The organism is Bacillus sp. TH25, assembly GCF_016650935.1.
GTDB lineage: Bacteria > Bacillota > Bacilli > Bacillales > Bacillaceae_G > Bacillus_A > Bacillus_A mycoides.
The window spans coordinates 114,349-345,034 of sequence record NZ_JAEKEU010000039.1 but is presented as its reverse complement, the minus strand read 5'-3'; the positions used below and the strand labels follow the sequence as shown (position 1 = coordinate 345,034).

The 230,686-nt window shown below is 37.0% G+C and carries 237 protein-coding genes, 5 pseudogenes and 7 other annotated features (2 of these 249 running past the window's edge); of the genes and pseudogenes, 66 read left to right on the top strand and 176 right to left on the bottom strand.

The window, feature by feature from the left end; all coding sequences use genetic code 11:
* Nucleotides 1-1,104: the 5' portion of a long-chain-fatty-acid--CoA ligase gene (locus JFT89_RS25640; RefSeq protein WP_201040898.1), read on the bottom strand. Its footprint begins 588 nt before the window's first position; 1,104 of the gene's 1,692 nt are visible here — the first part of the coding sequence; it begins with the start codon at nt 1,102-1,104; its stop codon lies beyond the left edge, outside the window.
* 193 nt (nt 1,105-1,297) lie between these two features.
* Nucleotides 1,298-2,809 (bottom strand): BclA C-terminal domain-containing protein, encoded by a 1,512-nt coding sequence (locus JFT89_RS25635; protein WP_201040896.1) that lies wholly within the window; start codon nt 2,807-2,809, stop codon nt 1,298-1,300.
* Nucleotides 2,810-3,316: 507 nt separating this feature from the next.
* On the opposite strand from JFT89_RS25635, the gene JFT89_RS25630 reads away from it, so the two are divergent.
* The gene (locus JFT89_RS25630) at nt 3,317-3,820 is read left to right on the top strand and encodes a DinB family protein (protein WP_201040894.1); all 504 of its coding nucleotides are present in this window, start codon (nt 3,317-3,319) and stop codon (nt 3,818-3,820) included.
* Between the two features lie 139 nt (nt 3,821-3,959).
* Complete coding sequence (locus JFT89_RS25625; RefSeq protein WP_002145483.1) at nt 3,960-4,292, top strand: YfjL-like protein; 333 nt, start codon at nt 3,960-3,962, stop codon at nt 4,290-4,292.
* Nucleotides 4,293-4,355: 63 nt separating this feature from the next.
* Here the strand turns inward: JFT89_RS25625 and JFT89_RS25620 are convergent, their stop codons facing one another.
* From JFT89_RS25620 to JFT89_RS25590, 7 genes are all read right to left on the bottom strand, one after another.
* Nucleotides 4,356-5,051, bottom strand: coding sequence for an ABC transporter permease (locus JFT89_RS25620; RefSeq protein ID WP_016096048.1), 696 nt, complete (start codon nt 5,049-5,051; stop codon nt 4,356-4,358).
* Nucleotides 5,052-5,075: 24 nt separating this feature from the next.
* Entirely contained in the window at nt 5,076-5,945 is an 870-nt protein-coding gene (locus JFT89_RS25615) for a DUF4097 family beta strand repeat-containing protein (protein ID WP_016096047.1), read from the bottom strand.
* A gap of 37 nt (nt 5,946-5,982) precedes the next feature.
* Entirely contained in the window at nt 5,983-6,687 is a 705-nt protein-coding gene (locus JFT89_RS25610) for an ABC transporter permease (protein WP_016096046.1), read from the bottom strand.
* 34 nt (nt 6,688-6,721) lie between these two features.
* The gene (locus JFT89_RS25605; protein ID WP_016096045.1) at nt 6,722-6,883 is read right to left on the bottom strand and encodes a hypothetical protein; all 162 of its coding nucleotides are present in this window, start codon (nt 6,881-6,883) and stop codon (nt 6,722-6,724) included.
* Entirely contained in the window at nt 6,876-7,799 is a 924-nt protein-coding gene (locus tag JFT89_RS25600) for an ABC transporter ATP-binding protein (protein WP_016096044.1), read from the bottom strand. Before JFT89_RS25600 ends, JFT89_RS25605 begins: the two co-directional genes overlap by 8 nt.
* 126 nt (nt 7,800-7,925) lie before the next feature.
* Nucleotides 7,926-8,861 (bottom strand): HAMP domain-containing histidine kinase, encoded by a 936-nt coding sequence (locus JFT89_RS25595; RefSeq protein WP_002067470.1) that lies wholly within the window; start codon nt 8,859-8,861, stop codon nt 7,926-7,928.
* Nucleotide 8,862: 1 nt separating this feature from the next.
* On the bottom strand, nt 8,863-9,555 hold the full coding sequence (locus JFT89_RS25590; protein ID WP_016096043.1) for a response regulator transcription factor: 693 nt from the start codon (nt 9,553-9,555) through the stop codon (nt 8,863-8,865).
* Nucleotides 9,556-9,725: 170 nt separating this feature from the next.
* Between JFT89_RS25590 and JFT89_RS25585 the strand changes: the two genes are divergently transcribed.
* Together JFT89_RS25585 and JFT89_RS25580 are read left to right on the top strand one after the other, a co-directional pair.
* Nucleotides 9,726-9,899: a hypothetical protein gene (locus JFT89_RS25585; RefSeq protein WP_002015431.1), complete on the top strand. Its 174-nt coding sequence runs from the start codon at nt 9,726-9,728 to the stop codon at nt 9,897-9,899.
* Entirely contained in the window at nt 9,900-10,094 is a 195-nt protein-coding gene (locus JFT89_RS25580; protein ID WP_001014315.1) for a YwbE family protein, read from the top strand. It abuts the gene before it with no gap.
* A gap of 43 nt (nt 10,095-10,137) precedes the next feature.
* Here JFT89_RS25580 and JFT89_RS25575 read toward each other — a convergent pair whose 3' ends face one another.
* Together JFT89_RS25575 and JFT89_RS25570 are read right to left on the bottom strand one after the other, a co-directional pair.
* Entirely contained in the window at nt 10,138-11,337 is a 1,200-nt protein-coding gene (locus JFT89_RS25575) for a class I SAM-dependent rRNA methyltransferase (protein ID WP_016096042.1), read from the bottom strand.
* Nucleotides 11,338-11,429: 92 nt separating this feature from the next.
* Nucleotides 11,430-13,220 carry a cation:proton antiporter gene (locus tag JFT89_RS25570; protein ID WP_016096041.1) on the bottom strand — a complete coding sequence of 597 codons (1,791 nt, stop codon included), beginning with the start codon at nt 13,218-13,220 and terminating at the stop codon, nt 11,430-11,432.
* A 254-nt stretch (nt 13,221-13,474) separates the two neighbouring features.
* On the opposite strand from JFT89_RS25570, the gene isdG reads away from it, so the two are divergent.
* Nucleotides 13,475-13,798, top strand: a complete 324-nt coding sequence (gene isdG, locus JFT89_RS25565; RefSeq protein WP_002015426.1) for a heme oxygenase — start codon at nt 13,475-13,477, stop codon at nt 13,796-13,798.
* 69 nt (nt 13,799-13,867) lie between these two features.
* On the opposite strand, the gene srtB is transcribed toward isdG, so the two are convergent.
* The 13 genes from srtB to zapA form a co-directional block, all read right to left on the bottom strand.
* Nucleotides 13,868-14,632, bottom strand: coding sequence for a class B sortase (srtB, locus tag JFT89_RS25560; RefSeq protein ID WP_016096040.1), 765 nt, complete (start codon nt 14,630-14,632; stop codon nt 13,868-13,870).
* A 31-nt stretch (nt 14,633-14,663) separates the two neighbouring features.
* Nucleotides 14,664-15,434: an ABC transporter ATP-binding protein gene (locus JFT89_RS25555; RefSeq protein ID WP_002088890.1), complete on the bottom strand. Its 771-nt coding sequence runs from the start codon at nt 15,432-15,434 to the stop codon at nt 14,664-14,666.
* On the bottom strand, nt 15,424-16,407 hold the full coding sequence (locus tag JFT89_RS25550; protein WP_016096039.1) for a FecCD family ABC transporter permease: 984 nt from the start codon (nt 16,405-16,407) through the stop codon (nt 15,424-15,426). The genes JFT89_RS25555 and JFT89_RS25550 overlap by 11 nt, the downstream gene beginning before the upstream one ends.
* A 27-nt stretch (nt 16,408-16,434) precedes the next feature.
* Nucleotides 16,435-17,310 (bottom strand): heme ABC transporter substrate-binding protein IsdE, encoded by an 876-nt coding sequence (gene isdE / locus JFT89_RS25545; protein ID WP_016096038.1) that lies wholly within the window; start codon nt 17,308-17,310, stop codon nt 16,435-16,437.
* A gap of 75 nt (nt 17,311-17,385) precedes the next feature.
* Nucleotides 17,386-20,679: an NEAT domain-containing protein gene (locus JFT89_RS25540; RefSeq protein ID WP_201040892.1), complete on the bottom strand. Its 3,294-nt coding sequence runs from the start codon at nt 20,677-20,679 to the stop codon at nt 17,386-17,388.
* 32 nt (nt 20,680-20,711) lie between these two features.
* Complete coding sequence (locus JFT89_RS25535) at nt 20,712-21,170, bottom strand: NEAT domain-containing protein (protein ID WP_002067448.1); 459 nt, start codon at nt 21,168-21,170, stop codon at nt 20,712-20,714.
* Between the two features lie 23 nt (nt 21,171-21,193).
* Nucleotides 21,194-21,904 (bottom strand): heme uptake protein IsdC, encoded by a 711-nt coding sequence (isdC, locus tag JFT89_RS25530; protein WP_016092398.1) that lies wholly within the window; start codon nt 21,902-21,904, stop codon nt 21,194-21,196.
* 460 nt (nt 21,905-22,364) lie between these two features.
* Nucleotides 22,365-23,690, bottom strand: a complete 1,326-nt coding sequence (gene brnQ6 / locus JFT89_RS25525; RefSeq protein ID WP_016096034.1) for a branched-chain amino acid transport system II carrier protein BrnQ6 — start codon at nt 23,688-23,690, stop codon at nt 22,365-22,367.
* Nucleotides 23,691-23,803: 113 nt separating this feature from the next.
* Nucleotides 23,804-24,055: a binding site (T-box leader), on the bottom strand.
* A gap of 107 nt (nt 24,056-24,162) precedes the next feature.
* On the bottom strand, nt 24,163-24,852 hold the full coding sequence (locus JFT89_RS25520) for a 23S rRNA pseudouridine(2604) synthase RluF (RefSeq protein WP_016096033.1): 690 nt from the start codon (nt 24,850-24,852) through the stop codon (nt 24,163-24,165).
* 196 nt (nt 24,853-25,048) lie between these two features.
* On the bottom strand, nt 25,049-27,409 hold the full coding sequence (locus tag JFT89_RS25515; RefSeq protein ID WP_002067444.1) for an endonuclease MutS2: 2,361 nt from the start codon (nt 27,407-27,409) through the stop codon (nt 25,049-25,051).
* 19 nt (nt 27,410-27,428) lie between these two features.
* Nucleotides 27,429-29,147 (bottom strand): DNA polymerase/3'-5' exonuclease PolX, encoded by a 1,719-nt coding sequence (gene polX, locus JFT89_RS25510; protein ID WP_016096031.1) that lies wholly within the window; start codon nt 29,145-29,147, stop codon nt 27,429-27,431.
* A 55-nt stretch (nt 29,148-29,202) separates the two neighbouring features.
* On the bottom strand, nt 29,203-29,742 hold the full coding sequence (locus JFT89_RS25505) for a CvpA family protein (protein WP_002015450.1): 540 nt from the start codon (nt 29,740-29,742) through the stop codon (nt 29,203-29,205).
* A gap of 2 nt (nt 29,743-29,744) precedes the next feature.
* A complete protein-coding gene (gene zapA / locus JFT89_RS25500; protein WP_002112165.1) occupies nt 29,745-30,014 on the bottom strand; it encodes a cell division protein ZapA in 270 nt (89 codons plus the stop codon).
* Between the two features lie 123 nt (nt 30,015-30,137).
* Here zapA and rnhC point away from each other — a divergent pair, with 123 nt between their 5' ends.
* From rnhC to JFT89_RS25485, 3 genes are all read left to right on the top strand, one after another.
* The gene (gene rnhC, locus JFT89_RS25495) at nt 30,138-31,073 is read left to right on the top strand and encodes a ribonuclease HIII (RefSeq protein WP_016096030.1); all 936 of its coding nucleotides are present in this window, start codon (nt 30,138-30,140) and stop codon (nt 31,071-31,073) included.
* Between the two features lie 122 nt (nt 31,074-31,195).
* Nucleotides 31,196-31,465 (top strand): hypothetical protein, encoded by a 270-nt coding sequence (locus JFT89_RS25490; protein WP_080116917.1) that lies wholly within the window; start codon nt 31,196-31,198, stop codon nt 31,463-31,465.
* A gap of 13 nt (nt 31,466-31,478) precedes the next feature.
* Complete coding sequence (locus JFT89_RS25485; protein ID WP_016096029.1) at nt 31,479-31,730, top strand: hypothetical protein; 252 nt, start codon at nt 31,479-31,481, stop codon at nt 31,728-31,730.
* Between the two features lie 42 nt (nt 31,731-31,772).
* On the opposite strand, the gene JFT89_RS25480 is transcribed toward JFT89_RS25485, so the two are convergent.
* From JFT89_RS25480 to JFT89_RS25455, 6 genes are all read right to left on the bottom strand, one after another.
* Complete coding sequence (locus tag JFT89_RS25480) at nt 31,773-31,907, bottom strand: YuzL family protein (RefSeq protein ID WP_002112167.1); 135 nt, start codon at nt 31,905-31,907, stop codon at nt 31,773-31,775.
* Between the two features lie 82 nt (nt 31,908-31,989).
* A complete protein-coding gene (locus tag JFT89_RS25475) occupies nt 31,990-32,892 on the bottom strand; it encodes an SDR family oxidoreductase (RefSeq protein ID WP_201040890.1) in 903 nt (300 codons plus the stop codon).
* Between the two features lie 130 nt (nt 32,893-33,022).
* Entirely contained in the window at nt 33,023-34,414 is a 1,392-nt protein-coding gene (gene asnS / locus JFT89_RS25470) for an asparagine--tRNA ligase (protein WP_002015453.1), read from the bottom strand.
* 52 nt (nt 34,415-34,466) lie between these two features.
* Nucleotides 34,467-34,718: a binding site (T-box leader), on the bottom strand.
* 180 nt (nt 34,719-34,898) lie between these two features.
* Nucleotides 34,899-37,319, bottom strand: coding sequence for a phenylalanine--tRNA ligase subunit beta (gene pheT, locus JFT89_RS25465; RefSeq protein WP_002067434.1), 2,421 nt, complete (start codon nt 37,317-37,319; stop codon nt 34,899-34,901).
* Between the two features lie 18 nt (nt 37,320-37,337).
* Nucleotides 37,338-38,372 (bottom strand): phenylalanine--tRNA ligase subunit alpha, encoded by a 1,035-nt coding sequence (gene pheS, locus JFT89_RS25460; RefSeq protein ID WP_002015457.1) that lies wholly within the window; start codon nt 38,370-38,372, stop codon nt 37,338-37,340.
* Nucleotides 38,373-38,415: 43 nt separating this feature from the next.
* Nucleotides 38,416-38,644, bottom strand: a binding site (T-box leader).
* A 92-nt stretch (nt 38,645-38,736) separates the two neighbouring features.
* Nucleotides 38,737-39,534, bottom strand: coding sequence for a TrmH family RNA methyltransferase (locus JFT89_RS25455; protein ID WP_002067433.1), 798 nt, complete (start codon nt 39,532-39,534; stop codon nt 38,737-38,739).
* 82 nt (nt 39,535-39,616) lie between these two features.
* On the opposite strand from JFT89_RS25455, the gene sspI reads away from it, so the two are divergent.
* From sspI to JFT89_RS25430, 5 genes are all read left to right on the top strand, one after another.
* Nucleotides 39,617-39,826 (top strand): small acid-soluble spore protein SspI, encoded by a 210-nt coding sequence (gene sspI, locus JFT89_RS25450; protein WP_000009511.1) that lies wholly within the window; start codon nt 39,617-39,619, stop codon nt 39,824-39,826.
* 178 nt (nt 39,827-40,004) lie between these two features.
* Nucleotides 40,005-40,562 (top strand): HD domain-containing protein, encoded by a 558-nt coding sequence (locus JFT89_RS25445; protein WP_002067431.1) that lies wholly within the window; start codon nt 40,005-40,007, stop codon nt 40,560-40,562.
* Between the two features lie 139 nt (nt 40,563-40,701).
* Nucleotides 40,702-41,415, top strand: coding sequence for a CPBP family intramembrane glutamic endopeptidase (locus JFT89_RS25440; RefSeq protein ID WP_016096026.1), 714 nt, complete (start codon nt 40,702-40,704; stop codon nt 41,413-41,415).
* Nucleotides 41,416-41,557: 142 nt separating this feature from the next.
* Nucleotides 41,558-41,929, top strand: coding sequence for a hypothetical protein (locus JFT89_RS25435; protein WP_002165001.1), 372 nt, complete (start codon nt 41,558-41,560; stop codon nt 41,927-41,929).
* Between the two features lie 24 nt (nt 41,930-41,953).
* Nucleotides 41,954-42,310, top strand: coding sequence for a hypothetical protein (locus JFT89_RS25430; RefSeq protein ID WP_016096025.1), 357 nt, complete (start codon nt 41,954-41,956; stop codon nt 42,308-42,310).
* A 21-nt stretch (nt 42,311-42,331) separates the two neighbouring features.
* Here the strand turns inward: JFT89_RS25430 and JFT89_RS25425 are convergent, their stop codons facing one another.
* Nucleotides 42,332-44,125 carry a DHA2 family efflux MFS transporter permease subunit gene (locus tag JFT89_RS25425; protein WP_201040888.1) on the bottom strand — a complete coding sequence of 598 codons (1,794 nt, stop codon included), beginning with the start codon at nt 44,123-44,125 and terminating at the stop codon, nt 42,332-42,334.
* Nucleotides 44,126-44,137: 12 nt separating this feature from the next.
* The gene (locus tag JFT89_RS25420) at nt 44,138-44,791 is read right to left on the bottom strand and encodes an HlyD family secretion protein (protein WP_016096023.1); all 654 of its coding nucleotides are present in this window, start codon (nt 44,789-44,791) and stop codon (nt 44,138-44,140) included.
* 296 nt (nt 44,792-45,087) lie between these two features.
* Between JFT89_RS25420 and JFT89_RS25415 the strand changes: the two genes are divergently transcribed.
* Complete coding sequence (locus JFT89_RS25415) at nt 45,088-45,705, top strand: TetR/AcrR family transcriptional regulator (RefSeq protein WP_002067422.1); 618 nt, start codon at nt 45,088-45,090, stop codon at nt 45,703-45,705.
* A 41-nt stretch (nt 45,706-45,746) separates the two neighbouring features.
* On the opposite strand, the gene JFT89_RS25410 is transcribed toward JFT89_RS25415, so the two are convergent.
* The 24 genes from JFT89_RS25410 to JFT89_RS25295 all read right to left on the bottom strand — a co-directional run bounded on the left by JFT89_RS25410 (nt 45,747) and on the right by JFT89_RS25295 (nt 71,206).
* Nucleotides 45,747-46,832, bottom strand: a complete 1,086-nt coding sequence (locus JFT89_RS25410; RefSeq protein ID WP_002088917.1) for a M42 family metallopeptidase — start codon at nt 46,830-46,832, stop codon at nt 45,747-45,749.
* A gap of 69 nt (nt 46,833-46,901) precedes the next feature.
* Nucleotides 46,902-47,393: a dUTP diphosphatase gene (locus JFT89_RS25405; protein WP_002015469.1), complete on the bottom strand. Its 492-nt coding sequence runs from the start codon at nt 47,391-47,393 to the stop codon at nt 46,902-46,904.
* A 515-nt stretch (nt 47,394-47,908) separates the two neighbouring features.
* Nucleotides 47,909-48,265 (bottom strand): 50S ribosomal protein L20, encoded by a 357-nt coding sequence (gene rplT, locus JFT89_RS25400; protein WP_001138364.1) that lies wholly within the window; start codon nt 48,263-48,265, stop codon nt 47,909-47,911.
* A gap of 38 nt (nt 48,266-48,303) precedes the next feature.
* Nucleotides 48,304-48,504, bottom strand: a complete 201-nt coding sequence (gene rpmI / locus JFT89_RS25395) for a 50S ribosomal protein L35 (protein ID WP_001125945.1) — start codon at nt 48,502-48,504, stop codon at nt 48,304-48,306.
* A gap of 21 nt (nt 48,505-48,525) precedes the next feature.
* Complete coding sequence (infC, locus tag JFT89_RS25390) at nt 48,526-49,029, bottom strand: translation initiation factor IF-3 (RefSeq protein WP_002015470.1); 504 nt, start codon at nt 49,027-49,029, stop codon at nt 48,526-48,528.
* 63 nt (nt 49,030-49,092) lie between these two features.
* Nucleotides 49,093-49,213 (bottom strand) — a sequence feature (ribosomal protein L20 leader region).
* 206 nt (nt 49,214-49,419) lie between these two features.
* Nucleotides 49,420-51,357, bottom strand: a complete 1,938-nt coding sequence (gene thrS, locus JFT89_RS25385; protein WP_002034275.1) for a threonine--tRNA ligase — start codon at nt 51,355-51,357, stop codon at nt 49,420-49,422.
* A 48-nt stretch (nt 51,358-51,405) separates the two neighbouring features.
* Nucleotides 51,406-51,633 (bottom strand) — a binding site (T-box leader).
* 31 nt (nt 51,634-51,664) lie between these two features.
* Complete coding sequence (gene ytxC, locus JFT89_RS25380; RefSeq protein WP_002190846.1) at nt 51,665-52,546, bottom strand: putative sporulation protein YtxC; 882 nt, start codon at nt 52,544-52,546, stop codon at nt 51,665-51,667.
* Nucleotides 52,547-52,921: 375 nt separating this feature from the next.
* Entirely contained in the window at nt 52,922-53,860 is a 939-nt protein-coding gene (gene dnaI, locus JFT89_RS25375) for a primosomal protein DnaI (RefSeq protein ID WP_002015473.1), read from the bottom strand.
* A 33-nt stretch (nt 53,861-53,893) separates the two neighbouring features.
* Nucleotides 53,894-55,300, bottom strand: coding sequence for a replication initiation and membrane attachment family protein (locus tag JFT89_RS25370; RefSeq protein WP_201040885.1), 1,407 nt, complete (start codon nt 55,298-55,300; stop codon nt 53,894-53,896).
* 145 nt (nt 55,301-55,445) lie between these two features.
* Complete coding sequence (nrdR, locus tag JFT89_RS25365) at nt 55,446-55,907, bottom strand: transcriptional regulator NrdR (protein WP_001203686.1); 462 nt, start codon at nt 55,905-55,907, stop codon at nt 55,446-55,448.
* A gap of 196 nt (nt 55,908-56,103) precedes the next feature.
* Nucleotides 56,104-56,487 (bottom strand): adenosylmethionine decarboxylase, encoded by a 384-nt coding sequence (gene speD, locus JFT89_RS25360; RefSeq protein WP_002003660.1) that lies wholly within the window; start codon nt 56,485-56,487, stop codon nt 56,104-56,106.
* Between the two features lie 388 nt (nt 56,488-56,875).
* Nucleotides 56,876-57,904 (bottom strand): glyceraldehyde-3-phosphate dehydrogenase, encoded by a 1,029-nt coding sequence (locus JFT89_RS25355; protein WP_016096022.1) that lies wholly within the window; start codon nt 57,902-57,904, stop codon nt 56,876-56,878.
* Between the two features lie 109 nt (nt 57,905-58,013).
* Nucleotides 58,014-58,616, bottom strand: a complete 603-nt coding sequence (gene coaE, locus JFT89_RS25350) for a dephospho-CoA kinase (RefSeq protein WP_002067539.1) — start codon at nt 58,614-58,616, stop codon at nt 58,014-58,016.
* A gap of 53 nt (nt 58,617-58,669) precedes the next feature.
* Nucleotides 58,670-59,302, bottom strand: coding sequence for a sporulation membrane protein YtaF (gene ytaF, locus JFT89_RS25345; RefSeq protein ID WP_002129352.1), 633 nt, complete (start codon nt 59,300-59,302; stop codon nt 58,670-58,672).
* A gap of 72 nt (nt 59,303-59,374) precedes the next feature.
* Nucleotides 59,375-60,205 carry a DNA-formamidopyrimidine glycosylase gene (gene mutM, locus JFT89_RS25340; protein WP_016096020.1) on the bottom strand — a complete coding sequence of 277 codons (831 nt, stop codon included), beginning with the start codon at nt 60,203-60,205 and terminating at the stop codon, nt 59,375-59,377.
* Between the two features lie 12 nt (nt 60,206-60,217).
* Entirely contained in the window at nt 60,218-62,851 is a 2,634-nt protein-coding gene (polA, locus tag JFT89_RS25335; protein ID WP_016096019.1) for a DNA polymerase I, read from the bottom strand.
* Between the two features lie 285 nt (nt 62,852-63,136).
* The gene (phoR, locus tag JFT89_RS25330; protein WP_002167588.1) at nt 63,137-64,900 is read right to left on the bottom strand and encodes a sensory box histidine kinase PhoR; all 1,764 of its coding nucleotides are present in this window, start codon (nt 64,898-64,900) and stop codon (nt 63,137-63,139) included.
* Nucleotides 64,893-65,612: a two-component system response regulator PhoP gene (gene phoP / locus JFT89_RS25325; protein ID WP_002015484.1), complete on the bottom strand. Its 720-nt coding sequence runs from the start codon at nt 65,610-65,612 to the stop codon at nt 64,893-64,895. The genes phoR and phoP overlap by 8 nt, the downstream gene beginning before the upstream one ends.
* Before the next feature lie 164 nt (nt 65,613-65,776).
* Nucleotides 65,777-66,013, bottom strand: coding sequence for a hypothetical protein (locus JFT89_RS25320; RefSeq protein WP_016096018.1), 237 nt, complete (start codon nt 66,011-66,013; stop codon nt 65,777-65,779).
* 95 nt (nt 66,014-66,108) lie between these two features.
* Entirely contained in the window at nt 66,109-66,582 is a 474-nt protein-coding gene (locus JFT89_RS25315) for a MaoC/PaaZ C-terminal domain-containing protein (RefSeq protein ID WP_002015489.1), read from the bottom strand.
* A 216-nt stretch (nt 66,583-66,798) separates the two neighbouring features.
* Nucleotides 66,799-67,737, bottom strand: coding sequence for a malate dehydrogenase (gene mdh, locus JFT89_RS25310; protein ID WP_002067529.1), 939 nt, complete (start codon nt 67,735-67,737; stop codon nt 66,799-66,801).
* A 19-nt stretch (nt 67,738-67,756) separates the two neighbouring features.
* Nucleotides 67,757-69,049 carry an NADP-dependent isocitrate dehydrogenase gene (gene icd, locus JFT89_RS25305; protein ID WP_002088934.1) on the bottom strand — a complete coding sequence of 431 codons (1,293 nt, stop codon included), beginning with the start codon at nt 69,047-69,049 and terminating at the stop codon, nt 67,757-67,759.
* Nucleotides 69,050-69,209: 160 nt separating this feature from the next.
* On the bottom strand, nt 69,210-70,358 hold the full coding sequence (citZ, locus tag JFT89_RS25300) for a citrate synthase (RefSeq protein WP_002067528.1): 1,149 nt from the start codon (nt 70,356-70,358) through the stop codon (nt 69,210-69,212).
* Nucleotides 70,359-70,744: 386 nt separating this feature from the next.
* Nucleotides 70,745-71,206 carry a DUF441 domain-containing protein gene (locus JFT89_RS25295; RefSeq protein WP_000625507.1) on the bottom strand — a complete coding sequence of 154 codons (462 nt, stop codon included), beginning with the start codon at nt 71,204-71,206 and terminating at the stop codon, nt 70,745-70,747.
* 431 nt (nt 71,207-71,637) lie between these two features.
* Between JFT89_RS25295 and ytvI the strand changes: the two genes are divergently transcribed.
* Nucleotides 71,638-72,756 (top strand): sporulation integral membrane protein YtvI, encoded by a 1,119-nt coding sequence (gene ytvI / locus JFT89_RS25290; protein ID WP_002138591.1) that lies wholly within the window; start codon nt 71,638-71,640, stop codon nt 72,754-72,756.
* Nucleotides 72,757-73,229: 473 nt separating this feature from the next.
* On the opposite strand, the gene JFT89_RS25285 is transcribed toward ytvI, so the two are convergent.
* The 8 genes from JFT89_RS25285 to dnaE all read right to left on the bottom strand — a co-directional run bounded on the left by JFT89_RS25285 (nt 73,230) and on the right by dnaE (nt 84,102).
* Nucleotides 73,230-73,619: an FxsA family protein gene (locus JFT89_RS25285; protein ID WP_201040883.1), complete on the bottom strand. Its 390-nt coding sequence runs from the start codon at nt 73,617-73,619 to the stop codon at nt 73,230-73,232.
* Nucleotides 73,620-73,852: 233 nt separating this feature from the next.
* Entirely contained in the window at nt 73,853-75,610 is a 1,758-nt protein-coding gene (gene pyk / locus JFT89_RS25280; protein ID WP_002067522.1) for a pyruvate kinase, read from the bottom strand.
* A 53-nt stretch (nt 75,611-75,663) separates the two neighbouring features.
* Nucleotides 75,664-76,623, bottom strand: a complete 960-nt coding sequence (gene pfkA / locus JFT89_RS25275) for a 6-phosphofructokinase (protein WP_002015498.1) — start codon at nt 76,621-76,623, stop codon at nt 75,664-75,666.
* A 128-nt stretch (nt 76,624-76,751) separates the two neighbouring features.
* Nucleotides 76,752-77,726: an acetyl-CoA carboxylase carboxyl transferase subunit alpha gene (gene accA, locus JFT89_RS25270; RefSeq protein WP_000818787.1), complete on the bottom strand. Its 975-nt coding sequence runs from the start codon at nt 77,724-77,726 to the stop codon at nt 76,752-76,754.
* Nucleotides 77,714-78,583 (bottom strand): acetyl-CoA carboxylase, carboxyltransferase subunit beta, encoded by an 870-nt coding sequence (accD, locus tag JFT89_RS25265; RefSeq protein ID WP_002015500.1) that lies wholly within the window; start codon nt 78,581-78,583, stop codon nt 77,714-77,716. The genes accA and accD overlap by 13 nt, the downstream gene beginning before the upstream one ends.
* A gap of 185 nt (nt 78,584-78,768) precedes the next feature.
* On the bottom strand, nt 78,769-79,413 hold the full coding sequence (locus tag JFT89_RS25260; RefSeq protein WP_002129364.1) for a FadR/GntR family transcriptional regulator: 645 nt from the start codon (nt 79,411-79,413) through the stop codon (nt 78,769-78,771).
* Nucleotides 79,414-79,427: 14 nt separating this feature from the next.
* A complete protein-coding gene (gene ystJ / locus JFT89_RS25255) occupies nt 79,428-80,636 on the bottom strand; it encodes an NADP-dependent malic enzyme (RefSeq protein ID WP_161793975.1) in 1,209 nt (402 codons plus the stop codon).
* 133 nt (nt 80,637-80,769) lie between these two features.
* Entirely contained in the window at nt 80,770-84,102 is a 3,333-nt protein-coding gene (gene dnaE / locus JFT89_RS25250; protein ID WP_201040881.1) for a DNA polymerase III subunit alpha, read from the bottom strand.
* A 42-nt stretch (nt 84,103-84,144) separates the two neighbouring features.
* Between dnaE and JFT89_RS25245 the strand changes: the two genes are divergently transcribed.
* Nucleotides 84,145-84,558 (top strand): YtrH family sporulation protein, encoded by a 414-nt coding sequence (locus JFT89_RS25245; RefSeq protein ID WP_002015507.1) that lies wholly within the window; start codon nt 84,145-84,147, stop codon nt 84,556-84,558.
* Nucleotides 84,555-85,058, top strand: coding sequence for a sporulation membrane protein YtrI (gene ytrI / locus JFT89_RS25240; RefSeq protein WP_002088948.1), 504 nt, complete (start codon nt 84,555-84,557; stop codon nt 85,056-85,058). The genes JFT89_RS25245 and ytrI overlap by 4 nt, the downstream gene beginning before the upstream one ends.
* Before the next feature lie 52 nt (nt 85,059-85,110).
* On the opposite strand, the gene JFT89_RS25235 is transcribed toward ytrI, so the two are convergent.
* The gene (locus tag JFT89_RS25235; RefSeq protein WP_002167586.1) at nt 85,111-86,043 is read right to left on the bottom strand and encodes a DHH family phosphoesterase; all 933 of its coding nucleotides are present in this window, start codon (nt 86,041-86,043) and stop codon (nt 85,111-85,113) included.
* Between the two features lie 315 nt (nt 86,044-86,358).
* Between JFT89_RS25235 and JFT89_RS25230 the strand changes: the two genes are divergently transcribed.
* A complete protein-coding gene (locus tag JFT89_RS25230; RefSeq protein ID WP_002088950.1) occupies nt 86,359-86,664 on the top strand; it encodes a YtpI family protein in 306 nt (101 codons plus the stop codon).
* Nucleotides 86,665-86,672: 8 nt separating this feature from the next.
* Here JFT89_RS25230 and JFT89_RS25225 read toward each other — a convergent pair whose 3' ends face one another.
* Nucleotides 86,673-86,936: a DUF3949 domain-containing protein gene (locus tag JFT89_RS25225; protein ID WP_002034294.1), complete on the bottom strand. Its 264-nt coding sequence runs from the start codon at nt 86,934-86,936 to the stop codon at nt 86,673-86,675.
* A 213-nt stretch (nt 86,937-87,149) separates the two neighbouring features.
* On the bottom strand, nt 87,150-88,463 hold the full coding sequence (locus JFT89_RS25220; protein ID WP_002067504.1) for a DRTGG domain-containing protein: 1,314 nt from the start codon (nt 88,461-88,463) through the stop codon (nt 87,150-87,152).
* Nucleotides 88,464-88,710: 247 nt separating this feature from the next.
* Between JFT89_RS25220 and JFT89_RS25215 the strand changes: the two genes are divergently transcribed.
* Complete coding sequence (locus tag JFT89_RS25215; RefSeq protein WP_201040878.1) at nt 88,711-88,869, top strand: hypothetical protein; 159 nt, start codon at nt 88,711-88,713, stop codon at nt 88,867-88,869.
* A 40-nt stretch (nt 88,870-88,909) separates the two neighbouring features.
* Here the strand turns inward: JFT89_RS25215 and JFT89_RS25210 are convergent, their stop codons facing one another.
* Complete coding sequence (locus JFT89_RS25210; RefSeq protein ID WP_033707666.1) at nt 88,910-89,593, bottom strand: metal-dependent hydrolase; 684 nt, start codon at nt 89,591-89,593, stop codon at nt 88,910-88,912.
* A 149-nt stretch (nt 89,594-89,742) separates the two neighbouring features.
* On the opposite strand from JFT89_RS25210, the gene pepQ reads away from it, so the two are divergent.
* On the top strand, nt 89,743-90,840 hold the full coding sequence (gene pepQ, locus JFT89_RS25205; RefSeq protein WP_002067500.1) for a Xaa-Pro dipeptidase: 1,098 nt from the start codon (nt 89,743-89,745) through the stop codon (nt 90,838-90,840).
* A gap of 32 nt (nt 90,841-90,872) precedes the next feature.
* Here the strand turns inward: pepQ and JFT89_RS25200 are convergent, their stop codons facing one another.
* Nucleotides 90,873-91,247: a hypothetical protein gene (locus JFT89_RS25200; protein WP_033707217.1), complete on the bottom strand. Its 375-nt coding sequence runs from the start codon at nt 91,245-91,247 to the stop codon at nt 90,873-90,875.
* A gap of 93 nt (nt 91,248-91,340) precedes the next feature.
* Between JFT89_RS25200 and JFT89_RS25195 the strand changes: the two genes are divergently transcribed.
* On the top strand, nt 91,341-92,171 hold the full coding sequence (locus JFT89_RS25195) for a DUF2785 domain-containing protein (RefSeq protein WP_002067496.1): 831 nt from the start codon (nt 91,341-91,343) through the stop codon (nt 92,169-92,171).
* A gap of 13 nt (nt 92,172-92,184) precedes the next feature.
* Here the strand turns inward: JFT89_RS25195 and JFT89_RS25190 are convergent, their stop codons facing one another.
* The 7 genes from JFT89_RS25190 to JFT89_RS25160 form a co-directional block, all read right to left on the bottom strand.
* Nucleotides 92,185-92,391, bottom strand: coding sequence for a hypothetical protein (locus tag JFT89_RS25190; protein ID WP_033707216.1), 207 nt, complete (start codon nt 92,389-92,391; stop codon nt 92,185-92,187).
* A 63-nt stretch (nt 92,392-92,454) separates the two neighbouring features.
* Nucleotides 92,455-93,468: an anti sigma factor C-terminal domain-containing protein gene (locus tag JFT89_RS25185; RefSeq protein WP_016096012.1), complete on the bottom strand. Its 1,014-nt coding sequence runs from the start codon at nt 93,466-93,468 to the stop codon at nt 92,455-92,457.
* Nucleotides 93,449-93,958: an RNA polymerase sigma factor gene (locus JFT89_RS25180; protein WP_002067489.1), complete on the bottom strand. Its 510-nt coding sequence runs from the start codon at nt 93,956-93,958 to the stop codon at nt 93,449-93,451. The genes JFT89_RS25185 and JFT89_RS25180 overlap by 20 nt, the downstream gene beginning before the upstream one ends.
* A 124-nt stretch (nt 93,959-94,082) precedes the next feature.
* Nucleotides 94,083-94,427, bottom strand: coding sequence for a DUF6176 family protein (locus tag JFT89_RS25175; RefSeq protein ID WP_002067488.1), 345 nt, complete (start codon nt 94,425-94,427; stop codon nt 94,083-94,085).
* A gap of 3 nt (nt 94,428-94,430) precedes the next feature.
* Entirely contained in the window at nt 94,431-95,225 is a 795-nt protein-coding gene (locus JFT89_RS25170) for a GNAT family N-acetyltransferase (protein WP_201040876.1), read from the bottom strand.
* Complete coding sequence (locus JFT89_RS25165) at nt 95,222-95,554, bottom strand: cupin domain-containing protein (RefSeq protein WP_201040874.1); 333 nt, start codon at nt 95,552-95,554, stop codon at nt 95,222-95,224. Before JFT89_RS25165 ends, JFT89_RS25170 begins: the two co-directional genes overlap by 4 nt.
* 44 nt (nt 95,555-95,598) lie before the next feature.
* The gene (locus JFT89_RS25160; RefSeq protein ID WP_002088964.1) at nt 95,599-96,021 is read right to left on the bottom strand and encodes a hypothetical protein; all 423 of its coding nucleotides are present in this window, start codon (nt 96,019-96,021) and stop codon (nt 95,599-95,601) included.
* A 131-nt stretch (nt 96,022-96,152) separates the two neighbouring features.
* Here JFT89_RS25160 and JFT89_RS25155 point away from each other — a divergent pair, with 131 nt between their 5' ends.
* The gene (locus JFT89_RS25155) at nt 96,153-96,416 is read left to right on the top strand and encodes a helix-turn-helix transcriptional regulator (RefSeq protein ID WP_002067482.1); all 264 of its coding nucleotides are present in this window, start codon (nt 96,153-96,155) and stop codon (nt 96,414-96,416) included.
* On the top strand, nt 96,413-96,838 hold the full coding sequence (locus JFT89_RS25150) for a hypothetical protein (protein ID WP_016096007.1): 426 nt from the start codon (nt 96,413-96,415) through the stop codon (nt 96,836-96,838). The genes JFT89_RS25155 and JFT89_RS25150 overlap by 4 nt, the downstream gene beginning before the upstream one ends.
* 51 nt (nt 96,839-96,889) lie before the next feature.
* On the opposite strand, the gene ald is transcribed toward JFT89_RS25150, so the two are convergent.
* Both ald and JFT89_RS25140 read right to left on the bottom strand, forming a co-directional pair.
* On the bottom strand, nt 96,890-98,023 hold the full coding sequence (gene ald / locus JFT89_RS25145; RefSeq protein ID WP_002015529.1) for an alanine dehydrogenase: 1,134 nt from the start codon (nt 98,021-98,023) through the stop codon (nt 96,890-96,892).
* 214 nt (nt 98,024-98,237) lie between these two features.
* Nucleotides 98,238-99,029 (bottom strand): SDR family oxidoreductase, encoded by a 792-nt coding sequence (locus JFT89_RS25140; protein ID WP_002067562.1) that lies wholly within the window; start codon nt 99,027-99,029, stop codon nt 98,238-98,240.
* 147 nt (nt 99,030-99,176) lie between these two features.
* On the opposite strand from JFT89_RS25140, the gene JFT89_RS25135 reads away from it, so the two are divergent.
* Nucleotides 99,177-99,635, top strand: coding sequence for a universal stress protein (locus JFT89_RS25135; protein WP_001066676.1), 459 nt, complete (start codon nt 99,177-99,179; stop codon nt 99,633-99,635).
* A 41-nt stretch (nt 99,636-99,676) separates the two neighbouring features.
* Here the strand turns inward: JFT89_RS25135 and JFT89_RS25130 are convergent.
* A pseudogene (locus JFT89_RS25130) lies at nt 99,677-100,009 on the bottom strand (hypothetical protein); the annotation flags it as partial.
* A gap of 159 nt (nt 100,010-100,168) precedes the next feature.
* Nucleotides 100,169-100,309: a hypothetical protein gene (locus tag JFT89_RS25125; protein WP_201041033.1), complete on the bottom strand. Its 141-nt coding sequence runs from the start codon at nt 100,307-100,309 to the stop codon at nt 100,169-100,171.
* Nucleotides 100,310-100,489: 180 nt separating this feature from the next.
* Here JFT89_RS25125 and JFT89_RS25120 point away from each other — a divergent pair, with 180 nt between their 5' ends.
* Nucleotides 100,490-100,669 carry a hypothetical protein gene (locus JFT89_RS25120; protein ID WP_002129390.1) on the top strand — a complete coding sequence of 60 codons (180 nt, stop codon included), beginning with the start codon at nt 100,490-100,492 and terminating at the stop codon, nt 100,667-100,669.
* 108 nt (nt 100,670-100,777) lie between these two features.
* Here the strand turns inward: JFT89_RS25120 and argH are convergent, their stop codons facing one another.
* Both argH and JFT89_RS25110 read right to left on the bottom strand, forming a co-directional pair.
* Nucleotides 100,778-102,166 carry an argininosuccinate lyase gene (gene argH / locus JFT89_RS25115; RefSeq protein WP_201040872.1) on the bottom strand — a complete coding sequence of 463 codons (1,389 nt, stop codon included), beginning with the start codon at nt 102,164-102,166 and terminating at the stop codon, nt 100,778-100,780.
* Nucleotides 102,163-103,368 carry an argininosuccinate synthase gene (locus JFT89_RS25110; RefSeq protein WP_002129394.1) on the bottom strand — a complete coding sequence of 402 codons (1,206 nt, stop codon included), beginning with the start codon at nt 103,366-103,368 and terminating at the stop codon, nt 102,163-102,165. The genes argH and JFT89_RS25110 overlap by 4 nt, the downstream gene beginning before the upstream one ends.
* 167 nt (nt 103,369-103,535) lie before the next feature.
* Here JFT89_RS25110 and JFT89_RS25105 point away from each other — a divergent pair, with 167 nt between their 5' ends.
* Nucleotides 103,536-103,853, top strand: coding sequence for a hypothetical protein (locus JFT89_RS25105; protein WP_002067550.1), 318 nt, complete (start codon nt 103,536-103,538; stop codon nt 103,851-103,853).
* Nucleotides 103,854-103,881: 28 nt separating this feature from the next.
* Here JFT89_RS25105 and JFT89_RS25100 read toward each other — a convergent pair whose 3' ends face one another.
* The gene (locus tag JFT89_RS25100) at nt 103,882-104,076 is read right to left on the bottom strand and encodes a hypothetical protein (RefSeq protein ID WP_002067549.1); all 195 of its coding nucleotides are present in this window, start codon (nt 104,074-104,076) and stop codon (nt 103,882-103,884) included.
* A gap of 855 nt (nt 104,077-104,931) precedes the next feature.
* Here JFT89_RS25100 and JFT89_RS25095 point away from each other — a divergent pair.
* Nucleotides 104,932-105,594 (top strand): YitT family protein, encoded by a 663-nt coding sequence (locus JFT89_RS25095; protein WP_002015542.1) that lies wholly within the window; start codon nt 104,932-104,934, stop codon nt 105,592-105,594.
* A gap of 31 nt (nt 105,595-105,625) precedes the next feature.
* Here JFT89_RS25095 and JFT89_RS25090 read toward each other — a convergent pair whose 3' ends face one another.
* Nucleotides 105,626-106,459: an EcsC family protein gene (locus tag JFT89_RS25090; RefSeq protein ID WP_002112252.1), complete on the bottom strand. Its 834-nt coding sequence runs from the start codon at nt 106,457-106,459 to the stop codon at nt 105,626-105,628.
* Between the two features lie 183 nt (nt 106,460-106,642).
* Here JFT89_RS25090 and JFT89_RS25085 point away from each other — a divergent pair, with 183 nt between their 5' ends.
* The gene (locus tag JFT89_RS25085; protein WP_201040870.1) at nt 106,643-107,077 is read left to right on the top strand and encodes an NUDIX hydrolase; all 435 of its coding nucleotides are present in this window, start codon (nt 106,643-106,645) and stop codon (nt 107,075-107,077) included.
* Between the two features lie 28 nt (nt 107,078-107,105).
* Here the strand turns inward: JFT89_RS25085 and ackA are convergent, their stop codons facing one another.
* From ackA to JFT89_RS25060, 5 genes are all read right to left on the bottom strand, one after another.
* Nucleotides 107,106-108,299, bottom strand: coding sequence for an acetate kinase (gene ackA, locus JFT89_RS25080; protein WP_002015546.1), 1,194 nt, complete (start codon nt 108,297-108,299; stop codon nt 107,106-107,108).
* A 297-nt stretch (nt 108,300-108,596) separates the two neighbouring features.
* Nucleotides 108,597-109,583, bottom strand: a complete 987-nt coding sequence (locus tag JFT89_RS25075; protein ID WP_002088985.1) for a class I SAM-dependent methyltransferase — start codon at nt 109,581-109,583, stop codon at nt 108,597-108,599.
* 211 nt (nt 109,584-109,794) lie between these two features.
* Nucleotides 109,795-110,295 carry a thiol peroxidase gene (tpx, locus tag JFT89_RS25070; RefSeq protein WP_002015549.1) on the bottom strand — a complete coding sequence of 167 codons (501 nt, stop codon included), beginning with the start codon at nt 110,293-110,295 and terminating at the stop codon, nt 109,795-109,797.
* A 135-nt stretch (nt 110,296-110,430) separates the two neighbouring features.
* The gene (gene ytfJ / locus JFT89_RS25065) at nt 110,431-110,826 is read right to left on the bottom strand and encodes a GerW family sporulation protein (RefSeq protein WP_000350005.1); all 396 of its coding nucleotides are present in this window, start codon (nt 110,824-110,826) and stop codon (nt 110,431-110,433) included.
* Nucleotides 110,827-110,838: 12 nt separating this feature from the next.
* A complete protein-coding gene (locus tag JFT89_RS25060) occupies nt 110,839-111,477 on the bottom strand; it encodes a DUF2953 domain-containing protein (RefSeq protein WP_002067581.1) in 639 nt (212 codons plus the stop codon).
* 205 nt (nt 111,478-111,682) lie between these two features.
* On the opposite strand from JFT89_RS25060, the gene JFT89_RS25055 reads away from it, so the two are divergent.
* Nucleotides 111,683-112,486 (top strand): NAD kinase, encoded by an 804-nt coding sequence (locus tag JFT89_RS25055; protein WP_002015552.1) that lies wholly within the window; start codon nt 111,683-111,685, stop codon nt 112,484-112,486.
* 234 nt (nt 112,487-112,720) lie between these two features.
* Here JFT89_RS25055 and JFT89_RS25050 read toward each other — a convergent pair whose 3' ends face one another.
* From JFT89_RS25050 to JFT89_RS25015, 8 genes and pseudogenes are all read right to left on the bottom strand, one after another.
* On the bottom strand, nt 112,721-114,289 hold the full coding sequence (locus tag JFT89_RS25050; RefSeq protein WP_201040868.1) for an amidohydrolase: 1,569 nt from the start codon (nt 114,287-114,289) through the stop codon (nt 112,721-112,723).
* Nucleotides 114,290-114,377: 88 nt separating this feature from the next.
* Complete coding sequence (locus tag JFT89_RS25045; RefSeq protein ID WP_002067577.1) at nt 114,378-114,809, bottom strand: VOC family protein; 432 nt, start codon at nt 114,807-114,809, stop codon at nt 114,378-114,380.
* Nucleotides 114,810-114,911: 102 nt separating this feature from the next.
* Entirely contained in the window at nt 114,912-116,498 is a 1,587-nt protein-coding gene (mbcS, locus tag JFT89_RS25040) for an acyl-CoA synthetase MbcS (RefSeq protein ID WP_002067576.1), read from the bottom strand.
* Nucleotides 116,499-116,719: 221 nt separating this feature from the next.
* On the bottom strand, nt 116,720-116,914 hold the full coding sequence (locus JFT89_RS25035; RefSeq protein ID WP_000168891.1) for an alpha/beta-type small acid-soluble spore protein: 195 nt from the start codon (nt 116,912-116,914) through the stop codon (nt 116,720-116,722).
* Nucleotides 116,915-116,993: 79 nt separating this feature from the next.
* Nucleotides 116,994-118,208: a tRNA uracil 4-sulfurtransferase ThiI gene (gene thiI, locus JFT89_RS25030; protein ID WP_002067574.1), complete on the bottom strand. Its 1,215-nt coding sequence runs from the start codon at nt 118,206-118,208 to the stop codon at nt 116,994-116,996.
* Between the two features lie 6 nt (nt 118,209-118,214).
* A complete protein-coding gene (locus JFT89_RS25025; protein WP_002067571.1) occupies nt 118,215-119,357 on the bottom strand; it encodes a cysteine desulfurase family protein in 1,143 nt (380 codons plus the stop codon).
* 274 nt (nt 119,358-119,631) lie between these two features.
* Nucleotides 119,632-121,341 carry a septation ring formation regulator EzrA gene (gene ezrA, locus JFT89_RS25020; protein WP_016095999.1) on the bottom strand — a complete coding sequence of 570 codons (1,710 nt, stop codon included), beginning with the start codon at nt 121,339-121,341 and terminating at the stop codon, nt 119,632-119,634.
* A 248-nt stretch (nt 121,342-121,589) separates the two neighbouring features.
* A pseudogene (locus JFT89_RS25015) lies at nt 121,590-122,157 on the bottom strand (LysR family transcriptional regulator substrate-binding protein); the annotation flags it as partial.
* Here JFT89_RS25015 and JFT89_RS25010 point away from each other — a divergent pair.
* A pseudogene (locus JFT89_RS25010) lies at nt 122,146-122,460 on the top strand (EamA family transporter); the annotation flags it as partial. The pseudogenes JFT89_RS25015 and JFT89_RS25010 sit on opposite strands and share 12 nt — an antisense overlap.
* An 11-nt stretch (nt 122,461-122,471) precedes the next feature.
* Here JFT89_RS25010 and refZ read toward each other — a convergent pair.
* Nucleotides 122,472-123,110, bottom strand: coding sequence for a forespore capture DNA-binding protein RefZ (gene refZ, locus JFT89_RS25005; RefSeq protein ID WP_002145375.1), 639 nt, complete (start codon nt 123,108-123,110; stop codon nt 122,472-122,474).
* A gap of 147 nt (nt 123,111-123,257) precedes the next feature.
* Between refZ and JFT89_RS25000 the strand changes: the two genes are divergently transcribed.
* The gene (locus tag JFT89_RS25000; RefSeq protein ID WP_002067564.1) at nt 123,258-123,737 is read left to right on the top strand and encodes a GAF domain-containing protein; all 480 of its coding nucleotides are present in this window, start codon (nt 123,258-123,260) and stop codon (nt 123,735-123,737) included.
* Nucleotides 123,738-123,936: 199 nt separating this feature from the next.
* On the opposite strand, the gene megL is transcribed toward JFT89_RS25000, so the two are convergent.
* The gene (gene megL / locus JFT89_RS24995; RefSeq protein WP_016095997.1) at nt 123,937-125,115 is read right to left on the bottom strand and encodes a methionine gamma-lyase; all 1,179 of its coding nucleotides are present in this window, start codon (nt 125,113-125,115) and stop codon (nt 123,937-123,939) included.
* Between the two features lie 398 nt (nt 125,116-125,513).
* Between megL and rpsD the strand changes: the two genes are divergently transcribed.
* Entirely contained in the window at nt 125,514-126,116 is a 603-nt protein-coding gene (gene rpsD / locus JFT89_RS24990) for a 30S ribosomal protein S4 (RefSeq protein ID WP_002015568.1), read from the top strand.
* A gap of 379 nt (nt 126,117-126,495) precedes the next feature.
* On the opposite strand, the gene JFT89_RS24985 is transcribed toward rpsD, so the two are convergent.
* Complete coding sequence (locus JFT89_RS24985) at nt 126,496-126,624, bottom strand: hypothetical protein (protein WP_002015573.1); 129 nt, start codon at nt 126,622-126,624, stop codon at nt 126,496-126,498.
* Between the two features lie 185 nt (nt 126,625-126,809).
* Between JFT89_RS24985 and JFT89_RS24980 the strand changes: the two genes are divergently transcribed.
* Entirely contained in the window at nt 126,810-127,112 is a 303-nt protein-coding gene (locus JFT89_RS24980) for a YjdJ family protein (RefSeq protein ID WP_002138637.1), read from the top strand.
* A gap of 78 nt (nt 127,113-127,190) precedes the next feature.
* On the opposite strand, the gene tyrS is transcribed toward JFT89_RS24980, so the two are convergent.
* The 7 genes from tyrS to acsA all read right to left on the bottom strand — a co-directional run bounded on the left by tyrS (nt 127,191) and on the right by acsA (nt 134,411).
* The gene (gene tyrS, locus JFT89_RS24975) at nt 127,191-128,447 is read right to left on the bottom strand and encodes a tyrosine--tRNA ligase (RefSeq protein ID WP_016095996.1); all 1,257 of its coding nucleotides are present in this window, start codon (nt 128,445-128,447) and stop codon (nt 127,191-127,193) included.
* A 69-nt stretch (nt 128,448-128,516) separates the two neighbouring features.
* Nucleotides 128,517-128,745: a binding site (T-box leader), on the bottom strand.
* Nucleotides 128,746-128,822: 77 nt separating this feature from the next.
* A complete protein-coding gene (locus JFT89_RS24970; protein WP_002129419.1) occupies nt 128,823-129,068 on the bottom strand; it encodes a hypothetical protein in 246 nt (81 codons plus the stop codon).
* Nucleotides 129,049-129,594, bottom strand: coding sequence for an RNA polymerase sigma factor (locus JFT89_RS24965; protein ID WP_016095995.1), 546 nt, complete (start codon nt 129,592-129,594; stop codon nt 129,049-129,051). Before JFT89_RS24965 ends, JFT89_RS24970 begins: the two co-directional genes overlap by 20 nt.
* Nucleotides 129,575-130,030: a hypothetical protein gene (locus JFT89_RS24960; protein WP_002145368.1), complete on the bottom strand. Its 456-nt coding sequence runs from the start codon at nt 130,028-130,030 to the stop codon at nt 129,575-129,577. The genes JFT89_RS24965 and JFT89_RS24960 overlap by 20 nt, the downstream gene beginning before the upstream one ends.
* A gap of 66 nt (nt 130,031-130,096) precedes the next feature.
* Nucleotides 130,097-130,618, bottom strand: coding sequence for a sugar O-acetyltransferase (locus tag JFT89_RS24955; protein ID WP_201040866.1), 522 nt, complete (start codon nt 130,616-130,618; stop codon nt 130,097-130,099).
* A 146-nt stretch (nt 130,619-130,764) separates the two neighbouring features.
* On the bottom strand, nt 130,765-131,895 hold the full coding sequence (locus JFT89_RS24950; protein ID WP_016095994.1) for an RNA-guided endonuclease InsQ/TnpB family protein: 1,131 nt from the start codon (nt 131,893-131,895) through the stop codon (nt 130,765-130,767).
* A gap of 797 nt (nt 131,896-132,692) precedes the next feature.
* The gene (gene acsA, locus JFT89_RS24945; protein ID WP_201040864.1) at nt 132,693-134,411 is read right to left on the bottom strand and encodes an acetate--CoA ligase; all 1,719 of its coding nucleotides are present in this window, start codon (nt 134,409-134,411) and stop codon (nt 132,693-132,695) included.
* 176 nt (nt 134,412-134,587) lie between these two features.
* Here acsA and acuA point away from each other — a divergent pair, with 176 nt between their 5' ends.
* From acuA to JFT89_RS24925, 4 genes are all read left to right on the top strand, one after another.
* Nucleotides 134,588-135,220 (top strand): acetoin utilization protein acetyltransferase AcuA, encoded by a 633-nt coding sequence (acuA, locus tag JFT89_RS24940; RefSeq protein WP_002112293.1) that lies wholly within the window; start codon nt 134,588-134,590, stop codon nt 135,218-135,220.
* Between the two features lie 17 nt (nt 135,221-135,237).
* Complete coding sequence (locus JFT89_RS24935) at nt 135,238-135,882, top strand: acetoin utilization AcuB family protein (RefSeq protein ID WP_016095993.1); 645 nt, start codon at nt 135,238-135,240, stop codon at nt 135,880-135,882.
* A complete protein-coding gene (gene acuC / locus JFT89_RS24930) occupies nt 135,879-137,045 on the top strand; it encodes an acetoin utilization protein AcuC (protein WP_080116915.1) in 1,167 nt (388 codons plus the stop codon). Before JFT89_RS24935 ends, acuC begins: the two co-directional genes overlap by 4 nt.
* A gap of 142 nt (nt 137,046-137,187) precedes the next feature.
* Nucleotides 137,188-138,048, top strand: coding sequence for an alpha/beta fold hydrolase (locus tag JFT89_RS24925; protein WP_201040862.1), 861 nt, complete (start codon nt 137,188-137,190; stop codon nt 138,046-138,048).
* 52 nt (nt 138,049-138,100) lie between these two features.
* On the opposite strand, the gene JFT89_RS24920 is transcribed toward JFT89_RS24925, so the two are convergent.
* Entirely contained in the window at nt 138,101-138,388 is a 288-nt protein-coding gene (locus JFT89_RS24920) for a hypothetical protein (protein WP_201040860.1), read from the bottom strand.
* 281 nt (nt 138,389-138,669) lie between these two features.
* On the opposite strand from JFT89_RS24920, the gene JFT89_RS24915 reads away from it, so the two are divergent.
* Both JFT89_RS24915 and mscL read left to right on the top strand, forming a co-directional pair.
* Entirely contained in the window at nt 138,670-139,596 is a 927-nt protein-coding gene (locus tag JFT89_RS24915) for a Gfo/Idh/MocA family protein (protein WP_016095989.1), read from the top strand.
* 128 nt (nt 139,597-139,724) lie between these two features.
* On the top strand, nt 139,725-140,126 hold the full coding sequence (gene mscL / locus JFT89_RS24910; RefSeq protein ID WP_002015591.1) for a large-conductance mechanosensitive channel protein MscL: 402 nt from the start codon (nt 139,725-139,727) through the stop codon (nt 140,124-140,126).
* Between the two features lie 50 nt (nt 140,127-140,176).
* Here the strand turns inward: mscL and JFT89_RS24905 are convergent, their stop codons facing one another.
* Nucleotides 140,177-140,449 (bottom strand): DUF3917 domain-containing protein, encoded by a 273-nt coding sequence (locus JFT89_RS24905; protein WP_000636592.1) that lies wholly within the window; start codon nt 140,447-140,449, stop codon nt 140,177-140,179.
* Nucleotides 140,450-140,560: 111 nt separating this feature from the next.
* Here JFT89_RS24905 and JFT89_RS24900 point away from each other — a divergent pair.
* Both JFT89_RS24900 and JFT89_RS24895 read left to right on the top strand, forming a co-directional pair.
* A pseudogene (locus JFT89_RS24900) lies at nt 140,561-140,668 on the top strand (DUF3949 domain-containing protein); the annotation flags it as partial.
* 15 nt (nt 140,669-140,683) lie between these two features.
* Nucleotides 140,684-141,046 (top strand): DUF4288 domain-containing protein, encoded by a 363-nt coding sequence (locus tag JFT89_RS24895; protein ID WP_002067607.1) that lies wholly within the window; start codon nt 140,684-140,686, stop codon nt 141,044-141,046.
* A 34-nt stretch (nt 141,047-141,080) separates the two neighbouring features.
* Here the strand turns inward: JFT89_RS24895 and ccpA are convergent, their stop codons facing one another.
* From ccpA to JFT89_RS24865, 5 genes and pseudogenes are all read right to left on the bottom strand, one after another.
* On the bottom strand, nt 141,081-142,079 hold the full coding sequence (ccpA, locus tag JFT89_RS24890; protein ID WP_002034370.1) for a catabolite control protein A: 999 nt from the start codon (nt 142,077-142,079) through the stop codon (nt 141,081-141,083).
* A gap of 276 nt (nt 142,080-142,355) precedes the next feature.
* Nucleotides 142,356-142,937, bottom strand: a pseudogene (locus JFT89_RS30410) (bifunctional 3-deoxy-7-phosphoheptulonate synthase/chorismate mutase); the annotation flags it as partial.
* Between the two features lie 68 nt (nt 142,938-143,005).
* Nucleotides 143,006-144,022: a CamS family sex pheromone protein gene (locus tag JFT89_RS24875; protein WP_002067604.1), complete on the bottom strand. Its 1,017-nt coding sequence runs from the start codon at nt 144,020-144,022 to the stop codon at nt 143,006-143,008.
* Nucleotides 144,023-144,135: 113 nt separating this feature from the next.
* The gene (ytxJ, locus tag JFT89_RS24870; RefSeq protein WP_002067603.1) at nt 144,136-144,462 is read right to left on the bottom strand and encodes a bacillithiol system redox-active protein YtxJ; all 327 of its coding nucleotides are present in this window, start codon (nt 144,460-144,462) and stop codon (nt 144,136-144,138) included.
* A 2-nt stretch (nt 144,463-144,464) separates the two neighbouring features.
* Nucleotides 144,465-144,974 carry a DUF948 domain-containing protein gene (locus JFT89_RS24865; protein WP_016095984.1) on the bottom strand — a complete coding sequence of 170 codons (510 nt, stop codon included), beginning with the start codon at nt 144,972-144,974 and terminating at the stop codon, nt 144,465-144,467.
* Nucleotides 144,975-145,161: 187 nt separating this feature from the next.
* Between JFT89_RS24865 and JFT89_RS24860 the strand changes: the two genes are divergently transcribed.
* Nucleotides 145,162-146,277 carry an aminopeptidase gene (locus tag JFT89_RS24860; protein WP_002067601.1) on the top strand — a complete coding sequence of 372 codons (1,116 nt, stop codon included), beginning with the start codon at nt 145,162-145,164 and terminating at the stop codon, nt 146,275-146,277.
* A 39-nt stretch (nt 146,278-146,316) separates the two neighbouring features.
* Here JFT89_RS24860 and JFT89_RS24855 read toward each other — a convergent pair whose 3' ends face one another.
* The 16 genes from JFT89_RS24855 to JFT89_RS24780 all read right to left on the bottom strand — a co-directional run bounded on the left by JFT89_RS24855 (nt 146,317) and on the right by JFT89_RS24780 (nt 162,528).
* The gene (locus tag JFT89_RS24855) at nt 146,317-146,763 is read right to left on the bottom strand and encodes a lipoprotein (protein WP_016095983.1); all 447 of its coding nucleotides are present in this window, start codon (nt 146,761-146,763) and stop codon (nt 146,317-146,319) included.
* 349 nt (nt 146,764-147,112) lie between these two features.
* Entirely contained in the window at nt 147,113-147,517 is a 405-nt protein-coding gene (locus JFT89_RS24850) for a PH domain-containing protein (protein ID WP_002067599.1), read from the bottom strand.
* Nucleotides 147,518-147,593: 76 nt separating this feature from the next.
* A complete protein-coding gene (locus JFT89_RS24845; protein WP_002138670.1) occupies nt 147,594-148,085 on the bottom strand; it encodes a GNAT family N-acetyltransferase in 492 nt (163 codons plus the stop codon).
* Nucleotides 148,082-148,630 carry a GNAT family N-acetyltransferase gene (locus JFT89_RS24840; RefSeq protein ID WP_002034364.1) on the bottom strand — a complete coding sequence of 183 codons (549 nt, stop codon included), beginning with the start codon at nt 148,628-148,630 and terminating at the stop codon, nt 148,082-148,084. The genes JFT89_RS24845 and JFT89_RS24840 overlap by 4 nt, the downstream gene beginning before the upstream one ends.
* Before the next feature lie 63 nt (nt 148,631-148,693).
* Nucleotides 148,694-149,590, bottom strand: a complete 897-nt coding sequence (locus tag JFT89_RS24835) for a DMT family transporter (RefSeq protein WP_201040858.1) — start codon at nt 149,588-149,590, stop codon at nt 148,694-148,696.
* On the bottom strand, nt 149,580-149,993 hold the full coding sequence (locus tag JFT89_RS24830; protein ID WP_002067594.1) for a MerR family transcriptional regulator: 414 nt from the start codon (nt 149,991-149,993) through the stop codon (nt 149,580-149,582). Before JFT89_RS24830 ends, JFT89_RS24835 begins: the two co-directional genes overlap by 11 nt.
* Before the next feature lie 121 nt (nt 149,994-150,114).
* Entirely contained in the window at nt 150,115-151,425 is a 1,311-nt protein-coding gene (murC, locus tag JFT89_RS24825; protein ID WP_002015598.1) for a UDP-N-acetylmuramate--L-alanine ligase, read from the bottom strand.
* A gap of 251 nt (nt 151,426-151,676) precedes the next feature.
* The gene (locus JFT89_RS24820) at nt 151,677-152,795 is read right to left on the bottom strand and encodes a nicotinate phosphoribosyltransferase (RefSeq protein ID WP_002015597.1); all 1,119 of its coding nucleotides are present in this window, start codon (nt 152,793-152,795) and stop codon (nt 151,677-151,679) included.
* A 61-nt stretch (nt 152,796-152,856) separates the two neighbouring features.
* Nucleotides 152,857-157,113: a DNA translocase FtsK gene (locus tag JFT89_RS24815; protein WP_201040856.1), complete on the bottom strand. Its 4,257-nt coding sequence runs from the start codon at nt 157,111-157,113 to the stop codon at nt 152,857-152,859.
* A gap of 156 nt (nt 157,114-157,269) precedes the next feature.
* On the bottom strand, nt 157,270-158,226 hold the full coding sequence (locus JFT89_RS24810; RefSeq protein WP_201040854.1) for an N-acetylmuramoyl-L-alanine amidase: 957 nt from the start codon (nt 158,224-158,226) through the stop codon (nt 157,270-157,272).
* A gap of 40 nt (nt 158,227-158,266) precedes the next feature.
* Nucleotides 158,267-158,611 (bottom strand): hypothetical protein, encoded by a 345-nt coding sequence (locus tag JFT89_RS24805; RefSeq protein ID WP_002067719.1) that lies wholly within the window; start codon nt 158,609-158,611, stop codon nt 158,267-158,269.
* A gap of 143 nt (nt 158,612-158,754) precedes the next feature.
* Nucleotides 158,755-159,369: a YtpR family tRNA-binding protein gene (ytpR, locus tag JFT89_RS24800; RefSeq protein ID WP_002089041.1), complete on the bottom strand. Its 615-nt coding sequence runs from the start codon at nt 159,367-159,369 to the stop codon at nt 158,755-158,757.
* Nucleotides 159,366-160,178, bottom strand: a complete 813-nt coding sequence (locus JFT89_RS24795) for a DUF1444 domain-containing protein (protein ID WP_201040852.1) — start codon at nt 160,176-160,178, stop codon at nt 159,366-159,368. The genes ytpR and JFT89_RS24795 overlap by 4 nt, the downstream gene beginning before the upstream one ends.
* A gap of 79 nt (nt 160,179-160,257) precedes the next feature.
* Nucleotides 160,258-160,572: a thioredoxin family protein gene (locus JFT89_RS24790; RefSeq protein ID WP_002015619.1), complete on the bottom strand. Its 315-nt coding sequence runs from the start codon at nt 160,570-160,572 to the stop codon at nt 160,258-160,260.
* Nucleotides 160,573-160,655: 83 nt separating this feature from the next.
* Nucleotides 160,656-161,165 carry a DUF84 family protein gene (locus JFT89_RS24785; protein WP_201040850.1) on the bottom strand — a complete coding sequence of 170 codons (510 nt, stop codon included), beginning with the start codon at nt 161,163-161,165 and terminating at the stop codon, nt 160,656-160,658.
* Nucleotides 161,166-161,454: 289 nt separating this feature from the next.
* A complete protein-coding gene (locus JFT89_RS24780; protein WP_002089046.1) occupies nt 161,455-162,528 on the bottom strand; it encodes a M42 family metallopeptidase in 1,074 nt (357 codons plus the stop codon).
* A gap of 148 nt (nt 162,529-162,676) precedes the next feature.
* Between JFT89_RS24780 and JFT89_RS24775 the strand changes: the two genes are divergently transcribed.
* The gene (locus JFT89_RS24775; protein ID WP_002015622.1) at nt 162,677-162,988 is read left to right on the top strand and encodes a PepSY domain-containing protein; all 312 of its coding nucleotides are present in this window, start codon (nt 162,677-162,679) and stop codon (nt 162,986-162,988) included.
* Nucleotides 162,989-163,116: 128 nt separating this feature from the next.
* Here JFT89_RS24775 and JFT89_RS24770 read toward each other — a convergent pair whose 3' ends face one another.
* Together JFT89_RS24770 and trmB are read right to left on the bottom strand one after the other, a co-directional pair.
* Nucleotides 163,117-163,971 carry a YtnP family quorum-quenching lactonase gene (locus JFT89_RS24770; protein WP_087944566.1) on the bottom strand — a complete coding sequence of 285 codons (855 nt, stop codon included), beginning with the start codon at nt 163,969-163,971 and terminating at the stop codon, nt 163,117-163,119.
* A 71-nt stretch (nt 163,972-164,042) separates the two neighbouring features.
* On the bottom strand, nt 164,043-164,696 hold the full coding sequence (gene trmB, locus JFT89_RS24765) for a tRNA (guanosine(46)-N7)-methyltransferase TrmB (RefSeq protein WP_002015624.1): 654 nt from the start codon (nt 164,694-164,696) through the stop codon (nt 164,043-164,045).
* Between the two features lie 232 nt (nt 164,697-164,928).
* On the opposite strand from trmB, the gene JFT89_RS24760 reads away from it, so the two are divergent.
* Nucleotides 164,929-165,207 (top strand): YtzH-like family protein, encoded by a 279-nt coding sequence (locus JFT89_RS24760; RefSeq protein ID WP_002015625.1) that lies wholly within the window; start codon nt 164,929-164,931, stop codon nt 165,205-165,207.
* 3 nt (nt 165,208-165,210) lie between these two features.
* Here the strand turns inward: JFT89_RS24760 and JFT89_RS24755 are convergent, their stop codons facing one another.
* The 4 genes from JFT89_RS24755 to pepV form a co-directional block, all read right to left on the bottom strand.
* Nucleotides 165,211-166,008 (bottom strand): phosphotransferase family protein, encoded by a 798-nt coding sequence (locus JFT89_RS24755; RefSeq protein ID WP_002034382.1) that lies wholly within the window; start codon nt 166,006-166,008, stop codon nt 165,211-165,213.
* Between the two features lie 245 nt (nt 166,009-166,253).
* Nucleotides 166,254-168,395: a type I pullulanase gene (pulA, locus tag JFT89_RS24750; protein ID WP_016095974.1), complete on the bottom strand. Its 2,142-nt coding sequence runs from the start codon at nt 168,393-168,395 to the stop codon at nt 166,254-166,256.
* 222 nt (nt 168,396-168,617) lie between these two features.
* A complete protein-coding gene (gene thpR, locus JFT89_RS24745) occupies nt 168,618-169,163 on the bottom strand; it encodes an RNA 2',3'-cyclic phosphodiesterase (protein ID WP_201040846.1) in 546 nt (181 codons plus the stop codon).
* 103 nt (nt 169,164-169,266) lie between these two features.
* Nucleotides 169,267-170,673, bottom strand: coding sequence for a dipeptidase PepV (gene pepV, locus JFT89_RS24740; RefSeq protein ID WP_201040844.1), 1,407 nt, complete (start codon nt 170,671-170,673; stop codon nt 169,267-169,269).
* 357 nt (nt 170,674-171,030) lie between these two features.
* On the opposite strand from pepV, the gene JFT89_RS24735 reads away from it, so the two are divergent.
* On the top strand, nt 171,031-171,252 hold the full coding sequence (locus JFT89_RS24735) for a DeoR family transcriptional regulator (RefSeq protein ID WP_000805512.1): 222 nt from the start codon (nt 171,031-171,033) through the stop codon (nt 171,250-171,252).
* 83 nt (nt 171,253-171,335) lie between these two features.
* Here JFT89_RS24735 and JFT89_RS24730 read toward each other — a convergent pair whose 3' ends face one another.
* Both JFT89_RS24730 and JFT89_RS24725 read right to left on the bottom strand, forming a co-directional pair.
* Nucleotides 171,336-172,064 (bottom strand): pseudouridine synthase, encoded by a 729-nt coding sequence (locus JFT89_RS24730; protein WP_201040837.1) that lies wholly within the window; start codon nt 172,062-172,064, stop codon nt 171,336-171,338.
* 41 nt (nt 172,065-172,105) lie between these two features.
* Nucleotides 172,106-173,758, bottom strand: a complete 1,653-nt coding sequence (locus tag JFT89_RS24725) for a putative polysaccharide biosynthesis protein (protein ID WP_002089053.1) — start codon at nt 173,756-173,758, stop codon at nt 172,106-172,108.
* A gap of 435 nt (nt 173,759-174,193) precedes the next feature.
* On the opposite strand from JFT89_RS24725, the gene JFT89_RS24720 reads away from it, so the two are divergent.
* Together JFT89_RS24720 and JFT89_RS24715 are read left to right on the top strand one after the other, a co-directional pair.
* Nucleotides 174,194-175,465, top strand: coding sequence for a BaiN/RdsA family NAD(P)/FAD-dependent oxidoreductase (locus JFT89_RS24720; protein ID WP_002067700.1), 1,272 nt, complete (start codon nt 174,194-174,196; stop codon nt 175,463-175,465).
* A gap of 213 nt (nt 175,466-175,678) precedes the next feature.
* On the top strand, nt 175,679-177,118 hold the full coding sequence (locus JFT89_RS24715; RefSeq protein ID WP_016095972.1) for an MDR family MFS transporter: 1,440 nt from the start codon (nt 175,679-175,681) through the stop codon (nt 177,116-177,118).
* Nucleotides 177,119-177,158: 40 nt separating this feature from the next.
* On the opposite strand, the gene JFT89_RS24710 is transcribed toward JFT89_RS24715, so the two are convergent.
* Together JFT89_RS24710 and JFT89_RS24705 are read right to left on the bottom strand one after the other, a co-directional pair.
* On the bottom strand, nt 177,159-177,482 hold the full coding sequence (locus JFT89_RS24710) for an ArsR/SmtB family transcription factor (protein WP_002015665.1): 324 nt from the start codon (nt 177,480-177,482) through the stop codon (nt 177,159-177,161).
* A complete protein-coding gene (locus JFT89_RS24705) occupies nt 177,483-177,914 on the bottom strand; it encodes an SRPBCC family protein (protein ID WP_002067696.1) in 432 nt (143 codons plus the stop codon). It lies immediately after the preceding gene.
* A gap of 424 nt (nt 177,915-178,338) precedes the next feature.
* Here JFT89_RS24705 and JFT89_RS24700 point away from each other — a divergent pair, with 424 nt between their 5' ends.
* Nucleotides 178,339-178,566, top strand: coding sequence for a DUF3973 domain-containing protein (locus tag JFT89_RS24700; protein WP_016095971.1), 228 nt, complete (start codon nt 178,339-178,341; stop codon nt 178,564-178,566).
* A 33-nt stretch (nt 178,567-178,599) separates the two neighbouring features.
* Here JFT89_RS24700 and JFT89_RS24695 read toward each other — a convergent pair whose 3' ends face one another.
* Together JFT89_RS24695 and JFT89_RS24690 are read right to left on the bottom strand one after the other, a co-directional pair.
* On the bottom strand, nt 178,600-178,782 hold the full coding sequence (locus JFT89_RS24695) for a sporulation protein Cse60 (RefSeq protein WP_000621746.1): 183 nt from the start codon (nt 178,780-178,782) through the stop codon (nt 178,600-178,602).
* Nucleotide 178,783: 1 nt separating this feature from the next.
* Nucleotides 178,784-179,020, bottom strand: a complete 237-nt coding sequence (locus JFT89_RS24690) for a DUF2553 family protein (protein ID WP_002089059.1) — start codon at nt 179,018-179,020, stop codon at nt 178,784-178,786.
* Nucleotides 179,021-179,300: 280 nt separating this feature from the next.
* Here JFT89_RS24690 and JFT89_RS24685 point away from each other — a divergent pair, with 280 nt between their 5' ends.
* On the top strand, nt 179,301-179,780 hold the full coding sequence (locus tag JFT89_RS24685; protein ID WP_002089061.1) for a CarD family transcriptional regulator: 480 nt from the start codon (nt 179,301-179,303) through the stop codon (nt 179,778-179,780).
* A 74-nt stretch (nt 179,781-179,854) separates the two neighbouring features.
* On the opposite strand, the gene JFT89_RS24680 is transcribed toward JFT89_RS24685, so the two are convergent.
* From JFT89_RS24680 to JFT89_RS24650, 7 genes are all read right to left on the bottom strand, one after another.
* Complete coding sequence (locus JFT89_RS24680) at nt 179,855-180,640, bottom strand: glucose 1-dehydrogenase (RefSeq protein WP_002067691.1); 786 nt, start codon at nt 180,638-180,640, stop codon at nt 179,855-179,857.
* Between the two features lie 12 nt (nt 180,641-180,652).
* Nucleotides 180,653-181,510 (bottom strand): glucose uptake protein GlcU, encoded by an 858-nt coding sequence (gene glcU, locus JFT89_RS24675; RefSeq protein WP_002015656.1) that lies wholly within the window; start codon nt 181,508-181,510, stop codon nt 180,653-180,655.
* A 33-nt stretch (nt 181,511-181,543) separates the two neighbouring features.
* A complete protein-coding gene (locus JFT89_RS24670) occupies nt 181,544-181,966 on the bottom strand; it encodes a DUF3888 domain-containing protein (protein WP_033707236.1) in 423 nt (140 codons plus the stop codon).
* Between the two features lie 99 nt (nt 181,967-182,065).
* The gene (moaD, locus tag JFT89_RS24665; protein WP_002067685.1) at nt 182,066-182,299 is read right to left on the bottom strand and encodes a molybdopterin converting factor subunit 1; all 234 of its coding nucleotides are present in this window, start codon (nt 182,297-182,299) and stop codon (nt 182,066-182,068) included.
* A 2-nt stretch (nt 182,300-182,301) separates the two neighbouring features.
* Nucleotides 182,302-182,766: a molybdopterin synthase catalytic subunit MoaE gene (gene moaE, locus JFT89_RS24660; protein WP_002129479.1), complete on the bottom strand. Its 465-nt coding sequence runs from the start codon at nt 182,764-182,766 to the stop codon at nt 182,302-182,304.
* The gene (mobB, locus tag JFT89_RS24655; RefSeq protein WP_002089067.1) at nt 182,763-183,284 is read right to left on the bottom strand and encodes a molybdopterin-guanine dinucleotide biosynthesis protein B; all 522 of its coding nucleotides are present in this window, start codon (nt 183,282-183,284) and stop codon (nt 182,763-182,765) included. The genes moaE and mobB overlap by 4 nt, the downstream gene beginning before the upstream one ends.
* Nucleotides 183,248-184,537: a molybdopterin molybdotransferase MoeA gene (locus tag JFT89_RS24650; protein ID WP_002067682.1), complete on the bottom strand. Its 1,290-nt coding sequence runs from the start codon at nt 184,535-184,537 to the stop codon at nt 183,248-183,250. The genes mobB and JFT89_RS24650 overlap by 37 nt, the downstream gene beginning before the upstream one ends.
* An 83-nt stretch (nt 184,538-184,620) precedes the next feature.
* On the opposite strand from JFT89_RS24650, the gene moaC reads away from it, so the two are divergent.
* Nucleotides 184,621-185,106, top strand: a complete 486-nt coding sequence (moaC, locus tag JFT89_RS24645) for a cyclic pyranopterin monophosphate synthase MoaC (protein ID WP_016095969.1) — start codon at nt 184,621-184,623, stop codon at nt 185,104-185,106.
* 42 nt (nt 185,107-185,148) lie between these two features.
* Here moaC and JFT89_RS24640 read toward each other — a convergent pair whose 3' ends face one another.
* From JFT89_RS24640 to JFT89_RS24615, 6 genes are all read right to left on the bottom strand, one after another.
* The gene (locus tag JFT89_RS24640) at nt 185,149-186,162 is read right to left on the bottom strand and encodes a molybdopterin-synthase adenylyltransferase MoeB (RefSeq protein WP_002067678.1); all 1,014 of its coding nucleotides are present in this window, start codon (nt 186,160-186,162) and stop codon (nt 185,149-185,151) included.
* A gap of 16 nt (nt 186,163-186,178) precedes the next feature.
* Nucleotides 186,179-187,192, bottom strand: coding sequence for a GTP 3',8-cyclase MoaA (gene moaA, locus JFT89_RS24635; RefSeq protein WP_016095968.1), 1,014 nt, complete (start codon nt 187,190-187,192; stop codon nt 186,179-186,181).
* A gap of 176 nt (nt 187,193-187,368) precedes the next feature.
* Nucleotides 187,369-190,191 carry a BclA-related collagen-like exosporium protein gene (locus tag JFT89_RS24630; protein ID WP_201040835.1) on the bottom strand — a complete coding sequence of 941 codons (2,823 nt, stop codon included), beginning with the start codon at nt 190,189-190,191 and terminating at the stop codon, nt 187,369-187,371.
* Nucleotides 190,192-190,312: 121 nt separating this feature from the next.
* Nucleotides 190,313-190,636 carry a hypothetical protein gene (locus tag JFT89_RS24625; RefSeq protein WP_201040833.1) on the bottom strand — a complete coding sequence of 108 codons (324 nt, stop codon included), beginning with the start codon at nt 190,634-190,636 and terminating at the stop codon, nt 190,313-190,315.
* A gap of 20 nt (nt 190,637-190,656) precedes the next feature.
* Nucleotides 190,657-190,881: a spore germination protein gene (locus JFT89_RS24620; protein ID WP_002067672.1), complete on the bottom strand. Its 225-nt coding sequence runs from the start codon at nt 190,879-190,881 to the stop codon at nt 190,657-190,659.
* A 76-nt stretch (nt 190,882-190,957) separates the two neighbouring features.
* Nucleotides 190,958-191,263 carry a rhodanese-like domain-containing protein gene (locus JFT89_RS24615; protein ID WP_016095966.1) on the bottom strand — a complete coding sequence of 102 codons (306 nt, stop codon included), beginning with the start codon at nt 191,261-191,263 and terminating at the stop codon, nt 190,958-190,960.
* Between the two features lie 199 nt (nt 191,264-191,462).
* Here JFT89_RS24615 and JFT89_RS24610 point away from each other — a divergent pair, with 199 nt between their 5' ends.
* Nucleotides 191,463-191,645 carry a hypothetical protein gene (locus JFT89_RS24610; protein ID WP_016095965.1) on the top strand — a complete coding sequence of 61 codons (183 nt, stop codon included), beginning with the start codon at nt 191,463-191,465 and terminating at the stop codon, nt 191,643-191,645.
* A gap of 48 nt (nt 191,646-191,693) precedes the next feature.
* On the opposite strand, the gene JFT89_RS24605 is transcribed toward JFT89_RS24610, so the two are convergent.
* Complete coding sequence (locus JFT89_RS24605; RefSeq protein WP_016095964.1) at nt 191,694-192,818, bottom strand: homoserine O-acetyltransferase family protein; 1,125 nt, start codon at nt 192,816-192,818, stop codon at nt 191,694-191,696.
* 152 nt (nt 192,819-192,970) lie between these two features.
* Between JFT89_RS24605 and JFT89_RS24600 the strand changes: the two genes are divergently transcribed.
* From JFT89_RS24600 to JFT89_RS24580, 5 genes are all read left to right on the top strand, one after another.
* Complete coding sequence (locus tag JFT89_RS24600) at nt 192,971-195,115, top strand: spore germination protein (protein WP_201040831.1); 2,145 nt, start codon at nt 192,971-192,973, stop codon at nt 195,113-195,115.
* Between the two features lie 16 nt (nt 195,116-195,131).
* Nucleotides 195,132-196,226, top strand: coding sequence for a spore germination protein (locus JFT89_RS24595; protein WP_016095961.1), 1,095 nt, complete (start codon nt 195,132-195,134; stop codon nt 196,224-196,226).
* Complete coding sequence (locus JFT89_RS24590; RefSeq protein ID WP_016095960.1) at nt 196,202-197,281, top strand: Ger(x)C family spore germination protein; 1,080 nt, start codon at nt 196,202-196,204, stop codon at nt 197,279-197,281. Before JFT89_RS24595 ends, JFT89_RS24590 begins: the two co-directional genes overlap by 25 nt.
* 90 nt (nt 197,282-197,371) lie before the next feature.
* Nucleotides 197,372-197,557, top strand: a complete 186-nt coding sequence (locus JFT89_RS24585; RefSeq protein WP_002129504.1) for a hypothetical protein — start codon at nt 197,372-197,374, stop codon at nt 197,555-197,557.
* 249 nt (nt 197,558-197,806) lie between these two features.
* Nucleotides 197,807-198,229, top strand: coding sequence for a pyrophosphohydrolase domain-containing protein (locus tag JFT89_RS24580; protein ID WP_002034433.1), 423 nt, complete (start codon nt 197,807-197,809; stop codon nt 198,227-198,229).
* Between the two features lie 44 nt (nt 198,230-198,273).
* Here JFT89_RS24580 and JFT89_RS24575 read toward each other — a convergent pair whose 3' ends face one another.
* On the bottom strand, nt 198,274-199,425 hold the full coding sequence (locus JFT89_RS24575; RefSeq protein ID WP_201040829.1) for a VrrB protein: 1,152 nt from the start codon (nt 199,423-199,425) through the stop codon (nt 198,274-198,276).
* 162 nt (nt 199,426-199,587) lie between these two features.
* Between JFT89_RS24575 and JFT89_RS24570 the strand changes: the two genes are divergently transcribed.
* Nucleotides 199,588-200,013: a GNAT family N-acetyltransferase gene (locus tag JFT89_RS24570; protein ID WP_016095958.1), complete on the top strand. Its 426-nt coding sequence runs from the start codon at nt 199,588-199,590 to the stop codon at nt 200,011-200,013.
* A gap of 27 nt (nt 200,014-200,040) precedes the next feature.
* Here the strand turns inward: JFT89_RS24570 and leuS are convergent, their stop codons facing one another.
* The 11 genes from leuS to JFT89_RS24515 all read right to left on the bottom strand — a co-directional run bounded on the left by leuS (nt 200,041) and on the right by JFT89_RS24515 (nt 211,548).
* Nucleotides 200,041-202,449, bottom strand: a complete 2,409-nt coding sequence (gene leuS, locus JFT89_RS24565) for a leucine--tRNA ligase (protein ID WP_002145290.1) — start codon at nt 202,447-202,449, stop codon at nt 200,041-200,043.
* Between the two features lie 65 nt (nt 202,450-202,514).
* Nucleotides 202,515-202,733: a binding site (T-box leader), on the bottom strand.
* A gap of 51 nt (nt 202,734-202,784) precedes the next feature.
* Entirely contained in the window at nt 202,785-203,978 is a 1,194-nt protein-coding gene (locus JFT89_RS24560; protein WP_016095956.1) for an MDR family MFS transporter, read from the bottom strand.
* Nucleotides 203,979-204,169: 191 nt separating this feature from the next.
* Entirely contained in the window at nt 204,170-205,393 is a 1,224-nt protein-coding gene (locus JFT89_RS24555; protein ID WP_201040827.1) for a cation:proton antiporter, read from the bottom strand.
* 3 nt (nt 205,394-205,396) lie between these two features.
* Nucleotides 205,397-205,894 (bottom strand): cation:proton antiporter regulatory subunit, encoded by a 498-nt coding sequence (locus JFT89_RS24550; RefSeq protein ID WP_002067641.1) that lies wholly within the window; start codon nt 205,892-205,894, stop codon nt 205,397-205,399.
* 40 nt (nt 205,895-205,934) lie between these two features.
* Nucleotides 205,935-206,501, bottom strand: coding sequence for a tyrosine-type recombinase/integrase (locus JFT89_RS24545; protein WP_002067639.1), 567 nt, complete (start codon nt 206,499-206,501; stop codon nt 205,935-205,937).
* A gap of 112 nt (nt 206,502-206,613) precedes the next feature.
* Nucleotides 206,614-206,802, bottom strand: a complete 189-nt coding sequence (locus JFT89_RS24540; RefSeq protein WP_002067637.1) for a hypothetical protein — start codon at nt 206,800-206,802, stop codon at nt 206,614-206,616.
* A gap of 157 nt (nt 206,803-206,959) precedes the next feature.
* The gene (locus tag JFT89_RS24535; RefSeq protein WP_033707231.1) at nt 206,960-208,819 is read right to left on the bottom strand and encodes an FtsX-like permease family protein; all 1,860 of its coding nucleotides are present in this window, start codon (nt 208,817-208,819) and stop codon (nt 206,960-206,962) included.
* A gap of 16 nt (nt 208,820-208,835) precedes the next feature.
* On the bottom strand, nt 208,836-209,597 hold the full coding sequence (locus tag JFT89_RS24530) for an ABC transporter ATP-binding protein (RefSeq protein ID WP_002067633.1): 762 nt from the start codon (nt 209,595-209,597) through the stop codon (nt 208,836-208,838).
* Between the two features lie 305 nt (nt 209,598-209,902).
* Complete coding sequence (locus tag JFT89_RS24525) at nt 209,903-210,925, bottom strand: DUF418 domain-containing protein (protein ID WP_002067632.1); 1,023 nt, start codon at nt 210,923-210,925, stop codon at nt 209,903-209,905.
* Nucleotides 210,926-211,119: 194 nt separating this feature from the next.
* Nucleotides 211,120-211,269, bottom strand: coding sequence for a hypothetical protein (locus JFT89_RS24520; RefSeq protein ID WP_001129344.1), 150 nt, complete (start codon nt 211,267-211,269; stop codon nt 211,120-211,122).
* A 15-nt stretch (nt 211,270-211,284) separates the two neighbouring features.
* Nucleotides 211,285-211,548, bottom strand: coding sequence for a YtzC family protein (locus tag JFT89_RS24515; RefSeq protein ID WP_002089099.1), 264 nt, complete (start codon nt 211,546-211,548; stop codon nt 211,285-211,287).
* A 111-nt stretch (nt 211,549-211,659) separates the two neighbouring features.
* On the opposite strand from JFT89_RS24515, the gene mnmL reads away from it, so the two are divergent.
* From mnmL to JFT89_RS24485, 6 genes are all read left to right on the top strand, one after another.
* Nucleotides 211,660-212,619 carry a tRNA modification radical SAM protein MnmL/YtqA gene (gene mnmL / locus JFT89_RS24510; RefSeq protein ID WP_201040825.1) on the top strand — a complete coding sequence of 320 codons (960 nt, stop codon included), beginning with the start codon at nt 211,660-211,662 and terminating at the stop codon, nt 212,617-212,619.
* The gene (gene mnmM / locus JFT89_RS24505; protein WP_016095954.1) at nt 212,616-213,188 is read left to right on the top strand and encodes a tRNA 5-(aminomethyl)-2-thiouridylate-methyltransferase MnmM; all 573 of its coding nucleotides are present in this window, start codon (nt 212,616-212,618) and stop codon (nt 213,186-213,188) included. The genes mnmL and mnmM overlap by 4 nt, the downstream gene beginning before the upstream one ends.
* A gap of 135 nt (nt 213,189-213,323) precedes the next feature.
* On the top strand, nt 213,324-214,157 hold the full coding sequence (locus JFT89_RS24500; RefSeq protein ID WP_002067630.1) for an ABC transporter ATP-binding protein: 834 nt from the start codon (nt 213,324-213,326) through the stop codon (nt 214,155-214,157).
* 18 nt (nt 214,158-214,175) lie between these two features.
* The gene (locus tag JFT89_RS24495; RefSeq protein WP_002067629.1) at nt 214,176-214,856 is read left to right on the top strand and encodes a hypothetical protein; all 681 of its coding nucleotides are present in this window, start codon (nt 214,176-214,178) and stop codon (nt 214,854-214,856) included.
* 24 nt (nt 214,857-214,880) lie between these two features.
* Nucleotides 214,881-215,555 (top strand): aspartate/glutamate racemase family protein, encoded by a 675-nt coding sequence (locus JFT89_RS24490; protein ID WP_016095953.1) that lies wholly within the window; start codon nt 214,881-214,883, stop codon nt 215,553-215,555.
* 155 nt (nt 215,556-215,710) lie between these two features.
* Nucleotides 215,711-217,012 carry a PepSY-associated TM helix domain-containing protein gene (locus JFT89_RS24485; protein ID WP_201040823.1) on the top strand — a complete coding sequence of 434 codons (1,302 nt, stop codon included), beginning with the start codon at nt 215,711-215,713 and terminating at the stop codon, nt 217,010-217,012.
* Between the two features lie 34 nt (nt 217,013-217,046).
* Here the strand turns inward: JFT89_RS24485 and JFT89_RS24480 are convergent, their stop codons facing one another.
* Together JFT89_RS24480 and JFT89_RS24475 are read right to left on the bottom strand one after the other, a co-directional pair.
* Entirely contained in the window at nt 217,047-218,111 is a 1,065-nt protein-coding gene (locus tag JFT89_RS24480) for a tetraprenyl-beta-curcumene synthase family protein (protein ID WP_002145277.1), read from the bottom strand.
* 40 nt (nt 218,112-218,151) lie between these two features.
* Nucleotides 218,152-218,955: an alpha/beta hydrolase gene (locus JFT89_RS24475; protein WP_201040821.1), complete on the bottom strand. Its 804-nt coding sequence runs from the start codon at nt 218,953-218,955 to the stop codon at nt 218,152-218,154.
* A gap of 74 nt (nt 218,956-219,029) precedes the next feature.
* On the opposite strand from JFT89_RS24475, the gene JFT89_RS24470 reads away from it, so the two are divergent.
* The 3 genes from JFT89_RS24470 to JFT89_RS24460 all read left to right on the top strand — a co-directional run bounded on the left by JFT89_RS24470 (nt 219,030) and on the right by JFT89_RS24460 (nt 221,530).
* Nucleotides 219,030-219,542, top strand: a complete 513-nt coding sequence (locus tag JFT89_RS24470) for a gamma carbonic anhydrase (protein ID WP_002015678.1) — start codon at nt 219,030-219,032, stop codon at nt 219,540-219,542.
* Between the two features lie 299 nt (nt 219,543-219,841).
* Entirely contained in the window at nt 219,842-220,375 is a 534-nt protein-coding gene (locus JFT89_RS24465) for a phosphatase PAP2 family protein (RefSeq protein ID WP_002067733.1), read from the top strand.
* Between the two features lie 12 nt (nt 220,376-220,387).
* Nucleotides 220,388-221,530: a glycosyltransferase family 4 protein gene (locus JFT89_RS24460; RefSeq protein WP_033707242.1), complete on the top strand. Its 1,143-nt coding sequence runs from the start codon at nt 220,388-220,390 to the stop codon at nt 221,528-221,530.
* 153 nt (nt 221,531-221,683) lie between these two features.
* Here JFT89_RS24460 and JFT89_RS24455 read toward each other — a convergent pair whose 3' ends face one another.
* The 6 genes from JFT89_RS24455 to JFT89_RS24430 all read right to left on the bottom strand — a co-directional run.
* A complete protein-coding gene (locus tag JFT89_RS24455) occupies nt 221,684-222,283 on the bottom strand; it encodes a TasA family protein (RefSeq protein ID WP_033707241.1) in 600 nt (199 codons plus the stop codon).
* Between the two features lie 309 nt (nt 222,284-222,592).
* Nucleotides 222,593-226,729, bottom strand: a complete 4,137-nt coding sequence (locus JFT89_RS24450; protein ID WP_201040819.1) for a S8 family serine peptidase — start codon at nt 226,727-226,729, stop codon at nt 222,593-222,595.
* A 242-nt stretch (nt 226,730-226,971) separates the two neighbouring features.
* Entirely contained in the window at nt 226,972-227,610 is a 639-nt protein-coding gene (locus JFT89_RS24445; RefSeq protein WP_033707240.1) for a response regulator, read from the bottom strand.
* On the bottom strand, nt 227,585-229,444 hold the full coding sequence (locus JFT89_RS24440) for a GAF domain-containing sensor histidine kinase (RefSeq protein ID WP_201040818.1): 1,860 nt from the start codon (nt 229,442-229,444) through the stop codon (nt 227,585-227,587). The genes JFT89_RS24445 and JFT89_RS24440 overlap by 26 nt, the downstream gene beginning before the upstream one ends.
* A gap of 466 nt (nt 229,445-229,910) precedes the next feature.
* On the bottom strand, nt 229,911-230,501 hold the full coding sequence (gene mobA / locus JFT89_RS24435) for a molybdenum cofactor guanylyltransferase (protein WP_033707239.1): 591 nt from the start codon (nt 230,499-230,501) through the stop codon (nt 229,911-229,913).
* Nucleotides 230,498-230,686, bottom strand: the final stretch of a protein-coding gene (locus JFT89_RS24430) for a MogA/MoaB family molybdenum cofactor biosynthesis protein (RefSeq protein ID WP_002067723.1). The gene runs 321 nt beyond the window's last position; only the last 189 of its 510 coding nucleotides appear in the window; its start codon lies beyond the right edge, outside the window — the gene reads right to left on this strand; the stop codon is at nt 230,498-230,500. Before JFT89_RS24430 ends, mobA begins: the two co-directional genes overlap by 4 nt.

Here is a 230,686-nt window from a genome sequence, read left to right as displayed (position 1 = left end):
CCACAAAAAATTCCCATGTGTAACTGGTGATGACTCCGTTAATCCATAACCCTCTACTAATTTACCACCTGTAACTCTCTCAAACTCCTCCTGCACTTCTACAGGAAGCGGTGCAGAACCACTAATACAAGCCTGAATTGAAGAAATATCATATTCTTTTAAAAGAGGACTATTTAATAGAGCAATATAAATGGTTGGTGCTCCTGGAAATAGTGTAACTTTATGTTTCTTAATTGCTTCAAAAACCATTTTCATATCAAACTTCGGAATAAGCACCATTTTATATCCTTGCATAATACTTAAATTCATTACAGCTGTCATCCCGTACACATGAAAAAACGGAAGAACACCAAGAATTACCTCTTCTCCTTCTTTACAATTATATAACCAATGCGCTCCCATTAAAGTGTTCGAAACGAGGTTTTTATGCGTTAACATAACCCCTTTTGGAAACCCTGTCGTTCCCCCTGTATACTGCAAAAGGGCTAGATCATTTTCAGGATCACATGGAACTTCAACATCAGCATTACTTTCTCTTTCTATCGATTTCCAAAGATGAATCGTTTCGCTTTCCGACACATTCACAACAAGATTTGCCTGCTTTTTTTGTACAAATGGATAAAGTAAATTTTTAGGGAATGGTAAAAAATCTGCAATACGGGTTACGATAATATGCTCAAGCTTTGTTGCAGTTTGAACATTAGTAACTCTCGGAAACACTAAATCCAGGCAAAGAATAACTTTTGCCCCTGAGTCATGAAGTTGGTACTCAAGCTCTCTTTCTGTATAAAGAGGATTCGTTTGTACTACGATACCTCCTGCAAGTAATGTACCATAATAACCAATTACAGATTGTGGACAGTTCGGCAACATAATAGCAACTCGATCACCTTTTTCAATACCAAGCCTTTGAAGGTAATTCGCAAATTTCTTTACCTTGTCATGGAAATCTGAAAATTTAACATCTTTACCTAAAAAATGAAGCGCTTTCTTTTCTGGATAACGAGCAGCCATTTTCTCTAAATATCCATGAAGTGGCTGAATATCATATGAAATCGTACCTGGGATTTCCTCTGGATAACTCTGCAACCAAGGTTTTTCCACTCTCATTCCCCCTTCCAATACTTGTGAAAATAAATGAATGTTCATTCATGATAGTTGTTTTCATTATATTATAGTCGTAACATCGTTACAATCATAATATTCTGACTTCTATATAACTATGCTTTACTTCCTTAACTTCTTATTATATGTAGAAACTCTCCTAATTTTAAAAGAATAAGAGAGTTCACGTTACTTAGCTTAATCTTATAATCGTTAAAACTGCACCAGGTGTAGTCGTTGATAACGTGGCAACAGCTAACAATCCAAACAACTGCAAACTAATTGCACTCCCCGCTGCCAAAGTCGTAATAATTGTTGCACTAAATGAAGTCGTTGCTAATGCAGGAGCGTTGATAGTTCCAGCAAGCGCTGCTCCATTAATTGTAATCCGCGAACTGACTAATAATGAGGCCGTTATATTAATTGTATATGAAATATAATAATTCCCGGCATTTGCAACCGTAAATACTGTATTCCCCCCAGACACAGTAATTCCCGGACCGATATTTTGATTATTTGGAAGTGTGACATTTGTCCCACCAAGTAATACTGATATTGCCGTACCCGATGTATTATTCGCAAATGCATACGTAGCAGTTATACTTGTACCTGTATCTCCTGTTGCTCCTGTTGGACCTGTTACTCCTGTTACTCCTGTTGATCCTGTCGCTCCCGTTGGACCTGTTACTCCTGTTACTCCTGTTACTCCCGTTGCTCCTGTTACTCCTGTTACTCCTGTTGATCCTGTTGCTCCCGTTACTCCTGTTGATCCCGTTGCTCCTGTTGATCCTGTTACTCCTGTTGATCCCGTTACTCCTGTTGCTCCTGTTGCTCCCGTTGCTCCTGTTGGACCTGTTACTCCTGTTACTCCTGTTGCTCCTGTTGCTCCTGTTGCTCCTGTTGGGCCTGTTGCTCCTGTTGCTCCTGTTGATCCTGTTGCTCCTGTTGGACCTGTTACTCCTGTTGCTCCTGTTGGGCCTGTTGGGCCTGTTGGGCCTGTTGGGCCTGTTGGGCCTGTTGGGCCTGTTGGGCCTGTTGCTCCTGTTGGACCTGTTGCTCCCGTTGCTCCTGTTGCTCCCGTTACTCCTGTTGGGCCTGTTGCTCCCGTTACTCCTGTTGGGCCTGTTGGGCCTGTTGCTCCCGTTACTCCTGTTGCTCCCGTTGCTCCTGTTGCTCCTGTTGGACCTGTTACTCCTGTTACTCCTGTTACTCCTGTTGCTCCCGTTATTCCTGTCGATCCCGTTGGACCTGTTGCTCCCGTTATTCCTGTCGATCCTGTTGCTCCTGTTACTCCCGTTGGACCTGTTGCTCCTGTTATTCCTGTCGATCCTGTTGGACCCGTTGCTCCTGTTATTCCTGTTGCTCCCGTTGGACCCGTTGCTCCTGTTATTCCTGTCGCTCCCGTTGGACCTGTTGCTCCTGTTATTCCTGTTGCTCCCGTTATTCCTGTCGATCCCGTTATTCCTGTCGATCCTGTTGGACCTGTTGCTCCCGTTATTCCTGTCGACCCCGTTGGACCCGTTATTCCTGTCGATCCTGTTGGACCCGTTGCTCCTGTTATTCCTGTCGACCCTGTCGGACCCGTTGCTCCTGTTGGCCCTGTTGGACCCAACTTAGGAACTGTCCCATCGCAACTAAAACAGCATGAATCAACATGTACACCGTTTTGATTATTACACCCACAATTATTGCTCCATAAAGACATGCTGATCCCTTCCTTCGTGTTCAATCTTTTAAGTACAGCCAACAATTAAGAAACATCTTTCTAATAAAAACTTGGTTTTATTTTCACTATCAACTACCCGTTCTAAAACAAACCTTTTATAGACAAAGGTTCGTTCCTAACATTCTAATAATTATTACATGCAATTCTCTCTCCTTTCGCTTGTACTTTCGCCTTCCTCATTAAACGAATTTCCTCTTCTTCTCATGGAAATCAGGATTTAGCCCAACAGCTCTTGCCTTAATTGGAATCGGAATTTCAGCGCTCGGTTCAGCGATTATTCAAATCTTTATCGTTAGGGCAAATTTAAACGTTGCTGTACTTGGAGCGCCTTATTTCTTGTGGTTGATGAGGAAGAGTGGGAAAAAAGTTAGTTAATTAAGGAGACTTCTTGTTAGAAGCCTTCTTTTTTATTTTTTGTATTATTTACAAGGAACCTCATTTTTCTTCACGAATTTAATCTAGGAACAAAACTAGGGGGGGATAACAATGTACCAAACAATTGAAGGCTTTTTACAATCATGGGTATATGAGGCTGAGTCTACTCAGAAGATGCTCGATGCACTAACGGATGGATCTTTATTACAGGAAATTGCACCTGGGCATTGGACGTTAGGAAGGGTTGCTTGGCATATCGTGACGGCAATTCCAGTTATGCTATCTGGTACGGGACTTAAATTTGAAGGAGAAACGAAAGATTATCCTGTTCCAACTTCAGCTAAAACAATTGCAGATGGGTATCGTAAAGTAAACGCAGCTTTTGTTGAAGCACTTCAAAGCGAATGGACTGATAAAGATTTAGCAACTATTAATGACTTCTTTGGCCGTCCTATGCCGAATTCTATATTTTTAATGACACTCATTAATCATCAAAATCACCACCGCGGGCAAATGACCGTTTTAATGCGACAAGCTGACTTAACAATTCCTGGCGTATATGGTCCTGCAAAAGAAGAGTGGGCTGCAGCTGGAATGGAAGCTCCTAAAATGTAACGACAGAAAAAGACAAGGTGATTGCTCACCTTGTCTTTTTCTGTAACTTGTTTCATGTGAAACTATTTTCTACTAAATAATTGTTTTATGAGGAAAATACGTTAAAATAAATTCATATTATTAGGAAAGGGGAACCATATTGAATACAAAGAATAAAAAAATAACATTGGGAACTCTTTTACTAACTTCAATCATTGGAGTTATCGGTGTATCTATTTACTTCACATATTATGGTACCCCTTGGGGAAAACAAGCAGCAATTACGGAATCAAAGAATTATATTACAAAATACTTTAATCTAGATGCAGAAGTCAAAAATACTTCTTACGATGCTAAAATGAATAGCTATGCAATCTCCTTTGAAACAAGTACCGACGGAGAGTTTACTATCGAATATAAAAGTCCTAATAACTTTAACATTTCTCCAGGAGTGCAGGAGTATTTAAGTAAACACTACAAATTAACAAAGTAGTAACGAAGCATACATATACAAAAAAGAGTTGGTGTAACGCCAACTCTTTTTTACGTATTCTTGTCATACTGTTATATCTTCCTTCTCTATATTTTTAATTCCGTAATATGCAATCGCAACTCCAATCGCTGCAAATGTGAATTGAAGAGGAAGAAACGTCGCTATAGGAAATATGGACGGGTTATTAATTGCGATTAATACAACGATAATAGAAGAAACGATTGTAGCTGGCACAGAACGTTTACGCATCCCGAAATATAGAGGAATTAAGCTTATTCCTGCCGTGGCAATGGCTAAAGGAATAAGCTTTATCCCTTCTTGAATCAATTGATCTACTGTGAATGAATTAGGAAGAATTGAAAAATAACTATCTATCCCAAAGAAAATTCCTACTAATAAAATGTTCGATAAAATAACTGTTATAAATGTTAATGTTGCTGTAATGGCCAACTTACTAACCATCATTTTCTTTCGGTTAATTGGATAAGAAAACATGAGTAATATTGTTTTGTTTTTATATTCATCAATTATTAACTTGGCTATTAGTACGCCACCAAAAATAATAAATGTTGCTCTTACTAACGCACTAGCCATCGACAAAATTATCTGCGAATCCCTTATTTTTGGATCCCCTTCTATTTGAGCAACGATACTAACGAAGATTAGTAGTGCCAGTATAACGATATTCGCAATAACCGCTCTCTTCACATACCATCCAAGCTTAAACTTCTTCAATTCTAGCTTCATAAGACGTAGCATGATAGTCCTCCTTTCATTTTAAATTTAATTGATATAAATCGCCCCTGTTTCACTTAAAATCTTCACTTCGTTTTTTGCATCACCGATGGTTCCTTTTTTTACCTTTTCTGTATTTTTATCTTTCTTAAGTCCGTTTACATTCACCATTATGTCAGACGAATTACTTTTAGCCATAAGTTTCAAAGAAGTCGGAACACCCTTATACCGTACGCCAATATCCCCTGATTTTGTTTCTACAAATAATGATTTTCCTTCTGTCATATCTTTCAGTAATACTTCACCAGATGTTGAAGTGATGTTCATATTTTCATTTTTTATATTTTTCACATAATTATCGCCAGTAGTAGAAGTTATATTTACTTCTTGTAATGAACTATCTTTTAACATTAAATCTCCACTTTCGGATGTGAACTCACCCTTATCTGCCGATAGTCCTACAATCATTTCATCTCCAGACTTGCCTTTTGTCACGATACTTTTTACTACTATATCGCTTATTTTCACATCGCCCGATTTATTATTTAATACAATTTTATCTATTTCTTTCTTCGGAATAGCTATAGATATACTATTTTTCTTCCGAAACGTAAAACCATTAAAAAATCTGGTCGCCTTTTGTTTTTGCTTAATCACAACTTTATTTCCTTCATGTTCTATTTCGACGGGATCTAAATCTTTATCTGCTCGTTGGCCTTGAGCAGAAATCACTATTTTGTTAGCGTCTGTGCTTTTAAATTCAATATCCCAGTTTTCATTGTCTACTTCTATTTCTTTTATATCATTTATCTCAAAAGACTTTTCTTTCTTAAAATCTTTCCCCTGAAATGCCTTAAAACCAAAAACCACACTAGCAATTGTAATAAGTAAAATTGCAATTACTATTATTTTTTTCACTATTCATACCCCAGTTCGTTGTTGTTTTAAGCTTGCTTTACGCCACATCAATCTTGTCGATTTTACGATATGAAAGATAACTAATAAAAATCCCTAATAAACAGAGCACTATTGGGATAGCGATAAAATTAAACATACTTACTTGACCGTTTCCAGAACCAAAGTTACTACTAATTAGCATCCCAATTATTACTGCAGAAGTAATTGTTGTCGGTGTCGATTTCTTTCTCATCCCAAAAAATAAAGGAATTAAACTTATACCAGATATCATAAATGCATTTATAAAAGTAGCTGGAACGATAGCTATTATTTCACCTATCGTAGCTGGCGTTTCAATCAGTCCCATCATTGGACTCACAAAATATACGAGCAAACTAATAATGAAAGTAGCAATAATCGTGCTCACAAAACAAAAACAAAAAACAATTGTTAATTTCGCCCTCATTAACATTTTTCTTTGCAGTGGGTACATAAACGATAGTTGCATTGTTTTGTTCTTATACTCATCAATTATTAAACGTGATAAAATGACCGAACTAAAAATAATGAATGTTATCCTAATAACAGTGTTTATTAAAACCATTTGTTGCGTGAAGTCAGAGAATAGCCCATCTACCTCGTCTTTCGCTCCCAACGCCATGAGATTTACTACGGCGAAAATTGCTATAATACAAATTGCTACACTTTTAAAATAACTAGATAATTTATGTTTCTTCCATTCAAGCTTCATTAATTTAAGCATACAAACCACGCCTCCATTCCTTATATAACTATCTCTACGCTACTAACATTCTAATTCCAGCAGTAACTACGCTTAACATTCCTATCACTAGTAGAATTAACAACCCTTTCCGCTCTGGTTTCCTATAATAGAGAATTCCACTTATAAACATTACGATTAATCCACTTACCAGGTTCAGCCACAGTCCATTAAGCATGAATACCTTCTCCATCCATTACGTTTAAGAAATACTCCTCTAAAGAACTATGTTTCTTATTAATACTTTCAATTTCTACATCGTTCATAATGAGTGCTTTTGAAATGGCTTGCTGCGTCGCCTTCAATTCATAAACACGAATCATGTTTCCACTCATTATTTTGTAGTTTTTTATACCGAGTTTATCTTCTAAAATATAAGCTGCACGCTTCACATCAGGAACAGTGATTTCAATGTACTCTGTTTGTTTTCCGTTAATACTCTTCATCGAAACTTCTTTTATTAGTTTTCCATTTTGAATCACACCAATTGTATCTGCCATTTGTTCCATCTCACCTAAAATATGACTAGAGACTAATAAAGTAATGCCATATTCTTTGCAAAGCATTTTAAATAAGTCTCGTAACTCTTTAATACCAATTGGATCTAAACCATTAATCGGTTCATCTAAAATGAGTAATTCTGGCTTTGTCATGATCGCCCTTGCAATACCGAGTCGTTGTTTCATTCCTAATGAAAAATCTTTTACTTTTTTATTATCTATACCGTGCAGTTTCACTAAATTTAAAGCATGATCAATTGCGTTTTTATCGTAATATCCCATATATTCACAATGTAATTCTAAGTTTTCCTTCGCCGTTAATTTATCATAAAAGATTGGATATTCAATAATTGTCCCCATTCTTTTTAATACTTCATAAGATGTGTCTGTTAACTTCTCACCGAAAATTTCAATATCACCGCTCGTCGGTTTTATTAAATTTGTAATCATTTTCATAATCGTTGTTTTACCCGCGCCGTTCGGTCCTAAAAAGCCGTAAATCTCTCCTTTTTTCACATGCATATTAACGCTAGAAATAACTTCTTTCCCTTTAAACACTTTCGTTAACTGGTTCGTTTTTAATATATATGTCATGTCACTTTCCCCTTTCGCACTGCTCTATATTTCTATAATAGACAACGGAAATCTCTTTTTTCTTACCCGTTCCTTACAAATTCCTTACGCTGAAAAAAAAGCTTGTAGAATCTACTTCTCTACAAGCTAAAACTGCATCTTTGTTAATACAACTGTAAAAACCGTTTTTTCATACGGCTTACTAGAAAGATAAATTTCTCCATCCATCGCTTCCACAAGCCTTTTCGTAATTGTTAACCCTAGACCACTTCCTTGGTACAATCTATTTCTTGAATCTTCAAGTGTGTACATACGCTCAAACACTTTATCAATATGAGATTCATCAATTCCTTTTCCTGTATCCCATACGTCTATATACACACTCGTTTCATCATCTCTTAACGTCATACCAAGTGTCTTTCCATCGTCTCCATATGTAATCGCATTTGATATTAAATTATTCAATACTCTACCTAATACTTCTACATTTCCAAGTGCATATATATTTCTTTCTGGTATATCAATATGAACTTGAAACCCTTTCGTCGTCACTAAATCATAAAAAGATAAAATCTTCTCGCGACAAACTTCATTCATATTTACTTTTGTCATCTCGATTGCTTTGTCACCGGATTCTAATTTTGCTAAATCAAAAAACTTATGAATCAGTTCCATCACTTCTAGTGTTTTTACATGCACCTTTTCGAGTAATATTTGCTGCTCTTCCTCGTTTATCGTTTTATCCTTATTTAACATTTCGGTATATCCAAGAATAACTGTTAGTGGTGTTTTCAAATCATGTGAAATATTTGAAAGCATTTTTCTCATCGAAATTTCCACTTTCGCATGATCTGCATTCGTTTTCTGTTTTGCATCTAATAAATGATTAATCGCCACTAATAACTTTTGCAATTCTAGATCATCTGTCATAATTAATAGCTTCTCACCAGTTTGTTCTTTTACAATTCGATTTAACTTCTCATACGTGTAGCGTAAATTCCTACTACTATTTTTCCTGATTTTATATTGCACGTAAATAACGATAAGCAATATAATAATCACCACTGTTAAAAATACAACCATACTACATCACTTCCAACTTATAGCCGATGCCCCATAATGTTTTAATATATTCTGGATTAGATGGATCACTTTCAATTTTCTCACGTAATCTTCTCATATGAACATTAATAACATTATCATCACCATAATATTCTTCATTCCAAACAAGCGTATATATTTGCGCTTTCGTAAACACACGATTTTGATTCTTCACGAATAGCTTTAAAATCTCAAATTCTTTTAAAGTAAGTTTAAGCTGTCTTCCCTTTTTCTCCACAGTAAAATTAATTGGGTCAATTATTAAATCACCAATCTGAATCGCCTCATCTTTTGATTCCACAGCTGAATACTTTGTAGACCTCCGAATACCCGCTTTTACACGTGCAGCTAGTTCAATCATAGAAAATGGCTTACAAATGTAATCATCTGCTCCAAGTCCTAATCCAATAGCTTTATCAACATCTGTATCTTTCGCTGACATCATTAAAATCGGAACGGCACTTTTTTCTCGAATGATTCTGACGACCTCTAACCCATCTAACTTCGGCATCATAATATCGAGGATAATCAAATCAAATGATCCTTTTAAAAATGCATTAACTCCTTCTTCTCCATCAGATGCGATTGTAACTTGAAAACCTTCTTTTACTAAATATGTTTCAACCATCTCTTGAATTGAGATGTCATCTTCAACTAATAAAATATGATGTGACATATTTCTATCCCCTTTTTTAACAAACATTAACAATTTAATTGTATCGTAACGAATGAATGCTGGAAAGAATTATATGAATTTTCAAACCAACTTCCCTTCCTTCCTTAACAATGATATGATGAAATTCACTACGATTGTTCATAATTAACTTTATATAAAGGAGACTTATCATGTCAGAAAACAAAAAAGTAAGCTTAGCTGATTTAATGCGCGAACAACTTGCGAAGAAAAAGCAAGGAAATGGAAACGGCTCAAATAATGGAAGTCAAAGTCAAGAAACGAAAAAATTACAAAACCAACAAACGAAGAAAACAAACAACCAACGTAGACGTACAGGTGTATAAATGAACGGGCAAAAACGGTCTAACATTTCATCAGGTCTTGAAGTTGATATTGTATTAAAACAAGATCAACGTACAGGTAAGCTAACAAGAGGAATTGTAAAAGATATTTTAACTAACTCACCCTCTCATCCGCACGGCATTAAAGTAAGATTGCAAGACGGACAGGTTGGCAGAGTACAAAATATTATTCAATAAGAAAAGGAGCTCATTTAAACTTGAGCTCCTTTTCTTATTTTCATTAACCTTTAATTTTTTCGATGAAAACTACTTTTAAATAGTCTCCCTCTTTAAATTGATCAATTGTACGGAAATCTTCCGGTAAAGAATGTTCTTCTAATATTTTATATTTACCGTTCATTTCTTTAAATGCTGTATCGATAAAGCCATTAAACTTTTTCATATCGAATGCGCTACAATTTGTAGAAGCAACGATAATACCGTTATTTTCTGTAATCGCAATTGTTTCTTTTAATAAGTTTTTATAATCTTTCGCCGCACTGAACGTATATTTTTTCGAGCGTGCAAAGCTTGGGGGATCAAGTACAACCATATCAAATTTCATCTTTTTCTTAGCTGCATATTTGAAATACAGAAATACATCTTCTACAATAATATCTTGTGCTTCATAATCAATTTCATTTACACTAAACTGCTCAATCGTTTTACTTAAACTACGATTTGCAAGGTCCACACTTGTTGTTTTACTTGCACCACCAAGCGCTGCAAATACAGAGAAAGCCCCAGTATAAGAGAACATATTTAAGACTGTTCTCCCTTTTGCATATTTATCACGAATTTGTTTTCGAACGTTACGCTGATCTAAAAATACACCAACCATCGCCCCGTCATTTAAATATACAGCAAAGTTTACACCGTTCTCTTTTACGATAAGTGGGAACTCACCACGCTCTCCTGCGACGAAATCATCACCTTCAATGTATTTCCCTTTCGTATCAAAACGCTTTTTCTCATAAATCCCTTTGAAATTTGCTACTTTTTGAAGTGCTGCTATAATCTCATCGCGGAAAGTATAAACCCCTTCACTATACCAACTTACTACGTAATAGCCGTCATAATAATCGATGATTAAACCACCAAGGCCATCGCCCTCACCATTCAGGGCACGAAATGCTGTTGTATCATTTGATTTATAAAAATCTTTTCGTTTATGTAAAGCAGATTTGATTTTACTTTCAAAGAAAGGTTGATTAATTTGCTCTTTCTCTTTTCTCGTTAAAATCCATCCATATCCTTTATTTTGTTTTCCATAATAGCCTTTTCCGATGAATTGGTTCTTCTCATCTACTACGTTGATGATTGTTCCTTCTTCACGTACATCATTTAAATTTTGAATAGCATCTTTTAAAATAAGTGGATATCCACTTTTAATTTCTTTTATAAACTTCGGTTTTATTTTTATAGTTACTTCAGATCGCATGTAATGTCTTCCTTTCCATTTGAATGCTTTCTAATTAGTAGGAAGCAATGTAAAAAACGAGGCTGAAAAAAGCCTCGTTTCACTATACCATATTATTGCTTTGCTAGTACAACTAGCTCATCTCCTGGTATAACCGCTATATATTTATACAATGTTGAAAAAGTAAGACTGCCATCATCGTGACGAATAAATAATATTACATCCTCTGAATCGCTCTCTTCTTTATTAATTTTTTGTTCTTCCTCAACTTGTATCGTTTTAAATGTATAACCCTCTTCAATTTTTCTATCTAACTCTTCATAAATTTCATTTTGACCAAACAGCAAATGAGCTTTTTTCGAAAGAGAGATGCGTTCTTGCTCAATCTTTTCCACATCATGAATCGGAAGTAAAAATGTATTATGATGTCCAAACTGCGGTACATATGTGTTTGCGACTAATACATTGTAAGAATCGGTATCTGTAACTGAAATTAAGTATTCATACTGATTCATATCTACTTCAAATTGCAACTGCTCTGAGAGTACTTGGCCGTTATATGTATTAAGCCCTTTCACCTTTGCGCATTGCAAATGTTCTTCCGATACATCTACGATTAAGCTCGGAATCCCCATCTCTTTACAATGCATAGCGAATGCAGTTGAGAATGTACTAGCTCCTGAAATCAAAATACCTGGTGGCTGTGTATTGGCTAATCCTAATTTTTTTGCTAAAAATCCAATTGAAAATCCATGAGCACAAACGGTCGTAATTACGAGTGCAAATGTAAGTGCTGTTAATATAGAAGCATCTTTATACCCTTCTTGTAATAACTCCGTCGCAAAGTAACTTGAAACCGTTAATGCAACAATACCTCGCGGCGCAATCCAACCAACTAGCGCCCTTTCTGATCTTGTTAACTCTGTTCCGATTGTCGATACCCAAATTGATAAAGGACGAACAACAAATAGCATCATAAGTACGAAGCTAATAATAGGCCAGCTAAAAATCTCCATAATCGTCGTTCTTGGAAGTGATGCTGTTAAGATGATGAAAACAGTCGATGTTAATAGTACGGAAATATTTTCGTTAAAATGACGAATATCACCGATAGAAGAAATATATTTCTTCATCCGTGCAAGTGTAATCCCCATTACTGTTACGGCTAGCATACCTGTTTCATGCATGACTTCATCTGCAATGCCGAAGCATAGTAATACCGTAACGAGCAAAATCGGTGCCTTTAAATATTCTGGTACTTTCCCTTTTAAAATCATATAACTCATAAAAATACTAAACGCATACCCAAGCACCATTGCAAATAACGAACCTGCAAAGAAATATAGTAACGTATGTAAGTGTACATTTTCTTTCGTTAAGAAATTTACAATCTGAAAGGCGAATACAGCAAGTAATGCTCCAAACGGATCAACGATAATCCCTTCCCACTTTAAAATTGCAGCTGTCCTTGGCTTTAATCGTGCTTGGCGTAACAACGGAATAATTACAGTTGGACCTGTCACAATAAAAAGTCCTCCAATAATAAATGCAACCGCCCAATCTAATCCAGCGACGTAATGAGCTGCAAGTGAGCCAGCAATCCAAGCAATAAACGCACCAAACGTAACAATACGAAATACTGGTTTTGATAGTCCCCTCAGTTCACGTACATCTAAACTTAAACTACCCTCAAACAATATAATGGCAACAGAAAGTGATACGAGTGGACTAAAAACATCTCCAAGCACCTCTTTTGGATTAATAATACCGAAAACTGGACCAATTAATAATCCGGCAACTGCCATAACAACAATAGCAGGGAGCTGGAATCGCCATGCAGTCCATTGTGAGGCGATGCCTAGTGTAATAATAATAACGATACTAAGTAACAGTGATTCGACCATAATACCCTCCTTGTTCATAGTATTGCGAAAGCAAGGTATAAACCATACTTTACTTGTATATATTTCTTATTTTGTTTTATTTTAACAATATATAACTTAATTAACTATATGGTCAAATTACTTATATAATAGTAAATTCATCCTTAATTCTACATTTATATGAAAATTACTATTGACAATGATAATGATTTTCATTATCATTTAATGTATATGAGTTCTTGAAAATAAAGGCTACATTTATAGGAGGAATAAACATGATTATTGTTACAAATACAACTAAAATTACAAAGGGAAATGGCCATAAATTAATTGAGCGTTTTAATAAAGTAGGTAAAGTCGAAACAATGTCAGGATTTTTAGGATTAGAAGTTCTTTTAACGCAAAATACAGTTGATTATGATGAAGTAACAATTAGCACTCGCTGGAATGCAAAAGAAGATTTCCAAGGTTGGACAAAGAGCTCAGCATTTAAAGATGCTCACTCACATCAAGGCGGGATGCCAGACTATATTCTTGATAATAAAATTGCTTACTATGATGTAAAAGTTGTACGTATGCCAATGGCTGCAGCACAGTAAGCATATTTCTTTTTTAAAGTATAGAATATGAAGAGTGTTACCACTTCTCATATTCTATACTTTTTTTATTTAATGTCTTTTTACTAGTTTCGCATGTACTACTAATCTTCCCGCTTCTGGATCAAGTGCATAGTCACACGTCGAAAGTGTTACGATTTGATCACTTTCTGTCACTTTTGTATCCGTTTTGTACAGCGATTTTTCTTGAATTTTCTCCAAAAATGATGTGTATTCCGTATCACTACTAAAATCCGTTTCAATGTAATAAAAATCAGTTGTTGTTGTATACACCGAAAACACTTCAAGATCATATCCTTCAAATAATGTATCGTAATATAATTTACGATGCGACATGAAGAAATCTTCATCCAACATTTTCTTTAAACTTCCAAACATAGAACCATCTTTCATACGGTGACCATATAAAATAGTATTTCGATTTTGAGATTTCACATCATTACGATAGTCCATAAAAATACTTCCTGCTCTCATATCTTCACCTTTATAATTTCGAAATAAATAGTAATCATTGTCTTTTGCTTGAACGATTGGATAATTAATTTGTGTATTATCCATCGTAATCCATCCAACTATTTCTGGGTTAATTTGCTGCAGAACTTTGAACTGTTTACGTACTTCCCCGTCTTGTGATTGCTCTTCCATCGGACTTTTTTCATAAATGTTTTGTGCTTCGGCCATTACTTTACGATTTTCATAGTAATCCATGAAAATATCACCTAATTCATATACTGAATAGAAAAAGGTACCTAAAAAAACAACTGTAAGTATTCGTTGAAAAAAAGAATTCTTCTTCCTTTCTTTTTTGCTACTCAAATTATCACCTCAAAACGGATTGTTCGCATGTTTAAATACCCATTGGGACCATATACAATCCTGTATCTTCATCTTGCTTTACAACGACATCTACACCGTATATCGTCTTTATCATACTTTCTGTCACAACATCATTCGGCTTGCCTTTTGTAACAATTTCACCGTCTTTCATAACAATGATATGATCACTATAGCGAATCGCCTGATTAATATCGTGTAATACCATAACGATTGTCAATCCTTGTGCTTCATTTAATTCTTTTACTAACTCTAATATTTCAAGTTGATAATAAATATCTAAATATGTTGTCGGTTCATCTAAAAAGAGCATTGGCGTCTTCTGAGCTAACGTCATGGCAATCCAAACACGCTGTCTTTCTCCACCAGATAAAGCATGAATTTCCTTATCACGTTTACTTAGCAAATTCGTACATGCTAAAGCCCTTTCTATTGCTTCTCTATCTTCATCAGTTTGCGAAGAAAATATATTTTTATGAGGCATACGGCCAAAGCTTGTTAATTTCTCTACCGTCATATCTGCCGGTGCTTCATTTTGTTGATGGACAACGGCTAACTTTCTAGCAAACTCTTTCGGTTTATATTGGCTAATTGCCTTCCCATCAAGTATTACCTCTCCACTACGAGGATCGTGATTTCTTGACATCACACCAAGTAATGTTGATTTCCCGCAACCGTTTGGTCCAATAATTGTTGTAATTTTACCAATCTCTATTTCACTACTAACGGACTTTAATCGATCCGTTACATTATCGTACGAAAAGGTTACATTTTTAATTTCCATGAACTTTATCACTCTTTCTAAGCAAGAATATTAAGAATGGGCCACCAATAACTGCCATAATCGTCGCTGCTGGAATTTCGTTAGGTGGCACAATTAACCTTCCAATCGTATCCGCCGTCAAAATTAATAACGCCCCTGCAAGAGCAGAAAATGGAATTAATGCTTTATGGTCTGAACCAACTAGTTGTCTTGAAATGTGCGGAACGAGTAATCCTACGAAAGCGATAACACCTGCAATTGCTGTTGATACTGCCGCTAAGAGTACTGCAATAGCAGAAATAATAAGACGAACTCTCGTAACGTGCAAGCCTAAGTTTTTTGCTGTCTTATCTTGTAGAGATAATAAGTTACACCAAGCTCCGACAAACAGTGCAAGAATAAGACCAATTGTTCCATAAGTAACCATTATTTCTACATCGCCCCACGTCTTCATCGTTATATTAGAAGTCGTCGTTTGCTTAATACTCTTAATGAAGTATCCACAAATCGTAATGAACGATTCATTTAATCCAGTGAACATCGCATTAATGGCAATACCAATTAAAATAATGCGAAGCGGACTTAATCCTGACTTCCATGAAAACGAATAAACGAGATAACACGCAAACGCACCACCTAGAAAAGCGAATACCGGCGTCCAGAAAAAGAATTGCGGGAATAGCGTAATAATAACAAGTGTCATAAAACTTGCTCCTGAAGATATCCCGATTACCCCAGCATCAGCGAGTGGGTTTTTCATAACAGCTTGAAAAAGCACACCCGAAACAGCAAGAGCTGCTCCAGTAAATAGTGCAATAATAATACGTGGGAAACGTAAATCTTTAATCACTTCAACATCTTCATTTCCCCCTGTAAATATTCCTTGTACAAGCTCAACAATACCTACTTCTAAACTTCCTTTCGTTGCTGACAATGATGTCATAACAATAAGCAATACAGTAACAATGAAGAAACTCCAAAATTTTTTATTCATGCTAATCTTCCTTTATATTAAAATGCATCACGGATACATCATTTTTTTCAATTCATCTAGCGCTTCAGTCGCTGCTAAATTTCCTGTCGTTCCAAATAAACGCTCTTCTAAATCGTAAACACGATTATTTTTAACTGCAGCGAAGTGTTTCCAAATATCATTTGTTTTAAATTCTTTATCAAACATTTTTACAACTTCATCAGGCATACCATGTGCCGCTCGTAAAATAATGTCTGGATCAGCTTTTTTTAAATACTCTGTATTAGAAGCTAAATACTCTACTTGTTCACCTTGTACAATGTTTTTACCACCTAATTGTTTCACTAAATCTCCAATATAAGAATGCTCTGTTGCTACTAAATAACTCCCCGGTACACCTAATAAAATAAGCACTGTCGGTTCTTTCTTTCCCTTTACTGCTTTTTGAATCTCTGCAACCTTGTTATCTAACTTAGTTACAACTGCTTCAGCCTGCTTTTCACGTCCATATTGCCTACCTAAATTACTAATGGAATTTTGCATATTTTTTAAACTTGTTAGATCTAAAAAGTTTGCTTTCATACCTACACCATCAAAAACTGGCTTTAATTCGTATTCAAGTGTTGTCACGGATAATACTTCTGACGGCTTTAATGATTTTACCTTTTCCATATCAGGACTCATTGGATTCCCAACTTCAGGTAAACCTTTATATCTCTTTGGTAAATCTTTAGTACTTGTTGGTACACCAATTAAATCTACTTCTAACGCATCCATAATTTCAGTAACAGCAACTGTCGTTGCGACAATCCTCTCTTTACCCTCACTCTTTACCTGCTTCGCTGTTTCTTTTTTGGGCGTCTGGCATCCAGCTATACTCACTAATAAAATGATAGCCATTAGTACACTTACAATTTTCTTCACTCTTAATCACCACTCCTTTCCAAACAATATGAAACAAGTCTTGATGCATGCAAACATGCATCAAGACTCCAAAAATTACAATCTACCTGCTCTATATTTTCGAACTAGTAAAGCAAGTGAACCGAGCAGTAGCACCATGTATAAACCAAGTTGTGCTGTATCTGCTGTTTTTGAGTTTTTCTCTTTTTTCGAATCATTCTTTGTATCTTCTTTTTTCTTCTTATCATCTGCATTTCGGTTAAAATCAGGAGTACCTACTGTTTTTACATTATCTACTTTCGGTGTAGTCACTGGATTTTTCAGATCATTTTTTGGATCTTTTTTTGGATCCTCTTTAATAGTTCCTACCGCGCCGATATTATTTGTATCAAATTGAATTTGTACATCGTAGAAGTGGTGGTAGTTCATCTCATCAATGTCTACTTTCACTTTTGCATTTAATTTTTCAAATAAATCTTCTACTTCAAATTGTACTACTCGCGTATTTGCATTTTTATCTTCACTTACTACTTTTGCATCAGCAAAAAGACTATTGTTTTCTGTTTGGAATTTCGTAATCCACGCACTATTTTTCAGCGTCATCTCAATGTACTTTTTACCATCTTTAACGATTAATTTTGCTGGATTTACAGTATAGTCATGCATCTTTGAAAGTTCTTCTGTTTTGTCTTTTAACACTTTAAATGTAATATCATATTGACCATCTACTAAATTTTTCGGATCAACTATTACTTTCGGTGTATTATTTCCACCTTGATTGTCATTTCCGCCTTGGTTATCGTTTCCACCTTGGTTGTCGTTTCCACCTTGGTTATCGTTTCCGCCTTGGTTGTCGTTTCCACCTTGGTTCCCTAAAGCTTTGATACTATCTTGATCAAATACAAATTGAACATCGTAGAAATGGTGATAATTCATTGAATCAATATCTACTTTTACTTTTGCATTTAATTTTTTAGACAAATCATTTACTTCTACTTCTACTACTCTTGTATTTTGCTCTTTATTTTCACTTAATACTTTTGCATTAACGAACGAGCCATTCTTCTCAAAATCAAACTTTGTAATCCATGTACTATTTGTTAATGTAAACGATACATATTTCTTACCATCTTTTACTTTCAATACACCTGGGCTTTTTGTGTATGTATTCATCATTGATATTTCATCTGTTTGATCTTTTAATACTTTAAAGCCAATGCTGTATTCACCGTCTTTAAGAGCGTTTGGATCAATTGTTGTATTATTGCCTTGGTTGTCGTTTCCACCTTGGTTGTTGTTTCCACCTTGGTTATCATTTCCGCCTTGGTTGTTGTTTCCGCCTTGGTTGTCGTTTCCGCCTTGGTTGTTGTTTCCGCCTTGGTTGTTGTTTCCACCTTGGTTATCATTTCCGCCTTGGTTGTCGTTTCCGCCTTGGTTGTCGTTTCCGCCTTGGTTGTCGTTTCCGCCTTGGTTGTCGTTTCCGCCTTGGTTGTCGTTTCCGCCTTGGTTGTCGTTTCCGCCTTGGTTGTCGTTTCCGCCTTGGTTATCTAACGGTTTAATGCTATCTTTATCAAATGCAAATTGAATATCATAGAAATGATGATAATTCATTGAATCGATATCGACTTTTACTTTTGCGTTTAATTTTTTCGATAAATCTGCTACTTCCACTTCCACTACACGCGTATCAGCTTTCGTATCTTCACTCAATACACTCGCATCAACAAACGAACCATTTTTATCAAATTCAAACTTTGTAATCCAAGCGCTATTCGTTAATGTGAATGATACATATTTTTTACCATCTTTCACTTTTAACACGCCTGGACTCTTTGTATAAGTGTTCATCATTGAAATTTCTTCTGTTTGATCTTTTAAAGCTTTGAAATTGATACTGTATTCACCATCTTTAATTGTTTCAGCATCTGGATTTTTATTTCCATCTGGTTTTTCTACTTCCGGTTTCTCTACTTCTGGTTTTTCTACTTCTGGTTTCTCTTCATTTTTAATTTGTTCAAGCTTATCTTGTTCAAATAAAAGTTGCACATCATGTGTTTGCTTATAGTTTCTTGATGCCATTTCGATAAATACTTTTGTATTTAGTTTTTTAGATAAATCGTTTACTTCAAACTCTACTACTCTTGTATCTTTTTCTTTATCTTCACTCACTACTTTTGCATCAACAAATGCACCATCTTTTTCCGTTTGGAAATTTTTAATTAATGAGCTACTTTTTAGTGTTACAATTGCTTTTTTCTTACCATTTTCTACTTTTAATACCCCTGGATTTACCATGTAAGTATTCATCTTAGATTCTTCATCTGTTTGATCTTTTAACACTTTAAATGGAATGCTGTACTCTCCATCTTTAATTAATTCAGTATCTGGTTTTTCTACTTCCGGCTTTTTATCTCCATCCGGTTGTTTCTCTTCATTTTTAATTTGTTCAAGTTTATCTTGTTCAAATAAAAGTTGTACATTATGTGTTTGCTTGTAACCTTGTGATGCCACTTCAATAAATACTTTTGTATTTAGTTTTTTAGATAAATCATCTACTTCAAATTCTACTACTCTTGTATCTTTTTCTTTATCTTCACTCACTACTTTTGCATCAGCAAATGCGCCATCTTTTTCCGTTTGGAAATTTTTAATTAATGAGCTATTTTTTAACGTTACAATTGCTTTTTTCTTACCGTTTTCTACTTTTAATACCCCTGGATTTACCATGTAAGTATTCATCTTAGATTCTTCATCTGTTTGATCTTTTAACACTTTAAATGGAATGCTGTACTCTCCATCTTTAATTGTGTTAGAATTTGGTTGTTGATCTGGGTCAGGCTTTTGGTCGGGCTTCTGACTCGGATCCGGATTTTCATTTGGATCTGGCTTATTAGCTGGGTCCTCTTTTTCATTTGGTTGTTCTACATGAATCGGTGTAATACTATTTTGATCAAATGCAATACGCACATCATAGTCATGATGATAATTTAAAAAGTCAATGTCTACTTTTACTTTCGCATTTAATACCCTCTCTACATCGTCCACATCAAATTCTACGACTCTTGTATCTTTTTCTTGATCTTCACTAATTACATTTGTCGCAACAAACTGACCACTTTTTTCCGTTTCAAACTTTGTAATCCATGAACTATGTTCTAACGTAAAGGATACTTTCTTTTTCCCATTCTTTACTTTTAAAGTTCCTGGACTTACAGAGTATTGATTCATCATGGATTCTTCATCTGATGTGTCTTTAAGAACTTTGAAACCGATTGAGTATTCACCGTCAGCTAGTTGACTAGCAGCTTGAACTGCAAGTGGTTGTAGCGTTGATACGAATGTGAAAATCGTTAGAAACATTGCAACAACAATTTTAAAATACCTGTTCAATAGAATAACTCTCCTTTTTTAAAAATTTCCAATTATTTAATGCTGTTCCCATCAAATACAAAACGAATATCATATGAAGCGTTATAATTAATAATTGGGATGTTAATTTTCACCTTTCCTTTTAGTTTTTCTGACAAGTCAGCAACTTCAAATTCTACTACTCTAGTATTCTCTTTTTTGTTTTCACTTAAGACTGTTGTTTCTAAAAATTGACCATCTTTTTCTACTTGGAAACTTTTAATAGAAACACTATCTTTCACTTTCAATGAAACGTATTGTTTTCCATTTTTAACTGTTAATGTTGCTGGACTTTCAAAATAACTATTCATTCTAGATGATTCATCTTTATCGCCTTTCCATACAGTAAAAGCAATATTATATTTTCCATCAGCTAGTTGTGTAGCAGCTTTTGCATCTTGTAACCCTAGTGTTGCTATAAACGTAAATAAGACAGCAAATACGGCAATAATCATTTTAAATTGTTTAAACATATATTCATCGCCCTTCCAAAGATTTATTTACCTAACTTCACTTTACGAATTAAGAAAACACCTGAAATAAGAAGTAATGCTGCAAATAATCCGATACGTGCTTCATCACTTGTTTTTGGGTTATCTGTTTTTTCAGCTTTCCCACTTTCATTTGTTCCTTTATTTACATCTTTGTTTGTTTCTTTGCTCTCTTCTTTCTTCACTTCTTCTTTTACTTGTGTATTTTTTTGAGTTTGATCTTCATTTTTTGTTGCAGCAGTTGCCTTATTCTCTCCACCTACTGCTTTTACATTTGCATCAAACGCAAAGCGAATTGTGTAATTATGGTCATAATTCACATTCGGTACAACAACATGAATTTTTGCAGCTGCTGGTTTAGATAAGTCGTCTATTTTAAACTCTACAGTTCTTTTATCTGCAGATTCATCTTTACTAACAACTTTTGCATCAACAAAGTTTCCGTTCTCTGGTGCTTTAAATTCTGTAATCCAAGCACTATGATTCATCGGAATTTGCACTCTCATCTCACCATTTTTTACAATTAACTTAGCTGGTTTTTCAAAATAATCATTTGCCATTGAAGCTGAATCATTTTCTGCTTTTTGTATAACATAGTTAATATCGTAAGTACCGTCAGCTACATTTGCCGAAGCTTGTCCGAATGGCACTACGAGAAAAGCTAGCATACATACGAATGTCATAATAAAAGCGGGTAATACCGAAAACTTTCTCATTTACCTTACTGCCTCCTTGTTTTTCTTTTTTTGAAAATGATAATTATTCTCAATATATAAGAAAAAAATAATCTTTCTATCTCTATTTTATAACGAGTAACACTATGTAGTTAGAAATATATTGATTATCATTCTCATTGATAGACAAAAAAATAATCCCACCAATTTTTCCTATAAGAATAAACATAAAACTCTTTCATCATTTTATTGATTATCATTCTCAACGAATTTCAAAAAAAATAAACCGCCTAATTCTATCGTTTTATCACCTCTTCTTACAAAAATGATATAGTCATAGAAAACCTCTTCCCTTCCAATATTTCCACAACTAAGTCAATCTTAGCCTACTGGTAATTTTTTTGTCAACTATATTACGTATAAAATTTTTAATATCTGAATTCTTCTATATATAATTTTTCTACAAAAAAAGAGGCTTTCTTTTAAAGAAAGCCTCTTTCCCTTATTTTTCTACAGCAATTTCTTGCTTTTGAAATAAAGAAACTACATATCCAATTGCAATTCCAATGATACCCGGAACTAGCCAACCAATCCCTACACTATATAATGGAATTTTATCTAAAATAGGAGCAAGGGCCGCTACTTGAAGATTGGCATTATGCAATCCATCAAAGAAGCTAATTGCAAATGCGCCTACAATACCGCCTACATACATCGATAATGGAAGACGAACATAGTTTTCAACGAGTGACAATACAATAAGTACGATCCCAATTGGATAAATTGCGATTAAGATTGGTAATGCTAATGCGTTTAACTGAGTTAAACCAAGATTCGCTACCATAAATGCTAATACAGAGAAAATGAAAACAACTTTTTGATAAGAAAGCTTTGGTAATAAGGAAGAGAAATATTCTCCACAAGCTGCAACAATACCGACAGAAGTTGTTAAACATGCTGCTGTAATTGCGATGCCAAGTAATAATGTTCCGTAGCTACCAAATAAATAATTCACGACATTTGTTAAAATAATTCCCCCGTTTGCTCCCATTCCAAGTGACACACTAGAAGCTCCAAGGTAAGCAAGTGCTAAGTAAACTAATAGTAAACCAAGTGCTGCAATAAATCCTGCAAAGATTGTTACTTTCGCAATACTGTTCTTATTTGTAATACCTTTTGCTTTTAAAGCATTAATGACAACATTCCCGAAAACAAGTGCTGCAAGTCCATCTAAAGTTAAATATCCATCAATAAAACCTTTAAAGAGCGGGGCACTATACGCTTCTGTCGGTGCACCAAACTCTCCCATTGGAGTAATAATTGCTTTCGCTACGATAATTGCAATAACAGCTAATAAAATTGGAGTTAACACTTTACCGATGCGTCCCACTAATTTCGATGGGTTTAAAGCTAAATAGAACGTTACTGCAAAGTAAATAAGTGTAAAGATAACAAGTGGATATGATTGACCAGCTATTTCACTTGGTAAAAACGGTGCAATGCTCATTTCATAAGCAACAGTCCCTGTACGTGGCACACTAACAAATACGCCTAAACATAAATAAATTGCAGTAATGAAAATTAGCGCGAATACAGGATGTACACGTCCTGCTAATTCATTAATATCTCCCTTTAAAGCTATAACAATTACCCCTAATAAAGGCAATCCTACACCTGTTACGATAAAGCCAAACAACGCGATCCATACATCTGTTCCAGCACCTTGCCCTAACGCTGGTGGGAAAATCATATTACCTGCACCGAAAAATAGTGCAAATAACATTAAACTTATTGCAAACATCTCAGAAAACTTTAAAGATGACTTCATTTCTACTACCTCCTAATTATTTTATTGACAAAATATTCTGAATTAAAATCCGTCACATATCCTCTTTCAAGCATACTTCCCCGTAAAAGAACGCAAAAAACACCCGTCCCTAACAAAGGGACGAGTGTTGAAATCGTGGTTCCACCCTTATTCTAATAAAATGAATTTATAACGAAATAAGCTCATTTTATAGCTCGTGTAAATTGATAACGGTTTTATCCGCCAAGAATTACAATGCATCATGCAGTTCACTCTTGAAGTTTAGAGGTGGTAAGTTTGTCTTTCCGTATTAGGAAGCTCACAGCCTAAGGCTTCCCTCTCTGAGAATCGTCAAAAACAACTCATGTCCTCATCATTACTTTTATAAAATATCTTGTCGAAACTTGTTGTTTTTTATTATATGGGCTATTTTTTAAAAAATCAATAGTTTTATTTTTTCTGACAAAAAAATATAGTGAGAAAACTTTCCTCCCTATAACTGCCCTGTTAATATTTCTAATTCCTTAGGTGTAATGTCTCGCCATTTTCCAGCTTCAAGCTCATTTAGCTCTATATTCATAATGCGCACTCGCTTTAGCTTTGTTACAGTAAACCCGAAAGCACGACTCATTCTACGAATTTGTCTGTTCATTCCTTGTGTTAAAACGACCCGAAATGTAGACTGATCGATTCTCGTCACTTTACATGGCTTCGTCATTCCATCTTTAATTTTCACTCCACCAGACATCTCATCAATAAACCAATCTGTAAACGGCTTATCAACAGTGACAACATATTCTTTCTCATGCTCATGATCTCCGTGTAAAATTTGATTCGCAATCGTGCCGTCATTCGTTAATAGAATAAGTCCTTCCGACGCTTTATCTAATCGTCCAACAGGAAAGATTCGCTCTGGGTAATTGATATAATCAATAATATTATCTTCAATATGATCAGCTGCTGTACAAGTAATTCCGACTGGTTTATGGAAGGCAATATACACCTTTTCTTTCTCTTCTTTTTCAATAACCTGCCCATTAATCGTTACAATATCACCATCGCGGACGCGTGTACCGTGCGTACATATTTCACCGTTAATAGCCACGCGTCCTGCTTTAATGAGACGGTCTGTTTCGCGCCTTGAGCAGGACTTTGCTTCGCTTATGTATTGGTTGATTTTCATGTTTTGTTCCTTTTCTTATAGATTAAAAGCGTCAATCCATGGCAATATCATTATGCCAAGATTGACGCTCCTTTACTTCGCAAAAACAACTAAATAAATAACCCCAATTACCAAAAATATTCCGCAACAAGCTAACAATACTTTTGCAAGTTTGTCCATAAACATATAATGGTTTCCCCTTTTGTTTGGTTGTTTGCTATTTTAATTCGACAACTGTTACGCCTAGGCCTCCCTCGCCCATGTCACCGTAGCGGTAGGTTTTCACGCCGCGATGTTTCTTCAAGTAATCTTGTACACCTTGGCGAAGCGCTCCTGTTCCTTTACCGTGAATAATTGATACACGAGGATAGCTTGCAAGCTGTGCATCATCTAAATATTTTTCAACGCGCATCATTGCATCTTCATAACGTTCGCCGCGAAGGTCTAGCTCTAACGACACGTGATAATCTCTACCCTTCACACTTGCGACTGCTTTTTTCTCAGTTTGCTTCGGTGTATTAATGTATTCCATATTGGATTCTTTCACTTTCATCTTCAGAATACCAATTTGTACGCTCCACTCTGTATCACTTACTTTTTCAAGCAATTGACCTTTTTGACCGAACGTTAACACTTTTACTTCATCACCTGATCGTAATTGTTGTTTCGGTGCTGTATTTTTCACATTTACTTTTTGTTTCTTCACAAGCTCTGGCGCTGCCCCTTCTAGACGGCTCTTCGCTTCAATAAGCTCATGGTCTTTCACATTTACAAGCTGTGCTTTACGCAATTGACGAAGTTCATGAATAATGCCTTCTGCTTCTTTCTTTGCAGCTTCGACTTTTTCTTCCCCTTCTTTTTGCGCTTTTAATAATTTTTCATCGCGCTCATCGTTAAATTCAATAATTTGACGCTGTAATTCACGATGAAGTTTTTCAGATTGCTTACGGTGCTCTTCCGCTTCTTTTCGTTCGCGCTCTGCATTTTTTTGGCTTTCTTCTAGCTTTGCAATCATATTTTCAATTTTGTTCGTATCTGTACTAATATGGTTACGAGCGCGATCAATAACGCGATCAGACAAACCAAGACGCTTCGAAATTTCAAAGGCGTTACTACGTCCTGGTACACCGATTAATAATTTGTACGTTGGGCTTAATGTATTCACATCGAACTCAACGCTCGCATTAATAACTTGCTCACGATTGTATCCATATGCTTTTAATTCTGGGTAATGCGTCGTTGCAACAACGCGAGCACCACGGTTACATACTTCATCTAAAATAGAAATCGCTAGTGCAGCCCCTTCTTGCGGATCTGTCCCAGCACCTAATTCATCAAATAGGACTAAACTTTCAAAATCAGCTTTTTCTAAAATATCTACAATGTTTACCATATGAGAAGAGAATGTACTTAAATTTTGTTCAATCGATTGCTCATCACCGATATCAGCAAAAATATTTTTAAATACACAAATCTCTGATTCGTCCATTACTGGAATATGAAGACCAGATTGCGCCATTAAGACACAAATACCGACTGTTTTCAATGTAACTGTTTTACCACCTGTATTCGGTCCTGTAATAACAATTGTTGTAAAGTCTTTACCAAGCATAATGTTATTTGGCACGATAATTTCCGGATCAATAAGCGGATGGCGTGCTTGTTTTAAATCCATGTAGCGTTCATTATTTACGATTGGCTTCGTCGCTTTAATTCGCTTCGCATAAAGAGCTTTCGCAAAAATAAAATCAAGATTTGCAACTACTTCTACGTTTGATAAAACGATATCAGCTTCCACTGCTACTTCTTCCGTTAACATCATTAAAATGCGTTCTACTTCTTGTTTTTCTTTCACACGTGCTTCTTGAAGTGCGTTATTTAATTCCACGATTACTTGCGGTTCGATAAATAATGTTTGTCCAGAAGCAGATTGATCGTGAACAATACCACCATATACGCCGCGGTATTCTTGTTTTACCGGGATTACGTAGCGTTCGTTACGAATCGTTACAATTGCATCTGATAACATTTTTTGCGCGTTTGAAGAACGCGTCATGTTTTCTAATTTCTCACGAATACGGCTTTCCGCAGTACGAATTTGATTACGAATACCACGCAATTTGTCACTTGCGCTATCGACTACTTCACCGCCGTCACCAATACAATTTGTAATCTTCTTTTCTAAATCATATAAAGACACAATTTGCGCGACATGTGTTTCTAAAATTGGAAGCTCAACACCGTTGTCAATCATATCGTCAATGAAACGTTTCATTTGGCGACTACCGTACATCGTACTTGCGATTTCAATTAATTCATGAGGACTTAACATACTTCCAATTTTCGCACGCTTAATATTTGAACGAATATCAGAAATCCCTCCAAGTGGTACATGTCCTTTTAAACGGATGACTTTCGCTGCCTCATCCGTTGTTTCTTGCAATTCCACAATTTCTTCAAAATCTGTGCTTGGCACTAAATTCTTCACTTTATCACGACCAAGTGAAGATGCTGTATGTTCAAGTAATTGTTCTTTTACTTTATTGTATTCTAATACACGCAACGTTCGTTCTAACATGTTGCAGGTCCCCCCTGTATTACTTATTACGTTTAATATAGTCTAATAAACGTTCAATATCCCATGTGTTAATCACGTTATCTTTTTGAATCCAACCTTTACGCGCTGCTGCTACACCTGTTTCCATATCTTCTAACATTTCAAGTGTATGGGCATCCGTATTAATCGCTACTTTTACACCAGCATCTTGTGCTTGTTTTAATAATTTCGCGCTTAAATCTAGACGGTTTGGATTTGCATTTAATTCTAAAACTGTATTTGTTTCTTTTGCGAGCTGGATTAATAAATCTGTATCTACATCGTAACCCTCACGGCGCCCAAGAAGACGTCCTGTCGGATGGGCAATCATTGTGACATGCTTATTCTCAAGTGCAGTGCGAAGACGCTTCATAATCGTTTCACGGTCTTGTGAGAAGCTAGAGTGAATAGCTCCAATGACATAATCTAGTTCTGCTAATACTTCATCGTCAAAATCAAGTGTCGCATCTGGTAAAATGTCCATTTCAATCCCGCGCAAAATTGTAATGTCTGGATACTTTTCATTCATACGTTCAATTTCTTTCGCTTGTTCACGAAGACGCTCTTTCGTTAAACCGTTTGCTACTTTCAAGTATTGCGAGTGATCAGTAATTGCCATAAATTTATATCCACGAGCGCGGCACGCTTGCACCATTTCTTCAATTGAAAAAGCACCGTCACTCCACGTTGTATGCATATGTAAATCACCCTGTATATCAGAGAACTGAATTAAGTTCGGATACTCTTTAATTAATTCAATTTCTTTTCCATCTTCACGCACTTCTGGTGGGATGAATGGAAGGCCAAGGTGGGCGAAGAATGCTTCTTCTGTTTCGAATGTTTTCACTTCACCTGTCTCTAAGATTTCCACACCGTATTCACTAATTTTCTCGCCTCTATCTTTCGCAATTTGGCGCATTTTTACGTTATGGTCTTTTGATCCTGTGAAATGGTGAAGAGTTGTAATAAATTCTTCTGGTTTTACTAAGCGGAAGTCAATTGAAATATCATATTCATATTGAAGACGAACAGATACTTTCGTATCTCCACTTGCAATCACTTCAATCATATTATCAAATTGTAGTAAATGTTCACGCACTACTGCTGGCTCTGTCGTTGCAATGATGAAATCTAAGTCCTTCACTGTCTCACGAACACGGCGTAAACTACCAGCGCGTGAGAAACGAATTATTTCAGCAACATTCGACAATTTCTCCTCTATTTCCCCGGCAATAGGCAATACCATCGCAATTGGTAAACGCTCTGGACGAGAGCCTACTTGATCAATTGCTTCTAATATTTTCTCTTCTGTTTTCTTACCGAATCCAGCTAAAGCTTGCACTTTATTTTCTTCACAAACAGCTTTTAACGTTTCCATATCAACAACACCAAGTTCTTTGTATAACTTGGCCACCTTCTTACCACCAAGTCCTGGTAGTTTTAATAGTGGTAATAAACTGCTTGGTACTTCTTTTTCAAGTTCTTGTAGTACTTCAGATGTTCCCGATTCTATATATTCTTGAATAACTGCTGCCGTTCCTTTTCCGATACCTGGAATCTTTGTGAAATCTTCAATTTCAGAAAGACTGCGATCGTCGCTTTCTAGTGCTGCCGCCGCTTTACGGAATGCAGATATTTTAAATGGATTCGCGCCCTTTAGTTCCATAAACAGGCCGATTGTCTCTAGTAATTTGATAACTTGTTTTTTATTCACTTTCATCATTGCCCCGCCTTTCTTTCATAGAAAAAAACTTCTCTTTCCGAAAAAAGAGAAGTTACACTCTGCTACCTGTCTGCCATAGTTCCTTCACCTTTTCAGAAAGAATCGGTGTATCGTCTACAATTATTTTGCTAATTGATGATTTTTGTAATGGTGTTTGTATTTGTTCAATTGGAAGAATTGATCCAACAATAATTAAGACAAACAGAATGATATACACTTCTAAAAAGCCAAGAAGTGCCCCAGCAACCGCATTGACTTGCTTTAAAACTGGGATTTCTGCAAACATATTCAGTAAATTACCAAGTAGTGAAAGTGCGATTTTTGTAATAATAAATAATACGATAAACGCAATTGCTTGATAGAAGACACCCTCAATATTATTCGCATCTATCCATTCTGGAACAGAAACATTCTTATCAAATGGATACGGAATAATTTTCGCAAGTGCTGGCGCTAAATCTTTACAATACCAGTATGCAACGAGGTATGCGATAATAAAGCTTGTTAACTTTACAAGTTGCAAAATAAATCCTCTGCGTAAACCGAGGAAGAATCCCATAACAAGCAATAAAATGATAATAATATCAATCATGTTTATTCAATTCCTTTTTGTGTCATACTTTCTTTCAACTTCTCATGTTCTTCTTTTAATTTTATGTAATCGTGTATGACGTTTACCGCCGTCAATACCGCTAGTCTACTCGTATCAAGCGAAGGATTCTTGGCATTGAGTTCGCGCATTTTATCATCCACAATCGCTGCTACCATGCGGATATGACTTGTACTTTCATCGCCAACAACTGAATACTGTTGGCCATATATTTCTACATTAATTCGACTTTTATTTCCCTTTTGTTGTGACAACTCACCGGCCTCCAATCACGTACAGAATCCTAAAGTTTATCATACCATGAACCATCATAATATGGAAACAGAAAGAACAATCCGATATGATAAAAATAACAACATAAAAAAGGAGCGACCATTTTGTCAAATTCTATCGTAATACAAACAAGTTCTACAGTAATTGAAGACATGAAACAACAATACAAACAAGCACTTAGCCCCAAAATTCCGCAAGGCGGTATCTTTATGGCAAAGGTTCCATCTTGCACAATTACAGCTTATAAATCAGGGAAAGTGATGTTTCAAGGTGGACGTGCTGAAGCAGAGGCTTCTCGTTGGCAAACTGTCTCTCAAACACCAAAATCCGCTGTAAAAAAATCGGTCAATTCGCATCAATATGCACCACCTTCTTCTATTGGTACAATGTCGATTTTAGGGTCCGATGAAGTAGGTACTGGTGATTACTTCGGACCGATGACAGTTGTTGCTGTATATGTGGATGCGAAGCAAATTCCACTTTTAAAAGAACTCGGTGTAAAAGACTCCAAAAACTTAAATGATGCTCAAATTGCTGAGATTGCCAAACAACTCCTTCACGTTGTTCCTTACAGCTCCCTCGTTCTTCATAATGAAAAATATAACGAGCTATTTGATAAAGGAAACAACCAAGGTAAACTAAAAGCTTTACTGCATAACAAAGCCATCACAAACTTATTGGCAAAAATCGCCCCTACAAAACCAGAAGGCATCCTAATCGACCAATTTACACAGCCTGATACATACTATAAATATTTAGCGAAACAAAAACAGGTACAGCGTGAAAATGTTTACTTCGCTACAAAAGGAGAAAGTGTCCATTTAGCAGTAGCCGCCGCTTCCATTTTAGCTCGTTACTCATTCGTAAAACAATTTGATGAACTAAGCAAAAAAGCTGGCATGCCACTTCCAAAAGGTGCTGGTAAACAAGTTGATATTGCCGCTGCTAAATTAATTCAAAAAGTCGGTAAAGAAAGACTACCTGAGTTTGTGAAAGTGCATTTTGCTAATACAGAGAAAGCGTTTCGCTTATTAAAATAGTATCGACAAAAACAGGAGCCTACAAACTCCTGTTTTTTGTTTCACTTTAGTCCACTCTACTATCACCTGTGTATTTTTGTTATAATTAAAATATACATATTTTTCAAACATATGAGTTCCCATTGCTACTTCTACAAATGATTCTAAATATTTTACTAGGTGATCCACACGAAAGACAGTTCGAAATTAGAGAAAACATTCAGCTACTAAGTGAACAACCAGTGTTCAACGATTTAATAGAGTGCTATGGCCGATCTTTCTTATTAAACTTTCGGATTCGAAAGTTTATCGGGAAACACGATGCTCTCTTGTTAATACACAATCCCGCAAAACTACAACACTTCTATGAGGAACTTGAATTTATGATTAGAAGAAGAGGATTGTTTAAATAAGGAGAGAATTCATATGAACTCTGAAAAGGTTAAAAAGTTATTATATGTTTTCGTACACCTCGTAGGCCCGCTTTCTTACCTCATTATCTCCACCATTTGGGGAGCTTTTTTCACTTCCAAATCTACATTCGAAAATATATCTGATAATCTTTGTGTGATGGCCATCTATTACGTGTTTATAAGCTTACTGTGGTTTTTCTATTTAGGTCGATTAGACAAAGACGTGGATAAGATTACACAAGAGATTCATAACAACAAGATGTAATACATATAAAAAAGGAGAGCCGCCAAGACTCTCCTTTTTGTGTTAACTTCGCTTCTGCTTCTTATTTGATGAAGGTACTTTATAAGAACCCGTTTCATGCGTAGTCGTTCCTTGTCCTTCCACTTCCGGAGAACCTAAGCTTGATCTAGAATGGTCTGTTTTCACTTTCTTACTCATTACAATCACCCCCAAGATTACTTTTCACTTAAGGGTAAAAAACTATTCAACATAACCATCTGAACATATACTGGCTACTCTTTTATCCTCCTGTCTGTTTTTCACTAATGTCCCATAGACGTTTTGCGACATCCTTATCCAAAGCGGCTTCAGATGTTTTCCCCACTTGCTTGTCGGTATAGTAACAGCCACTCTGTTCAGTAACTCCAGTTGATTCCGCTAGCCATACTAAAGTTTCAGCACCTTCCTCAGGCGTACGAGAGAAAGGTTTCATTGCTGCCATAGTTAAGCGAGCAACTAGACCATTGTCCTGGTTGAAATTCGTAGCCACTAGCCCTGGATCGAAGCTGTATGCACTAACACCCGTCCCCTCCAACCGCTTTGCCAATTCAGCGGTAAATAAAATATTTGCTAGTTTTGATTGAGCATAACGCATTGTAGGACCACCCATGAATTTCTTAACACCACGATAAAGTTGTTCTGCATCTAAATCACCGAAATCAATTCCCTTTTTAGCCATTTTGTGACCGTGAGATGCGGTGGTGATAACACGAGCAGGAGCACTTTCTTTTAAACGCTCCAACAGCAAATTAGTGATTAGGAATGGACCTAAATGGTTAACCGCCCAAGTCATCTCCAAATCGTCCTCTGTAAGCTGCCTTGTTTGAAATAAAGCACCAGCATTATTCACTAATATATCTATTCTCGGACACCTTTCTAAAATATCAGTAGCTACCCGGCGTATAGATTGTTTGGAAGCCATATCAGCTAAAAATAGATCTATCATCACATCCCCATTCGTTACATCCTTAATTTGAGCAATAGCAGCATTCGCTTTTTCCTCGTTACGTGCAATGATTCCTAGTTTGGCACCGCGCTCTGCAAATGCCTTAGCTGCCGCTAATCCAATACCACTTGTTGCACCAGTAATCACCACATACTTGTCCTGCAGTGTCCACTTTGTATGACTTGTAATCTCCCCCATCGAGCCAAAACCCCTTTCCCTTGCCCATAAATATTTCATTCGTTTTACTATATGTGAGATACGAACGAACCTATGAACAACATTTTTCCAAACAAAAAAAGCGAGAGCAATTGCTCTCGCTTTTTTCATCTTAAAACTCAGAAGAACCTGGAGTTCTTGGGAATGGAATTACGTCACGGATGTTAGCCATACCAGTGATGTACATCAGGAAGCGCTCGAAACCTAGACCGAATCCAGCGTGTTTTGTACCGCCGTATTTTCTAAGTTCTAAGTACCACCAGTAGTCCTCTTCGTTCATACCTAATTCTTTAATTCTGTCTACTAAAACGTCCATTCTTTCTTCACGTTGACTTCCGCCGATTAATTCGCCGATGCCAGGAACTAGAAGGTCAGTAGCTGCTACTGTTTTACCATCTTCGTTCATACGCATGTAGAATGCTTTAATGTCTTTCGGATAGTCAGTTACGAATACAGGGCGTTTGAAGATTTCTTCTGATAAGTATCTTTCGTGCTCTGTTTGTAAGTCAATACCCCATTCTACTGGGTATTTGAATTCAGCACCTGATTCTTGAAGTACTTTAATTGCTTCTGTATAAGTGATGCGACCGAAGTCAGAGTTGATTACGTTGTTCATGCGCTCTAGAACTGTTTTATCAACGAAGCTGTTGAAGAAGTCCATTTCTTCTGGTGCATGCTCTAGTACGTATTTCATTGCATATTTCAGCATATCTTCTGTAAGATCCATTACATCGCCTAATTCAGCAAATGCAATCTCAGGCTCAACCATCCAGAACTCAGCTGCATGGCGAGTTGTGTTTGAGTTTTCTGCACGGAATGTAGGTCCGAATGTGTACACATCACGGAATGCTAATGCATAAGCTTCAGCGTTCAGCTGTCCACTTACTGTTAAGTTTGTTTCTTTACCGAAGAAGTCTTTTGATTCATCAACTTGTCCGTCTTCACCTTTAGGTACGTTGTTTAAATCTTGCGTTGTTACGCGGAACATTTCGCCTGCACCTTCTGTATCACTACCAGTGATAATCGGTGTGTGAACATGTACAAATCCACGCTCTTGGAAGAACTGGTGAATCGCAAATGCTGCGATAGAACGTACACGGAACGTTGCAGAGAATGCATTTGTTCTTGGACGTAAGTGAGCGATTGTACGTAAGTATTCAAACGTATGACGCTTCTTTTGAAGTGGATAATCAGAGTCTGATAAGCCCTCGATATCAATTTTTTCTGCTTTAATTTCAAATGGTTGCTTCGCTCCAGGCGTTGCAATTACTTTACCTTCTACTTTAACTGAAGAGCTAAGTGGAAGTTTTGCAATTTCTTTGAAGTTCTCTAATTCTGTATCGAAAACGATTTGAACGCCTTTGAAGAAGCTACCGTCGTTTAATTCGATGAAACCAAATGCTTTTGAATCACGTAAGTTACGAATCCACCCTGATACTTGTACTGTTTGATCTGCATACTTTTCTGTATCTCTATACAGACTTTTTACTAATGTGTTTTCCATAGTGAAATTCTCCTTTGCTGATATATTTAAATACAAAAAAACCTTTCATCCATAAAGGGACGAAAGGTTAAACTTCGCGGTACCACCCAATTTGTCATAAAGACCAACTTTAACTCGTATGTAATACATACTTCCCGGTTTGTAACAGGCCGGATTCCCGTCTAAGTCTACTCTTGAATACAAGTTTCAATTTCGGTTAGCAACTCCAAGGTGTTCTTCACATATACCGCCTCATCAGGCTCTCACCGCCCCTGACTCGCTTTGGATTATAGTATATACTACTTTTCCTTATCATCGTCTTTCGTTTTGTTAAACTAAAATTAATGTACTACATTCGAGGGAAAGATGCAAGGTGTATATCAACTGGTTAACACCTCGTCTAATAACAGAATAATTTTGTCGTTCTCTGTCGATAAGTCGATATATCTTGTTGAAACGGCGATATATAAAAAAACTGCCGGAAAAATTCCGGCAGCTGTTTTTATTACTTACGTAACTCCGCACCAAATTTCTCTTCTACCGCTGTTAATACACGGTTATGTGCTTCTGTTACTTCTTCGTCTGTTAATGTACGTTCTGCATCGAAGTAGTTCATAGAGAATGCAAGTGATTTCTTGCCTTCTTCCATTTTTTCACCTTCGTATAAGTCGAATAGTGCTACGTCTTTCAGAAGTTCTCCGCCAGCTTCAGCAATTACTTGCTTCATTTCACCAGCTTTTGTTTCTGTTGTTACTACAACAGCCATATCACGTGTCATAGATGGGAAACGTGGAATTGCTAAGTAGTAAGTTTCCTCAGCGTCTGCACCGAATACTTTTGCAAGAGATAATTCGAATACGAATGTATTTTTCACATCTAATTGTTTTTCTGTTTCGGGGTGCAATTGACCGATGAATCCGATTGCTTCACCATCTAATACGATGTCAGCTGTACGGCCTGGATGCATACCTTCACGTTTTGCTGGTGCATAAGTGATTTGGTTTGCAACGCCAAGTACGTCGAATAATCCTTCTAATACACCTTTAACAACGAAGAAGTCTACAACTTTCTTCTCACCTTGCCATGCATGGTGAAGAGCAAGACCTGTCATAACACCTGCAAGATGTTGTTCTTCTTTCGGAAGTTCTCCTGCTTCTGTTGGTAAGAAGATAGAACCTACTTCATATAATGCAACGCTATCGTTTTTACGTGCAACATTGTATGAAACTGCTTCTAACAATTGTGGCACTAAGCTTAAACGAAGTTGGCTACGCTCTTCACTCATTGGAAGTGCAAGATTTACAGGAGCTTTTTCGTTTGGCTCAACCATATATTGTTTCGCTTTGTCAGCGCTTGTTAATGAATACGTGATTGCTTCATATAAACCAGCACCTTCTAGGAAGCGGCGTACTTTACGACGTTTCGTTTGTGCTGATGTTAATTTACCACGTGTCATTGTTCCAGATGGTAATGTAACTGGAATGTGATCATAACCATACAGACGACCTACTTCTTCTACTAAGTCTTCTGAAATTGTAATGTCAGGACGACGTGCTGGTACATTTACATGGAATGTTCCTTCTACTTCTGTGAATGGGAATTTTAAGTTTGTGAACATTGTACCCATTTCACTCGCAGAAATATCTGTACCTAATACACGGTTTACTTTTTCAGCTGTAACAGATACTGTACGTTCTTGTACTTGTAAGTTATCAGCTTCTACTACACCTTCAAGCGCTTCTCCACCAGCGTATTTTGCCATTAAAGCAGCTGCATGTTGAATTGCTTCAAATGTACGTGTTGGGTCGATTCCTTTTTCAAAACGTGCACTTGATTCGCTACGAAGGCCTAAGTCTTTTGATGTACGACGCACTGTTTGACCTGCAAAGTATGCAGACTCAATTAGAACGTTTACTGTCTCGCTATCAACTTCAGAATCCGCTCCGCCCATTACACCAGCAACAGCTAACGCTTTTTCACCGTTTGTAATAACAAGGTGGTGGCTTTGTAACGTACGTTCTTGAGCATCTAATGTTTGAATCTTTTCGCCTTCTTTTGCAAGACGAACAACGATTTCTTTTGAACCTAATTTATCGTAATCGAATGCATGTAACGGTTGACCGTATTCCATTAAAATGTAGTTTGTAATATCAACTACATTACTAATTGGACGAATGCCAGCTGCCATAAGACGAGTTTGCATCCACATTGGTGATGGACCAATCTTTACGTTCTTCACCATTTTTGCAATGTATAACGGGTTTTCTTCTTTTGCTTCTACACTTACAGAAATGTAATCAGCTGTTTTTTCTGCTGATTCTTGTAAGTTGATAGCTGGAAGTTTTACTTCACGGCCGTAAATAGCAGCTACTTCATATGCAACACCTAACATGTTTAAGCAATCTGCACGGTTTGGTGTTAAACCAAGCTCAAGTACTTCATCATGTAAATTTAAAATTTCAAGTGCATCTGCACCAACTTCAGCATCACTTGGGAAGATGAAGATACCGTCTGCATATTCTTTCGCAACGAATTTCCCATCAATACCAAGCTCTTGAAGAGCACAAACCATACCATGAGAAGCTTCCCCGCGTAGTTTTGCTTTTTTAATTTTGAAGTTACCAGGAAGTACAGCGCCAACTTTTGCAACTGGTACTTTTAAACCTTTTGCAATATTAGCAGCTCCACAAATAATTTGAACCGGCTCTTCTTCACCGATATCGATTAAGCATTTGTTTAATTTATCAGCTTCTGGGTGTTTTTCACATTCTAATACGTGACCAACTACAACACCTTTTACACCTTTATTTAATAATTCAACACCTTCTACTTCAATACCACTTTTCGTGATTTTGTCTGCTAGTTCTTGTGCTGTTACATCTTTAATATCTACATACTCTTGTAACCAACGATATGATACGAACATATTTATCCTCTCCTTCCCTTACGCTCGTTTGAATTGTTGTAAGAAACGTACATCATTTGTATAGAAATGACGAATGTCATCTACGCCGTATTTCAACATTGCGATACGCTCTGCGCCCATACCGAATGCGAAACCTTGATATTCTTTTGAATCATAACCAGCCATTTCAAGTACGTTCGGGTGAACCATACCTGCTCCTAAAATTTCAATCCAGCCAGTCCCTTTACAAGTACCGCAACCTTTACCGTGACACATCATACAAGAAATATCCATCTCTACAGATGGCTCTGTGAATGGGAAGAAACTTGGACGAAGACGGATTTCACGATCTTCACCGAACATCTTTTTCACGAATACTTGCAGTGTACCTTTTAAGTCACTCATACGAATGTTTTTATCAATTACAAGACCTTCAATTTGCATGAATTGGTGTGAATGCGTCGCATCATCGTCATCGCGGCGATACACTTTACCAGGACAAATAATTTTAATCGGTCCTTTTTCTTTATTCTTTTCCATCGTACGTGCTTGCACAGAAGATGTATGTGTACGTAGTAACGTTTCTTCTGTAATGTAGAATGTATCTTGCATATCACGCGCTGGGTGATCTTTCGGTAAGTTTAATGCTTCGAAGTTGTAGTAGTCTTTTTCTACTTCTGTTCCCTCAGCTACTTCATAACCCATACCGATGAATACATCTTCAATTTGTTCAACAACTGCTGTTAACGGATGGTGACAACCTGTTTCAACAGGACGACCTGGCAGTGTAACATCAATTGTTTCAGTAGCTAATTTCGCCTCAATTACTGCTTTTTCTAAGTTGCCAATTTTGTCTTCTAGACGCGTTTGAATCGCTTCACGTACTTCATTTACTAATGCTCCCATACGTGGACGCTCTTCTGCTGATAATTTCCCCATGCCGCGTAATACTTCTGTAATTGGACCTTTTTTCCCTAAATAAGCTACGCGTACGTCGTTTAAGCCCTTTAGCTCTTTCGCTTCTTCAATAAGCTCTAACGCTTTTTGCTTTAGCTCTTTTAAACGTGCTTCCATTTGGAACCCTCCTAATTTTAAAAATAAAAAAACCCCGCTCCCAAAAAGGGACGAGGTAAATTCGCGGTACCACCCTAAATTGACAGAACAAGTCTGCCCACTCATTAGTTATAACGATCAATTCTGACCGGAACGCCTTTACATATAAATGGTCCTGGCGCCAACTCCAGAGGTGAATTCACTTCCATCTACCATAAGAATGCTTTCAGTCTACGGCACTCTCTCCCTATATGGCGATTTTGTAAGCTACTCTTCTCTATCAACGTTTTTCATTAATATACTTTTATTATATGTTCAAAAAAGTTCGATACTCATTTCACCACTTTTTTATGAACATGTACTTCAACTTATTATAAGAAGTTTTTTATCGATTCGCAACTGGGCTTTGTAAATAATACGTTAAAATCCCTGCTGCAACCGCAACATTTAATGATTCTGCCCCGCCGTAAATCGGAATATACAAGTTTTGATCCGTTTTCGCAAGAATTTCTTGGCGTACGCCGCTTCCTTCATTTCCTACAATTAATGCAAAACTTCCAGCCGGTGTTACTTCACCAAATGGAACTCCATTCTCAAGAGCCGTTCCATATACAGAGACGTTACTTTCTTTTAACTTGTCTACCCATTCTTCTAAGTTCCCTTTTACAATCGGTAAGTGAAAAATAGAACCTTGTGTAGAGCGTAATACTTTACTATTATAAACATCAACGCAACCTTCTCCAAGCACAACGGCATGAATACCAGCTGCATCAGCTGTACGAATAATCGTTCCCAAATTACCTGGGTCTTGAAGGCCGTCTAATAAAAGAAATTTCCCATCAGTAAGAGCTACTTCTTTCTCATGTTTCTCACAAACAGCAAATACGCCTTGCGTTGTTTCTGTTTCGCGAAGTACTTTTACAATTGCTTCAGGCACAATATACATTTCAACATCATTAACTGTCCAATCTTTCGGAAGATCTGTCTGATCTGAAACGATAAGTTCTGTTACAACTCCTGCCTTTAACGCTTCCTCTACTAAATGGAATCCTTCTACAAAAAATAAACCTTTGGTATCGCGCTCTTTTTTCGTCTGCAGCTTTTTCCACTGCTTCACACGCGGGTTTTGTACTGAATCAATGTTTTTCATAATATGTATTTCCCTCTCTTCTTGTCTTATCATTATAGCCTATTTTTCATACATATTTACATAAAAAAGAACAAAAACTAACGTCAGTTTCAATTCTGAAGAAGAGGTGAAGATAATGAGTTTTAATTTACGCGGCGCGGTATTAGCGAATGTATCTGGAAATTCACAAGACCAATTACAAGAAACGATTGTCGATGCAATTCAAAGCGGTGAAGAAAAAATGCTTCCAGGTCTTGGCGTTTTATTCGAAGTCATTTGGAAAAATGCTGATGAAAATGAAAAACACGAAATGTTAGGAACACTGGAGCAAGGATTAAAAAAATAAACAATTTGAAAATCACCTTCGCATAAGCCAAGGTGATTTTTTTTACGAAAAATTTTTTTCTTCTCCTAAACATTTCTACTTTACTAACGCTACCCCGATGGAGTACAATGTTCAAAATACATTTAAACCGATCGATTTTTCTTCATATACATCATTGGATAAAAGGAGTGAATGTTTTATGCAACGTATTACGCTTGAACAAGTTTTTAAACATCACATTACACAAAAATATGTAAACCGTTCTGGAATGGTCCACGCGATTGCTGTCGCTTACCATGCGTTTCACTTAGCCAAAAAGCATCACGCCTCAGTCGATGCTGCGACAAAGGCTGGCTTCCTTCATGATATCGGACATCATACGTGGTACACAGGCGGCGAATGGGACTATGACTTGTACAAAAAGAATGATATACATGCGATTAAAGGGGCAGAAAGATCTCATAAATTGCTTATTAGATTAGGAGAACATCCGAAACTAGCAAAAGAAATTTCTGTTGCAATTCTTCTGCACACTGATTCTTTCCTACTAGAACAAACACTTGAAAGAACACCTCTACAAAATGTTATTAAGTGGGCGGATGAAGCCGACGAAGAACCAGGTGGCGCACACCATTATAGAACTATTTCTTATGAAAAAGCATTGAAAGCAATTCAGCAATTAGACCGATTGGTAGAGCGTGAATTACAAATAGAGCAAAAGAAATTGAATGACAAGGCAGAACATAGTTATCAATGAGAAAGAGGCATCACTATAGGGTGATACCTCTTTTATTATTTTGCGAAAAATACACCTTTGTATGTAATATTTAAATGTTACACTCAAAAGTAAAATACTTTATAATTAAATATACAAATATAAAGAGGTGAATTTACAAATGCAACCCGTTACACAACTTTCTAATGAACAGAAATACTCTATGTCATGGGGACAATTTATTAGCTCCGTTTTATTCGCTTTTTTCGGAACCGGACTTATTACTGTGTTCCTCGCAATGCCCTTAACAATTTATACAGCTGGTCTTACAGATAAAAAACAAATTGCCCTGTATGAATCTATTGCAAATACTGCAAGTATCGTATTACAACTAGCCGTGTTGTTATTCTTCATTTTTAAATTCGAACCCGCAAAAAAATTACTACTAAAATCTTTTAACTTTAAAGTACTTAAAGAATGGCGTACATACGTATACTTACTTCTTTTCTTCGCTATAAACATTATACTCAATTACATCTTGTTAAATTATGTGTTCCAAGACGCAACAAAGCAGCAATCTTCCGCACTAAACTTAGACGTTTTTAAGCAGTATCAAATATTATTACTTCTCGGCTTCGCTATACTCACACCAATTTTTGAAGAGCTTATTTTCCGTGGTTTTATACTTCGCTTCTTCTCAGAACGCTTTCCATTTTGGATTGCAGCCATCATAACAAGCTTCTTCTTCGGTATCGCTCATACATACTCACTTGGAGTAATGGTAATTACTTTCTTCATGGGATTATTAATGGCTATTTTATGTAAAAAAACAAAATCCATTATTCCAGCTATTTTATTTCATATTATGAATAATATGTTGGCATTCTTGAGTTAAAAAGAGGTATCATCGCGATACCTCTTTTATTAATTCGTATCATCACTTCTCATTTCTATCAATTTATACATATTTATTAATAATATCCAAAATAAACCTCATGTAGTAAAATATAACTCATCACCATAGAAGGAGATTATTTATGTCGAGCTTACTTTGGATTTTTTATATGCCACTTCTTGTTTTATGCGGATTTTTCGGTGGTATTTTTTTAATTATTACTAGCATTAAACATCTTAAATTATTTGTGGGTTTAATGGGGCTACTTAGCCTATCTTTTGTCACACTACCTTTTGTTTTTTGGGGCATGGGGGTGAATAGCGATACGATCCTCCCTATTTCAACTACTTTATATTGGATACTGTTTTCTTTAACTGGATTATTGGCAGGATTAAATGGATTACAGGCAAAGATTAAAAGTATACGTAATATGGGATTCATTATTTTTATCGCTGGCATATTAGGGGTTATTTTCTGGGTACTTATGTCTGTAGGGGATTCATTCTATATATAATATTTTATCGGAGGTAATACAGAAGTGTTTGGAATATTAACTTGGATGGTTTTGGCTCTTACTTTGATGTTATGCCAATTCATCGTTGGCATTTTTTTAATTATTGCTGGCATTAAATATCGTAAATCACTTACTATTATAGCTGGTTTAATTAGCATATTGCTTATCGTTGTTCCTATCATTTGTATAGGTTATGGAATAGACTTAGAAGGGATGGTTCCAATTTCAGGAACTTTATATTGGAGTTTCTTCTCTTTAGCTGGACTATTAGCTATTATAAGCGGAGGGCAAATATCGAGTATTCGTTCTATGGGAACAATTTTGTTTATAACAGGATTGTGCTCCGTAACTGGTTATCATTTTTTATATCTCACTCTTTAAAAAGACAAAAAAGCAGGGAATTTAATTCCCTGCTTTTCTATTTGATTTATTGCCTGATGGTAAGAAGAACGATAACACCCAAGCAATACCAGCGAGTATTGTTGCAATTAAGAAGGCATCGTTAATACCGTTAATTGCAGATAGCTTTGAAATTTGTCCGAATAATAGTTGTGTACTCATCGCATCTCCTGCTTGAGCTGATCCGGCTAATGCCGCTAAGCTTTGGCCCATACCGTGTACTTTATCAACTAAAATCGGGTTTGACGTTGTTAACATATTGCCGTAATCCGCTACGTAAGCAGTAGTTTGTTGCGTCATAAGCGTGATTAATATCGCTGTTCCAATTGAACCAGCTACTTGTCTTGACGTATTTTGCGTTGCTGTACCGTGAGAAATTAATTTCATCGGCAGTGCATTCATACCAGCTGTCATAATTGGCATCATAATGAATGACATACCAATTGAGCGTATAATATAATCCGTCATAATAACGCTATACGGTGTATCCATAGATAACGTTGTAAATTTATATGTCGCAAATGTTGTAATGGCTAATCCGACAATTGCTAACGGACGAATACCATACTTATCAAATAGTTTACCTGCAACTGGTCCCATGATCCCCATAATTAATGATCCTGGAAGTAATAATAAACCAGATTCCATCGGTGTAAAACCGCGAATGTTTTGCAAGTATACTGGAAGTAATAACATACCTCCGAATAAGGCCATCGTTACAATCGCGTTAATTACTAATGTGAAAGTGAACGTCGGATATTTAAACACTTGTAAATCAAGCATTTTATTGTCTGTTGTTAACTCTCTCCAAATAAATACAGCTAAACCAATGACACCGATGATAAGTGTTATAACAACTTCTGCACTAGTCCAGCCATTATTTCCAGCTTCACTAAATCCGTACAGTAAGCTACCTAGTCCAATACTTGAACTAATAACACCGAATACATCTAACTTTGTTTTAGACACTGGCTGAGCTAGTGTAAAGAATTTAAAAGATAAGAACGTAATAATTAAACCGATAACAAACATCCCATAGAACATTAAGTTCCAGCTATAGTTTTCAATTACCCAACCTGTTACAGTTGGTCCGATAGCTGGTGCTAAAATCATCGCTACCCCAAGTAACCCCATAGCTGCTCCGCGTTTATTAGGCGGGAATAATGTCATGAAGATATTCATACCAACTGGCATTAAAATACCTGCACCAACCGCTTGAATAACGCGGCCCGTCATCATCATTGTGAAGTTTCCTGATGTAGCACAAATGATAGATCCTACAGTGAAGAATAACATTGCTGCTATGAATAATTTACGATACGTAAACCTTGAAACTAAAAATGCACTGATTGGTACTAAAATTCCGTTTACAAGCATGAAGCCTGTAATTAACCATTGTGCTGTTGAAGTTGATACGTTAAATTCGTTCATTAATGGAGGCAATGCAACATTAATGATCGTTTGGTTTAAAATAGAAACGAACATACCGAGAATTAATACAGCTACAACTGCTTTTACATTCACATTCTCTACCGGCAATTGTCTCTTCAGCATTTCTTTTTCCTGTTTTACTTGCTCTTGCTTCCCTGTTTCTAATTCCACTACGTTAGAAGCTTCTGTTTCTTGTTTTTGTTCAAGTTCTTTCTCTACTGTTTCTGCTTGACTTACTTCTATCTTACTTACGGCTGGGACTTGTTCTTCTCCCACATTCGTTTTTTTCTTTCGTAAAAGACGATTTATAAGGAAGAAGACGATTATACAAAATAGTGCATATCCTACAATTGCAATTGAGGACATCTCATCTCCCCCTTACTTATGAATACGAACTGACACATTCATTCCAGGAACAATATTTACTGATTTACTATGATCTAAAGAAATTTTAACTGGTACAACTTGCTTTACTTTCGTATAGTTCGCTGTTGAGTTACTTGATGGTAACATCGAGAATGTATTCGCCGTTGTTAATCCAACTTGTTCTACTTTTCCTGTTAACGTTGTATCTGGGTATGCATCTACATACACATCTACTGTTTGGCCTTTTTGAACATCATCAATATTTGTTTCTTCAATATTTGCTGTTACCCATAAATTGTTCATATCAAATGCGTAAGCAATTGGACTTCCTGCTCCAACGAACGCATTTGTTGTTGCGTTTGATTGTACAACTGTTGCATTTTGCGGAATTGTTACATCTACTGTTTGCTCACCATTTGCTCCTGCTACAGTAACCGCACCTAATTTATCGTTCTCATTGTAGTTTTTTCCGACTTCAGCTTTCCATTCTGTTAATTTACCTGCTGCTGGTGATGCAATTGGGATTACTTTCCCGTCAATCTTTGCATTTTCTGTTTTTAAGTAGTTTTCCGATTGATTGTAATAGTAATAACCGCCAATACCGCCGCCAACTAATACAATTAATGTGATAATGTTGATAATTACCATTCTTCGAAACTGATTCATTGCATTCCTCTCCTTATATCGCATATAATTTTTTTCTAAACTATTTACATCCTTATTGTTTATATTGTTTAATTGTTAATTATATTAACCTTTAAACAAAAAAAGCACACCTTTCACGACGCAAACTATGCTTTGTCTGCATCCTAGCGGTGCTGATTTCTAAAGGACTATCGTTTATAATTATAAATAATTATCCCAAATCTACAACCAACAATTTAAACCTATATGTTGTTTAAACAACATGACACTATACGTGTGTTGTTTAAGTTAAAAAAATTAAACGAGGTGAAGTAAAAATGTCTATTAAAAACACAAATGACCCACGTGTAAAACGAACGAGACAACTCATACAGGATGCTTTTGTCGCTTTAGTAGGCGAAAAGGGCTTTGAAAATGTAACTGTGCAACATATCGCGGAACGTGCTCCTGTAAATCGTGCTACATTTTATAGCCATTACCATGATAAATATGATTTATTAGAAAAAAGCATAGAAGAAATGTTAGAAAAACTAGCTGAAGTAATTAAACCACAAAAACGAAATAAAGAAGATTTTCAGCTCACATTTGACTCACCACATCCAACCTTTTTAGCTCTATTTGAACATATAGCAGAAAATGTGAACTTCTATAACGTTATGCTTGGTGATAAAGCCGCTGGAAATTACTCTTATAAAATGATGAAAACAGTCCAAACACATTTAACATTAAGCTTATCTATTTCACAGCCTGATGATGAAGAACTCATGGTTCCTCGTGACATTCTTATTAGTTATGTTACAGGGGCTCATATCGGAATGATTATGTCATGGTTAAAAAGAGGCATGATTTATACCCCGCATTTCATGGCAATGCAATTAACTCGCTTAATTATTTTAGGAGCCCATACTGCAGCAGGATTGGAAAGACCGTTTTAAAAATGGAAAAAGCGAAGGAAATTATCCTTCGCTTTTTTCTATTAATTAAATGTAATGTTATGTACAGCCTCTTTATCAAGACGTTTAATAACTTCCACAATTAACTTCACTGCGTTTTCATAATCATCACGATGTAACATCGCTGCATGAGAATGAATGTAGCGTGTCGCAATCGTAATTGCCATAGACGGAATACCGTTTACAGAAATGTGAATTGCTCCTGCATCCGTTCCCCCGCCCGCTACAGAGTCATATTGGTATGGAATTTGTAATTCATCAGCAACATCAACTACGAAATCACGTAAACCTGTATGACCAATAACAGAAGCATCATATAAAATGATCTGCGGTCCATCGCCCATTTTACTTTGCGCTTCTTTTGCCGTTACACCTGGTGTATCCCCAGCAATACCAACATCTACAGCGAATGCGATATCGGGCTTAATATAGTTTGCAGATGTTTTCGCACCACGAAGACCAACTTCTTCTTGTACAGTACCAACGCCGTATACAACATTTGGATGCTTTTCATCTTTTAATTGTTTTAATACGTCAATTGCAATTGCACAACCAATTCGGTTATCCCATGCTTTTGCAAGTAACATCTTTTCATTCTTCATCACTTGGAATTCGAAGTACGGTACAACTTGATCTCCTGGTCGTATGCCCCACTCCATCGCTTCTTCTTGGCTAGAAGCACCAATATCGATGAACATGTCTTTAATTTCAACTGGCTTTTTACGAGCTTCTGGAGGTAAAATGTGCGGTGGTTTTGAACCAATTACACCTGTTACATCTCCTTTACGCGTTACAATCGTTACGCGCTGTGCAAGCATAACTTGCGACCACCAGCCACCCACCGTTTGGAAACGAAGGAAGCCTTTGTCATCAATTTGCGTAATCATAAAGCCGACTTCATCTAAATGACCTGCAACCATAATTTTCGGGCCGTTTTCTTCCCCAACTTTTTTCGCAACTAAACTTCCTAAATTGTCAGTAGAAAGTTCATCTGCAAACGGCTCAATATATTTCTTCATTACTTCACGTGGTTCGCGCTCGTTACCTGCAATACCGCGTGCGTCTGTTAATTCTTTTAGCATTGTCAATGTCTCGTCTAATTTTATCATTGCCAACACCCTCCTTTTTCTTCAGTCACTTTATTATACAAAAGGAAATTGAAATATTCAAAAATTAAATTAGTATCCTTGTGTTTGACGCTGATGATTTACTTCATTTTTATCTAAATATGCTTTTTCAATTTCATCTTGTTCAAATTCAAGCGCTTGTCCAAGGCGAAGATAGCTTGTAAATAGTTCAATATAGTTCGTAATAGAAGGTTGATCTGTAAAACGAATTACTTTCGCATATGTGTCTAAGAAAATTTCCACTTGTGTTTTATTCGTTTGCGCACATTTATAGAATAAAAAGTTTTTATCAATTCCTAAATCGATTCCGATTGATAAAATAAAATGTAAACCATCTACGTATTCTTCTAATATTACTTCACGTTCTGAAGCTGGTTTATTGCTCCAATATTTAAAACAACGTGTTTCATTTGCAAGTTCTCCAATTTCTACAAGAAGAGCTAACATTTTTTCTTTTAACAATTTTTTCGGTTGTAAGTCATGTTCTTTCACAATACGGTCATCTAATTCTTTTTGTAATTTAAATAGTTGTAGTAAGTCCATTCTATTGTCCTCCTCCAACATCGCATTTTCCGCAACAATGTTGTTTCATCTCAAAGTTCATTATTATTTTTCGTTTCTTATTAACAAGTCAGCTACCTACATCTTTATAAAGATAGCTTGTCCTTAATTTGCAAATACGTTTCAATCATCACTCATAGATTGTTCACTTGATGAAAGTTCCATATCATCTTTCCATTATAGCAGTGTCGTTTCTGCTAGGAAAGATGCACTTCTCACGAATGAGTTCAAATAAAAAAAGTCAGGAGGATTCTCCTGACTTTTTTTATATATTCTTTTATATCGCTATAGCTTTTATATTGATTTTGTCATATCGATAACGGCACATCCGTTAATCTTTCCTACTTTCATGTAAAAGCCTCCTCGTTATCGTTACAAAAATTCTTACAAGCACATCTTAATATACTTGAGCAAGAAATAACGATAATAAGTGGAGGATTTTACAATAAATGCAAATAAAAAAACCTTAGAAGAAAATCTTCTAAGGTTTTAAACAATTAGTTAATGTTGTTTTTTGCAACTGTTGCTAATTCAGCGAAAGCTTTTTCGTCATGAACAGCTAAGTCAGCAAGCATCTTGCGGTTAACTTCGATGCCAGCATTTTTTAAACCGTGCATTAAGCGGCTGTAAGAAAGACCATTCATACGAGCTGCTGCGTTGATACGTGTAATCCATAATTTACGGAAGTCACGTTTCTTTTGACGACGGTCACGGAATGCATACATTAGAGATTTCATAACCTGTTGGTTAGCAACCTTAAATAATGTACTCTTAGAACCGTAGTAACCTTTTGCTAATTTTATAACTTTTTTACGACGTTGACGAGTAACTGTACCACCTTTTACTCTTGGCATAATATTACCTCCTAGTTTGTTCTATATATCAGCCGAACTTATTTTAAGTTGTCAAGCATTTGACGAATGCGTTTGAAGTCACCAGCGCTAACTACACCAGCTTTACGTAGTTTACGTTTAGCTTTTGTAGATTTGTTAGCGAATAAATGGCTTGTGTAAGCGTGAGAACGCTTCAGTTTACCAGATCCAGTCTTTTTGAAACGCTTTGCAGCGCCGCGATGAGTTTTTTGTTTAGGCATAGGTATTTCCTCCTCTATCTATTACTTATCGTTTTTCGGTGCTAAAACTAAGAACATACTACGTCCTTCCATTTTAGGCTTAGATTCAATTGTACTAACTTCAGCACAAGCTTCTGAGAAGCGATCTAAAACACGTTGACCGATTTCTTTATGAGTAATGGCACGTCCTTTAAAGCGAATTGACGCTTTAACCTTGTCGCCTTTCTCTAAAAACTTGACAGCATTACGAAGTTTTGTGTTAAAGTCATGTTCATCAATTGTTGGACTTAAACGAACTTCTTTCATGCTAATTACTTTTTGATTTTTGCGCTGTTCTTTTTCTTTCTTCTGTTGCTCAAAGCGGAATTTACCGTAGTCCATAATGCGGCATACTGGTGGTTTCGCATTTGGAGCAACCAATACTAAATCAAGATTAAGACCTGCAGCTAAGTCTAAAGCGTCATTACGAGACTTGATTCCAAGTTGATCGCCGTTTGCGCCAACTAAGCGTACTTCACGTGCACGAATTTGCTCGTTAATCATCATATCCTTGCTAATAGTAAGCCACCTCCAAGGTTTTCTTAGAATACGTTTTGCAATTGTAGAACCCGAACAAAAAAAGTGCGGGCACACGGCACCCACACTTGTAATATCTTTAGTAAGAAATACATTTACCTGCTAACTGCGAATGCGTCCATCAGGTGAGAAGCGGGTGCTTCTACTTGTCAAAACCATATTCTATTATCCTTGATGAGTTTATCATAGGACATGACGTCTGTCAAGAAGACGCGATGTGTTTTACTAACAACAAGAAATATTGTAACAAACAACCAGCATACTTGCAATACTTTTTTATGATAAGTATTGTTTGGTTATTTTTTCTAGATTTTCTTTTTTATAATACATAAAAAAGCCGCGGTATACCGCGGCTCTTTCTTATCGTTTTCCTTCTACCTTAATCATGTCAACAAACGCATCTAATGCGATTGTTTCTGATTTTTGTTCACCATACTTACGTACGTTAACGCCATTTTCAGTAACTTCATTGTCACCTACTACAAGCATGTACGGAATCTTTTGCATTTGTGCTTCACGGATTTTGTAACCAATTTTCTCTTCACGAGTGTCTAATTCAACACGGATACCAGCACGTCGTAATTCATCTTGTACTTTCTTCGCATAGTCTAAATGTACTTGCGGAGAAACTGGAATTACTTGCGCCTGAACTGGAGCTAACCAAGTTGGGAATGCGCCTTTGTATTCTTCAATTAAGAAGGCTACGAAACGTTCCATAGTTGATACAACGCCACGGTGAATTACAACTGGACGATGTTGTTTACCGTCTTCACCAACGTAAGTTAATTCAAAGCGTTCTGGAAGTAAGAAGTCTAATTGTACAGTTGAAAGTGTTTCGTCTTTTCCAAGAGCAGTACGAACTTGAACGTCAAGTTTCGGACCATAGAATGCCGCTTCACCTTCAGCTTCATAGTAATCAAGACCCATTTCATCCATAGCTTCTTTTAACATACCTTGTGCTTTTTCCCACATCTCATCATCAGCATAATACTTTTTAGTATCTGCTGGGTCACGATAAGATAGACGGAATGAATAGTTTTCTAAACCGAAATCTTTGTACACTTCTAACGTTAAGTTTACAACACGTTTTAATTCTTCTTTAATTTGATCTGGACGAACGAAAATGTGCGCATCATTTAAAGTCATTCCGCGTACACGTTGTAATCCAGATAATGCTCCAGACATTTCATAGCGGTGCATTGTTCCAAGTTCCGCAATACGGATTGGTAATTCACGGTAGCTGTGAATATCGTTTTTATAAACCATCATATGGTGAGGGCAGTTCATTGGACGAAGAACTAACTCTTCATTATCCATTTCCATTGATGGGAACATGCCATCACGGTAATGGTTCCAGTGACCAGAAGTTTCATAAAGCTCTCTACTTCCTAATACTGGAGTGTATACGTGATCATAGCCTAAGCTTGCTTCTTTATCAACGATGTAACGCTCGATAATACGGCGAATTGTTGCACCTTTTGGTAACCAAAGTGGTAAACCTTGTCCTACTTTTTGGCTATTAGTAAATAGTTTTAACTCTTTACCTAATTTACGGTGATCGCGCTCTTTCGCTTCTTCAAGCATACGTAAGTGCTCATCTAATTCTGCTTTCTTAACGAATCCAGTACCGTAAATACGTTGTAACATTTTATTATTGCTATCGCCGCGCCAGTAAGCCCCAGCAACACTTAATAATTTAAACACTTTAATCTTCCCTGTAGATGGAAGGTGAACACCACGGCAAAGGTCGAAGAATTCGCCTTGCTCATAGATTGAAATAACGGCATCTTCTGGAAGATCGTTAATTAAATCTAATTTTAACTCATCGCCGATTTCTTCAAAGCGACGAAGTGCTTCTGCACGTGGTACTTCATGACGAACGATTTCTAAGTTTTCGTTCACGATTTTTTGCATTTCTTTTTCGATTTTCTTGAAGTCTTCAACTGTAATTGCTTCTTCCATATCAATATCGTAGTAGAAGCCATTTTCGATTACTGGACCAATGCCAAGCTCAAGCTTAACATCTTTATATAAACGTTTTAACGCTTGTGCTAAAAGGTGAGCTGTTGAGTGGCGTAAAATATATAAGCCATCTTCAGAATCTAATGTAATAATAGAAACTGCACCATCTTCTTCGATTGGTGTAACAAGATCGATCATCTCATCGTTTAATTTTCCAGCCACAGCTTTTTTCTTTAAGCCTGGGCTAATAGAAGCTGCGATTTCTTCAGTTGTTACTCCTTTTGGAAACTCCTTCACAGCTCCATCAGGGAAAGTAATTTTAACTACATCTGCCATCACTGGTCACTCCTCTTTTTTTTCAAAATAAAAAACACTCATCCCATAAAAAGGGACGAGTGTTGAATTCGTGGTTCCACCCTTGTTCCAATTAACCTTATTGTTAATTGCTCAAGTTCAACATAACGGTGTTGTCCGTTAGCAATTACTAGAAAAACGTTCACTGCTAAAGTTTAGAGGTGGTAAGTAATAATCCCGTACTAGGAAGCTCGCACCCTAAGGCTTCCCTCTCTGAAAATCGTAGATAACTACTCATGTCCTCATCATGACATTTCAATATATTTCATTTATGTAGGTAATTATATGCTCAAAAACTTAGAAAATCAAGGGCGTTACCTTTATTTTTTAAATTTTTCACATTGCGCTCAAACTCATGCAAACCATGTAATTGGACCCGTTCTTGAAATACATTTCGCAAAGTAACAATCATGTTATGATCTTGTTCTTTCGTATATAAATAAATTTTTTTCGGCGAAATAGAAAGAAGTGGTGCAATTACTTTCGTATCGATATATACATCCTGTTTCTTTAATAATTCTTCATCTATATATTGAACCAATTTCTCCTGTTTTAAACGCCTACCTTTATCATCATAGAAAATAAAACTTTCATCAAAAATAAGATGTACACAGGACAAACGTGATTTCCGGCTACTTACTTGTTGGCGAAGTGTCTCAATGAATATTTGGTATTCCTGCTCCATCTTATACTCATCAATTGCAACTTCAGCAAGCTTAGTTACCATTTCCCTATATGTACGAAGACGAAAACGAACGTATGATGAAAACGAGAATGAGAGCGGATCACAAAGCCAATCATTCAAAGACGACGCAATATAAGATTCAAATTTTTGACGTGTTAAATCACTAGCTACTCCTTTTCTTCTTTCCTTTAAAATCTCATGTGCCATATGCAATATTTGATGACACTCTTCTTGTTCTTCATAAAAAAACTTTTCTTTTAAAATGGTATGAATCCATTCATTTTGTTTCACATTCATAATGAAATATAGTAATACTGGCAATAAAATCTTTTCAATATAATTTGATTCACATAATGGTATATGAATAACAACCTTTTGTTCGTTTAAATATACACTTGTTTCCTTATATAAGGATTCTGTTCTTTTCGTTAGTTGTCTGTATACGTACACAGCATCATTTTTTTCTTCGAAGCAAATTTCAATCACTTTTGTCCCCCCTTTTATCCCCGCTCTAAAGGATTGCATCTATACGTTACAAATCCTATAAGAGTCCGATCTATGGAAGTTCACTCTTAGTAGAAACCTATCTCCCATCGTTAGAACATCCACTCGATATGGCTTGCTAATTTTATATATATTAAGGGAGGGAGAAAAAAATGATACAAGCTACTCTGAAAAAATGATTAAAATAAAGTGAAACTTTAATCAATGGAGGTTTTGTCCATCCTCCACTGATTATTAGCCGCACCAATCGGGCTTTTACGGGCCGCCACTTCTTTGCTTTACAGCCAAATTTTGAGGTAGGAGTCTTACTGCCCGCCAATAGCGGGATAAAAAAGAGCGAGCTTCTCAGCTCGCTCTTTACTTATTACGACGATTCTTCCCGCCAATTGGGATTGGCTTCGCTAAATATTTAATTCGTTCCATAATACGGGCCGCTTTCATCTCTTCTGCTTCACCGCGCTGTGTATACGTTAAATGATGTTCCAACTGTTTGAAATCAAAGTTAGATGTAAAGAACGTCGGTAAGTTTTCCAACATACGGAATTGCAAGATTGCACCGAGTACATCATCACGTACAAAACTTGACATCGCTTCTGCCCCGATATCATCTAACATTAATACTTGTACACGTTTGACAGCATCAATCTTTCCGCTAATCGAATTATCTTGAATCGAACTTTTGATTTCACGTAAAAATTCTGGGAAGTATACGAGCATCGAACTAATTTTCTTTCGCGCAAGCTCATTTGCAATTGCCCCTAAAAGATACGTTTTCCCTACACCAAATTTACCGTACAAATATAAACCTTGTGCTTTTTTACCTGGTTCGTATGTGTTTAAAAATTCATTCGTTGCACCTATTGCATCAATACGTGCATCTAAATCTGAAGGGTCTAAATTCTCCATAGTTGCCTGCAAAATGTCAACTGGCATATATACACTTTGAACGAGTTTTTCATATTTCTTTCTCTCATCATATGCTACTTTTCTAATACAACGATCGTATTGAATATCAATCATCTTACCTTGAATGACGAGCTTCGGCTCATATCCTTGTAGCATATTTTTACATGACCCTAAATCTGGACAATCCGCACACCCTACACTTTGTCCAATATATTCATATAACTTCACAAGACTTCGTTCAATCATAGAAGTCGTTACTTCACCTTTATGTTCGTCTATAAATTCTTTCACACGAGGGTGCGCCATCACTTCTGCCTTTAAGACTTCATATCTATTTTTAAAGTTTTTATTTTCCATTAATTTCGTAAATGAATTTTGAATATGCTCCATTTTCTCACCTCAAAGAGCGTTCATTTTCTTTTATTAATCACGCTTATATTTTTTCAATACTTCTTCTAATCGTTTCCGTTCATCTTCTAACGTACTTGCATCTTTTTTCGCACTTACGTCATTTTTTACAGGTGCTTTCTCTTCTTCTTTCGACTCTTCTTTAAGCCAATCTGGTACCATTTCTTTTCGCACTGTTTTCTTCGCTGTACGACCTTTTTTCTTCGTCTCAGCCCACTCTTGATATTGACGATTTTCTTCTTTCGCTAGCGCCATCGCCTCGCCTACTGTACCGACCTTTTTTCGCGCCCAATGTCCAGCAATCTTCTCGACATACGTTTTAGCAAGCTTCATATCTGAGCGTAGCATAACGTAATAAATAAGTACATTCACAACCCCTGGCGTTAACTTTTGGTTTATCATTACATCCTCAACGATTTGCAAGTCCGCTTTCGTCGCCTCTGCACCGCCTGAAATCTCTTTCAATAGTTGTTTTGGCGAGATTTCCTCTAACTGCTTCATTAGCATCTCTTCTTGCGTAGATGGCTCTTTCTCTTTCATTGTACGAGCAGCATGAGGTTGCACTCTTTCACTTAATACAGGTAACGCTTGACCATTTTCGAATTGATACCAATCGCGTGCTCCCTTCCGAAGCCTTTCGATATCAATTGTTTGCATTTCTGTCACTGCGCCAAGAACGATATTTTGCATCGATAACACATCCACACCGTACACATAAGCGAGTGTAATAACACATTCTCTCACTTGATCTGTAATCGCCTTTTTAGGAACAAGCGCTGATAGTCCGTCTACAAATAAAGAGAAATCAAAGAAATCGTTCCAAACTTTCGGAGCATCCCCATTCTCGTTACTTGGCATAATTGTCGTTTTCGGGATACGCAGTTCTTCTTGCGCATATTCAAACTGACCTGGATTAAACGAATCAAATATATCGTTGAAGGAGCGCGTAACATTTTCATAAGAAGCAAAATCGAATTCTTCTTCTAAGAAATATTGCTTTACTTGGTTGTATTTTGTCCGACTCAAGCGATTATATAAAAAGATACTTAAAACAATATCATCAAAAAACTGCTTCGGAGATAAAGGTGGTTGCAATTCATATATAAACATTCGAATATCTTTTTCTTTCTTAATATATACATTTAAAAGACCAATCGCTTCTAACTTTACTCGTTCCCCATATATTTCAGGAAGTTGCATTTGCATAGTCACCATAAGGGAGTGATGTGTATTCTCTTTTCCAAACACACGATCTTGCTCTAACTCTCCCCATAGTGTCATGTATAAGCTAAAAGCTCTACTACCTATTAACGGCTGATACAACATCGTTAATACTTTCCGGTCGTAATTATGTAACAACCCTTTCGCACTTACTTTATAACGATCAATCGGCAATAGCTCCATCCATGACTGTTTTTCCATTCTTGCTTTTCCTTTCTCTCATCCAATCTAACCTACATTTCACTCGTTCTATCTTTATTATATAATTTATTAGCGAAAAAGAGCTATTAGCTTCCGCTTCTAGCTCTCTTATCTCGTTTACTTACAGTATATAAAGAGATTCTTTCTACTCTCTCTCTTTTTGCAGTATATCTTTTAATTCTTCAATAAATACATTTAAATCTTTAAATTGACGATACACAGAAGCAAAACGTACGTAAGCAACATCATCAATATCACGAAGTTCTTCCATAACAATTTCACCAATCATATCACTTTTCACTTCTGATATACCTAAGTTACGAAGTTCACGTTCCACACTTTGTGTTACTTCCTCTAACTGCCTTAAAGATACAGGTCTTTTTTCACACGCTTTAATTAAACCGCGTAAAATTTTCTCTTTATTAAACTCTTCTCGTGTTCCTTCTTTTTTAACAACGATAAGAGGTGATTCTTCTACTCTTTCAAATGTCGTAAAGCGACTTAAACAACTTTCACACTCTCTTCTTCTTCGAATAGAGCGCCCCTCGTCTACCGGACGCGAATCTAACACTCTTGTGCCATTATGAAAACAGGATGGACAACGCAATTCATTCACTCCTTTACAATATAATCTTTATTCTTTCGCTACTCACCTACATGTGAAAATATATATACAATATTATATAACTCATTCTTCTATAATGACCACTCTAAGTTATTACATATCGTGATCCTGTTTTATATAAACTAAAAAAGAGGTGCATTATACACCTCTTTACATTTTAAATCAATTATGTTCTTTTTTAAAGAGCTTTTGTTTCTCTCTGCTTAATTTCGAAGCTACCAGTGCCTCGAGGAAGCTCGATGCTCTCACGCGTTTTCGCGTTTAAACCTTCTGCAATATATTCTGCAGCAACATTGGGATCAATACGATCCCCACAAGTATAAACATCAATACTTGCGTAACCGTGCTCCGGAAAGCTATGAATTGTTAAATGTGATTCCGAGATAATTACTACTCCACTTACACCTTGTGGTGCAAATTTATGAAAAGCAACCTCACGTACTTCAGCACCAGCTCTTAGTGCTGCATCCACAAATAATTGTTCAATATACGGCATGTCATTAAGCTTGTCGAAATCGCAATCCCAAAGTTCAGCGATCACGTGACGACCCATCGTATCCATAGTATCCATTCTACAGTTCCCCCTTGTAAATTTATTCTAACTGTTCGAATTGAAAACTAATTTGCAATTTGGCTTGCTCCACTACCACGGGGGAAAGTTAGTCCAGAGAGGTCCTAACCCTTTAAGTAGTGACTACGTACCTCAGCTCTTAAGTTTACGAGTGTTAGTATACTTTGTTTATTTTCATTTTGCAACCACAGTTTTTTCGATTTTCTGTCATAATTTCCTCTTTACTTTTCCCTAAAAAAATTAATCGATTCACAAATACAGTAATCCCAATGGTTTTTGGTATGTCCACTATTTGAAAATATATTCATATAATTTTTTCCCTTTTCAGAAAAAAATAAAAAAAGAGGGCAAATATTTACTTGCCCTCTCTCTATTTCACTTAAATATGTTGCACATTTTCTTGTTTTGCTAATTCATCAACAACTAACGTTACAAGATCTACAACACGACGAGAGTAGCCCCACTCGTTATCATACCAAGCAAGTACTTTCACTTTACGCTCACCCATTACCATTGTAGATAAACCATCAATAATAGCTGAGTGTGTATTTGTATTAAAGTCGATAGACACTAAAGGCTCTTCGCTGAATTCTACAATTCCTTTTAACGCACCGTTTGCAACAGTTTTGAATGCTTCATTAATATCTTCAACTGTTACATCACGTTTTACGTCTACTACTAAATCAACAAGAGACACGTTTGGTGTTGGTACACGAAGTGCCATACCATGAAGTTTTCCATTTAAATGTGGAAGAACTTTTGCAAGCGCTTTCGCAGCACCCGTCGTTGTCGGAATGATAGACTGTCCGCAAGCACGCGCTCTTCTTAAATCTTTATGTGGGTTATCAATATTTTTTTGGTCATTTGTATAAGCGTGAACAGTTGTCATTAAACCGTTTTCAATTCCGAACTGCTCATCTAACACCTTTACAACAGGCGCTAAACAGTTTGTTGTACAAGATGCATTTGAAATAACGGTATGTTTTGTAATATCTAATTGGTCTTCGTTCACACCAACTACAATCGTTACATCTTCATTTTTACCAGGTGCTGTTAAAATGACTTTTTTCGCTCCAGCTTCAACATGAAGAATTGCTTTTTCTTTCGAGTTAAATTTACCAGTTGCTTCAATTACAACTTCAACACCTAATTCTTTCCAAGGCAATTCCTTTGGATCGCGGTTGTTTAAAAGGCGAATCATTTTCCCATCTACTAGTAAGTGATCTTCAAATGCTTCCACTGTTCCGTCAAACTTTCCATGAACTGTATCATATTTAATTAAATGTGCTAACGTTTCTGATGGATAGCTTGCATTGATTGCTACAATTTCGAATGCGCTTTCTTTTATTGCTTGACGAAACACCATTCTCCCAATACGTCCAAATCCATTAATTGCCACACGAGTCATAATATGTTATCCCCCTTGAATGCGTTATACTATTTATCTCCAATCCCAATAATAGTATAACACAAAAAGGAGATATGTCACTAAGCATTTTCATTAATTTCACAATTTTTTAATCAATAATGTTCCATTCCTTCAAAATAGCAGCTAATTGTGTTTTCGTTCCCATAATTGTGCCATCATTATAAATCACTTCATCCGCCATCTTTATTTTTTCTTCTAGTGGCATTTGAGATTGAATACGAGCCGTTGCTTCTTCTTCTGAAAAGTTATTTCGTTTCATTAAACGTTCCAATTGCGTATTCGGTGTGACTGCTACAACTAAAACACGATCAACGAGATTTGTTAATTTACTTTCAAACAAAAGAGGGATATCTAACACAACCGCTTGCATACCTTCTTTTATGTACATCTCCTTTTGTGCATTCATTTCTTCACGCACTGCAGGATGAACAATTTCGTTTAACTGCAATCGTTTTTCTTCATTATAAAAAACGACACTCCCAAGCTTTGGTCGATCAAGCTCTCCATCTTTTTGTAACACTTCCGTTCCGAACACCTCTACAATTTTGTTATATGCCGGTTTTCCTCGTTCTACAACTTCTCGCGCAATAATATCTGCATCAATAACCGGTATACTCATTTCACGAAACATTTCTGATACCGTACTTTTTCCGCTTGCAATGCCTCCTGTTAATCCAATTACTACTGTCATAATAATCCTCCTCACAATATTAAAGGCGCGAAACTAATGTTCCACGCCCATACTTACATTTTCCAAATTCCAATAATAATGAGTAATACCCCAGGCAGGAATGTAAATTTTTGTAACCATTTCATATTTGATAAAATCGTACCGAGCTTCATTCCAATAAATAAAAATAAAGAACTCATAACCGCGACTAATACCGCCATCATCGCGGGTGCATAACCTAATAAAGATGCACCAATTCCAGCACCAAACGAATCTATAGAAAGAGCGATACCGAGAAGTAGCGCTTCTCCTGCAGAGATAGTTCCTGATTTATCAAAATCTGCAACAGTCGGCTTCCGCAAAATTTGAATCACTAACCCTAGCGACGCAATTTCTAGTTTCCAAACCTTCTCCTCTTGCTTCGGTTCTTCTTTTTTATCACTTCGAAAAAATTGATATAATACCCAAATACCTATTCCAATAAGAACAAATCCGCCGATACGCGTTGCGATAACAGGTGAAAATATTTTCGCGATCATATGTCCAATTCCCATGGAAACGAGCATTACAGCTGCTGAACAAATCCCGATAATTATAATTGATCTTAGTGGAATTCTTACGCTCCTTAACCCGTATGTTAGCCCTACACTACAGCTATCTAAGCTTAATGTAAAAGCTAATAAAATAAGAGATAAATAAAGGTACATCGGTAAGCTCCTCCCTTATACATAGCTCTGCTCTATGTATATGACAAATGCCTATCCGATGTTATCCCTTTTCTATATTCTAGGTTGGCAAATTGGGCAGTAATGTGTTCCCCTTCCGCCAACAACTGTTTTTTCTAATAGCGTACCGCAATTCACACACGGTTCTCCTTTTTTCCCATATACATTTAGGAGTTCCTGGAACGAACCAATTTGTCCTTGTGAATTAATATACGTTCTAATTGTACTTCCGCCTCGCTTAACAGCTTCGCCCAGCGTTGTAACAATCGCCTCGTAAATTCTTTCTATTTCTTCTTCTGTTAAAGATGCAGCTTCTCGTTCTGGATGAATTTGCGAACGGAATAATACTTCATCTACATATATATTTCCAAGCCCTACTAAAAGACGCTGATCTAATAATACGACTTTTATTTTGCGATTTGTCTTTTGCAATCTTTCTTGTAAGTACTGCGGTGTCAATTCAGCATCAAATGGCTCTGGTCCTAAATCTGCAAGAGGCATTTGAGTAAACTCTTCACCTTTCTTAAAGAGATGCATCGTACCAAACTTTCTCACATCTTTATAATGTAATTCAGTTCCATCTTTAAATAAGAAACGTACGTGTGTATGTTTATCAATTGGCTCATCCTCTTGATGAAGTAAAAACTTACCTTCCATACGCAAATGTGAAACAATTACATAGTTCGTTACATACAAAAGCAAAAACTTACCTCTTCGCTTTATATTCTCGATCATTTCGCCTCTTAGCATGTCTTTAAAGATTTCTGCATCGTCCGGTCGTTTCACTATTTTTGGATAGGTGACAATTACATCTTCGATCACTTTTCCCGTTACAAGATTTTCAAGTGTCCGTCTAACATTTTCAACCTCTGGTAATTCCGGCATTTTATCACTTCCTTATTTCGCGTCGTACCAAGTTGGACCGTAAGAATAATCAACTTTTAACGGAACTGCTAGTTCAATTGCATGCTCCATTACTTCAGGTACAAGCTTCTCTAGTTTTTCCACTTCTTCTTTTGGCGCTTCAAAGATCAATTCATCGTGTACTTGCAGAAGTAAGCGAGCTTGTAGACCTTCTTCTTCTAAGCGATCCGCCATAATAATCATAGCCTTTTTAATAATATCCGCCGCACTACCTTGAATTGGTGTATTCATTGCTGTACGCTCTGCAAAGCTACGTAAATTAAAGTTACGGCTCGTAATTTCTGGAATGTAACGACGGCGATTTAATAACGTTGAAACATATCCTTTTTGCTTCGCATCTTTTACAATGTCAGCCATATATTCTTGTACCCCAGGGAAGCTTTCTAAATACCTTTCAATAAATTCCCCTGCCGCTTTTCTCGTGATTCCTAAGTTTTGTGAAAGGCCGTAATCACTAATACCGTATACAATACCGAAGTTTACAGCTTTTGCTTGTCGTCTCATATTAGATGTCACTTCATCCTTTCCAACACCGAATACATCCATAGCTGTTTTCGTATGAATATCCATGTCATGTTGGAACGCTTCAACTAAACCTTCATCTTTTGCAATGTGAGCAAGCACACGAAGTTCAATTTGTGAATAATCGGCTGCGTACATAATCCATCCTTCTTCTGAAGGAATAAACGCCTGACGAATCTTCCTTCCCTCTTCTAAGCGAATCGGGATATTTTGCAAGTTTGGTTCCGTTGAACTTAGTCGTCCCGTTTGCGTTAACACTTGGTTAAATCGAGTGTGAATTTTAGATGAATCGTCATGTACAACTTTTAATAACCCTTCAATATATGTAGAGTTTAGTTTCCCTAATTGACGGTAGTGTAAAATCTTCGGAATGATTGCATGATGATCCATAAGCTTATCTAGTACATCAGCAGACGTAGAATAACCTGTTTTCGTCTTTTTAAGAACAGGTAAATTTAAGTTTTCAAACAGAATAACCCCAAGCTGCTTCGGTGAATTAATATTAAATTCCGTCCCCGCTAGCTCATAAATCTCCTGTTCCATTTCCTTTAATCTACCCGCAAGTTCTTCTCCCATATTACGAAGACGCTCCGTATCAACTGTAACACCTTTCACTTCCATGTCAGCTAATACACGAGCAAGCGGTAATTCTAACTCTGTAAATAGTTCATATTGCTCATTCTTTTCTAATTCTTCCTCGAATATTTGCTTAACATCATATAATACATGCACTTTACGAGCTACATGCTCAGCTACTACCTCTTGCTCCGGAACAGCACGCTTCGCACCTTTCCCGTAAACTTCTTCGTCAGATTTTACCGCATGTGTTTCTTTCATTTTCGCAACAGCACGGAAATCTTTATCTGTATCGGCTGGATCAAGTAAATAAGCGGCAATTAATAAATCAAAGTCAATCCCTTGAATATCTACACCTTTCCACTTGAGAGCAACGATAGCACGCTTCGCATCAAATGTATGTTTTCTCATTTCCCCATTTGCAAGCCACTCTTTAAAAGCATCTGATTTAAGAGCAACATCGGCTGGAATGAAGTAACAACCATTTTCATTTTGAATACCAAAACCTTGAATATCGGCTTTATGATAATTATCTTCTTGCACTTCAACAATAAGCGCACTATCTTGCTGAAGCATTTCTTCTGTAACTTCTTCTACAATATCAAATGTAATATCATCTAATTCAGCTGGAGCCGTTTCCTCCGGCGTAACACCTAACTTATTTAAAAGGGATGTAAATCCTAAATTCTCGAACATTGGAATCAAATCGCTTGGTTCATACCCTTTATATTCCATATCATCTACATGCACAGTAATCGGTGCGTCTGTAATAATAGTCGCAAGTTCTTTACTCATAAGAGCTTGTTCTTTATTCGCTTCTAACTTTTCTTTTAATTTCTTTCCACTCACTTGATCTAAGTTTTCATATACTGCTTCTACCGTTTCAAATTGCGTTAATAATTTAATGGCTGTCTTCTCACCAACACCTGGTACACCTGGAATGTTATCCGATTGGTCTCCCATTAAACCTTTCATATCGATAATTTGCTTTGGTGATAAGCTATATTTCTCAAATAAAGCTTCTTTCGTATATTCATCTACTTCCGTAATCCCTTTGCGAGGAATACATACGAGTGTATTATCTGAAACAAGTTGCAGTAAATCTTTATCTCCTGAAATAACTTTAACATGAAACCCTTGCTCACTCGCTTCTTTCGCTAACGTTCCCATAATGTCATCCGCTTCATAATTTTCCAGCTCATAACGCGGTACATTGAATGCATCAAGCACCTCACGAATAAACGGGAATTGCTCTGATAACTCAGGTGGAGTCTTTTGACGCCCTCCCTTGTAATCACTATACGTTTTATGACGGAATGTTGTTTTCCCCGCATCAAACGCCACAAGCATATGCGTCGGTTTTTCTTCCTCTAGTATCCTCATTAACATCATTGTAAAACCATAAATTGCGTTCGTATGTATGCCTTTGTCGTTATTTAAAAGCGGTAGTGCAAAGAAAGCACGATACGCGATATTATTACCATCTACTAATACGACTTTTTTTTCCAAACTACAAACCTCCCCATACATATTTGAAACGGTTTTTTCCACAGAAAAAAAACCGTTCCTGTCCTCTCTCTATATTAACATGACTAATAGAGAGAAGAAAAATAACGGTTTTTTTCTATCATATATAAACAGACTTACATTGGCATAAAGGGAAGTGACGAGAATAGCATAACTACTCTCGTCCAAAATTACTCCTTGGATGAAGGGGTTTTCATATATTATATTAACAGAGCTTTATTAATATTTAATTAAGCCATTGTTAATATATTGTAAATATCCTTCATCCTATTTTTCAGTAGCTGATTTTGGTAAAACAACTGTAAATGTTGTTCCTTCCCCAACCTCACTATCCACCGTAATCGTACCTTGATGCGCTTCAACTAAATGTTTTACAATTGATAAACCAAGACCCGTTCCACCCGTATTTCTACTTCTTGCTTTATCCACTCGGTAAAAGCGTTCAAAAATACGTGGGATTTCCTCTTTACTAATACCAATTCCAGTATCAGATACTTTTATATAAGCATTATATTTATCTTCTGCCAATTCAACAGAAACAACGCCTCCAGCCGGTGTATATACAATCGCGTTATTAATTAAATTAATAAAGATTTGTTTCAAGCGACCTGGATCCCCAATGACAGAGACACGTTTTAATGCATTCACTTGTAAAGAGATTTCTTTTTCTCCCGCTTTATTATCAAGCACCATATGAATATCTTCAAGAAGTTCCTTCATATCAACGGTCCCCATATTTAGTTTAAACCCTTGTTGCTCGATCTTTGACAAGTCTAATAAATCTTCAATTAATCCTTGCATGCGTTCACTTTCTTTTAAAATAATATGTAAGAAATGTTCGCAGAATTTTTTATTATCCATAGCCCCATCCAAGAGCGTTTCTGAAAAACCTTTAATAGAAGTAATTGGCGTCTTTAGTTCATGAGAAACATTCGCTAAAAAGTCTTTTCTCATTTGTTCTAATTTCTTTAACTCTGTTATGTCATGGAACACAAGAACAATACCTTTCCATTCATGGTTCGTCCCAATAATTGGCGCTCCATATACTTCGAAATGCTTTCGCTCAATTCCAAGCGGCAATAACATTTGTTTACGCACTTTCACTTCTGTCATAAAGATTTCTTCCACAAGCTCAATAATTTCTGTATGATGAAACGATTCATAATATAAGCGATCTAAATATTCTTCATCTGTTACGTGGAAAGTTTCCTTATAAGAACGGTTTACAAGGTTTATATAACCGCGACTATCAATTAAAATCATTCCACTTCCCATATTTTCAATTAACGTATGCAGACGATCCTGTTGCATTTCCTGCTCAAGAGTCATCTCTTGTAAATTACGAGCTAAAATATTAATCGCTTTACTCAGCATCCCTGTTTCATCCGAATGACTTTCATAAGCTCGTGCTTTATAATTTCCCTTCGCTAATTCAATGGCAACTTTCGTAACCGATTCAATCGGCCTAATATATTGCCCCGTAATTTTCATACCTAAAAATACGACTACGAGACAAGCAATAACAAATCCTATAATTAATAATCCCCACGTTTTTTGATGCACGTCTTTCAATGGCTCAATTGTACTTTTTACCAAAATATATCCTTGTTTTCCTGCTAGATCTTGAACGAACACCGCATGATAAAATTCATTCTTTTGATCTGTTTCTTGCGTAATCACTTTACTTCGTTGTTTTGCTGCTTCAGAAGAAAGTTCTTTAATCATCTCTTGATTAAATGCAGATGGTTGCCCTCCGCTATATTGAACTTTCTTTTTTTCATCAACAAATATAATAGAAGCTGGTATTTTTTCTTCTAACTTTTCAAATACATAAGGCTTTTTTAAAACAGCATCAAACCCTTGCTCTTCTGCTAATACCGCAACATACTGTGTCTCTTTTATCATTCTCTCTTTAGCATGATCTATATAGTAGTTTTCAAATACAGTTTCTAATAATACACCTAGTCCAACTAAAATAAAAACGATAAGAGAAACAAATGTAAAAAGAAGCCTGGAACGAAACTTATTCATCCACTTTTGGCTCCTCTAATTTATAACCTAAACCACGTATCGTTTTAATGTACGTCGGTTTTTTCGTATTTTGTTCAATTTTATCGCGCAAATGGCTAATATGGACATCAACAATTCTTGTATCACCGGCAAAATCATAATTCCATACAGCACTTAATAATTGGTCACGAGTTAATACACGACTTTTATTTTTCGCAAGATAAACAAGTAACTCAAATTCTTTCGGTGTTAATTCCAGTTTCCTTCCTTGGAAGTACGCTTCATAAAACTCCGGTAAAATTTTAAGCTCTGCAATTTTGATGCTCTCTTCATCTGGCGATTCTGAAACTTGTTCTTCCTGCTGTAATTTCGTACGGCGCAAAATCGCCTTCACACGAGCAACAACTTCCCTTGGACTAAATGGCTTCGTCATATAATCATCAGCCCCAAGCTCAAGACCTAGCACCTTATCAAATTCATCATCTTTTGCTGTTAACATTAAAATCGGCGTCATAATACGCTGCAATCGTAATTCTTTACAAACTTCCATACCATCCATTTTTGGAAGCATTAAATCTAATATAATTAAATCTGGGCGTTCTGTAGTCGCTTTTTGAAGCGCCATTTCTCCATCCATTGCTGTAATAACTTCAAACCCAGCTTGTTGTAAATTAAATTCAATTAAAGTTAAGATAAATTCCTCATCATCAACTACTAAAATACGATTGTTCATTCTTTTCCTCCAAGTTATAGACTTGAAACCTTCTTCATCCTAGTATTTTCCCCGTTATTCTCATCATACTAGAAAACAAGGTCTCCCTCAATATAATTGTCTATTCATGGAGCTCGTTTGTACTAGAGTTTCGGAAAATAAAAGCAATCGTAACTTCATTCCCTCTATCCGGTCGCTATCCAAACTTTATAGATGAATTTATCTTTTTTAAACTCTTCTTCCGTATGAACTATAAACTCTCGATTTTGCGCTAGGAAAAACGAAAGAGCATACGCTATTTTATAATCTGGTGTTTCATATCCATCAAATACTTTCCCGTACATTTCATTCGCGATTGAATCGGCCCATACTTCAGCTTCTCTTATCGTTTCAAAAATAATGTCTTCCCTCTCCCATTTCACAGTTATATCACCCTTTCCAAACAAAAAGTAGCGCTAGCATACCCTTAATAAGAATATGACTAACGCTACTTTTATATCATTCTAACTTTCATTTTTTAAAAATTATCTAATGCTTTTTCCATAATGGAAACAGATTTAAAAGGTGGTGTTACTGTTAATGAACCTTTTACAACAGTTTCTCCTTTTTCATCATGAGCAAATACAAGCATATCAATTGTATGTTCCTCCTCTGAAACAGCCACAACTTCAAAGTGGATTTGTAACGTTTCATAATGGTGAACATGTTTCACGAACGTAAGGTCCTTCCTAGTAATATGACTACCTGGACCTGGTAAATATTTCGTAACCGCCGTTGTAATCAGCCCCGTTAGCATAATGCTTGGGACAATCGGCTTTTCATACGGAGTTTGGGATGCGTAATCATGCTGAATATATAATGGATTGGCATCATTCGTTAACCCTAAGTACAATAACAAATCTTTATCCTCAATTTTTTCAGTGATAGATAATTTCTCTCCTACTGTAATTTCATCCATTCTACGACCAATTTGAACTTTTTTCTTTAACATGTTACAACCCCCTCCGATTTTTTCACCTTATTATCCTACTAAAAGCGATACCTTATCCGAAATTTACTATGATGAGGGCAATGTATAGTATAAGTCTATAGTTTCATTATAGGACACACCAAATGATAGCGTTTTCATATTATTTCAAAAAAACATTTCAATATATAGTAGAAAAAGATTCGGGGCCCCGAATCTTTTTCCACTTATATTTAATTATTAAACAAGAACTTTCATAACGTTACGTACAGATTCTACAGAGCGATCTAACGCTTCTTTTTCATCTGCAAGAAGTTCTAATTCAATAATTTTTTCAATTCCGTTACCACCTAGAATTACTGGTACCCCTAAGTAAAGGTCACTATAACCATATTCACCTTCAAGGTACGCAATAGCCGGTAATACACGGCGTTGATCTTTCAAGATTGCTTCTGTCATTTCAACTAAAGAAGCAGCTGGTGCGTAATATGCACTACCGTTTCCTAATAAGCCTACAATCTCACCGCCACCTTTACGTGTACGTTCTACGATTGCTTCTAAACGCTCTTTTGGAATTAATGTTTCTAACGGAATGCCACCTGCATAGGAATAGCGTACAAGAGGTACCATATCGTCACCATGTCCACCAAGAACAAATCCTGTAATGTCTTTCACAGAAAGGTTTAACTCTTGTGAAATAAATGTACGGAAACGAGCTGTATCTAATACGCCCGATTGACCGATAACACGCTCTTTCGGGAATCCTGCTTCTTTAAATACAGAATATGTCATTGCATCAACCGGATTTGTTAATACAACAATAATCGCATTTGGTGAATGTTTTGCAATGTCGCGCGTAATACTTTTCATAATTTTAGAGTTTGTTGCTACTAAGTCATCACGGCTCATACCAGGCTTACGCGCAATACCAGCTGTAATAACGACAACGTCAGAATCAGCAGTATCTGCGTAATCAGATGTACCAATAATGTTAGCATCAAAACCTTGTACTGGGCTCGCTTCTAACATATCTAACGCTTTCCCTTTTGTTGGATTTTCCAGCTGTGGAATGTCCACTACTACAACATCTGCAAGTTCTTTTTGTGCTAATAAGAATGCTGTTGTTGCTCCTGTAAATCCTGCACCGATGACTGAAACTTTCTTGCGTTTGATTGTCATAATTTACCCCCCGCTTTAATTATGCGTTTTTGATTATCGCTACATCCATGTTTTTAATAAGTTCATTAGCAAACTCAGAACATTTCACTTCTGTTGCACCTTCCATTAAGCGCGCGAAATCATAAGTTACTACTTTTGATTCAATTGTTTTCTCAACTGAATCAGTTACTAAATTCGCAGCTTCGTTCCATCCTAAGTGCTCTAATAATAATACACCTGAAAGAAGAACTGAAGATGGGTTTACTTTATCTAAACCTGCATATTTTGGAGCTGTACCATGTGTAGCTTCAAAGATAGCATGTCCAGTCACATAGTTAATGTTTGCACCAGGTGCAATACCAATTCCACCTACTTGTGCAGCAAGTGCATCAGAGATGTAGTCTCCGTTTAAGTTCATTGTTGCAACAACATCAAACTCACGTGGACGAGTTAAAATTTGTTGTAAGAAGATATCTGCAATAGAATCTTTTACGATGATTTTCCCAGCCACTTCTGCGTCTGCCATCGCTTTATTCGCTGCATCTTTACCATCTTTTTCAACGATACGATCATATTCAGCCCAAGTAAATACTTTGTCGCCGAATTCTTGTTCCGCTACTTCGTAACCCCAGTTTTTGAAAGCACCTTCTGTAAATTTCATAATGTTTCCTTTATGAACTAATGTAACAGAAGAACGTTTTTCGTTAATTGCATATTGAATTGCAGCGCGAACAAGACGCTTTGTCCCTTCCTCTGAAATTGGTTTAATACCAATCCCTGATGTTTCTGGGAAGCGGATTTTATTAACACCCATTGCTTCTTTTAAGAAAGCAAGAACTTTTTCTGCTTCTGGAGAACCTTGTGCATATTCAATTCCAGCGTAAATGTCTTCTGTATTTTCACGGAAAATAACCATATCAGTATCTTCCGGACGTTTTACAGGTGAAGGAACACCTTCAAAATAACGAACTGGACGTAGACATACATATAAATCTAATTCTTGACGAAGCGCTACGTTTAGAGAACGAATACCACCGCCAACTGGAGTTGTAAGTGGACCTTTAATTGCGATTAAATATTCACGAATTAAATTTAAAGTCTCTTCTGGTAACCACTCGCCTGTTTGGTTGAATGCTTTTTCCCCTGCAAGCACTTCTTTCCAAACGATTTTCTTCTCACCATCATAAGCTTTTTCAACTGCTGCTTCTATTACGCGAGATGCTGCAGCCCAAATATCAGGACCAATTCCATCTCCTTCGATAAATGGAATAATCGGATTGTTTGGTACATTCATAACACCATTAGTTACAGTAATTTTTTCACCTGTCGTCAATGTGATAACCCCCATGTTTGAAATTTCATATGTATGAAACTGAGGGAATAACCCCTCAGTTCAAACCGTTAGTCAAATTTAAATATTCTAATCATTACATCTTCCCAAAAAAATCAGACTTTTGAAAGCGTATTTTCACTATCAAAATAGTGTTTTTCGCTTATCGTTGCGCTAGTGGAACGTACACTTGATGTGTCGGTCCATCATAATCAGCACGCGGACGGATTAAACGGTTGTTTTCATATTGTTCTAGAATATGAGCTAACCAGCCTGACATACGGCTAATTGCAAAGATAGGTGTAAATAAGTCATGGTCAATTCCTAAACAATGGTATACAGAAGCTGAATAGAAATCAACATTTGGTGGAAGACCTTTTTCTTTTGTTACAATGTCTTCAATTTTGATAGACATATTATACCATTTGTCTTCTCCTAAAAGCACGCATAATCTCTTAGACATTTCGCGTAAGTGTTTCGCGCGTGGATCACCATGCTCATATACGCGATGACCAAATCCCATAATTTTCACTTTATTTTGAAGAGCATTATGAATATATGATTCTACATTTTCTTCTTCGCCAATTTCAGTTAACATCTTCATTACATTTTCATTTGCCCCGCCGTGAAGAGGACCTTTTAATGCACCGATTGCTGCTGTAATACCAGAATACACATCTGAAAGTGTAGCTACGCAAACACGTGCAGTAAATGTAGAAGCGTTTAACTCATGATCGGCATGAAGTACAAGTGCCTTATCAAAAGCCTCAATTTCAACTTCATTTGGCTCACGATCATTTAACATGTACAAGAAGTTTGCAGCTAATGATAGATCTTTTCTTGGCTCAACAACATCTAAACCTTTGCGAATTCTTGCATAAGCCGCAATTAAAGTTCCGACTTGAGCCTGTAATTTAACCGCTTTCAAATAATTAGACTTTCCATCCATTATTTCAGCACTCTCATCATATAATGATAGCATGGAAATCGCAGTTCGTAAAACCGACATCGGGTGCGCGATTTTTAAATCTACTTGTTTCAAATATGCTAAAATCTCACCTGGTACTTTATAGTATTCAGATACTGTTCCACTAAATTCCGCTAGTTCTTTTTCGTTAGGAAGCTTGCGGTGCCATAATAAGTACACTACTTCTTCGAACGTAGCATTCTCAGCTAAATCATCAATATTATACCCAACATAAGTTAATGTATCATCAATAATAGAGCTCACAGATGATGTTGTTGCTACTACCCCTTCTAAACCTCGAATAACAGTCATGACATTCTCTCCTTTTCCTGAAAATTCTCCCAACCTTGCTCCTTATATCTATTTGCTCCCCTTATAAATTATGAACGCTCGTTCACTCTTTAGGCAAGCAAAATGCACGTTCATGCAAATTTATTGCGATGTTCCCCTCTTATTGTCCATGGCTTACATGGAAAGCATGAGCGTGAATGTCTCCTCGAATCCTCACGCTCAGAACAACAAGTTAGTGAGGAAAATGAATTCCGAAGAGTTTATGATAAAAACAACATAAAACAATATCATTATAAAATTGTTTTATGTTGTTTTTATTTTATCTGGTGTAAAGTCTCTGCTGTTATGTAACTTTTCAAAGTTTCTAATCCTATTATAAACAATTATCTGACTTTTGTGAACAGAAAGAATTCAAAAATTTTATATTACTATAAAATTCCTTATTTAAACATCTGTATAATACTCATAACTGCATAGGCAATTCCAGCCCCAATTAATGGACCTACAGCGACTCCATTAAATAAAGCTACAGCTATAATTGTCCCAAAAACAAGTGCGGTTGTAATATGTGGGTCCGTCGTCAATAATTGTACGCCGCCTTTCGCTAACAAAGCGACCGCCACACCTGAGGCTAAAGCAATCCATGCATAATACGATTTCGCTGCTTCTCCGAGTTGTTTAAAGCCTATTTCTCCAGTCGCAATCGGTACGAGCACTGCTATTGTAATGACTGTTACACCAAGGTTAATCCCTTTCGTTTGTAGATAAGGAAAGACTTTATCTCCTAAAAACGTAAACTTCAATAAGAATAACACTCCAATAGCTACAGTAAGCGATTGGTTTTTAGCAATAAGTCCTATAATAAGTAGTATGAATAAAAATAACGTTGACTGACTAATCATGTTTGCACTTCCTTTCTGAAAATAATGAACTCGCTTCCAAACAAAAATACCTTTAAACCTATCGTTATACATGCTATATCGATGCGTATTTGCCAATTATAATAAAGAAACAAATTGATTTTCATGCGCATTTCAAAATTACAAACAAGACTTTAACCAGAAAAAAATAAAGCATGCATATACATTTAAAAGCGGATGTCTCTCCTTTCTTTTATAATAAGAAACAGGTAAAATAAAAAGGAGAGAAAATGAAGTTTTTACCATATAGTAGAAGCATCACCAACAAGCTTCTGTAGTCATTAATCCGCTGCAGAAGCAGGCTAAATCCATCATTCCACTATAACATAAAGTGAAACTTTGATCAGTGAATCTCACTAGTTATAAGTTGAACGAATTAGGATAATCCAAATTGGAATGGGAGGTATACATCTTTGAACCGAAACTTACTATATATGATATTACGACTCATATTTGTCATTGTAGCAACGGTAGTTGGGTTCTATGCATTGCTGTACATGTCAGGCCTTATCTACCCTTTTATTATCGCTTTTGCATTCGCTTATTTGATTAATCCTGTCGTCAATTTCCTTAATCAAAAACTACAATTCCCTCGCGCATTAGCGGTACTCGTTAGCTTAATTCTCGTATTCGGAGCTATCGTTGGACTTGTTACATACCTTGTAACTGAAGCAATATCTGCCACAACGTACTTACTACAAATTGTTACAGTGAAGTTTCCAGATATCGTTTCATTCGCCCAACAATTTGCACTTAATCATATTATGCCTCTCTATGATGATTTAATCTCTAAATTTAATCATCTCGGAGAACCACAGCGATACACTATTACACAAAACATTCAAAACTTAGGCACCGAAGCAACGACACAAATGAAAGAACTTTTAACCGCCATTATAAGTGGGTTAACAAATTTCATTAGTGCATTACCAACAACTTTAACTGTCCTTGTCTTCGTCTTATTAGCCACCTTCTTCATTAGTTACGATTGGCACCGTCTTGCTCATAAAGTAAGAAAACTTCTACCTAATCGTGTGCATGGATACGGAAAAACTATTTTTGTCGATTTAAGAAAAGCTTTGTTTGGTTTTGTTAAAGCGCAACTTACACTCGTATCTATGACAACTATCATTGTACTAATCGGCCTTTTAATATTACGCGTTCCATACGCAATTACTATCGCGATTATTACAGGGGTTGTAGATTTACTCCCGTATTTAGGAACTGGAGCCGTCTTCGTTCCTTGGGTTATATACGTATTTTTCACAGGCGATACTGCATTCGCCATCGGTCTTCTCATCCTGTACATCGTCGTGATTGTCCAAAGACAAATCATGGAGCCAAAAGTACTTTCATCTAATATTGGACTAGATCCATTAGCGACACTCATCGCTCTATTTGTCGGCTTTAAGCTCTTTGGTTTTTTAGGATTAATCATCGGTCCAGTCATATTAGTACTACTTAATACATTACACAAAGCTCATGTATTCCACGACTTATGGAAATTCATTAAGGGTTCACCATCAAAATAATATTTCCTAATTCATACACAATAAAAAATCAACTGTAATCAGTGGGAAATTCCCACTGATTACTCACTGTACTTTTTTGTACTACCTACATCTATAAGAGAATTTCCTAAAAAAGGATAATCCTCTTATTTTTTTGCATAAAAACGCATATTTTAGGACGAAAATACATTTTTACTCTATATACTTTATAATTATTACTTACATTTATTACTTTTTATGTAAATGAATAAATATACAAAACAAGACAGATGAACCCTTTAATCCGTAATTTTTCTTCTCCTGTCTAACTTCTGCTCACTAATCGAATCTTACTACAAGCAAAAACATCATCCTAATGTAACACTTTTCATTCACAAGAACCCTCTGCATCCTATCGTTTAATAACTAACAAAAATCCAACCCGGGCAGGAAGCTAACAATTGACTATAAATAGCAAATAAAAAAATAACGCGTAGATCGCTATAATCTACGCGTTATTTCTGAACAATAATAGTAGTTCTCTTTCTAAATTTCCAATCAATCCACTTCATAACAGCCGGCTTCAATAAAGCTCTCGTTATAGGAACAACAAAGATAAAACCTATTATATCCGTCACATATCCAGGCAGTACTAAAAGAATACCTCCTACGAATATAAAAATACCATCTAGAACCGCATCACCCGGCATTTCTCCTCTATTTAACCTAAATTGAATCTCTCTAAGTACTTTAAACCCTTGTCGTTTCGCCAAATATATACCCACAATACCCGTAAATACAATCATAGCGAACGTAGACCATAAACCTATTACATGACTCGACCCTATTAACACCGTAATCTCAATCGCCGGCACTGAAATAAGTAAGAACAGTAACCACTTCATAGCTCGCACTCCTTCATATTTCATTTAAAAGGTTTGAAAGTATCACCCTTGCAAAACCCCTTATAAGCCCCTTAAAACGCTCATACAAGCTTCACAAAGGACAATTAACCCTCTTCCCACTAAACATTATAATAAACGTTTTTCAACGCGATTTCAGGTATTTAAAGCTATCTCTATCCTTTTTTTGTGTAAAAAAAAGAGAAGGACTCCGATCCTTCTCTCCGTATTACTTCTTATAGCACTTCCGCATGTCCATTATAAACAATTCCGCGTGCTGCATCAACTGTTACTTCTTGGCCATTTTTTAAAGTTGTTGTTACGCCGTTTACACCAACGATAACAGGAATACCGATTGATACACCTACAACAGCTGCATGGCTTGTTAGACCGCCTTCTTCTACAACTAGAGCAGCAGCTTTTTCAATTGCAGGAATCATATCTTTATCAGTGCTTGTTGTAACAAGGATATCACCTTTGTTTACGTTCGCTACAGCTTCAGCAGCTGTTTTCGCTACAACTACTTTACCTTTTGCAGATTTACGACCGATTCCTTGCCCTTTAGCAACTTTTTCACCAACAACGTGGATTTTCATTAAGTTTGTTGTACCAGTTTCAGCAACTGGAACACCAGCAGTGATCACTACAGTATCTCCAAGTCCGATTAGACCCGCATCCATACCTGTTTGAATTGCTGTATCTAACATTTCGTCAGTAGAAGCTGCACGTTTCTTAGACATAAATGCTTGAACACCCCAAACAAGTGCAAGACGACGTCCTACTTGCTCGTCAGATGTTACAGCTACGATTGGAGATTTCGGACGGTATTTAGAGATCATTTTCGCAGTATGTCCACTTTCTGTTGGAGCTACGATTGCAGCTACATCAAGAGCAAGTGCTGTGTGCGCAACAGATTGGCTAATTGCATCTGTAATTGTTGGTGTGAACTCTTTAATACGTTTTTTGAACATATCTTCATATTGTAATGATTTTTCAACACGTACCGCAATGTTAGCCATCATTGTTACAGCTTCTACAGGGTATTGACCCGCAGCAGTTTCACCTGAAAGCATGATTGCATCTGTTCCATCGAAGATTGCGTTTGCTACGTCACTTGCTTCCGCACGAGTCGGACGTGGGTTACGTTGCATAGAATCTAACATTTGTGTTGCAGTAATAACTGGTTTGCCTAATACGTTACATTTTTTGATTAGACGTTTTTGTACTAATGGTACTTCTTCTGGTGGAATTTCTACACCCATATCACCACGAGCAACCATTAAACCGTCAGAAACTTCTAAGATTGAATCGATGTTGTCGATACCTTCTTGGTTTTCGATTTTTGGTACGATTTGGATGTATTGAGCGTTATGCCCTTCTAATAATTCACGAATTTCTAATACGTCAGATGCTTTACGTACGAAAGATGCTGCGATGAAATCAACTTTTTGCTCGATACCGAAAACGATATCTTGCACGTCTTTTTCAGTGATACCAGGAAGCTTAATGCTTACGTTTGGTACGTTAACACCTTTTTTATTTTTTACAGTTCCGCTGTTTAATACTTTTGTACGGATGTTTCCGTCAGCTTTCTCGATTACTTCTAGTTCGATAAGACCGTCATCGATTAGAATACGAGAACCTGGATCAACATCATCATAAAGACCAGCATAAGATACAGAGAACTTCTCTGCAGTTCCTAATACTTGTTCAGTAGAAAGAATTACTTCTGCACCTGTTACAAGCTCAGCTTGTCCGTCTACGAAGTCATGTGTACGGATTTCTGGACCTTTTGTATCAAGTAAGATACCAACTGTTTTACCAGTTTTCTTTGAAGCTTCACGAATATTTTTAATACGAGCTCCATGCTCTTCATGGCTACCATGAGAGAAGTTTAAACGAGCAACGTTCATACCCGCTTCCATTAATTGCTCTAATTTCTCAATACTTTCACTAGCAGGACCTATAGTACATACAATTTTAGTTTTACGCATATTGCACCTCCGAAAATTATGAAACCGTTCCCAAATACAAGGCATTAAGCCGATTAGATAGATAATTCTTTAGATAATTGATACATATCTTTATCGATTGTATGCTTTTGAGCTAACGCTTCGATAATGTCATGATCAACAAGTTTATTATTTTGAATACCAACACAACGTCCGCCATTACCAGCAATTAATAATTCAACTGCTCTTGCGCCAAGACGACTAGCTAATACACGGTCTTGTGCACTTGGTGACCCACCACGTTGTACGTGACCTAATACAGTTACACGAGTATCAAAGCTTGTTGCTTCTTCAATGTGCTTACCGATGTCAATTGCACTTCCAACACCTTCAGCTACAACGATAATACTGTGCTTTTTACCACGTTCACTACCGCGTTTCAGACGAGAGATAACATCTTCCATGTCATACTTTTCTTCTGGAATTAAGATAGTTTCTGCACCATCAGCTAAACCAGCCCATAATGCGATATCTCCAGCGTGACGTCCCATTACTTCGATAACATATGTACGTTCATGAGATGTAGCTGTATCACGGATTTTATCAATTGCATCAATAACAGTATTTAAAGCTGTATCAAAACCAATTGTGAAGTCTGTTCCAGGGATATCATTGTCGATTGTACCTGGTACACCTACACATGGGAATCCTTGCTCAGTTAATTTTTTTGCGCCTTGGTACGAACCATCTCCACCAATAACGACAAGTCCTTCAATACCATGTTTCTTTAATTGCTCGATTCCTTTTAGTCGTACTTCTGGATCTTTAAACTCAGGACATCTTGCTGTATATAATTTTGTACCACCACGGTGGATAATATCGCCAACAGAACCAAGTTCTAATTTTTCAATATGACCAGAAATTAAACCAGCGTATCCATGGTAAATACCATATACTTCAATATCATGGAAAATCGCTTTACGAACAACTGCACGAATGGCAGCATTCATACCAGGTGAATCTCCACCACTTGTTAATACACCAATACGTTTCATTTGTACTCACCTCATAAAGATTATTTGCCTTATAATAAAATAACACGAAAAAATACAAAAACACAATGGAGAAGATGTGTCTTTTCATAATAAAAACGTGCATTCGCGAAGAGGAACGCACGCTTTTCTTATTTTATCCCAATGGAAGCGTTTGAAAACGAAACTTGCCCAATTTTCATATATTTTTCATAACGTTTTTCGATTAATTCATCTTTCGAAATTCCGCTTAATTGTTCAAAAGTTTTCTTAAGCATTAAATCTATATTTTCTGATTGTTTCAAAACATTACGATGTGCTCCGCCTTTTGCCTCTGGAATAATTTCGTCAATTACACCTAATTCTTTCAAATCTAATGCTGTAATTTTCATCGCTTCTGCAGCTTCTTTTGCTTTACCAGCATCTTTCCAAAGAATCGCCGCCGCACCCTCTGGTGTAATAACAGAATAAGTGGAATTTTCCAGCATATGAATGTAATCTCCTACTCCAAGACCTAACGCACCACCGCTACCACCTTCACCGATAACGATACAAATAACAGGTACAGTTAAACCCGCCATTTCAAATAAATTACGGGCAATTGCCTCACTTTGTCCACGTTCTTCAGCTGCTTTACCAGGATAAGCTCCCTTCGTATCGATGAAACAAATAATGGGACGATTAAACTTTTCCGCTTGTTTCATTAGACGCAGTGCTTTTCGATATCCTTCTGGATGAGGCATCCCAAAATTACGACGAATATTTTCTTTCGTATCTTTTCCGCGTTGGTGCCCAATTACAGTTACGGGCATCCCCTTATATTTCGCAATGCCGCCGACAATCGCTGCATCGTCGCCAAATAGGCGATCTCCATGACATTCAAAAAAATTAGTAAATAAGTGCTCAATATAATCGAGCGTTGTCGGTCGTTCTGCATGACGAGCAATTTGAACACGGTCCCATACTTTCATATTGCCGTATATATCTTCCTCTAGTTTTTCTAGCTTGTCTTCCAAAATACGAATCTCCTCACTGAAGTCCATCTGGCTGTTTTTCGTATAGTCTTTCAGTTCACGAATCTTATTTCTTAGCTCAACAACTGGTTTCTCAAATTCTAGCTCTGCCATACAGCCATTTCCCCTCCTTGATGAACTTCTAAAATCTTACGGAGTGATTCTCTCATATCATCACGATGCACCACCGCATCTAATTGACCGTGCTCTAGTAAAAATTCTGCCGTTTGGAAATCTTCCGGCAGTTTCTCACGCACTGTTTGTTCAATTACGCGTCTACCAGCAAATCCGATAAGTGCACCTGGCTCTGCAAGATTGTAATCACCAAGTGAAGCGAAACTCGCTGAAACCCCGCCCGTCGTTGGGTGAGTCATAACAGAAATAAATAACCCTCCTGCATTACTATGCTTTTTCAAAGCTACGCTTGTTTTTGCCATTTGCATTAAACTTAATATCCCTTCCTGCATACGAGCACCACCCGACGCAGTAAAGATAATAAATGGAACTTGTAAGTCGTATGCCTTTTCAACCGCACGGGCAATTTTCTCTCCTACAACAGAGCCCATGCTGCCCATTCGAAAACGAGAATCCATTACTGCAACAACAACAAGCATGTCATCAATTGTTCCTTCACCAGTTACAACCGCTTCATTCAATTTAGTCTTCTTACGATCGTTTTCTAGTTTCTCTTCATATCCCGGAAACTCAAGTGGATTTAGTGAAACCATCTCTTTGTCATACTCACGAAATGAACCTTCGTCCAATATACTATCAAGGCGTTCCCATGCATTCATCGGATGATGATATCCACAATTCACGCATACTTTTAAATTTTTAAGAAGCTCTTTCGTATACATGATTTTTTTACATTTCGGACATTTTGTCATAACGCCATCTGGTACATCTTTTCGTACTTGTTCTGAAGGTATTGCAGCGTACTTTTTCTTTTTCACGAATAAATCTCTTAGCACAATTTGACCCCCTTCATTGAGAGCTAAGGTTAGCGTAAGAAGAAAATGGGGCTAACACCAATGTTTGATGTTAGCCTTATCTTCTCAATCTGTCTAATAACCTCTCTCTTTACGTTTAACTTTAACCGCTATGCGGTAGAATGTTTGTCATAACGTGTCATGGTCATTTCGACAAATTTTATACATTACGAGTGAAACTGTATATTCTCTACTAATTCATCGTAAATTTTTAAAGCATCATTTTCTTGTTTCACTTCCAAAGTAGCATAAAGCTTTCTATACATTTCGATAGAATCTCCTGAAACTTCACAAGAAAGAGTTGCAACGTAATCATTTACGATCATCCAAATGCGATAGAGTAAATAATTATTGAATTGTTCAATAAGTGTTTTAAAGAACGTTTGATGAAGCACCGGAATTGAGCTTTCATTTTCTTCAAGCACTTGGTGTAATTTACTTAGTACTTCAGAAAACGTTTCTTTCGGTAAATTACATACAAGTCGAATCATATCTTTCTCAAGCAATCGTTTTGTTTGTAATAAATCACGAATTGTTTTCTCATCTTGCAGCAAGAACGGAGCAATTAATTGTACAAGACCGTTATCGTAAAAGTTTCGAATAAACGTTCCCTCACCACGTCTCGTTTCAATTAATCCTACCAGTTCTAACGCACGTAATGCTTCTCTTACAGAGGAACGTCCAACATTTAAGCGTGAACTTAACTCACGCTCAGATGGCAAACGATCCCCTGCTACTAAACAATCCTCTTCCATAATGGAACGGATTTTTTTTACAATTTCGAGATATACTTTTGTATTTGATGATGTCAATGGAAATTCCTCGCTTATTCTTTACCAATCAGCGCTAATTGTTTTGTTTTCTCAGCGACTTCATTTGGATCTACTTGACGGCGAGCTACTCCTGTCTCCATTGCTGCTTTCGCAACGTAAGCCGCTACTTGAGGCGCTACACGCGCGTCAAATGGCGCTGGAATGATATGATCTGCATTCAACTCATCCTCTGATACAAGCTCTGCAATGGCCTGTACAGCTGCCATCTTCATTTCTTCATTAATTTGTGTCGCATGTACATCAAGTGCACCGCGGAAAATACCTGGGAACGCTAGTACATTATTTACTTGGTTCGGGAAGTCAGAACGACCTGTTCCAACAACAGCTGCGCCCGCTGCTTTTGCCAATTCTGGCATAATTTCTGGAACCGGATTCGCCATTGCAAAAATAATTGCATCGTCATTCATTGTACGAACCATCTCTTCAGTTAATGCACCTGCTGCAGATACACCAATGAATACGTCCGCACCTTGTAAAACGTCAGCTAAAGAACCTTCTATACGACTCTTATTTGTATATTTTGCAACTTCATCTTTCACCGGATTCATACCGACAGGACGACCTTCATAGATTGCACCTTTACGGTCACACATAATAACGTCACGTACACCATAGCGATATAAAAGTTTAATGATTGCAATACCTGCTGCACCTGCACCATTTGCGACAACTTTAATATCAGACATTTTCTTTCCAACTAACTTCAGCGCGTTCACAAGGCCTGCTACTGTTACGATAGCTGTTCCGTGTTGATCATCATGGAATATTGGAATGTTTGTCTCTTTTTTCAAACGTTCTTCAATAACGAAGCAGTTTGGCGCTGCGATATCTTCTAAGTTTACACCGCCAAAAGTTGGCTCCATTAATTTTACAGTTTCAACAATTTTATCTACATCGTTTGTATTTAAGGCAATCGGGAATGCATCTACACCAGCAAAGCTCTTGAATAATACAGCTTTACCTTCCATTACTGGAAGAGATGCTTCAGGTCCAATGTTACCAAGACCAAGTACAGCCGTTCCATCTGTCACAACTGCTACCATATTTCCCTTCATTGTATATTCATATACCTTACTTTTATCGTCATAAATTTCTTTACAAGGCTCTGCAACCCCTGGAGAATATGCAAGACTTAAATCTTTTGCATTTTCTACTTTTACTTTTGATACAGTTTCTAATTTTCCTTGATGCACTTTATGCATGTGAAGTGCTTCTTCACGAAGTGTTGACAAACTATCCACTCTCCTCAAATTATGCTTGCTGATATCAATTTCTCCAAGTGGTCTGACCACGAACACTACTACTATAATAATCGAAGTGTAGGGAGATTGTCCATTATATTTTCACAACGACATTTTCGTCACCGACAATTTCACGAAGTGCTCCTAGACATTCTTCACTTGGATGAATCGATAAACTTCGAGATAATTGTACCATTTTATGTTCCTTTTCATAATAAATTAGTACTTTCGTAAAACCTGAATAATCAAACAATATTTTCGTAACTTGATTTACAAGCTTTTTTTCATATTGAGACGGCAATTTCACGTAAACAGACGCTTCTTTCATCCCTTCATAAACATCCATTTCTTCTAGCGGATATAGTCCATTCACGATCCATTGCAACTTATGATTTCTTTGCTCGATCGTACCATCAACTAAAACGATTGCACCTTCTTGTAACCTGTCTGAAAAATGTATATACGTTTCTGGAAAAATAACGGCTTCCATTTCATCATTTTGATCACAGAATGTAATAAACGCCATCTTTTGCAACTTTTTCGTACGAATAACTTTCACACTTGTTATATATACGATCGCTCTTTGTACTTTTTTCTTATGTCGCATCGCCTGAGCAAGAGATGGAATTTCTAATTCTTTTCCTAGTTCCGCATACTGCGCTGTCGGATAGCTAGATAAATAAAAACCGAGTGCTTCCTTCTCTTTATTTAACTGTTCAATAAAGGATAGCTCTTCTCCTTGTACGTATTTTGATTTCGGAACAGCATCCCCTAAATCAAAATCACGTGCAAGATTTGCATACTCCAACGCTCCTTTAAGACTTCTCCATAACGTCGTCCTCGAAACACCAAAACCGTCAAAACAACCAGACCAGACAAACGCTTCTAAATTTCGCTCTGTTACAAATTTTGATGGCATACGAAGACAAAACTCAAATAAATCTTCGAACATTTTTCCCTCTCGTTCTTCGAGTAATGCCGTCACGGTAGCCATTCCGATATTCCGAATCGAAAGTAAACTATATCGAATCGCATTCCCTTCTATTTGGAAGTTGTAACCACTTCTCTGAAGAGACGGCGGTAAAACGTGAAAACCTTTCCGCTTCGTTTCTCGTACATACTGCACAATCTTATCTTCATTTCCAATTGCACTTGATAATAACGCAGTCATAAATTCCAGCGTATAATTTGCTTTTAAATATGCAAGCTGATATCCGATCATACTGTAAGCTACAGCGTGACTTCGGTTAAAACCGTAATTCGCAAATCTTACAATTAAATCATAAATTTGTTCTGAAGATGTCTCATCGTATCCGTTTTCCAAACAACCTTGAACAAAATGCTTACGTTCTTGATCTAAAATATCACGATTCTTTTTACTCACTGCACGGCGCAGCAAATCCGCTTCTCCAAGCGAAAATCCAGCTAACTTCGATGCGATTTGCATAATTTGTTCTTGGTATACAATTACGCCGTATGTTCTTTCTAAAATCGGCTTTAAATCCGGATGTAAATATTCAATTTGTCTTTTCCCATGCTTCGATTCAATAAAGGTTGGAATTTGTTCCATCGGTCCCGGTCTGTATAACGAGTTAACAGCGACTATGTCTTCAAATTCATTCGGTTTTAACCCACGAAGTACATTTCGCATACCACCTGATTCAAGCTGGAATACACCTGTTGTATCCCCTCTTCCTAACAATTGAAACGTCTTTTCATCTTGTAGAGGTAAATTTCTTATATCAATTTGTTTCCCAGTTTTTTCAACAATAAATTTTATAATATTTTCAAGTAACGTTAAATTACGTAAGCCTAAAAAGTCCATCTTGAGCAATCCAAGTTCTTCTAATGCATCAGCTGGATATTGCGTAACATAAACATCGTTATGCCCTTCTTGAATCGCTACACTTCCCGTTAACGGTTCTTGGCTCATAATAACGCCAGCTGCATGAATAGACGTATGACGCGGTAATCCCTCTACACGTTTTGCAATTTCAAACACACGCTCATGTAACAGATTCCCTTGTATAAACTCACGGAGCGATTGCGATTCCTCATATGCATCTCTTAACGTTATACCAAGCTTTGATGGGATAAGTTTTGAAAATATGTCAATATCTCTTGGCAGGAGCCCCATTACACGAGCAATGTCTCTAATTGCGGCTTTCGCTGCAAGAGTTCCGAACGTTACAATTTGAGCAACACGAAGCTGACCATATTTATCTTTCACATATCGAATCATCTCATCACGTCTTATATCTGGAAAATCAATATCAATATCTGGAAGTGTCACACGTTCAGGGTTTAAAAACCTTTCAAATAATAATTCATATTCAATCGGATCAATATCTGTAATTTCCAATACGTAAGAAACGAGTGAACCAGCTGCCGATCCACGGCCTGGCCCAGTTAAAATATGATTTTCATGTGCATATTTCATAAAGTCCCACACGATGAGGAAATAATCGCTAAATCCCATACGAGAAATAACATTTAATTCATGATCCAAACGTCCTATATGCGCTTCTTTCGGCGTACCATAGCGTTTCTGCAAGCCTTCTTCACAAACACGGCGCAAATACGTATCATTCGTCTCGTTAGATGGAACAGGAAATTTCGGTAATTGATTTACATGGAAAGGAATTTCTACTTGGCAACGTTCCGCGATTGTTATTGTATTTTGAACCGCTTCCTCAGCATGAGAAAATAGTGCTCCCATTTCATCCGATGACTTTAAATAATACTGATCCGTTTTCATTCTCGGTCTATCTGGATCAGTCATTTTCGTTCCGCCTTCAACAGATAATAAACATTCATGAACAAGTGCGTCACTTTGATTAATATAGCGAACATCATTTGTTGCAACGACTGGAACGTTTACCTTATTAATAAATTCAGGCAGTTTTTCTTGTAAAAGCAGTTCATCTTGAATTGCATGATGCTGCAAACTTATATAAAAATTGCTGAACATATTTTGATACGTATGAGCTACTTCTTCAGCCTGACTCTCTTTGTCTTCTAATAATAGCTGTTCAATCTCTCCGTCTTTCCCTGGTGAAATTGCAATTAACCCTTTCGCATAATGAGCAAGCCACTTCTTCGGGATACCTTCTTTTGACTTCGTCATAATGCTGCTAGAGATCTTTAATAAATTTTGATAGCCTATTTCATTCTCAGCAAGTAAGACAAGTGGATAAGACCTTTCTTCTTCTTCACTAAAAATAGAAGCTGTTAAGCCGATAATAGGCTGTATACCATTTTTCTTGCATGCTTTATAAAACGGAATAACTCCATACATAACATTTTCATCTGTAATGGCCAGCGATGAAAATCCAAGCTCTTTCGCCCGAATGACAAGCTCATCAATTTTACAAGCACTTTTTAATAAACTAAAAACGGTTTGACATTGTAAATGCACAAACTTCACTGTTGTACCCTCTCTTTACCTATGTGACTACTTTTATTATAGGTGATGAGGAAAGCGGAAATCAAAACATACTTCTCATACTTTGTCCATATATATGAAGAAGAAAGGGGAATGACGATGGATGTAAGAGAACATACTTTTTTCTCTCTGCTTATTATTAGTTATTTTATTGCCTTTGGAGTTATACTTGGTGGTTCATTAATAGGCGGATTTGGTGCATTTCTCATCGGAAAACCAACTCTAACTTATATTAATCAATTCGCCCAAAATTTAAGAATTTGGGCACTCGTTGCAGCAATTGGCGGAACGTTCGATACCTTTTATAGCTTTGAAAGAAGCTTCTTTGGCGGAGATATGAAAGATATCGTAAAACAAATTCTCCTTATTTTTTTTGCAACTGGCGGTATGCAAACTGGTCTTATTATTATTAAATGGCTTACACAGGAACATGTATGAGAGTACCCAGTGCCAATACAGCCAAAAGGTGGTATTTAGTTTTAGCTGGCGCTGCTGTTGGAGGAGTGTTGAGCTGGTTTGTTTTTTTGTACATATACGGTGTTTTTCAAGAAGAACAAACTAGTAAAATAGCAGAACAAAAAGAAATTATCGAAAAACAAGAAGCAAAACTCCACGTCCTTCTCGAAGACCAAGAGAAATTGAACACAGAAAATAAACGGCTCTTAACAATTCAAGAAATCAAAATAAAAATTATAAATCGAAAAAAATACGATTTAGACAATCTTACACTTGAAAACATGACCACTTCTATCCATAATGATCTCCAGCATCTTTTAACGAAAAACATTCAAAGCATCGCAAAAAATAAAGACCTGCTCAAAAAAGTAATCGAAAATAAAACGTACAAACATTACGATCGTATATACCGCTTTAAAGTAGACACAGTCTCTTTTGATACCGTACTTGAAATTAGTATTGATATAGAGAAAGAAAAATAAAAAAAAGGAGGGCTTCAGTGCCTCTCCTTCTCTTTCGTTCAACCTACAATTTTTATCTACACAGCTCACGTAAATCAGCAAACAGGCGATCTGCTTCTTCCCAAGAAGATGCTTTTGCACCAGAAGCCATCGGATGTCCTCCGCCATTATATTGCATTGCTAACTTATTAATAACTGGTCCTTTTGAACGAAGACGAACACGAATAACATCATCTTCCTCTAAAAATAGAACCCATGCCTTTAATCCATCAATATTACCAAGTGCTCCGACAACACCAGATGCTTCAGTAGAAAGTACATCAAACTCTTCTAGTACCTCTTTCGTTAATTTAATGTACGCTGCACCTTCTTCTACCATCGTAAAGTTTTGTAAAATATAACCGTTTAAACGAGCAATTTTTTCTTTCGTTTTATACATTTCATTGTATAAATCTGTGAATTTTACATCCATGTCAACGAGCTCACTTACGTAACGAAGTGTTTTCGCTGTTGTATTTGGGAATAAGAAACGACCTGTATCTCCAACAATACCCGCTAAAATAAGGCGAGCTGCTTCCTTTGAAATCGTTAATCCTTTATCTTTTCCATAACTGTAAAATTCATAAATCATTTCACTTGTAGAACTTGCTGTCGTATCCACCCATGTAATATCTCCGTACGGGTCTTCATTCGGATGATGATCAATTTTAATTAACATCTTTCCTTTTGCATAACGCTGATCACAAACACGCTCTTGGTTCGCTGTATCACACACGATAACAAGTGCATCTTCATATACACTATCTTCAATATCATCCATTACTCGTAAAAACGATAAAGAAGGCTCGTTGTACCCAACCATATAAATATTTTTCTCTGGAAACGATTCTTGCAGAATTGTACCAAGTCCGCACTGAGAACCTAACGCATCTGGATCCGGACGTACATGACGATGAATAATAATTGTATCAAACTCTTTAATTGCTCCTAAAATTTGCTCATGCATATGTATAATCTCCTTTTTATTCAACTTCTTCATTTTATCCCGCATTAACGTGTAGTAAGACTCCCACCTCAAAAGTATTAAAAACAATGGGGCAAAATTAATTTGGAGCCTGGATGCACGTAAAAGCCCGATTGGTGAGGGCTAATAATTAGTACGTGGGATCTCCCCACACTAATTAAAGTTTCACTTTATCCCCCATTATAACGGAAAACATTTCATACATGCGAACAATTGCTTTATAATAAAAATTAGAAAGTTTAGATTTTTCTTTTTTCTAAATTGTTATTTTTATACCAATCGATGGGAGCGTGTATTATGCCAGTATTCGTCTTTTGTATTATCATCTCATTTGTGTTGTACCTCTTCTACAAAACAAAATTCTTTCGTACAAACCGTCCAATGGAGAAAGGTTGGCTCTCTGGAAAATCCGCAATGGCACTCGGCTTATTCGTCCTCTTCTTTGGGATAAACCAATTCTTTTTAGAACTTTCAACTGCACGCATTATCGTTGGTGTTTTGTTTATTTTACTTGGCAGCGCGAGTACATTTAATGGATTCCGCCAATATAAACATTTTCTACCATTAGCAGTCAAAGAAGCCGAATCTTATAAAACAACGTAAAAAAAGCATCAACATTGTGATGCTTTTTTACGTCCCTTCACTTTCAAAATCATATATGCAACAAACGCAGATGGTATATTAAAGGGATTACCTTGCACGTGAAAATGTAATTGTTCTTCTCCAAAAGACATCTGTTTGTATAGTTCTTGCTGAGATAATCCTGTTCGTTTCTTTTTTTCATTTAATCCTTGTAAGTATAAGTATTGAATTGGTATCATCACAAGGAAATAAAAGAGTGCGATACCACCAAAAAAGAGTAATTCTGATGACATAATGCATCCCCCTTCCGACATCCATTATCTTACAATCTAATTATATCATAGTATACAATCTAAGTGAATTAATATTCTGTTTTTTCTAATTATACATTCATCTCTCCTTATATATATATTTCCCGCTAAAACTCTTCCACATCTTTAACAACAGCTTCCAAACCCAATAAAACAAAAAAGATGGAACAAACCAAAGCGATTTGTTCCATCTTTTTATTTATCGATCAATTGCACCATAAGTAATGCTTTCCCGACAACATTACCTTCATGATGCACTTCTACATCAATCTTACCAAATTTACGCCCAATTTCTAATACTTTCGGATGAACTGATACAACATTATCAATTTGAACTGGCTTAACGAAATAAATGGTTAAGTTTTCAACAATTAAATCGCTCTTCTTCTGCGCACGAATGACACGGTTTGTTGCTTCTGTCACAATTGTTGTGAATACACCGTAAGATAACGTCCCGATTGAATTCGTCATTTGTGGCGTCACTGAAAATTGATACAAATGCTCATTTTTCGCTTCTTTCGGCGTCATAAATTGGTTCGTTACAATATCATCAATTGTTTCCCCAACTTGCGGTTGACGTTGAATCATTTGCAGCGCCTGAAGTACATCTTGGCGACTAATGATCCCTTGCAATTTATTCCCTTCTTCCACAACAGGAAGTAACTCAATACCTTCCCATACCATCATACGTGCTGCAGCTGCGACAGACATTTTTCCGTTTACCGTAATTGGATGCTTTGTCATCACTTTATCAATTGGTGTTTCTTTCACGACACCAATCATATCTTTTGAAGTTACAATACCTAACACCTTTTTATTTTCATCAACAATTGGATAACGTCCATGCATCGTTTCTTCATTGTACTCATGCCATTTCTGCACTATGTCACTAGGCTTTAAATATAGTGTTTCTTCAATTGGTGTTAAAATATCTTCAACTAGTACAATTTCTTTCTTAATAAGTTGATCATAAATTGCACGGTTAATTAACGTTGCGACCGTAAATGTATCATAACTACTCGAAATAATTGGCAATTTCAATTCATCTGCTAACTTTTTCACATGCTCTTCTGTATCAAATCCACCTGTAATTAATACAGCAGCCCCTGTTTCTAATGCTAATTGATGTGCGTTCGTACGGTTACCGATAATAAGTAAGTTCCCTGCTTCTGTATAGCGCATCATCGCTTCTAATTTCATAGCCCCGATTACGAATTTATTTAATGTTTTATGTAGCCCTTCTCTGCCTCCAAGTACTTGACCATCGACAATGTTAACGACTTCTGCATATGTCAGTTTTTCGATATTCTCTTTCTTCTTTTGTTCAATTCGAATTGTTCCGACACGTTCAATTGTACTAACATATCCTTTATTTTCTGCGTCTTTAATTGCACGGTAAGCTGTCCCTTCACTTACACTCAAATCTTTCGCAATTTGCCGCACAGAAATTTTATGCCCTACCGGCAGGCTATTAATATGTTCTAAAATTTGATTATGTTTGGTAGCCAAATGGTTTCACCATACTTTCTTTTCCCTAAATTCTTCATGTGTTGTATTTTCAGTATACTATATTTTCAAAACTGTTACACTCTCTCTTTATATGCCTGTACCATTTTTTTTATAACAAAATACCCCTTACATTCCACCAGTCATTCTATTACAACAATGTAATGGTATTGTCATCTCGTTCGATAGTTTGTCCAGACGCTTCAATATACAATTAAGACAAGAAATGAAACAAAGGAGCGAATACATTATGAAAAAAATTTTAGAGGTTGTAGGTGCTGTATTTTTAGCTTTCGTAGATGGAAAAAAAGTTGCAATGGAGTTGAATGAAACACCCAAACAGCCACGTACAAAACGAGAAGAATCAGCTAAACAAATACAGACTTTAAAAACTGTACTACACACATAAAAAACCCTTCACTTGTCATTTCAAATGAAGGGTTTCTTTTTTATAGTGTAATACTTTCTCCAGCTTCTAATACTTTCCCTGTACAATTTTGTAGCTTTCCTACAAATTGATATGGATCTTGTTCAATAACTGGGAACGTATTGTAATGCATCGGTACAACTGTTTTCGCCTCTATCCATTTTGATGCTAACACAGCATCTTCTGGCCCCATTGTGAAATTATCGCCAATTGGTAAAAATGCTAAATCAATATTATTCATTTCTCCAATTAACTTCATATCAGAGAATAAAGCAGTATCTCCTGCATGATATACCGTTTTCTCCTCTGCTGTAAACAAAATACCAGCTGGCATACCTGTATATGTAATCGTCTTATTTTCTTCATCAATATAACTAGAGCCGTGGAATGCTTGAGTAAATTTCACTTTTCCAAAGTCAAATTCATGTGAACCACCAATATGCATTGGATGTGTATTTACACCTTGCCATCCTAAAAATGTTGCTAGTTCAAACGGTGCTACAACAACTGCATTATTTTTCTTCGCAAGCTCTACTGTATCTCCAACATGATCACCATGACCGTGAGATAAAAGAATTGCATCCACTTTTACATCTTCAGCTTTTAAATCTGTTGTCGGATTTCCTGTTAAAAATGGGTCAATTAAAATAACTTTGCCATTCGTTTCAATCTTTACAACTGAATGCCCGTGATACGATACTTTCATCTTTACATTCCTCCCCTATTCACATTCTCACTTTTTATTCTACATGATTTCTCAATTCCCTGTCTTTTCTAACATCGATTTACTTGTCATAACGCTTTCCTCCGATGTAAAGTTATATTTGTAATTAAATATCTCGGGGGTGCCAATCGATGAATGCTAGATTAGAAAATTTAATGCAATGGCTAAAAGAAAAAAACGTAGAAGCTGCGTTCTTAACTTCTACACCAAACGTTTTCTACATGACAAACTTCCACTGTGAACCACATGAAAGACTACTTGGTATGTTTGTATTCCAAGAAAAAGAGCCTATTTTAATTTGTCCTAAAATGGAAGAAGGCCAAGCGCGTAACGCTGGCTGGGCACATGAAATTATCGGATTTACTGATACGGACAAACCATGGGATATGATTGCAAAGGCAATTAAAGATCGTGGTATTGATGCAAATGCAGTTGCAATTGAAAAAGAACATTTAAACGTAGAACGTTACGAAGAATTAACAAAGTTATTCCCAAATGCAGCTTTCAAATCAGCTGAAGAGAAAGTTCGCGAGCTTCGCTTAATTAAAGACGAAAAAGAACTTTCTATTTTACGTGAAGCAGCTAAAATGGCAGATTATGCTGTTGAAGTTGGTGTAAATGCAATTAAAGAAAATCGTAGTGAGCTAGAAGTATTAGCAATTATTGAGCATGAATTAAAAACAAAAGGCATCCATAAAATGTCATTCGATACGATGGTATTAGCAGGTGCAAACTCTGCTCTTCCACACGGTATTCCAGGTGCAAACAAAATGAAACGCGGCGATTTCGTACTATTTGATTTAGGTGTAATCATTGAAGGTTATTGCTCTGACATTACACGTACAGTAGCATTCGGTGAACTTTCTGAAGAACAAACTCGCATTTACAACACTGTACTTGCTGGACAATTACAAGCAGTTGAAGCATGTAAACCAGGCGTTACATTTGGTGCTATCGATAATGCTGCTCGTTCTGTTATCGCAGATGCAGGTTACGGAGACTTCTTCCCACACCGACTTGGTCACGGACTTGGAATTAGCGTACACGAATATCCAGATGTAAAAGAAGGCAATGAATCTCTATTAAAAGAAGGTATGGTCTTCACAATCGAGCCAGGTATTTACGTACCAAACGTAGGCGGCGTTCGTATTGAAGATGATATTTACATCACAAAAGACGGATCAGAAATCTTAACGAAATTCCCGAAAGAATTACAATTTGTGAAATAATAAAAAAGGTAGCGTGATCGCTACCTTTTTTATTATTTACGCTTTAAAACTATCTTCTCTTCATACTTATCATCCCATTTAATCACAACCTCTATCGGTTCATCTTTAGATAAAGGTGCACAACTTACACAAGAAGATTTCATTTCAATCCTTGCTCCTTTATGAATTTCTGACGTTTGTGTCATTGTACTAAACGCTTCATTAATAGCAATCTCTAAATTCTTCAATTCTGTATTTCCATCTCCGCCCTTATACTGAAACGTAAACATTCCATCTTCACTGTCATCCTTAATATGACCTTTATATTGCCCCGTCCAACTTTTACTCTCGCTAGAAAAAGTAACATACGAAATCGAACAACTTCCTAAAAAGAAAATACTAGTAAAAAAGAATAATGCTCTCTTCATAATACCCCCCATTCAAAAGCACTTATTTCTTGTCTATTTCTTCTTCTCATTATACTATTAATATACAGAATTTTCTAAAATAGGAGGATTTATATGTTACAACAACAGTTAGAAGAAATTCGTGATAATAATTACGTAATCAATGGTGCACTCAATATTGATTCTTTAAGTTCAAGTATGCTTCAACATATCGGTGTTACTGATAGCTATTTAAGGGACAAACTCATTTACTCTACTTTTTATCATCTAATCAAGAAGGACTATATTTCACACACCCACTTACAGAAACTATTATCAGAAAGCATCAGTGAAAAATATTTATTTTATAAGATTCATTCGGATGACGACGATGCTGTATTTACCCGTGCATTTACAACATTATTAATCGCACTCATTATTGATGCTGATACAAATCATAATTTCTTATCACAGACTGATATTTTAAATGTAAAAGATAAATTAATTCTATATATGAACAAAGAACAGGATTTCCGTGGGTATGTACAAGACCAAGGCTGGGCACATAGTATCGCTCATGCTTCCGATACATTTGAGGCACTTGTTAATAATCCTAAACTGGAAACTTCACATTACGAAGAAATACTACAAACTTTATTAAACAAAGTTTGTGTCCATTCCATTTATTACAAATATGAAGAAGATGAGCGTCTCGTTTATCCGATTGTCGTAATGCTGCAAAATGGCCTAGAGGAAGAAGTACTCATATTAGCCCTTCGTGATCTAGTAGCTCAATTACAAGTTCAAAAACCGACACTACATATTGACTCGTATGAATTTCTATACGGAAATATAAAATCTTTCTTGCGCAGCTTATTTTTCAAATTACGTACAATGTCTATATGTAAAAAAACTGAACGTGAAGTTGAAAAATTACTACAAGAACTTCATAAATATTATTACTAAAAAAGAAGGCCACTCAAAAAGTGCCTTCTTCTATCTCACTAATATTTATTTGAAATTTCACAATCCAAACTGAGAAAAGGTGGACAAGAAGCGCAAACGCCATACATGCTCCACTTAAAAAAGTTAATATAGGATGCGAATACACGTGCCCTAAACCATAGGATATCACCACGAGAAATATTGTTATGTAAATATAAATTGCTCCATGTATTTGCTTCATATTAGCCTCCTTTTCCCATATTATAACATAAATTTTCTGATTATTCACATTAATTAACTGTAATTAATATTTCTCCACTGTTACACCTCTAACAGCCGCCTTAATATATGGTACTCCTTGTAAACCTTGTAAATCCTCTGTTTTTCCAGTTACGACTACTCCGTATATTGGTATGTCTTTTGGTTTCGTGTTTTTTATTTCTTTATAATATTGTTCAAAATAATCACTTGGTATACCTTCACTATTTTTTGCTAAATACTTCATTTGGTATAGAAATTCTTTTGAGTTTATTGTTATATCGTTTTTCATATCTTCTTTCCCTTTTGAATAACTTCCTTCAAATCCAAAAACATTTTTTGCCATTTCCGCATTTAATATCGCACCATCTTTAGGATCTTTTAACCCTACATAAAAATCGCTTTTCTTTTCATTATATGTATCTACCCAAAACCAAACTGGCTGTACACTTTTGGGAAGCATCTCAGTAATTTGTTCAGCTGTATACGATTTATCAAAAGATAAGGCTACTTCTGCAACTTTATTTTGCAAATTCCTGATATTTTCCAGATCATCCACATAATTTTTATAAGTAACGAAAGGTAAATAAAACCTCATTTCTCTTTGCATTGTTTGTACATTATAATCTGGTATGGTAACAGCCCCTCCCCCCCTTTTCTCCTCATCTAGACTAACAAGTTCACCATTGTAGTGCTTCATACTATAACCCCAGATACCTGATTCATATATATCATTTATCCATTTTACTGGTTGACCGGCTATATTTTTATAAGAGTTGTATATTACTGTACTTCCTGTCATACCGAGACTTAAATACATGCTTCCGCTGAAACGGATATTAGGGCCTTGAACCTTATGTAGTGCATTCATTTCTCTTTCCATTTTTCTAAACGTTTGCTGAGAAAAATACGCTGCTCCCAAAAACAAACTTACTATAACAATAATGGACGCACAAATAGAAATAAGCCAGTTTCGCCAAAGCTGCTTCCTCTTCGCTCTCTTCATCAAAGTCTTCATCTGCTTATCATCCATATTCAAATCAAAGTCCTTCCGACTCATCATTTCTCCTCCTATACAATTTTTTAAATTGATTTCTTGCACGGTACAAACTTGTTTTCACTGTTTCTTCTTTCATACTTAATAAAATGGCAATTTCCTTATAAGATAGTTCATATTCATATTTCAACAGTAAAATATGACGATAATCCTCCGTCATCGTCTCCAGTATTTCTTGTACTTCTCCTTGCAGTTCACTTGTTAAAAGCACTTCATCTAATGACTTTTGACCAATAAGAACGACCGATTCAATCGCAATTGGATTTAGTCTTTTTTCTTTTCGGTGTAAATCTCGGTGCTGATTGATCGCAACTCTAAATAGCCACGGTGTTAAATGCTCTAACGGTATTTCCTCCATAAGCAATAAAGCCTTATACAACGTATCTTGCACAATATCTTCCGCTTCTTTTCTATCTGCTCCAATCTTAATTAAGTATCCAAACACAGCTTTTGATTTCTCTATTAATAATGTTTCAAAAGTATCATGGCTCATTCTGCTCTCCTTTCTATATACTCAACGTTTGAGAGCGTAAAATGTATACAGCTTTTCTTTAAAATTTTTTTCAAAATAAAAAGCACATCTATTTTGATGTGCTTCTCTCCAACATACTATTCTATTATTTCATTACTTCCTTCACAACATCTTGAATCATAACAACTTCTGTTTCCATATCAACAGACGGTGTTTCTTCATCAATACATTCATACCAAAACGCTAAGTGCTTTTTATCAATTTCATGATGAGAATTTTCGACAAGAGCCCCGCCTTCTCCTTGCACAGAATACCAATATAAGTACTCTTCTCCATCTCTTATTTCCCGGAAAATTGTCTCTACATACATCTTTTCGTCGTTTAATGTCAAAAGCACTTCTTTCATATTATCATTAAGAAGCTGCATCCATTCATCTACGCGATGACTTTTACCTGGCTTGACTTTGAATCTTGTTAATTCTACGTTCATCTTTTATTCCCCCATTTTCTTGCGGACAAACAAAACATATTCTACTGGATTATGGAAGCTTAATTTACTAGCTAATTTTTGTGAGGGAATGTTATCTACATTACAATCCCAGCATGGTGTAATATGATTTTGTATACACTGTTCAATGAAACGTGTTGCGACAGCTTGAGCTAACCCTTTCCCTTGATGTGCTTCATGTGTTGCAATATCAATTTCAGCAAAACCATTCCCGCTAAATATTGAGACGCATTCGGCTACAATCATCCTATCTTGTTCTATACAAAAACCAAATCCGTTATTTAAAAACACGTCTTTTGATCCCCAATATTCTTTGTAATAATCCTCTGTAAATTCATTACTTCGTTCTATATCACTTTTATCAATACGTTTAATTTCATATGTATTTTTGTTTAATTCTATTTTTCTATCTTCAAAAACTTCTCTTTGAAATTGAAATGTCATTCGTGGGATTTTCCGAAATGCATTACTAAAGCACTCTTCAATCATCATTTCCCACTCTTCACTCGAAGTGAACAGTGTAAATCGTTTCTCTGTTTTTTCAATGGCTGTTTTTATATACGAAAATAAATCTTCGTTATAACTTTGGTCTCGAGTGTCACCAAACAAATAATAAATACCATTAGTGGTGACGATTAGTCCTGCTGTTAACTTCTCATTTATAAAAATCTCACCATTTATATTTTGATTACAAACTGCATACGCAAAAGTTGTTGTTCGGTGGTTCCCTTCTAAAAGAGGAATTACTTTATCGTATTCTTCAATCTGTAACCTTCTCATACGCCCTCCACAATTACTGTATCCGCCTCTACATTTTCAAAACAAAGATTTACCGTTCTCTCCAATGCTCTCGTCCTATGAATTGTACCTGCTGAAATTAAAATAGAATCATTCGGCTTTAAAACTGCTGTCTCTCTATCTTGAAAATCGATAAGTAATTCTCCCTCTAACACAATGAATAATTCATCCGAATTAGAATGGTAGTGCCAATCATATTCACCAGTAAATACAGCAATTCGTAAGCAATGACTATTTACATTTGAAACGACGAAGTTTTTATGTTGTTCTTGAATGTCCGTTGTTAATTCTAATAAATTCACAGTTTCCATCTTTCGTCCCACCCTTTCATTAGTCGTTCTTCTGAAAAACTAATTTAGTCTCCACCACCTCCGCAATCTCCTCCACCATCACTTGAACTGCTACAATCGTTGCTACTGTAATCACCAAATCCGCTTGATGAGCTTGAATCGGATGAAGATTTTTTTCTTCTTTTTCTATCTTTTTTACTTTCATGACTAGGCCACACTTTATCAAATAATATAAAGAATAAGAATCCTTCTACCATAACAAGTGTAACGCCAAAAATACCTTCAATAACATTAGGGGTTATCCCAAAATTTTTAACCATCCCACATAAAAACACGCAAAAAATCACATACAAGAACATACAAATATACCGAAATGTTTTTTCTATCATAATGACTACTTTTTTTGAAAGAGGTATGTTCTGTTCCTGTTTTTTCTTTATATACTTTTGTCTTTTAGCTTGCTTTTTCTTCCTATTTTTACTCCCCATTGAATCCCCTCTATCGACTTTCATTTTTCATTTAATTCCAAATTATCACAAAAAACAACATCATAACAAGCTATATTTCACGTAAAGTTTTGTTTACTTTTTGTAAGGTTTTATTTACTTATTACCTAAAAATGGATATTATAAAAGTAACAAATTTACAAAAAGGAGACTTTGTATATTTGATTAAAAATAAAGTGAAACAATTCCGCGTCGTTAGAGACATCACCCAAGAACAATTAGCTTCCTCTGTTCAAATCACTAGACAATCCCTCATCGCTATCGAGAAGAATAAATACAACCCGAGTTTAGAATTAGCATTGAAATTATGTGAGTTTTTCGGCTGCAAAGTAGAAGATTTATTTCAATTAGACAAAACTGGGGAGGAAAAAGAATGAAAAATACTTTTAATCAAGAGTTCATTTCGCATCTTACCATTTTATTGTTAGGTTCAACTTTTCTTTATTTCAATAATAATGATGAAGAAAAGATTAGTTCTGTCCTTCTATTCACTGGCGTATACATACTCTTAGCCTTAATACTATTCGTAGTGAAACGAATATTCTTTAAGAAAAAAAAGAACGATTCCGAGAAATATCCATTACCTGAGATGGATGAAAGAATCGAGAAGATGAGTTTAAAACTTATGGCGCAAATTTTCGGTCTCTCTCATTTAATCGGTTCTGCGATACTATTTATTTTATATATCACTGACAAAAATTCGATGATACGAGTTGAGTATGCCTTGTATTACTTGTTCGGTATTCTTTTCTTTACAATGATGTTCGGATTGAGAATTGTAAAGAAATTAGATAATTAATTTAAACAAAAAGACCCTTCCTACAAAGGAAGGGTCTTTATTTTATTTCTATTATGATAAAGCAGGAGCTTTTTCAAGAAGCTCTTTTGCATCTGCATATTGTAAGCTGTGCGCTTCTGCAACTGCTTCGAATGTTACGTAGCCATCTAATGTGTTAATACCTTTTAATAATGCAGTGTTGCCTAGGCAAGCTTCTTTGTAGCCTTTGTTAGCAATTTGTACTGCATATGGTACTGTTACGTTTGTTAATGCAAGAGTTGATGTACGTGGCACCGCACCTGGCATATTTGCAACTGCATAATGAACAACACCATGTTTCTCATAAGTTGGGTTGTCATGAGTTGTAATACGGTCAGTTGTTTCGAAAATACCACCTTGGTCAATCGCGATATCTACAACGACAGAACCTGGTTCCATTGATTGAATCATTTCTTCTGTTACAAGTTTTGGCGCTTTTGCACCTGGGATTAATACTGCACCGATTACAAGATCAGATTCTCTTACAGCTTCTGCAATGTTATACGGGTTAGACATTAACGTTTTTACTTGGTTTCCGAAAATGTCATCTAATTGACGAAGACGTTCTGCACTTAAGTCGATGATTGTTACATCTGCACCTAAACCTACTGCAATTTTCGCTGCGTTTGTACCAGCTTGACCACCGCCGATAATTGTTACTTTACCGCGTTTCACCCCTGGAACACCTGCAAGTAAAATACCTTTACCACCTTTGTTTTTCTCAAGGAACTGTGCACCGATTTGCGCAGACATACGACCAGCTACTTCACTCATTGGTGCAAGTAATGGTAAAGAACGATTGTCTAATTGTACTGTTTCGTATGCAATTGATACCACTTTGTTATCAATTAATGCTTTTGTTAATTCTGGCTCTGGAGCTAAGTGTAAGTATGTGAATAAAATTAAACCTTCGCGGAAATAACCGTATTCACTTTCAACTGGCTCTTTTACCTTCATAACCATATCTTGATTCCATGCTTCTTCAGCAGTTTCAACAAGTTTCGCACCAGCTTGTACGTATTCTTCATCTGTAAAGCCTGATCCTACACCTGATCCTTTTTGAACAAAAACTTCATGACCATTTTGTACTAAATGTACAGCTCCCGCTGGCGTCATTGCCACGCGGTTTTCATTGTTTTTAATTTCTGTTGGAATACCGATACGCATTATTAGTTCCCCCTTGAGTTATGAAATGACCCCTGAATCATTTTTTAAAGCGCTTTCTATACTCTTATATTCTAACATAATATCTCAATATTTGACAAAAAAATAATACAAGTTTTCCGATAGATTTAATCTTACATGAAAGGACAGTATTATCCGTACCTCTCAGTATAAAGGATAAACTGTCCAATTATTCGAAACTTCACTTTATTTAATTCTATCGATGTCTATGAATAACATCAACAGCGCCTGTTACTTCAATAATCGTGCCAGTAATCATATCAGAATCGTCCTCACATAAAAACGAAATGGTTCTTGCGATATCTTCCCCTGTTCCAGATCTACCAATTGGTGTGTTACTACCTTTCAGATTTCGTGCTTCTTCAATCGTTGCCTCTTTCATTTCACCAATTATATCACCAGGACATACCATATTCGCAGTAATACCGTATTCAGCTTCTTCGTATGCGACTGTTTTCGTTAAAGAAACAAGTCCGACTTTCGCAGCTGCAAAGGCTGAACGATAAATCCATCCAGGCGCGCTATCTGCCCCTTGAAATCCATAGTTAATAATACGGCCAAATTGCTGGTTTCTCATAATCGGTACGACAAGTTTTAATAAATGAAACACCGCTGTTAAATTACCCTGGATCATTTCATTCCATTCGCCTTCTTCGTAATCGACTAATTTTTTCCTTTCAAATACGTAAGGACCAGCATTATTAATTAAGAAGTCAATTTTGCCAAAACGGCTCATCGCTTCTTCTACTATTTTATGTAAATCTTCCTTTTTCGTGACATCAGCTTGCACGAACTGTAGACGTTCTTCCATATTTTTATATGTTTCTTTCATTGTTTCCATAGCACTTGTATCGCTATGATATGTTACTGTTACTGAATATCCTTTATCCAATAACTTTTCTGTTACTTGCTTTCCTAAACCTTTCGTACCGGCTGTAATGAGCGCGTGTCTCACAAACATGCCTCCTTTTAAATTGCTATACTCCATATGTAACAAGTTCTCGCCTCAATTACAACTAAAATGAATTAAGGCAAAGTTTTCAAAATTCTGTAACGTTTCCGACAAGCACATTACCAAAATTTGTTTTATAATAAAGTTGTAAACGGTAATAAAAATGATTGGGAGGAATTTACTATGAATAATACATATACAAATATTTTAATTGCGGTGGACGGTTCTAAAGAAGCAGAAAAAGCCTTTAAAAAAGCAATTCAAGTTGCAAAACGAAACAACGCAACATTAACAATTGCTCATATCGTTGATGTAAAAGCATACTCAGCAGTAGAGGCTTATAGCCGCGCAATTGCTGAACGTGCAAATCTATTTGCAGAAGACTTATTAGAAGACTACAAAAAAACTGCGCTTGAAGCTGGTCTTGAAAAAGTGGAAACTGTATTAGAATTTGGTAATCCTAAATCTAAAATTTCAAAAGAAATCGCTCCAAACCATAAAGTGGATTTAATTATGTGTGGTGCAACTGGTTTAAATGCTGTAGAACGTTTCCTAATTGGTAGCGTCTCTGAACATATTATTCGCTATGCGAAATGCGATGTCCTTGTTGTTCGTGGTGACGAGGAGCAAGGTGATCTTTAATTTATAAATAAAACACCAAGTCCACATAGGCTTGGTGTTTTTCATTTCACAAACTTCACTATAAATACAAGACAAGCTACAACAACAACGGTACCTGCCAACACATACGGCGGAAGGAATTTCAAAGACCATAGCGCCATCATTATCGTCGCAACAGTTAAGTACGTTTGCTTTGCATCTTCTGTCATTTTTTTACGAAGTAAGAAAACATACACATAACCAATTGGCGGCGTAATGAAGCAAAGAACATATATAATTTTTGATTTTAAATACCACTTTTGTTCCCCAAGTTTCTTTATGCCTTCTTCTATTCTCTTACTCTCTTGTTCTCTCACTTCTTCTTCAATCGGATCTTCCTCTTCTCTTCTAAATTCTCCACCTAATATATGTAATTCTTCCTGTGTAGTATCGTTGAGTTTAGACACAAAATGGGTTATCCTTCCACACAATCCATATGGAAGGATAACCCATTTTCGGATTTTATTCATTTCCTTAACTTGATGGCTATGTGCCCTATAAGGATGCTTATTTTATCATTTTAATCTTTTCTCAATTTCAAGTGTCGGGAAATAATCACCAAACTCATTTGTTTCCTTTTCATTACGATTCATACTAATACTTCCTAACTGGTTAGGGGTTCTGAAACCATAAAAAATTAAAAAATCATTCTTCAACTAAACTCCCCTTATATACAGATTTTTGACCGTATTTATCATAAATAAAGAAACAAAGGTAAAGGGTACACCATATCAATGTTTTGTGTTTGATACTGTATATAACTGCTTTAATAGTTTAAATACATTTTTTAGAAATAGACGGACAAAATATATGTGTTTAGAAAAGGAGGATGCTACATGGATGATTATGAACGCATTATTTTAGATGTGAATGGGAAAGAAATCGAAATGTTAGATATGATTCGCGAGCATTTTAAAGAAAAACATGGTGTTGAACTAAGTCACGGTGCATTGCTTCGAGATTTAATGGATATTGAATACATTCGGATTACGGAAGATCGACACAAGTATGATTAATCGATGAAACTTTAAGCCTAGAACATATTGCTCTAGGCTTAATTAAATCCATAAAAAAAGGTAAGGTACTTTCTAAAAAAGCACCTTACCTTCTATATCATATATCATTTAACTTCCAACAAACTCTATTGCTAACCCCTTCGCTTTCTCCAAAGCTTTTTCAATTTGCTCAAACCCTGTCCCACCAGCACTGTTACGGCGCTTTACAGCTGCATAAGGTGAAAGAACTTCATATAAATCTTCTTCAAATAACTGACTCATTTCTTTATACGTTTCAAGTGGTACATCTAATAAATAGATTCCTTTTTGCGTACAATGAAGAACTAGTTTCCCGACAATTTCATGAGCTTGACGGAACGGCAGTCCCTTGCTTGCTAAATAGTCGGCAATTTCTGTTGCGTTAGAGAAGTCTTGCGTCACAGCTTGCCCCATTTTTTCTTTGTTTACAGTCATCGTTTCAAGCATGCCTGCCATAATATGAAGGCATCCTTCTACTGTTTTCACTGTATCAAACATTCCTTCTTTATCTTCTTGTAAGTCTTTATTGTAAGCGAGCGGCAATCCTTTCATTACTGTAAGTAAACTGAATAAATTACCGTATACTCTGCCAGTTTTACCACGAATAAGTTCCGCCATATCCGGATTTTTCTTCTGCGGCATAATACTGCTTCCTGTTGCGTATTGATCGCTCATTTCAATAAATTGAAATTCTTGACTACTCCATAAAATAAGTTCTTCGCAAAAGCGTGATAAGTGCATCATAAGCATAGATGAGTTACTTAAAAACTCCAGTATGAAATCACGATCACTTACCGCATCTAAACTATTTTCATAGATTCCATTAAATCCAAGAAGCTCCGCACTATATTCTCGGTCAATCGGGAATGTTGTACCAGCTAGTGCTCCTGCTCCTAACGGTGAAATGTTAATACGCTTTAACGAATCTTCATAACGATTCACATCGCGCTCTAACATCCAAAAGTAAGCAAGAATATGATGCGCAAATGAAATCGGCTGTGCACGTTGCAAGTGCGTATAGCCGGGCATAATTGTTTCAATGTTATTTTCCGCTTGATGAACAAGAACAATTTGCAATTGTTTTGTAGCTTTTATAATATCTTCTACTTTTTCTTTTAAATACAAATGCATATCTGTCGCTACTTGATCGTTACGGCTTCGGCCTGTATGAAGTTTCCCTCCTACTTCACCGATTCTTTCAATTAACATCTTTTCAATATTTAAATGAATGTCCTCAGCCTCGACTGAGAAATTCAATTTATTTTGTTTCGCTTCCTCTAGTAAATATTGAAGCCCTATCTTTATTTTCTCTGCTTCTTCTTTCGTAACAATGCCTTGCTTTGCTAACATCGTTACGTGTGCGATACTCCCTTTTATATCTTGATTTACTAATTGTTGATCAAAGGAGATGGATGCTCCAAACTCTTCAACCCACGCTTCCGCTTCTTCTGTAAAACGTCCGCCCCAAAGTTTGCTCACGCTTCCACCTTCTTTTGATTCACTTGACTGTATACTTTCGTAGGTAAACCGAATAATGAAATGAATCCAACTGCTGCATCATGATTAAATTCATCCTGGGCAGTATACGTTGCTAATTTTTCATCGTATAAAGAGTACTCAGATTTACGCCCTTCTACAATCGCATGACCTTTAAATAATTTCACACGTACTGTACCTGTTACATTTTTTTGCGTTTCTTGTAAGAAAGCATTGAGCGCTTGTTTTAAAGGTGAGAACCATAAACCGTTATAAATTAATTCTGTTAGTTTTTGCTCAATCATCGGTTTGAAATGAGCAACCTCTTTCACAAGTGTTAAATCTTCAAGTTCTTTATGCGCTGTTATTAATGTCATTGCTGCTGGGCATTCATATACTTCACGAGATTTAATACCGACAAGGCGATTTTCTACATGGTCGATACGTCCAACGCCATGTTTGCCAGCAAGTGCATTTAACGTTTTAATTAGTTCTGAAAGTGAATATGCAGTGCCGTTTAAAGTCGTCGGTACTCCTGCTTCAAATCCGATTTCTACAAACTCTGGTTTATTCGGTGTATCTTCTAATGCTAATGTCATCTCGTATGCTTCTTCTGGCGGCGCTGCCCATGGATCTTCTAAAATTCCACATTCGTTGCTGCGTCCCCATAAGTTTTGATCGATTGAAAACGGGCTATCTAAATTAATTGGAATCGGTATATCATTTTCTTTTGCATATGCAATTTCTTCTTCACGTGACCATTTCCATTCACGTACAGGCGCAATAACTTCTAAATATGGATTCAACGCTTGAATAGAAACTTCAAAACGAACTTGGTCATTCCCTTTCCCTGTACATCCATGTGCAACTGCACTTGCGCCTTCCTGCTCTGCAATTTCTACTAATTTTTTTGCAATAAGCGGACGAGATAATGCAGAGACAAGAGGATATTTCCCTTCGTATAACGTGTGAGCTTGCATCGCTATCAATGCATATTCATTCGCATATTCTTCTTGAACATCAATCATATACGATTTAATTGCACCTACTGAAAGTGCTTTTTCTTTTACAAACGCTAAGTCTTTACCTTCCCCTAGATCTAAGCAAAGCGCGATAATATCATAATTCTTCTCTTGTAACCATTTAATTGCAACGGAAGTATCAAGACCTCCGGAATATGCTAATACAACTTTTTTCTTCTCCATTTTGCATCCCCCTAAAGAATAAATATTCATCTTTTATTATAATAATCCAAACTTTATCACCTTTCATAAAATGAATCAAGGGGAATTTATAAAATTTTTTCAAACAATTTCGTCGAACTTCTTTCTTTTTTTATGTAAAATAGAGGAAGGAAAATGGAGGGGTGTCTATGAAAAAGTATTTTATATACAATGAACATCTAGGAATTGAAGTACCGAGCATACAAAAAAAATGGGAAGACATCTCTGAACAAGCGCAGCATTCTATTTTATTAAAATGGGAGCAAGTTCGCGGAAAAATACCTGATCGCATAAAGGAACTTGAGCACCATATTAACGCTAAACAACACCACTTAAATAACGAAGAAGACTTCGAAATTTCTTGCAAGCTAAATTCAGAAATTGCCGATCTTGCTTCAATTATTAACGATCTTTGGCTTTGGTATCGTCTAACCCAAAACGTATCTGAGGGAAAAGCACACCAATGAAAAAAGCATGCCCCTCAATTAATTCGGGTCATGCTTTTTTGTCGTAACACGATTTACAATATATTTCTTGTGCTGTTTTCGCCAAACACACATCAAACGGACCAACTAATATACTTCTTTCTTTTGGCAACTTTACAAAAGCAACTAGCTCTTCTTCATATTGAATCTTTTTCTGACATGAAACACATTTTAATTCTTTTCTTTTAAACATGTCTTTTAGCATATCTCCATTCTCCCCCTCATCTATCTATATTAATATACTCTCATAATAGTTAGAGCTTGTAAAAAAATGACACATTCCGAAACAAATTATTCATATACTATGTACAAAAGGAGGTCTCAAACTTATGCGAGCTTTCATTATTATCGCTTTAACTTTTTTAAGTATCATTAGCTGGGATGCATTTTTTAAAGATAAAAGTGATGAGAACAATACAATTGAATAAAAACCCTTCTTTTCTTACTTATTGGACAAACTTCTAAAAGTTGTCCAGTTCTACGAAATAACTTAGGCTTTTCTACAAAAATATTTAAACATAACATTTTTTGTAGATTCTCTCCGGTTATTGTCGGTTTCCATCCGCATGTATTTTTTGAAAGTATGATATAATAATATAAATCTTGAAGGAAGGGATTTTGATATCATGATCGCTCGAAGGAGCATGTGGCATCGTATTGACGAATCATACACGTAGCGTATTTTTCAGCTCAGATACTTTAGTCTAGCGAAAAAAATACGAGAGTGGGGAAATTATGATTGCCCGAAAGATAATTTGGCAAAAAAAAGACTCTTCTTACACATAGCGTTTTGTTTAGGACTTAATTGTTACTAGCTAAACAAAACAAAGAAGAGCAGGATTGCTAAATGAAGAATCCTACTCCCCGTTTTGTTTAGTCGCTTTAAGACTTAAACTAAAACGAAGGTAGGGAGAATTGATGGACGAGAGGATTATTCGTTATTTCTTCAGCGACATATAGCGTAGTTAGTTTTTTTCGTAAACTAACTGAAAGCTACATGTGAGCTCGTAGTTAGTTTACAACACCAAAGGACTACTAACTACGGAAAGAAGGAATAACGATGAGGAACATCCAAAGTCGACAAATTATTAAAGAAGTTTTTATGGTTTTAATCGGTTCATTTATATTAGCAGCAGCGCTATATCACATTCACTTCCAAAACCACTTAACAGAAGGTGGCTTTGTAGGTATTGCACTATTCATCCAAAATTTTTATGATATTTCACCATCTATTTCAACTGTAGTAATGGATATCCCTATTATTTTACTATGTGCTTCATTTTTAGGTAGAAAAATGGTTGGCTATTCATTCTTAGGTTCACTTTCATTCGGAGTATTTTATTCCCTTATGGAAAATTATTCTCCTTTTACGGTAGATTTATCAAATAATTTATTTGTAGCTGCAGTAGTTGGCGGTGCGTTAGCTGGTATTGGACTCGGTTTTATATTGCGATTTGGCGGTGCAACCGGTGGAGACGATATTTTAACAATTATATTAAGTAAACGAACTCGGTTTACAATTGGGCAAATTTTCTTCGTCTTTGACGCGATTGTTCTTGCGCTTTCATTATATTATTTAAATTGGACAGAAATTGCTTTTACTATTCTTTCGATTGCCGTACAGGCAAAAACATTGGATTTAATTTACTATCCAAAAACAGAAAAGAAAGCAGCAAAGCAACCCGTTTCTATTCCAATATCCAAAAAACATGCGACAAACTAAAAAGCGAAAGGCTTCGGCCTCTCGCTTTTTTTCATGCTCTCTTTTCTTTTTCTAATATGTAGCGTACTTGATAAAACTTATTTGCAAATTCAGTAACATTCCTCGTTAAGCGGTAGTTCACTGTAGAGCCAATTGCCATTCCAAGTACAGGAATGCCTTGGAATAATTTACGACGGAGAGCATAAATCGAAAATGTCTTCAAAATTTGTTTTAACACAACCTCAGTAGAAGCTGGCTTTAACACCTCTTCGTCTCCTTCATAAAAGAATGAATCTTCTTGCTCAAGTTCTCTCAGTAAATTGTACCATGCGTATTGCTGAAGTCTCGCCGGCAATAATGCTGCATGGAATACCTTTAACGCAAGCATCATTTCATACGGCTTGTTCACATCATGCCCAAATGATGTCGCAATAAGTTGTACAGCCTTCACATTTAACGCAATCATAACCGGAAAATCAGCCGTTAATAATAATAGACCGCCAGCACCTGTTGCTCCGCCTTGTACGAATGAATATAGACGATGACGTGCTGTTTGCTGCTCTGCTATGTATGTTAATTGATCAATAGATAACGCCTTCAAATCTTCAAGTTGCTCAATTGATTCATCAAATAATCTCGATGTTCCTAAAATACGATTACGTGCATCTAACTGTGATTGTGAACTTTGAATAAGTGCATGCAAATGAAAGAGCCATCCATCTGCTTTCGTAAAAAAGTCTTTTCGTTTTTTCTCAGGTAGTTTTGCAACTGTAGTATGCAACCACTTATCAAACATCTTTTGAAAATCGGTCGCTTCTTGCTCTACTAATTGCCCTTCCCACTCTTTTATATTTTCTAAAATGGCTTGTTCTCGCTTCGATCGCATCACAACAACCACCTCGTTCGATTTTTTTCTATTGTATCATATTTGCAAATATGCTTGTACATCGCATGTTCTTTATTTACAGCCTAAGAAGTCGCAACAATCTATCCGAATAAATGGTACCAGTTTCTATTCAGCTAGATTATAATCGTCCCTATACAAAACAAATAAGGAGCGATTATACATATGTACCCACGTGCAAAAGCTTTTGGCATTGCTATACATCACGATCGACTTCTCGTACAAGAATATCATACAGGCGATGAAACATATTACCGACCTCTTGGCGGATCAATTGAACTTGGTGAAAAATCAGCACATACTGTTATTCGCGAATTTCAAGAAGAGCTTCACACAGAAGTGGAAATCACCAATTATTTAGGCTGCTTAGAAAACATCTTTCATCTAGATGGAGAAATTGGTCATGAAATCATTCAGCTATATTCTTTACGCTTATTAGACATGTCACTATATGAAATGGAAATACTGAATATACCAGATGAACAAACACTGTCATATGCAAAATGGATTTCCCTCACTGCATTCATTCAAAAAGAAAAATTACTATATCCGGATGGAATTTTGAAATATATCCAAAAGAAAAAAGACGAGATCCTATAGGATCTCGTCTTTTTTTTCATATAGTATATTAACCAATATCCCCAAGACGTAATACGTCACGAGCAATCATAACTTCTTCGTCAGTTGGAATTACGATAATTTTTACTGGAGAGTGCGGGAAGCTGATGAATGCTTCTTCACCGAATACGTTATTGCGTTTTACGTCGAAGTATACGCCCATGTACTCAAGGCCTTCTAATACGCGCTCACGAATAATTGCACTGTTTTCACCTACACCAGCTGTAAAGATGATAGCGTCAACGCCTTTCATACGAGCTGTGTAAGAACCGATGTATTTATGGATACGGCTCACGAACACGTCAAGTGCTACTTTCGCACGGTGGTCGCCTTCTTCTTCTTTCGCAATGATGTCACGTAGGTCACTAGAGTAACCAGTAAGACCTAACATACCACTCTTCTTGTTTAATACGCTAACTACTTCTTCTACAGTTTGGCCTGTTTTTTCCATGATGTATGGAATTAACGCAGGGTCAATGTTACCAGAACGTGTACCCATTGTTACACCAGCAAGTGGAGTGAAGCCCATAGAAGTATCGATAGACTTACCGCCTTCTACTGCTGCGATACTTGCACCGTTACCTAAGTGACAAGAAAGTAGGCTTAAGCTTTCAATTGGACGACCTAATAATTCAGCCGCACGCTCAGTTACATATTTATGAGAAGTTCCGTGGAAACCGTATTTACGGATGCCAAATTTCTCATAGTACTCATATGGTAAGCTGTATAGGAATGCAGATTCCGGCATTGTTTGGTGGAATGCTGTATCGAATACTGCTACTGCTGGTACGTTTGGTAGTACTTCTTGGAATGCTTTAATACCAACAAGGTTTGCTGGGTTGTGAAGTGGTGCTAAATCGCTTAATTCTTCGATATCAGCTAATACTTCAGCATCAATTAAAACAGAATCAGCAAATTTTTCGCCGCCGTGTACAACACGGTGACCGATACCGCCAATCTCATCAAGAGATTTTACGATTCCGTTTTCAGTTAATTTCTTAAGAAGCATGTTAACTGCTACTGCATGATCTGGGATGTTTGTAATTTCTTTTTGTTTTTCGCCATTTACAGTAATTGTGAAGATACTATCTTCTAAACCGATACGTTCTACTAAACCTTTTGTTAATACTGTTTCACTTGGCATTTCAAATAATTGGAACTTTAACGAAGAGCTTCCTGCGTTAATCGCGATGATTTTTGACATCTAGTCTTTCGCCCCTTTTTCTCTTGGTAGTTGTGTGGATCATTCCACAAACCGCTCGATTTTATCTAATTAAATTCACTCATTATGAAAACGTTTCATCATTAGTAAATTTTATACTCACGATTTTAATTTAAACATCGTCCGACATATATTTCAAGTGAAAAAATTGTAACACCAAGAAAAAAATATATTACAGATTTCAAAAAATTCAGTTAAATCTTGTATATATTAAAAAATATTACATATCCTATACAACTGTACTACATTAATTACTAACCCTGTTACATATATATCGCGTTATTTATGTGTTGCAAACCAAGTATTCAATTGATCCATAATGTTCTCCATAGCCTTCATGTTAGAGAATTTAGGTAATTCCACTAGTAGTGCCTGTTTCGGCATTGTTACACCTTGGCCTTTCTTTTGGAGAACAAATATACTTTTTGCATTTTTCTCGTTTTTAAACATGGAAACAGGAAGCTGTAATAATCCTTGAATAAAGCATGTCTCTTTAATGAATGCATGTAGCTTTGGCGCTTGATCACTTTCAAAAATGAAGTTTGGTACTAAGAAGAATAAATACCCGCCTTCTTTCGTATGTTTCACACTTTGTTCAATAAATAAGTGATGTGCATATGACATTCCTTCATCTGCTTTTAATGTATATTCACTTGCAACAATTTCATTTGGATAATAACCAATTGGTAAATCTGAAACGACTGCATCAACTGGATCAATATAAAGTGGTGCTAGTCCATCTTGGTGGAAGAATTCGATTGCATGCTTTTGTAAATTTGCATTTACTAAAGCAAGTTTAATTAACACCTCATCCACTTCTACACCAAATCCACTCATTGTTAGTTCTTCTTTGGCGCTATTAAACAATGTAGTCATTAAGTTACCAGTTCCAATTGCAGGGTCTAAAACAGTAATTTCTTTTTGACCTTGCATAAATTTATGGAATAAGTAGCTCATGAACATTCCAACTGCATCTGGCGTCATTTCGTGATTCGCTTGTACGCCCTCTTTCATTCCTTTTAAAATGGCTAGCTGAAATGCTTTACGAATTTCTTCCCCTTTATATGTTTCTTCATTAAACGTACTATATTCACGATTCAACCTTTCAATTGTTGATTCGGATAATTCCTCTTGTAAAATCGCTCCTTCAAACAAGTTATCACCTGTTTCTACAAGCGCCTCTAAATATGTTACATCTAATTCTTTACGTAAAACTACCGTAGAAGAATCAAAAATAGAAAATAATGTTTCTACTGCCTGACTCACGTACATTCCTCCTTCTCTCTTTTACACATAACTTATATCATACCATAATCTAAATTTTTCCCAAAAGAAAAAGCGACCTCTTGCAAAGAGCTCCCCTTCAAGTTGTTTATGATGTAACGTCTTTTCTCATATATTGGTTCAGTTAACAATACATGAGAAAAGACGACCTCTTCTAAAGTAAAACTTTAATGAGAGGTCGTCTTCATTTACATTACTTCGCAGATTTAGCTGCTTCTAATGCTGCTTCATAGTTTGGATGGCTTGTACCTTCGCCTACGTATTCTGCGTAAACTACTTTGTCATTGCTATCTACTACGAATACTGCACGAGCAAGTAAACGAAGTTCTTTCATTACTAAGCCGTAAGCTTCACCAAATGAAAGGTCACGGTGATCAGAAAGTGTTACAACATTTTCTAAACCGTTTGCTGCACACCAGCGTTTTTGAGCGAATGGTAAATCAGCGCTAATTGTTAATACTTTCGCGTTTTCAATACCTGCTGCATCTTCGTTAAAACGACGAGTTTGTGCATCACATACACCTGTGTCGATTGAAGGTACAACACTAATTAATTTCACTTCACCTTTGTATGTTTCTAAACTTACTGGAGATAAGTCATTTGCTAATACTTGGAAGTTAGGCGCTTGATCGCCAACTTTAACTTCTGTTCCAACTAAAGTCATTGGGTTACCTTTAAAAGTTACATTTGCCACTTAAAAATCCTCCCTTATTTTAAACAAAATATGTACAATGTAAATGATAGTTTGTCCCTATCGATAATGCAAATAAAATCGCTTTATTTACAAAAAAATTAAAGAAGCTAATCCACTGATCAGCTTCTTTATTCGTTAAATTTGAAATTCAGGATCATCTTCTTTTCGTTTATCCATCATTTCTTTCACTTTATCAACAGCTTGTGGCGCTAATTCAATTATTTTATCGATGACGTGTGTTTGCTTATCTAAGTGTAATACTTTCACACCTTCTCCATTTATAACAAGAAAGGCAACAGGATTAATAGAAACTCCTCCACCACTTCCCCCGCCAAATGGATGACGGCCTGAATGTTCTACTTTACCAAATTCACTTCCACCAGCAGCAAATCCAAAACTGACTTTCGAAACTGTAAGAATTACACTTCCATCTGCCGCTTTAATTGGGTCACCAACAATTGTATTTACATCAGTCATTTGTTTTAAATGCTGCATTGCGGTTGTCATTAAACCTTGAATTGGATGGTCCATTCTATATCCCCCCTATGCTTGAACAGATTTTTCTGTCATACCAGATCTTTGCTTTCTCATAAACATGAGTAATTTTATCGCTGTTTTTACAGTACGGAATATACGAAAAGATGCTGTTAACTCGCATCTTGATGCAAATCCCTTTCCTTGAAAAACAGGAGTAATTTCAAATTCTGGTACGTCGACAATATGCATATATTGTCCTACAACTCCAGCAGCCATTCCTTTTGTCCCCCATGCATATCCAGTGACAATTCCAGTACTAGCCGCGTCGCCTGCTCCAATTTGCGTATGCCATTTCCAACCATTGATTTTCACTCTTTTGAGAAAATCTTTAACAATAGTATGAACGTCTTGAAGCTTTTTTATCAGTTCCCCTATACTATCAAGTTGTGCCATAATTTTATTATCTATTCCGCCGTCCTCTTCAGCTTTTTTAATTTTTTGTCCTGTCTTCTTCTGCTGTTTTTCAATTCTTTCCAATACATCAAACGTATATCGAATCATCCATATTTTCACTTGAAATAAACATTGTTTTTCCATTTCTGAATATAAAAACGTCACCTTAAGCGATATTTTCGATAATAGTATAAGCAAAATAAAAAGTAGAAGAATTATCATTCCAATTACGAGCCACTTCATTCGTACCATCCTTTCACTCCATACCCATTATCGACAAGTTTATTCATCATTAAACAGACTTTGATAAAATTGAATATAAAAATTTTTCTAAAAATAAAAAGGAATTTTGACAATTTATATCGAAATATACTATTTGAACATATCATCCAGAAACATACTCTGACGATATGTAGCACTAAGACTAGAAAATTTAACTGCAGTGGAGGGATACATAATGGCAAATCGTCGCAATTTATTTTTCTTTTATGGTGATGACAAAGTAACGCTCGTTGAAAAAATGAAACCAGTATATCGTATTTTAGAGGAGAATGGATTTACCATATTAGATCATCCAAAAAATGCAAACGCTATCGTCAGCGTTGGAGATGATGGAACTTTCTTACAAGCCGTTCGTAAAACCGGCTTTAGAGAAGATTGCTTATACGCAGGTATTTCTACGAAAGATGAAATTTCTTTCTACTGCGATTTCCACATCGATCACGTTGATACAGCCCTTCAAGAAATTACAAAAAACGAAATTGAAGTGCGAAAATATCCAACAATTAAAGTAGATGTAGATCACGGTACATCTTTCCATTGTTTAAATGAATTCACACTACGCTCTAGTATCATTAAAACATTTGTCGTAGATGTACACGTCGACAATTTACATTTCGAAACCTTTAGAGGTGATGGATTAGTTATCTCCACACCAACAGGAAGTACCGCTTACAATAAATCATTACATGGTGCAGTTGTCGATCCACTTATCCCATGTTTCCAAGTAAGCGAACTAGCATCTTTAAATAACAACACATACCGTACACTCGGATCACCGTTTCTTTTAAATCACGAGCGCACGTTAACTTTAACACTTAAACCAGATGGTAATGATTATCCTGTTATCGGCATGGATAACGAAGCACTTAGCATTAAGCAAGTGGAGAAAGCCGTTGTTCGTTTAAGCGATAAACAAATTAAAACTGTTAAATTAAAAAACAACTCTTTCTGGGAAAAAGTACAGAGAACATTTTTATAGTATTAAAATAACCGCAGAATTATGGGATTCCATAATTCTGCGGTCTTTTATTTCCCCCGATTGGTGTGGGCAGCCATCTCTTACTATGCAGTCGCCATTATTGTCAGCTTTTGTCGGTAAGTCGATATATTTTAATAATCGCTGATATATTTCAAGTTATGGTCGATATATTTCAATAATCGCTGATATATTTCGAGTTGCGGTTGATATATTCCGAAAATCGCTGATATATTTTCACACGTCTTTCCTATAAACAATCTCCCCATCAATGACGGTCATTTCTGCCTGTACTTCTTTTATTTCTTCCGCCTCAATTTCAAAAATATTGCGGTCTAATATCGTAAAGTCTGCTTCATATCCTTTTGTAATTTGTCCTCGCTTTCCTTCTTTTCCAATTGCATACGCACTTCCTGTTGTAAATAAAGAAACAGCCTCATACACCGTTAATCTTTCTTCTGGGATATAACATACACCATCAATAAAACTTCTACGTGTAACAGCACTATATATACCTAAAAATGGATTCACTTGTTCAATTGGAGCATCAGATCCACCATTGCAGTGCAGCCCTGCGCCGAGCAATGTCTTCCAAGCATACGCATAACGAAGACGATGGTCTCCTAGTTTTTCAATCACTGATGGAAAATCCGATGAAACAAAGACTGGTTGAATATCAATAATAGCTGGCAAGTGTTTCATTCTTTCAATCAACTCTTCACGAGCTAGCTGACAATGAATAATACGGTCACGTAATCCTTCTGCTGGTGGATGTAATTCAAGCGCATCAATGACATATTCAAGCGATAAATCACCAATTGTATGAATCGCAACTGGCATATGTAAATCTCGTGCTTTTTTCACTAAACCTGCAAGCTCTTCACGTGAGAAAATGGCAACTCCATTTGTTTCCTTCGCATCTTCATACGGTTCACTTAATAAAGCTGTTCTTCCGCCAAAAGAGCCGTCAGAAAAAATTTTCATCGCACCAAATTCAATATAGTGCTCATTTTCATATTCTTTTCGTTCATTCGCTACTTCATGGTGAACGAGTAAATGCGCTTTAAACCGCATTTCTTTTATAACGTATGAAAACGCATTGTACGTTTTTTGAAAGCCGCCATAATAATTTAAGTCTTCCGTATGTCCGCCAACGAGTCCGTATTGCCAGCAGTCTGAAATCGCTGTTTGCAGAGCACTTTGCAAATACACTCCATCTATTTCGGGCTGAACATGTTTAATTAACTCTTGTCCTTGCTCATATAAAAGTCCTGTTAATTTATTTAATGAGTCACGACCAATTTTTCCGCCCTTTGGATCTTGCGTCGCTTCTGTTATGTTCGCTTCTTGCAATATGTATGAATTCACCCATGTCACGTGACGACAAACGCGCTTTAATAAAATCGGATATTCTTTAGAGATTTCATCTAAATCACGTACATGAACTTGTTTTGTATCTGTAAAATTATTTTCATTCCATCCTTCTCCGATAATCCAAGATCCTTTTGGCGCTTCTTCTACGCGCTTCTGAACAAGAGTAAGTACTTCGCTATAAGATTTGCAATTTGATAGATCTAGACGAAGCAACCTCTCCCCATGGCCAATAAGGTGCATATGGCTATCAACGAGTCCTGGAATCATCGTTTTCCCTTTTAAGTCACATAACTTCACTTCTGAATATCGGTTTTCTAACTCTTCTTTATTCCCTATATCAACAATGACGCCATTTTCAACGTAAATAGCTTCTACTTTTTCATTCTCTTCTCGCATAGTGTAAATGGTGCCGCCATACCAAATTTCTCCCATATACTCATCCCCCTTTTCCCTTTAGTCTACGAAATTCATTCGTATAAAAAAAGCACCATTTCGATTAAAAATGGTGCTTTCCCAAAAATTAATTTTGTTCAGTAGTAGACGTTGTAACTTGCCATTCAATGTTAAATTTATCTTTTACTTGTCCGTATGCTGGGCTCCAGAAAGTTTCTTGAAGTGGCATAATAACTTCTCCACCTTCTTGTAACTTATCAAATACTTCTTTCGCTTTTTCTGCATTATTAATTTGAATTGCGATTGTTACTTGAGATCCGATTGCATGCCCTTGACCTGGGAATGTATCAGAAATCATAAGGTCCGTATTACCAACTTTTAAAGTAGCATGTAAAACGCGCTCTTTCGCTTCAGCTGGAATTGGGTATTCTGGATTTTCAGGCATGTCACCAAAAGTTTGCATTACTTCTACTTTTGCGTCTAACGCCTCTTTGTAAAACTGTACAGCCTCTTGCCCACTACCATCTAAAACTAAGTACGGATTAATACCTAAAATCATACGGACACCTCTTTTTTTAATTTATAAAATCGAACTTGTGTTCGTTTTTATGATATCATCGTTTTACATTTCATTCAACTATTTACTTCCCTATTTTCAAAATTATTTTGAAGGAAGCTCCATTTCTTGTTTTCTAAGTTCAATACGGCGAATTTTTCCGGAAATCGTTTTTGGTAGTTCATCTACAAATTCAATTTTGCGAGGGTATTTATATGGTGCAGTCAATTCTTTGACGTGTTGTTGGAGCACTGGAATTAATGTTTCTTCGTTCTTGTCTATATTCTCTCTTAATACGATAAATGCCTTCACGACACTTCCGCGAATTTCATCAGGGCTTGCGACAACCGCACATTCTCTTACATATGGATGTTTTACAAGTGCATCTTCGACTTCAAACGGTCCGATTGTATAACCAGAGCTAATAATAATATCATCACCGCGACCTTCAAACCAAAAATAGCCTTCTTCATCTTTTTTCGCTTTATCACCGGTAATATAATAATCACCGCGGAATTGCATCGCTGTGCGCTCATCGTCTTTATAATATTGTTTAAAGAGTGCTGGTGTTTCAATGTGAACTGCAATATCACCAACTTCTCCTACCTGTACAGGAGTTCCTTCTTCATTTACGATATCAACATGGTTTCCTGGCGTCGGTTTTCCCATTGATCCTGGTCTAATGTCCATCCCTTTCATTATCCCAACGAGTAATGTGTTTTCCGTTTGCCCATAACCGTCTCTTACCGTAATATCAAAATGCCTTTGGAACGTTTCAATAACTTCCCTGTTTAACGGCTCACCAGCTGATACAGCGCTATGTAACGCTTCTAAATTATACTCACTTAAATTTTCTACCTTTGCCATTAATCTATACTCAGTCGGCGTACAACAAAGTACATTCACCTTATTATCACCTAATAAATTCAAATATGTTTTTGGTTCAAATTTGCCGTTATATACAAATCCTGTTGCACCTGAACCGAGAGTCGCTACAAACGGGCTCCAAATCCATTTTTGCCAGCCTGGACTAGCCGTTGCCCATACAACATCTTCTTCTTCGATTCCGAGCCAGTTCGGGGCGCTTGTACGTAAATGAGCGTATGCCCATGCATGCGTATGAACAACTCCTTTTGGATTTCCTGTCGTCCCTGACGTATAAGATAAAAAGACCATATCTTCTTTATCCGTCTTCGCCATTTCTAACGTATCACTTTCCGTTTCTAATGCTGTTTTTAAATTCGTCCATCCATCTACTGATCGCTCGCTCAGGACGAATTTTTGAAGAGATTCCACCGCTTCTACGCCGTCGAATTGTCCAATATACGGTTCGTAACTTACAATTGCTTTCACTTCTCCGTGCCCAATACGGTACTCAATATCTTTTTTACGCAACATTTCTGAGCTTGGAATAACGACAAATCCTGCTTTAATCGCAGCAATATACGTCATGTAAGCTTCAATTAAGCGCGGCATCATAATAAGGAGCTTGTCCCCTTTTTGTAAGCCACTTTTTATAAAAGCGTTTCCAATTTTATTCGCACCTTGCATTAATTCAAAATATGTAATCTCTCGTCTATTCCCTTTATCATCTTGCCAAATTAAAGCAAGCTTCTCTTTATCACTCATATATTTCTCTATTTCCGAAACTAAATTATAAGACGGCGGCGCTAACAATTCCTCTCTTTTCATATAACATCCTCCTTTATTTCTATGCCTCCCTTATATAATAAAGAATTTTCAGTAAATTTTGAACCCTCTTCTTTTGACAATTTTTTTATATTTATGTCGAATTGATGTATGGATGTATAGCGACGATGTTTTTAACATAACGATTCATCGGCAAATAACGACGAAAACGACAAAAAGAAAGAGCGGGAGAACCCGCTCTTTCTAAGCCATCGTATATGGGATTATTTTTGGTAACCGCCTAATTGTTGCTCAGCTAGTGAAACTAGACGTTTAGTAATTTCGCCACCAACAGATCCGTTAGCGCGAGATGTTGCATCAGCTCCAAGTTGAACACCAAACTCTTGAGCGATTTCGTATTTCATTTGATCTAATGCTGCTTGAGCACCAGATACTGCTAATTTATTTGTGCTTGCCATGTTGTATCACCTCCTTGTGAGTATAGAGTGTGATAAACAACATGACTTCATGCACATTTGAATGTGGTAATTTATGGGTTTAGAAAAGTTCTTCGAATTTTTCTTCTTCAGCCACTACTTCTACTGTTTGTAATACCATTGTTTCTTTGTTCGCTACAGCCTCTTCAATTAACGGCGCGAAATCGTACTTCGCTTCAAAACGATTTGCTTTCTCACGCTTCGGTTTCGTCGATGGACTTGCTGGTGTAAATACTGTACAGCAGTCTTCATATGGACGAATTGAAATATCATACGTTCCAATTTCTTTTGCAATTTTAATAATTTCTAATTTATCCATCGTAATAAGCGGACGAATAACAGGATAGTTTGTCACTTCGTTAATCGTATGCATACTATCTAACGTTTGGCTCGCTACTTGTCCAAGACTTTCACCAGTCGTAATTGCAAGTGCATTACGCTCCTCTGCAATACGCTCTGTAATACGCATCATCATACGACGCATAACTGTCATAGAATAGCTAGATGGAATTTCTTTATTAATCGTTTTTTGCACTTCAGTAAATGGAACAAGGTGAAGTGTTACACGTTTACAGTATTTCGTTAACTCTTGTGCTAAATCGATTACTTTTTGTTTCGCGCGCTCGCTTGTGAAAGGTGGACTATGGAAGTGAACTGCTTCCACAGATACGCCGCGTTTCATCGTTAAGTAAGTTGCTACCGGGCTATCGATACCACCAGAAAGAAGTACCATTACTTTTCCGCCAACGCCAACTGGTAAACCGCCAGCTCCCATGTGCTCACCACACATAATATAGCTGTAACCACTGCGAATTTCTATACGTACATTCACATCTGGATTATGAACATCTACTGTGATATCCTCTGTATTTTCTAAAATGTGCCCACCGATTTCTGGAAGTAACTCCATCGTCTTCATTGGGAAGCGCTTATCAGAGCGGTGCACTGTAATTTTAAATGTTTTCACATCACCTTTTACTTGTAAGAAAGCTGCTAATGCACCTTTTTTAATATCTTCTAATTCTGATGGTACTTTCATTGCTAAGTTAAACTTATGAATACCAAATACATCTTTCAATCTTTCAGAAATTGCTTCATGGTCTTCACCATTTAACTGAATGTACATACGATCATGTGTTGCATCAATTTTAATGTTTGGGAATTTTTTTAATTTGAATTTCACATTATCTTTTAACGTACTTACAAACTTAGAACGGTTCTTTCCTTTTGTCGTCATTTCTCCATAACGAACTAAAATATATTCATATGTCATCATATTTCTTTACCTCATCACTTCATATAATTTTGGCATCGTCTCTTTAACAATACCTTCAAATTGTTTTACTTCTTCCATCGTGTTGTCTGGTGCTAGACTAATGCGAATCGCACTTGTAGCTGCGGCGTGCGGTACTCCCATTGCCACTAGTACTCTGCTCACTTCATTTGCTTTTGAAGAACAAGCAGACTTCGTCGATACATATACACCATGCTCTTCTAAAGCATGAACGACTACTTCTGGTTTTAAACCGACAAATGATACATTTAAAATGTGCGGTGCCGCATATTCAAGTGATGTATTAATCGTTACAGTTTCCATCTCTTTAAAGAAACGGACCAGCTCTGTTTGTAAATTTTGCAAATGAACTATCTTTTCTTTCACTTGTTCCATCGTCATACGAAGTGCTTTCACCATCGCTACAATACCAGGTAAATTTTCTGTACCTGAACGATACTTGAGCTCTTGTTGACCACCTGATAAGATTGGATCTAATCTTACACCATCACGTACGTAAAGAAGACCTGTCCCCTTTACGCTATGAAATTTATGTCCAGATATTGAACAAAGGTCAATATGAGAAGCGTATAAATCAAGTGGTACTTTTCCTATCCCTTGTACATGGTCCACGTGGAATCTTATTTTCGGATAGTTCGTTAATAATGTTCCAATTTCAGTAACGGGCTGAATCGCTCCAGTCTCGTTGTTCACGTGAATAATTGACACAAGAATCGTATCTTCACGAAGTGCTCGTTTTACATCTTCTACCGATACAACACCGTGCTCGTTAACCGGTAAATACGTTACATCAAAACCGAGATCTTCTAATTGTTTATATGCTTCAAACACAGACGCGTGTTCAATATTTGTTGTAATGATATGTTTACCGCGCGAACGATTCCTCATCGCTATCCCTTTAATCGCAAGGTTATTCCCTTCCGTTCCACCTGATGTGAAAATAATTTCAGAAGGTTTAACGTGAAGGAGCTGTGCCGCAATCGTTCTCGATTGTGTTAATAGACGCTCTGCCTCTCCTCCAAGCGAGTGAATAGAAGAAGGATTACCAAAATATTTCCCTGCAACCGTTACGTACGATTGAAGCGCTTCTGGATATGGCTTCGTCGTCGCACTATTATCAAAATAGATCATCGTTCTTCCCCTTTCAGCGCTATCACATCATATAATCATATCACAAATACGTGTAATTACGCTAAGACTACTCAAAGGTTCCGTTTTTATATAAAAGTGTACATTTCCCCCGGCCATTTGCAGGCATACTGAGTGGTGAAGATTAATAATCAGTGGTGGATGAAACCCCATCACTTATGGTTTCACTTTATTTTGAAACGAACAACCTTACTGTATTCCGCTATTCATTATAGCAACATCGACTTCAAAATTACACAAAAAAACAAACCCTTTATTAAAGGGTTTGCTCATTGTCTACATATTCAGCTATTTTTTTAACAACACCAGGTTCAAGTTGCTCTAATATAGAAGCCGCTTGTTCTAAAGCTGCATCGTATTGATATTCACGGAATAATTTCTCCGCATAATTTAAGCTTTCTGCAAGGTTCTCATCATGACTGCGGTATCGGTTACCGTATTGAATTAGTTTTTCAACTAAATAAGCTTGTCCAATTAGTTCTTCTGTCATTTCAGATACACCATTCACAACTGTGTATGCTTCTTCTAAACTGCTATTTACAGTATTCATATTTAACGGCTTTACTTCTAATTGCTCATATACAGCTTGCATCGCCATTTGCCCTTTTTGTAAATCTTCCATAATACTCTCTGGAAGACCTGGTAAATTCGACTTTTGCATAAAACGTTTCGTCTCAAAAATTGTATTTCGCATTTCTTGTAACTTCTCACGTGCTTCAAATTCTTCTTTGCGCATCGTTTGCAGCATTTCTTTATATTCTGCATGAAGTACTTTTAAAGTTTCACATTGCTCATAAACCTCTTCTAGTTCCTCACGAATAATAGAGAATGCAATATCTTGTTCAGCAACGCGTATTTGTAACACTTCAAAACGTTTCATTAAAATATGCATTTGCTTTTCAATTACTTTTTGTGACTCAATATCTTTGTCTTGTAATTGATAACTTTGTTTCACAAGTTGTGTTTCTATTTTCGTTTCAATTGTTTCTGTACGAATTTCTTCTAAATCTTCATAAACAGACAGTGTTTTTTGCTCCACATAATGTTTCGCATGCACTTCTTGTTCAAGTTGATCATAAAAACTGTCTAAACGAGTTTTTAAGTTCTCTACTTTTTCTGCTGCTTCTGTTATATGAAGTTCCTGTATATCCATTAAACATGTGTGTAGTTGTGTCGTCATATCGCGGACTTCTTTAGGGATTTCCAAATACTCTAATACATAGCCTTGTCTTATCATATCATCATGACCTTGTAATAAATCTTCCAGCTGAACTGGTAATGTCGCTTGACACTCTACCAATAAATCCGGAATTTGATGAATAACGATTTCTAAACTTGCTAAACCTTCTTCTAAACTAATAACAATTTCTCTCGCTTTTAAATAATCACCATTATCTGTTGCCTCTTCAAAAGTTTTGAACTTCTCGGATTCAACATCTAACATCTCTTCAATTTTTTGCTCAGCTGCTCCATACATGTGTCGATGAGCAAGAACGCTCTTTTTCATACTACGATATGTATCACGTAACCCTTCAATTTCCGCGCTATTTTTCTCATGGCTTTCTAACAGTTGCTGTAATTCATTTAAAATGTCTGTAATACGATTATCAGCGTCATCTAAACCACTTATGGATTCTTTCATCGCATGCTTTGCTTTGCGGAAGGAGAATTGCGAGGCGAATTTTCGCGCTTGCCCTAAATCTTTTTCAGCTTTCGGAAGAGTTGTTGATACAATTTCATCCCACTCTTCACGCCATTTACCAAACAGCTCTTCTGTTTGACCTGTCATATTTAAATCTTTTACCCGCTTTAGTTCATCTGCCACAGGTTTATCTTTTATCTCTTGTTTCCACTGCTCCAGTGCTTCAATATCTTTATATGAACGATTTCTTATCACAAGCTCTATCATGAGCAGCACTAGAATAGAGCTTACTACAATGATAACGATCGTCAGGATAGAATCCATGCAAAAAAGCCTCCTAGTTATATCTCTTTTTTTGTCCGTTCCGTTTATGAAATGGAAGGCATTATGTATAAAAAGGGAATTCCCCTATATTTAACAACTAACAATGTTCTAATCATACCATGTAATGACGTGTTTTTGACCTAGTTTTTTTTAAAATTTCATGTTTCTTTACTTGTGATTGTAATATTTCTTAATATTCCACTTATTCCATTATCCGTCCTCAAATGAATGCAATAAAGGTAAGGCTTTTACGGGCAGTTAATGCAGGATAACGAGCTCTCTTTCATATGAGAGACGAAATAAATCTTTCGCATTAGTGGTGGTTCTACAGAAATCGTACGTACGTTACCTTGCATTACGGCTTACTGTAAAGCGGTTTCCGGAAGCAATGTTATACCAAGTCCAGCTCCTACCATCGCAATCATCGGTTCTGCATAAGATGTTTCAACCGCAATTATTGGTTTCGCGCCCATACATTGAAACACATTCATAATCATTTTCCTTACATCACATATTTCTGGGTATACAATTAGCTGTTCATTTTGCAACTCTTCCATTTTGATTACCCTTTTCGCCCTATACGGATGATCATTCGAAACAGCACAAACGATTTTTTCTTCCCGCATTTCTTTTATATACGTAGCGCCTTCTACTACTGAATCGATGAACATCGCTTCAATTTTTCGCTCTTTAAATAACTCCATTAATACTTTCGTATGCTCAATTTCCCATTCTATTTCATAATATATCCTCTAATAAGTCTTTACACTTTGATATGTAATGAGCCGCTAAACTCGGTAATATACCTACACAAATATAATTTCTGTACCGTCACTACATACAGTTATGAGCGTTCGTTTTGAACTCCTTTATATGTCGATTGTTGCGGGGGGTATCGCTGTATTTTGCTGGAACACGGGAAATCGATATATTTCGTCTATTAACGGCATATTATTTATGAATTTAGTTCCTGTACTTGCACTTATCGGTTCTATGTTTCAAGGTTATACTGTCGATAACATAGAAATTGCCGGCGCCTCATTAACAATTATTGCGCTAGTATGCAACAATTTATGGCAAAGAAAACAACATATAAAAATCCCCACCTCAGTTCGTTAGGTGGGGATTTTTCACATATGAATAGCTCTTGGCAGTTCATAATACATACTCGCTTTATATAATGTTCGTTCCATCCATTGCTCAATTTCCTTCGTATACATTTCTAAGAAAAACGTCTCAGATGGAAACGAGTGTAGCACCTCTGATATATATTGTGGATATAAAAACGGCATATTCATCATGCCCTTTAATTGCGTCATAAACATTGTAAAAGATACCTTCTTAAATTCTTGCTTCATTTGTCCTTGTTTAATGATTTGTTCTATATAATATCTTTCTCTCGAAAAATAAACGGTCATCACTTCACGAATTAATGTCGTATCAAGCGAAAGCTCTCTATAAAAAAAACGTGTCAGTTCTCTATTATCAAATTGATATCGTAAAATCCCTCGCACCATTTGCACCATCACATCTTTAGCCGATAAATATTCTCTTTGTTCAAATGACGTTTCAATTACGTGAATATATCCTTCTAAAAAATCCGTAATAAGCTGTTCTAATAACCCTTGCTTTCCAGCAAAATAATATGAAATATTCGCTACATTCACATCCGCTCGCTTTGCAATGTCTCGCACCGATGTCCCGTCATAACCTTTCGTATTAAACAACGATATTGCCGCATCAATTACCTTTTGTTTCGTCTGCTTCATGCGCTCACTTCCTCTCAATGAACAGCTATAGTTTAAATTTCTTGACTTTTAAGACAAATTCCTTTAATTTTCTATCGACAAAGTCATGTGAAATACATCGTATTTTGCTACCATTTTACATATCTCGATAAAAAGGGAGTTGTTTCCATGTTTACAAAAGAAAGTTATGCAGGATCTCGTGAAAAGCAATACGAGACAGTAATTAAACAACTGGATGCATTATTAACTGGCGAACCGAACGTAGTCGCAAACTTATCAAATGCGTCCGCACTATTAAATCAATTTTTAGATCGCGTTAATTGGGTTGGCTTTTATGTAACAGAAGGAAATCAGCTTGTTCTTGGACCATTCCAAGGAATGCCAGCTTGCGTGCGTATTCCGTTCGGACGCGGTGTTTGCGGCGTTGCAGCTGAAACAAAAACAACGCAACTTGTAGCGGACGTGCACCAATTCCCAGGACATATCGCTTGCGATAGTGCCTCTAATTCTGAAATCGTTGTACCGATTATGAAAGAAGGAAATATCATTGGTGTGCTTGATATTGATAGTCCTGAAAAAAATCGTTTTGATGAAGTAGATCAGCACTATTTAGAAAAGTTTGTGGAAACACTCCTAAAACATATTTAATAAAGAAAAGAGTGAGCTATCGATTACGTACGTAACGTACGAAACCGATAGCTCACTCTTTTTTATCCCGCATTAACGGGCAGTAAATTCGGCGAATACAAGGAAGTTAAGTGGGAGATAACTGCCCGTAAAAGCCCGATTGGTGAGGGCTAATAATCAGCTAGGGATGGACAAAACCCCCACTGATTAAAGTTTCACTTTATTGATTACTAACAGTAGATATCTTCTTTAGTGCCTGTTCTAAATCAGAAACGATATCTTCCCATGATTCTAAGCCGACAGATAGGCGTATTAAATTATCAAAAATACCCATTTCTTTTCTTAGTTCAGCCGGAATAGCTGCATGCGTCATCGTCGCTGGATGCTGAATTAACGTTTCTGTATCACCTAAACTTACGGCAATTGTAATAAAATGGAGGTCATTGATAAACGACTGTGTTTCCTCTTTTCCACCTTTAATTGAAAAAGAAATAACGCCCCCACCTCGTTTCATTTGCCGAGATGCTAATTCTCCCTCCGGATACCAAACACCTTCTACTGCTTCATGATTTTTCAAAAACGATACAATTTTTTCCGCATTATCACAATGACGATCCATTCTTACTGCTAATGTTTTTAATCCGCGTAACAATAACCACGCGTCAAACGGCGCCATAATACCGCCGATATCTTTTCGCATCGGACGGATTTTGTCAGCTAACGTTTTCGTTCTACAAATTGTTACACCCGCTACAACATCCCCGTGACCACCAATATATTTTGTCGCACTGTGAACGACGGCGTCACAACCAAGTTCAAGAGGTCTTTGTAAATAAGGTGAACAAAACGTATTATCAACAATAACAAGCAAATCATTGCGCTTCGCTACCCCAATCACCTTTTCTAAATCAATTAATTTCATCGTTGGATTTATCGGTGTTTCAACGAAAATGAGCTTTGTATTTGGACGAATTTTATTTTCAATATCAGTCTCTGTCTCCATATCACAAAACGAATGAGTAATCATAAATTTCTCTTCTAATACTTCTAAAAAACCGTACGTACATCCATATAATCCATTTGAACAAATAATATGATCTCCAGCCTTTAGAAAACCGATTAACGTTGCTGAAATGGCTGCCATACCTGAACCGAACGCCAGCGCTTCCTCTCCACCTTCTAAAACAGCCATACGTTCTTCAAATAATTTCACAGTTGGATTCCCAAGCCTTGAATAAATATAAGATGGATCTTCTCCCGCAAAACTCGCTTCTCCTTGCTGTGCTGTCTCAAACGTAAATGTAGAAGTTTGAAATAAAGGTGGTGTTAAACTTCCTTTATGTTCCTCTGATGTATAACCGTGATGAATTAACGCTGTCTCCATATGCTTCTTTTTCATAAAAACATCCCCCTTATGTCTTTATTGCCACATATCCACCAGTAAAAAACTGATGAACGTTTTTACTACATTTTATGTAAGCGTTTTATTTGTGTTTCTATCTTTTCTTTTATATTGTTTTAAATTCCTTCTTGTTAATTTCGAAAATTTATCTGCATAAAACAAAAAGGGAGTCTCTTGACGAAACTGTAAGTAAAAGATATAATAGCGTTTGTGTAAAATAAAAAGGCAGCCTTGTAATGTGAGTTTATCGTTTGTATTTTGTTCCTCTGCGGAGGTGTATCTCGTAACTCCCTGCTGCTGGAGCGAAGGTACATGAAAACAAAATACCCGTAAATATCGATTACGTCTGTTTTTATTTTACGAAAATAAAAACATTTTTAAAGGAGGAGTCAACTATGGCTCGTTATACAGGTCCAGCATGGAAACTGTCTCGTCGTCTTGGAATCTCTCTAAGCGGCACAGGAAAAGAATTAGAAAAACGCCCTTACGCACCAGGTCCTCACGGTCCTAACCAACGTAAGAAACTTTCAGAATACGGTTTACAATTACAAGAGAAACAAAAACTTCGTCACATGTACGGCATGACTGAGCGTCAATTCCGTCGCACATTTGACCAAGCAGGTAAAATGCCTGGTAAGCACGGCGAAAACTTCATGATCCTTCTTGAAGCTCGTCTTGACAACCTAGTTTACCGCATGGGCTTAGCTCGCACTCGTCGTGCAGCTCGCCAATTAGTAAACCACGGTCACATCACGGTTGATGGCGCTCGCGTAGATATCCCATCTTACCGCGTTAAACCTAACCAAACTATCAGCGTTCGCGAAAAATCTAACAGCCTTGTTGTTGTTAAAGAAGCGATCGAAGTTAACAACTTCGTACCAGAATACTTAACTTTCGATGCTGATAAGTTAGAAGCTACTTACACTCGTCACGCTGAGCGTTCTGAGTTAGCAGCTGAAATCAACGAAGCATTAATCGTAGAGTTCTACTCTCGTTAATCTCGGTACTCTGCAAAGAGTATTATTAAAAGCCTTAGGAACCTTGTTTATCAAGGGGCCTGGGCTTTTTTTATTTATATAAATGTCGTATGTATAGTAAGATACTTCAAGGAAGTTTTTTCATGAGTTATGGATAATCGTCCTTACTTCTCTTTTATTCATTCCAACGATTGGATTCTCTTTAATACTGGCTCCGTTTATTGTGCAAAATTTTATAATCCATCTTCATTACATGCTGTTATACTTATTCCCTTAAACATATAATCATTTCGTTTTCAGACTACTCCTTTTTTCATTACTTCCAAATTATATCTCAATAGAAAAAGCTACCAAAGAAACTAAAACGTTCTCTCTGGTAGCTTTTATTTATATATTAAAATTATTTATTTTCCTCTTTTTGAACATATACATAAGCATCTTTCTGCTCTTTATGTACATCAACCTTCGTGCTCTCTGCAAGCTGACCAGCGTTTAGCAAAGAAAAAATAATGAGCGCTTCTAGTGACATTTTGTTTTACCACTCCTTTCTATTTGTTATACATTTATCATACCGCTTACATGTGATTTCCGTATGAACTCGAAAAGGAGATTACAACAAAAAAGTTACAGGATTGCTAACTATATTTTATCTACAGAATAGTTTATTAAGGCAAATTATCACGTTATAATAACCATAAAATGGGGGTGTTTTTTTTGACAATAAATCAAATGGTTCAATTGGGTAGTGCCTGTATGCTTTTTATTACTTCAGCACTTATGAGTTGGTATCAAGGGAGTAATTTAATAGATAATCCTGATGAATGGAAATATAGCGCTAAGTTTACGAATTATTTTAAAGGGTACGTTTCACATTATGACGATATTTATCAAATCGATTTCTTTATATATGCGGCAAAATTTTATCCCGGGGCATTTGTCGTTATGCTAATTAGCTTACTTTACATGCTCGTATTAATTCTTCATATTCTATTTAAAAGAAATCATGAGGCAATTTAAATGCATACATAAAAACCCCGAACGATAGACTTTTCAGCCTACCATTCGGGGTACTATTTGTTTTAAATTCGTTTCTGATTAGTAACGAATTAAGAAATATTTCTTCTTACCGCGGCGAACGATTGTAAATTTACCTTCGATGCGGTCGTTTTCTGTTACAACGTAGTCTAACGCTTGTGTACGCTCACCGTTTACGTAGATTGCACCGTTCGTTACATCTTCACGTGCTTGACGTTTAGATGGTGAAATTTTGCTTTCTACAAGTAAGTCGATTAATACTGTATCTTCTGCAGTACGTTCTACAGATGGTACGTCTTTGAATCCTTGCTCGATTTCGCTTGCAGTAAGTTCTGCTACAGAGCCACTGAATAATGCAGCTGAAATTTTAATTGCTTGCTCTAACGCTTCTTCGCCATGAACAAGTTTTGTCATTTCAGATCCTAATGATTTTTGTGCTGCACGTTTTTCTGGTGCTTCAGTTACTTGCTTTTCAAGCTCAAGAATTTCTTCATGAGATAAGAATGTGAAGTATTTTAAGTATTTAACAACGTCGCGGTCATCTGTGTTAATCCAGAATTGGTAGAACTCGTAAGGAGTTGTTTTCTCTGGGTCTAACCAAATTGCGCCGCCTTCTGTTTTACCAAACTTCGTACCGTCAGATTTTGTAACTAGTGGAATTGTTAAACCGAACGCTTTCGCATCTTCTTCTGATTTACGGATTAATTCAAGACCAGCTGTAATGTTACCCCATTGGTCACTACCACCGATTTGTAGACGGCAATTATGGTTTTGGTATAAGTTTAAGAAGTCGTATGATTGTAAAATCATATAACTAAACTCAGTGAATGAAATACCAGTATCTAAACGAGATGCTACTGTATCTTTTGCTAACATATAGTTTAAACCGAAGTTTTTACCGATATCGCGTAAGAATGAAATTACATCTAAGTTACCAAGCCAATCATAGTTGTTAGCCATTGTTGCTGGGTTGTCCACGTTTTCAAACTCTAAGAAGTTTGAAAGTTGGTTTTTAATGCTTTCTGTGTAGTAAGCAACTGTATCTTTCGTATTTAATGTACGCTCTGCTTTTTTACCACTTGGGTCACCGATCATGCCAGTACCACCGCCAACAAGTGCAATTGGTTGGTGACCAGCTAATTGGAAACGACGTAACATTAATACTGGTAACATATGACCGATGTGTAAGCTATCCGCTGTCGGGTCGAAACCACAGTATAATTTAACGCTTTCTTTTTCTAATAATTGCTCAAGTCCCTCAGCATCTGTTTGCTGATTAATTAAACCGCGAAATTCAAGATCTTGTAAAATACCCATATCCTACATACTCTCCTTTAAGTTCATTACTGGCGTGAAGGTTGAAAACATAAAAAAATCGCCCCTTAAATAAGGGACGATTTTGATTATCGCGTTACCACCCTAGTTGCAGGCAAAAAAAGCCTACCACCTTATTTACATAACGGCTTAGCACCGTCTTTTCCCTTTTGAATACACTTCAATCGAAAAAAGATGCTCTAGGGGCGTAATTCGCGATCATCTATGTGCTGATTTCCACCGACCATCAGCTCTCTAAAACAGGGAAATGATCACTACTTCTCCCTTTCCACGCTCAATTATTCATATACTTTTCTTTATACCATCATTTATATAGGCGTGTCAAATAGAGGTATGAGTTCTTTCCCTACCAATCCTTTATAAAGTCGCAAGGAATATCGTAATAAGAGAAATAACTGGAACACCAACTAATAACGACACATGAAACACAACCGATAAATCATTCCCAATCGTCGCTTCCACAGGATCTTTCGCTGGAGAAGCAAGAAATCCAAGAAATCGCTCGAAGCGGCTTACCGTTTTTGGAAAATCCGGTATTTCTACATGATCGCTATCTAAATGCTGCTTTAATTTATATTCATTCTTAAAGGGATTTTCGTTCAATTTCATCCACCTCCAGCAATTGTTTCAATTTCTTTATCCCGTTATGAAGTCTCGACTTCACTGTTCCAACAGGAATATCCAGTACCTCTGCAATTTCTTTTTGCTGCATATCATGATAATAAGAGAGAATCAGGACCGCTCGCTGTTCTTCAGGAACTTTCAAAATTGCTTCTCTTACCGTAAGCCGGTCTTCGTGGGAAAACTCCTTTTCCTGAATCGGCACTAAAAATGGTAAAAGAGAACGCCATTTCTTTCTTCTATTTAATTTATTAATCATAAGACGATAACCGATTTGAAATAAATACGTTTTTATTTTGCCTTTTCGGGTTTCATACATATGTTTCTTTCGTTCTAACGTCAAAAACGTATCTTGCACGAGATCGATACTTAATTGTTCATCTCGGTTAAATCGATACAAGAATGTATATAGCGCTGGTTTAATTAAAACGTATAGTTTTTCCCCAGCCTGCTTATCTCCACTTTGATAAGCAAGCATGAGCTCCTCCTCAATCCCAATCTGCGCCATGTTTTTTTATCTCCTTTATTCCTTTTAACGTTAATGAAATACGGGAAATTAAATATACACTTGCTACAATAATCCATGTTTGTGATTGAAGTATAAAAAATTGAACATATGGATTTAGTATTGTATGACCACTTAATACTAAAATATTTAATGCTTGCACACATATACATGCATACACTGCCAGGCAAGCTGAAATCGTATCAAATACATTCCAGCGAAAGTACACTTTTGTTTTTGTAAAATCAATTTTATATCCTTTTTTCCGTACTATATATTTTCTATCAAATGGAATAAGGATTGAAAACATAACAATCATCATAACTCCAGCTGTAATCATTGAAACTTTAAATCCGATTGGTATCGGCAAAAACAGTCCACAGGAAAACACAACTATAGTTCCAATTAAGGCAAAAGTAAGAAGTAATTTATTAGACATATAAAAGCCTCCCTCATCTATTCTTTCATAAATGTATACAGACGAGGAAGGCGCTTCGTTCAAATATTATTTTATTTTTTTAATAATCTTTGCAGGATTTCCGCCAACTACTACATTTTCCGGCACATCTTTCGTTACAACAGCGCCAGATGCGATGACCGCATTGTCTCCAATTGTTAAACCTGGATTAATAATCGCTCTTCCGCCAATCCATACGTTATCACCAATTGTAACTGGTTTTCCGTATTCTGATTCACTTATGCGTTCTACTGGATCAAGCGGGTGTGTTGCTGTATAAATGTGAACACCTGGAGCTAACATACAGTTCACTCCGATTGTCACCGGGCATACGTCTAAAATTGTACAGTCAAAGTTTGCGTAAAAATTTTCGCCAACGTGAATGTTATAGCCGTAATCACATCTAAAAGAAGATTCAAGATGAATATTATCTCCAGTCGTTCCGAATAGTTCTTTTACGATTTCGCTACGCTCTTTTAATTTCACTTCTGGCGTATCATTGAATTTTCTCGTTAATATACGAGCTTGCTTCCTGTCTTGAACTAAAACGGGATCAGCCGGTATGTACATTTCCCGATACGATAAACTTAACTAAATCTATACAATTCAATCAAATTTATACAAGTTAGTGCTTCAAAGTGTTCTCGCAACCCCGAAGGGACGAGGGGTATAACACTCCACACGAGGCAGTATCGTTACCTCCTATTATCAAGCAATTATTTTACCCATCTTGATAAATTTATCGAAGCATTTAAATCCCTATCGTGATGGCTATTGCACCCAACACAGTTCCATTCACGAACCTTTAAACTCCACTGTCCTTCTGGTTGAACTGAATGGTCGTATTTCACTCCGCAACATGAGCAAATCTTGCTTGAGGCGAACCATTTATCAGCTTTTACATACTCAATGCCATACTTTTCGCACTTGTATGATAAACATTGAAAGAAGAAGTTTAATTTTTGAAATGAAAATGCTTTCGATAGTTTTTTGTTTTTTAACAGGTTTGAGATAGGTAAGTCTTCCACAACGATCCTCATTGGTTTGGTTTTCACCAATTTAGCTGTTGCTTGATGGATATGGTTATTTCGGATATTCGTAATTTCCCTAGATAACCGCAGGTGCTCAGTTTTAGCTTTTTCATATCCAGCAGACTGAATTTTTACACCTTTTTTAAATCGCCTAGACATATCTCTTTGTGCTGACTTTTTCCTTTTCAAAAGTTTTTTAACCTTGGCATCTTTGTTTATATTTCGTTCTTTCGTACCATTAGAAGCTACAAACAGCTCTTTTAAACCAACATCCACACCAATCGACTCATTGGTTAGTTCTTGTGATTCAAAGTCTTCTTGGAATCCTACACTAATCCACCAGTGACGACCATCAAAGGTAACTCTTGGATTGGATGTTTTTTTGTTTCTTGGTAGTTGTTGGCTTGTTTTCACTTCTCCGATAGACTGAATATGAACTACTTTCTTTCCTATAATCAGTCTTTCATAATTGGCATAAAATCCTTGGATTAAATCTTTTTTGGATTTATAAGAAGTGTGATAACCATTTTTGTACTTTTTGAACGAATTTTTCCTCGCCTTATCAAAATCTTTTGAAGCCTGTTTGGGAACTTGTGCGTTGATGTCATTTAACCACTCATATCTCTTTCGCTTCTTGATCTTTGTAAATCGCTTCTGTAAAGCTAACTGTGAAACAGATTTTCCAAATAGCTTATAGTATCTATCACTCATTCTTTTACAATAGTTATAAGCGAATCTTGCAGCACCAGCATGGTTTCTAAGCACTTTTTCTTGTTCAGGCGTTGGAATCAGTCTGACTTTCTTCGCTAATATCATCAGAATTAAACTCCTTTACTGTGCGATTATTCGGGCACTCACCTTTCAGATAATGAAAGATTGGTTCTTCTGAATAGTAGCGTGTTCCACCAGCATTCTCCTGAGACTACTCGGATGCAAACCTGTTAATTCTGATACTTGACTAACTCGTGAAAATTTCATTATTATTCTCACCTCATTGAACCTAACATAGCACGTATGTTCGATATTTTCAATAAAGTTTGATAGATTCAATAAAATTTATCTTGTTCAACTAAGGGCGCAATTCCTTAGCCAGTTCTCTTATGAACTTCTCATGTTTTCACATGAGCGCAGACTATATGTTTATCTCTTTAGAGATAGAGGATTTTTCCATCACCATAGGCTTGTGATGTACTCTCGTCAGTTATACGAGATAGTCGTTGAACGTTCATCTTATCCATTTTGACTTAGATGATTCGAGGCGGAAGACCCATTGTTCTAGTGTTTAGGATTTAACCTTGCACGATCTGATTGATTTTTTCTGCTTTCGCGACATTCACGCTCGCTATTTCTAGCCACGTTGTAGTTCAATCAGCTTTAGGGATTGCCCGCAGTTAACCCTCACTACTAGCCAATCACTTGACTAGCAGGGCTTACTGATATATTTAATTAACTTTGGTTATAATTGGTTAAATAAATCGTAACAGTTAGTTACCCTTGTATCATCTTTTCTTTTTCTGTTCTCATTTCCTTCTCCCCTTCCAACACGTATATATAAGTTCATCATAACATAAAAAAGAAAGGTCTGAACGTTGTTTCGTTCAGACCTTTCTCTCTTAATCTTCCATCGTTGATAAGTCACCTGTTGGTAAGTTTAATTCCCACGCTTTTAATACGCGGCGCATAATTTTACCACTTCTCGTTTTCGGTAATTTATCTCTAAATTCAATTTGTCTTGGCGCTGCATGAGCTGCTAGGCCTTTTTTCACAAATTGACGAATCTCTTCTTTTAATTCATCAGACGGTTCGTATCCCACGCGAAGCGCGATAAATGCTTTAATGATTTCCCCGCGTACTGGATCAGGAATACCAATTACACCAGCTTCTGCTACAGCAGCGTGCTCGATTAGTTTACTTTCTACTTCAAACGGACCAACGCGCTCACCTGACGTCATTATTACATCATCAATACGTCCTTGGAACCAGAAGTATCCATCTTCGTCCATATAGGCAGAGTCTCCTGATACGTACCAATCTCCTGGCATGAAGTAAGAATCATATTTTTGTGGGTTATTCCAGATTCCACGCATCATAGCTGGCCAACCTTTACCAATCGCTAAATTCCCCATTGTGTATGGAGGCACTTCATTTCCTTCATTATCAACAATCGCTGCTTTCACACCTGGAATTGGTTTACCCATTGAACCTGGACGGATTTCCATACAAGGATAGTTACAAATAACTTGTCCACCTGTTTCTGTCATCCACCACGTATCATGAATACGAAGTCCAAATGCGCTCATACCCCAGCGAATTACTTCTGGATTTAATGGCTCACCAACACTTAATACGTGACGCACTTGTGATAAATCATATTTTTTAATTGTGTCTTGTCCAGCTCCCATTAACATACGGAACGCTGTTGGTGCGCTATACCAAACTGTTACACCGTAATCTTGTAACGCTTCATACCACGCTTCTGGACTAAAGCGTCCACCTAAAATAACATTTGATGCTCCCACTAACCACGGTGCAAAAATACCGTAAGCTGTTCCAGTTACCCAGCCTGGGTCAGCTGTACACCAATATACATCATCTTCTTTTAAATCTAATACCCATTTCGCTGTTTGATAGTGCTGAACCATTGCGTTTTGAGCATGAAGGACGCCTTTTGGCTTACCAGTAGAACCAGATGTGTAATGTAGAATTAAACCGTCTTCACGGCCTAACCACTCGATATGTAATTCTTTTGAAGCTTGTTCAAATAAAGGATTGAACGCTACAGTTTTACCGCCTTCTTCTGCATTGTCTCCAACAAGGAAGACTGTTTTTAAAGCAGGTAAATCATTTAATGGTATGCGCTCTAACAATTCAGGAGTTGTAATTAACACCTTAGCTTCGCTATCTTCTAAACGATCGCGAACTGCGCCTTCCATAAATGCTTCAAATAATGGTCCAACAATTGCCCCTAATTTCACTGCACCTAAAAGTGCGAAATATAATTCTGGGGAACGCGGCATAAAAATAAAAACGCGATCGCCTTTCTCAACATCGCCATAGTTTTTCAGGACATTTCCTGCTTTATTAGAAAAATCCTTCATTTCCTTAAACGTATATTTCTCTTTTCGCGATCCATCTTGATAATAAAGTGCTACTTTATTCTTTCGATCGGATTTCGCATGCTTATCAATTGCCTCATACGCCATATTTACTCGGCCAGTTTCATTCCAAGTAAAATTTTCATTAACCTCTTCCCAGTTAAAATTCGCGTATGCTTCTTCATAATTCGGCAAATTATTTTCTCCTTTAATGACAGGAAGCGTTTCCACTTTCATACTTTACATCCCCCTCCTATGTATTCTATTATCTATTATAATAACATTATTTAAAATTTTCAGTATTTTTGTTGATTTTTAGACAAATTTTTAATGACAAAATTCGATTCACATCGCATATATTATAAAGTACGATATTAATAGATTCACAAACCCTCAAGGTGGTGAGCAATAAATTGATTCATAAAAAAATATATAATGCCAGAAACTTAAAAACAGCGAAAGGCACTTTAATTATTGAAGGTCCTGTCTCTACACATAACTTAGAAATGTATGAATTTCATCCAGACTTAATTGCGTTTCGTCCTGCCGAGCAGCAATATAAAGCAATTGTCGAAATTTCTAAATTACCAGAAGCTCGTCTCATTATTGCTAGACATGACCAAACGATCGTTGGATATGTTACATACTTATATCCTGATCCGCTCGAGCGATGGTCAGAAGGAAAGATTGAAAACTTAATTGAACTCGGGGCGATTGAAGTTGTCCCAGCCTTTCGCGGTTGCTCTGTCGGAAAAAACTTATTAGAAGTTTCAATGATGGACGATCATATGGAAGATTACATTATATTAACGACTGAATATTATTGGCACTGGGATTTAAAACAAACAGGCTTAAATGTTTGGGAATACCGAAAAGTAATGGAAAAAATGATGAATGCCGGTGGTTTACAATGGATGGCTACAGACGATCCTGAAATTTGTTCACACCCCGCTAACTGTTTAATGGTTCGCATCGGTAAGCGCGTCGATACGGATTCCATTCAAGCATTCGATCGTCTACGTTTTCACAATCGTTTTATGTATTAATAAAGGGGGCAACTGGAATGATTGTAGAAGAAATTATGAATCAAAATGTAGTAACATTGCATCCAGATGACACAATCGAAACAGCAATCCGAACGATACGTACGAAAGGTATTCGGCACATTCCAATTGTCGATCAAAATAATCACGTAGTAGGCATTATTTCTGACCGGGATGTAAGAGATGCAAGTCCATCAATTCTTGATGAACAAGTTTCACTCGATATGCTACAGCAACCGCTCGAACTTATTATGAAACACCCTGTCATGACTTGCCATCCTCTCGATTTCGTTGAGGAAATTGCTACTTTATTTTTCGAAAATAAAATAGGCTGTCTTCCTGTTACGAAAGCTGGAAAACTCATAGGTATCATTTCCGAATCTACAGTACTGCACACGTTAGTAAAATTAACAGGTGCACATCAACCAAGTTCACAAATTGAAATTCAAGTAAAAAATGAACCTGGTATTCTTGGAAAAGTCGTTGCTATTTTTAGTGATTTACAAATTAATATTGTGAGCGTTCTCGTCTATCCAGCAAAAGATGAGAATGATAAAGTACTCGTTTTTCGCATTCAAACGATGAATCCTCTAAAAGTGATTGATGCACTTGAAGCAGAGGGTTACCGCGTATTATGGCCAAACATAATGGGGATGCAAGCATGAGCAGCGCCTTCATTTATTCGGATGACTTTCGGGGCTATTCTTTTAGCCCTGATCATCCTTTTAACCAACTACGCGTCACACTTACCTATGACTTATTACAAAAGAGCGGTTTTATCTCTCCCTCTCAAGTCATCGCGCCACGGATGGCTACAGATGAAGAGATTGCCTACGTTCATACAGAGGAGTACATAAATGCGGTAAAACGTGCTGGAGAAGGTAAGTTAGAAAAATCAATTGCGATGACATACGGACTCGGAACAGAAGATACACCGATGTTTCCCAATATGCATGAAGCAAGTGCATTACTCGTTGGCGGAACATTAACAGCTGTCGATGCTGTTCTTTCCGGAAAAGTAAAGCACGCCCTCAATTTAGGCGGCGGCTTACATCATGGCTTCCGTGGTAAAGCATCAGGCTTTTGTATTTATAACGATAGCTCTATCGCAATGAAATATATTCAGAAGAAATACGGTTTACGCGTTTTATATATTGATACAGATGCTCATCACGGTGACGGGGTACAATGGTCTTTTTACGACGATCCTAACGTATGCACCATTTCATTACACGAAACTGGGCGTTATTTATTTCCTGGAACTGGCGCAGTAAATGAACGTGGACAAGGAAATGGATATAATTATTCTTTTAACGTTCCACTCGACGCTTTTACAGAAGACGCATCGTTTTTAGATTCATATCGAACAGTTGTAAAAGAAGTGGCAGCATACTTTAAACCGGATATTATTTTAACGCAAAATGGTGCTGATGCACATTATTACGATCCACTTACACACCTTTGCGCAACGATGAACATTTACCGTGAAATACCGAAGCTCGCTCGCGAAATCGCTAATGAATATTGCGATGGTCGCTGGATCGCTGTCGGCGGCGGTGGCTATGACCACTGGCGCGTCGTCCCAAGAGCTTGGGCACTTATTTGGCTCGAAATGAACAACATCCAAAACATCTCAGGTTATCTCCCTCCAGAATGGATTGACGCTTGGAAAGGACAAGCAAAAACCGACCTTCCTCTCACATGGGAAGATCCAGACAACATGTATAAACCTATCCCCCGTAAACCAGAAATTGAAGAAAAGAATGCATTAACTGTAGCGAAATCCCTTGAAATTATTCGGAATAATATGACAAAATCTTTATATTAAACAGAGAGGAGGCTCGCTTTTTGAACAGCCTTCTTTCTTTTATAGTTTGTTTGCTACTATTGTTGTGTTTTGTCGTTAAATCGATATCCCGTGTCGAATCGATGATATATTTTTATTTATTAATGAACTAACCCCAACTCTAATGAGAAAAGGTAGTGACACTATGTGGAAACAACAAATAATCAACACGAAACGCGGCACATTCGAACTCTTTACAAAAGGAAATGGCGAACCGCTTTGCATTACACATCACTATTCACAATTTAATGAAACTGGTGATTACTTTGCGGATGTTTTCACTGCTACGCATCGTGTATTTCTTATTAATTTACGAGACGCTGGTAACTCCGCAAAAGCCAATTCAGAAAAAGAATTAAGTATGATTGAAACAATTCACGACTTAGAAGCAATACGAGAAGCTTTACAACTTCCAATATGGCATTTCGCCGGTCATTCAACAGGTGGTATGCTTGGACTTTTATATGCGATTACATATTCAAATTCCTTACAATCATTAGTCGTCGTTGGAGCCGCAGCAAGTAACTATACCGAAACACCATTTTGTATTTATCATCCAAAACATCCACAGTTTCATTATATGCAAGAACTCATCGAAAACTTGAAAAGCCCTCATCTTACAAATGCAGAACGAAAAGAATTATCTACTAAGAGAACCCAATTATCATTGTTTGAACCTGAAAACTACAACTCTTATTTTTGTAAACCAATCCAAAAAACAATGTCCGCTAGCCGGATGAACTCTTTCACCAATGAATATCCGTCATTTGATTTAAGAGAAAATTTACCCTCCATCCAAACAAAGACCCTTATTATATGCGGAAGACATGATTTACAGTGCCCAATTCAGTATTCTATCGAGATGCATAAGGGTATACGTAATTCTATCTTCATTCCATTTGAGGAGAGTAACCATTACCCTTTTTTAGAAGAAGCTGCTCAGTTTACTTCTACTACTCAAATATTTTATAAATCGTTACACTAGTACCGCTATTATTAAGGAAAGCTCACAGTCTCTATAAGACTATGAGCTTTTTTCAAAAGAAATATTTCACACTAAAAACAAATAAAAGAACACAAGAAATAATAACTAAACCCACATCAAGTAATACTGCATTTTTATCTCCTTCTTTTATACTCATCATAAAATTAGAAATTATTTTAATTCCAAAAAAGACCATCATAAATAATCCACCGAAATGATCATTTGTAGAATCTTCATCATAAAACATTTGTATTGCACCGATAATTAATAAAATAAGTACGATATTAGTTCCAATCTTTACAGCCTTGTTTAATTTATTATCCTTTAATTCAGCCCCCAAAATCTAGCACTCCCTCTCAAACTATCGTGCGTGTTGGCACAGATCTTTTATTCCCTTTTAAATTTTAACATAAATTACCTTATATATCCTTTTCCTTACAGTCATAGGCATTCCGACAATAATGATGCTCCCTTCATTACAACATACTCGCGCTCATAACTTTGCAGAAATAGAAAAGATTTTGTTAGAAGGACGTAAGTAAGAAGCTAATTTTTGCCTTCCTCCCCCACCCTATGCTACATTTAACCCGTTACATCAATATTAATAGGGTGGGAATAAACATGAACAAACCTAAAATTGGGATGATTGGACTTGGAAGTATCGCACAAAAAGCCTATCTTCCAACACTTACAAAAGAAACAGATTGGAATTTTGTAGGGGCGTTTACACCTAACGCGGAGAAAAGGAAACAAGTTTGCCAGCAATACCGCATTCAAGACTTTCATTCTATTGAAACGTTAGCTTCGGAATGCGATGCAATCTTCGTTCATAGTTCAACTGCTACACATTATGAAATCGTTTCTGAACTTCTGAAAAAAGGAATCGATGTTTATGTTGATAAGCCGCTAGCAGCTACAGTAGAACAAGCTGAGAAACTAGTCGAGTTGAGCGAGAAGTATAACCGAAAGTTGATGGTCGGATTTAATCGCCGATTCGTTCCTATGTACGTTGCTGCCAAAGATCAAGCTAATGATATTTCATGGATTCGAATTGAAAAGCACCGCACAAATAAAGTGGGGCCATATACGTATGACTTTACTATGTTAGATGATTACCTACATATTGTAGATACTGCTCGCTGGTTAGCTAACGATGACCTTAACATCGTTCATAATATGATGCAAATCAATGAAAAGAACGAACTTCTTTACGGACATCATACATATACAACTCCAAGTGGACTGTTACTTTCTACCGCGATGCATCGCCATGCAGGTACAAACTTAGAACAAATTGAACTTGTAACGACAGGGAAAATTATTCGCGTAAAAAATATGAATACATTTGAAATTGAACAAGAAAACTCCGTTTCGCAAAGCGGTTCACCATCATGGGATACGACGTTAAAACAGCGCGGTTTTGAAGATGCTGTTCATCATTTTATCGAATGTGTTCACGGAGATACAAAACCTGTTGTAGATGGATTAGAAGGATTAAAAACGCAGCAACTGTTGCAATCTCTACTGGAGAATGCAACTAAAAATTAAAACGGATACATTTTTCAGAATTTACTTTCATTCCCATTTCCTCTTTATTTCTCTCACAAATTTCTATAGAATATGTTGATAGGAATTATAAATTTCATATTGAATCGTGGAAAGGATGGGATTAACACATGTGGAACGAGTTTAAAAAATTCGCATTCAAAGGGAATGTAATCGATTTAGCTGTCGGGGTTGTAATCGGTGCTGCATTCGGTAAAATCGTTAGTTCTTTAGTAAAAGATATCATCACACCATTACTTGGTATGGTACTGGGCGGCGTTAACTTTACAGATTTAAAACTTACATTCGGTAAATCATCTATTATGTATGGTAACTTCATCCAAACTATTTTTGATTTCTTAATTATTGCAGCTGCTATCTTTATGTTTGTTAAAGTTTTCAACAAACTAACATCTAAAAGAGAAGAAGAAGAAAAGAAAGAAGAACTTCCAGAACCAACAAAAGAAGAAGAAATTCTTGGCGAAATTCGCGACTTACTAAAACAACAAAACTCTTCTAAAGATAGAGCATAATTGAACGGATAAAAAGGCATGCCCCCTCGGGACATGCCTTTTTTTATATGCTATAACGTTTCCGAATTCATATGAATAAATAAAATAATACCAGCAACCATAAGTACCATAATACTACCTGCAAATAGTGTAATACCCATGAACATTAAACTTGTGCTCATGTCCACTGATACACTTTCAATAAAAATAGAAATTACATACGTGATAAGGGCGATTCCTGCAAGAATACTTCCTGGAACAAATCGCTTTAAGCCATTTTGTTTTAACGTCATATATGCAAAAATAGCAGTCATGCAAAGCGTAATTATCCAAAGAACGATCATCTCTTCTCCCCCCTCACAAGCCTTTTCTTTCTATTATACATGACATTGCCCTATAATAGTTAAATTTGCACTTGTGTGACATATAACAAGGAATCTCCCCCACTGTAGCGAATGTCTTATGAAGAATCCCAAATACATTATCATTATCAAAGTAACGTATTTACAATACCCGCTTCACTTATCGCGAGTATTGTTTATAAAGTAAAACATTCAGCATAAGGAGACTGATCTCATGTGTATGCTGTAAAATTATTATTTGAATCTGTCCATTCAAGTGAGCCTAATCCTAGTAAAATTGATGAACATTATGAAGAGAATCACGATACACTTTTTGAAGAAAGTATCATTCTCGTTAAGGCGAACAGTTTAGAGGAAGCTCATGAGCTAGGTGAAAAGATAGCTCTACAGTCTGAAGATACGTACGATAATATGTACGGTGAGCAAGTAACATGGACGTTTAGAAAAGTGTTGCATGTTTTCGAATTAGATGACACACCATTTGAGACAGGAAAAGAATTATATGCACGCTTTTTACATGTTAAGAAAACTGAAAGTGTAGATACAGTAGTTAAACATCATTATCCTGAATATGAATAAAAGCTCACAGCTATCGCTGTGAGCTCTCTTATTCTTACTTCGTTGAATCTCTAAATTGGATACGGTGAGGTAAGATAACTGAGTGATCTTCTACTTTTTCTTTGTTCATATATTTCGTTAGTAGACGCATTGCTACTGCACCGATATCATACATTGGTTGTACAACTGTTGAAAGTTGCGGACGAACCATTAATGCAAGACGTGTGTTGTCAAAACCAAGCACTTCGATATCAGTTGGTACGTTTAATCCCGCGTCTTGTGCTGCGTGGATTACACCTAGTGCCATTTCATCAGAAGATACGAAGATTGCTGTTGGTTTTTCATCCATGCCCCAAAGTCTTTCAAACGCTTCTATACCTGAATCATATGTGTAATCTCCATCAATTATAAGATTTTCATCATATGAAATACCTGCTTCTTCTAAAGCTTTTTTATAACCTTGTAACTTCTTCGCGCTTCCTGCTTTATTAATGAAAGGACCAGAGACGAAACCGATACGTTTATGTCCTTGCTCAATGAAATGCTTCATTGCATCGTAAGCTGCTTGTGTATAATCAATATTTACTGATGAAGTTTCATTTTGTTCATCAAATGACGCTGCTAATACAATTGGTACTGGAGATTTTTTGAACTCTTCAACGTGAATATCTGTAATATCTTCACCCATGAAAACAATCCCGTCCACTTGTTTCCCAAGCATCGTATTTAATAAGTGGAACTCTTTCTCTTTGTTCTGGTCAGAGTTACTTAAAATGATGTTATATTTGTACATTGTTGCGATATCTTCAATTCCACGAGCAAGTTCTGCATAAAACGTATTTGAGATATCAGGAATAATAACACCCACTGTAGTTGTCTTCTTACTTGCTAGTCCACGTGCTACCGCATTCGGGCGGTATCCTAAACGATCAATTGCTTCTAATACTTTCTTTCTTGTTGTAGGCTTTACATTTGGGTTACCATTCACAACGCGTGATACGGTAGCCATTGAAACATTTGCTTCACGCGCTACATCATAGATTGTTACGTTCATCTCTTCGCACACTCCTTCTATTTATGTTATCTATTTTTATGTATCGGTTCACTTGAATGAAAAAAAGACATCAACTCTATTTGCAGATGCCAACAATCGTCCCGAGTTCTTCCTTTTACTAATGATACGCTAAAAACACAGGGTCATACAATATTTTCCCGCAAAAGTTTCGAAAAAATTCGCTTCTTTTCTCGTATTTTCGTATTTTTTATGCAAAAAAGGTCAATTTTTGTAAAAAAGCTATGTAACAAGGGCTACATAGACTAAGAAATCTTTTTATAATTTACTTCCGAATGCTTTTAATTCTTTCATAAACTCATTGAATTCTGGAATGTCCATTTGCTGCGCTGCATCTGATAATGCAACTGCTGGGTCTGGATATACTTCAGCCATAATAGCAAAAGCACCAATTGCCATAGCCGCTTTTGCAAACGGTAAGAGAAGGTCACGTCGCCCTGTAGAATGCGTTACATCGACAACAACAGGTAAATGTGTTTCTTTCTTTTAAATTGGCACAGCGGAAATATCAAGCGTATTACGCGTTGCTGTTTCATATGTGCGAATACCACGCTCACATAAAATGATATTACCATTCCCCTCTGCCATACTATATTCTGCTGCATTAATAAATTCTTCAATTGTTGCTGATAAACCACCCTTTAATAATATTGGTTTATTTACAGCACCAGCTGCCTTTAACAGTTCAAAGTTTTGCATATTGCGAGCGCCAATTTGAATAACATCAACATAATCTGACACTTTAAAGAAGGCACTGAAAGAGTCTATTTCATAAGAAAAAAGAGGGCATTCCCTACTATGTACAGGTAATGACCTCCTTTCTTCTTTCAACATCTTTAGGAAATTCGAAATGTTTTTCTCCAAGTATTCACTTTTTCAGTAGCCTCAGCTTAAAAACTGTCTTTTCATTATAAGAAAGAAACAAACGGTTTATCGCTGTTCTTCTCTTTTATAATAACAGCCTCGATTTTATTCTCGGACTTTATTTGTAATTGAACTTTAGCATCTTTAGGAAATTGTTCTAACATACTTTGAGCAGCCGTTTGAGAGAGTGCCATTAATTCTGACTTACCGTTATATTTAACGACAATATCCATCTTTAATTTATCCATCTTATTTTGCTTATAAGAAATCTTAGCATTAACAGGGATATAATCTCCTGGAGAAAATGCCTTCATTGCTTTAGAAAAATTCTTTAGCTTATCATTATCTTCCCCATGTGCCCCCTCAAATTCTTGAGAAGGATACGAATACGACTTTTCATCAATAGTATCCCAATTTCCAAGGTTAGTCTCGTTCTTTTGAACAGTAGCGCTTGAAATATAAGTACCATTCTTTAAAGAACTTGTACTTTCTTGCTTGAATATAGCAAATGTAATTGGAGATTTGTTATATTTATCATTTTTATTAATAGCTTCTATAAGCCCCTTAGCGACTTCAGTGCCTTTAGAAATAGCTTCCTCATTAGATACACTTGAAGACATAGATAAACCAATAACAACACCAGATAAGCTTAGTTCATTTGAATTCTGTTTGCCGAAGTAGTCCTGTTCTATAATATTAGTCAAAACTGGTACTTCTTGTTTCGTAACTAATTCATCAATTGTTTTCTCTGGAATATATTGATTTAATTGTAATACGTAATTTTCTGTATCGAATTGTTTTGAAGCAATATTCATTAAACCATTTTCATATTCTGCCAAATCTAGTTTAGAATTAGTTTTAACATTAACTGTATTAATTACCTTTTGTTCTTTTAAAGGAATAACAGTTCTATAGTAATCCTTAGAAACAGCATTTCTTGGAATCATACTTTTTTCTTTCGTATCTTTCTGTACAACTTCATCTTTCTTCTCAATAGTATTATTGCTGCAAGCCCCCAGTAATAAACTTAAGCTTGCGATGCATAACGCCATTTTCTTCATTGCTTAAAACCCACTTTCAAAAGTCAATTTACTTAGTTTTAATGTATCTATAGTGTACCATTAAATATATTGCAACAAAATAAAAAAGAAGCAAGCCCTTCGCTTGCCTCTCCCTATTTTACATTCTCTTCTAATGCTTCTTTTTTTATATTCCAGTGCGATGTATGCCATACTACCATTCCATCTTTTATGTATAACACTTGCGGAGATTCATGCTTAATGCTGTACTGCTCTGCAACATGGTTCGAAACATCTCTCGCCTCTTGTACGTATAAGTAATATGCTGGCACTTCTCTTTCTTCACCGCAATACGCTTGAAACTCAGTATATGCACCGTGACTAATTGGGCATGTCGTACTATGCTTAAAAAGAACGTAAGGCTCGTTCTTTTCTACTAACGCTTCAAGTTCTTCAATCGTTTCAATCTTCATCATACTCATCGTTACTCACCTCTCATGCGAAGTCTAGAGCGCTTCTCTCTCTTTTCAGCCTTCTGCTCAGCTCTCTCAAGTTTACGCTCTTCTTTTTCAACCCTTTTCTCTTGTCTCGTAGTACGGTAATGGTTGTATACTTCAATTGCTGCACTGCTCCATTGCACAACTTGTGCTACTTTATCTGCATTATTTTCAATTTCGTCCGTAACAGACTCTGATACATTGCGAAGCTTCGTATTTAAAGAGTGGATCGTCGTTCCGATTCCATCCACACCTTCTACTACTTTATTTAGCGACTGTGACTTCTGTTGAATATCATCAGCTAACGCATTTGTCTTATGTAATAATTGCTCCGTCTCTACGCTTATTCCTTGCATTTGCTTTTCTAAACCTTCTAACGTGCTCGCAACGTTTTCTAACGTCTTCTGAACCGATAACAACGTTCTGCATACATACACTACTAATACTGCGAAAGCAACCGCGATAATAGCCGCACTTACATATAGAAGAACTTGCATTTCATCACTTCCTTTATCTTTTTCATACTTTCTCCCATTATACAATCATTTTCCGTTTCATTCTAATCCCTATCTTTTCATTAGAATTTTCATACTTATTCGTTAACTTTAACATAAATGATTCAACAAATTCCACTAAGTAGGTTACAATAGGAGAGGATACATAATTAGTAGGGAGGCTTTACATATGAAAGATCCACGCATTGAAAAGTTAGCATACAATTTAATTAACTACTCTATTCGTTTACAAAAAGGCGAAAAAGTATTAATTGAAAACTTTGGCTTACAAAAAGAACTTGTAACTGCACTTGTAAAAGAAGCATATGCAGCTGGTGGTTTCCCATTCGTTTCTTTAAAAGATCATCAAGTAGATCGCTCTTTATTAATGGGTGCTACTGAAGAACATTTCGAACAAATCGCTGCATATGAAGCGAGCGTAATGAAAGATATGGACGCTTATATCGGCCTTCGCTCTGGTGATAACATTAACGAACAAGCTGACGTTCCAAGTGAACGTATGAAAGTTCACGGCCAAACAATTGGCAAAAAAGTTCATAGAGACATCCGTGTTCCGAAAACACGCTGGGTTGTTCTTCGCTACCCAAATGCTTCTATGGCGCAGCTTGCTAAAATGAGCACAGAAGCTTTCGAAGACTTCTACTTCGAAGTTTGTAACTTAGACTACGGTAAAATGGATAAGGCGATGGATAGCCTTGTTACATTAATGAATAAAACAGATAAGGTTCGCTTAACCGGCCCTGGAACTGACTTAACATTCTCTATTAAAGACATTCCAGCTATTAAATGCTCGGGTCATTTAAACATTCCAGATGGTGAAGTATACTCTGCACCAGTTCGCGATTCTGTTAACGGTACAGTTTCTTATAACACACCATCACCTTACAACGGCTATACATTTGAAAATGTACAACTTAAATTTGAGAATGGCCAAATCGTTGATGCAACTGCAAACGATTCAGAGCGCATTAACAAAATCTTCGATACAGACGAAGGCGCACGCTACGTTGGTGAGTTCGCAATCGGCGTAAACCCATACATCTTACATCCAATGGGAGACATTCTATTCGATGAAAAAATCGATGGCAGCTTCCACTTCACACCTGGACAAGCTTATGATGATGCATGGAACGGCAACAACTCTAACATTCACTGGGATTTAGTATGCATTCAGCGCCCTGAATACGGCGGCGGTGAAATTTACTTCGACGACGTATTAATCCGTAAAGACGGACGCTTCGTTGTAACTGAACTAGAAGCTTTAAACCCAGAGAACTTAAAATAATATGAAAAGCGCTCGGATAGAATCCCGAGCGCTTTTTCATTAATACTCTAATAATTTTTTAGCCACATCTTCTGGTACTTTAAAACTATTTTTATTTTTTATTTTATTAATTTTCAATTCAACCTCAACATAAGGGACATCTTTATATACTGTCATAGTACCAATTTCATATAACTCTTTTTTATCTTTACTCGAATCCAATAATTTCGGTGTATCCTCTTGATACATTTTAAACGTTTTCCCTTGCGGAGTATCCATAGGAGCCGATTCCATTTCCCACTCATCCATTTTGATTGATTCAAACAACTTTGTGATTTCTTTCTTATCAGTAATTGTTTTTTTATCACTCAAATCAATAAGCGATTCTATTTCAATTTTTTGTGCCTTTTCTAAACTAACATCAGACTTCTCTTTCTTCGCACTACATCCTATTAAAAGAATAGATGTGGTTAGCAAAAATAAAAATAACATACAGATTTTTTTCATTTCTAATCCCCCTACTTTATATGGAGCTACTTTTCTCGCTTTTTGCTTGCTGGAAATGAAAATAAAATAAAAGCGTCACTGCGATAGTACCTATTAATATTGGAACATATAAGGGCAGATCCCATTTCATATATACTCTAGTGCAACCAACAAGCACAAACAAAATTTCCAAACAAAATAAAGTGAAACTTTAATCAGTGGGGGTTTTGTTCATCCCCCACTGATTATTAGCCCTCACCAATCGGGCGTTTACGGGCAGTTGATCTCCCACCTTACTTCTTTGCTCCAGCCGAATTTTGAGGTGGGAGTCTTACTGCCCGCAAATAGCGGGACAAAAGTTTTACATATTTCATTTCTTACCTACCATTTCTATTTTCACATGTGGATTCTCTTTTTCAACAAGTGACAAAAAACTTGTCATATCTTGCGGCATCGCAATCATATGTACTTTATATGCATTCGTCGTAATTTCAAGGGATTTCCCAACTTGACGAACAATTCTTATATCTTTTAATACAACATCATCATTTAAAATACCGTACTTTAATACGCCATTTTCCACCTTATGTTTTTTAATAAATATTTCCCAAACGATTGGTACATTTACAATGAAGCATAAACCCATTCCAATCAACGCTGACATCCACTGCTCTTTATTTGTGAAAAGCATGACAATTGGATACACAAACATAAAAGCTAATGTGAGACTAACGAAAATTACCGCTGACTTACTTCTTTGAATTGGAAAATCCATACATGCACCTCCCTAACCAAATTATACCATATTTTCCATTTCAGTTCATAAAAAAGGCCATTTATGAATGACCTTTTTAAACAGTATACCTATAAAATTTCTTATCTACCTCTAGCACTGGAAAACTTTTTGGCAACTCTTCTATACTCACGCTTTGAAAACCATTCTTTTCGTAGAAACGGTGTGCTGCTAGAAATTTAACTGTTGTTCCTAAATAAATGTCTTCCAAGTTCTTTTCTTTCGCCCAAGAAATTGCCGTTTGAAGTAGCGTATGTGATGCGCCCCATTCTTTTCCGCGGAACTCTTTCTTCACGAACATTTTTCTTAGCGCTACTTGATGCTTTCCAATATCTAATAAAGCTACCGTTCCAACTACTTTCCCATCATAAGTTGCTACCCAAAAATTTCCGTTGTCCCTTTGATAGAACGTTTCTATTTCAAGTAAGTCCGGCTGCTCTTCTTTCGTAATAGGGACATTGTACTCTTTTCGCTGAATATGAACGATAAGATCTACTACTTCCTCTTGAAACATACTTTCATACGGAATAATACAAATCTTCTCGTTCATCGAATCTTCTTCCATTCTGAAGCTAGTAAACTATACACAGCGATATCTTGGAAATGATCATATATCCATTCTTCATCTCTTAAAATACCATCTAATTTAAAACCTAAACGTTCTGGAATCGCACGACTTTTCGCATTTTCAACACCGCAACGAATTTCAATTTTATTCAGCTTTAAATTATCAAATGCGTAATGAAGCACAGTCTTCACACTTCGCGTCATAATACCTTTCGCGCCAGCATCTTCTGCAAGATAATAACCAAGACTCGTAGCTTTCTTACCCCAGCTCACCGGATGAATCCCCACCATCCCAACGAGCTTTCCTTTATAACGTATACCAGCCTCAAACCCATCGCCCTCTGCAAATTTCTTTAACCACATCGGAAAAATCTCATTATACGCATCAGCTGATTTCGTCCCATCTACCCACGGAAGCCATCTTCTTAAATGATTACGATTTTGATCTATTAATTCATATAGTCCCTCTTTATGATGTTTTTCTAATAGTTGTAGTTCGATTTCGTCATCTACTCGAAGTGTGAACATGTTTTTAGCCCCTTTTTATTTTTCTTATTATTCTAACACTTACAGGTGCAAAATGTTGAATATTCACACTTTTTTCGGTTTTATTTGTATAAAACCAGAAGAATATAATACTCCCGTAACAACCAATATCATTCCTACAGATTGTGCGGGTGTTATATTTACTCCTTCAATAAAAGAAATAATCATTGTAACAACAGGCACTACATTAAAAAATAATGATGTTCTCGCTGCCCCAATTTGAGCAATTCCATTATTCCACCATAAGTAACCGAGCACACTCATTCCAATTGCCATAAAGAGAATCGCTCCCCAAGCTAACAAAGGAATTTCCAAAACTGGTACTATACTTTTTTGAGTGACAGATATCACAATAAAGGCAAGAGCACCAATCGTCATCGTATATGTCGTAGTTTGTATTGGGCTACCAGTTTTAATAAACCTTCTGCCTAGTACACCGTATAACGCCCAGCAAATATTCCCTAATAAAATATAAAAATCCCCTTTTGAAAATGATAAGCTTTGTAGTATTGTAAACGAACCTTGTGTAAGTACAAAAACAACACCAAGTAATGCAAGTAACATTCCAATACCTTGGCGCTTTATAATTTTTTCTCGTAAAATAACACTTGCTAACAGCGTCGTAACGAGCGGATTCGTCGCCATAATAAGTGCACCATTAACAGCTTCTGTATGTTTCATACCTAAAAAGAAAAAGAAGTTAAAACCAAATATACCAAAAATACCCAGCAAGAGGTAATAAGCCCTATTCTGCCTCCATACCTCCACCTCAAAATCTTTTCGTATTTTTAACAGACATAACATCACAAATGCAGCAATCCCAAAACGCCATGCCGCTATATGAATCGCTTCGAAATATTGCACCGCATATTTCGAAGCATTAAATGTTCCACCAGTGAAAATCGCAAACCCTAGTAACTGAGCGTATACTTTATTCTTCATTGTTGGCCTCCGAGTTTTTCTCTTCTAGAAAACCATAATAAATTTCTAACTTCTCCTCTGTTAACAAAACTACTTTTTGCAATTGCTCCTGCTGTTCCTTTAAACGATCTAAGTGTGTTGTTAAAATTGAAATCCTCTTTTTTATTTTCGCAGGTACTTCCTCTTCCCGCTGTCTAATCTCCTCTATAATACATCCGTCACTTGCAAACTCAGCCATCTCTTCTAAAGACATTCCAGTTTGCTTTAATGAATATAAAAATTTTAACAGGCGCACATCACCTTCTGTATACTGACGAATACCACTATTTCGCGTTGGTGGTGGCAATAAACCTAGTTTCTCATAATAGCGCAAAGTATGAATACCCATCCCTGTTAGCTCTGCTACTTCACCGATTTTATACATGTTTTCTCCCCCTTGTTTTTACATATTCATCTTACAACCTAGAGCTAACTCTAGGTCAATACATAAATAAAAATCGAACACAACAAAAAAAGACGCACAGCCAAGCTATGCGTCTTTTCTATTACTTCTCTGCAACTTGAACTTCTTTTACGTAAGCTGCTTCGAATTTTTGGATGTCACCTGCGCCCATGAAAATAAGAACGCCGTTTTTATGTTTCTTTAACACATCCGTTGTTGTATCTGTAATTAGTTCTGCGCCATCGATACGTTTTTGCAGATCTTCAATTGTTAATTCACCTTTGTTTTCACGTGCTGATCCGAAAATATCACATAAGTATACTTGGTCAGCTTTACTTAAGCTTTCCGCGAACTCATCTAAAAATTTCTCTGTACGTGAGAATGTATGTGGTTGGAATACAGCGACAACTTCACGCTCTGGATGTTTTTGACGAGCTGCTTCAATCGTTGCATTAATTTCTGTCGGATGGTGTGCATAGTCATCAATGATAACTTGTTCTCCCATTGGCTTTTCATTAAAGCGACGTTTTACGCCTTCAAAAGTTGTTAGCTGATGCTTAACTGCTTCTACATCAACGTTTTCATAATGACAAAGCGCGATTACTGCTAATGCATTTAATACGCTGTGATCGCCGTATCCTGTAATTTTGAACGTGTCATAATACGTATTACGAACGAATACATCGAATATAGTACCATCAGTTCTCTTTTGAATGTTACGTGCTTGGAAATCATTATCTTCTCCAAATCCATAGAAAATAACAGGTACTTTCGCTTGAACTTTTTGAAGTTCTTCATCATCACCACATGCAATAATACCTTTTTTCACTTGCAATGCCATCTCTTGGAATGCATTAAATACATCATTGATGTCTGCAAAATAATCTGGGTGATCGAAATCGATATTTGTCATGATTGCATAGTCTGGATAGTAAGACAAGAAATGACGACGATACTCACAAGCTTCAAATACAAAATACTTACTATTTTCTACCCCATGCCCCGTTCCATCTCCAATAAGGTATGATGTTGGGTGTGCACCTTGCATTACATGGGCTAACAAACCAGTTGTTGATGTTTTTCCATGTGCACCAGTTACAGCAACACTTGTGTACTGATTCATAAGATCACCTAAGAAGTGATGGTAACGATGTACTGGGATATTTAATTCTTTTGCTGCTACGATTTCTTCATGCGTATCAGGAAATGCATTTCCTGCGATAATCACTTGTCCTTCTTTAATATTATTCTTATCAAAAGGAAGGATGGAAATACCACGCTTTTCCAATGCTGTTTGTGTAAAGAAACGCTTTTCATAATCAGACCCTTGAACAGTATGCTTCATGTCATGAAGAATTTGTGCTAATGAACTCATTCCTGTTCCTTTAATTCCTACAAAATGGTAAACTGTCATCTTAAAGAACCTCCAACATTTCGAACTAATACAACGGCCTATCTATAAGACAGTATATGAATCTTTTCTTATTTTGGTAATCATCATACATTTCTGATGCAGTGAATTTCTTTTTATATTCACTTATCAGTGATAAACTCGTACGTACTTCTTTTATGTCCATAACACATTTATTATAGCAAAAAACAAGCCGCTATACTATGATAACAGAAAAACTGATAGGGTCAATCACCTATCAGTTTTTCTCGCTTTTACATATCTTCTTTTGTTTCTAATTGAACACGCTCTAGACGTGAATTTGGACGGTATTTACGACCAGCTTTTGCTTCTGGTTTTCCATTTAATTCTACGTTATCACCAGTAAAACCAATATTCATTTTTAATAAGCTACTTCCTACTCCGTATATATCGACAGGAACATTTTGAGCTTCAAATTCACGAATACGCTTCTCATCAAACCCACCAGTTACAACGATATCTACATGTTGGAACCCTTCCTCATCAAGAGCCTTACGAAGTGCAAATACAAGTGATGGATTTACACCACGTGGATCGAATGTTCCAAGTACTTCTGGGTGACGAATGAAGTATTGATCAATCATTGTGCGAGACGTATCGACACGTACACCTTTTAATGTTGATCCAAATTCACGCGCTACGCGAAGTGCATCTGTAATGACATCATTGTTATAATCAATTAGTACGACTAATTCATCTTCTGGGAATTTTTTATGATATGCCTTTGCAGCTTCAACAACATCACCATTAAACATTTGAATTAAAGCGTGAGGCATTGTCCCCATACCACTTCTGCCCCACCATTCATTCATTGCATGCGTCGCTTGCGCGCTCATACCTCCGATGTATGCCGCATAGCCGTCACCAGCTTGTTGCGTATAATGATCGTCACGATCTCCCATGAAAATAACCGGTTTTTCTTTATCTACACTACGTGCAGCTTGGACAACGTTATATACGTTTGTCGCAACTGATGTACGACGAGCTAAAATCCCATCAATTACACCTTCTAAAAAGCCGAAGTATTCATAAGGACCATGAATTGTTAAAACTGTTTCAAACGGACTAATATTATCGCCATCCTTTAAAGAATGAATTTCTAATTCCTCAGGATTTTTGGCAAATGTTTGTAGCAATGCGATTACCTCATCTGCTCCGCAAAGAACTGCATGTTCTTTTTGGAAAAACTGCATTGTTACAACACTTTTCGGGCGAAATTCTTCAATGATTTCTCTAGTTTTTAAAAAGTAAACGGCAGAGAACCAGCCTTCTCCAACACGTTCATCAAATTTAAATGTTTTATTTGTTAGTCGATTTATTTCACCTTTTAATTTTAATTCAATTTCTTTCATGTCGCTTTACTCCCTACTTTACTATCCAACATTTTCTCTTAGTATACAGCAAAACCGTTTCCTATACATTTGTTTCCTGCATAGCAGCGAATTCATCCTCAGAAATAAGGACATCTCTCGGTTTCGTTCCTCTTCCTTCAGAAATAATCCCTTGCGACTCCATCTCTTCAATTAGACGTGCCGCGCGATTATAACCTATGCGGAATTTTCTCTGTACAGAAGATGTGGACGCTCCCCCTTGCTCTACAACAAATTGACATGCATCAAAAAATAGTTCATCTTCAGACTCACTCTGCTCTGATTTTGCTAATAAATCCTCTTGCTTAAATAAGTAGTTTGGCTTCATTTGCTTTTTCACATGATCAACTGTTCTTTCAATCTCATCATCTGATACGTATACACCTTGTACACGAACTGGTTTAGATGTGCCGTTTCCTAAAAATAGCATATCACCACGACCAAGTAACTTCTCCGCGCCCCCAATATCGATAATCGTACGCGAATCAACTTGAGATGATACTGTAAACGCAATACGCGTTGGAATGTTTGATTTAATTAAACCTGTAATAACGTCTACAGATGGACGCTGCGTCGCAACTAATAAGTGAATACCACAAGCACGAGCTTTTTGTGCAATACGACAAATCGCTTCCTCCACATCACCAGGAGCAACCATCATTAAGTCCGCTAACTCGTCAATGACAATTACAATATAAGGTAATGTCTCACCTGGGATTTCTCTACCACTTACAATCGTATTGTAACGAGTTAAATCACGAGCACCAGCATGAGCAAACAATTCATAACGACGTTCCATCTCTTCAACCGCCCACTTTAACGCAGCTGTAGCTGCTTTTACGTCAGTAATAACAGGTGCTACAAGATGTGGAACAGAATTGTATGGTGCAAGCTCAACCATCTTCGGATCAATTAGTATCAACTTCACTTCATGCGGCTTCGCTTTATATAAAATGCTCGTTAAAATCGCGTTAATGCACACACTTTTCCCTGAACCAGTTGCACCCGCAATAAGTCCATGTGGCATTTTTCGAATATCCGTTACAATTGGATCACCTGAAATATCAAGCCCCAGCGCAACTGTAAGCGGTGATTCACTCTTTGTAAATACAGGACTTCTTAAAATTTCACGCAGGAATACTGGCTTACTTTCCTTGTTTGGAACTTCAATTCCAATTGCACTCTTCCCTGGAATTGGCGCTTCAATTCGAATATCTTTCGCAGCTAAACTTAACTTAATATCATCACTTAAATTTGTAATTTTATTTACTTTCACACCTGGGTCTGGTTGTACTTCAAAACGAGTTACCGCCGGCCCTTGTGACACATTAATAACATGTGCTCCAACATGGAAATTATTAAATGTCGTATTTAATAATTCTTCCTGTTCTTCTAGCCACTCCGTATTATCTAATGCTGCCTGCTGTGGAATTGACAACAACGTTAATGGCGGAAGTTCATACTTCGGTGGCGCTTGTAGTACGTTGCGCATATCATTCTCTTTTTGATTTACAACATATGCTTTCTCTTGTACTTCCGTACTTGAAATTGGCTCTTGTACTTGTTGCATTGGCTTTTCTTCCACTTGAGCTTCTACTACCACTTGCTGCATTGGTTTTTCTTCCACTTGAGCTTCTACTACCACTTGCTGCATCGGTTTTTCTTCCACTTGAGCTTCTACTACCACTTGCTGCATTGGCTTTTCTTCCACTTGAGCTTCTACCGCTACTTGCTGCATTGGTTTTTCTTCCACTTGTGGTTCTACTACCATTTGCTGCATTGGCTTTTCTTCCATTTGTGGTTCTACTATCACTTGCTGCACTGGACTTTCTTCCACTTGTGGTTCTACTACCACTTGCTGCATCGGTTTTTCTTCCACTTGCGGTTCCACTACCACTTGCTGCATCGGTTTTTCTTCCACTTGAGCTTCTACCGCTACTTGCTGCATTGGTTTTTCCGTTACTCGTTCACCCACAGTAGATTGCGTTACGTTCGTTCGTACCGCATGTCTTTCCATTAACTTCTTTCTGTCTTGTTTTAACATGACAACGTTAAATGGAACATGACGCTTTTTCTCACGTTTCGGCTCTTCTTTTTGTGCAGCAGGCTGTTCTTCAACAACTTGTTTCTTTTCTTCAGCTTCTTCAATTAAAACATTCGCAAAGCTTTGAACATCTTTCTTCGTTTGCTCATCTGCTTCTGAAACTGGTACGAATACTTCACTTTCTTCCATGAACTCAATTGTTTCTTGCTGAGAAATCACTGGTTGCTCTTCAACTGCTATATTTTCTAACGACTCTGTATTCATCGTTTCTTCAATTACTTCTTCTTGCGGTGTTTCCTCTAATGCGAATTCCGTAACTGATTCTATTTCCTTAGATTCCTCTAATTCCACAGCTTCTTCTGCTTCCTCAGATTCTTCTAACTCCACAACTTCTTCTTCTTCCTCAGATTCTTCTAATTCCACAACCTCTTCTGCTTCCTTAGCTTCTTCTAACTCCGCAACTTCTTCTGCTTCTTTAGATTCCTCTAATTCCACAACTTCTTCTGCTTCCTTAGCTTCTTCTAACTCCGCAACTTCTTCTGCTTCTTTAGATTCCTCTAATTCCACAACTTCTTCTGCTTCCTTAGCTTCTTCTAACTCCGCAACTTCTTCTGCTTCTTTAGATTCCTCTAACTCCGCAACTTCTTCTGCTTCTTTAGATTCTTCTAACTCCGCAACTTCTTCTGCTTCCTCAGATTCTTCTAATTCCACAACCTCTTCTGCTTCCTTAGCTTCTTCTAACTCCGCAACTTCTTCTGCTTCTTTAGATTCCTCTAATTCCACAACTTCTTCTGCTTCCTTAGCTTCTTCTAACTCCGCAACTTCTTCTGCTTCTTTAGATTCCTCTAACTCCGCAACTTCTTCTGCTTCTTTAGATTCTTCTAACTCCGCAACTTCTTCTGTCGCTTCCTCAGATTTCTCTAATTCCACAACTTCTTCTATCGCTTCCTCAGCTTCCTCTAATTCCACAACTTCTTCTATCGCTTCCTCAGCTTCCTCTAATTCCACAACTTCTTCTGTCGCTTCCTTAGCTTCTTCTAATTCCACAACTTCTTCTGTCGCTTCCTCAGGTTTCTCTAATTCCACAACTTCTTCTGTCGCTTCCTCAGATTTCTCTAATTCCACAACTTCTTCTATTACTTCCTCAGTTGCTTCTAATTCCACAACTTCTTCTGCTTCCTTAGCTTCTTCAAAAGCATCTGGTATTTCTACAGTAATTGTTTCTTCAAGCTTTTCATCTGCTTTTACAATCACTACATCTTCTAAGGTTTCTTCTTCGACTTGATTTGCTGCAACTTCAGCAACAGTTTCTTCTATTTCTGTATTACATTCATTTTCTTCTGTTAATATCGAATACACATGCTCTACTTTAGAATCTATTGACTCTTCTTGTAAAGTTTCTTCGTTATCTTCTGTAGATGATAACGCCACTACATCTTGCTCCTGCTTCAAGGCTTGTACAATTGTAGCCTCTTTTTCCACATGCTGTCCTACTGTTTTATGAAGCAAATCATCACTTAGGCTTTCTTCTAATGAAGGGGCTTGACGTTCAACTTCGTAACCGTTTTTCTCTAACCATGTATCCACAACCGATTTTTCTTCTACTTTATTACTTCGTTCGTTCACTCCGTTCTTAACAGATGAACTTCCTTGTAGAACTCCCGAAAAGTCAGATAATGTATATCCCTTTTTCTCTAACCATGCGTCAACAACAGCTTTTCCTTCAACAGATATTTCAAGATCTTCTCTTTCCTTTTCTTCCTCCTGCACAACCTTCGTTTCTACTGAAGGACGGTTATATCCATAAATCGGAGAAATCATTTCTGTTGGACGAAATGGTCTACGGTTACTTTCTTGCGACGGTACGAATGCTTTTTTTACGACAGGCTCTGGTTCCGGTTCATATTGCAATTCCGGTTCCTCATATGTAGGTGCTTCTGTTTCCACATACGGTCGTCTGCTTCTTTCCACTTTTATTCCTCTTTGAGTAGGCTGTTCTTCATATGCTCCCCTTTGAATAGGTTGTTCTTCAAAGTTAGGCAGTTCTCTTACATCCTCCTCATCGAAGCCATTATCTGGTATTAATGGAAAACGACATTTCCCTGCATTTCGACTTGCCATTTGTGCTTCTCTTGCTTCAGTGTAGTGGTTTACACGAGGAATTTTCGGCTGACTTTCAATTTGTGCCGGTACTTCTTTATTCATCACTGTTTTTTCTTCCTCTTTGTTAAACAGCTTTTTCATCCAATCTAACATGTTTACCACTCTTTCTACTAAATAGTAACATCCTTTATTGTATCAGCATTCGGCAAAAAGTGCAGGTAAAATTAAGCATATTAGTTTTATCCATAATATTCTAATTCACGATTGTTTTTCATATAGAAAAACGAGGTCTTACATGTAAGACCTCGTTTAATCTTTACCCTTCCGATATTCATCCACACTATCCGTTACACTTTGCAATAAAGAATTTACATACTGTGAGTCAGATAATTTTTTGTCTTCTTCAGGGTTTGACATAAATCCAAGTTCTAATAGCACGCCAGGAACTTTTGCCCAATTAAATCCAGAAAGATCGTCCCTAAATTTAATTCCATTTACTTTCACTTGATGATTCTCTCTCATTTTATTTACTATCGTTTGAGAGATTTGAAGACTTTCAGCATAAATCTCTTTCGTATACGGATTTCCTTCTGCTGGCGTCAATACAGCGAACCCACTTTGGTTTTTGTTTTCAGAACCGTCTGCATGAAGGCGCAAAAATAAATTCGCTTTATGATCATTCGCGAATGTTGCTCGTTCCTTATTACTTATATCAACCTCATGTGACGTTCTCGTCATCAATACTTGTACACCTTTTGCTTCCAGTTTTTCTTTCAATATAAAAGCCATCTCTAATACAAGAACTGATTCCCTCTTTTTCGTTACAACTCCCGCTGTTCCGTCTGTTACTTTATATTTTTGCGTAGTTGCTCCTGGACCAATTGGCTCTAAATTTAAATTCGCTTTTTGTTGATGCCCTGGATCAATAACGACGAGAAACTTTTCTTGTTTTTCATTACTCTCTACTTTTTGTTCATTATTTTGTACTGGTTGCTCAGTTGGCTGTAGCGGTGTCGTTTCCTCTTTCTTTTCCTCGGCCGGCACTTCCTCCTGCTTATGTTCCACTTCCTCATTCGTTTGAATTGCTTGCGGCTGTTCTTTCTTTTCTTGTTCTTCTTGCTGCTTTTCTACCGGTGCGTCTTCCTTGTTATCTTTGTTTTTTTCTTGTATAGAAGATATTGTTTCTTTTTTCGGCTCTTCTTGCGAACAACCTCCCATATATATTCCAATGACTGCAATAGCGCTCATTATTTTTATATACTTCATTTTTCTCTCCTATCACTTTGCACCGGGCTCAAAGTATTTCTTATAATTGTTTTATAATCTCATCCATACTTCCGATATAAATCGGTTGCCACGTTTCCGTACCTCGCTCAGCTGTATAAACAGGGTAAGTATCTTCATCTACATTAACGAAAACAGGATCTCCCATATCCGTTTCATATCCGAAAACAATCCATCCTTCTTGCCATTTTCCGCTTTCATTGCTTATTAATGAATTTTTATGTTTATCATATCGGTAACCGATTTGCCCTTTTTCTAATTCACTTTCACTAAACACATATATTTCATAGGAACCTAACTCGATATCTTGCTGTTTTGAAGTTTCAATTCGTTTCAGAAGTTCTGCAATTTTTGGTTGTTGTTTCATACGTCTACCCCCTTCTTTTTTCTAAATTTTACCTAATCCATTTTTGAAATACAATATGGATTTTGAGAGGAAACGTTACAATCCTAGGAATTTCGCACAAAAAAATAGCCTCACATATGCGAGACTACTTTTTCTAACATCAATTAAAATTTAAATTCTTGTCCAACTTCAAAGCTATCTTCTAATACAAGAATACCTTTTTCTTCTGGAGCATCTGGAAGCTCTAACTCACGTGCAGAGCAAATCATTCCAGAAGAAGGAACACCGCGAAGTTCAGCTGGTTTAATTAACATACCACTTGGCATTACAGCACCGATTTTTGCAACAACAACTTTTTGTCCTGCGTCAACGTTTGGTGCACCACATACGATTTGTAATGTTTCTGTACCGATTTCTACTGTACAAATGTTTAATTTATCAGCATTTGGATGCTTCTCTTTTTCAGCTACATAGCCTACAACAAATTTCGGCGTGAAATCAGCTTCTACTTTTTCTTCAAAGCCATTCTTCGCTAAAATTCCGTTAATTTTTTCAACAAACTCTTTCGTTAATGTAACGTTTCCGTTGTCTGTTACTTCTACATAAGAAGACGCATTAAAGATGTTGAATCCTGCTGTTACGTTGCTTTCACGATCGTATACGCGAGCAACATCTCCTTTGCGGTCAAATGTACGGTTTTCTAAAGTAATATCTTGTAAGGTAACAATTAAAGTGTCACCAATTCCTTCAAGGTTGTAAAAAACGTTCACTTCGTTCATCCTTTCTCTTTTCCATCTGTCTTCTTCCGATTCTTCGCTAAAATAAAGATTGGTTCAAAATCCCCATCTTCATATACGAATGAAAGTGATGTAATCGGAACATGCCCTTCGGCAAAAAATTTCATTGTCATTTGTGCAATAATATCATAACCGATTTCGTTGACGATATCAGCAATAATTAATACATCTTGGTGAGGAACTGCAACAACCATATCACCAGAGATCTTTTCACGCATCGAATGTAGTAACGATTCGTTTAAAATACGACTCGCATCGTATCCATCATTTGTGTTTAAAAAGTAGAATGTATTACCTGCTACTGTCTCCTGCTTAAATTCATAGCCTAATGAGCGAGCATTAAATAATGCCATTTCACGTACTTGTTCCTCTGTAAGCTCTAATTTTTGCAATAAGCGCTCATTAATTAATCGATACGTTTTATTAGAATCTAGCGCATAGTAAATACGTGTTTCCGCCGTATGGTCCGTCATCATAAACGGATTTCCTTCTTCTGATTGTTTCGGGAAAGAAGTAGAGCGAATAACAGGTAAAATTTTCGCCGTGCTATTTTCTTCTTTATGCATTGCAATTAGCGCTTCTTGTACGTAATAAGCGACCTCTTCAATTGCTTTTTCTTTGTTCACTTCCCATTTTGCAACTACTCCTGGAAGTGATACGTTAATACCTTTTTTCGAGTCTGTTTGTTCAATACGAAGAACTTCTTTCTCGCTATCATAATGAAAGTCCCATTCTGGTCGAGATAATTTCTTCATTAACTCGTCTTTCATCTTTTTACTTGTCATTTTCATCTCTTTTTCCTCCCTTCCAAAAAAATAACCTCCCCCGCGAAGGTAGAGGTTGTTTTTACAATTCAATTGGCTAATTGTCTTATTTTAAACCTTCAATAAACTCTTCGATTTGCTCTTGTGTTTTACGATCTTTATTTACATAGCGTCCAGTTTCTTCACCTTTATTGTACGCTACAAAGCTTGGAATGCCAAATACGTCTACTTTCACGCATAAATCAATAAATTCATCACGATCTACATAGTAAAATGAGAAATCACTATACTTCTCTTCTACTTCTGGCATAAATGGATCAACGAAACGGCAATCTGGGCACCATTCTGCTGAGAACATGAAGACTACATTCTCTTCATTTTTTAATTCTTGGAATTGTTCCATGCTTTCTAATGATTTCATCTATATTTCCTCCTCTAACGAGTGCACTTTTTCACACTATAATCTTTTCTTTATACTACCATACATCGCGCATGGTGCAAGGTTTATGATTGCTTTTCATCATACTTATATTGCCCAACAAGTAACTTAACAACGTGTACAAATAATTCCGTTCGGTCGACATAATCATCTGTAAAAATACCGATAGCACCTTCGTGACTACGAATATCTTCTCGCTCTACAAACTCTTCCATCACTTCACTTAGCTCTTTTCCTTCTTCAAGCGGTGCTAAAAAATCGTCTGGTAACTTAATACGCGCCCCGCCCGCAACAAATGTTTTACCTTCAATCGTCGCTAAAGCACCCCAGTTACACATAAATAACCCATGCTCCGTTTTCATAACGCCGCCTTCTAGCCCAATGCCGATATGAGCTGCACCTTCCTGCAATGCTCTCTTCGCTCTATTTACTGCTCCTTGCATCGTCTCTTCATCTGAAAAAGGCTGATTTGCTACTCCTGATGGAACAGAAAGAGATGTAATTTCAGCATCTTCCCAAACCTTCTCCACAGCCCCAACCTTCGTCTTATTCTTCGATCCAACTACTACCTTCATTTCATTCACCTCTATATAAATTCATCATTCTATCCTAATACTAGCCTCGAACACCAAATCAGTCTTAATGACTGAGATTTATACCGTAGTGCGCCTGACCGCACACACGCATCTCTGTATCATCTCTCCCACCTAAAAAAAGAAAAGGTTTTCCAAAAACAGCCTTCCTCTCTCTTCCTATCCGCGGTCTTAATACATCGCTCGAACACCAACTAGGCACTGATCGCTCCCATTCATCGCTGGGTCATCTATTCAACCTAAAAAAAGAAGGGTTTTTCACCCTTCCTCTTTACGCGTTATTCTTAATTGTCTCTAACGTCGTTTTGTCCGTTGCTCTCACAAGCTTCGTAATTAATTCCTTCGCTGCCGCATAATCATCAACATGTAAAATAGAAGCATGTGTATGAATGTAGCGTGCACAAACACCAATTACTGCTGATGGGATACCAGAGTTACTTGTATGCACACGGCCCGCATCTGTACCACCTTGTGAAATAAAGTATTGGTACGGAATGTTATGTGTTTCTGCTGTATCTAAAATGAATTCGCGCATTCCTCTATGTGTTACCATTGTACGGTCATAAATACGAAGAAGAGCGCCTTTTCCTAATTGACCGAACTGCGTCTTATCACCAGATGCATCATTTGCTGGACTTGCATCAAGCGCATAGAAAATATCTGGTTGAATCATATTTGCAGCAGTTTGTGCTCCGCGAAGACCTACTTCTTCTTGTACAGTCGCACCAGAGTATAATGTGTTTGGTAATGTTTCATCTTTTAATTCTTTTAGCAATTCGATAGCAAGGCCACATCCATAGCGGTTGTCCCAAGCTTTCGCCATAATTTTCTTTTCATTTGCCATTGGCGTGAATGGGCAGATTGGAACGATTTGTTGCCCTGGCTTTATGCCAATTTCAATCGCATCTTCATAACTATCTGCACCTATATCAATTAACATATTTTTTATATCCATCGGTTTTGCACGTTGCGCATCACTTAATAAATGAGGAGGAATGGAACCAACAACCCCAATAACAGGACCATTCTTCGTCATAACTTGTACACGCTGAGCTAATAGTACTTGGCTCCACCAGCCACCTAACGTTTGAAAACGAAGCATCCCATTTTTCGTAATTTGCGTAACCATGAAACCTACTTCATCCATATGACCTGCTACAAGAACGCGCGGGCCAGTTTCGTCCCCTTTTTTCAGACCAAATACGCTACCTAAACCGTCTTGCACAATCTCATCAGCATATTTGCTTAATTCTTGCTTCATAAAACTGCGCACATCATGTTCAAAACCTGATGCACCTTGTAATTCTGTTAACGTACGAAATAATTGTAATGTCTCTTTATTCACGAAGTCCCCTTCTTTCAAACCTTAGTAGAATACCTCTTTTATTGTAACGAAATTTTCGAAATGTTTCTAGTTTCTTCTTTTTTAGTTGCATTTGCATTATAATTATTATTGGTACACTATTTTTATTTTACAGAATTGAGGTGAATATATGAGCTGGAAAGGTTTAGTCACAGGTCTTGGCGTTGGGTTCGCAGCTGGTTATTTCGTTGCAAACAAAGTACAAGAACAATCCCATATTTCTTCAGAAAAAGCATTAAAAATGGTGAAACAAGCATTAAGTCATAAAGGTGAAATTACTGGCTCTTGGGTACATATGGTTCCGGAGGCATTTGAAAAATATGATGTCGCGTACGAAGTTTATCGCGGCGGTCTTACAACGATGTTAGATGAAATACAAGAACGATTTGAATTTTTAGTTGATGCTAAAACAGGTACTGTTTTAGAGGTTATAGCAGCATAAAAAGAGGTTTCCCCTTAGGTGAACCTCTTTTTTTTTAGAATTACCAACAAAAGCTGATAATAACAGCAATACATAATAAGTGGAGATTGTTCCAATAAATATTTTTGGACACCTTCCTCTTATTAATATTAAGCTTCTATATTTGTTTTTCTCTCTATCTTCTCCACTATATGCCCTTCCTCATTCCACTTTACTGCACGGTAATATGCATCATGATAAAAAGTAAACCACGCCTCTTTTTCAGTACCATACTTCATCCACTTTTGTTTATGTTCAATCGATGTCATTGGATAGTCATCGTATGCCATTACCCATAATACATTTTGATGTGCATGCGTCGGTAAAATATCCGCTAAATGAAGCATCGTTTCACCCTGACTTTCAAGGACGACAACGGCATGTCCATCGCTATGACCACCCGTATGCACCATCTTTATTTCATCCGTAATTTCTATTTCTTTCCTGAACGTAACAATCTTATCAACGATTGGCTCCCAATTTTCCTTCCAATATGTATTACGCGATCTAACATTCGGATTTTTCATTTCATTCCATTCAGTCTCACTTACATAAATCGTTGCGTTCGGAAACGCCGGAACAAGGTGATTTCCCTCCCATTTTGTTAAACCAGATGCATGGTCAAAATGAAGATGCGTCATTAAGACATAATGAATATCTTCATTATGCAGTCCCAATTTTTCTAAAGATTCCTTAACTGATGATTCTTCTGTTACACCTTGATTCCGCTTCATTTTCTCATTCAATTTACCATTCCCTATCCCTGAATCAATAAGCATGTTTCCTTCTTTCGTTTGTAAGAGTAACGGATCTGTTCGTAAATAAATATGATTTGTATCATTATGTTTATATTTTCGTGACCAAAGTACTTTTGGCACAACTCCAAACATCGCGCCTCCATCTAAATGTGTATTCCCACCTTTTAGCCACGTCACTTTTATATTTCCAATTTGTAACTGTTCCATATCCCATCCCCCTTTTCCATTTAATTTTAACATAATATTCCGATTATTTTTTCGTATAAAAAACCTATGCATTACTGCATAGGTTCCGTACGATATTTTGCTTCAACTCGATAAATACGATGACCTTTACTAGAAAATTTCTCTTCGTATTCTGTCATAATGTTTCCTTCATAATCACTATTATGAAGATCTAGGCTAAGGTAAGTTAATAACATACCATACTCAGCCATACTCATAATAGAATATTCAAATAAACCTTGGTTATCAGTTTTGAAATGAATTTCTCCGCCATCTACTAACACTTCTTCATAATTGCGTAAAAATGTTTTATACGTTAAACGACGCTTCGTATGACGATTCTTCGGCCATGGATCTGAGAAGTTTAAATAAACGCGGTCAATTTCACCTTTCGCAAAGAAAACTGTTAAATCTTCAGCATCTTTATTAATTAACTTTAAGTTCGGTACTTCTTCTTCAATTAATTTATCAAGTGCATCTACAACAACACTTGTGAATTTTTCAATTCCAATATAGTTAATATGCGGATTTGCTTTTGCCATATCATACATAAAGCGGCCACGTCCTGTACCTACTTCAATATGAATTGGCTGTTCATTTCCAAATATTTCTTTCCAGTTACCAGCGCTCTCCTCTGGGTTTCCAATTACGATATGTGAATACTCATTAATTCGATCCATTGCATAAGGCTTATGTCTTAAACGCATAGATGTCTCCCTCTCTTTACAAAACTATTTTAAAGGAAAAATTCCTTCTTTCTGTTTTAATCAATCTATCAAACAAAAAACCAAGTACGTACGAGCACTCGGTCCGTTTCTTTCAAGTATAAGATGTACCATTTTGATAAAAACTACATAAAGCATTAAACATTCCATGACGAAACAGCTTTTTCTCTTACATTTCTAGGGAGAGAAAAACACTCGAAAGGATGATCCGTTCATGCCAATTAATCAACAGCATCAATTAGAAGTGTTAAAAGATATTTTAATCAACCATCAAAGTGATTGCTGCGGGACAGTTTCTGAATGCGAGCAATTAGAGCGACTCATTCAATCGTTACTCGCAAACGATAGTATAAGTAGTGACACTAAAGTAATGCTAAACGATGTATATTCTTATAGTCAATCGGGTAAATCTTCCTCTAATTTGGACAACCATATTTCCAATAATCAAGAACAACTTACTCAGTGGATTGCTGGAATGGACAATTTTTCTTAAGTATTATTCTGAAGCAAGTAGTTGCTGTAAATATTGATGCCAATATTTAGCTTCTGCTTGCTGCTTTTTTGTTGTGTGCCATTGCATAGATAAAATCGTTTGTGCTATCACATACCATCTCATACGCCTAAGCAATGATTCATCTAGTTCAATCTCATAATATCCGAGCCACTCACTCCATTCATGGCGCGGAACATACCAATATAATAACATACCAAGATCTAAAGCTGGGTCAGCAATAACAGCCCCATCCCAATCAATTAAAAACAATTCATCTTCGTCCGACAATATCCAATTGTTATGGTTTACATCACAATGGCATACAACGAATTCATTGTACTCAATATCTTTTAATGACTCCGTTAAATATTGAAGACCTTGCTGAATTGTTTCATCAACTCTTATATCTCCTCTTAAAACGAGCTGTAATTGTTGTAATAACTCTTGCGCATGAAGCGGCTGCTTTCCTAGCCTTTGAATCATCTGCACAAGCGCTTTAGAGGAGTGTATTTTCTTCAAAAGTTTCGCAACACGTTCTAGTTTCATATCCTCTGGCTCTAACTTCTGTCCCGGAAGCCATTTTTGAGCAGAAATTACATCACCGTTCGTTACCCTTCTTGTCCAAAGTAATTTTGGAACAATTCCTTCTGCTGACAATACCGCTAAAAAGGGCGATGTATTCCGCTTTAAAAATAACTTTTGTTGTCCGTTTTGCGCAATATATGCATCGCCCGTTACTCCACCAGCCGGTATAAGACTCCACTCTTTTCCTAATAATTGTTCCAACCATTCCATATTCATTACCCGTTAACAAATCCTTATCTTTTATAGTTATGAAAAGAAAAACCGCAACATTTCTACACATGTTGTGGATTCATATATTTTACTGTATTTGAATGAAAAAACTTGGCATAAGCCGAAAACAGGATAAATCACCTGTTCTTCTAGTTTATTTTACAAAATCAATCATAGAATGACAACTTATGAAAATCGTCACCTTTGTCAATTCTACATTTATTACATTCTCATCGTCAAGTAGCGATTTGTCACATTATCGTCAATATATACGTGCTAATTGGAGCCAATTGAAGTTCCTTTCCTCTAAATGAAGAAATTGGCTCTATTTTCGCTTGCTTTTCGTTTACTAACACATGCCACGTTTCTTCTTTTGGAAGCTGCACCGTTTTAGCTTCTAAACCGCTATTAAATAAAACTACAATCTCTTTCCACGGTCCAAATAATTCTACATGCTCTAGGTGGTATGCCAGTACTTCTGTAGATGTTTGCAAAAAAGTCATATGCGTTTTTATAAGGTCTGCATTTTGTAATCGGAATGCCCCGTGCCCTTTGCGAATCGCAATTAACCCTTTTATATAGTTAACGGTCTCCATCTCTTTCTCTTTTTGATCCCAATCTAATTGATTAATTTCATCATTTGCATTATAACTATTTTCATTCCCTTGCTTCGTACGATAAAATTCTTGCCCCGCATGTAAGAAAGGAATCCCTTGTGAAAGAATAACCATTGCAGTTGCTAAACGATGACGCCTTTTCAAAATTTCTTCTGATTCTGGATTACTTTGCACTAGTTTATCCCACATCGTCATATTGTCATGACATTCTACATAGTTGATGCTTTGCATTGGCTCTAGGAACAATCCTGTTTCTTTCATACTTAAAAGGCTACCAGCTACTATATACTGCAAATGATTACAATCTACATGCCCACCAAATGCAAAGCCACGTTTATTAATATTAAAAGTACTTCCTTTTATTCCATCACGAAATTGATCATTAAACTGTGCGATACATGGCATTTTATTCGCATTATTTAACGTTGCTTTCTCTTCAAGAGGAATCGGTGTTTGTAAATCCCATCCTTCACCTAATAACAGCGCATCCTGCTTTATTTTTCGTACTTCTTTTTCTAATTCATTCATCGTTTCAACATCTAAAATTCCCATTAAATCAAATCGGAATCCATCAACATTGTATTCAGTAAGCCAATATAAAACAGATTCTATAATAAATTTCCTCATCATTTTCCGTTCAGATGCTATATCATTTCCAACTCCCGTCCCATTAGAAGGCATACCGTCTTCCCCATGACGAAAATAATATCCCGGGACAAGCTTCTCAAATGATGATAATTCTCTTTCATAAACATGATTATATACAACATCTATAATCACCCTGATGCCGTGATCATGAAATGTTTCAATTAGTTGTTTACACTCTACTATCCTGTTATATGGATCAGAAAGGTTTGTAACATAAAATCCTGTTGGTATATTGTAATATAACGGATTGTAGCCCCAATTATATGCGGAAGCAGGATTCACTTCATCTATACCACCAAAACAATGTAAAGGTAATAGTTCAACATGTGTAACGCCTAAATCTTTTATATGAGACAATCCTGTTAATGTCCCATTTCGCCCTACTGTCTCCTCTTCCATTAGCCCTTTATATGTTCCTTTCTTATTCACCCCACTGTTTGGGTGAATAGTAGCGTCACGAATATGCAGTTCATACAATATGGCATCTGTCATTGACTGTAATGGTGATAATTCTACTCGTTTTGTCACATTCGTTTTTTCCAAATCGATAACGACGCCGTATTTTCCATTTATCGTCGCAGACTTTGCATAAGGGTCAACCGCTTCGTTCCATATTAAATTAATACAAACAAGGAATGTATATCGTGCTCCATCATGATCACCTTGTAATGTATGAATCCACACTCCGTTTTCTTCTCTGTACATTTCATAATCAATATATTCTTTATCACTTTTATAAATCCGTACTTTCGCAAGCCTTGCAGTCGGAGCCCATACTTTAAATATTGTTTCTTCTTTTTTATACACAGCACCTAAGTCGGTACCTTCGTAATAATATTTTTCATCGAAAACTACTGTTCGAATCACAGCGCCTATTTGTAAATCTGTTTCTTCATTCCGTTCATCCCGTACTGTATAATACTTCCCCACATCTATCGGCTCTTCTATAAAACATTCATACTTCGTTGCATCTGGAAGAGCAATAGTATGAACAATCGGTAACTCTTTCACATTGCTTCCTTCTTGTAAACGAAATGTCCGGCTTGTTCCATACGCATGCGGGAGCAAAATTGTAATTTTATTCATTTCATCTAAATAGGCATCAAATGGACGTTTTACTTTCAACATAAAAAATCACCATCATTCTCAAAATTAAAATAAAGTGAAACTTTAATCAGTGTGAACGCTTTACTCCCACTGATTATTAGTTGAACCAATCGGGCCTTTATGGGCAGTAGAGGGGTGAAACGAGCTGCAAGTGATAAGGGTTTTCTTATCAGCGAAGCTCTATACAGTAACACATTATTCCCTATAGTATATTCACCTGTATAAAAAACGTTTTCATACATTCTATTTTTGTAGTTTTATTTCAGTAATCGATTTATACTTCGGCGTTTCCTTAACGTGAGATTCATACAAAGTAATCGTATCTGCTTGAAATGATGTTACAGGTAACTCTTTTACATTTGTCAGATCAAACACTTTTTCTCCTACCCATTTACGCGCAACAGTAATATGTGGATGATAAGGACGTGTATCTAGAGAGAAGCCATTTTCTTCACAAATTGTATGCACTTGCTTTTGTAAAGTAAACAAATCTTGATTATCACTTATCCCCGCCCAAAATATACGCGGCTGGTCCACCTGTCCGAATGTAGAAAGTCCTTGTAACGTGAACGATAATTCCGTTTTTTCTGTAAGTGTTTGTAATCCATTCTTTATTCCTTCTAACTGTGCCTCTGTCGCACTTCCTAAAAATGAAAGGGTAATATGATAGTCTTCTTCATGTACCCACGAGCGAAATGGTAATTCATCCTTCATTTCCTCTTTATAATTAGAAAGAATTTCTTTTATATGACGTGGTAAAGTTACTGCGACAAAATAATGCGGCACCATCTACATCGTCTCCTTTATGTTATTGTTGCTTTTCTTCCTTATCTCATTCAGCTAAAAAGAATCCGCCCTCTAAAGTAGAGAGCGGTCATTATTTACATATCTTTTATTTTGCTAATTCATGAATTGCCTGAGCATAAATCGCTGTCGCTTTTAATAAATCTTCAATTTCAATGTACTCATCTTTTTGATGCGCAAGTTCTTCTTTTCCAGGGAATAGCGGGCCAAATGCAACGCCAGCTTTCAATGAACGAGCATAAGTACCACCGCCAATTGCTAACAATTCAGCTTTTTCACCAGTTTGTTCTTCATATACACGTTGCAAAGTACGAATTAACGTATGATCTTTGTCAACGTGATGCGGGCGAGAGTTAGAATAATCCGCTACTTCAAATCCATGAGTACCAACATATTCTTTTAACTTTGCAATCGTTTTTTCAAAGTTAGTTGTAACTGGATAGCGTACATTTAATCCTAAATTACCACCGTTTTCTTGCGAGTAAGACAGGCGACCAACATTCACTGTTAACGGCCCGCTAATATCGTCTTTATAAGAAATACCAGCTTTTTCTCCAATAATATCACCTGTAAATGTTTCTGTTACAAACGAGGTAAATGAAGCCCCTTTTCCATCAAGAGAAACTTTCGTTAAGAAGTTTACCAATAATAAACCTGCATTTTCTCCCTTTTCCGGAGTAGATCCGTGAGCTGAAATCCCTTTGATTTGCAACGTCACCGTCTTTCCTTCTACAATTGCTTTACCTATTTTTTTAGCAGTTTGTAAATACTCTTCATATGCTACTGTAAGTGTATTTACATCTTCTCCTGTAATAACTGCTTCTGCAAAATCAGGAACCATATTTAAACGACGACCTGACTCAAATGAAATAAGCTTAAATGTGCCTTCTTTCTCTTCGCCACCACTTTGCACAACTTGTATGTCAGAAATTCCTTTTTCCGCATTAATAATAGGAAAATCTGCATCCGGCGCAAAACCGATTGTTGGCATTTCTTCATTTTTAAAATAATGATCTACACACTTCCAATTACTTTCCTCATCTGTTCCTAAAATCATACGAACACGTTTTGAAAGAGGTAAGCCCAATTCTTTAACGATTTTCATCGCATAGTAAGCTGCCATCGTCGGCCCTTTATCATCAATTGCACCGCGTGCAAAAATCTTCCCGTCGCGAATATCCGCACTATACGCAGGAGTTGTCCAGCCATCTCCTTCTGGTACAACATCAACGTGACAAAGAATACCTACTAATTCTTCTCCCTGTCCCATTTCAAGATGACCTGCATATCCTTCTAAATTTTTAGAACAGAAACCTTCTGCTTCTCCTTTATGTAACATGAAAGATAAGGCTTTTTCTACACCTTCACCAAATGGTGCGCCCTCTTTCGCAGATTCTTCTTCCCATACACTTTTAATTTGTAAAAATTTTTGTGTATCACGAATTAAATCATCTTTTCGTTTTGTAACTTCTTCTGTCCAATTAATCGTCGACATCACGCATCCATCCTTCACTATATTGTCTCTTTCATCATAGCAAACGAAAATCTCTTATGCCATACATGAAAACCTAATAACGGACAATTGTAATATTTCAGATATTTCTTATTAGTTTTTCTTTTATTTTTTTAAAAAAATTTGCAGGAATTTGGCGTTTTACGTAGAAATTTATGAGTTAGTTGACTGACCAGACATACAATGTCAACTACCAATATTTTTCTATATGAATATTTGTTAAACTTTTGTAAAATTTAAGTAGATTAAAGCATGAATTTTATCATGTAGAGTACAATGGTAGTAACGACCTTCTTTCCTGAATGGGGTCAAAAAAACTAGTAGAGGAGTGGTTTTCTCTTGAAACCTACAACTACTCGTATGCTAACACGCATTAAATCAATTTATATGTACATCAATGAAAACGGTACGGTAACAACGAAAGACCTTGTAGATGAGTTCGGAATCACACCGCGAACGATACAACGTGATCTAAATGTGTTGCAGTTTAATGAACTCGTGTATAGCCCTTGCCGCGGCAAGTGGACAACGACAGGAAAGAAAGTGAGAATGACCTCATAACAAAAAAATAATTGTATGTAAATAAATACATACCCCTTTCTAACTCATTAGAAAGGGGTCTTTTCTATGCTCTGAAATTGGCGTTACTTTTCGTTATCTACTTGATACGTCTTTAACATTTCTACTTCTTCATCTGTTAATTCACGATATTGCCCAAGTTCTAACTCTTCATCTAACATTAAAGGTCCCATCTCTGTTCTCTTTAAATAAACTACTTTTTTCCCTACCGCTTCAAACATACGCTTCACTTGATGGAATTTTCCTTCTGTAATAACGAGTTCAATCTCAGAAATATCATCACTTTTTAAAATTGTAAGTTCGCCTGGCTTCGTTTCATAGCCATCTTCTAAGATAACACCTTTTGAAAACTCTTTTACATCCTCTTCCGTTACAACGCCTGAAATGTGCGCATAATATTTTTTCGGCACATGCTTTTTCGGAGATAATAGTTGATGCGTTAACTTACCATCATTTGTGATTAATAAGAAACCTTCTGTATCAATATCGAGCCTTCCAACAGGGAATGGATCGAAAATCGCATCTTCTAATTCTAATAAATCTATTACTGTTTCGTGGTTATCATCTTCTGTCGCTGAAATAACACCTTGTGGTTTATGCATCATTAAATAAACAAACTCTTTATATTCAACAACTTCACCGTGAATCATAACTTCTTGCTCTTCTATATTCACATGAAACTTCGCATCTTTCACTGGCGTTCCATCAATCTTCACAACGCCGTCTTTCAGTAATTTCTTTACTTCTTTTCTACTTCCGTGTCCCATATTCGCTAATAATTTATCTAATCTCATGTTCTTCACCTTCTTTATTTATCATAGAAAAGGGGACGTATTTACGCCCCTTTTGATTTCAACTTTATTTTGAATCTACTACCAAGTTTACGCTGGATTTTCTCTAAAGCTTCTCCGCCAAATACTCTTTCTAGTACTCCCGTGCGAATCGCTAACAATCCGTAAACAAGACCACCAATACCTGCACAAATCGCAACTGTAATAAGAGCACCAATACGGCCATCAGGCGAAATCATGAAGGATAGAAGCCATTGTGATAGTTTTACAGCAATAACCATTACAAGTGTTAAGACTGCAATTTGGAATGTTCTCTTATATACAACACCAAATGAATAGTGTGCGTGTTTTTTGATTTGTCTATTCGTATACCATACGGAAGCTAAGAAACCGACTGCAGTAGCCAAAATCGCCCCAACTGTACCGAAATAACGAATAAAGATTACGTTACATGCAAATTTCAAAATAACACCCATCACAAGCGCAATAACCGCATGTTTCTGCTGGTTAATCCCTTGCAGAATTGCTGCTGTTACTGTGAATAAAGCGAATAACAATGCAACTGGCGCATACCACATTAATACTTGTCCACCTAGTGGGTCTGAATCGTAGAAAGCAGTGTAAATCGGATATGCAAGTGTAGAAATACCGACAACTGCTGGCAATGTTAAAAACATATTCGCCTGGAATGTTTGTGTAATTTGTAATTTCAAATAACGGTATTGCTTTTCAGTAAACGATTTTGTAATCGCTGGCACGAGCGTTAAACTAAACGCTGTTGCAAGTGATACTGGAATCATAATTAATTTATGCGTCCACATCGTGAAAATACCGAGTGCTCGCTCTGCGATATCTCCTTGACCAATCGCCTGCATAATAGAGTTAAATGTCAATGTATCAATTTGTTGATATAAAGGAATTGTTAATCCAATTACAACGTAAGGGATTGCATATGCAAACAACTCTTTAAACAATTGAGCGGTACTTACCGTCGACTCTGGTACAGTTTGCTCAATTAAATATTGATCCAAATATTTTTTACGTTTTAACCAGTACCAAATTAATACGCCAAGTGCTCCAACTGCTGAAACGAACGCAGCGAATGTCGCAACCCCAACTGCCGTTGCTACTGTACCGCCAAGTACTTTAATAACGATGAAACTACCCGCTAATAAAAAGACGATACGAATAATTTGCTCAATAATTTGTGAAACCGTAGTCGGTCCCATCGATTGGTGGCCTTGGAAATAACCACGAATCAAACTTGCTGCCGGCACAACAATAAGCGCAAAACTTACGAGGCGAATAATCGTCGTAACTTCTTCTATCTTATTTTGTAAACTTTGTTTACCAAGCATTGCTTCTGCAAATAATGGTGCGGTCATGTACAGTACTAAGAAGGAAAGAACTCCTGTCACTATCATCATAACCATTCCCGAGCGGAACATTCTCCGGCTCGTTTTATAATCTCCAAGTGCATTATATTTGGAAACAAACTTAGAAACAGCAAGCGGCACTCCTGCCGTTGCGATACTTAAAAATATCGTATATGGAATGTATCCATATGTATAGAGCGTTCCGCCTTCTGTGCCTACTAATGCATGAAACGGAAAAACGTAAATCATGCCTAAGAACTTTACTAAAAATGTCCCTAACGTCACAATAAGCGTTCCGCGCAGAAATTTTGAATCGGACATACGAAAATCCTCCTACATCTACATAAAGTGAAACTATAATTAGTGGGGGTTTTGTTCATCCCCCACTGATTATTAGTTGAACCAATCGGGCTTTTACGGGCAGTTTATCTCCCAACTAACTTCTTTGCTCTAGCCGAATTTTGAGGTGGGAGTTTTACTGCCCGTTAATGCGGGATAAAGTGAAACTATAATTAGTGGGAGACTCCCCTCCTACTAATTATTCGAGCATTTACAGGCCGCTTTAACTCCCTCTTTACTTCTCATAAATCTTAAGATAGTAGTCTTATTGCCCATAAATAGCAGGATAATGCTGAACTCTAACTTTTGTATTGTACCACAATTCTCCTCTTAAGCAGTACTTCACTCTATTTTTCTTTTAAGGGAAAACATGCTATTCTTTTAGGCAGGAAATGTAGAAAATGAGGTCGATATATTATGCATTATGATGTTATTGTCATCGGCGGCGGTCCTTCAGGGCTAATGGCTGCAATCGGTGCTGCTGAAGAAGGCGCAAGCGTCTTACTTCTTGATAAAGGAAATAAACTAGGACGTAAACTTGCGATTTCTGGTGGTGGTCGTTGTAACGTAACGAACCGTCTACCACTTGATGAAATCGTTAAACATATACCTGGAAATGGTCGCTTCTTATACAGTGCTTTTTCTATTTTCAGTAATGAAGATATTATTACATTCTTCGAAAATCTCGGTGTAAAACTGAAAGAAGAGGATCATGGCCGCATGTTCCCAGTATCAAATAAAGCGCAATCTGTTGTAGATGCACTGTTAACACGATTAAAAGACTTAGGTGTGAAAATACGTACGAATACGCCTGTCGAAACGATTGAGTATGAGAACGGTCAAACGAAGGCTGTTATTCTGCAAACAGGTGAAGTGTTAGAAACGAATCACGTCGTTATCGCCGTTGGCGGAAAATCTGTTCCTCAAACTGGTTCTACTGGAGACGGATACGCTTGGGCTGAAAAAGCTGGGCATACAATTACAGAACTTTTCCCAACAGAAGTACCAATTCTTTCAAACGAACCGTTTATTCGTGACCGCACATTACAAGGTCTTGCTTTACGAGATGTAAACTTAAGTGTATTAAACCCGAAAGGAAAAGTTATCATTTCTCATAAAATGGACATGCTCTTCACTCACTTCGGCCTATCTGGTCCTGCTGCTCTTCGCTGTAGCCAATTCGTCGTGAAAGCACTGAAAAAGTTTAAAACGAATACAGTACAAATGAGCATCGATGCATTGCCAGAAGAAAATAGTGAACAACTGTTCCAACGCATGCTGAAACAAATGAAAGAAGATCCGAAAAAAGGAATTAAAAATGTTTTAAAAGGTTATGTACCTGAGCGTTACTTCCTATTCTTATTAGAAAAAAATGAAATTGATGGCAGCGAACAAGCTGGACAAGTTTCTCACGAGAAGATTCGTGCACTTGTGAAAGACTTTAAAGAATTTACTGTGAATGTAAATGGTACGCAGTCAATCGAAAAAGCATTCGTGACTGGCGGAGGTGTATCCGTTAAAGAAATTAATCCGAAAGAAATGTCTTCTAAATTCACGAACGGCGTATATTTCTGCGGAGAAGTTCTTGATATTCACGGTTATACTGGTGGCTACAATATTACATCTGCTCTCGTTACTGGTCGAATTGCCGGAACTACAGCTGGAGAAAACGCGAAAATGCAATATTAAAAAAAGAAACAGGGCTTCCTGTTTCTTTTTTTAATATTTTGAAATAGCAAAGCAATACACGAAATTATATCGGCGATACTTTAAATATATCGACCGTTTCTTCAAAAATATCCCTTCCTCCTAACTTCCCATTGCTTTTTTGTTGCTTTATATACCTTAGTACCTTTATATTTTATATTGTTGAATATTCGAAAAAGGGTAAGGGGAAAACAAATGAGAAAAAAAGTCATGATGTCTTTAATGCTAATGACGTTTCTTTCTGCGGTAGAAGGAACGATTGTTAGTACAGCGATCCCTCGTATAACGAGTGATTTGTCAGGCGTCGAACTTGTTAGTTGGGTATATGCAATCTATATGCTTGCAACAGCTGTTTCGACTCCAATATACGGAAAGCTAGCTGATTTATTCGGCCGTAAAAAAGTTCTGCTCATCGGAGCAACAATCTTCTTAATCGGTTCTACACTTTGCGGAGTCGTTACATCAATGGAACAATTAATCTTCTTCCGTGCTCTTCAAGGTATAGGGGCTGGTGCTGTTATGCCGATCACAATGACGATTATTGGAGACCTATATAGCGAAGCGAAAGACCGCGCGAAAGCACAAGGCTGGATGAGTGCAGTTTGGGGTGTATCTGGTGTTATTGGGCCGTTAGTAGGTGGATTTTTAGTTGATTCTCTTTCTTGGCGCTATATTTTCTTCTTAAACGTTCCTTTTGGAATTATCGCTTGCTTAATGTTTGCCACTTCTTATAAGGAATCTGTTAAGTCCGCCGCTAAGCAACATATCGACTATCTTGGTGCGACAGTTTTCTCATTAAGTACAATTGCTTTACTATACGCATTATTAACAGGTAGCAGTAAGCAAAACTGGGGAGACATTTCAATTATCGGCCTATTAATCTTTGCCGCTGTTTCATTCATTATTTTCTTATACATCGAGAAAAAGTCTCCGGAACCATTAATTCCGCTAGCACTTTTCTCTAACCGTACATTATCTACAATAAACATACTAACACTTATTGCTGGCGCAATGATTATTAGTATTACAGTGTATCTTCCAATTTGGAGCCAAGGTGTTTTAGGAAAAAATGCGACAGAGGCTGGACTCATTTTAATGCCGATTCCTGTTATGTGGACATTCGGTGCGATGTTCTCCGGTAACTTAGTTGGCAAGTTACAAACGAAACAAATTATTTTACTTGGAGCTAGCATTTTATCAGTTGCTACTTTCTTATTATTTACATTATCAACAGATTCACCATCATTCCTTATTTATGTTGCAGTCGGATTATTCGGCTTAGGAATGGGGCTTGTTACACCAATTTACATGGTAACAATTCAAGCAGCTGTACCGGCGAATACGCGCGGAACTGCAGTCGGATTAAATACCTTTATTAATACTTTCAGTCAAACACTAGGTGCTGCAATCTTCGGAACGATCTTCAATACGATGATTCATGCACGTGGCATTAAAAACCTTGATCTTGTATCTGGCGGACACGGCGGAACTACAGCAAACGTGGTAACTGAATCGCAATCCGCATTAGCATCAAGTGTACACGTCATTTATATGAGTACTTTCGTATTAGCGGTATTCACATTAATTATCGCTTGGATCCTATTAAAGCCAGCTAAACAAACAAGTGAACAATAAAAAGAGGATGACCATTTTGGTCATCCTTTTTGCATAAAATCTACTCTTCATTCTCCACAATATGTTTAAGCACGGACAATTTATTATCCCAAAATCGTTCATAGTACGAGAGCCACTGCTGTAATTCCTCTAATGGTTCTGGATGCAAACGATATATCTTCTCTCTTCCGCTCTTTCTTCCACTCACTAAATTCGCTTCTGAAAGAATATGAAGGTGCTTTACAACTGCAGTACGGCTCATCGGAAAATGATCCGTTATTTTTGAAATGGGTAACTCTTTATCACTTAATAACCGTAACACTTCTCGGCGGGTTGGATCAGCAATTGCTTGAAACACATCATATTTCGCTGCTGATGAGGACATTTAACCTTCGACAACCTTTTTCAGTTTTTCATTTACAATCGCTACCCAGCCGCCATTCATTCTATCGCGAATAATAGAGCTCTTCGCATTCGCTTTCGGAAGGATTTCATCAGGATGTTTCCAGCCGCCGTGAATTAACGTAAATTCTGTTTTACTATCTCCTAAGTCTTTCAAATTAAATGAAACAATCCAGCCATCTGTATCCCATGAGAAAGATAAATGATTTGGCTCATCAATCTCTAACACTTTACATGGTGATGGCCCAAAAGGTGATTGCACATGAAACTCATGTCCTACCTCTAATTCGAAATCATTTGGCATAAACCATGACGAAATTCCTTCTGCAGTTGATACTACATTCCATACTTTTTGAATAGGCGCGTTAAAAACGATTGTTTGTTTAATATCATTTAATGTATTTTGTTGTTCCATTTTATATCTCCTTTATTCGGCATTAAAATATAACACCTTTTAGTTTTACATTAACAATATAACACCTTTTGGTTTTATGTCAAGAAAGACTCTTTTTCACTGTTGAGAAATTCTCAACATTTTTTCAACAGGACAAACACCCTCTCACCATTCCTTCATAATATACTCACAAAGGCAATGAAAAATAGAAAATTCCCTCAATATGAAACTCTATCACTCCTATTGAGAGAAGCGCCTAACTTATCTCATCTGTACTTCGTCTCTCCTCCTTCCCTCGGGGACAATACGCGAGATATGTAAAAATCAGAAGGAGTACGCCCGCCATTTGGGTAGGTAGTTATTTCTCTTCTCCTCAACATTTCCTTAGGAGCGAAATGACTACCTCCCCACTTTTTTAAACAAAAATAAAAAGGAGATGAAAGCTATGTTCTATTGCATTAATTGTTCTGAAATTCACCATAAAAAACACCCGAATGATAAAGTTTTCAAAAACGGTTTTTATATTGATCCATTTTTAGGTGATCGTTATCACCTCGGTATGTGCACTGATGCTCAGGAGCACGAAGCAGAAAAAGTTCTTTTAACGGAAAAGAAAATCGGCGCAACACAATCTATTATGAGTATTTTACCGACACATGTTGTCCCAACGTAAAGCATAAAAAAGAGCTGGCTCCCCAGCTCTTTTTTATGCTTTATAAACAATCATCGCTGAAAAACAATAAATTTGATTTTCATCATCGTTAATTGAAACACCAACTTGATACTTTATATCTACAAAATTTCCATCATCAATTTTTTTCAAAAATACATTTACAGCGTCTTCTAAGTCTTTTTCATGACTTTCATCAAACACTTTCACACGAATCATGTTAACACCATCCTAGATCGCAGCCCTCCGCCGCTTGTTTATTGCCACGGTGCGTATCTATGATGCGATAAAACTTTCCATCTTCATATATATATCCGTCTTCTAACACATATTGTTTATCTTCAGTATAGACATAAAACTTACCTATCATAAACTTACTCGTATATAATTCCAAATAATCTTGCCTAAATTTAGCTACAACTTTATTTGTAATATCAATTCTAATTGTGCGCCCCACCTTCTCTCCCTCCCTTGCAAAGAACGGATTTAGGTATATTGTATTAGCGATTTTATATTTTATGCTTAAAAATAAGTGGATATGCCCTCTTTCTGCGCCTGTACTATTTTTCTAAAAAAATTCCCCCTATTTATTCAACTTATAAGAGCAAAAAAACAAACAAAAAAACGACTTTTATATATTGACTACAGCATATCAGATGTGATATCATATAAAATTTGACATTTTTATCCTAGTGTGTTATCATTAAAAGTAGTTACCACATACGGAGGTGGATGATTTGTTTCAAATTGGTGATAAAATCGTTTATCCAATGCACGGTGCAGGAATCATCGAAGCAATTGAAGAGAAAGAAATATTAGGCACTACGCGTCAATATTGTGTTATACGCATCATTAGTAAAGATATGCAAGTAATGCTTCCGATGAATCAATTACAAAAATCAGGTATACGTTATATCGTCGATAAAGGTACGTTAGATGGTATACTTCTTGAATTTCATCATGGGGAATCAGACCCCTCACTCTCTTGGAAACAAAGATATACAATGAATATGGAAAAAATGAAGAACGGCAATCTTCAAGATAGTGCAGAAGTTGTTCGTGATTTACTTCGTCGCAATAAAGAAAGAGCATTAAATGCGAGCGAAAAACAAATGCTAGATAATGCGCGTAAAATGGTTATTAGTGAAGTTGCGCTCGTACAGAATGTTTCAGAACATCAAGCAACAGAATTTCTTCAAGATACAATCAATCATTAATTTTAAAAATAGCCGACCGCTATTTTTTTTTGCGTAAAAAAGGCCAAAGAGTTAAATCTCTTTAGCCTTTCATATTACCCACGCCCCGCTTGAAACGATGGGTATAAAGTCATTCCACCATCTGCAAATAACGTAATTCCAGTTACGTAACTTGCCTCTGCTGAAGCAAGCCACGTTGCTACTGCTGCGATTTCTTCAGATTTTCCAATGTACCCCATTGGAATCATACTTTCTACGTCGTCACGTTTTTTCGGGTCAGCAAATTTTTCAGCATTAATTGGCGTATTAATTGCACCAGGACCAATATTATTTACTCGAATACCTTTTGGTGCATATTCTAACGCTAACGTTTCTGTCATAAGCTTAATCCCTCCCTTACTAGCCGCATAATGCACAAATAATGGCCACGGGATTTTCTCATGAACACTAGACATATTAATAACCGAACCTTTAATATCGTGTTCCACAAAATATTTAATCGCTTCACGACTTCCTAAAAAAGCACCTGTTAAATTTGTATGAATTACTTTATTCCAATCCTCTAACGGCATTTCATGCGACGGTACCGCGTTTTCTATCCCTGCATTATTAATCATAACGTCGAGCGTACCAAACTCTTTCACAGCAGATTGAATGAGATTCACAACATCTGCCTCGACCGTCACATCACCTTTTACAGCAATCGCTTCTCCACCTACCTTTTTTATTTCTTCTAATACATCGTTCGCTTCTGACTCTCTTGAGCGATAATTAATAACAACTTTCGCCTTCTCTTTAGCAAATCTTACTCCCATGGCTCTTCCAAGACCAGTTGCTGATCCTGTAATAACGACGACTTTCCCTTCTAAATCACTATACATTTTAATACCTCCTTAACTTTTCGCAATCCCCAGCATAATTCCAGCTGCAATGATAAAAACGATACCAATAACAATCCCAATTAATTGACGCTTCGTTTTCCTTTCACCTAATATAAAAATCCCGCCAAGCGTCGAAATAATAATTCCCATTTGTGAAAGGGAAAAGCTTGTTGCGACCCCCACTCTTGGCTGCGAAATGAATAAAAACATATTTCCAGCTGCCCAAATCAATCCTGGAAGAATATTTCGAATCGCATATTTATTGAATGGATGATGTTTAAATGTGAGTAAAATCCCGCCTAATACCATACCGACCGCTTGTGGTAATAAAGCCGACCAACCGTTCACGTTAAATAACCGGATAACTACTACGTAAACTAAATAACCGACTGTTGAAATTAATAAAATAATAATTCCTTTTTTAAAATTTCCTGCTTGCTCTGCATTTTTCTCTTCTTTACTTTGAAGCGATGTTAAAATAACCCCGATAATAATACAAACGAGCGCCAAAACTCCAAGAACGACCGATATCGTCGTTGACCATTCATGAAACACGATAACCCCAAATAATGTTGTCGCGACTAATTGAAGCCCTGTTGAAATCGGCATCGTTCTAGAAACACCCATTAAATCAATACTTTTTAATTGATTCGCTTGACCAAGTGCCCAAAATAAGCCAGATACAATTCCAACTCCAATAACGGTCGGAGTTAATACCGGCTTCATAAAAATATAAACGACAATTGAGAAGATAAGTGCACCGAACGTTGTACCGAGCGTTTGACTATACGGTCCCCCGCCCAGTTTCACGTTAAATAGCACAATACTCCCCCAAAATATAGCTGGTAAAATCGCTAAAAGTATATCCATCGCTCATTACCTTTCTCTACAAAATGTCATAGATTACCGCTCTAAATCATTAGAGTGAGCTTTTATTTTTTCGTTTTTCCGTGCACAAATCTTTTCTACAATAGCGCCAGAAACATTCTTTTCTCGCTCCACTTTCTTTATCTTTACGTGATCTAAATTATCTTCCAATGTAAGTGTAACTTTATCATTCGGCGGATTATGTGCACCTTGAAACGTAAGAAATTGTAGCATAATTTCAAATCTAGGAACGAACTCATCCTTCTTACCGAGACGCTTTATATTTATAACAGATTCACATTCATGTTGATCTTCTGTCACTTGCCTTATAACCGAGTAATATCGATTCAGTAACGCACTTTCTAAAAGCTGTTCCGTCGATTCTTTTGCCAAAGAATTGCTTGGAGAAAAGAAAAAAACAGAACATATCATTGCAATCATTACACATATCTTTTTCATAACTTCCTCCTTTTCCTATAAGATAGTGTTCTCCAAAATGCCATAAAAAAACGACTTTCCCTATTTAGGAAAGTCGTTTTTCATAGCATAAATCCAATATTAACCACCACTCACTGGTGGTATTAGTGCAACTACATCACCAGAGTGTATCGTGTCATCTTCATTTGCGTACTCTTCATTAATCGCAACCATAATTGGCGCTGACACTGGTACATTATATTCTTTCGCAACAATATCTTTTAACTCTGCAACAGTAATATTTTCTTTCTCTATTTGTAATTCACTCGTTCCTGCTTCTTCTTGCAAGTTAGCAAATAACAATACTCGAATCATATTTATAACTCCTTCCCAGGCTCTCCTGCTGGATATGGTGTTTTTTCTAATTGGTCACCAATCCATGAGTCACCATCTTCCCAAAACTCCTTTTTCCAAATCGGAACAATTTGCTTAATACGCTCCATAATATATTCATTCGCTTCATAAGCCTCTTTGCGATGAGGCGTTGATACAGCAACAACAACCGCTATATCAGAAATTTGCAGCGTGCCGATGCGATGCGTAATCGCAACATGTGTACCGGGCCACTTCTCCTTCACTTCTGACCCAATTTTCTGTAGCATCTTTTCTGCCATCGTCTTATAAGCTACATACTCTAAGTATAGTGTACGACGCCCTTTCGTAAACTCCCTAACTGTCCCGATAAATGTTGTAACAGCACCACATTCACGGCGAACTACTTTCTTTGTCACCTCTTCAATCGAGATTTCTGTATCAATTACTTCATAATACGTATTTATCATTTTGCACCCCTAGCCGTTTGTAAAAACCAGTCTATATACAATTTTTCTTCTGTTATATGAAATACTTTATATTCTTCTCGTACATTTGACGAAGCATCATACCACGTAATAACTGCCGCTATATTTTCTACTTTATGTAAAAGTTCAGCGTCTTCCGCAGAACGAAGTAACACTACTTTCGGATAGTTCTCAGCTTTATAGCCCTCTATTAAAATCGTATCTACTTCAAAAAATTCGTACAAGCGGATAATTTCTTGCAAGGACCATTCATCTCGCAAAGAGGACAAAGATAGTAATCCAGCACCTTCTACACTACTTACTACAGCACCAGCTTTTCTGTGTCTTTCACTATCTTTTTGCGCTACTTCAGGAAAGCCCCCGTGACCATGATGTTTAATTGTGGCAACCTTCATTTCTCTTTCAGTTAATGCATGCACCATCTTCTCTACAAGTGTTGTTTTCCCGCTATTTTGATATCCTACTATTTGTAAGATTGAAGAGGCTTTGCCCACGGCCAATCACTTCCCTCAGAGCATTCTAACAATAATACAGATACTTTCATTCCTGCTTCAAATCCTCTAGTTCCTCCAGGCAGCACGATAAAAGCATTTGCATCCGCAAGTGAAGAGACCGCACTCGATTTATCTAAACCGACTGGCATCGCTTGTAGTGCCCCATTAACAATACTCGCTTTCGCTCTTACAAAACGAGTAAACGGATTTGGTTTCGGAAAATCTTTTTGCAAAATAGCATCAGTTCTATATACGTGAGGCTCCTTCGCATGCAAATACGTTTTCATAATTGGATGTACAAATAATTCGAAACCTACATAACAAGCTGACGGATTACCTGATAAACCAAAGAGTAGCTTTCCATCAACTTCAGCTACTGTCGTTACACTACCCGGTCTCATCGCTATTTTATTAAAGAGTACATTCGCCTGTAACCTTTCATAAATAGCTGGCAAATAGTCGTAATCCCCTACTGAAACACCGCCCGTTGTAATTAAAATATCAACCTCATCCATCGCTGATTTAACGGCTGTAAAACATGCATCTAACTCATCGGCAAGTTGCCCATAGTAACGCACTTTCCCGCCAGCTTTCATAATTTGAGCGGCAATCATGTAAGAGTTACTATTTCTAATTTTCCCTGGCTCTAACGCCTCATGCACTTCTAGTAATTCACTTCCTGTCGTTACAATACCGACAACAGGCTGTTTTACAACTTTCACAGTGCTATATCCAAACGTCGCTAATAATGCGGCAACACCTGGATTAATTACAACACCTTTCTTAACGAGGACTTGATCTTGTTTGATATCTTCTCCTTTAAACGACACATTGTCACCGTTTTGGAAAGGACGTTTTAACTTCATATATGTACTTTCGTTCCTATCGAATCCTTCCGTCAGTTCTAGCATTACGACTGCATTGCAATCTTCTGGAATAGCTGCTCCTGTCATAATACGAACCGCCTGAAAAGCCCCTACTTCTTCCGTAAAAACAGATCCTGCTCCGATCTCTCCTATTACTTCAAATTCAATCGGCTGCTCTTGACTCGCTTCCTTCGTGTCTTCTGCTCGAATTGCGAAACCATCGTAAGGAGAACGATCAAAGTGAGGAACGTCGTGATCTGAGACAACATCCTCTCCAAGAATCCTCCCGTAACTTTCTGTAATAGAAACTTCTTCTACTTCACCATGCTTAGCATATTTCATAACCCGCTCTACAGCCTCAGCAACTTGAATCGGGATTCGTTTTTCTACCATTGTTTCTCACCTCATATTTGCAAAATATCTAATCTCGATTACACTTTATATATTAAATCGCAATTACTTCAAGGAGGAATTCCATGTCTTCATTCACACATTTCAACGACCAAGGGCGCGCTAAAATGGTTGATATAAGTGACAAAAAAATAACCGTTCGAACAGCAATAGCATGCTCGAGCATTCTCGTTACGAAAGAAATTTTTGATAAAATCTCACGCAACGAAATTGGTAAAGGTGACGTATTAGCTGTCGCACAAATCGCAGGTATTATGGCTGCAAAACGTACTTCTGATATTATCCCAATGTGCCATCCTTTATTATTAAAAGGTGTTGACGTCTCTTTCAATTGGAAACAATCAGAAGAACAATATCGACTACTTATTGAAGTAAAAGTTAAAACAGAAGGTAGTACCGGCGTTGAGATGGAAGCTTTAACAGCTGCTTCCGCTACCGCTCTTACTGTATATGACATGTGTAAAGCCGTTGATAAGGGTATGATTATTGGCGAAACGTACTTACTTGAAAAAACGGGCGGAAAAAATGGAGATTATATTAGAAATTCTTAATCCTACCTTTTCCATTTGAACCTAAAGGACTCTCCTTTAGGTTCAACCTATATATCTTGCATATAGTCGTTTTGCAACATTCATATCATTCGTACCATGAATAAACGCCCTACCATCTGTAAATAAAACAAAACGATATTCTTCCACCGGAAATGACAATAAATATGGCGTTGCTTTTACATCCACACTTTTTTGTAAGCGCTTTTTAATTTCTTCTAAATTAAAACCCTGACGCACACCTGGACGGATTTGAACTGTATTTCGCCCACATAATACTTCTGTTTTCGTTTGTGCTTCAAATGTTAAACTCGGATATGTACGTAACTTTCCACAAGATAAACATGTATCCTTTTTCTGCCTATTCACTTTAAATGCCATCTGTTGATTATTCCAAAGATCAAATGATAGCATCGTTTCACGAAGTGCCTCAAAATCTTCTACTAATATTTTCAAGGCTTCCGTTATTTGATGTGCAACTACTAATTGCACTGCTGGCTGTATAATACCGGCCGTATCACATGTCGCTCCGCTCGCTGGATGCTCCATTAAACATCGAAAACATGGCGTTTTTCCTGGCAAGATTGTATAAGTTACTCCGTAGCTTCCAACGCATCCTCCATATATCCATGGAACATTATACATTTGAGATATATCATTAATAAGAAGGCGCGTTTCAAAATTATCCGTCGCATCTAATATTAAATCTACACCTTTAATTAACTCTTCCATTTCTTGAACCGTTACATCAGTCACAACCGGTACAATTTCTACTTCGGAATTAATTGCCTTTAAATGTTCTGCTGCCGCTATTGCTTTCGGTTTATAATGCTTTGCATCTTCTTCTGTATATAATTGTTGCCTTTGTAAATTACTCCATTCTACATAATCACGATCCGCAATTGTTATTTTTCCAACACCTGCTCTAACAATTGCTTCTGCATTCGCTGCTCCAAGTGCACCAGCACCGATAACGAGCACATGCTTCCCTCTTATTTTCCGTTGCCCTTCTTCCCCAACACCAGAAAATAACATTTGTCTTGAATATCGCTCTTGCATACGACATCCCCCTTTCTTATCCTCCTATATAAGACATTTCAATTTTCGGACGATTTTTCGCACTTTCTTCTGTCCGTTCATCTGAATATCGATCTTTTCTATTCTCCCATACATATTGTATAGCTTTTAATAACTCATTATCCGAAAGGTTCTCCCTCAGAAGTTTCCTTAAATCCATTCCTTCTGTCGCAAACAAGCAAGTATAAAACTTTCCATCTGCCGAAATTCTTGCTCTCGTACAAGAAGAACAAAATGACTCAGAAACAGAGGTAATAAAACCAACCTCTACATTCGTTCCAACGTATCGATACCGCTTCGCAACCTCACCAAAATAATGAGCTTCAGCTGGCTCAATTGGATACACCCCATGAATCATATCAATTAATTCTCGTTTCGTAATAACTTGATCAAAATTCCATCCATTCGTACTGCCAACATCCATAAACTCAATAAATCTAAGTGAAATTCCTTGTTCTTTAAAATACGTAGCAACCGGAAGTACTTGATGATCATTCATTCCTTTTTTCACAACCATATTTACTTTCACTTCAAGGCCTGCTTCTTTCGCTGCCATAATTCCTTTTAACACTGGCTTCGTATTCATATTCCGGCCATTAATTGCGCGGAACACATTATCATCTATCGCATCCAAACTAACATTTACTCGGTGTAACCCAGCTTCTTTTAACGCCTTCGCTTGCTTCGTTAAATGAATCGCATTTGTCGTTAATCCTATATCTACTAAACCGTCAATTTTCACGAGACGTTCGATAAGTTTTGTTAAGTCCTTACGGAGCAAGGGTTCGCCACCAGTAAGTCTAATTTTCCGTACACCGATGCTAACAAATACTTTTGCTAATCGCTCTATTTCATCAAATGTCAGTAAAAACTCATCTTTCAAAAAAGCATAATCAGGACCAAACACTTCCGCTGGCATACAATACGTACACCGTAAATTACAACGATCAATGACAGAGATGCGTAAATCTTGAAGTGGGCGTCCGAAAAAATCTTTAACCTTCTCCTGCATCGCCACTCTCCCTTTCTGCCAAATTTATACCTCTCTTCATTCTATTATAATATATTTTCGAACTGCGATGTTTTTGCTAAGGTGAATAAAGTGAAACTTTACTAACCAATTAGACTATCTACAAATAACGAGATAAAAAAACCTTGAAACATAAAAGTTCCAAGGTTTTCTGCTTATTAACTTAATCTAATAATAGTTAGAGTAGCTCCTGGCATTGTTGTAGATAATGTAGCTATTGCAACTAATCCAAATAACTGCAGACTAATAGCAGCTCCAGCAGGCAAGTTAGCAATTATTGGTGCACTAAATGAACCAGTAGCCACTGCCGGGGAGTTTATCGTTCCCGCAAGCGGACTGCCATTTACAGTTATACGAGAACTTACAAGTAATCCTGCCGTTAAATTAATTGTATAGGCTATATAATAATTCCCTGCATTCGCAACTGTAAATACAGTATTTCCACCACTAACGGTTATTCCTGGTCCAATATTTTGATTGTTCGGTAATGGGATATTCGTACCACCTAATAAAACAGAAATAGCGGTTCCTGATGTATTATTCGCAAATGCATACGTTGCAGTTGTACTAACTCCAGTCACCCCAGTCACCCCAGTCGCTCCCGTGGCTCCTGTTGCCCCCGTTGGACCTTGAATTCCTTGTGAACCTGTCGCTCCTGTTACCCCCGTTGGACCTTGAATTCCTTGTGAACCTGTCGCTCCTGTTGCTCCCGTTGGACCTTGAATTCCTTGTGGGCCTGTCGCTCCTGTTGCTCCCGTTGGACCTTGAATTCCTTGTGGGCCTTGCGCTCCTGTTGGACCCGTGTCCCCGGTTGGGCCTTGTGGACCTTGTAAACCTTGCACCCCTTGCGGACCAGTTGGACCTATTTCTCCTTGCACTCCTTGTATTCCGGTTGGGCCTTGTGGACCAGTCGGACCTTGCACTCCTTGTATCCCTTGAATTCCCTGTGGGCCTTGTGCTCCGGTTGCACCTGTTGCCCCTTGTATCCCTTGTGGGCCTTGACCTCCTTGGATTCCTTGAGGACCTGTTGGACCTTGGATTCCTTGCGGGCCTTGAATTCCTTGCGGCCCTTGATCTCCCGTTGCTCCCGTTATACCTTGGATCCCTTGTGGACCTTGAACACCTTGCGGCCCGGTTGGGCCTATGTCTCCTTGTACTCCTTGTATTCCTTGTGGACCCTGCAACCCTGTTGCTCCGGTTGCACCAGTTACTCCAGTTGCTCCGGTCACACCCGTCGCCCCTGTTGCTCCCGTATCTCCTACTCCTCCCGTTACACCTGTCGCTCCTGTCGGACCAGGTGGTCCACCTGATGGACCTGTCACTCCTGTCGGACCTGATGGACCTGTTGGGCCAGTCGGTCCGGCTGGGCCTCCTGATGGACCAGTTACACCTGTTGGACCAGTTACTCCAGTCGCTCCTGTAGTCCCTTCCCCTGTCACCCCTGTTGTACCCGTATCTCCAGTTACTCCTGTCGGTCCTTGGATTCCTTGAATTCCTTGTGGGCCTTGCACTCCTTGCGGACCCGTCGGTCCTTGAATTCCTTGGATTCCTTGAACTCCCTGTGGACCCATTGGACCTGTTGGACCTATATCCCCTTGAGTACCTTGCACTCCTTGCGGGCCCTCTGGACCTGTTGCTCCTATATTCCCTTGAACACCTTGAACTCCAGTTGCTCCTTGTGCTCCGGTTGCTCCTGTTATACCTTGAATCCCTTGTATTCCCTGAATTCCTTGTGGACCTTCTGGACCTGTTACTCCTATTGGCCCTTGAATTCCTTGGATTCCTTGTGGGCCCTCTGGACCTGTTGCTCCAGCTGGTCCTGGCACTCCTTGGATTCCTTGCGGACCCTGAAGTCCTTCTGGGCCTTCTGGGCCTGTTGGTCCTATATCACCCATTGGCCCTTGAATTCCTTGGACTCCTTGTGAGCCTGTGTCCCCGGTTGGACCAGGTACCCCTTGTATTCCTTGTGGGCCTTGATCTCCTGTTGCTCCTGTTATACCTTGAGGTCCTATGGCCCCTTGTATACCTTGCGGACCTTGATCTCCAGTTGCCCCCGTTATCCCTTGAATCCCCTGAACCCCTTGGATTCCTTGTTCACCAGTTACTCCTGTCGGACCAGGAATACCTTGAATACCTTGCGGACCTTCTGGACCCGTTGGTCCAATTGGCCCTTGAACCCCTTGTATTCCTTGCAGGCCCTGTGCTCCTGTTTCTCCTGTACTTCCAGTAGGACCTGTATTTCCAGTCACTCCCGCACTTCCAGTTACTCCAGTATTTCCAGTCGCTCCCGTCGCACCTGTACTTCCACTCGGTCCACCTCCTGGCCCTGTCGCACCAGTTGCTCCAGTCGGACCTGGAGGTCCTCCAGATGGGCCAGTTATCCCTGTTGGACCTGTTATTCCAGTCGGACCACTAATCCCCTGACCAGTCGCTCCTGTTGCTCCCGTATTTCCATTCGGTCCTTGTGGGCCTTGTATCCCTTGAGTTCCTTGTATTCCTTGTGAACCTGTTGCTCCCGGTACCCCTTGCACTCCTTGAATTCCTTGAGGTCCCTCTGGCCCGGTAGCTCCAATCGGCCCCTGTAATCCCTGTATTCCCTGTATACCTTGTGCCCCAGTCGCTCCGGTTGGACCAATTGGACCTTGTAACCCTTGCACTCCTTGAGGTCCTGTCGCTCCAGTTTCTCCCTGTGGTCCCCTTAATCCTTGTGGTCCCTGCTGTCCTTCTGGTCCTGTTGCACCCATTTGTCCAGCTGGTCCTTGAATCCCTTGCACTCCTTGAGGTCCTGTCGGGCCCATCTCCCCCATCGGACCTTGAAATCCCCTTGGTCCTTGTGGGCCAGTCGGTCCTTGTGGACCGGTTGGACCAGTAATCCCAATGCCAGTAAATCCCGTTGGAACGGGGGGAAAAGTAGGTCCAATAAGATTCGGTGAAATTCTGAAATTAGAGTTTAATGAATTTTGTCTATCGCGCTCTTTCACACTTTCACCACCTACACACCATCTTTTTTACTTTAAACAAACCTCTTCTTCTTAATATGTATTTACAAAAACAATCTCAAAGACTATTTTTATTTTAAATAATAAAAACTCCCTTAATTCCTTAAGGGAGTCCAGCAACTGAATCCATATTATCTGTATTAGGGACAGCTTGCGATATACTCGACAAATTTGCACCTTGCCCCATATTTGTTCCCGTTACAGTACCAGCAGGGGTACCTCGTGTATAGGTTGTCGTCACCGAATCTCCCGGTTGTAAACAAAGCTTCGTCTCCGTCCCTATTACTGTAACAACGTCAATCCAAGTGCACCCCATTGAACCACTATACGATTTCGAAGCAGTAAATGAAGTATCACTCAAATTATCCCCTGTAAATATATTCCCAGTATTATTAACGATAATAAATTCTTTAATACGTGCAGGCATACTTACACTCTACCTTTCCTTTATGAACCTAATGTACGTGTACTCGTCGCTAATGGCGGAAGAAACACTGATGTTCTAATCACAGCTTCTGGCTGTCGTTTCCCATTTAAAAAAACAGCCGCACTCGATCCTCCAGCACCAGCATATATTTTTGCCACAGCTAAAGGTGCGATATTATAACAGTCGCCGACATTAACAGCTCCTGTATTATTAATAATTTTTACTTTACGCATGTTAATTCCCATTTCGCCTCCCCCTTTTGTATACTGTATGCAAAAGAAAAAAACTTGAAACAGACTCGTTTCAAGTTTTCGCAGCTACTTATTTAGTTTCGCCTTCATATTGAAGCATACCGCCAACCATATTCACCGTTTTAAATCCTTGCTCATTTAAATAATGGCATACATTTTCACTACGCATTCCCGAACGGCAAATAAAGATATATTCATTCTCTTTCTCAAAGAAATCTGCTTTATTTGGAATATCGCCCATTTTAATATGTACAGCTTCTGGAATTTTCCCTGCCGCTACTTCTTCATCTTCCCTTACATCTACTAAAAATAATGTTTCTCCATTTTCTAAACGCTCTTGCACTTCTTCTGTAGTAATTGTTTTTACTTCTGTCATATGTAGTTCCTCCTTATATACAATAAAACCTTCAGTTTCTTCTTTAAACAATCATTTCTCATCAATTTTAGCACGCGAAGGAAGGAACGCAAAGAATGGAACATTTATTTCTCAATTTTCCAGCAAAACTTATTCTTTACAAACATAACTGACGCATTGTATCCTCAATATACTTGTTTGATGAAAGGAGCCAGTTAAAATGACACTTTTTCTTTTCATTATGGGCATCATTTTCTTAGTTTCTGCAGTTATTGCTCTTAGTATGAAAAATAATAAAAAGATAAAATCCCCTCAAGAAATGTCATTCTTATTTCTATTACTTAGTATAGCTTTCTTCGGCTTATCAATCGCTACATATATTTTCCGTCTGCAAATCATGTAAAAAAAGGTGCCTACTATAAATCATGCACCTTTCCACATTAATTATTTCCTACACAAAACTAGATACTTTCCGGTTTAAAAACTCATAAATTTTCTTTTCAAATAAATGAACATCTAACGCTCCTGCCATATGCCCATTTATACTTTCTATCTCATATACTTCTGCGTACTTCCCTTGCTTTTGCAAAATATCTACCATTTTATAATTGTAACGAGGCGGCTGAAGTAAATCTTGTTTGCATGGAATCATGAGTACATTCGCTTCAACCTTAGAAAGAGCCTCTTCTAAGGTTGAAAATCCATGTGCAATATCATGTAATAAGACCGCTTTCGCAGTATACATCCATGAATTTGCATCTACTAAATCTATACTTTTACATGTCACTTTATTTATTTCTTTCTCAAATGATGTTAATGCAGAAAATTGTTGATAAGGTGCCATTTCTATACTGTTCCGCGGGAATGCCATTTCATAAAAATGTTCATCGAACGCGTTCATAAACATCATTCGATTCGCTAAATGAAGCCCCTTCGTTGGTTGTTCCTCTCCGTACTTTCCACCTTTCCAATTTGGATCAAGCTGAATTGCTTCAATCGCATTTTGCGCTACATTTCCCGACGTTATAATTGGATTTTGTGGATTCGTAATAACTCCAATCATTCGCTGCACCATATGAGGATAGTGGACAGCCCATTGCTGCGCAATCATCCCACCTACCGATGGGCCCATTACAGCATGTAGCCTAGCAATCCCCATATCTTTTATTAACTCATATTGCATACGTGCTACATCTAAAAATGTGAAAACTGGAAAATCCATCGCATACTCAAAACCAGTCATCGGATTTATCGATTTTGGTCCCGTTGTAATCACGTAGGGGTTCTTCACCTGTACATTACAAAGGTTATCAGTGCATATAACGAAATATTTATTTGTATCAATTGCTTTTCCAGGTCCAATTAATCCATCCCACCAACCAGCTTCCTCATCATGCTCTGTATATTTTCCTGCCGCATGACTTGTTGCACTAAAATAGTGACAAACCAAAATTGCATTTGATCTTGCTCTATTTAAAGTGCCATACGTCTCATACCCCATTTGAACAGGAATTTCCCTACCATTTTCAAACACAAACTCTTTTAAAACAAACTTCTCCTTTTTTACAATTTGCACAGACTCGCCTTCTTCCCGTCATATTATAAACTCCTTACTAAAGGATTTTTTCTACGGAAAGCATTCTCCTTCTTCTTTTCATAAATAAATGAATAATATACAAAAATAGCCACAAAATAGCACTATATTACAAGATCAAAGAGGGCATACATATGATTTGGAATTGGTTACGTAAGAAAAAAAACTCAAATACAGCAGATGCAAAAGAGACAAATGACTCGGAACAACAGCCTAACGAACAAGAGAACAATAACAAAAAGCAGACTAGAAGCATGAAACAGAGTAAAGATGAGAATAACCAACAAAAAAATACGGAACAAACTGAGGAGCCTTCTAAGCAAGACGAGGCTTCTCAAAACAAACAACAAGATGCTAAGCAAGACGAGGTTTCTCAAAACAAGCAGCAAGATTCCAAACAAGACAAGCCTTCTCAAAACAAGCAGCAAGATTCTAAGCAAGACAATTCTTCTCAAAACAAACAGCAAGGTTCTAAGCAAGATGAGGCTTCTCAAAACAAGCAGCAAGATTCTAAGCAAGACAAGGCTTCTCAAAACAAACAGCAAGGTTCTAAGCAAGACGAAGCTTCTCAAAACAAGCAGCAAGATTCTAAGCAAGACAAGGCTTCTCAAAACAAACAGCAAGATTCTAAGCAAGACAAGGCTTCTCAAAACAAACAGCAAGATTCTAAGCAAGATAATTCTTCTCAAAACAAACAGCAAGGTTCTAAGCAAGACGAGGTTTCTCAAAACAAACAGCAAGATTCTAAGCAAGACAATTCTTCTCAAGATAAGCAGCAAAGCTCTGGAAGTAACAGCATTTATGATTTTAGTAAGCCAAAAAAGGACCGCATTCATTCTCTACAAGACTTAATAACGAAGCTAAAAAAGTCTAGTGATTTTGTTAATTACCATACATCTGATGATGAAACGATGCCTTATTGGATTTCTTACTATCGCCCTTCACTTGATGGGGAGAAATTACAAAAATATTTAATGCCTACTCTTTTAGAACGACCTTGCGCTTCACTAGAAGAACTGAAAGAACATATTCCGATGAGTGGTATTACAATTACGAACGACTTACAAAAAATTGAGGACATGGTTTTAAAGGGACATGCGATTATTCAATTGAACCAACAAGATCAAAAATGTATGCTTGCAAACATTGCAATTGATAATTATCGTGCACCAACTCCTCCATTAAACGAATCAACCGTTATCGGGCCACAAGAAGGATTCGTAGAAGATATTGATACGAATATTAATTTAGTACGAAAACGTCTTCCTGTTTTAGATTTACACACAAAAGAGATGATTATCGGTGAATTTTCAAAAACAAAAGTTGTCATGATGTATTTAGACAACCTAGCTGAAAAAGATAATGTAGATTTTCTAGAGGAATCATTACGCGCTCTTGAATATGATCAAATTAATGATAGTGCTTATATACAAGAATTAATGGGTGAAAAGTCAATTTTCCCTCTCTATATAAATACAGAACGCACTGATAGGGTCACAAAAGCACTTATTGATGGGAAAATCGCTATTTTTGTTGATGGTTCTCCGAGTGTCCTATTAACACCTGTATCATATTTCGATTTTTTCATTTCGCCAGAAGACTATAACGTTTCTTGGCTGTACGCTACATTCTCAAGAATTTTAAGATTGATCGCTGTTCTATTCTCAATTTGTGCAACTCCATTATACGTTGCAGTTTTGAATTATCATTATGAATTAGTTCCGAGTGACTTACTTGAAACATTGATTTTATCAAGGGCTCAAGTACCATTCCCCCCTTTAATAGAAGCACTTTTCTTGGAACTTGCGATTGATTTATTAAGAGAAGCTGGCGCGCGATTACCTATGAAGGTCGGACAAACGCTCGGTATTGTAGGCGGTATCGTAATCGGGCAAGCGTCCGTGCAAGCTGGTTTAACGAGTAATATTTTATTAATTATCGTTGCCTTATCAGCGTTAGCTTCCTTTATTACGCCCATTTATAAAATGGGTAACGCCGTTCGTTTACTGCGTTTCCCATTTCTCGCCTTTGCAGAAATAGGCGGTCTATTTGGCATCTCTCTTGGATTTATCTTTTTATTTACCCATCTTTTCAGACTAACTTCTTTACGTAAACCGTACGCGCTTTTTTATCCAACTAGACAACAATCAATGAAAGATTCATGGATTCGTTTTCCATTAACGATGATTGATACAAGAGATGTACAAGCGAGACCACAGCATGTGAAAAAGTCAGCAAAAGGAATTTCAACAAAACATAGATCGGATTTTGATGATTAAGAAATGAGGTGCATTGATGAGTAAAGTTCAAGAAAAATATCAAATATCTCCTATCTTTGTTTTCTTCTTAATTCACAGTGCACAGTTTGGTGCTGGTGTTCTCGGATTCGCTCGAATCATTGCAAAGGCAGCTGGATACGACGGCTGGATGGGAGTTTTAATTACAGGAATCGGTATCCATATTCTTATATGGATGATGTATTTCTTATTAAAAGAAACAAACGGAAATTTAATTGATTTACATCGGCAAACATTTGGGAAATGGCTAGGAAACGGCATTAGTATCATCTTTATGGCTTATTTTTTTATTGTAAGTATTTCTGTAGTTAGAACATATGTCGAAATTATTCAAGTATGGATGTTTCCTAGTGCATCCACCTGGATGCTCACATTCTTTTTATGCTTAATAAGTTATTACATTATTTCATCAGGCTTCCGCGTCATTACAGGCATTTGCGTCATTTCTGTTGGCGGGACCTTAGGATATCTTTTTCTAAGTCTTTTTATTTTGAAATTCGCACATTGGGATAATTTACTTCCGATGTTTTCACATTCTTTTACCGATATTTTGAAAGCGGCCAAACTATCTATTTATAGTATGACAGGGTTTGAAATTTTTCTTATGGTTTATCCGTTTGTTAAAGAGCCAGAGAAGTCCCATAAATTCGCACAATATGGGGCATTATTCTCTAACTGCTTATATTTGTTTAGTACTATTCTCGCTTTTACTTTCTTTAGTGAAGAACAACTACTCAAAACAATTTGGTCTCAACTTTCAATGACACAAGTTATTAAGCTTCCTTTTATAGAGCGACTTGAGTATATTGCTATTTCCGCTTATGCTCTCGTTATTGTTACGAGCTTTATTCTACCTTTATGGGCCGCTACTAGAGGAACTCATGAAATCTTTCGTGTTAAGCAACGTGGTATTTTAATCGCCTTTATGCTTATCACCTTAGTTGTTTCACAACTTTTAACGAACAGGCATGATATTAATGATTTTATTAGCAATACATCTAAAGTTAGTTTTTGGCTTATATATGTATACATCCCAATTCTATTTATTATTGTGTGGGTGAAAAGAAAATGGAAAAAACCAAAAGAAAATTAATACTTCTTATTTGCATCAGTATCTTCAGTCTAACTGGTTGCTTACAAAAAAATATTATTGATGATGTTCAACTCATTCAAGGAACTGTCTTCGATACAGCAAAAGATAATAAAGTAAAAGTTACATTTGTTTGTCCTATACAAAAAAAGGGCAATAAAGTTCAAGTTTATGAGGGAACAGGAAACGCAGTAAAACAAGTAAAGGCAGATACATCTTTAGAATCTTCGCAACCGTTCGCAAGCGGTCAAATGCGTGTTGCCTTATTCACAACAAAGGTTGCTAAAAAAGGATTATCCACCTCCTTTGACACATTAATTCGTGATGTGAATATTGGTAATTCACTGTATGTGGGACTATTAGAAGGAAGTGGTACTGAACTATTTAAAGGAAAATACAGTACATCTTATAATGTTGCAATTTATATAAAAAAAATGTTAGAACATAATATGGAAACCGGCCCTTTACCAACTGACAATTTATATTTAGGTGCTTTTCGGTACTACCGTGAAGGACAAGATTCTTATATGCCTATCCTGAAAAAACATGGAGATAAAATAAAAATTACTGGTATCGGTCTCTTAAAAAAGGATAAGTTAGTTGGAACAATCAAGTACCAAGATATGTTTGTTTTCAAAGGACTACTAGAAAAGCACCGCTTAGACTCACATGAATTTAAAACCAATCCTGGCTATGCAATGATTAATAATATCCGTTCCGTCCCTACCTACGAAGTAAACATAAAAAACGGAAAACCTTCTTTCTATATTCATGTGAAAATGGAAGCTCGTATTCAGGAGCTCTCTAGAAAATTTAATTTAGAAAACAAAAAAAATACAACAAAAATAGCTAAGTCAGTCGAAAAGCAATTAGACGTGAAAGCTACAAAACTTATTAAACAATTTAAATCTCTAAATGTTGATCCTCTTGGACTGGGGGCAAAATATAGACAACATTATCGCTCATTCAAATTAGAAGAGTGGCGAAGAATGTATAAAGATGTTCCAATTCAAGTGAAATATACTGTCAACATTACAAATTCTGGTGTAATTGAATGATAATGATTGAACTCCTCTCTCCAGCATGATACAACGGAAAGAGGAGTTTTTATTTTTAAATAGAGAAAAGGGATATTTACGGGGGAGCTTATGTCTAAAAAATTAGTAAAACCTATTTTAAATGGTATTTTATTTCTCGGCGTCTTTTTATTTGCTCATACATACTTAAAAAATGTTTCTTTCACACGTTATTTACTTGTAGTTATACCAATGCTACTCATCGGAATGTTTGGCATCGATCTTATTTTATCCGTTTTAATTAAGAAAGAAGAATAACGAGCGAACATCTTATTTCTCATAAGATGTTCTTTTTATTTAATAACTACCTTATGTTACAATAAAGTGAAACTTTAATCAGTGGGGATTTTGTCCATTCCCCGCTGATTATTAGCCTTCACCAATCGGGCTTTTACGGGCAGTTATCTCCCACCTCGCTTCCTCGCATTTGCGACTTTTGAGGTGGGAGTCTTACTGCCCGTTAATGCGGGATAAAATTCGGCATAACGTAAGAAAGGATGAAACAACATGACAAACGAAAAAGGTTTAGATAAAGGATACGAACTTGTTGCAAAAATGCATGAAGAATTCGGACATCCTGTGACAAGTACTCCAACAAAACTAACAGAAGAGCGTGCAAAAATTCGTGCTAGCTTTATGCAAGAAGAGCTAGAAGAATTTCTAGAAGCAACAACTGTTGAAGATCAATATGATGCACTTATTGACCTTATTTACTTTGCATTCGGAACGTTTGCAGAAATGGGCGTACGTCCAGATAAAGGATTCGAAATTGTAAACAATGCTAACATGGCAAAACTATTCCCTGATGGAAAGCCTCGATTCCGCGAGGGCGATGGCAAAATCATGAAACCAGAAGGATGGCAAGCACCGGAACCACAACTTCGTGCGGAAATTGAACGCCAACGTCAAGAGGCGGAAAAAAACTGCTAGGATCTCCTAGCAGTTTTTTATTATGTCTTTTTTCCTTTGGCCTATTAATGACCCACGTGTCCCGCGTGTCCAGCTGCTCCTGCAGTACCAGCTGCTGCTCCTGCTGCCGTTCCTGCTCCAATTCCACCTGCCCAAGGCTGTTGTTGCTGCTGATACTGTTGGTATTGTTGTTGACCTTGATGCTGTTGTTGACCTTGATGATGCTGTTGACCTTGATGATGCTGTTGGCCTTGATGATGCTGTTGGCCTTGATGATGCTGTTGGCCTTGGTGATGGTGTTGACCTTGGTGATGATGTTGACCTTGGTGATGATGTTGACCTTGGTGATGATGTTGGCCTTGGTGATGATGTTGACCTTGATGAGTTTGATAAAGGACAGCCTGCGGGTGAATTTGATGATGACCTTGGTGATGTACTTGTTGCTGATGATGGCCGTGGTGTTGGTGTTGACCGTGGTGTTGATGATGGCCTTGGTGTTGATGATGACCGTGGTGTTGATGATGACCTTGGTGACCATGATGATGACTTTGATGAGTTTGATAAAGGACAGCCTGCGGATGAATTTGATGATGACCATGATGATGTACTTGTTGTTGATGATGGCCATGATGCTGATGATGGCCGTGTTGTTGATGATGACCGTGATGGCCGTGATGCTCATGATGTACATGCTGACCGTGATGGCCGTGATGCTCATGATGTACATGCTGACCGTGATGACCGTGATGCACATGCTGACCGTGAACACCTTGAGGGACGCCGCCGATTCCACCAGCTACAACACCAACGCCAGGTACAGGAAATCCTGTTTGTACGCCTCCAACGAAAGATGGGAATGTAGTTGGCATGCCTACAGGAACTCCACCCTGTGCTCCCCCTACAAATGTTGGGAAGCCTGTTTGTGCTCCGGTTACCGACGTTGGAAACCCTCCCATTCCCCCTTGAAAGCCTGGTTGTGCTCCAGCTACTGATGTTGGAAATCCTCCCATTCCCCCCGGAAAGCCTGTTTGCGCTCCAGCTACTGATGTTGGAAATCCTCCCATTCCCCCTTGAAAGCCTCCTCCTGCTCCTCCCATCCACATTGGGATTTCTCCATATCCTTGCTGTCCAGCGCCCCCCATTAACATCATCTGTGCATAACCGTCTTCCTCACCTACCATAAAGCCATGCGGTGCATTATTATCCATTCCTTTCATTACTTTCACCTCTTCTTCTCATTTAGCCTACCTTTTTTATCATATTTTCTATAGAAGAATAGGTGTTTGTCTATATGGGAATTCCGCGCTTTTTTATTTGTTCTCCATTCGTGTCAAAAATAATTAACTGATTATTCATTCTAAAAGAAGGGCGTTGTATTGATGATCATAACGAAGGCTGAAATAACTGATTTAGATTCAATCGGAGATATAGATGTCGCTGTAATCGGAGACGATAGTAGACGAAATTATATTAAACACGCTATTGATGAAGGAAACTGCATAATTGCAAAAGAGGACAATTCCATTTCTGGTTTTCTAACATACGATACAAATTTCTTTGGTTCTACTTTCCTCTCATTAATCATTGTTTCGCCAACGAAAAGAAGACAAGGTCATGCAAGCTCATTAATCTCATATATGTTAAGGCATTCTCCTACTCAAAAAATATTTTCTTCAACGAACGAATCGAATACAAATATGCAAAAAGTTTTTAAAGCGAATGGATTTATGCGTAGTGGAATGATCGAAAACTTAGATGAAGGTGATCCTGAGATTATTTTTCACATAAAAAAGCTCAGAGCATAAACGCTCTGAGCTTTTATTAATAATTAATTAGTTTGCAACAACGTTAACAAGTTTACCAGGAACGACAATTACTTTACGAACTGTTTTTCCTTCAATTTGTTCTTTGATTTCCTCAAGTGCAAGTTGTTCCATTTCTTCTTTTGATGCGTCTTTACTCATTGTTAATTTTGCACGAACTTTGCCCATGATTTGAACAACGATTTCAACTTCATCTTCTACAAGTTTAGACTCATCAAATGTTGGCCAGCTTGCATATGTGATTGTTTCATTGTATCCAAGCTTGCTCCAAAGTTCTTCCCCGATATGAGGTGCAACTGGTGCAATCATTTTCACGAAACCTTCTACATATTCTTTCGGAAGTGTCTCAGCTTTGTATGCATCGTTGATGAATACCATCATTTGAGAAATCGCTGTGTTGAAGCGAAGCTCTGCATAGTCTTCTGTTACTTTCTTCACTGTTTGGTGGTAAGCTTTTTCAAGCTCTTTATTTGGTGCATCAGTGATTTTCTCACTTAATTCACCATTATCTTGAATGAATAGGCGCCATACACGGTCTAGGAAACGACGAGCTCCGTCAAGACCATTTTCAGACCAAGCGATTGAAGCATCTAATGGTCCCATGAACATTTCGTATAGACGAAGTGTATCTGCACCGTGGCTTGCTACAATATCATCAGGATTTACAACGTTACCTTTTGATTTACTCATTTTCTCGTTATTTTCACCTAAGATCATACCTTGGTTGAACAATTGTTGGAACGGTTCTTTCGTTGGAACTACACCGATATCATATAATACTTTATGCCAGAAACGAGCATACAGTAAGTGAAGTACAGCGTGCTCTGCTCCGCCGATATAAATATCAACTGGAAGCCATTGTTTTACTTTTTCAGGATCTACAAGTGCTTCGTTATTGTTTGGATCGATGTAGCGTAGGTAGTACCAGCAGCTACCAGCCCATTGTGGCATTGTATTTGTTTCACGACGACCTTTTTTACCAGTTTCAGGATCAACAACATTTACCCACTCTTCAATATTTGCAAGTGGTGACTCACCTGTACCTGAAGGGCGAATATTCTCTGTTTTTGGAAGAACTAATGGTAATTCTTCTTCTTTCACAGCTGTCATTGTGCCATCTTCCCAATGGATTACTGGAATTGGCTCACCCCAGTAACGTTGACGGCTAAATAACCAGTCACGTAGACGGTACGTTACTTTTTGATTTCCTGCACTTGTTACTTCAAGCCATTCAATCATTTTCACAATTGCTTCTTCTTTATTTAATCCATCAAGGAATGCTGAGTTTACGTGTGCACCATCACCTGTGTACACTTCTTTCGTAATATCTCCGCCTTTTACAACTTCTTTCATTGGAAGATTGAATACTGATGCGAATTCATAATCACGCTCATCGTGAGCTGGAACTGCCATTACAGCACCTGTTCCGTAAGTTGCAAGAACGTAATCAGCGATCCAGATTGGTAATTTCTCACCGTTTACTGGGTTAACTGCGTAAGCACCAGTGAATACACCAGTTTTCTCTTTCGCAAGTTCTGTACGCTCTAAATCGCTCTTCATTTTAACAGAGTTAATGTAAGCTTCTACAGCTTCTTTTTGATCTGCTGTTGTAATTTCTGCAACAAGTGCATGTTCCGGAGCAAGTACACAGTATGTTGCACCAAATAGTGTATCAGGACGCGTTGTGAAAACTGTGAACTTCTCATCTGTACCCTCGATGTTGAAGTGTACTTCTGCACCTTCAGAACGACCGATCCAGTTACGTTGCATGTCTTTTAAGCTTTCTGGCCAATTAAGCTCATCTAGATCTTCTAATAGACGATCTCCGTAAGCTGTAATTTTTAACATCCACTGTCTCATCGGACGACGCTCAACTGGATGTCCACCACGCTCACTCTTACCGTCAATGATTTCTTCGTTTGCAAGTACTGTACCAAGTGCTGGGCACCAGTTTACAGGTACTTCATCAACGTAAGCTAAACCTTTTTCAAATAGTTTTAGGAAGATCCATTGTGTCCACTTGTAGTAGGTTGGATCTGTTGTATTTACTTCACGATCCCAATCGTAAGAGAAGCCTAATGCTTTAATTTGATTACGGAACGTATTAATATTAAGCTCTGTAAATTCTGCCGGGCTGTTTCCAGTATCAAGTGCATATTGCTCTGCTGGAAGACCGAATGCATCCCATCCCATTGGATGAAGAACGTTATATCCTTGCATACGCTTCATACGAGATAAAATATCTGTCGCTGTATAACCTTCTGGATGACCTACGTGTAAGCCTGCACCTGATGGATATGGGAACATATCTAGCGCATAAAATTTTGGTTTTTCTGTCTCATCTGGCGTACGGAATGTTTTATTCTCTTCCCAATGACCTTGCCACTTCTTCTCAATTTCTTGATGATTAAAGCTCATGAGATACCCTCCTTGAAATTCTATTTATTTTCACCGCCCAAAATACAAAAAACCTCTCATCCCTAGAAAGGGACGAGAGGTTATAGATTCCCGCGGTACCACCCTAAATTAATGTAATAAATACATTCGCTTAGATCCGTAACGTGGATTAACGGCAATTGCTACTAATGATTTCACAACTGCAACTCAAAGGCGAGTTCATAACGAAACGTGGATTGACTTGCACCGACCGTCAACTCTCTAAACCAGCTTCTATTACTACTACTCCTTCTCACTGTTATTACAAATATGAGTTAATTAAATATATTCTAAAACATGTTGCATGTTCCGTCAAACTAAACTGCAATTTTTTCTTCAACTGTTTCTTCTACTTTTACTCGTCTATCATAAATACTCGTTGCTATAAGCGCTACTACAAGCATTACCATGATCGCAATAAACAATACTTCCATATTGTATAAGTCAACAATCGCTCCGCCAACGACCGGTCCGAACATTTTCCCTACAGTCGCTGCGCTATTTACAACACCTTGATAAAATCCTAACTTATCTTTCGGTGCAAGTATATTTGCAATGGTCGGAACTGCTGGCCATACGAATAATTCACCAATTGTTAATGTCACCATCGCAACGAGGAACATCGTAAATTGCTGTGCTTGACTTAACACAATGAATGACGCCGCAAAAATGATAATTCCAATCATAATTTGTTGCTTTAAAGAACGCTTCATCCAGCGAATTAGCATACTAACGAGCGGCTGCGCACAAACAATCATCGCTCCGTTTATCGTCCATAATAAACTATAGTGACGAAGGCTAATATTTAATTCTTGCATATGCGTTGCAATTGCACCTTGCCACTGTACGTATGTAACCCAGCATAAAGCATATGCTACACACACAATAAGAAGTGCTTTGAATCCAGGTGTAAGCGTCCACCCTTTTTTCGTTTCGATTTCCTTTTGCACTCCTGGCTCTTTTTTGTCTTCCATACCACGGAATCCAATAAAAGCAATTAAGAAAAAAACAAAGTATAAAATAAAGTTCGCTAAGAAAATATAATCAAAACGATACGATGCAACTAAACCACCACATGCCGTTCCAATTGCAATACCGACGTTTTGTCCAACATACATCGCATTAAACGCTCGTCTTCCGCCTTCTGGCCAAACCGTACCAACCATCGCATACATCGATGGGAAGACCATTCCAGAACCGAAGCCGATTAATGCTAACCACACAACATATAACGGCCATCCGTGGAAGAACACAAGACCTAAAATCGATACGAGTGTAATGACAATCCCTACTAAAATTGATTTATAACCGCCCCATTTATCAAATAAAACACCGCCGAGCAAGTTTCCGATTACACCAGTAAGCGAGTTGATCATTAATACCATTCCGGCCACTGATAAAGATTTCCCTAAACTATCATGTAAGTAAATTGTATTAAAAGGCCATAAAAAAGAAGCACCCGTGACATTAATAATCATCCCAGCTACTAATAGCCATACTTTTCTTGGCATAGTCTCCCCTCCTATTCTCTTTTTTTTCGTTCATATATATAACAGTAAAATTGTAGTCGTTTTTAAATAGGAAGGCAACTGATTAATAGTTGATGAAATTCAGATAATAGCACAAAGACGATTAGAATGTATTCTAATCGTCTTTGTAAAATATTAATCTATAAATAATGGAATCGTTCCCTCGCGAAAGGTTATCCAACTTCCTTTTTACGTTTTACACTTTCTTTAGCACTCCATTTAAATATTTTGTCTAGTAGAGAGTATATTCTCCCAGACTCCTTCGTTAATAATGGTCCTAGCGACGCCAATATTAAAACATATAAAGCTGAGAATGGTTTAATCGTTGCCATTAAGCCACCCGCTATTCCGAGATTCGCGACAATAATGGAAAATTCCCCACGTGATATAAGTGTTAAACCGATATTTGTAGAAGCCTTATGCGATAACCCGGCTTTACGCCCTGCAATCATTCCAGCTGTAAAATTACCGATGAGAGTAATGAAAACTGCTCCTAATGCCAACCATACTGCTCCTCCAAGCGAAAACGGATCTATACTTAAACCGAAGCTGAAGAAAAATATAGCTCCAAAGAAATCACGAAACGGAACGACGAGATGCTCGATTCGATCACTATGCTCTGTTTCTGAAAAGACGAGTCCTAACAATAAAGCCCCAATCGCTTCCGCAACATGAATTGTTTCTGAAAATCCTGCTACAAAGAATAAAATAGCGAATATTACGATAATAAAAATTTCGTTTGACGAAATATCTAATACTTTATTTAGGAACGGCGTAGCTTTTCTAGCGATTACAAAGAATAGTAACATATATCCTACTGCGATTAACACGGATGTAAGAGCACCTACAAATGACGTTGCACCTCCGAGTACTAATCCTGAAACAACTGACAAATATACAGCTAAAAAGATATCATCAAACATAATGATTCCTAAAATTAGCTCAGTCTCTTTATTACCAGATCTTCTTAAATCAACAATTACTTTTGCAACAATTGCACTCGAGGAAATTGTTATGATCCCTGCAATAATTAATGTTTCTAATAAGGGGAAACCCATTATATATCCATAAAGCAAACCTAATATGAAATTAAGCGATATATGAACACTCCCCCCAAAAGCAATCGACTTTCCTGATTTAATTAATTTCTTTATTGAGAATTCTAAACCTAAATAGAATAGGAGGAATATAACGCCAACACGGCCGAGGAAGGAAATAACTTCTCCGCTCTCAATAAACCTTAAATCGATAAGCCCTAAATCTGGGGCATGAGGCCCCACTAGCATACCGAGTATAATGAGAAACGGAATAATCGAAAACTTTAACTTTGCAGCGAGGATTGCTGCAAAAGCTACTAATACTAACGCAGTTCCAACTTCAAAGACTAAAGTATCCATCGATTATGAGTCACCTCCCGCTGAAAGCAACTCATTAATAATTCTCTTCACTTCATGTCTTTCACCCGATAATACGAGCATATCGCCAGCTTCAATGATAGAATCTGGACCTGGATTGAAAAATTTCTTCATATTCTTTTTCAAAATAGCAATGATTGTTACGTTATATGTTTTTCTAACACTTAAACTACCAATTGTTTTCTGAACCACTGGTGCGTTATTTTCTATTTTAAACCACTCAATTGATAATCCTTCAAAAGCCATCTCAATCGTGTCTAACGCTTGTGGCCTATAGACCATACCGCCTAATATAGCAGCAATTTGTCTCGCTTCAGAATCGCGAAGAGAAATGCTTGAAATACTCTCATCATGATCGGCATCAAAATGATACATTTCCCTTCTTCCATCATCGTGAATAACAATAACCATTTTTTCATTACCTTTTGTTATCACTTCAAATTTACATCCAATGCCTGGTAGTTCACTCTCTCTAATGTTCATATTCCCGCCTCCTAATTTTTTTAGTTACGGCTCTTTCCTTTTACAAATCTACATCAATCTCTGTTTTAAACTTTTCATCTTTTGATATCCCTAAATACTTGAGCGTTTCTGATGGGGTCGCGTGATGAAAATGTTTTTGCAACAGCGCAATCGCTATTCCTCTTTTGTACGCGTGAAATCCAAATGTTTTTCTCATTGAGTTCGTTCCAATCTTTCCAAGAATTCCAACTGCTTCCGCAGCGTTATGAATCACACGATAAGCTTGTTGACGCGTAATTGAATTTGTCGTTTTATTAGATTGAAATACGTAGTTTTCTCTTTGAACATCAATAGATTGTACGTACGCTAAAAGCGCTTCTTTTACTTTTGTATTTAAATAAATATCTTGTTTAAACTTTTCATCTTTCACAGGAAGAGAATAAAACTCTTTAACAGTTCCATCTTCATTTAATACATCTTCAAATTTAATACTCAGTAGTTCAGTAATTTTTAAACCTGTGTTAATTCCAATGACAAATAAAAGATAATCTCGCTGTGAATGCTCTTTTAAATATTTTTTCATAGCCTCAATTTGGCTTATATTTTTTAATGCCTCTACAACTTCCATACATGTATTCTCCTCATCTTATGAACGGTAATTTTCTCATCATGTTGTCCATTTTACCTTATCATGCTATGGGAATTCCATGTATTATCCATTTCCTTTTAAATTTTTTACGCTATACAATTGGAGCGATATACTTTAATGCACCTAAAAATTCTGGATATTTATGATTTGGAAACTTACTATTGTAAAAATACGTTGCGGTTAGAAAAATAACGAGGGATAAAAATGAAAATAGTAAAACTTCTTTGGACCTTAGCGCTATACCTATAACTTCAAATAAAGATCCATCTTCTTTCTGCAAGTTAGATTCCTCCTTTCAGTTCCTGCTACTTTATACATTCAGTTTATGTTACTTAATTACATTCTATAACACAATTAAGTAACATATCAACGTTTTTTATTATTTTTTCTGAAAATAACGAAAATACCGAGCACCCTCTGCTCGGTATTTTTCGTTATTAATCTTCTTTCGGAAGAACAATTCCTTTATATAATTGAACTGTAATGAAGTAGTAAATCGCATAAATGACTACGAAAATTACAATCGGTACCCAAATACGGAAATACGGATCAACTAAAATGAAACCGAAAATATTCATACCAACTAATACGTGAGCAATACCCACAATTGCCGGGAATAGGAATACTAAGAATAACTCTTTATAAATAGATTTTGTTAATAATTCACGGCGCACACCGATTTTACGAAGCATTTGATAACGCGTAATATCTTTTGATGCACCAGACAGAATTTTAAACATTAAGCAACTCGCCATCATCGCTAAGAAAGCAATTCCAAGGAAGAAGCCCATAAACACTGTTCCACTCGCAACACCGTAGAACATATCGTAAGCTTGATATTTACTGTTCATTCTTTCAGCCGTTACATTTTTATATTTATCTAGCTGCAACTCGTCAAGTTTTTTCCATTCTTTTGTGTATGTTAAAAAGTCATCTGTTTTTCCGATAAATGCTATACCTTCTTTACCATTTATCCCATCGTACATTTTTTGATCCACAATTTTAATTGCATGATCTTCGTATATATAATATGGCTGGATTGTACTAAAAGCATCAACCCATTCTCCTGGAAGTTCTTTAGCGTTCGCATCTTTTTCATTCATTTCTCTAGAAACTGCACCTACTGGTAGTTCCTCTGAAACTTTTTTCGTATTTACTAAATCCTTCATCGATTCCATATTTGCCATATCTTTTACTAAAGGACGATTGTTCTCTAAATCTTCTTTTACATAGTAAACGTATTTATCGTCAACTTTGTAACGATATTCATTTTTCTCTTTAAATGGAATACCATCTAAAATTTTCTTCTCTTCAGCTGTAGGATTATGAACAACTGAATCATATATTACTAAACCATCGACCATTTTTATAACGTTATTTTTAAACGCCATACCACCTGAAATTGCACCAGCTCCAAGAGCAACTAACATTGCTACTGTCGCAAGCACTTTCGTTAAACTATTAATACGGAAGTTTAATTGTGCAAATGTAAAAGCGTTAAGTCCTTTTTCACTACGTTTTTTATTACTTTTTAACTTTTTAATAATAACTGGAAGAAGCGATCCAAACAGCATGTAAGTACCAGCTGTTGTTGTAATTAATGCTATTATAATTCCCATTTCTTTTAGTTTGTCCATATAAATCATTGATGCATAGCCAATGCCTAATAAAATAACCGCAAGAAATGCAACTAAACCTGTCATTTTTCCTTTTACTGCAACACGTTCTGTTTGTGCATCTGCATGTACAAGTTGCAGTACAGAAATACGCGATAACTTAATACTGTTCATAATTGCTGATAATACAAATAGTGCAAAGAAGAAGATGCAAGTAACAGTCATAGATGGCAGATAAAATGCTTTATAGCCTTCACCCGCAAATTCGAGTTGTTTCATTAATAACTGACCGACACCTTCCGCAAGTCCTACACCAACTGTAAGTCCAATCGCAAGAGACGCAGCACCTAATACGATTGTTTCAATAAACATAAGTAATGTAACTTTATGCTTTTTTGCTCCTAACATCATATACATACCAAACTCTTTTTGACGAAGCGATAGTAAGAAAGAGTTCGCATATAAAATGTAGAAGAACGTTATAATTGCTAATAAAAATGAACCTGCTTGGAATACAAATCCGATAGACTTAATCACTGAATTAGATTCGATAAACGCTTTATTCAGAGCTAACGTTTGGAACATATAAAAAATTGAAATCGACATGACAAGACCGACAAGTAAGACGATATAATCTTTCAGCTTACTTTTTAGCCCTGACATGGAAAGTTTGAATAACATGCCAAAGTCTCCTTTCTTACGCTTTTTGTGTGCCTAAGTCTGCAAGCACATCTAAAATTTCTTTATAAAACTCTTCACGTGTACCACCGCGATGAATTTCTTTATATAGCTCACCATCTTGAATGAATAAAATACGCTGACAGTAACTTGCACTATATGGATCGTGAGTAACCATCATAATAGATACGCCTTGTTCTTCATTTAAGTTTGTCATCGCATCAAGTAAACTTGCTGCATTTTTAGAATCAAGAGCTCCTGTTGGCTCGTCCCCTAAAATAATTGCAGGCTCATGCACTAAAGCGCGCGCTGCTGCTGAACGCTGTTTCTGTCCACCAGATACTTCAGTTGGATACTTTTGAAGTATCTCTGAAATTCCTAACATATCCGCTACTTTCTCTACTTTCGGACCAATATTACGTGACGAGACACCTTGAAGTGAAAGTGGAAGTGCAATGTTCTCATAAATAGATAAGTTCTCTAATAAGTTGAAGTCTTGGAAGATGAATCCTAACTTTTGTGAGCGGAAATCAGAAAGCTCACCTTGCTTCATTTTCGTAATATCCGTTCCTGCAATTTCAACAACGCCACCTGTCGCCTTATCAAGCGTTGAAATTACATTTAACAATGTCGTTTTACCAGAACCAGAAGGTCCCATAATCCCAACAAACTCACCCTCTTGAATTGAGAATGACACACCCTTTAACGCATGTGATTGGTTCTCACCTTTTTTACCGTACACTTTTTGAACGTTTTTCACGTCTACAACTGGTTTCGTCATATATATCCTCCTACACTTGTTTTTCCATTACCTATTTTGCGCCTTTTAGGGGTAAACTGCTATTTGTTAACATTACAATTACCTTACACTTTTGTAATATAAAAAAGGAGAGCTTGTAAGGTTGGCTTTTTTCCTTTTAATCTTAGTGACACATTAAGTCGGTGAATGCAATTATATTAGCGATTTTCAAATATATCGACCGTAACACCAAATATATCAGCGATTTTCAAAATATATCGATTTACCGACAAAAACTGACAATAAAAAATGGGCTATTCCACAAGCGGAACAGCCCATTTCTATCTTTATTTCTTTAAAGGTGTTACCGTCCAATACGTAACAACTCGCCAAATCCATTCTAATGGACCCATTTTAAAGATTTTCATCCAAATCACACTAAACACAATTTGAATTGCGTAAATTGCAATACATACATATAACGTCTGCATGTACGTTAAGTTTCCTGCAAAGTTAAATACACTGCCTGCAATTAAAATCATTGCAGTTTGTCCGATATAATTTGTTAAAGCCATACGGCCGTAGTATTTCAATGGTGCTAACAATGTTTGAACTGATTTTAATTGAAGTAGTAAAATTAATGCTCCAACATAGAAAGCTGAAATGATTGTTCCAACTGTAATACCAATTTTTAAAAATTGGCTTGCAGCATCCATTGTTCCATCTTCGTTCTCCATTATCCCATTTATAAATGGCTCAGCAGGAACGTGCCCATATTGATACCATAAAGCTATCACACTTAAAACAAACATAACTCCTGTAAAAATAGCGACTTGCTTTATTTTCGCTGAAAGATTTTCAAATACTTTGTACTGTCCTGCAGCAAGACCTAATAAAATTAAACCTACAGGTAATAATTCCTTAGCTGCCATAATACTAAAAGTCACTGTAAGAATAAGACCGATTACTAAATTTATTTGCTTCTTCACTTTATAAAACGGCAAAGTGACTAATCCACAAACTGCGTATAATGCTAGTGCTTCCCCCGGCTGAAACATTTGATGAATCAAACCAAAAATAAATAGTGCAACTAAACGACGTAAAAATAGAACATATCCATTTTTCCCTTTCGCAATCGCTCTTGTGATGAAGATATAGAATCCTACTCCAAATAAGAATGAAAAGATTGAGAAGAAACGACCTTCTACAAATAAGTATAGAAACCTTTGATAACTTGCATCCACTGTATTAGGGTCTGGAACTTTAATATTAAGTAACGCCAAAATATTTACTAAAATAATCCCCAGTAATGCGAAGCCACGAATGTAATCTAACTCATCAATGCGTTTGTTTGTAATATTGTTCCCCATAATGCAACTCCTTGTCCTAAATTAAATCCTCCCTTACTCTACTGGAAAAGTAAGCCTACAACTATCGGAAAACCTTACAGAAATCTTACATTATTGTCATATAGTAAAATGTAAAATCAGTGTGGAAGCAGTCCATCTCGCACTAATCGGACGTTTGCAGAGCAAAATAAAACCAGGTCATATTGCGACCTGGTTTACTCTGATTGCTTCGATTTTTGAGGTTGTCCTTTTTTACTATTACGCTGTTTCACTTGAACAACCGGATCAAGTTCATTTGAAAATTCAGCGTTATGTCCATTTTGTGTTTTTTGCTCTGGATTATTTTGATCTGAACGTTTCGCCATTACATTCACTCCTTATTAGTGCGGTGTAATAATCATTTGATGTTGCAATTGGCGAATTGCCATACGTGCTCTATTTAACTGCTCACGCTGCTCATCATTCGCATGTTGCTGCATAGTTTGTAAGTCGTTATATGCTTGTTCTAATTGTAACTGAGCATCCGAATATTCCATCGTATTGTAATGCTCTTGTCTCATGCCTTGGTCTAATTGTTCTTTCGCATATTCCACCGCTTGTTCTGCCTGTGTAATATACTCTTCAAGTGATTGACGCTCTGCCATAATTGTCCCTCCTTGCTTCAATTCCCCTTTAGTGTGTCCCTTCCATATGAACCTTATGAGTATGTTATAATGGATTTTGTTTCATTTTGACTCGTCTTAGGAGGGAAAGTAATGAAGGTTCAAAACCCTTTTCCATATACAAACGACAATAAACGTTATCATACATGGAATTACCACTTACGAAATGAATTTGGTGAAAAAATCTTTAAAGTTTCATTAGATGCTGGCTTCGATTGCCCGAACCGTGACGGTACGGTTGCTTACGGTGGTTGCACGTTTTGTAGTGCTGCTGGATCTGGTGACTTCGCTGGTGATCGCCGCGATGATGTTATAACGCAGTATCATGAAATGAAAGAAAAAATGCGCTCAAAGTGGAAAGATGGAAAATGTATCGCTTATTTCCAGGCGTATACAAATACACATGCACCACTTGAAGTGTTAAAAGAAAAATTCGAACCGCTTCTAGCAGAAAAAGACGTTGTCGGTCTTTCTATCGCAACTCGTCCAGATTGTTTACCAGACGATGTCGTTGAATATTTAGCGGACTTAAATAAACGTACGTACCTTTGGGTTGAACTCGGACTACAAACTGTTCATGAACGTACTGCAAATCTTATTAATCGCGCTCACGATTATCCATCTTATGTGGAAGGCGTAAATAAATTACGCAAACATGGCATTAGAGTTTGCTCTCATATTATTAACGGTCTTCCCCTTGAAGATTACGACATGATGATGGAAACAACTCGTGAAGTAGCAAAACTTGACGTACAAGGAATTAAAATTCATTTACTTCATTTATTAAAAGGTACGCCAATGGTGAAGCAATATGAAAAAGGTCAATTAGAATTCCTTTCTCTTGAAGATTACGTAAGTCTCGTTGTTGACCAACTTGAAATTATTCCTGAAGATGTAATTGTGCACCGCATCACAGGTGACGGTCCACCTGATTTAATAATCGGTCCAATGTGGAGCTTAAATAAATGGGAAGTATTAAATTCCATCGATGCAGAATTTGTACGCCGCGGAAGCTGGCAAGGAAAATATGCAAATGAGGAGAAACAAAAATGAAATTAGAACGTGTATTACCGTTTGCTCGCTCGCTGCTGCAAACGGCTGTTAAAGAAGGCGATTACGCTGTAGATGCAACGCTTGGCAATGGACATGACACTTGCTTCCTAGCTGAAATCATTGGAGATAACGGCAAAGTATTTGGATTTGATATTCAAAAAGAAGCAATCGAAAGTTCTACTATCCGCCTAAAGGAAAAAGAACTTTTTGAACGTACTGTTTTAGTTCACGATAGTCACGATACACTTTTATCCGTATTACCTAAAGATGCAAAGGGAAAAGTAACAGGAGCAATCTTCAACTTAGGTTACCTTCCTGGTGGTGACAAGCATATCGTTACAAAACCGAACTCAACAATCTCGGCGATCGAACAACTACTAGAAGTAATGGCACCAGAAGGTATCATCATCCTTGTTATTTATCACGGTCATCCAGAAGGACAAGTAGAACGCGACGCTGTGCTCAAATTTGCAGAAGAACTAGATCAAAAACAAGCTCACGTACTGCGATATGGATTTATTAACCAACAAAATAATCCGCCGTTTATTGTGGCGATTGAGAAACGATAATATATCAACGATTTTGCCGATATATCGATTGTTCGACAAAATATATCAAAAAAAGACGTGCATTCATTGCACGTCTTTTTCTTATCCTCCTATATAATGGATGTATACAATATTTGAAGAAAGAAGGATAGAACTTTGCTAGTAGAACTAAGGGGAATTCAAAAGAAGTATGGCAAATCACTTATACTAGACAACATCGATTTATCCATTCCAGAAGGAGAAGCACTCGCTATTATTGGTGGGAACGGGACTGGAAAAAGTACTTTACTCAAAATAATTGCAGGCTTTATTCCACCTACGGCAGGGACACTTCAAAGAAAAGAACATATACAAATCGGTTATGTCCCTGAACATTTTCCTGAAGGAATTCGTTTTACATTAGAGGATTATTTATATCATCTCGGCCACATTCACGGTTTATCAACAAAATATTTAAGAAATAAAATTCCGATGCTCCTTGAATCTTTTCATCTACATCATGCAAAGCATTACGTTGTACGAAACTTTTCAAAAGGTATGAAACAAAAAACAGGCATTATGCAAGCATTACTTACGGACGTCCATTTATTAATTCTAGATGAACCTCTTTCTGGGCTCGATCCTAACTCTCAGCAAGAATTAGAGCATACTTTACTCTCATTAAAACAACAAGGCATATCTATACTCTTCACATGTCACGAAAAACAACTACTAGAAAACTTCGCCGATAGAATTGTGACATTAGCAAATCATACAATTGCGGAAGATACCTCTGTGCAAAAATCAACAGAACAGGTCTATATTGAGGCAATTGTTCACGAAACATTTTCATCTATAGAACTACAAAAGCAATCAGGATTTATACAAGTTACACACAATTCAAATCAAAACCTCATTCAATTACAAATCGAAAAGGAATATACAAACGAAATGCTTCAGTTTTTATTACATAAAAAAGCATCTATCACACTGCTACAGCCTAATTTTTAAATCGAAAGAAGGTTTATTATGTTTGCGCTTATTCGTTACCATTTTCTCGACTACACAAAATCGTATAAGTACATTCCTCCTATTGCGATGTACTGCATAAGCTTACTTTTTGTATATACATATAAACCAACTCCCATTGTACCGACATACTTAGAAACAGCACTCGCACTTTATTTATTATCTGCCTGGATTACAGTCACAATTTTTCATACTGAAGATCCTGTACAAGAACAAATCACTATTTCACATACAAATAATATTTCGGCATTATACGTTGGTAAATATATTACGGCTCTTCTTATTTGTACTGTTTTATCTTTTATATCCGTAATCTATCCAATTATTTTGCAAATGTTTAATGAAAAAATGACAGCTTCTTTATTTCTAGTCGGATTTCTCGCTCACATGTCTTTATCTATACTAGGAATTTCAATCGCAACATTATTTACTAGAAATATTATTCAAAAAGCAAGCACCGCTTGGCTTAGTCTTACATTTATATTACTTATGACGATTGCCTCAATCCGGTTAAAAAAAGAGTTACTATGGTTTTTACCACCTGTCGAAAGCTTTATAATGCTTGGACAATACAAATATAATATACTTACTCATACTCTATGGCTTACAGCTTGGGCTATCGTATATTCATTTTTATTACTTACTTTATTTCTTTTTCTCGTTCGCAGAAAACGTTTTTGATTACATATTAAAGGGGACTAAACAATGATTGGAATACTAGCAGGAATGGGTCCAAAATCAACCGGACCATTCGTCGATACAGTTGTAGCAGGGTGCCAAACAATATATGGAGCAAAGCATGATATGGACTTTCCTCATATGATGATTTATTCGTGCCCAACACCGTTTTACATGGATCGCCCTATTGATCACGAGGCGATGAAAAAAGCGATTATTGAAGGAGCACAAAAACTTGAAAGTACTGGTGTAGACTTTATCGCTATGCCTTGCAATACAGCGCATCTTTATTTCGAGGAATTACAGCGTTCTATTACCATTCCTATTTTGAATATAGTCGATGAGACGTTAAAAGCAATTCCTGAAAATACAAAAACAGTCGCTCTTCTTGCAACAGAAGCGACTGTTCAAGCAGGTATTTATCAAGATGGGATTGCAAAACGTAATATAGAGTACGTTCATAATGAACAATGGCAAGAAATGATTAATCAAATTATTTCTTGTATTAAATGCGGAGAAATTGAGGAAGCTCGCAAATTATGGAGTCTGCTCGTTTTACAGTTAAAAGACGAAGTAGATACCGCTATTATCGCATGTACCGATTTGAATGTCGTGGTGAGTGAGGACTTTGTTGATTCCGCTCAATGTCTTGCGAAAGCAGTTGTTAGGATGTATGCATCAAATATAAGAAGGTCTTCATAAACATAGAACACATCCCTTTTGAAATGTGTTTTGTGTTTGATAAAAATCCCCAAAACTTTTAACTTTTTTCACAATTTTTTCAAAGTAATCACACTTAATCTCGCTATATTAAATAAGTAGTTTATTCATATAGGGAAGGTTAGGGGAACTGAAGTATGAAACAAAATCGTTCGCTTCATTACATTTTTTGGCGTTGGCATTTTTATGCTGGGCTTTTTATTACGCCGCTTCTTATTACTTTGTCACTGAGCGGAATTGGGTATTTATTTCGGGAAGAAGTTGAGGATTTTATCTATAAAGATTTATATTTTGGGAAGAGCGCCCAAACAGAAACGATTTCGATGTCTGAGTCTATTTCATTAACAGCGAAAAAATATCCGCATTATAGTGTGGCGAAAATTAGTGAGTTTAATGGGGATTATAATACGAGACTTACAATCGCAAATGAATATACAGGAACGCAGAAATATGTTTATTTAGACAGCAACAACCAAATTGTTGGGGATCAAAATGCAGATGAAACGTTCGCAAATATTATGCGAGAATTACATAGTTCCCTCTTAGTAGGCGGTACTGTCGTCAACTATTTAGTAGAACTTGCGGCGTGCTGGACAATCTTTTTAATTGTGACTGGGTTGTATATGAGTATACGCCAATTTAAAAACACACCAGCATCCAATAAGCGAGAAAAAGCAAAACGACGTCATTCTATTATCGGCATTATATTTACAATTCCTCTCGTTCTGCTAGTCGCATCTGGGTTGCCATGGTCAGGATTTATGGGCAACCAAATTTATAAAATTGCAGCGTCAAATGAATCGCTCGGATATCCAAAATTGTATATGGCTCCTCCTGAATCAAAGGTAAAAGAATTACCATGGGCAACAAGAAAGGAAGCTCCTCCTGAATCTAATTCAAATGAGCCAAAAGCCATTTCAGTTGATGAATTACAAAAAGGAATTGAAATAAAGAAGCCATATGTTATCTCACTACCTACTGATCCGAAAGGTGTATTCACTGTTTCGAAATCAAGTGGTTCTGGTATTACGGGCATGCACGTGGCACCAAATGAAGAAATAACAGCTTACTTTGATCAATATAGCGGTGAACTGATTTCAAAAACGGACTATCGTGATTATGGATTATTTGCACAATGGTTCACTTACGGTATCCCGCTTCACGAAGGACATTTATTCGGATGGCCTAATAAAATATTATGCTTACTAACGACATTATCTTTATTACTTCTCATTTATTACGGAGTGAAAATGTGGCTAGCAAGAAAACCGAAAGGAAAATTAGCTGCACCTCCTAAACAAAGAGATAAGAAAAGCACATTCGTTTTCATTATCATGATGGTGATACTGGGCGCTGTCATGCCTTTATTCGGACTATCTGTTTTAGTTATTTTCGCAATTGAACTTCTCATATACGTATTTTCAAAAATACGATCATAATAAAAAAACCACTCTATTTGAGTGGTTTTCTTCATCACTGCGCCATTTTCTTTCGGTACATCTTCCCGTTCCAGTAGAAGAATCGTGAAGTGAGGCCTCCGTATTTCACAATGCGCCGTGCCATTTTGTGCATATTCTTTTGTGCTGATACTTTTTGGTCTGATAAATAAATACCAAGTAATCCTCGGCTTATTAAACGATGAAACTTCGCATGAGGCAAATCACCAATGCTCTTCTCTGCTTCTTCTACAAAATGTTTCATACGATCTAATATAGCTTGCTCGTTTTCATAATAACTACAGAAATTCAAATCCCCGCCTATACGATCTTCTTCTTGATCGATGAAATAATCAAGTAAGATGTGAAGTCCTTGAACGTAAGGAAAGTATCCTTGTCTAATTTTCGCAATATCTTCATCATGTAATTCATCATGAAATGCATATGCTACAAGACAGAAAATTCCAAGCGTAGAACCTGCACATGCTGAAAACTCAAACCAACTCATCTGTGGTAAGTTTTCTTTATGCGCTTCAAACCATGTTTTCAGGCGTGGTTCTCTTTCTTCTAATTTCACGTGTTTATGAATTTGCAAATCACAATAATAACAAGCAAGCTCATGAAGAACAGGAGCAATTTTGTCATAGTGCTTCGTTTTCTTTAAAACATCTTGGCATGTTTCAACAAGTTCGTCTAAATAACCACCATCATCTTGATCATCACGGTAACGATAATAGTTACCGCCACCTTCCACTTCAGGACTTAATGCCATTACCATCGACTCATGAAGAGCCGCAAAGTCTTTCGGATCAAGTGATGTACTACGATCACATAAATTATCTAAATAGTCGCTAATCGTTTGATAAGCTACGATAAAACGAATACATTCCTCTCGGTGTTCATTTGCGAGCAGCGCTAAAATGCCACCGCCCTCGCAATGAAACGTTTTATTTTCAATACTTGCGATCGCTTGACTATGAAGCTCGTCATTCGGAATATGGTAGGCACGCTCTTTCCACACCGCTAGCTCATGGTGTACAACCGGAAACACATCACGGTATACTTTGGCCATGAGCGTTATGGGATTACTCGGTACGTTCACTTCTTCCTTCATCTCCTCTATTCAATGTACAAATAATGATTTATTTGTTTGTTTCTACTATATTATTGACACGTATTTCAGTAAATGACTGAATATAATTCAAAATTTCATCACGCTCATACTCATTTAATAACTCATGATAACAATTAGGCCATTCCTTATATGCCTTATCACTCATCTTAACATTATCAAACCATGTACGGACACGTGTTTTATCTACAAGTTTATCCTCACATGCCTGCATTAGCAAGAGCGGAACATCTGGAAAATCATCTATTTTCTCATGAGCAATCTCGATAGACTTAATTAATTCACTATACCAACGCACTGATACTTTGCGCAAGAACAATGAATCATTCTCCATCGCGTCTCTCACTTCATGATTACGAGTTGACATTTCTACAGTAAGATTTGTTGCAAATTGCAATTTCGGGGCAACGACATTTAATATTTTCGAAGCAACACGAAGCGGAGCGGAAGGTGCAGCTAATACTCCTAAACAAGGCGAGCTTAGTACAATCCCATCTATGTCCTCTCTTTTCGTTTCTTGCATCATACGAATAACGACAAGTCCTCCCATACTATGACCAAATAAAAAAATAGGCAATCTATATTTTCTTGCTTCTTTCACCCATAACTTTATTTCCTTTATGTATTCATCAAATGAGTCGATATGTCCTCTATTTCTTGAAGTTGTTCCGTGTGCTGGAAGATCTCCCATAACGACGTGATAACCGATATGATTCCACATTTCTGCAACTGCTTCATAACGCCCATGATATTCCATAGCACCATGCACTATAATAATGACGGCTTTCGCTTCCTCCGCTTCATAGTTCCACATACGAAACTCCCCCATTTCACTCTTTTTCATAATTTGATACACTAAAACTAGTCTCTAGGAAAGGAAGGCTTTACATGATATATCCTTACAAAGAAAAAAATCCGAAAATTGCGAGTAGTGCTTTTATCGCTGACTACGTTACCATTACAGGCGATGTGACAATTGGCGAAGAATCTAGCATTTGGTTTAATACAGTCATCCGCGGTGATGTATCACCAACGATAATTGGAAATAGAGTAAATGTACAAGATCAATGTACACTTCACCAAAGCCCCCAGTATCCTCTTATTTTAGAAGATGATGTTACCGTTGGGCATCAAGTTATTTTACATAGCTGCAAAATTGAAAAAGATGCTTTAATCGGAATGGGATCTATCATATTAGATGGCGCTGAAATTGGTGAAGGAGCTTTCATCGGTGCTGGTAGTCTCGTTTCACAAGGAAAGAAAATCCCTCCTAATACGTTAGCTTTCGGTCGCCCTGCGAAGGTCATTCGCGAATTAACAGAAGAAGACCGTAAAGATATGGAACGTATCCGCACACAATACGTTGAAAAAGGACAATATTATAAATCGTTACAAAAGTGATTTTATCGCTGCCATAAGACTGGCAGCTTTTTTTACCCCGCTATTTGTGGGCAGTAAAACTCCCACCTCAAAATTCGGATGGAGCAAAGAAGTTAAGTGGGAGTCGGGCTGCCCGTAAACGCCCGATTGGTGAAGGCTAATAATCAGTGGGGGATGAACAAAACCCCCACTGATTATAGTTTCACTTTATGAAAAAATCTAACTTTTTCTTTACAAAACCTTATTATCCCCTCAATAAAATCTTATTAAAATAGAAGTTAATAACTCCATATATATGTAAATGAGGGAGGAAAAATCTCATGAAGGTCAGTGGACTATATAAAATAGAATGTTACATCTTCAAAGGAATTAATCGCTACTTTGATCAAAAAACATTAAACATCTTTTTCAGCAATATTACCCATATCGGTGGTGCAAGTTTTTCCATTGCACTTACCCTATTCTTTTTAATTTTCGCAACAGGGAATTTGCATCAAGCTGCAATTGCAACTGCTATTTCTTTGACAATTAGCCATATTCCTGTGCAAATATTAAAAAGATGGTATCCACGAAAACGCCCTTATTTAACAATTCAGGATGCGAAATATCCAGTTCATCCATTAAAAGATCATTCTTTTCCATCCGGACATACAACGGCTGTTTTCTCTGTCCTCATTCCATTTATTTGCTATAATCCAAACTTGCTTGCTTTTCTATTACCGTTAGCGCTATGCGTCGGTATTTCCCGTATTTATTTAGGGCTTCATTATCCGTCAGATGTATTTGTAGGCATGTGCCTTGGCACTTGCTCTGGCATCATCTCTTTTTATCAATTCATCCCACTTTTCACATAAAGGAGCGATATGATGAGAGTCGCCATATTTACCGATACATTTACACCACAAGTCAACGGTGTGGCGAAAACTTTGGAACGTTTAACTAAATATTTTCAAAGAGAAAATATCGCCTATTCTGTTTTCGCCCCTCAGCATACGGCAGAAGATAACTTCGTAGCGAATGTGAACAAAATGAGAAGTATCCCGTTAACAATATTATATCCAGAATGTCGCTTTTCTTTTCCTACTCCGCGTATTAAACGGGAACTTCTTGCCTTTAAACCTGATATCATTCACATTGCCACACCTTTCAACATGGGACTTTGTGGATTGTATTATGCAAAAAAGTTGAACATCCCTGTTGTCGGTTCTTATCATACTGATTTCGACGCCTATTTACGCTATTACAAAATCGAATTCCTCTCTAACATGCTATGGAACTATTTAAGTTGGTTTCATAGTCATATGCAAAAAAACTTTGTTCCTTCTCCTGAAACATTACATCAATTAAAGAAAAAAGGATTTCAGGCCCTCTATATTTGGGGACGTGGTGTAGATTGCACTCTCTTTCATCCAACTTACAATAAAGACCTATTCCGAAAAAAATATAATATTACAGCGAAATATATTCTTTCCTACGTCGGACGCCTTGCTCCTGAAAAAGATATCGACACCCTTCAAACACTTATTCAAACGACGAACAAAGAACGTGACGATATTCATTGGCTCATCGCTGGAGATGGACCTCTCGCAAAGGGCCTGCATGAAAATGTTCCAAAAACAAATGTAACCTTTACTGGATATTTACAAGGTAAAGATTTAGCTGAAGTCTATGCTTCCTCCGATCTAATGGTATTTCCATCTACTACTGAAACATTTGGGAACGTCGTGCTGGAGTCACTCGCATGTGGTACACCTGTTATTGGTGCGAATAGTGGAGGGGTTAAAAATATTATTACAGATGGAAAAACAGGTTTTCTTTGTGAACCTAAAAATGCTAACTCATTTTTGTCATCTATTTATGAATTGTTAAATAATGAAGAAATGCGTAAACAAATGAGCCAAGATACTCACTCTTACGCTACTACACAAAGCTGGGATGAAATTTTCAGTGATTTACTCATTCATTATGATGATGTGATTCAAAGTCGAAAAGCGGAAATGCTAGCTTAAACGCAGCTTATGTATCATCAATTTACAAGTGAAATTTCTATATTATATAAAATATAAAAAGAGAGGTCATCCTTCGTAGCATGACCTCTCTTTTTCTTACGCTTTTATTTAACGTCTAAGTTGTTACATAGATATAATGAATAACATTTGAACTTATTTTTCTTTACCTTTTGTCTGCGCCGCATCGAACGTCCAGTTCAATTTCAATGTATCTCCTTGGAATACGTTTTGATCTTCTCCATTATCTTCAAATATGAATTTCACATAGAAAGTGTCATCCTTGCCTGGAGCAAGTCCGTTTCCTTCCCAGTTTACAACACCTTTTTCTACAAGATCAGGAAAGTTGCCATCAGCAGTAGCTTGTTTCAATTCAGACAAAGTAGTTTCCCATACAGGAACTGTGTTCTTGTCTATGTTCCATAAAAACTCCACTTTGACATGATCACCGAAATCAGCATTTCCATTATCACCTTTTGCATCTGTTACAGTGTAATCAGTAAGAAGATGAACGTCCTTAATTTTCAAAGTACCGCTGTTGATTAAGTGGAAATCGCGTTCTATTTGATCACCTGGTTTGATTTTGTCAACATCGATGATAACTTGTGGATCAATGCTCAAATCTAACGTACCAGCCGCAAATGTGTTTTCTGATACTTCTTTATCACTGAAGTACGCAAACGTTCCGCCTCCGATTAAAGATAAACCAAGAACTGCAGATGCAACACCCATACCAAGTTTTTTCTTAAGACTCATTTTAATAATCCCCCTATTTTTATAATATTTAAACCAGCCAAAAGCTGATAAGCCCATATGAGGTAAAACGAATTGTTTCCTTATTTGATGCCTTTTAGATAGCCAATAAGTTCTTAATAAAGAACTTATTGTTTTATTCAAGAGCGACTATCGATATTTTCAGAAGATGAAATTCCCCCCTATTTTATCAACAACCACTCCTAGGTCACCTTATTTTTATCCCGCTTTTTGTAGGCAGTAAACGTCCGATTGGTGAAGGCTAATAATCCGTGGGGGATGAACAAAACCCCCACGGATTATAGTTTCACTTTATTTCTTCGGTTCTAGACCGATCTGACGTAAGAAATCTGCCAGTCCTTTTTTGCCAATTGTTTCTTTTGGCTTAACTACTTCTGGAACACCGACTTCTTTTTGCAAGAAGTTTTTCTCAATGAAGCGGACATCTTTCTCGTCTACGACACCGTCTTGGTTGATGTCTTGCGGCAAGATAGATGCATCTTTCTTACCGTATACATCAACTACACTTTGCATATCGCGAATGTCAATCAATCTATCACCATTCACATCCCCCGCAAGATTTGTAGCACGTAATCTAACATGTTGCCCGCGCATCTCACCGTTTACAGAATATCCAGGAATGAATTTCTGCATCGCTTTGAGATGTCCCCGAACATCGAAAACAACTGTATATGCTTCATTAGAAGCTGGGATACCCTTAATCGTGTATTCCCCTCTACTATCAATTGTTCCCTGATATTTTTTACCTTTTGGGGACATTGCATATACTTGGGCACCGATTTTTGAATAATCACCTTTTGACAAACTACCGTCATTTCTCAAAAATGCTTCCGGCCCGATATAACCCTGCACTCTCGAATGCGTTGGAATGATGTTAAAGCTTTCCGGACCGACATAAGGAATGGCAGTAGCAGCTGTTTGTCCCGCTTTCATATAAGACGCCTGATTCACCTGAAATCCGGTAGCATTATCGTAATATGCATCACTTACTACTTTGAACGTGACATCAAGAAAAGGCATATCCCCGTCCATACCGTTGAATGCATTCCCTTTCATAGATGCGCCAACTTTCACCGTATTAGTGTTAGTTCCTTCTGTCACCACAGGTTCTTGCAACGATACCTCCAGGCCCTTTTCCTTTGCATACTCGTTTGCCGCATTGTTCAGCTTCACATTCTCAAACTTAAACAAATCGTTATTGAACCCTACTTGGAATTCTCCAGATACAAGCTGCTTTACATTATTGAGGCTAAGTGTCATCGTAACTGTATCGTCAATTTTCACGTCTTTCTTATCGTAACTAGAAGTCGTATATTCCGTACCTTCTTTTACGAAAACATAGTTTTGTTTACCAACTGCCGTCGCGATATCAGACGTAGTCAAAGTCAAATTTAAAGGTTTTTTTGCAATGTCGCTTTCCTCAATACCGAATTTTACATCTCCGTTTGCTTGTATTGGGAAGTACCCATTTATGAACCCAGAGTTTGCAGAGTACCCCATTTCGTTAGACGATTGATCGTAGTTCAACCCTTTGGATTTTAATAGATCCACTGTTGCATCCTTAGCTGTTCCATGCAGCCATACTGCTTTTTGTCCATCCTCTACTGTAAACATGGAGTCATTAACCTCAATTACACCCGGTTTTTTATCCATGTTCACTTCCGGTGCTGTATTGTCCACGATAAGCGGATTATCTGCAACATATGATTTCCCTTCCTCATCGTGCGCAATAAATTCCAATATATAATCGCCTGCTGGAAGCTTCACAGGAAGATCGCCAATTGGCTTAGAAGGATCGTTTGTAAATGGATAGACAGTACCACTGAATGCATTCATAAGATAAGTTTCTATATCTATCAGTAATTTACTAGTGTTCGCTGTTCCTATAAAACCTACAGCTTTCCCTGTTTTGCTGTCCTTAACAAGCACATCGATTGTTTGCATCTGACTATTCAACTTTATTATTCCGTGAACAAAAGGGTATAAACCTTGCCAAAAAGGCGTTGTATTTGTTACGGATGGTGCACTTGTCTTTACATATTCAAATCCCTTTTCCGTCACCATGACAGCAAATGGAATTTGATACGTTTCGGACGGATTGTTCGCATTCGTTACATGAATATATCCTTCGTATCTGCCTTTCGCTGCACTAGCAGGAATCGTAATTTTTGGCTGCAGTTCCTGTAACTTTCCACTTGCCACTGTAAGAGATGCAGGCACCTCAACTTGTATACCGTTCTTTACTGCATCTTGAATACCTGTACGCTCACCGTGATACTCCACTTCTACTTTAAAGGATTTTTCTTCTTTACTGTTGTTCTGGACAGCCACTTTTTTGCTCGCTTCAATCGGTTTATCCCCTTGCTTAACATGTCTACCAAACACGATGGAACCTGTTTGTTCGTCAATTTCGACAACTTTTCCATTCTCGACATTTTGTGTTTTATCTAATACTTTAATGGATGTGTCCGTATGAACAGCTTGATACGCATCAATGCGCCCCGCACCCACTTCGTATACGGAATTTTGGCCGTTCAAATCATCGGATGTATTCATAAGAGCCGCTTTTACATCGAAAGGTGTGTATTCTGGATGCTGCTGCAGGATCAATGCTGCTGTACCCGCTACATGAGGAGACGCCATAGAAGTACCAGACAAGCGTACATATGCATTGCCGTAATTTATACCGTCCTGCGGATCATTGATATATTCTGGTGCAGTAGAGAAAACCGACACACCAGGAGCGACTACATCCGGCTTAATGTCATAATTTCCGTTTACCGGTCCGCGTGAGCTGAAATCAGCTAAGTGATCACCTTCCGTTTTTGTATTGCCCAGCGTTTCGAATTTGAAAGATACTTCTCCTAGCGCCTTTAACCGTTCGCCATCCGCTTTTGACAGGCGGAAAGATGGAATAAGACCTACCCCCTCACCTAAGTAGGCAAATATTTGGCCGTCAGCATTGTTATATACGATAACCGCTTTTGCTCCAGCATTTTTTGCATTTTTAATTTTTTCATCAAACGTAATTTCTCCGCGCTGAATTAACGCAATTTTTCCGTTAAGATCTTTCCCCGTAAAATCAGCTGGTTTACCAAGTCCCGCAAATACAATCGGTAACGATTGTCCTTGTAGATCTTCTAACTTATCAGGAAAATCTTTTCCTAATAGCTGCATATTTTCAAATTTTTCGTTAGATACACTTGCGCTGAATGTAGGAATAGACATGGCAGCATCACTTGCCCCTACTGAAATACCAAGAGCTGCCGTTCCAGGGGAACCGAGCGTCTTTTCGTTTGGTCCATTGTTTCCTGCGGCAACAACTGTCGCTACTCCTGAAAGCATGGCGTTATTTACTGCGACAGAAGTAGCATATAGCGGATCATTCGTCTGCGCGCCTAGCGACATGTTGATGACATCCATACCATCTGCAATTGCTTTATCCATCCCAGCAAGGATTCCCGCTGTATTTCCTCCGCCCCATGGTCCTAGGACTCTGTAAGCATATAAATCTACATCAGGTGCCACACCTTTTACAGCGTAATCGGCATTGTTTTTCTTTTGAGCTGCGATTGTCCCCGCTACATGTGTACCATGGTTTGTATAGTACACTAACCCTGGATACTCTGGCTTACCAGCTTTTATCCAATCCTCGTACGTTGTTTCCATCGGATTTGCATCGTTATCTACAAAATCATATCCGCCTTTATAAGCATCTTTTAAATCTGGATGATTATAGTCAACACCTGTATCAAGAACGCCGACTTTAATCCCTTTACCTGTAATATTTTCTGCATGAAGCTTGTCCACACCAATTTGCGGAATGCTGTCTGCCATTTTTGGCTGGATTTCTTTTTGTGTTTCTACTGGAGGTTCTACTTTTACCTCGTAATCTTTAAAGACACGGTTTACTACTCCAGATTGGATTAACTCCTGCACAGCCACACCAGGTACTGTCATCGCTACACCGTTAATTGCATTCTTATATTCACGTGTGATTTCCATTTTTTTCGTATCATAAGTACCAGCATCCTTCTTCGATTTTAAAGATTCGACATGTTGCTTAAACACTTTATGTTCTTCATCCACTTTTGCTTGCGCAGTAGTAGCTGCTATTTTCTTCCCTTTCGCTGCTTGTTTCATCACTTCAATTTTTGCTGGAGCTTGATTGAATTCCACGATAACGTTAACTAATTTAGGACTATTAGTATCAATATCAGGTGAAATCGTAAAATTAGGACTTACATCTAACTGTTCCAACGCCTTTCTTTGCTCTGAAGACAGATTCATTAGTACCTGTTCCGCATTATCAACTGGCTTCAGTTCAACCACGCTTTCTGCCAATACATTATACGGAATACCTTGTGACAATAGCATACCTACAGCTAACGTTCCTGTAAGAACCCTCCCAAATTTTCCTCTCTTCATACAAGTTCCCCCATCTAAATTTATTTGTATCTGTAGTCATTGCATAACATAAATTTCCGAAGCTATTAGGCTACAACTCTACTTTCTTATCTTATTAAATTAAAACTTTTCTGAAAATTATCAAAAAGTAATATTTTTTTAGTTATTAGTTCTATACCGTATAGTACAAAAGAACTACCCCGCGCTTTATTATTTTGAGTAAAATAATAAAGTGCGGGGTAGTTCTTTTAAATGATTTTTATTTAAGAAAATGGAACAAGCTGATTTCGCACGGCATATATGACTGCTTGTGAACGGCTTTTCACATTTAGTTTTCTGAAAATTTTATTAATATGGATTTTAACTGTCTTGTCACTGATATATAGAGCTTCAGCAATTTCCTTATTGCTAAGACCTTTAGCCAATTCAAACAGTATTTCTTTTTCACGCTCTGTTAGTTCATTTTCATTTGATTCTGATTTCGTTTGCTGATGATATGTAATCAACTTTTTAGTCATACGCGGATGAATCACAGAATCTCCTTGTAATACCATTCGGATTGCCGCCACTACCTGATCGGATGATGAATCCTTCAGTAAATAACCGTCTGCACCTGCCCGAAGAGCAGCCATCAAGTATTCATCATGTTCATACATAGTTAATACGAGAACACGGCAGCTCGGATACTGATCTTTCACGAGTGATGTAGCCTCAATACCATTTTTCCCCGGCAAATTAATATCCATTAAAATACAATCAGGCCTACACTCTTCCACTTTTTTTACTACTTCATCCCCGGAAACAGCCTCTCCAACTACTCGCATATCAGATTCGAGTTCCAATATACTTCGAATTCCATCACGCAAAACAGTATGATCATCCACTACTAATATTCGAATCATGATACTCCTCCCCCATTTCTGAATCTGGAATTAACAATGTGATTTCTGTACCTTTTCCTGCTGAACTATCAATCTGAAGGACAGCCCCTAGCTGTTCAGCCTGTTCATTCATATGTAATATACCATAATGCGGCTCATGCTTTGCTTTAATCATAGATTCAAAAAGAGAAAAGCCAATTCCGTTATCCTTTACCTTTAAAAGTACATGTTCCCGTTGATAGCTTAATAAAATGTCAACTTTATCTGCCTTTGCATGCTTTATAATGTTCTGCAAGCTCTCCTGTAAAGTATCGAAAATAACTCGTTCTTTCGTAAAACTAAGTTTTCGAGAACGGCCTCTTTCATGATATGTAATGGCTAGACCATATTCTTGTTTTAAGGATTGAACTTTATTTATAATTGCTTGTTTTAGTCCTAATCTTTGTGTTGGATATGGCTTTAAAGCATAAATAGAATAACGAACTTCACTTAAACTCTTCCGTAATTTTTTTATGCTTGTATCTACCACTTGCTGCATGTCCTTTGGTCGATCTGCATATTTTTTCTGAGCCGACTCCATCTGAAATATCACTCCGGCCAATGCTTGTGCGATTCCATCGTGGATTTCACGAGCAATTCGATTTCGTTCTTCTAAAATCGTTCTTTTTTCCTGTTCAGAGATGAGTGTCCGCGTTTTAAGCAAGCTACCTAACTGATTAGCAAACGTAGCTAAAGTTTGTACATCTTCAGTAATAAAACTCGCACTCCTGCTTTTCCCTGCCACAAACATTCCAACTAATTCATGATTTACCTTAAGAGGTAAATATACAAGAGAGCGCATAGTCTTTTCAAACACTTCATCTCCCGGAGCCATACCTGTTTTCCAATCAGTAACAACAACAGTTTCGGATATCTCTTCAAACTCCTTATACAGGTCAGAATAATTAGAAATATCACGACGTACTTTTCCATCCTTTAATAAAAGTGTCCAGTTCTCTTCATCTTTCGCCCATAAAACATATGCCTGTATTCCTAGAAATCCTTTCAGTGATTGTTTCATCTGCTGTAAGTTGCCAGCAGATAGTCCACGACTTAATTCCGTCGTAATGGAAAAAAGCTTATACAATCGTTCTTTTTCCACCCGTATTTGTCTAACGAAAGAGCTAATGATACAGATTGCCACAAGCGGGAAAAAGAAGAACAGAACCATAATTTCATCCATCACTCCGCGATATCGGTAATCTAAAATATGTATAAGTGAAGAATAAAATAAACAAAAACTCAAACTCAAGAGTACTAACATATTCTTTTTACGCCACTCTTCTAGCGGATAGGGCTGAGGAAGAAGTATGATTAAAAGATCGTAAAATAAACCGTTAAAAAGGCAAAGGAATGCGCTGAATAAAAACAAAATTATGAATTTTTCACATAAAACTGAAAGATTCATTCCAGAAATAAAAAGAGAGAAACATTCACCGGAAAGCCATTCTGCTAATACGATACTAAGAGCAAGTTGCGCACAATTAAATACTGTCCTTTGCATAGATAAGCGGCGAAACAATTGGATACATAACATCACACCCACACACGAAACAACAGTTATATGCATTCCAAACTGCCAATTCATTGTATAAATAAGTGTAAGGCTGAGTGTGATTCCCCCTCTCCAAATGCGGATAGGAAAATACTCAGTAATTCCCATAAACATAATTAACAACAAAAGCAGTATAAGATGGGAAGGCATTTCACTTAAAAATAAGGAAATAATAACAGCAATTAAACCAAGAAAAGAGATAGAATAAATATAAAAACTAGCTACTTGCTCTCTCATAGAAGTAAAATCTATCTTTTTCAAAACGATCCCTCCCTCAAAAAATTTATCCCGCTATTTACGGGCAGTAAGACTCCCACCTCAAAAGTCAGGTGGGAGCCCTGCTGCCCGTAAACGCCCGATTGGTGAAGGCTAATAATCAGTAGGGAATGAACAAAACCCCAACTGATTATAGTTTCACTTTATTATCATCATTATCTACTAAAAAACCGGCACTGGCAAAATGAGAATGTTCTCATTAGCCAATCACCGGCTGTGCGCTGTCCCTTAGAAGGGATGACACAATATTAGTATAAAACAGGCCTCTCTATTCCGCTACCCATCAAATGTTATAATTGTAAATATATTCTATGTCTATCATATAGAACTAAAGATGTATATGAATCAATTTCATAATTGGTTTTTACCGGTAGAAGATACTACTTTAAATCCAAGTTGTTCATATATTTTCAGTAATTCACTCTCCATTATATATTTTCTTCTTCCACATTCATTTTCTATTCTGTAATTGACTATATTCTTCTTTTGTATTTACATTAAGAAATAACCCCTTCGACAGCTGTGATTCTTCTGCCGTAATATACTGCGTTTTACAATGAGATAATAGCCCCTGCATACTTCTCTTATCTTCTTTTAATAACCGCTCTATTTTTTCTTTTGCTCGGTGATGATACAATGCTAACAGTGGTTGTTTCCGCCCCTCCACCAATGGAACAATTGCTTCATACGCTTCATCTACTCGTTCTATAAATGCCATCGCCCATTCTTTCGAAACATTTGGTGTATCACACGGTGCAACGATATACCAATCTGCATCTACGAATTCCATGCCTGTTAATAAACCAGCAAGCGGACCCTTTCCTTTATACATCGCAATATCTTCTACAACTGGTACATGCAATATATGCAAGAGATCATTAGTAATCGCTGGATTGCTAATTACAACAACGTCTGTAACAACCTCTTTCAATGCCTCTATACTATACTCAATAAATGTTTTCCCGCGCCAAGTTGCCAATGCTTTCGGTTCTCCGAAACGACTAGACTGTCCACCAGCTAATACAATTCCTGCAATTTTCATTGACGATGCAGCTCAAATGTAATATGACCTAATTCCGGTAAAATTAACTTATTCATCGCAAGACGAACCGCTCCGCTAGACCCTGGCATCGAAAAGACAACTTTACGCCCGATTGTACCGCCGATTGCTCTACTTAACATCGCACTACTTCCGATATCTTCTAAGTAACTTATCATACGGAACAA

What these genes read in the sequence shown, in the direction of transcription:
- dnaI (WP_002015473.1), bottom strand. Translation starts at nt 53,860, where the DNA reads ATGGAGCATATTCAAAATTCATTTACGAAATTAATGGAAAATAAAAAC.
- JFT89_RS25165 (WP_201040874.1), bottom strand. Translation starts at nt 95,554, where the DNA reads ATGGAAACTGTGAATTTATTAGAATTAACAACGGACATTCAAGAACAA.
- JFT89_RS25555 (WP_002088890.1), bottom strand. Translation starts at nt 15,434, where the DNA reads ATGGAAATTAAAAATGTAACCTTTTCGTACGATAATGTAACGGATCGA.
- rplT (WP_001138364.1), bottom strand. Translation starts at nt 48,265, where the DNA reads ATGCCAAGAGTAAAAGGTGGTACAGTTACTCGTCAACGTCGTAAAAAA.
- JFT89_RS25055 (WP_002015552.1), top strand. Translation starts at nt 111,683, where the DNA reads ATGGCAAATCGTCGCAATTTATTTTTCTTTTATGGTGATGACAAAGTA.
- JFT89_RS24790 (WP_002015619.1), bottom strand. Translation starts at nt 160,572, where the DNA reads ATGAAATCATTAGAAAGCATGGAACAATTCCAAGAATTAAAAAATGAA.
- JFT89_RS24515 (WP_002089099.1), bottom strand. Translation starts at nt 211,548, where the DNA reads ATGGCAGAGCGTCAATCACTTGAAGAGTATATTACACAGGCAGAACAA.
- ytrI (WP_002088948.1), top strand. Translation starts at nt 84,555, where the DNA reads ATGAGAGTACCCAGTGCCAATACAGCCAAAAGGTGGTATTTAGTTTTA.
- phoP (WP_002015484.1), bottom strand. Translation starts at nt 65,612, where the DNA reads ATGAACAATCGTATTTTAGTAGTTGATGATGAGGAATTTATCTTAACT.
- JFT89_RS24710 (WP_002015665.1), bottom strand. Translation starts at nt 177,482, where the DNA reads ATGTCCTCATCAGCAGCGAAATATGATGTGTTTCAAGCAATTGCTGAT.
- accA (WP_000818787.1), bottom strand. Translation starts at nt 77,726, where the DNA reads ATGGCAGAGCTAGAATTTGAGAAACCAGTTGTTGAGCTAAGAAATAAG.
- JFT89_RS24865 (WP_016095984.1), bottom strand. Translation starts at nt 144,974, where the DNA reads ATGCAAGTTCTTCTATATGTAAGTGCGGCTATTATCGCGGTTGCTTTC.
- murC (WP_002015598.1), bottom strand. Translation starts at nt 151,425, where the DNA reads ATGACAGTTTACCATTTTGTAGGAATTAAAGGAACAGGAATGAGTTCA.
- JFT89_RS24965 (WP_016095995.1), bottom strand. Translation starts at nt 129,594, where the DNA reads ATGGCGCAGATTGGGATTGAGGAGGAGCTCATGCTTGCTTATCAAAGT.
- glcU (WP_002015656.1), bottom strand. Translation starts at nt 181,510, where the DNA reads ATGGATATACTTTTAGCGATTTTACCAGCTATATTTTGGGGGAGTATT.
- JFT89_RS25095 (WP_002015542.1), top strand. Translation starts at nt 104,932, where the DNA reads ATGAGGAACATCCAAAGTCGACAAATTATTAAAGAAGTTTTTATGGTT.
- ystJ (WP_161793975.1), bottom strand. Translation starts at nt 80,636, where the DNA reads ATGCATAAAGTGCATCAAGGAAAATTAGAAACTGTATCAAAAGTAAAA.
- JFT89_RS24545 (WP_002067639.1), bottom strand. Translation starts at nt 206,501, where the DNA reads ATGGAAGTTGTAGAGGCATTAAAAAATATAAGCCAAATTGAGGCTATG.
- moaC (WP_016095969.1), top strand. Translation starts at nt 184,621, where the DNA reads ATGTCTTCATTCACACATTTCAACGACCAAGGGCGCGCTAAAATGGTT.
- mdh (WP_002067529.1), bottom strand. Translation starts at nt 67,737, where the DNA reads ATGACAATCAAACGCAAGAAAGTTTCAGTCATCGGTGCAGGATTTACA.
- mbcS (WP_002067576.1), bottom strand. Translation starts at nt 116,498, where the DNA reads ATGAAAAGAGAGGAATTGTTAGCGCCGCCGTCTTATAATTTAGTTTCG.
- JFT89_RS24470 (WP_002015678.1), top strand. Translation starts at nt 219,030, where the DNA reads ATGATATATCCTTACAAAGAAAAAAATCCGAAAATTGCGAGTAGTGCT.
- JFT89_RS25580 (WP_001014315.1), top strand. Translation starts at nt 9,900, where the DNA reads ATGAACGGGCAAAAACGGTCTAACATTTCATCAGGTCTTGAAGTTGAT.
- JFT89_RS24575 (WP_201040829.1), bottom strand. Translation starts at nt 199,425, where the DNA reads ATGAAAGGAATGGATAATAATGCACCGCATGGCTTTATGGTAGGTGAG.
- JFT89_RS25045 (WP_002067577.1), bottom strand. Translation starts at nt 114,809, where the DNA reads ATGATTTTAGGTATTAATCCGTACTTAGTTTTAGATGGTAGTGGGCAA.
- JFT89_RS24495 (WP_002067629.1), top strand. Translation starts at nt 214,176, where the DNA reads ATGTTTGCGCTTATTCGTTACCATTTTCTCGACTACACAAAATCGTAT.
- JFT89_RS24715 (WP_016095972.1), top strand. Translation starts at nt 175,679, where the DNA reads ATGAGAAAAAAAGTCATGATGTCTTTAATGCTAATGACGTTTCTTTCT.
- pyk (WP_002067522.1), bottom strand. Translation starts at nt 75,610, where the DNA reads ATGCGTAAAACTAAAATTGTATGTACTATAGGTCCTGCTAGTGAAAGT.
- JFT89_RS25605 (WP_016096045.1), bottom strand. Translation starts at nt 6,883, where the DNA reads ATGCTTAATGGACTGTGGCTGAACCTGGTAAGTGGATTAATCGTAATG.
- JFT89_RS24905 (WP_000636592.1), bottom strand. Translation starts at nt 140,449, where the DNA reads ATGATCGTTCTTTGGATAATTACGCTTTGCATGACTGCTATTTTTGCA.
- JFT89_RS24835 (WP_201040858.1), bottom strand. Translation starts at nt 149,590, where the DNA reads ATGAAGAATAAAGTATACGCTCAGTTACTAGGGTTTGCGATTTTCACT.
- JFT89_RS24445 (WP_033707240.1), bottom strand. Translation starts at nt 227,610, where the DNA reads ATGATTCGAATATTAGTAGTGGATGATCATACTGTTTTGCGTGATGGA.
- JFT89_RS25355 (WP_016096022.1), bottom strand. Translation starts at nt 57,904, where the DNA reads ATGACTCGTGTGGCAATTAATGGATTTGGACGTATTGGGAGAATGGTG.
- JFT89_RS25235 (WP_002167586.1), bottom strand. Translation starts at nt 86,043, where the DNA reads ATGCATGAGCAAATTTTAGGAGCAATTAAAGAGTTTGATACAATTATT.
- JFT89_RS25150 (WP_016096007.1), top strand. Translation starts at nt 96,413, where the DNA reads ATGAAAAATACTTTTAATCAAGAGTTCATTTCGCATCTTACCATTTTA.
- phoR (WP_002167588.1), bottom strand. Translation starts at nt 64,900, where the DNA reads ATGAATAAGTTTCGTTCCAGGCTTCTTTTTACATTTGTTTCTCTTATC.
- JFT89_RS24755 (WP_002034382.1), bottom strand. Translation starts at nt 166,008, where the DNA reads ATGAATATGGAATGGTTGGAACAATTATTAGGAAAAGAGTGGAGTCTT.
- tyrS (WP_016095996.1), bottom strand. Translation starts at nt 128,447, where the DNA reads ATGGGTATTTTACAAGATCTTGAATTTCGCGGTTTAATTAATCAGCAA.
- JFT89_RS25570 (WP_016096041.1), bottom strand. Translation starts at nt 13,220, where the DNA reads ATGGTCGAATCACTGTTACTTAGTATCGTTATTATTATTACACTAGGC.
- JFT89_RS24485 (WP_201040823.1), top strand. Translation starts at nt 215,711, where the DNA reads ATGAAACAAAATCGTTCGCTTCATTACATTTTTTGGCGTTGGCATTTT.
- mobA (WP_033707239.1), bottom strand. Translation starts at nt 230,501, where the DNA reads ATGAAAATTGCAGGAATTGTATTAGCTGGTGGACAGTCTAGTCGTTTC.
- thiI (WP_002067574.1), bottom strand. Translation starts at nt 118,208, where the DNA reads ATGATGACATATGAATATATTTTAGTTCGTTATGGAGAAATGACGACA.
- speD (WP_002003660.1), bottom strand. Translation starts at nt 56,487, where the DNA reads ATGGATACGATGGGTCGTCACGTGATCGCTGAACTTTGGGATTGCGAT.
- JFT89_RS24820 (WP_002015597.1), bottom strand. Translation starts at nt 152,795, where the DNA reads ATGAAAGAAATTGAATTAAAATTAAAAGGTGAAATAAATCGACTAACA.
- JFT89_RS24475 (WP_201040821.1), bottom strand. Translation starts at nt 218,955, where the DNA reads ATGTGGAACTATGAAGCGGAGGAAGCGAAAGCCGTCATTATTATAGTG.
- JFT89_RS25475 (WP_201040890.1), bottom strand. Translation starts at nt 32,892, where the DNA reads ATGGGGGAGATTACAAGTCATACAAAGTGGACACTGCAGGACAAGTAT.
- pheS (WP_002015457.1), bottom strand. Translation starts at nt 38,372, where the DNA reads ATGGAAGCACGTTTAAAAGAGCTAAAGCAAAAAGCGTTAGAGCTTATT.
- acuC (WP_080116915.1), top strand. Translation starts at nt 135,879, where the DNA reads ATGAGCAGCGCCTTCATTTATTCGGATGACTTTCGGGGCTATTCTTTT.
- JFT89_RS24925 (WP_201040862.1), top strand. Translation starts at nt 137,188, where the DNA reads ATGAGAAAAGGTAGTGACACTATGTGGAAACAACAAATAATCAACACG.
- JFT89_RS25105 (WP_002067550.1), top strand. Translation starts at nt 103,536, where the DNA reads ATGAAAAAGTATTTTATATACAATGAACATCTAGGAATTGAAGTACCG.
- JFT89_RS24520 (WP_001129344.1), bottom strand. Translation starts at nt 211,269, where the DNA reads ATGGCGAAACGTTCAGATCAAAATAATCCAGAGCAAAAAACACAAAAT.
- JFT89_RS24985 (WP_002015573.1), bottom strand. Translation starts at nt 126,624, where the DNA reads ATGTCACTAGAAGCGCTCATTATTTTTTCTTTGCTAAACGCTGGTCAG.
- JFT89_RS24595 (WP_016095961.1), top strand. Translation starts at nt 195,132, where the DNA reads ATGAGTAAAGTTCAAGAAAAATATCAAATATCTCCTATCTTTGTTTTC.
- mnmM (WP_016095954.1), top strand. Translation starts at nt 212,616, where the DNA reads ATGAAATTAGAACGTGTATTACCGTTTGCTCGCTCGCTGCTGCAAACG.
- JFT89_RS25440 (WP_016096026.1), top strand. Translation starts at nt 40,702, where the DNA reads ATGCAACCCGTTACACAACTTTCTAATGAACAGAAATACTCTATGTCA.
- infC (WP_002015470.1), bottom strand. Translation starts at nt 49,029, where the DNA reads ATGATGATTAACGAGCAAATTCGTGCACGTGAAGTACGCTTAGTTGGC.
- asnS (WP_002015453.1), bottom strand. Translation starts at nt 34,414, where the DNA reads ATGGAAAACACATTAGTAAAAAGTCTGTATAGAGATACAGAAAAGTAT.
- refZ (WP_002145375.1), bottom strand. Translation starts at nt 123,110, where the DNA reads ATGAAGCAGACGAAACAAAAGGTAATTGATGCGGCAATATCGTTGTTT.
- JFT89_RS25520 (WP_016096033.1), bottom strand. Translation starts at nt 24,852, where the DNA reads ATGAAAATCAACCAATACATAAGCGAAGCAAAGTCCTGCTCAAGGCGC.
- JFT89_RS24815 (WP_201040856.1), bottom strand. Translation starts at nt 157,113, where the DNA reads ATGTTAGATTGGATGAAAAAGCTGTTTAACAAAGAGGAAGAAAAAACA.
- ytfJ (WP_000350005.1), bottom strand. Translation starts at nt 110,826, where the DNA reads ATGGACCATCCAATTCAAGGTTTAATGACAACCGCAATGCAGCATTTA.
- moaA (WP_016095968.1), bottom strand. Translation starts at nt 187,192, where the DNA reads ATGCAGGAGAAGGTTAAAGATTTTTTCGGACGCCCACTTCAAGATTTA.
- mutM (WP_016096020.1), bottom strand. Translation starts at nt 60,205, where the DNA reads ATGCCGGAATTACCAGAGGTTGAAAATGTTAGACGGACACTTGAAAAT.
- JFT89_RS25060 (WP_002067581.1), bottom strand. Translation starts at nt 111,477, where the DNA reads ATGGTACGAATGAAGTGGCTCGTAATTGGAATGATAATTCTTCTACTT.
- JFT89_RS25185 (WP_016096012.1), bottom strand. Translation starts at nt 93,468, where the DNA reads ATGAGTCGGAAGGACTTTGATTTGAATATGGATGATAAGCAGATGAAG.
- JFT89_RS25585 (WP_002015431.1), top strand. Translation starts at nt 9,726, where the DNA reads ATGTCAGAAAACAAAAAAGTAAGCTTAGCTGATTTAATGCGCGAACAA.
- JFT89_RS25575 (WP_016096042.1), bottom strand. Translation starts at nt 11,337, where the DNA reads ATGCGATCTGAAGTAACTATAAAAATAAAACCGAAGTTTATAAAAGAA.
- JFT89_RS25505 (WP_002015450.1), bottom strand. Translation starts at nt 29,742, where the DNA reads ATGATTGATATTATTATCATTTTATTGCTTGTTATGGGATTCTTCCTC.
- JFT89_RS24875 (WP_002067604.1), bottom strand. Translation starts at nt 144,022, where the DNA reads ATGAAGAAAATGGCGTTATGCATCGCAAGCTTAAGTTTATTACTGGGG.
- JFT89_RS24720 (WP_002067700.1), top strand. Translation starts at nt 174,194, where the DNA reads ATGCATTATGATGTTATTGTCATCGGCGGCGGTCCTTCAGGGCTAATG.
- moaD (WP_002067685.1), bottom strand. Translation starts at nt 182,299, where the DNA reads ATGATTCGAGTATTGTTATTTGCTAACTTGCAAGAAGAAGCAGGAACG.
- JFT89_RS25630 (WP_201040894.1), top strand. Translation starts at nt 3,317, where the DNA reads ATGTACCAAACAATTGAAGGCTTTTTACAATCATGGGTATATGAGGCT.
- JFT89_RS24680 (WP_002067691.1), bottom strand. Translation starts at nt 180,640, where the DNA reads ATGTATAGTGATTTAGAAGGGAAAGTCGTCGTTATTACAGGATCAGCA.
- JFT89_RS25485 (WP_016096029.1), top strand. Translation starts at nt 31,479, where the DNA reads ATGAACTCTGAAAAGGTTAAAAAGTTATTATATGTTTTCGTACACCTC.
- JFT89_RS25620 (WP_016096048.1), bottom strand. Translation starts at nt 5,051, where the DNA reads ATGCTACGTCTTATGAAGCTAGAATTGAAGAAGTTTAAGCTTGGATGG.
- JFT89_RS25160 (WP_002088964.1), bottom strand. Translation starts at nt 96,021, where the DNA reads ATGGGGAGTAAAAATAGGAAGAAAAAGCAAGCTAAAAGACAAAAGTAT.
- JFT89_RS25090 (WP_002112252.1), bottom strand. Translation starts at nt 106,459, where the DNA reads ATGCGATCGAAGCGAGAACAAGCCATTTTAGAAAATATAAAAGAGTGG.
- JFT89_RS24560 (WP_016095956.1), bottom strand. Translation starts at nt 203,978, where the DNA reads ATGCCAAGAAAAGTATGGCTATTAGTAGCTGGGATGATTATTAATGTC.
- ezrA (WP_016095999.1), bottom strand. Translation starts at nt 121,341, where the DNA reads ATGGATTCTATCCTGACGATCGTTATCATTGTAGTAAGCTCTATTCTA.
- JFT89_RS24845 (WP_002138670.1), bottom strand. Translation starts at nt 148,085, where the DNA reads ATGAACGAGAAGATTTGTATTATTCCGTATGAAAGTATGTTTCAAGAG.
- JFT89_RS24640 (WP_002067678.1), bottom strand. Translation starts at nt 186,162, where the DNA reads ATGCAAGAGCGATATTCAAGACAAATGTTATTTTCTGGTGTTGGGGAA.
- pulA (WP_016095974.1), bottom strand. Translation starts at nt 168,395, where the DNA reads ATGTTGAAAGTAAAACGTCCATTTGATGCCTATTTAGATGAAATGAAT.
- JFT89_RS24610 (WP_016095965.1), top strand. Translation starts at nt 191,463, where the DNA reads ATGACACTTTTTCTTTTCATTATGGGCATCATTTTCTTAGTTTCTGCA.
- JFT89_RS24650 (WP_002067682.1), bottom strand. Translation starts at nt 184,537, where the DNA reads ATGGTAGAAAAACGAATCCCGATTCAAGTTGCTGAGGCTGTAGAGCGG.
- ccpA (WP_002034370.1), bottom strand. Translation starts at nt 142,079, where the DNA reads ATGAACGTAACAATCTATGATGTAGCGCGTGAAGCAAATGTTTCAATG.
- JFT89_RS24955 (WP_201040866.1), bottom strand. Translation starts at nt 130,618, where the DNA reads ATGTACATACCGGCTGATCCCGTTTTAGTTCAAGACAGGAAGCAAGCT.
- JFT89_RS24535 (WP_033707231.1), bottom strand. Translation starts at nt 208,819, where the DNA reads ATGTTATTCAAACTTTCCATGTCAGGGCTAAAAAGTAAGCTGAAAGAT.
- leuS (WP_002145290.1), bottom strand. Translation starts at nt 202,449, where the DNA reads ATGAGCTTTAATCATCAAGAAATTGAGAAGAAGTGGCAAGGTCATTGG.
- JFT89_RS25315 (WP_002015489.1), bottom strand. Translation starts at nt 66,582, where the DNA reads ATGTTAAAGAAAAAAGTTCAAATTGGTCGTAGAATGGATGAAATTACA.
- JFT89_RS25175 (WP_002067488.1), bottom strand. Translation starts at nt 94,427, where the DNA reads ATGAACGTAGAATTAACAAGATTCAAAGTCAAGCCAGGTAAAAGTCAT.
- JFT89_RS24525 (WP_002067632.1), bottom strand. Translation starts at nt 210,925, where the DNA reads ATGGGGAACAATATTACAAACAAACGCATTGATGAGTTAGATTACATT.
- JFT89_RS24850 (WP_002067599.1), bottom strand. Translation starts at nt 147,517, where the DNA reads ATGGATTTTCCAATTCAAAGAAGTAAGTCAGCGGTAATTTTCGTTAGT.
- JFT89_RS24670 (WP_033707236.1), bottom strand. Translation starts at nt 181,966, where the DNA reads ATGAAAAAGATATGTGTAATGATTGCAATGATATGTTCTGTTTTTTTC.
- thpR (WP_201040846.1), bottom strand. Translation starts at nt 169,163, where the DNA reads ATGGTGCCGCATTATTTTGTCGCAGTAACTTTACCACGTCATATAAAA.
- JFT89_RS25190 (WP_033707216.1), bottom strand. Translation starts at nt 92,391, where the DNA reads ATGAAGCAAATACATGGAGCAATTTATATTTACATAACAATATTTCTC.
- JFT89_RS24615 (WP_016095966.1), bottom strand. Translation starts at nt 191,263, where the DNA reads ATGACAGAAGTAAAAACAATTACTACAGAAGAAGTGCAAGAGCGTTTA.
- JFT89_RS25120 (WP_002129390.1), top strand. Translation starts at nt 100,490, where the DNA reads ATGGATGATTATGAACGCATTATTTTAGATGTGAATGGGAAAGAAATC.
- JFT89_RS25035 (WP_000168891.1), bottom strand. Translation starts at nt 116,914, where the DNA reads ATGGCAAGCACAAATAAATTAGCAGTATCTGGTGCTCAAGCAGCATTA.
- mnmL (WP_201040825.1), top strand. Translation starts at nt 211,660, where the DNA reads ATGAAGGTTCAAAACCCTTTTCCATATACAAACGACAATAAACGTTAT.
- JFT89_RS24950 (WP_016095994.1), bottom strand. Translation starts at nt 131,895, where the DNA reads ATGATATTAGCGAAGAAAGTCAGACTGATTCCAACGCCTGAACAAGAA.
- JFT89_RS25410 (WP_002088917.1), bottom strand. Translation starts at nt 46,832, where the DNA reads ATGATAAAATTAGACGAGACATTGACAATGCTAAAAGAATTAACAGAC.
- mscL (WP_002015591.1), top strand. Translation starts at nt 139,725, where the DNA reads ATGTGGAACGAGTTTAAAAAATTCGCATTCAAAGGGAATGTAATCGAT.
- isdC (WP_016092398.1), bottom strand. Translation starts at nt 21,904, where the DNA reads ATGAGAAAGTTTTCGGTATTACCCGCTTTTATTATGACATTCGTATGT.
- JFT89_RS24530 (WP_002067633.1), bottom strand. Translation starts at nt 209,597, where the DNA reads ATGACGAAACCAGTTGTAGACGTGAAAAACGTTCAAAAAGTGTACGGT.
- JFT89_RS25285 (WP_201040883.1), bottom strand. Translation starts at nt 73,619, where the DNA reads ATGAAGTGGTTACTGTTCTTACTTATTTCAGTGCCGGCGATTGAGATT.
- JFT89_RS25610 (WP_016096046.1), bottom strand. Translation starts at nt 6,687, where the DNA reads ATGCTTAAATTAATGAAGCTTGAATGGAAGAAACATAAATTATCTAGT.
- JFT89_RS25420 (WP_016096023.1), bottom strand. Translation starts at nt 44,791, where the DNA reads ATGAATCAGTTTCGAAGAATGGTAATTATCAACATTATCACATTAATT.
- JFT89_RS24770 (WP_087944566.1), bottom strand. Translation starts at nt 163,971, where the DNA reads ATGGAACAGTTACAAATTGGAAATATAAAAGTGACGTGGCTAAAAGGT.
- JFT89_RS25110 (WP_002129394.1), bottom strand. Translation starts at nt 103,368, where the DNA reads ATGGAGAAGAAAAAAGTTGTATTAGCATATTCCGGAGGTCTTGATACT.
- JFT89_RS24795 (WP_201040852.1), bottom strand. Translation starts at nt 160,178, where the DNA reads ATGAAAATGACAAGTAAAAAGATGAAAGACGAGTTAATGAAGAAATTA.
- JFT89_RS24960 (WP_002145368.1), bottom strand. Translation starts at nt 130,030, where the DNA reads ATGTCTAATAAATTACTTCTTACTTTTGCCTTAATTGGAACTATAGTT.
- JFT89_RS25600 (WP_016096044.1), bottom strand. Translation starts at nt 7,799, where the DNA reads ATGACATATATATTAAAAACGAACCAGTTAACGAAAGTGTTTAAAGGG.
- JFT89_RS25425 (WP_201040888.1), bottom strand. Translation starts at nt 44,125, where the DNA reads ATGTCCTCAATTGCAATTGTAGGATATGCACTATTTTGTATAATCGTC.
- rpmI (WP_001125945.1), bottom strand. Translation starts at nt 48,504, where the DNA reads ATGCCTAAACAAAAAACTCATCGCGGCGCTGCAAAGCGTTTCAAAAAG.
- JFT89_RS25635 (WP_201040896.1), bottom strand. Translation starts at nt 2,809, where the DNA reads ATGTCTTTATGGAGCAATAATTGTGGGTGTAATAATCAAAACGGTGTA.
- JFT89_RS24460 (WP_033707242.1), top strand. Translation starts at nt 220,388, where the DNA reads ATGAGAGTCGCCATATTTACCGATACATTTACACCACAAGTCAACGGT.
- JFT89_RS24455 (WP_033707241.1), bottom strand. Translation starts at nt 222,283, where the DNA reads ATGAGTCTTAAGAAAAAACTTGGTATGGGTGTTGCATCTGCAGTTCTT.
- ytpR (WP_002089041.1), bottom strand. Translation starts at nt 159,369, where the DNA reads ATGAACGAAGTGAACGTTTTTTACAACCTTGAAGGAATTGGTGACACT.
- JFT89_RS25415 (WP_002067422.1), top strand. Translation starts at nt 45,088, where the DNA reads ATGTCTATTAAAAACACAAATGACCCACGTGTAAAACGAACGAGACAA.
- JFT89_RS25025 (WP_002067571.1), bottom strand. Translation starts at nt 119,357, where the DNA reads ATGATCTATTTTGATAATAGTGCGACGACGAAGCCATATCCAGAAGCG.
- JFT89_RS24730 (WP_201040837.1), bottom strand. Translation starts at nt 172,064, where the DNA reads ATGAGATTAGATAAATTATTAGCGAATATGGGACACGGAAGTAGAAAA.
- JFT89_RS25435 (WP_002165001.1), top strand. Translation starts at nt 41,558, where the DNA reads ATGTCGAGCTTACTTTGGATTTTTTATATGCCACTTCTTGTTTTATGC.
- JFT89_RS25215 (WP_201040878.1), top strand. Translation starts at nt 88,711, where the DNA reads ATGAAAAAAATTTTAGAGGTTGTAGGTGCTGTATTTTTAGCTTTCGTA.
- JFT89_RS24705 (WP_002067696.1), bottom strand. Translation starts at nt 177,914, where the DNA reads ATGGAACAACAAAATACATTAAATGATATTAAACAAACAATCGTTTTT.
- JFT89_RS24590 (WP_016095960.1), top strand. Translation starts at nt 196,202, where the DNA reads ATGGAAAAAACCAAAAGAAAATTAATACTTCTTATTTGCATCAGTATC.
- polX (WP_016096031.1), bottom strand. Translation starts at nt 29,147, where the DNA reads ATGAAAGTGAATAAAAAACAAGTTATCAAATTACTAGAGACAATCGGC.
- JFT89_RS24760 (WP_002015625.1), top strand. Translation starts at nt 164,929, where the DNA reads ATGCCAATTAATCAACAGCATCAATTAGAAGTGTTAAAAGATATTTTA.
- JFT89_RS24805 (WP_002067719.1), bottom strand. Translation starts at nt 158,611, where the DNA reads ATGAAACAACAACCAAAAATTGCAGAACTTCTGAAACGAATTGAAACT.
- JFT89_RS25050 (WP_201040868.1), bottom strand. Translation starts at nt 114,289, where the DNA reads ATGGGAGAAATTTGGTATGGCGGCACCATTTACACTATGCGAGAAGAG.
- coaE (WP_002067539.1), bottom strand. Translation starts at nt 58,616, where the DNA reads ATGACAGTAGTAATTGGATTAACAGGAGGCATTGCAAGCGGAAAAAGT.
- rpsD (WP_002015568.1), top strand. Translation starts at nt 125,514, where the DNA reads ATGGCTCGTTATACAGGTCCAGCATGGAAACTGTCTCGTCGTCTTGGA.
- JFT89_RS25155 (WP_002067482.1), top strand. Translation starts at nt 96,153, where the DNA reads ATGGATATTATAAAAGTAACAAATTTACAAAAAGGAGACTTTGTATAT.
- JFT89_RS25100 (WP_002067549.1), bottom strand. Translation starts at nt 104,076, where the DNA reads ATGCTAAAAGACATGTTTAAAAGAAAAGAATTAAAATGTGTTTCATGT.
- JFT89_RS24725 (WP_002089053.1), bottom strand. Translation starts at nt 173,758, where the DNA reads ATGTCCGATTCAAAATTTCTGCGCGGAACGCTTATTGTGACGTTAGGG.
- JFT89_RS24860 (WP_002067601.1), top strand. Translation starts at nt 145,162, where the DNA reads ATGAAAGATCCACGCATTGAAAAGTTAGCATACAATTTAATTAACTAC.
- acsA (WP_201040864.1), bottom strand. Translation starts at nt 134,411, where the DNA reads ATGAAAGTGGAAACGCTTCCTGTCATTAAAGGAGAAAATAATTTGCCG.
- ald (WP_002015529.1), bottom strand. Translation starts at nt 98,023, where the DNA reads ATGCGTATCGGTATTCCAACAGAAATTAAAAACAATGAAAACCGCGTG.
- JFT89_RS24700 (WP_016095971.1), top strand. Translation starts at nt 178,339, where the DNA reads ATGTTCTATTGCATTAATTGTTCTGAAATTCACCATAAAAAACACCCG.
- JFT89_RS25140 (WP_002067562.1), bottom strand. Translation starts at nt 99,029, where the DNA reads ATGGAGTATAGCAATTTAAAAGGAGGCATGTTTGTGAGACACGCGCTC.
- JFT89_RS25405 (WP_002015469.1), bottom strand. Translation starts at nt 47,393, where the DNA reads ATGGACTTACTACAACTATTTAAATTACAAAAAGAATTAGATGACCGT.
- JFT89_RS25200 (WP_033707217.1), bottom strand. Translation starts at nt 91,247, where the DNA reads ATGAAGAGAGCATTATTCTTTTTTACTAGTATTTTCTTTTTAGGAAGT.
- JFT89_RS24915 (WP_016095989.1), top strand. Translation starts at nt 138,670, where the DNA reads ATGAACAAACCTAAAATTGGGATGATTGGACTTGGAAGTATCGCACAA.
- JFT89_RS25515 (WP_002067444.1), bottom strand. Translation starts at nt 27,409, where the DNA reads ATGTTAGAACGAACGTTGCGTGTATTAGAATACAATAAAGTAAAAGAA.
- JFT89_RS25170 (WP_201040876.1), bottom strand. Translation starts at nt 95,225, where the DNA reads ATGAGAAGGTTACAGATTGAAGAATACGATAAAGTAATTCCTCTTTTA.
- moaE (WP_002129479.1), bottom strand. Translation starts at nt 182,766, where the DNA reads ATGATAAATACGTATTATGAAGTAATTGATACAGAAATCTCGATTGAA.
- JFT89_RS24620 (WP_002067672.1), bottom strand. Translation starts at nt 190,881, where the DNA reads ATGGGAATTAACATGCGTAAAGTAAAAATTATTAATAATACAGGAGCT.
- JFT89_RS25550 (WP_016096039.1), bottom strand. Translation starts at nt 16,407, where the DNA reads ATGAATAAAAAATTTTGGAGTTTCTTCATTGTTACTGTATTGCTTATT.
- JFT89_RS25445 (WP_002067431.1), top strand. Translation starts at nt 40,005, where the DNA reads ATGCAACGTATTACGCTTGAACAAGTTTTTAAACATCACATTACACAA.
- JFT89_RS25180 (WP_002067489.1), bottom strand. Translation starts at nt 93,958, where the DNA reads ATGAGCCATGATACTTTTGAAACATTATTAATAGAGAAATCAAAAGCT.
- JFT89_RS24775 (WP_002015622.1), top strand. Translation starts at nt 162,677, where the DNA reads ATGAGCTGGAAAGGTTTAGTCACAGGTCTTGGCGTTGGGTTCGCAGCT.
- JFT89_RS24465 (WP_002067733.1), top strand. Translation starts at nt 219,842, where the DNA reads ATGAAGGTCAGTGGACTATATAAAATAGAATGTTACATCTTCAAAGGA.
- JFT89_RS25135 (WP_001066676.1), top strand. Translation starts at nt 99,177, where the DNA reads ATGAATAATACATATACAAATATTTTAATTGCGGTGGACGGTTCTAAA.
- brnQ6 (WP_016096034.1), bottom strand. Translation starts at nt 23,690, where the DNA reads ATGAAGTCATCTTTAAAGTTTTCTGAGATGTTTGCAATAAGTTTAATG.
- ackA (WP_002015546.1), bottom strand. Translation starts at nt 108,299, where the DNA reads ATGTCAAAAATCATCGCGATTAACGCAGGAAGCTCTTCGTTAAAGTTC.
- JFT89_RS25230 (WP_002088950.1), top strand. Translation starts at nt 86,359, where the DNA reads ATGCCAGTATTCGTCTTTTGTATTATCATCTCATTTGTGTTGTACCTC.
- JFT89_RS25195 (WP_002067496.1), top strand. Translation starts at nt 91,341, where the DNA reads ATGTTACAACAACAGTTAGAAGAAATTCGTGATAATAATTACGTAATC.
- JFT89_RS24555 (WP_201040827.1), bottom strand. Translation starts at nt 205,393, where the DNA reads ATGGATACTTTAGTCTTTGAAGTTGGAACTGCGTTAGTATTAGTAGCT.
- JFT89_RS25225 (WP_002034294.1), bottom strand. Translation starts at nt 86,936, where the DNA reads ATGTCATCAGAATTACTCTTTTTTGGTGGTATCGCACTCTTTTATTTC.
- JFT89_RS24785 (WP_201040850.1), bottom strand. Translation starts at nt 161,165, where the DNA reads ATGAAGGTAGTAGTTGGATCGAAGAATAAGACGAAGGTTGGGGCTGTG.
- JFT89_RS24450 (WP_201040819.1), bottom strand. Translation starts at nt 226,729, where the DNA reads ATGAAGAGAGGAAAATTTGGGAGGGTTCTTACAGGAACGTTAGCTGTA.
- JFT89_RS24550 (WP_002067641.1), bottom strand. Translation starts at nt 205,894, where the DNA reads ATGAACATTAGAGAGAGTGAACTACCAGGCATTGGATGTAAATTTGAA.
- JFT89_RS24810 (WP_201040854.1), bottom strand. Translation starts at nt 158,226, where the DNA reads ATGAAGTATATAAAAATAATGAGCGCTATTGCAGTCATTGGAATATAT.
- JFT89_RS25295 (WP_000625507.1), bottom strand. Translation starts at nt 71,206, where the DNA reads ATGATTAGTCAGTCAACGTTATTTTTATTCATACTACTTATTATAGGA.
- JFT89_RS25455 (WP_002067433.1), bottom strand. Translation starts at nt 39,534, where the DNA reads ATGATAAGACAAGAAGAGAGGGAAATACATATTATGAAAAACATTGAT.
- JFT89_RS25480 (WP_002112167.1), bottom strand. Translation starts at nt 31,907, where the DNA reads ATGAGTAAGAAAGTGAAAACAGACCATTCTAGATCAAGCTTAGGTTCT.
- JFT89_RS25000 (WP_002067564.1), top strand. Translation starts at nt 123,258, where the DNA reads ATGTTTACAAAAGAAAGTTATGCAGGATCTCGTGAAAAGCAATACGAG.
- JFT89_RS25595 (WP_002067470.1), bottom strand. Translation starts at nt 8,861, where the DNA reads ATGGTTGTATTTTTAACAGTGGTGATTATTATATTGCTTATCGTTATT.
- pheT (WP_002067434.1), bottom strand. Translation starts at nt 37,319, where the DNA reads ATGTTCGTATCATATCGTTGGTTACAAGAGTATGTAGATATTAAAGAT.
- JFT89_RS25370 (WP_201040885.1), bottom strand. Translation starts at nt 55,300, where the DNA reads ATGGAAAAACAGTCATGGATGGAGCTATTGCCGATTGATCGTTATAAA.
- isdG (WP_002015426.1), top strand. Translation starts at nt 13,475, where the DNA reads ATGATTATTGTTACAAATACAACTAAAATTACAAAGGGAAATGGCCAT.
- pfkA (WP_002015498.1), bottom strand. Translation starts at nt 76,623, where the DNA reads ATGAAACGTATTGGTGTATTAACAAGTGGTGGAGATTCACCTGGTATG.
- pepQ (WP_002067500.1), top strand. Translation starts at nt 89,743, where the DNA reads ATGAATGCTAGATTAGAAAATTTAATGCAATGGCTAAAAGAAAAAAAC.
- JFT89_RS25085 (WP_201040870.1), top strand. Translation starts at nt 106,643, where the DNA reads ATGTACCCACGTGCAAAAGCTTTTGGCATTGCTATACATCACGATCGA.
- JFT89_RS24570 (WP_016095958.1), top strand. Translation starts at nt 199,588, where the DNA reads ATGATCATAACGAAGGCTGAAATAACTGATTTAGATTCAATCGGAGAT.
- JFT89_RS25210 (WP_033707666.1), bottom strand. Translation starts at nt 89,593, where the DNA reads ATGAAAGTATCGTATCACGGGCATTCAGTTGTAAAGATTGAAACGAAT.
- thrS (WP_002034275.1), bottom strand. Translation starts at nt 51,357, where the DNA reads ATGGCAGATGTAGTTAAAATTACTTTCCCTGATGGAGCTGTGAAGGAG.
- JFT89_RS24695 (WP_000621746.1), bottom strand. Translation starts at nt 178,782, where the DNA reads ATGATTCGTGTGAAAGTGTTTGATGAAAGTCATGAAAAAGACTTAGAA.
- JFT89_RS24585 (WP_002129504.1), top strand. Translation starts at nt 197,372, where the DNA reads ATGTCTAAAAAATTAGTAAAACCTATTTTAAATGGTATTTTATTTCTC.
- JFT89_RS24935 (WP_016095993.1), top strand. Translation starts at nt 135,238, where the DNA reads ATGATTGTAGAAGAAATTATGAATCAAAATGTAGTAACATTGCATCCA.
- ytaF (WP_002129352.1), bottom strand. Translation starts at nt 59,302, where the DNA reads ATGTACCTTTATTTATCTCTTATTTTATTAGCTTTTACATTAAGCTTA.
- megL (WP_016095997.1), bottom strand. Translation starts at nt 125,115, where the DNA reads ATGAAAAAGAAGCATATGGAGACAGCGTTAATTCATCACGGTTATACA.
- ytxJ (WP_002067603.1), bottom strand. Translation starts at nt 144,462, where the DNA reads ATGAGTATGATGAAGATTGAAACGATTGAAGAACTTGAAGCGTTAGTA.
- JFT89_RS24625 (WP_201040833.1), bottom strand. Translation starts at nt 190,636, where the DNA reads ATGCCTGCACGTATTAAAGAATTTATTATCGTTAATAATACTGGGAAT.
- sspI (WP_000009511.1), top strand. Translation starts at nt 39,617, where the DNA reads ATGAGTTTTAATTTACGCGGCGCGGTATTAGCGAATGTATCTGGAAAT.
- JFT89_RS24830 (WP_002067594.1), bottom strand. Translation starts at nt 149,993, where the DNA reads ATGTATAAAATCGGTGAAGTAGCAGAGCTAACAGGGATGGGTATTCAT.
- trmB (WP_002015624.1), bottom strand. Translation starts at nt 164,696, where the DNA reads ATGCGTTTAAGACATAAGCCTTATGCAATGGATCGAATTAATGAGTAT.
- JFT89_RS25590 (WP_016096043.1), bottom strand. Translation starts at nt 9,555, where the DNA reads ATGTCACATCATATTTTATTAGTTGAAGATGACATCTCAATTCAAGAG.
- JFT89_RS25535 (WP_002067448.1), bottom strand. Translation starts at nt 21,170, where the DNA reads ATGTTTAAACAATTTAAAATGATTATTGCCGTATTTGCTGTCTTATTT.
- JFT89_RS24855 (WP_016095983.1), bottom strand. Translation starts at nt 146,763, where the DNA reads ATGAAAAAAATCTGTATGTTATTTTTATTTTTGCTAACCACATCTATT.
- JFT89_RS24580 (WP_002034433.1), top strand. Translation starts at nt 197,807, where the DNA reads ATGACAAACGAAAAAGGTTTAGATAAAGGATACGAACTTGTTGCAAAA.
- JFT89_RS24490 (WP_016095953.1), top strand. Translation starts at nt 214,881, where the DNA reads ATGATTGGAATACTAGCAGGAATGGGTCCAAAATCAACCGGACCATTC.
- JFT89_RS24600 (WP_201040831.1), top strand. Translation starts at nt 192,971, where the DNA reads ATGATTTGGAATTGGTTACGTAAGAAAAAAAACTCAAATACAGCAGAT.
- pepV (WP_201040844.1), bottom strand. Translation starts at nt 170,673, where the DNA reads ATGTCGACGATTAATTGGACAGAAGAAGTTACAAAACGAAAAGATGAT.
- JFT89_RS24840 (WP_002034364.1), bottom strand. Translation starts at nt 148,630, where the DNA reads ATGTTCACACTTCGAGTAGATGACGAAATCGAACTACAACTATTAGAA.